Raw genomic sequence first — 230,686 nt, 5'->3', positions numbered from 1 at the left:
ATCCAATCAGGGCTTGGATGAGGTGGTGGTGGTTGGATTTGGTACTACCCGGAAAATTACCAATACGGGAGCGGTCAGTACGGTTTCGGGGGCCGAAATCCGTAATGTGCCCACCGCCAATGTGCAAAATACCCTCATGGGACGGATTCCCGGATTTGTAGCCCAACAGCGATCGGGCCAGCCGGGGCGCGACGCGTCCGACTTTTTTATCCGTGGTGTAAGCTCCCTGAACAACGAAGGGAATCGTCCGCTGATCATTGTAGATGATATCGAATATTCGTACGATCAATTGCAACAGATCAATGTCAATGAAATCGAAAGCATTTCCATTTTAAAAGATGCGTCCACAACAGCGATCTATGGTATTAAGGGCGCGAACGGTGTATTGGTCGTGACCACACGAAGGGGAAGCTCGGGCAGGCCGCAGGTTAATCTCCGATTGGAAACAGGTATTCAAAATCCGGTACGGACGCCAAAATTCCTGAATTCCTACGATGCGGCGACACTCATTAATGAGGCTTATACAAACGATGGTTTACCAGCCAAGTTCAGTGAGGCCGATTTGGAACTCTACAAAAACGGGAAAGATGCCTATGGCCATCCCGATGTGAATTGGTACGATGCTATTTTTAAGTCGGTAGCCAGTCAGACCAATGCCAATATCGACCTGTCGGGCGGATCGGATGCCTTGCGTTATTTCGTGTCCGGAGGAGCCTTGACACAAGGCGGTTTGGTTCGGACATTCGATGATCCTTTCAATGAGGTGAATACCAATTACTTCTTTAGGAGATACAATTTCCGTTCGAACCTAGATCTCAAGGCAACTAAAACCTTACAATTGCGCTTTGATTTGAGTACACGCTTTGCCGATATCAATCAGCCCCAATCGTTGAATGCCGTGGGGGAAATTTATGATTTCAGCAAAATCACTCCTTTTTCTGCTCCTTTTATGAATCCGAACGGAAGCTATGCCTATGCTTATTCGGATTTTAATCCGGAGGCCTTGCCTACCTTGAATGCCCGCTTGGCGAACGGAGGATACCACCGTACCAAACGCACGGATTATAATGCCTTGTTGCAAGCAAAACAGGAGCTGGATGTTATCACGAAAGGGCTGGCACTCACAGCACGGGTGGCTTATGGTGGCGTGGAGGAATATGCCCGTAATATTTTTCGGGGTGCGCTGCCACCATCGTATCATTACGACAGCTTAACCGGTAGCTATTTACTGGACCCTCGGGGTAAATATGTGTTGGAACCCTATGCCGTAACCGGAAGTACCGACCAATATTACCGCAACCTCAATATACAGGGCTTCCTGAACTACGATCGTACCTTTGGCGACCATCAGATCAGCTCTTTATTGTTATTTAACCAGCAAAGTGTATCGGCTCGGGCCGACGTGCCTTCCAATTTTAGAGGAACTTCACTTAAACTAGGTTATTATTTTAAGGAGCGGTATCTGCTCGACTTCAATGCCGCCTATAATGGTACCGACCGCTTTGATAAAAACCATCGCTATGGTTGGTTTCCGGCGGTAGGCTTAGGTTGGGTAGCCTCAAAAGAATCGTTTATTAAGGATAGGATCCCGGCCATTGATCTACTGAAGATACGCGGGTCGTACGGATTGGTTGGGTCGGATATTACCAGTGGCAACCATTATCTCTACAACCAAACCTATTACGATTCGGGCGGTTATGTCTTTGGGACAGGAGGTACCGTGGTAGGCACCGTGGCGGAGGGAGATCTCGGGAATGCCAATGTGACGTGGGAGAAAGAATGGAAACGCAATATCGGACTGGAACTCAATTTATTCCATCAGAAATTGAATTTAACGATCGACTATTTTTACAATACCCGGTTTGACCAGTTGACGCAAAGGGGTTCTATCCCTGCGATATTAGGTGTAGGATTTGCCCCTACCAATGTGGCCAAAACCGTGAACAGGGGCTTTGATGGGGTATTAGGTTATCGGGGGAAAATCGGTGGGGTAGCGGTGAGCAGCGACCTGGTGTTCCAGGTCTTTCAGAATAAAGTGCTCTTTCAAGACGAAGCCTTGCCTGCATTCCCTTGGTTAGCCCGTACAGGCAGGCCCATTGGTCAGTCTTTTGGTTACGCATTTGACGGTTTTTATACCGAAGCTGATGTGGCTCGTATTTATACTGCCGATGGCGTTGCACCTGCATCGGAGCGTCCTCCGATTCCGCTTTACGGCTTAGTACCTTCGGGAGAAGGTGGTATCCAAGCGGGTGATCTGAAATATAAGGATTTAAATGGCGATGGTTATATTGACGATCGCGATATGGGGCCCATTGGTAAGCCCAACCTGCCCAGTACGGTATTAGGGTTAACGCTCGGGGCCAATTACAAAGGGTTTAGCGTGAATGTGTTGTTCCAAGGGTCGTTTAATTACAGCTTTAGCGTCATTGGTACCGGTATTGAAGCCTTTCAGAGCCAATTCCAACCTGTACATCAACAGCGCTGGACACCGGAAAATGCCGATCATGCCGAGTTTCCACGCTTAACGCAGAATCCGACCACGGTAAACAGCGCACGCGCCTATATGTCTGATTTCTGGTTGATTGATGCACAGTACATCCGGCTCAAAACGGTTGATTTAGGGTATCAATTTTCGGGGGATAAACTGCCATTGGGATTGAATAATTTGCGTTTATACCTCAGCGCTTACAACTTACTGACCTGGACCAACTACAATAAATACCAACAAGATCCGGAAATTTCCAGTAATTCGACCGGCGATGCTTATTTCAATCAGCGTGCCGTAAACTTGGGTATCCAGATTGGGTTTTAATATGAAGTTGCGAGTTGTGAGTTGTCCGTTGCGCGTGCCTGTATGGTTTACTATATTGATATATAAAACGATGTATGATAAGTTAAGTGTTGTGAATTGCCGGATTGTTGGCTGATGCTACGTATAGCTTATAGCTTATAGCTTATAGCCTACAGCTTATAGTTTTTACTTTTTACTTATGTTAAGATATGAGAACGACGATTATTATAGTATTAAATTGCTGCTTCCTTTTCGTGCAAGCGCGTCAACCCGATTTGCTTCGTTATGTCAATACATTGCAAGGAACAGATTCGGATCCAAAGTTATCTTACGGCAACACCTATCCGACGATAGGTTTACCTTTTGGCCAACATTTCTTTTCTCCCCAAACGGGGAAAAACGGCGATGGTTGGAAATACCAGTACCGTGCTCAACGTATCCGTGGCTTTCAGCAAGTACATCAATGCAGCCCATGGATGAACGATTACGCGGTGTTTTCGCTTATGCCGGTTAGTGGTAAGCTGCACGTACAGGAAGATGAACGTGCTAGTACGTTTCATCATCAAAATGAATTGTGCAAACCGAATTATTATCGCGTCAAATTTGACAATGGCATTCAGACGGAGATTTCGCCAACGGAACGGGGGGCACATATGCGTTTTTCTTTCCCTAAAGGAGAGGCCTCTTATGTCGTGTTGGATGGTTTTCTGAAAAATGCATCCATCACCATATTACCCAAAGAACGTAAAATTGTTGGCTATGTTCGTAACGGCTTGTTTATTCCGGAAAATTTTAAGAATTATTTTGTTATTCAATTTGATCGTGATTTTAAAGGTTATGGAACTTGGACCGAAGGTGGTAAACAGATACAGCATGATAAACTCGAGATCACGGGTGAACAAGTTGGTGCGTACCTTGATTTCGGTAAAGGGACACAGGTACAGGCCAAAATAGCCTCATCCTACATTAGTCCGGAACAAGCACAATGGACATTAGATAGGGAGTTGGGGGCACATAAAAAGCTGGAAGACACCAAAACTGCCGCTGCGGCTGTATGGAATAACTTATTGGGCCGCGTATTGGTTGAAGGGGGAACGGAGGAAGAGCGGGCAACATTCTATTCCTGCTTGTTCCGGGCCAATCTTTTCTCCCGTAAATTTTATGAGATCGATCAGCAAGGCAAACCGTATTATTTTAGTCCATATGACGGTAAAATCTATTCCGGTTATATGTATACCGACAATGGATTTTGGGATACGTTCAGGGCGCAATTTCCCTTGAGTAATATTTTACATCCTACCATGCAGGGCCGTTATATGCAATCGTTGTTGGATGCACAGGAACAGGCAGGATGGTTTCCTACCTGGTCTAATCCCGGAATGTCCGGCGTGATGCTGGGCAACCATGCCATTTCCATATTAGCTGATGCGTGGATGAAAGGGATACGGACATTCGATCCGGAAAAGGCATTGGCTGCCTACCTACATGAAGTGACAGGTCGCGGTTTTTGGGGTGGTTCTAATGGTCGAGAAGGTTGGGAAAGTTACTTTATCAAAGGCTTTATTCCTTATGGGAAAATACATGAAACAACGGCGAAGACCTTGGAATATGCCTACGACGATTTTTGTGCTTACCAGCTCGCGAAATCCGTCGGGAACGAATATTATGCCCAGATTTTTGAGCGCCAAATGTTCAACTATAAAAACGTTTGGGATCCGAAAGCAGGCTTTATGCGTGGGCGACTGGAAGATGGTTCGTGGGTCCCTGATTTTGACCCCATTGAGTGGGGAGGTGCATTTACCGAAGGAAATGCTTGGCAATACACCTGGTCTGTTTTTCATGACCTGGGCGGCTTGGCCAATCTGATGGGCGGACAGCAGGCTTTTGTAAGTAAGTTAGATTCCCTCTTTACGATACATTCGAAATTTAAGGTGGGTACTTACGGACACGAAATCCATGAAATGACAGAGATGGTATTAGCCAATATGGGGCAGTATGCCCATGGCAATCAACCCGTTCAACATGTGGCCTATGCCTACAATTATGCCGGAGAGCCCTGGAAAACACAAGCACAGGTGCGAAAAATCATGGGGAAGCTATATAACGCTACAGAAAAAGGCTTCCCCGGAGACGAGGATCAGGGGCAGATGTCATCCTGGTATGTGATCAGTGCGTTGGGCTTATACAGTGTTTGTCCGGGAACTACCCAATATAATATTGGAAGTCCGATATTCCGCAAAGCAACGATCACCCTGGAAAATGGGAAAAAATTTGTTATTGATGCACAGGGGAACAATACCGAGCATGTATATATTCAATCTGCTACCTTAAATGGGAAGCCCTTCGATCGTAATTGGATAGATTATCAGGAGATTGCGGCAGGAGGTGTCTTAACGTTGAAGATGAGCGATAGACCAAATAAAAATCGGGGTCGGTTGGAAGTAGACCGTCCCTTTTCACTAACGAAGATGAAACCTTAATCTATCCGATCATGTTCAGAAAAATAGTCATCTTTTGCGTACTCTTTTACGGTATAAATTTAAGCTTGCAAGCGCATCGACAGGATACGCATCTCCGTTTATCCTCTGTATTGCAGTCGCGAATGGTTATCCAACAAAATAAAGCCTTCCGTGTATGGGGGTATGCGGATCCGGGTACGGCGGTGCGTGTCACCGCAGATTGGTTTGCAGGTGAAGTAGTTGTTCGTGCCAATGATACCCGGGAATTCCTTGCCTTAATTGACGTACCGGCTATTCAAGCAGGCGATTTTAAGCAGCACTGGTTAACAGTAAGGTCTGAGAGGGATGAAATTATCTTGGATTCTTTGCTCATCGGCGATGTGTGGCTCTGTTCAGGGCAATCGAATATGCAGTTTTCATTGAAAGAAGATCAACATGCTGCTGCGGATTTACCACAGGCCAATCAGGAATATTTACGTTTATTCAGTGCAGGCTTAAATTTCAGCAATGAGCCAATCGATTCGGTAAGCGGTGAATGGAAGGTGTGTGATTCAACAACGGCTAAAGATTTCAGTGCAGTAGCGTATTATATGGGCAAGAAATTGCTGGACTCTCTTCACTATCCCATCGGACTTATATTTACCGGAATTGGAGCTTCTGCTGGGCAGGCTTATGTACCCCGATCGGTACTGGCGTCCGACTCGCTCTTGCGTGTGACTTATCTCCAACCGTATTTAGATAGTCCGAAATCGAAGGAAAAGATTGATGGCGGCTTCTCTTTTGAGAAAGTTACTCGGCCTTATCTGTTATACAATGCACTGATCCATCCTTTTGTCAACTTGTCTATTACTGGATTTACGTGGTATCAGGGTGAATCCAATCATTTAGAACGGATGCCTTATACCCGTTTGACACAGGCAATGATCAAGGCTTGGCGCGCAGCATTTAGCCAAGGGCAATTGCCTTTCTACTATGTATTGATAGCCCCTTATGATCATGAAAAACGCGATTCGACATTAACGGAAGATGCCTTCTTTAGGGAAGCACAAGAGCGGATAGCGACATTGAACAATACGGCTATGGTGGTTAGCGTAGATATTGGCGGGTCTGATAATTTACATCCCACGAATAAGAAGCCATTGGGTGAACGGTTGGCATTGACAGCCTTGAACCGTACTTATGGGCGTTTACACGTTGCCTATGAAGGGCCGCGATTGCAATGCGTAACCTACCAGGGCAATAGAGCCAGCGTACACTATATGCCCATGAGCCTTGCAGGTGGTTTGCGTACCGCGGACAATCGTTCACCCGCATTTTTTTATGTGGCAGGAAAAGATCGTGTTTTTCATCCGGCAGTGTCAGTTATTCGAGGTAATACGATTGAATTAAGCAGCAAACAGGTAAAACACCCTGTTGCGGTACGTTATGCTTTCTTTAATTATCCCGAAACCAATCTGCAGAACGGAGCGGGCTTACCTGCACTGCCCTTTCGTACGGACTCTTGGCCAGAATAAATGTTTATGTTTTACCCATTATTCAACACCCTTATGAACCGTATATTTTTATTGGTAGTAGCTCTTTTAGTGCTAGCATCTTGTTCAAAAGAATATAAAATGCCTCCAAGTCCAGAGCGACTTATTAAATCGTTTACCTTAGCCAATGGGCAATACGGAAATGCCCAAATGATCATACAGGAAAATGAAAGTATACTAAAAATTCAGGTTTTTGAAGGACTGGATTTGAAAGCTGTTGTGCCGCACATTGTGATTTCCGATGGTGCGGTTATTTCACCCGCTTCTGATCAGCCAATTGATGTATCCCAAAACCATCAATATACCTACACCGTTACATCTGCTTCGGGTTTAGTGATGGAATGGAAGGTGGAATTTGAGGTGCTATCTATTGGTGAGTATGGAACTTACCTGATTACGGATGAACAGCAGACGCATTATTTAAGTGTATTGGGCGATACCCTTTACAATAAAAAATACGACGATGGCGCCTTGGTTAGCGCATTGCCCAGAGGCACGGGTACACCGGTTCCGCGGTATCAGAAATGGCATTTGATTAAACAGCGCGCGGTAGGTGGCGTTTCCTATTTCCATATTCGGAATTTGCATAGCGGCAAACTGCTTACCGCAATGGGGGATAAACCAGAAGGGGATAATGCATTGGTGCAATGGTCGGCGATGGATGACGAAGCCGACCGACAGTTATGGAAATTGGAAGAAGCTTCCGAACTGGGGCATTATACCTTGGTGAACAAATATTTTTCGGCAGCAGTAGGAAATACAGCTTCTCAACGTTGGGTCATTGCGCCAACTAGTTCCGATACCTATCGGGATGATGCGGTAGTGCAGTTTTTTAACCGAAACGGCTCAGAACAGGGATCGGTGGCCTTTGATCAGGGAAATAGTATCCCGCTAAGCTGGGGCCCGAATAATGGAAAGGTGTTATGGGTGACGCAGGATGCTTGGGATGGCACATCTTTACGAGAGAACAATAAATTTCCATGCGGTTATTTTTTCAGTTATGGAAACTCAATGTTGCTGCAACCGGCGTTGAATGATTGGAATAATGTACACACACCTAATGTAACGATTCCCAATGGAGCTAATGACCGTCCACGGCAGGTATGTACCATACAGGCCAACAATACCTTTGCCTGGCCCGGAGTGGGCGTGGAGATTGGAAATAAAGTCTACGTTCATTGCGGAGAAGGATCAGGTCTGAGTGCCACCGATCAGTCGCTCTATGTCTTTACCCAAAATGCGGGAACGGTTTGGGAAACCGAGCGAACCACACCTGCTGGTTTAAGTGGACAGACCGACATTGTTTATGCTTCGGGCATGGTGAAAGCAGCCGATGGTTATGTATACGCCTTTGGGAGTGAAGCCGTAGGTTTTGGTTATGAAACGTATTTACATGTGGCCCGTTTCCGGCAGGAGGATCCACAACAATGGAGCTTCTTTGATGGGACTTCGTGGACAAGCAATCCAGTAAAAGGAGCGGCCTCAAAAATAGCCGATGGCTTGGGTACCTTGTCTATATCTTACTTGAATGGGAAATATATCTTGTTAACTATGGATCAAGGCTTTAACTGCGATGCCAAGCGAAATATTTATATGGCAACGGCCGATAGCCCAACCGGCCCGTTTACCGAGCGGAAATTGGTCTATACTATCAATGAGTATTTTTACGGACAATATGCCCGCTATTACACCCCAGCTATCCATCCACAGTTTGATAATGGGCGGAACGAATTATTGGTCACCTATTGTTTGAATTATTCCGCTTGCGGACTGAGTGAATGCCAAGGGGGGGGGATCGATCCCTATTATTATCGAATAAAAGGAATACGGGTGCCGTATGAGCTGATCGGATTATAGGGGATTAAAAAGTACAACATAAAAATTCAAAAGCCGAAATGCTTGGCAACTCATGGTAGTGTCCGGTTTTTTTGAATACGGTATTTAGGTTAGTGAATGATTTTTGCTTTTAGGTTGTTACTATTATAATTCGTATTTTGCTGCCTTTATCAAATTTGCTCACAATGCGATGGACTTATTTTATTCGCCAAAAGTTCAAGGTTGCTTTTTTGCTTTTTTGTATCATGGCCTGCTCTATTACGATCAGGATCTTAGAAGATAAAAATGTAAAGCAGATGAATAAAGCGTTGCTTTCGATGTACGCGGATCGCTTGGTGCCGGCTTCGGATATTTTTACGATGGCTGAACATTTATATGCCAAAATGTTTTTGTTGCTTGCTGTTGAAAGGGAAGTGGAGTGGCATCAAGATACGATGCTGGCTTTGAAAAAACGTTTGATCACGCATACCCATGCGATAGACACCTTGCTCGAAAAATACGAACAGACATATTTAGTGGATCGGGAAAAGGCTTTCTTGAAAGGGTTTAAGCATGAATTGACAAATTATAAGGAAAGAGAAAGCGAATTGTTGGCGGCGGATATAAACCAGCTCTTGAAGGTGGTGGCTCATGTTCAGAAAGCGAAGGCAGCCCTAAAGGCGGCCATCAATGCCTTATCGGAAGTAGAGAAAATACAGACCACTGTTGGAAAGGAACTGATGGCGGATGTTCAATTTGTAGTGAAGGGAACACGCTTCTTTTCTGCTTTGCAGTTGATTTTGTCTATTATCATCGGCATTATGGTTGTAGCTTTGGTACTCGAATCAAAGAGTATGATCAAAAGCAATATACCCTTTAATCTGAATTGATTAAGCGATGTGCTATATGCTTTAAGCCTTATACTTATTGCTTACAGCCTATTCTTGTTGCTTACAGCCTATTAATCGATGTATTGCCGATCATCATCTGAGAGATTGGAACGGTAAGGATTCGTATATTCTTCTGTATTTCCATTGGTGGTCTGAAAATCTTGCGGAGAGGTCGTTTCCTGGATTGCCTTTTTCCTTGGTCTGCCTAACAAAAAACCGACAATTAATCCAAGACCAAACATGGTACCGAGGATAGCCAGTTTGGGGATATAGCGATCGCCAAAAATCCAGAAAATCACTTCATCGGTATTTTTCATTAATATAATGGTTACCAAAACGGTTAAGACGATGATAAAAATAGTTTTTGTGCTCATGGGGGTCAAATTTATGCTAATTTAACGCTTTTATTGAAACATTGGAACCCGCTGTTTTGTTTTTGTCTGCTCCCACTTGGGCGTATAGCGTTCGTAATACGCCAGCCAAAAAAGCAAGTCTCGAATAACGATTGGAAAAACGATATTTGTATCTAAAACAGCTTTGAACCGAACACTATGAATCATATAAACCTGTTTCTTCGTCGGCGTTCATGATATCAATGATATGCTTCTTTTGCTCTTCTTTCCTATTTTGTTTGTACTTTACTACATCTTCAAAACGAATACGGCGATGCTTCCCAATCTTGGTATATTCAATTGCGCCTTCTTCTCTTCTAATAATTTGACCAAATGTGGTTTTGAACAGCCCAAAATCTCTGCTGCTTTTTGCGTTGTCACTTCTGTAGCCACTGGTACAATAGAAATCGGCTTCCCTTCGCCCATTGCTTTTAGGATATCTCCTAAAAATCTCAAAGCCTTATAAGGGACCTTGATTCGATCATTCGTTTCTTCAATTTCTGTTTCGGTGTTATCAGATTGGATTTGCGACAGTGCAGTAGCTAAAGTTGCATAAGAAGTGTTCGCTACCTGCTACTCCGATTTTGTAGGTCTTTGTATGTCTTCCAGTGTGTTCATATTTTTTGTTTTGCTACAAAAATAAACGGAATAAACGAAAAAGAGTTGAGCTTTATTGATAGGTAATATCTTTTATTTTTTGGTGGAGGCAGGGATGCTAGATGGTTAATACGTATAGGTTACGCCGTACGTAAAAACAACTTTCTTTGAATTCGGTTCGTTTACATAAATTGTTCGAACACCTGCATCGAAATTGGGCAGGTAGAAGCGGAGTAAATTCATGTCGGCACGAAGTTCTAGTCCAAAGGTCCGTGGAGCGGTGTTGTTATGCTGTGCAAAATTTTCGAAGTCAGCAAAGAAACCACCTTTCAGTCGCTTGATAAAAGCCAAAGGACCAATGGCAAGGTCCGGATAAATAATGGGAAATTTATAATCAACAAATAAGGTATTATTCACACGGGTGGGGCGCAGTTGGTCATAACCGCTTACCATCGGAATATCGTTGGTTAACCGGTAATCTCCGGAACGCTGTTGCGCGTTAAAACGCAGCTGTAAAGAATGATTATTGCGTAAGCCAGGAAAATAGAAGGTGGATTTTACAGAAAATAAATCACCCGATAAACGTTTATCGAACGTTAAGCTTCGATAGATAAGGTTAATGTTCTGTCCCCATTTGGGTGCTAAATCCAGTAAGCTCTTTCGACTATTCCGATTAAAATAATATTGGGCCAGTAAAGGAAACCGAAGCGTTGAAAAATTTGGCAGTGAAAGGTTCTTCAGGCTGAGTTGATACCGTGTGGTATAACTGGTGCCCAGAGCAAAGCCGGTATTGTACACGGTGTTTAGGCGGTTGAAAGTTAAAGGAATTGTTGTTTTGATTTCGGTATAATGTTCCCTCCATCGAAAGGGAACGCGCTCATTCGGTTTGTTTTGGTAGGTGATGCTGCTTAACTGGGCTTGGTTTCGGTATTGCAGTGTAATCTTTGGAAACCAGCGTTTCCAGGAAGCTGCGACAAAATAGTCGGCACGACTAATATTCTGATTATAATTAAAACCAATTTGGGTAGAAAAAGTATTCAGTAGGTTGTCAGACATGAGCTGAAGTCCGAGATCAAAATTGTCTATACTGGATAAATCATCGCCAACCGGAGAAATACTATGAAAATTAAATAAATGAGCGACGTCTTTATAAGCCCTGGAGGCGAATGTTTTTTCCGGTTGAGGGGAAAGGGTGTCTAAAGGGGTTTCCTGCGCTAGAAGAGGCTTAAAATAGCCTATAAAATGATCGGAGCTATCTGATAGCTGTCGCATATGTATCGTGTCTGTGGTTAAGCTACTGATGAGGTATCCATTTGCCTGGTAATTATTGAAATATAAACGATGGGTATGTTCATCCCAGGAGGGATTATTTGCACCATAAGGGACATTGGTTAATTGTTGGATATGCTGATCATGCAATAAAAATAAATTATCTATACCGTTGTAATGTGCTTTAAAAACAATTCCTATTGGTGTATAGATAGGGCGTTCCACCTGCTGTGCTTGCCAGGATAACAACAATTGATGCTGTTGCTGTTGAAGATCAATTTCCATGAGGTTGGTTCCTCGCTGGCTAAGTGCCGTTGCAATAACTTTCGTTCCATCCGGATTAAAAGCCGGTGTTTGTAACAGCACATGGGGAGGGATAATAACGCGTTGTTTTTCCTGTCCACTTTCGCTATCCAAAATAAGTAAGAAACATTGGTTACTCAGGTCAACTTCAACCGCTGCAATTTTTGTTCCGTCGGCACTTAGGGTAGGGGAGAAGAGCCGCGTTTTGGAAGTGAGCTGCTGATATTTTTTTTGCTTCAGATCATAGACATTGATTACCTGATAGGTCTCTTTGAGAAAGCGTTTGTTATAGCGTAACTCGTCCCATGTTAGCTTACCTCCACCATAGGAGAAATGAGGTTCGGTTTGGATGCCTGTTTTGATGACTTCTTTGGGTTGCTTTCCATCGGTTAACAAAACCAACTTAGGTACACTAAGGTTGCTTCTTTGAAGGGCAAGGATCTCCCCATTAGGTAGCGGAGTTGGAAGTAAAAAATCAACGATCTCGCTAGGCCCAGTTGATGGAAATAATGGGTAATCAATCGGTGCTGTTTTCGTTGCTTGTTCTCTCCATAAACTGTCCAGTTCATCCACTGTTCGCCGATGCCAGTCTCGGGTGTTGTATCCCGTTAGCTGTTTAAGGCTACTGCTAAAATTATAAGGGCGGAAAGGCTTCTTGGCCATCCGGTTCATGAGTTGTTCGAGCGCTTGTTGCCCGTAGTCTCTCCGGATCTTAGTGGTCATAAAATAGCCTAAGGGATAATATCCCGGAGTAACACTTTTTAAGGACCCTAAATAGTCTTTCTGGTAGCTGTATTTTTTTCCACTTAGTGTATTTGTTCTAAAAGGTCGTTCGAATGATGGGAGCCTTCCCCGACCGGCCGGACTGAGTGCTGTTTCGATACCTACAGCATCGCCTTCATAAAACCAAGGGGGGAGTGTGATCCCAAAAATTGCTAAGGCCAATTGTTCAAAAAGTGGCGGGCCGAGATAGCCGGTTAACTTGTCGAATTGTACGACATGACGGAGCTCATGAACCGCCAAACTGTTCAACCAATCTTGGTAGTCTGTCTGCTGCGGAGGGGTGGTGGAGAACTCTGATCGACGAGGGGCTAATTGTACAAATCCGTTAGAAACGACGTCTCGATTTTGCAAGATGATTGAAATTTTTCTTGGTTTTTTACCAAGTGTTTTACTGATTCGTGGTATTGCTTCTGATAAGATATTAGCTAAGCGCTGTGCTTCGGATTCGAATTCTGATGGAAAAATTAACTGAAAAGAAGTTGTCTGAATTTGCCTCCATTTTACACGAGGAGGATTTTGTTCATGATCGAATACTTGCGTTTTTCCTATTAGTGGAGTTAAAAATAATATAAATAAATATAATATACTGATTGATAGTTCTTTATTTGTTTTTTTTGGCTTCATTTATAGGGTGTGCTAAATAATTTAGTTTTTTGTAGGTGGAGTGTCTATTTCAAATCTGTTGTTTTTGTTTATGTTTTTATATTTAAATTACTGATTTTTAGTAACTAAAAATTTATATATAGTTGTATATTTTCCAGAATAAATAGTTGTATGAAACAATTTATCCGGTTTGCATATCGTTTTTTTTTAACCAGTTAAATGTAGGTAATAATTTTTGAATATGCTACACTATCTGTCGGGTGTAATGCATCAATTTTTTCGCAATTGGTGTTTGCTTGGTAGGCGGGAGTCGGATATGCCGAATAGAATCCGCTCCCCTATTCCATAAAGGTATTCAAAATATTTCCTTGATAAGTGCTATTTTTTATGAGCTGTTGATTTACGTTTAGTGTCGTCATTTAGATCTTGTTTTTGATTTGTTTAGCGAAGCGTTATGCGGATGGAATAGGGGCGATTTCTAAATCATTATTTGCAAGCAGGCTTTACGAATGATTAGCCAAGTTGTGCCGTGACTTATGGTATGAATACGTTAGAAAAATAAAAAGTGGATGGAGAAAATGATTGTTGCTTTTACTTTTTATGGATTGGCTATATTGCTGACATGAATATGCTGAATGGGTATTGGTATAAGTATACTTCGTGTACTTTACTTTGCCAGTACCTCATGAAAAAAAGGGGATAAAAAAAACTCGCCTTTTCAAGATTTAGAGGAACGCTTATGCTTCCCGCTACATCATGTGAATTTTGGATGCAGCATTTCGAAGACCAAATTAAGTACTGTTAACCAGAGGTGGTTTTTCGGTTGATTGTTTGCACAACCTCTCCATTCCACTTAAGTAAAATATCGCTTGGTAAATTTGCGGTTACAGGTGGCTGCACTAGTGGTCTGATAAAGTTTCAAGCCATAAGGTTTTACCTATTTTTTGTCAACCGCGAAGCAGCATGAATGCCAATACAAGCAAACGATAAATGAGTAAAAATTAGTATAGCATTTTTAAAGAAACGTGCTGAAAAAGTTAAATGCGGTTACCTTGAAAAAGGGTGTAGTTTTGCTTTAATAAAATACACGAAGTCCGGTCTTTTAAACAACTAAAAGCTACAATTTTTCATCGCTTTTGCGTTTGTTTTATTCGCTTTTTTAGGACTTTTTAGACGGCTTTTTGTTGGCTGGTCAATAAAACGACGCATTTTAAGGCGTTTTATTGCGTTCTTTTTAAGCCGGATGTAGTTTTATAGGGTAATAAAAAAAGCTTTTGTAAAAGCCTTAATTTGGTGTTTTGAGCAAAGGCGCTTGTTTAGCAGGGTAGTTTTTTCGCTTATCTTATGGATTAAAGGAGAGAAAGCCTTACTTTTGTGCACCAAAAAGTGACTAAAATTTATGCAAAAGCTTTTCCGTATTTCCTGTGTTTTTACCCTGTTTTTCTTGGTTGACCATCTTAAATTAACGGCTCAATTTCATCCTCGGATTATAGTGGTAGATAGCTCGGCTAAAGCAGAGAAAAGAAAACATTTGGTTATACAATTGGAGCATGAAAACGGGGGGATATTGACGGGTAATGAGCGTGCAAAAGAATCATTGGAAGAGGCTTATTACAATGCGTTAAATGTCAAAGTTGGTTGGCAAACCAAAAGGGGAGGCGATATGTATAACCAGTTATTCAATTATCCGATATATGGTGTAGGCTTATATAGTAGTACTTTTGGTTTATCCCATGTCGGGAATCCTTATGCCGTCTATGGCTTCGTTTCGGTTCCAATTCGGCCTAGGGTCGGTCATCGGTTTAACTTTAGTTATCGGATCGCTTTAGGCTTATCAGGTAGATTCAATCCTTACAATGAGGATGAAAACCCCTTTAATTTAATTATAGGAACAAAAAACAACGTGTTTATTGATTTTGGTGGTCAAGTAAACTACAGTTTATCGAAGCATTTTCAAGTAGGTGTTGGCTTGGCATTTCATCATTTTTCCAATGGGGCATTAAAATTACCCAATACCGGGATTAATTTATTACCCTTTACGGCGGCGATATCTTATATTCCCAATGGACAACCCTTTGATTTTTCGAAGGATGATCTGGGCCCCAATCCTAAAGACCACGAATTACAATTCAGTTATGCCTTTGGTTTAAAGCAGTTAGACATGGACAATCCGAAGAAATATTTTAAATCTACACTGGGGCTTTTTTGGAGTAGATTTGCAGGCTATAAATGGCGATTGGGATTGGGTGCCAATGTGTTTTATTCGGCATCGGGTAACGACAGGGCCGTTGCTGGTGACGATGCGGGTTCTTTTGGTGCATTATTTTCAGGGGGACCTGCTTTTTATGTGGATCATTTATTGACTTCACGTTTGTACCTTAATGGTAATATTGGCTACTACCTGCATCGGAATACGTTCAATAAGGAATCAAGTGCTGTATTTTTACGTATCGGTGCCCGCTACGATGTTTGGAGAAATCTTTTTGCTGGAGTGTCTATCAAGGCTCACGGAGGTAAGGCAGATTTTATTGAGTGGACTACTGGTTATACCTTGGATTTAAGGAAGAAGAAGTAAACCGATACTATCTAAGAGACAAGATACGACCTATTACCTAATAAAAACAGGCCTTTTAGAGCCTATAAATATTTTTTACAATATGAATTAAACATGATTTTAAACCGTTGGTAATTGTTTCTTTAGTTTTTGATGTTCTATTTTGGTTTTCAAAATAGGGTAAAGAAACACGGCTCCGAGGACTAAACACGCACCACCATAGAAGCCGGCACTCATTTTTTCATCTTGTTTAAAAATCAGAAGGGCTAGCAAAATACCGTATATGGGCTCCAAATTGGTGATCAAGGCTACTCGGAAAGCACTTAATTCTTTCATGACAGCTACCCCGGCAACATAAGCGGCAGAAGTACACACCGTACCCAACAGCAACAGGTAAATCAGATCATGGGGCTTTAAAATCATTTCTGTATTGAAATTGCCACTCATGAACATAAAAAGGGAAAGCCATAGCCAGGCACCAAACATTTCATAAAAGCTAATGATTGTTGCTTTACTATGTTGGATAAATTTGCCGTTGATAATGGTAAACAGACTTCCGCAGAATGCACATACCAGGCCTAAGATAATTCCATTGATGTATTGCGCTTCAAATTTGAAAATGAGGTAAATGCCACAAATAATAAGTAAACCAATCAATAGTTCGAGGTAAGCAATCCGTTGTTTGTTAACTAATGGTTCAAGCAGTGCGGTGAACAGCGTAAGTGAAGACATACAGACTAATGTAACCGATACATTAGCTATTTTAATTGATTGGAAGAACAAGAACCAATGTAAACCTACTAGACCCCCTGTAAGGATAAATTTTACGAAGAGTCCAGAAGAAACCCGAATGGATTTTTTGGTGCATTTAAAGTAGATAAATAAGGATGCAGAGGCAATCAATACCCTGTACCATACTAAATGAACGGCTGTTACGGAAATTAGCGCGCCTAAAATTCCGGTAAAGCCCCATACCAAGACCGTTAAATGCAGCAAAAGCAGGTTACGGTTAATTTTTGCAGGAAACATCTGATCGTTAAACTAATTTATTTTGGTGCTTTATATAGCAGGTACAAACCTACGCATAAAAAGATGACACTCGGGATGAATGAAGCAATAAGTGGGGGTAAACCACCTTTTAAGGAAAACATTGTTGCAAACTGTATAAAAAGAATATACGTAAAGCTGAGCGCTATTCCCACACCTAGGCTTAGTCCAATACCTCCTCGTACTTTTTTTGACGATAGGGAGACTCCCATTAAGGTTAAAATATAGGCGGAAAAAGGATAGATAAAGCGTTTATATTTCTCCAATTTTAAATCAGTCATCCTTCCGGTACCACGGATTTCTTCTTTCTTGATATTTTCGTTGAGTTCTTTAGTGGTCATCGCCATATAGACATTGTCCCGAATCTCAAAATCTTGAGGAGCCATGTCCAGCGTCGTATCTTTAGCTGTCCCCTTGATCATTTTTTCTGTTAAACCATTAACTTCACGAATGGTGTAATTTTCTATTTTCCAGTTATTCTTGATAGAATCCCAGGTAATACGGTCGGCAATCAATTTCTCTTTTAATTCTTGTCCATTAAAGGTTTCGAGAATAAAATTGTACCCCACTTTTCGGTCATTATCGAAGTTATCGATATAGACAAAAGAATTCTTATCGATCTGCATGTGGGTAGAAGACTTATTATTATTGTCGATTGGCTTTACATAGATATTTTCAAAACCTATTTTGAGCTTATTAGTACGCGGTATAATATAAATATTAAAAACTAAGGTTACGGCACAGATGATCGATGCTGCGATAAAATAAGGTCGTAAAAAACGTTTGAAGCTCATGCCGCCACTAAGGATGGGAACGATCTCCGTTTGATCGGCCATTTTTGCGGTGAAGAAAATCACCGCTATAAAATTAATAAGTGGACTTAGGAAATTGAGATAAAAAGGAACAAATCCAGCATAATATTCAAAGACAATTTTAGAGAGCGGAGCGTGGTATTTTAAGAAGTCGTCCAAACGCTCGGAGATATCGAAAATCACCGCTACTACCGTAAAAATAGCCATGGTAAACACAAAAGTGCCTAGGTATTTTCGGATAATATATTTATCGATGATGTTCACTGGAGATTAAAAATTAAAAAATCAAAATTAAAAAGCTTAAAACGAAAAGCATAAACCCTGCATACCGTTTTAACTATTATTACCTACTATTTACTACTTTAACCACTCAACAACGATCACCACCTTATTTCGTATTAAGGCATTAATTAAGTAGCAATAGCACGGGCATTTAGCGTTCATTAGCTAATTGCCATATTGGCTAATTCTCTACTCAACAATTACCCTACAATCGTTCTCCCAGTTGTTTTACCATTTTATTCTTCCACTCGTAAAACGTTCCTTCCCTAATTTTAGTACGAGCTTCTCCCACTAACCAAAGATAGAAATGTAGATTATGTAAGGTGGCAATTTGAGCGCCTAATAATTCCTTGGAATGAATGAGGTGCCGTAAATAGGCCTTTGTATACTGTTGATCGGTTGCTAAGTTACTATCAGGATCTATGGGTGAAAAATCAGCTGCCCATTTTTTATTTTTAATATTGATAATTCCTTTTCTAGTAAATAACATGCCATTCCTTGCATTCCGGGTAGGCATCACGCAATCGAACATATCGATACCCAATGCAATATTCTCTAGAATATTGATCGGAGTGCCCACTCCCATGAGGTAACGTGGTTTATCTGCTGGCAAGATATTGGTGACGATTTCAGTCATGGCATACATTTCTTCTGCCGGTTCGCCAACAGACAGTCCGCCAATAGCATTCCCTTCCCGTTCAAAAGAAGCTATGATTTCAGCAGATTTTTCGCGAAGGTCTTTATAAACAGAGCCCTGGACAATAGGGAAGAGGCTTTGGTGGTAGCCATATAAAGGATCGGTCGTATCGAAGCGATCGCAACAGCGTTTAAGCCATCGGTGGGTCATATCTAACGATCGGCTGGCGTAGCGATAGTCGCATGGATAAGGTGTGCATTCATCAAAGGCCATAATAATATCAGCGCCAATAACACGTTGAGTATCCATGACATTTTCTGGTGTAAAAAGGTGTTTAGAGCCATCGATGTGCGAACGAAAGGTAACCCCCTCTTCTTTAATCTTACGCACTTCCGTTAGTGAATACACTTGATAGCCACCACTATCGGTCAAAATAGGCTTATCCCATCCATTAAATTGATGCAATCCACCAGCTGCGCGAATAATATCAAGTCCGGGACGCAAATAGAGGTGATAGGTATTGCCCAAAATAATCTGAGCCTTAATGTCATTTTTTAATTCGTATTGATGGACACCTTTTACCGATCCGGCGGTACCCACTGGCATAAATATCGGCGTCTGTATGGTGCCATGTGCAGTGGTAAGTTCACCCGCTCGGGCTTTTGAATAGGGATCTGTTGCGTGTAAGGTAAATGCCATGTAAGGTATTGCCAATAAGGCAGGATAAATTTTTAGATTGCAAATCTAGTTAAATTTCATTTATTAATAAATAGTTGTGATATTACCTAGTTGTGATATGCCGACAAGATGATCTGCTTTGCATATCAAAAGCATTTTGTCTAAGTTTGCAGCATAATCGTTTAACTTCGAGTATACGTTGGAACATCCTCTTAATTATATCTTGCCGGGATTATTTGGCCTATTTTTATGCATACAGCTCTATTATATCCTGTTTGTTTATGGTCGTTTAAATCGGTATAGTCCACCGGACTTGATTCCTGACGTTGATTACCCACCACTTTCGGTTATCATCTGCGCCCGAAATGAGGAAGCCAACCTGCGTTTATATCTTACGGAAATTTTAGAGCAGGATTATCCCCTTTATGAAGTTGTTGTGGTTAATGATTGTTCGAGTGATGATACGAAATGGGTGCTTAAAGAGTTTCAAGAACGATATAAGCATCTTCGCACGGTTGCTATTGCTGAGCATGAACGATTTAACCATGGTAAAAAATTTGCGGTTACTTTGGGCGTGAAGGGCGCTCAGTATGAACATTTAGTGTTTACGGATGCGGATTGTTTTCCGCAATCTAACCTATGGTTAAGGTATATGGCCCAGCAATTTACCCCAGGAAAATCCATTGTATTAGGATATTCACCTTATGTGGAAACCAAAGGATTTTTAAATACCTATATTCGCTACGAAACCTATCAAACGGCGCTTAATTATTTGTCGTTTGCCTTAAAACGAAACGCGTACATGGGGGTGGGCAGGAACTTAGCCTATACCAAAAGTTTATTCTTTAAAGGGAAAGGTTTTGCCGCACACATGCATATCCCCTCAGGGGATGATGACCTCTTTGTAAACCAGAACGCTACTCGAGACAATGTAGCCATTTGTATTCATCCTGATGCGATGGTATGGAGTGAACCTAAGCGGACTTATAAAGCATATAAACAGCAAAAAAAACGTCATTTTGGGGCAGCAAAAGCTTACCGTACCAAGCATAAATTTGCTTTAGGCTTTCAAGCGGCTAGTACACTGTTGTTTTATTTATTAGCCTTGACACTATTGATTGTTCAGCCCCAATATTGGTATATTGCCCTAAGTGGATACCTATTACGGCTTTTATTGTTAGCAATCGTCTGTATACCGATTATGAAAAAATTACAGGTTGGCAAGTTGGCGACAGGATTGCCTTTCTTGGATATCTATCATGTTGTCTATATCACCATAAAAGGGCTTGGTGCCTCTTTTGGAAAGCATGTGTCGTGGAAATAAATCAACTATACAATGAACAAACCTATGGATGCACGCCTGATTGATACATATTTTCCTGGTCTTAGCGAACAGCAGCAGCAGCAGTTCGAGCGCTTGGGTGAACTTTATGCTTATTGGAATGCCCAAATTAATGTAATTTCCCGAAAAGATATTGAAAGCTTATATGAGCGGCATGTATTGCATGCATTGGGTATTGCCAAATTCATTACATTTAAGTCGGGTGCCCATGTGCTGGATGTCGGTACAGGAGGGGGCTTTCCGGGAATTCCGCTGGCGATATTATTTCCAGAAACCCATTTCCATTTAGTCGATTCGATTGGGAAAAAGATTAAAGTGGTGAAAGAAGTGGCTCAAGCCTTAGCGTTAACGAATGTGCGGGCAAGTCATATTCGGGCGGAACAAGTTAGCGATCAATATGATTTTGTGGTATCTCGTGCAGTTACACAATTAAAAGAATTTTATCCATGGGTGAGACAGAAGTTTAAGAAGAAGTCTGTCCATGCGGTACCCAATGGTATACTATACTTAAAGGGAGGCGACTTAGCAGCGGAAATTCGAGAATCTAAGCTCCCGGCGGAACTTTACCCGCTATCGGATTATTTCCATGAAGACTTTTTTGCCACCAAATATATTGTTTATATTCCGGTGTGATGGCATATAGCAACCAAAAGCGATAGCCATCCCCCTACTAGTAATAGTCCACCTAAAGGTGTGATTGGCCCGAGAAACCGCCATTTATTTCCGAAAGCACCAGAAAGACATAAGCCATAAATACTAAAGGAGAATAAGATCGTACCGATGATGAACAACCAAACGTAAGCTCCTGTTTCAATTATTCCGGCCGCTTGCGCAAATCCTACCATGACCAATATCAAAGCGTGGTAAAACTGATAGCGGACACCTGTTTCGAAGCTGTCCTGTTGTTCGGGTGTAAATTTTTTCTTGAGTGCGTGGGCACCAAAAGCACCTAAAATTACTGCGGTAAGACCAAAAAAAGTTCCAAATAATTGTGCCAGCATGGTATGTTACGTCTATTGTCTACGTACAAAGATAGGGTTTGTTGCTAGTTGTTCCAAGGTATGGTTATAGACGTATTCAACCATAGGCATGAGTTGCTTTTTATCAAATAGTCCAAATTGCAACATGTTTGGCGGTTCGATGAAGAGATCGCATTTTTGAGCGTTTCGGACAACAGCTTGTCCGATAGCTAAATGGATAACACGGTCGAGCATTTTCAGGGAAGATAGCTGTTCGGATGCTGGATGATCGAGTGCATTAACATGTATGCCGATGAGGTAATGGCATTGTCCCAGCAAAGGAGTAACCGGGAGATTATCCAGCAAGCCGCCATCGTAGTAGGTTGATCCATTTTGCGTTACAGCAGGAAATATAAACGGAATGCTTGATGAGGCTAGTAATGCCTGATCCAGAGGGCCACTGTGAATATAAACTGTTTTTGCTAACCATATGTCGGTTGTCGAGACATGCAAGGGAATTTTTAACGATTCGAATGTGTTTTCCGGAATATATTTTTGAATGAGCGACGAAAGATAACCTGTATCCAGGAATCCTGTTTTACGGAAACGCAAACTTCTTGTTGGAAATAGGTCGTTGTTTTGAACAATCTGCAGCATTTCTTCTACCGAAAGACCAGCAGCATAACATGCGCCAATAATGGCTCCGGCACTACAGCCCGAGATGATGGATGGCTTGATACCATATTCTTCTAAGGCTCTAATGGCGCCCAAATGACCAATTCCACGTAGTCCACCACCGGAGAGCACTAATCCGATTTTTGGAGGTTTTTTCTCCCATGGTTTTTTCCAATGAAAAGCCATCTATTAACGTTTAGGTTTCCACACATTATTGGTACGATCCACATCCGGCACCCGATGTTGTGGATCTATGGTTACAGCGGTAACTTCACTTGTTGTTGGCACGTGAAAGGTTGTTGTAGCTCCTTGTTGCCATACTTCCACAGGAACGGTAAATTGGTGAATCTTACCATTTGTTTCGTTGACTTCTACCAAAATGGGCATGACCATCTGCTGTTGGTTAGCTACGGTAATATCAATTCCCTTGGTCGATTCATTATCCGTATAATTGACGCTACTTATGGCTTGGTCAAGTTGCCAATTGTGGTAATACCAGCCGCACCAAAACCAGGACAGATCTTCGCCGGCGCCATTTTCCATAGATCGGAAGAAGTCCTCTGGACGCGGGTGCTTAAATGCCCAATGGTGGATATACTGGCGAAACGCATAGTCAAATTTATCCGGCCCGAGAATAACGTCACGAAGAAGCGTTAGTCCAAATGCAGACTTGAAATAGGCCAATGGGTGGACATATTTTCGATCCATGGCATCTGGGCGGGTCATAAGGGTATTTGCCTCGCCGCTTGTTGCAATAACCTGAATGATCTCATCCGCTGGATTGCCTCCTCCCGGGGCATATTCGCCATCTCGTTTAGGTGCAAATTCACCATCATTAAATTCTTCTTGGGCAAGTACGTTTAAAAAGGTGTTGAAACCTTCATCCATAAAGGGATAGCGACGTTCATCAGAACCGACAATCATGGGAAACCACGTGTGGCCGATTTCATGGGAAGCGAGCAAATACATAATATAAGGTTTTGCTTGCCAATGGTTAAATGCTAATCCGGGAAACTCCATGCCCCCAACTGGACCAGCTACACTGGTTGCTGTTGTATAAGGGAAAGGAAACCACTTTTTCGAATAATGCTCAATAGACGCTTTGATCATTTCGGTAGAACGACCCCATGCGAGGGAATCTTGAGTGGATTCTAGTGGGTACACTGATTGAGCCAATGCTGTTTTTCCTTCGGGCAAATTAATTTTCGCTGCATCCCATAGGAAGGCAGTCGACATGGCCCAAGCCACGTCGCGCGTGTTCTGCATCTGAAAATGCCAGGTTACTTCCCCTTTTGTTGCTTGTGTAACTCCTCGGGTCAGATCAGCGGCAGATCGAATTGGAACCGTTTTATCCGATTGTCGCGCCTGCGTGAGGCGATTCCGTACGGGTTGGCTCAAAATGTCCTGACCATTAATTAATTCACCTGCCCCAACTACAACGAGATTAGCCGGAACCGTTACGCTATAGTCAACATGACTATAATCTAAATACATTTCACCGCTGCCGATGAAAGGAAGGGTGTTCCATCCATAGTAATCATCGTATACACACATACGGGGATACCAATAGGAAAATTCAAAAATACGCCCATTTTTAGTTGCTAAATATCCGGAACGGCCACCACCTCCACTTGCTTGCAAAACGTAGGTATATTGAATATCCAACTCAATCTTGTCTCCAGCCTTTACCGGTCTATTTGCTAGGCGGATCTGCATTCGGGTATCATCAACAAGATAGGGAATCGTTTCCCAATCTGAACCCTGTTTGAGTCGTACTTGGGTAATTTGGTATCCTGTAGTGGGATCTGCTGGCACATTGGGATCATGCATGCGGTTGGCGCGGCTATTTGTTAAGGTATTGTTCTGATCTAACTGCAGCCAAAGCTCATCTAAAGGATCTGGACTGTTATTGCTGTAGTGAATATGTACGTCGCCTTTTAACTGAAGTGTTGTGGTATCGAAGGAGGCCTTAACCTGATAATCGGCTTGATTTTGCCAATAATGTGGTCCGGGTTTTCCGCTTGCACTGCGGTAAGGGTCTCCTTTAAATTTATAGAAATCTTGCTGGAAAATTTTGCTAGGATCGAACTGTGCGCGAATAGGGGTATATAAAAAGAAAGAAGAGATGACGAGCGCAATAGGGAATTGTTTCATATTGTTGTTTTTGTACTTGTTTTGCATCCAAAGCCGGAATTAATGCTAAGTTAATGTTTGTTCGTGAAAAAGGAACTTTTTCTTTATACGCTCTTCTTTTCCGAAGCCATCAAACGGTCATTAAGCAATAGCTTCATCGTCTAAATAGACGGTCAAATGTCCAGTTGATGGCTTGTTTGATGGCCGCATGAGTGCTGGCTACGCAAAGCAGGTACGAAGCAGGTAGGTACGACTCCTGATAAGGTATCTTACGTTTGCTTATCGATTGGTAGAAATCAATCCGAAGGACGCACTGCCTTCAGTATCTTCCGCTCACGTTTTTAAAATGCGGTTACGCTAAGCAGTACGATAATAGACGCTACGTATGAAAAATTAGCATATTTCATTAAAAATTAGATAATTTTTGGTTATTGGGATGATTTTAGCTATTTTACGGTCTAGAATAAACCTATTCAAATGACACTTATTTACCAATTGGCACTTACGCGCGTAAAAGGTATTGGTCAGGCCTTGGCCAAGCAACTATTAATCACCTTCGGAAGCGCGGAAGAAGTTTTCCGTGCACCGAAAAAGCAATTATTGAAAATTCCAGGCATTGGAGCAACGCTTGCTGCTAATTTAATGGATCGTAACGTATTGGCAGAAGCTGAGCGGGAGCTGGTCTTTTTAGAGAAACACCATATCCAACCCTTATTTTGGGAAAGTGAACATTATCCAGCGAAGCTTAAGGAATGTATAGATGCACCCGTGTTACTGTACTATAAAGGTAATGCCGATTTGCAGTGTAAGCGAATCATCAGTGTGGTAGGCACCCGGAATGCAACGGCCTATGGGAAAAGGATTTGCGATGAATTTATTGCCTCGCTAAAGCATAGCGGTGCACTCATTGTCAGTGGTTTAGCTTATGGTATTGATAGTTATGTGCATCAAGCTTGTGTAGAACAGGGGATAGATACCGTTGGGGTATTAGGGCATGGACTGGATCGGATTTACCCCGCGGCTAATCGGGGGCTTGCTCGAGAGATGTTACACCATGGTGGACTATTAACAGAATATCCATCGGGAACTAATCCCGATCGGCAAAACTTCCCTTCGCGCAATCGGATTATTGCTGGTTTGGCCGATGTTACCGTTGTGGTAGAAGCGGCCATGAAAGGAGGTGCGTTAATTACGGCCGAATTGGCAAACACGTATAATCGAGACGTTTGCGCATTCCCTGGAGACATTTATAAAAACTTCTCAGGAGGTTGCAATTACTTAATAAAGACCCATCGTGCACACTTGATCCAATCGGCGAAAGACCTAGCCTATCTCATGGATTGGGATTTTAATATTCCAAAAGAGCAAGAACAACCTTCAGCGGGAAATGTACCCGAAAATCCAGTAGAAAAGATGGTCTATGAAGCTATAAAGCAGAAGGGATCAATAGGGGTAGACGAACTCGCAAATGGTACCCAGCTTTTGCCTAGTAAATTAGCGATGATCCTTTTAGCATTGGAAATGAGTGGATTGTTAGTAGCCTTACCCGGAAAAATATACCAAATTGCTTAATAGCGGCTCTCTTACTTCGCATTGATGAGTGTCCAATAGCGCCAAGCCAATATGGCTTTTTGTTTTTTGGTAAGTCTACTGGGATCTTGATGGATGAGGCTAGGCAGCAACCATTTATTCAGTTTGACTAGTGCTTTGAAAAATGTCTTTTTCATTCGCATCGTGTTTAAAGCAAAAACAGTTGACTGGCCGATTTGGTTTGTATTCTTTTAAGATTTGTGATCATGGGAGCGTTGGAAAAAGAAAGGGAATCCGTCAAAATAAAAGCCTTCGTTATTTATTTTGGTGTAAGGCATTGGGGTTTTCATGTAAAAACAAATCTTTCTGTGTAAATAGTTGTTTTGGTTTTGATATATGTTTAAACTTGTTGTAAAAAAAACAGTTATTTACCATTTAGCTAGATCTGTTAACCGAAATTTTTAGAAATGATGATGAAGTCACATATAATGGGCTATTTAATTACTGCTAGACGTCATTTCCAACTTGTTTTGTTGTTTTTATTGTTTACCAAGGTAGTCAGGGCCCAATCCGAGAAAGACTTCAAAGCGCTATCGTAACCCCCTTCTCAGGAATTTCCACAGTATATCCGTTATTGCTTAAATCAGCTTGGAGGGCTTGCATGCTGCTTAGATCGCCATGCACTAGAAATACCTTTTTTAAGGTTTCTTGGGATTGCTGGCGGATAGTGGCTACTAAATCGCGATGGTCTGCATGGCCACTCAGGCAGTCGGTTTGTTTAATCGTGGCAAACACAGACAATTCACGATGCCTCAGCTTAACTACAGGATCTCCCCTTAATAGACGATGCCCTAATGTACCTTTAGCGCAATAGCCAATAAAAAGGATGGTACAATAATAGTTCTGTAAGTTTTCATAGAGATGGTCCTGGATGCGCCCACCTTCTAACATACCTGCTGAAGATACAATAATACACGGGTCGTAGTAGTTGGAAATGGCTTTACTTTCGTCTAAATTTTCGACGTATTTCAGGTTTTCAAATTCGAATTGATCACCTTCACGGGCATAAAAGGCTGTCGCCTCTTCATTCAGCAAATGATGGAATTTACGATAGACATCGGTAGCATAATTCGCAAGCGGACTGTCGACAAAGATTTGCACGGGCGGGAGTAGGCCTTTGCTAAAAATACGGTTTAGGCTATAAACCAAGGCTTGTGTACGGCCAACACTAAAAGCCGGAATGATGAGCTTGCCCGGTGTGTTGATACAGGTCTCTTTGATGGTATTGACGAGGACTTCATCAAAATTGGCATCCGCATGAAACCGCCCTCCATAGGTGGATTCACATACCAAATAATCAACAGCTGGAATAGGCTGTGGATCTTGCAAAATGGGATAGCTCTTTCTCCCTAAATCACCTGAAAAAGCGATGCGTTTTTTTATTCCATGCTCTTCCACTTCCAATACAATGGCCGCTGCACCTAATAAGTGGCCCACCGGAATAAAGGTTACAGCGATGTGACCGGTGACTTGGAAATGGTGGTTAAAAGGTATGGTTACCAAACGATCGACCACTTCCATAACATGCTTTTGCAAGTAAAGAGGTTTATTATAATGCGTAATGGTTTTACGGCCACGCTTGATCTTTCGTTTTTCTTTTCGTAAAAAAATATTGACGGCATCGAGCATCAACAATTCGCTTAATGCGGCAGTAGGAGAGGTGCAAAGGATTTGTCCATTGAAGCCGTGTTTAACGAGTGTGGGTAAATTACCTGAATGGTCGATATGGGCATGTGTTAGGAGTACTACATCAATGCTAGCGGGGTCAAAAGGAAACGAGTCGTTATGTTCCAGTTGTATCGAAGGTTCGTAATCCAGTCCACAATCAATGAGCAAGCGGTAGTCGCCAACTTCTACTAAATGCATGCTCCCTGTAACCTGTTGCGCGGCTCCCCAAATGGTTAAATTCATAAATCTATTCTACTAATCAGCTTTTTAATTTCCAACATGCTCTTGTTGAAGTTGGCTAAGATAGCGATATAATCCTGTTTCGTGTTGTATGAGTTCGTTATGGGTACCGCATTCAACTACCTTGCCTTTTTCGATGACCACGATGCGGTGCGCTTCCCGTATGGTAGAAAGACGATGCGCAATGATAATCGATGTCCTATTTTTCATTAACTCTTCCAGCGCATTTTGTACCAAGCGTTCGGATTCGGAGTCCAGTGAAGAAGTTGCTTCATCTAAGATTAAGATGGCTGGATCTTTTAATAAAGCGCGTGCAATCGCAATCCGCTGGCGTTGGCCGCCCGATAATTTAACACCTCTTTCTCCCACAAGGGTATCATAACCTTCAGGAAATCCCATAATAAAGTGGTGTGCATTAGCGCGCTTCGCTGCCTCTATAACTTCTTCTGGACTAGCTTCTAGTTTTCCATAAGCTATATTTTCGCGAATAGATCCGCCAAATAATAAAACATCTTGCGGTACAATGGCCACTTGATTTCGGATATCCGTTAATTTATATTGATCGGCATTTTTACCATCGAACAGAATCGCTCCTTCTTGAGGGTGATAAAAACCTAAGATCAGGGAGGCGAGCGTTGATTTTCCAGTACCACTTGGACCAACAATAGCCACCTTTTCTCCCGCATTTGCATGAAAGGAAATATCCTTTAACACGGTAATTTCTTTTCGGGAAGGATAAGCAAATTTTACATGCTCAAAAGCAAGATCGCCGTAGATCTTCTGTTTAATTTCGTTTTCTTCCTGATGGATGGAAACGGCTTCACGATGCTCTTCTAACAGCTCGATGACACGCTCGGTAGCTCCAACAGACTTTTGAACATTGGCATACAATTCCGGAAAGCTTCCCATAGATCCCGCCACAAATAAGGAAGATATAATATACGTAGTTAAGTTTCCTACGGAGAGATCACCGTGGGCAATAAGAGACGAACCATACCAAATGACACTTACTACCGCTCCAAAAATGCAAAATAAAATGAATGATGCGAACAAGCCGCGATAGCTGGCACCTTTTAGCGCTAACTGCACGACAGACTTGAGCGAATTTTGGTAACGATTTGCTTCATATGCTTCGTTAACGAAGGCTTTAACATTGCTAATACCTTGAAGAGTTTCTTGAACAATGGTGTTAGATTCGGCTAATTTATCCTGTGCTTTTCGGGATAAATTACGGATGAATTTGCCAAAGAATACGGCGGTAACGACAATAAGCGGTAGAATAGAAAGGTTGAGTAAGGTTAATTTGATGGATACCAGAAACAAAAAACAGACACCACCTACTAATAGGATGGCCTGTCGGATCATTTCGGCAAAGGTAGTGGTCATGGTATCCTGAATTTGCGAAAGATCTGCTGATAGTCGGCTATTTAACTCGCCTACCCGTCTATTCGCGAAGAAATCCATCGGGAGCGTAATGAGATTGAAATAGGTATCGCGACGGATATCTGCCAGTGTTTTCTCGGCTACTTCTACAAAGAGCCTGATCCGGAAAAAAGAGACAAAGGATTGAAATGCCAAAATAATAAAAGCAATAGTGCCTATCGCTTTTATGTTAGCAGGGATAAACGTTAAACTTTGTTTGCCTTGTGCGGCATCTACCATACCACCTAACAAAGCCGGAAAGGCTAACAAAGCAACACTAGATAGGCATAGAAAAAATAGGCCTAAAGCAAATTTGAAACGATAGGGTTTCAGGTATTGAAGCAGTTTACCTACATTAGTTAAAGAAGCTTTGTTGATTTTGGTTTTAGGTAGTTCATCTGTTACATCATTTCCACTATTTAATCGAGCACGTGCCATTAATCAAGTTTGTCAGTGTTTTCTTTTACAAAATTAATAGGCAAAGGTAAAGACAATAGCGAGTTAGCCTATCACGTTAACGTCAATTTTTTAAGCGTTTAACCAGTATAAAGGTCAATATTACAATTCCTAGAAAAGCAAATAATAAAAGGTTGAGATAAACAATGTTACGTTTCTGTAAAACACTTATTTCCTGTTCCATTTTATCTTGGTTCCTTTGTAGCTTGCTGATGGTATTAATATAGCCGGTAATGCGTTCTCCAGATTCGGAGGCTTGACCGGCTATCGCTTGCTTTTCCAGATCTTTAAAGTCTAATAGCGCTTTGGTTTCCTTAAATATATTATTGTCGGTTAAGACAATTTCCTTTAAGATATCGATAGAGGCTTGCATGTCCTTTTTTCTTTTTAATCCAAAGATACCTGTCCGAGCCTTAAGGCTCGCATCAAACTCGCCAAAACGCTGGTGGCGTTGATCTAAGAGCTGGTTAACCCGTTCGCGTTGCTTCTCATAAGCTGTACTATCTGCCTTTGTCGCCGCTAGGCAATAATTGGAAATCAAGAAAGTTATGCAGATAAAGGATATGGTTTTCATGTAAAGGAATTAAAAAGTTCTAAGTTTTAAGTAATAAGTTCTAATAAGTTTTAAAGCATATAACCTAATGCATAAAGCTTAATTACTGCTACTGTTGCTGCTCGTGCAAATCTGTTTCATGTTTAATCGTCAGCGTTCAGACGCCTTCTCCCTTTTATCTTCTACCTCTTAAAACGTATAAATAATACTTACGACTTAAACTCAATTCGGATAATATCACCTACCTGTAAGCCTAAGAGCCCGCTGGCGTTTCCTTTATTGATTGCAATTTCGAGGTAGTTACTAATGCCAAAAAGGCATAATTTTTCACCTTCTGGAACTTCATTATAGTGCCAGCTCAATTGTTTAATGGATTCATTACGCCTAAAAAACAACTCAAAATCCCTATTTTTTTGAATGCTATTAAAGAGCTCTTTATTGATATTCGTGACGACATTTTGGAAGGAATCGATATAAATGACACTTCCTCGCAGGGTATCGCCATCAATAATAGGCTGAATTACCATTCGTTTAACCAAGGACTCTATAGGATCTCCAATATCCCCCATGGTTCCTCCTTTTGCTAAGTGGGTAGCCGCTTTTGCAAAAATATCCGTTAGTGGGAAATGCAGAAACCGAAGATCTTGCATAATATTAAGCTCAACGGCTTTCTCGGGTTCATCATCATCGAATAAAAGGGAAAAGATGCCATTATCCGCACCTACAAAATAATGTCCTTTATATTTAACTGCAAGGTACCGTGTGTCTTTGTTAAAAACAGAATCGATACCAATAAGGTGAACCGTATCCTTTGGAAAATAGCGATAAGCATTCTTTAGAACAAACGCAGCTTGCTGTATATTGAAAGGGGCGATATCGTGCGAAATATCTACTAAACGTACCGTAGGGTAAAGGCTAATAATGCTTCCTTTTAGCGCCGCTTGATAAAAGTCTTTATGTCCTAAATCTGTGGTTAACGTTATAATGCCCATATCGATATCTCAGTCCGCTTGTTTTTTATCCCATCGTTTTGCCTAAGCACAAATACTTTTTTTTATCCACGATAATTAGTAATCTTGCGTAGGGATTTAAAGGTGCAAACCTAATAGGAATTTTTCATATTTAGTTGTGAATATTTTCAAAAATATAAAAAATCCATGAAGCCGTTATCGCTAGGCGAGAAAGAAATTATCCATTCGTAAAGATTAACGAAATAGATAAATAAATTTGAAAACAGGTTGGTAGATGAAAATTTAACGAGCATAAAATTTGAACGAATTACGAATTACATTAGATCAGGTGGATCCTGCGATATTGTGGGGCGCGCAGAATGAACATTTTGAGTTGATCAGAAAATATTTTCCCAAACTTAAACTAGTGGCACGAGGTACTGAACTGAAAGTTTTAGGGGATCGAGAAGAGGCGGGTATATTTAAAAGTAAATTTGACGCTATTGTTAGCCATTTAGAAAAATATAATCACGTTAGTTACAATGATATTGAAACGATATTAGGTGCTACACCGGCAGTAGTAACGGGAGAAAGTGTGGTGGAAAAAGCAGCGGCCCCATTTGGTGGAGAACCCATTGTATTTGGGCCAAATGGTATTGTTGTTAAAGCCCGTACGGCCAACCAACGCAAAATGGTGGAAAGCATTCTGAAGAACGATATCCTCTTTGCGATTGGGCCTGCTGGAACAGGAAAAACGTATACGGCAGTTGCGTTAGCTGTCAGAGCTTTACGGAATAAAGAAATCAAACGGATTATTTTAACTCGTCCCGCGGTGGAGGCGGGAGAGAATTTAGGGTTCCTTCCGGGCGATCTGAAAGAAAAAGTAGATCCTTACCTACGGCCTTTATATGACGCGCTCGACGATATGATTCCGCCTGAGAAGTTAAAGATTTATTTGGAAAATCGGACAATAGAAGTGGCTCCACTGGCTTTTATGCGTGGTCGTACCTTAGATAATTGTTTTGTTATTCTAGATGAAGCACAAAATGCAACGGATATGCAGTTAAAAATGTTTTTAACACGTATGGGACCCACCGCAAAATTTATTGTTACCGGTGATGTGACGCAAATAGATTTGCCCAAAAAGCAACAGTCTGGTCTAAATAGTGCGTTAAAACTTTTAGATAATATCGAAGGAATAGACATTATTTATTTAAGCGGAGGCGATGTTGTCCGGCATAAACTCGTGAAGCGAATTTTAGAGGCTTACGGAGATATCTAGATGTTTGATGTTAGATTTGAGACATGAGTTGTGAGAAGTTATTAAAGTAGCAGTTGCAGGAGCAGCAATTAAGCTTTAAGTACTTAAAACGTATGACGTAAAACTTATAACTTAAGAATGTCTTGATGCTTATGGCTTACTGCCTATAGCCTACAGTCTATAGCTTTTTACTTTTGAATTTTTACTTTTTAATTGAACACAGTGAACGCAATAAAAGAAACGCATTTTCATTTTCCAAATCAAACCGGCTTTTACAAAGGTAAAGTTCGTGACGTCTATACGATTGCCGATAGGTATTTGGCCATGGTTGTATCCGATCGGATTTCTGCGTTTGATGTTGTTTTGCCGGAGGCAATACCTTATAAAGGACAGGTATTGAATCAGATCGCAGCTAAATTTTTAAAGGCAACAGAAGATATCGTGCCAAATTGGGTAATTAATGTACCTGATCCCTGTGTAACGATAGGTAAAATTGCTGAGCCATTTAAAGTAGAAATGGTCATTCGTGGCTATCTTTCTGGACATGCGTGGCGAGAATATGCTTCAGGAAAACGGTCGGTATGTGGTGAGCCATTACCCGAGGGACTTCAGGAGAATGATAAACTTCCAACACCTATTATAACCCCCACAACCAAAGCTGCTTTCGGACATGACGAGGATATTTCGCGGGAAGAGATTCTGAAAAAGGGTATTGTTAATGAAGAAGATTATGAAAAGTTAGCACAATATACCCAAGCACTTTTTAAACGGGGCACAGAAATTGCTGCTGCTCAAGGACTGATCTTGGTAGATACTAAATATGAATTTGGAAAAGTAGGCGACCAGATTATCCTAATTGATGAAATCCATACACCAGACTCGTCGAGGTATTTTTATCTAGATGGATACGAAGAACGACAAAAAGCAGGAAAGCCACAACGCCAATTATCTAAAGAGTTTGTTCGTAAATGGCTTATAGAAAATGGTTTTCAGGGAAAAGAAGGGCAAACAGTACCTGAAATGGATGATGAACTTTTAGCTTCTATTTCAGATCGATATATTGAACTATACGAACACATTACAGGAGAAAAATTTGTCCACCATCCGATAGATCACTTGGTGGAACGGATCGAAAATAATATAAGCAAAGCTCTTCAAGAGCTAGTGTGATAACCAAACCAAAAGATATGAAGTTTACAATTGATAGGCATGAGCGTTACGTAGCAATTACCCCTCATGAAGAAGTGTTGGATGGTGTTACTGCACCGAAAATTAAGTCTGAATTTGTTTTATTAAATACAGACGGTCAACGCAATATTGTGTTGGATTTAAGCCACGTAAAAAGTGCAGATACATCTGGCTTAAGATGTGCGCTGACAGCACATCGATTATGTCATGCGGCAGGTGGTATTTTTGTCATTTGTTGTGCAAACGAAGAAATTGTGCGGCTAATTGAATTATCTAACTTAAAGGAGGTATTGCATCTTGTGCCAACAAACAATGAGGCAGAAGATCTTATTTTTATGGAAGAATTGGAGAAGGAATTTAGAGGACAAGTGGCAACCGACGAGGAATGAGGTTTGAGGTAACCATATTGGGCAGTAACTCGGCAACACCTTTGTACGGACGAAACCATACTGCTCAAATCCTTAATTGTAATGAAACCATCAGCTTAATAGATTGTGGTGAAGGAACCCAGTTGCAGATGCAACGCTATGGACTTAAGGTTAACCGAATAAAGTATATTTTTATATCTCATTTACATGGAGATCATTATTTAGGACTGGTAGGGTTAATTTCTTCTATGCACTTGAATGGACGAAAGGAGGATCTGTACCTATTCGGACCTGCAGGTCTGCAAGAAATTATCGATTTGCAGTTACATTATGCCGAGACGACACTGCGTTATAACCTCATCTTTAAAGCAACTAACCCTAATCACGCAGCATATATTTTAGCAGACACCAATTTTGATGTGCAAAGCTTTCCATTAAGTCATCGCATCAATTGCACGGGTTTTGTTTTTAAACAAAAACAGCGACTTCCTAAAATTAATAGAGCACTCGTCGAATCCTTAGACATCCCCACGACCTATTATCCCCTACTGAAACAGGGAATAGACTATACGGATAATAAGGGTAAACTGCATCGGGCGATAGATCTGACAACACCTGCGCCACCTCCTAAAAGTTATGCTTTTTGCTCGGATACTGTCAATACTCCTAGTTATTGGCCCTATATTACGTCGGTTGATTTACTCTATCATGAAGCAACATTTTTACATGAGATGATCGATAGGGCTATAGAAACCTTTCATACAACAGCATTGCAGGCAGGGGAAATCGCGAAAAAGGTAGGGGCTAAGCAATTGCTGATTGGTCATTTTTCAGCAAGATATAAAGACCTACAACCCCTATTGTTAGAAAGCAAGACGGTATTTGAAAATACGTTGCTTGCCATAGAAGGGCAGACCTTTGAAATTTAGTAATTAGCCAATTAGCTAATTATAATTATCACATTAACTAATCCCTTTTCCTTCCAAAAATCGAGAAGTGTACATATCGATGTGGATTTTGCTTAAGATCAATCATCAGGTTGTCCAAGTTCTTCGAAGCATTATTTAAATTGTCATACAGTTTATCATCGTTTAATAACAGACCAACGGATCCTTTTCCGTTATTAATATTGTCGATGATATTTTGGAAATCGGCAACAGCCGCATTCGCATTGGAAATGGTTTGTTGGAAGTTCGCTTTGGCTACCTGATCCGTTACCGTATTTAGATTACCCAGAATATTATTGATCTTTTCGTTGTTGTTCTTGAAATTAGCAGAGATGGATTCTACATTACTCAAGATGTTGGCTAATTTGGTGCGTTGTGTACCTACAATGGCATCCACTTGCGCAGAAGTATGTTCCAAGGTGTTCAGCGTATTCGCAATACTAGCAATGCTACGATTAAAATTGCGCTGAAAATCAGCATTTACGGTATTATTTATGGAAGATAAGACGGAATCCAGTACGGCAACAACAGCTTCTGCCTTTTTTTGCACCGGTTCTACCTGTTCTAAAATATTCCGTTGAATATTTGCTTGTAGCGTATCGCCATCATTGGCATACAATTGACTATCTCCTAATTCAAATACAATAGCTTTTCCTCCCAAGAGATCGGTACTTGCTATTCTGGCAACGGTATTCGCAGGGATAGCATAGTCGTGCTTAATTTTAAATTCCGTCAGAATGTTGCCGTCCGGCAGTAATTGCATTTTTGAAACGCGTCCAATTTGATAACCGTTAACCATTACAGGTTTGGAGACGCTCAATCCATCTACCCGATCATAAGTAGCATAATACGTATTTTCACTACTGAAAACGTCATTACCCTTTAAAAAGCTATAACCAATAATGAGCACGGCAATGGCTACGGTAGCTAAGATGCCGACTTTGGTTTCGTTAGAAATCTTCATCCGTTTCGTTTAAGTTCTAAAAAATAACGTTGTCACCGAGTATTTCTGTACTAGGAACAAGTTGTCCATTAATTTGTTTAGTGCTTGTCTAAATTTGCAGCTTATATTTTTTAACAGGGTCTTAATTCTCCACCTGCCTTTTATAGTTTTTAATTGCATTTAATAGATTGGTTACGATGGTCGACTGCCCTTCAGCCGAATTCATATAACGTTCTTCTGTCGGGTTACTGATGAAGCCAATCTCCGTTAATATAGCAGGCATACCTGCGCGGGCTAATACGGCCAAACTCTGTTCTTTTACTCCTCTGCTTTCTCTACCAGACTTGATGTATTGTTCCTGTACCAAAGATGCCAGTTTAATGCTTTGATCACGGTAGGCGTTTTTCATCAATGAAAAAATGATATAACTTTCCGGATCTTTGGGGTCAAAACCTTCATAATTCTCCTTGTAATTGTCTTCCAATAACATAGACGCATTTTCTCGTACCGCGGCGTCCTGCTCGGAGAGCCTGCCGTATCCGGAAACGAAGGTTTCCGTACCACGTGTGGTGGTATTCTGCGTATACGTTGTTCGGTAAATAGGTATTCGTTTACCTTTTCTTCGTCTGTAGCCCGTTACAATCCTTTTTTTGGTATTCGGCATGGAATTGCAATGGATAGAAATAAATAAGTCGGCTTTTTTCTTATTTGCTAAACCAATGCGTTCATATAGCGGTATAAATACATCCGTTGTACGGGTATAAATCACGTTAACATCTTTCAGCTCTTGCTGAATGGCCCTGCCTAATTTCAAGGCAACTTGTAAGGCGACATTTTTTTCCACAGAAATCCGACCTTTAGTGCCCGGGTCGTGGGCACCATGACCAGCGTCAATAACAATGGTTCGAATACGATAACTTTGCTGGTTAACTAATATCGGATGGGTAGGAGGTTCCGCTGCAAATAATAGCTGTAAGGATAAGGTGCTAATGAGTAGCGCAATGACTAACTTTATCTTATACATCAGTTTTCTAGCTGTTTTTTGTAATTTTTGATGGCGTTTACGATACTATTTACAATTTCTGCCTGCCCTTCTGCCGAATTCATGTAACGTTCTTCTTCCGGATTGCTAATAAAGCCCATTTCGGTAAGTACTGCAGGCATTCCTGCCCGGGCGAGCACGGCTAAGCTTTGTTCTTTAACACCACGATCAACGCGATTAGATTTAATATATTCCGCTTGAATATAAGAAGCAAATTTAATACTCAGATCGCGGTATTGATTTTTCATAAGCGAAAAAATAATATAACTCTCAGGGTCATTTGGATCAAAACCGTCATAGTTCTCTTTGTAGTTCTCTTCCAAGAGCATGGACGCATTTTCTCGTACAGCAACATCCTGTTCATCCAAACGACCGTAACCGGAAACAAATGTTTCCACTCCATTTACAGACGTGTTCTGTGCATACACTGTTTTGTAAACGGGGTATCGTCTTCCTTTGCTGTTTCGCGCATAATGGGAAACGACACGTCTTCTGATATTGGGCATAGAATTGCAATGTAAGGATATAAACAAATCCGCCTTGTTTTTGTTGGCAATGTTGATCCGCTCATATAATTCAACGAAGCTATCATCTGTTCGGGTGTAAATGACTTTAACACCCTCAATTTCCTGTTCTATCGCCTTACCCAACTTTAATGCGACAGCTAAGGTAATGTCTTTTTCTTTGGAAAAAGAACCATGCGTGTTCCCATCTTTACCTCCGTGACCTGGGTCGATAACAATTGTTCGTATTTTATATGGGTTATCATACTTATTTGCCGAACTTTGCGTTGGTATGTGTAATAAACAAAGAAAACAAATGGCCATTGCAAGCCTAGATATATCTATAATCATCCAAATTTGTTCTTTTAATATATAATGCTATAAAGTTAATCTTATTGTATGATATTACTAATAAATCCCACACGTGAGCAATATTTTGTAGCAATTGCCGATAAAAATCTGTTATAGGAAAACAGTTTAGCTATTGCAAGCTGATAATGCTTTCACTAATTTTGGGCGCCTTTAATTTACTGTACTGCAAAAATAATATTCGTTGTCAAATTTGAAGTCTGTTCGCATTTTTTTTGAATATATTTTATTCGTTTTCGTAATGATGCCTCTTATGGCTTCAGGGCAGCAGTTTATTGAAAATGATGGACTCAGGAAGCGATTGGTCGATGGACCTCAGGATTCTACGCTACAAGATACTTCTTATAAGATTCGGGATACCCTATCCAGAAAACCTTTAATTATACGGCAGGACTCTACTTTGGGAGATTCGACACGTGTAGATTCAGTAAAGCGGGATAGTACAAAAAAGAGTGACGGACTTCAATCGGTTGTACTCAGCAATGCCGAAGATTCAACACGGACAGATCGGAAAAACAATCAACTCCATCTCTATGGTAAAGCCAAAATTAAGTATGAGGATATGGAGCTTACAGCAGACTATATTCGCATCGATAATAATACCCATATTATGTTTGCCAGTGGACTGGTAGACCATAATGGGAAGTATCGTGGGCGACCAATATTCAAAAGTGGTAATGAACCACCGGTAACCGTCGATTCGCTGCGTTATAATTTTGATACCGGGAAAGGTTTTACCTATGGCGTTTTTACGGAGATGGATGGCGCGTCTATTCAAGCCGAGAAAATAAAGAAAAACCAATATAATGAGCAGTTTATCCGCCATGGTTTTTATAGTACTTGTAACCTACCTCAACCACATACCCATTTTGGAATTCAGATGAGTCGAGTAATCCTTACGGAGAATCAGGTGGTTTCTCGGAGCGCCTACTTAGTGATTGAAGATGTACCGCTGCGTTTTATTATGATACCTTTTGGCTTTTTTCCGAAAACGAACAAAAGGCAATCGGGGATTTTATTTCCAGCTTTTGGTGAGGATTATAGCCGTGGTTTTTTTCTGCGCGATGGTGGTTACTATATTGGCCTAAATGACTATTGGGATGCAGAAATACGGGCTAATCTTTATACGAAAGGGTCGTGGGAAACGAATATCCGTACACGCTACAAAAAGAATTATAAGTACGATGGTGGGTTTTCAATACGTTATGCCTATACCAAAAATGGAGAGGAGAATACACCGGGTTTTTCGCGTGCTAAAGATTTCAATATTACCTGGAATCACTCGCAACGACAGGAAGCTAATCCGGGAACTACGTTTAGTGCGAGTGTAAACGCGGGTACCGGTAGTTATTTTTCCAATACCGCCGCTGGGGGTTCTTACGATTATAATCAGACAACAAGAAACGAAATGTCTTCGAGTATCGCTTATGGAAAGACCTTTGCCGATGGAAAAGTGAATTTTACTTCAAGCTTTAGTCACCGGCAAAGTATTGCTACAGGCGATCTAAATTTAGAGCTACCAACGGTAAACCTAACCGTAGCATCGTTCAATCCTTTTGATTCGAAAGATAGGGTAGGTGAGCAAAAATGGTATCAGCGCATTACCATGGGCTACAGCATGCAAGGAAAGAACTCGTTAAATACAAAAGACAGCCTATTGTTTAAAAAAGAGACTTTGGGAAAAATGCAGAACGGTATTCAGCATAATATTCCCGTGAGTTTATCTTTAAATGTGGCCAAGTATTTTCAATTCAATACGAGCGTTAACTATACAGAAAGATGGTATTTCCAATCGATTCGCAAATATTTTGATAATAGTCCGTCTGGTTATAAAGAAATAACGGATACCGTTCAGGGTTTTAACCGGGCATATGATTATAGCCTTTCCAGTGGTTTTTCTACCAAAATTTATGGGCAGAAAAACTTCAAAGGTAAACTGGCGGCTATTCGACATGTAATGACGCCTTCTATTAATTTTAATTACCGACCGGATTTTTCAGACAATAAATATGGGTTTTACCGAACGGAGAAGTATGCCGATGGTAGTGACGGAATAACTCCTCAGAAGTATTCTATTTTTCAGAATGCTGTTTATGGAACTCCGGGCGCTGGTAGGTCGATGGGGATTGGTTTTTCATTGGATAATACGATTGAAGCAAAGGTAAAAAGTGAGGACGATACGACTGGAACGGGATATAAAAAGGTGCCTATTTTACAAGGATTGACCTTTAGTGGGAATTACAATATGGCAGCGGATTCATTCAAACTTTCAACAATTAGTTTTTCGGGACGTACCTCTTTATTTGATCAAAAACTAGGCATTAATTTTAATGGAACATTCGATCCATATCAGTATGAGACATATACAACGCCCGGTAGTAATGTAGAGAGTTACCGAAGGGTAAATCGTTATGCGATTAAAGGCGGACAGCTTGCTCGTCTAACCCAAATTGGTTTGTCTACCGATTTTAGCTTTAATCCTGCTGCGGCTAAAAGTCGAGGTAATAAGCTCGATGAACTGGATAAAGGGAAAGAGAATATGACTCCCGAACAGCAACAGGAGCTAGCCCGGATCAGCAGTGATCCGAATGCATTTGTTGATTTTAATATTCCTTGGAATATTGCTGCATCGTTTACATTTCAATATAGTAAGCCTTTTGCGAAATCAACGATCACCAGTACCATTAACCTTCACGGTGATTTTTCGATCACGCCCAAATGGAAAATACAGTACAATAGTGGCTATGATTTTCAAGCAAAGAAAATCAGTATGACCCAGTTTAATATCTACCGTGATTTGCACTGTTGGGATATGTCCTTTGGGTGGGTCCCCTTTGGTACCTATCGAAGTTATACATTCACATTGCGGGTGAAAGCATCTATTTTGCAGGATTTGAAGTTAACCAAACGGAACGATTATTATAATAGTTTTTAGTCAAAAGCTTTTGAGTTGTACGTGATACGTTTAAGAGGTATGAGGTGTAAAGTATAAGGGTGGAAAGTTGATGATTAAACAAACACAACTAGATATGGCTTTTTTACTTTTGAATTCTTACTTTTCATTAGCACATGAAAGCAGCGATCATAACCATAGGGGATGAAATTTTAATTGGGCAAATTGTCGATACCAATTCGGCATGGATGGCTCAGCAGCTCAATGCCTTAGGGATTGATGTCATACAGATTAGCTCAATTGCGGATAAACCAGAGGCTATTCAGGAAGCGCTAACATTAGCCGGTACACGCGCGGATCTTATCCTGTCTACGGGCGGTTTAGGTCCTACTCAAGATGATGTGACCAAACAAACGTTGGCATCCTTTTTTAATACGTCGCTGTACCGCGATGAACGCGTACTTCAGCATGTCGAACAGCTATTTAAACGATTGGATCGGCCGATGCTGGAGACCAATAGGCAACAAGCGGATGTATTGGCTAATGCAGAAGTCTTACACAACGAAACAGGCACTGCACCTGGAATGTGGATTGCTAGACAAGGAAAAATATATGTCATTATGCCCGGCGTTCCTACCGAAATGAAGTATCTCATGGAGGCGGAGGTATTACCGCGGCTACGGAAATTGCCAACAAAACAGACGATCGTACACCGCTCTATACGTACCGCTGGGATTGGTGAATCCTTTTTGGCAGAGCAACTGGCTTCATTTGAAGCACAATTGCCTCCTAATATTCATTTGGCTTACTTGCCTAAATATGCACAAGTGAAACTTCGGTTAACCGCAATAGGCTCGGACAAGGACCGGCTATTAACAGCTATAGATGCCGAAGAGCAGAAGTTGATTTCACTTACCGAATCTTATCGGGTGGGATTTGGTGATGTATTACTGGAGCAGCAGATTTTAGACGTGATGCAGGAAGCGGGATTGCAATTAACAGTGGCGGAAAGTTGTACAGGCGGATATTTGGGGCATCTACTGACGAGTCTACCAGGTAGTAGTGCTGTTTTTAAAGGGGGCGGCATCGTTTATAGTAACGAACTGAAGATGCAGCTACTCGGTGTACAAGAGCAAACGCTACGTATGTTTGGTGCCGTAAGTGAACAAGTAGCATTAGAGATGGCTATAGGTGCGCAACAGCGTTTTGGCGCAGATTACAGTATTGCAATTACCGGTATAGCCGGCCCGGATGGCGGTTCTGTGGAAAAGCCTGTAGGAACCGTCTGGATAGCCCTGGCGGGAAAACATGGGGCGAAAGCAAAATTATTTCATTTTGGTAATGTCCGCTTAGCCAATATTGAACGATCAGCCGCCAATGCTTTGGTACTACTATTTTACTTATTGAAGGATGAAGTAGGATGGCGGAGTTAATAACGCTTTTGTTTAATAATGGCAAATATTATTCTGTATTACATGTTTTTTTAAGTATAATTGTAAAAACTTGCTGCTGTAGACAATTTAATTGAAATAAATTATGGCTAAGTATCATTTACTTCTTCCCGCAATGGGTGAAAGCGTATTGGAAGCTACGATTGTAAACTGGATAAAACAACCTGGAGACGATGTAGCGGTTGATGAAACTGTTGTGGAAGTTGCAACGGATAAAGTGGATACTGAAGTTCCTTCGCCTGTAAAAGGCAAGTTGCTGGAACTTCGTTTTAATAAAGATGAGGTTGCCCAAGTAGGTGATGTCTTGGCTGTATTAGAAGTGGAAGGTGATGATGCAGATCTGCAGGACAATGGTAGCGAGCAACAAGATGAAACAGAAGAGACCTTAAGTACTACTTCAACAGCGAAAGAAACCATCGCTAGCCCTAGCGAAGGAGACGCAATCTCCGGTCGTTTTTATTCTCCCTTGGTGCGGAATATAGCACAGGAGGAAGGTATTCCTTTGGAAGAATTAGAGCGTTTACAGGGCTCTGGATTGGAAGGACGACTGACTAAGCAAGATCTGTTGGATTATTTGGCAAAGCGCAATGAAAGGCCAATAGAAAGTACAATCAAGGATCAGACAGTAATTACACCATCAGTTAAATCGACTGAATCTCCGGCAATACCTATTTCCGGAAAAGACGAAATTATCGAAATGGACCGGATGCGGCGTTTAATAGCCGAACACATGGTACACAGTGTACAAACTGCACCCCATGTATGTTCCTTTGTTGAAGCAGACGTAACGAACATAGTGAATTGGCGCAATCGGGTAAAGGATGATTTCCAAAAGCGGGAAAACGAAAAGTTAACGTTTACTCCTCTTTTTATTGAAGCAGTAGTCAAGGCGTTAAAAGACTTTCCGATGGTTAATATTTCGGTAAAAGGAACGCAGATTATCATGAAACATGATATCAATATCGGGATGGCCACCGCTTTGCCGAATGGTAATTTGATTGTTCCGGTAATAAAAAACGCCAGGCATTTAAGCTTGACTGGTATTACCAAAGCCGTGAATGATCTTTCTAACCGTGCAAGAAATAACCAGCTTAAACCAGACGATACACAAAACGGCACATTTACGTTAACCAATATTGGTTCTTTTGGTAATATGATGGGCACACCGATCATTAACCAACCGCAGGTAGCCATTTTAGCTGTAGGTACCATTACCAAGAAACCTGCGGTATTGGAGACCGAATATGGTGATGTTATTGCTATTCGACATATGCTCTATTTATCGCTATCATACGATCATCGTGTCGTTGATGGGGCACTGGGAGGAATGTTTGTACGTAGGGTAGCGGATTATTTGGAACAGTGGGACGTGAATAGGACTGTCTGATTCGTTGTTCGTCAATAATTGTTGCTTGTTCGGGCCTTACCCCATATTGTTTGTAGATAGGTCTGTTTTTGCACGTATTGATCTTTTGAAAGAACATCAGAAGAAAACGGATAAATTAATTCAAATGCATGAGCTATTCAAAAAAGGCGAGGAGCGAAAAACGAGTAACCAATAACCAGATAGGGATTAGATTTTTCTAATCATTCGTTTGCTATGTAAAATTTTAATAGCTTTGACTATTCATTTGCGGGGATAAGTAGTTTTTTACTAAGTTTGTCTCTTGCTTAAACAAGTAATATGATGTTAAGTTCGGTACTGTTATTTTTGAATATAGGCGGGTCGGAAATGATGCTTATCCTCTTGGTGGCGTTATTTTTATTTGGAGGTAAAAAACTTCCAGAATTAGCTCGTGGTTTAGGAAGAGGCATTCGGGAATTCAAAGATGCGTCAGAATCCATCAAGCGGGATATCAATGATCAGATCAATAATTTCGGTAAAGATTTAGATGTATCAGAATCGAATAGCGGTTCTTATGCAGCAAACAATTCCAGCTCAGCTCCTACTGACCAGCATGACTATAGCGATGGTGGAAATCGGCAACCCGATTATTATGGAGGCCACAAGGAAGAACAACCTAATGCAGGTGCAGATGTGGGGGCACCTGAAGAAGATGGGAGTGAAGTAGCTTCGACCATCGATTTAAGCAAGAAACCCGAAGAGAACAGCCATTAATTCATTTCGCTAAAAAGACTAACCCTCACGAAGAGGGTTTTTTTACGATTTTTTGTTGACGTTGTTTATCAAGAAACAACCTTCCCTAGCTTGTGCCGCTCTAATACTGGCTATTGGTGTCCAATAAAGGAATCATTCCTGCTGTTGAAAATTATTACTTGGTTCTTACACGGAAATGCCCCAAATTCGCGGCAGCGACTGATTGTTGTATCAGCCATGGAAATCAGTTGCAGCTAAATTTTATTTTATGTCAGTAACACACGAACAACGTATTGCTCAAGAGCTGTCTATACATGAACGGCAGGTGCGCACAACGATTCAATTATTGGAAGAAGGAGCTACTGTTCCTTTTATTTCACGCTACCGTAAAGAACTGACGGGTAGTTTAGATGAAGTACAAGTAGCAGCAATACGAGACAGCATTGCAAAGTTACGCGATGTAGACAAACGCCGAGAAGCGATTATAAAATCACTTACCGAGTTGGGAAAACTTAGTCCGGAGTTAGAGGAGAAATTAGCTGCGGCGGAAAGTATGGCCATACTGGAAGATATTTACCTGCCGTATAAACCTAAACGTAAAACCAGGGCTTCCGTGGCACGCGAAAAAGGTTTAGAACCGTTAGCAGAAGCCTTACTGCAGCAGAACCTAAGCGATGTAGCTGGTTTGGCAGCGAGCTACGTAATGGCAGATAAAGGGGTAAACACCGTAGAGGAAGCTTTGTCTGGTGCGCGGGATATTTTGGCCGAGTTTTTTGCTGAACATGCGGAAACACGTACGCAAATGCGTAACTTCTTTATGGAAAAAGGTTCCTTTGTGGCGAAGGTCGTTCCTGGAAAAGAAACGGAAGCAGGAAAATATAAAGATTATTTCGATTGGAGAGAACCCTTAAAAACAGCTCCCTCTCATCGTATTTTAGCCATGCGTAGGGGAGAGAAAGAGCAATTGTTGTTTTTGGATGTTGAGGTGCCCGAAGAAGAAGCCATAACCTACATGCATGATCGTTTTGTTAAGGCAGCAAATGAGGCATCTAAACAGGTGGCCTTAGCCATTCAAGATAGTTTTAAACGCTTGTTAAAACCGTCCATGGAAACCGAAGTGCGGTTAATTACGCGTAAGCGTGCAGATGAGGAGGCTATACGTGTATTTGCAGAAAACGCCCGTCAACTATTATTGGCAGCCCCCTTGGGGAGCAAGCGCATTTTAGCGATAGACCCAGGTTTTCGTACCGGGTGTAAAGTGGTCTGTTTAGATGAACAAGGTAAACTGTTAGTCAATACAACCGTATATCCGCATAACGGTGCTTATAAAGCTGAAGAAGCGGCACATGAGCTTAAAACACTGGTCACCCAATATCGAATAGAGGCCATTGCTATTGGTAATGGCACGGCAGGTCGCGAAACAGAAGATTTTGTACGGAAACTTGACCTTGCCAATGTCGTATTGGTGATGGTTAATGAAAGTGGTGCTTCCATATACTCCGCCTCTGAAGTAGCACGGGAAGAATTTCCAGATTATGACATTACGGTAAGAGGAGCGGTATCCATTGGCAGACGTTTAATGGATCCCTTGGCTGAATTGGTGAAGATTGACCCGAAATCTATCGGTGTAGGTCAATACCAACATGATGTTGATCAGCATCAGTTGCAGGAATCATTAGCCGATACGGTCATCAGCTGCGTCAATGCGGTAGGAGTGGAGCTTAATACCGCATCAAAGCAATTGTTGTCTTATGTTTCGGGCTTAGGCCCCGCTTTGGCACAAAGTATTGTTGCTTATCGTGATCAGCATGGTGCATTTAAACGGAGGTCTGACCTGAAAAAAGTACCTCGTTTAGGTGAAAAAGCGTTTGAACAAGCTGCCGGCTTTTTGCGCATCAGAGGGGCTGAGAATCCTTTGGATGCCAGTGCAGTCCATCCAGAACGGTATCCATTGGTAGAAACCATGGCCAAGGATATGGGCTGTCAGGTAACGCATTTGCTGACGGATGAGCAGTTACGTAAAAACATTCCCTTAACGCAATACATTACAGACGAAGTAGGCTTACCTACATTAAATGACATCTTATCTGAATTATCCAAACCGGGATTAGACCCACGGGAGAAATTCGAAACCTTTTCTTTTACAGATGGCGTACATACGGTAAACGATTTAAAAGTAGGCATGAAATTACCGGGTATTGTTACTAATATTACCAATTTCGGTGCTTTTGTAGATATCGGTGTTCATCAAGACGGACTAGTGCATCTTAGTCAGTTAGCCAATCGGTTCATAAAGGATCCGAACGAAGTTGTAAAAGTACATCAGCAAGTAGAAGTTACCGTATTGGAAGTAGATGCCCAGCGAAATCGGATTTCATTAAGTATGAGGACCGAAAAACCAGCTGTCTCTACAAAGACCCAGGATAAAAAGGTAAGGAATAAACAAGATCGGAAGATGCCGGAAACCGATATGGCAACTAAATTAGCTGCTTTAAGGAGCAAATTCTCTTAAAGCAGAAAAGACGTTTAAAAATGCCCTAATTTTTATTTCAGCTATTTTTATCTTCTACTTAAGCACACATAGTAATTAAATTTAAAAAAACCATTACTTTAGTTTGTATGAACAGCAAGCTTAATGGTTTTTTTAAAAACTATAGCAATATTCTTTTATTGCTTTTGGGGATTTTTATCGGTAGTCTTGTCGGTTTGTTTTTCCCACAGATTGTTGAGCAGCTAAAGCCAGTTGGTGATATTTTCCTGAATTTACTCTTTACAGCCGTTATCCCGTTAATATTTTTTGCTATTGCTTCGGCCGTAGCGGGAATCGATCAAAAACAACGGCTTGGCCACCTATTGAGTACCATGATGCTGGTCTTTTTAATGACGATTATTGCAGCAGCTGTTTTTACGATCTTTTGCGTATGGTTGTTCCCGATAGGAAACCCAACGGTTGACGTGACAAAGGCAGGTCCCTTATTAGATCAGGCAAAGCAGGAAAGTTGGGGAGAACAGGTTGTTTCTTTTGTAACTGTCAGCGAATTCAATCAATTGCTCTCGCGAGAGCATATGTTGGCATTTATCATCTTTTCTTTTTTAGTCGGTATATCGGCCTTACGATCGGGGGAAGCGGGAGAACCATTCCGCCAATTTTTGTATGCGGGTAATGAAGTGATGAAGCATTTATTGATCTATGTCATGAAAGTGGCGCCTATAGGTTTAGGAGCTTATTTTGCCTATCAAGTAGGCACCGTTGGTCCGCAATTATTTGGTATTTATGCGAAACCTATGGCCATTTATTATGGGGGAGGGTTGGTATATTTCTTCAGTTTCTTCAGTATTTATGCCTTTATGGGTGGCGGTAGGAAAGGTGTAATGCGCTTTTGGCGTAATAATATTTTGCCTTCTCTTACCGCTATTAGTACCTGTAGTAGTATCGCCGTTATACCTTCTAATCTCGAAGCCGCGAAAAAAATAAGTATTCCGGAATCCGTGGCGAATGTAGTTATTCCTTTAGGCGCGTCTTTACATAAGGACGGATCGGCTATGTCTTCTATTATAAAAATTGCCGTAGCGTTTGCATTAATTGGAAGGCCGTTTATGGAATTAGATACCTTGTTGTTGGCCTTAGGTTTAACTATTTTGGTGAGCATTGTAGCAGGCGGTATTCCTAATGGTGGATATGTTGGCGAATTGTTGATGATTTCTGCTTATCATTTGCCTGTAGAAGCTATCCCTGCAGTGATGATTATTGGAACATTAGTGGATCCTATGGCGACTCTCTTAAACGCTACAGGCGATACTGTAGCCGCACTGTTGGTTAGCAAATGGGTGAAGAAATAATCAACCAACTGCAGACAGCAGTTGTTCATTTTGTTCACTTTTCTTTCATCCGGTAAAAGCATATTGGTATTGCTTATTTTTGTTTTAAGCTATAAGCGATAAGCTTTAGGCTTTAAGTATATGGTCTATAGCTTATTGCCTATAGCCTATAGCCTATAACAGAATAACATGAGGCCAATGGAACCATCAGAAAAAGTACTTTATTATATTTGGCAATACCGACTGTTTAATCAACTAAATTTACTAACGAGACAAGGCAATTCCCTTCGTATTAAATCTCCCGGACAACTCAATAAGCACGCTGGTCCGGATTTTGAACACTGCCGTTTATGGATAAATGGTACCGAGTGGGCGGGAAATGTAGAGATTCATTTAAAGGCATCGGATTGGGATATGCATCTCCATCAACAAGATCCTGCTTATAATAATGTCATATTGCATGTCGTTTACGAAGATGATAAGATCGTCACCTTGGCCGATGGGACGATACCTGAAACACTGGTTCTGCGCCCGCTTATTAGTCAGGCATTACTGCGCAATTACCAGGAACTCATGAATAATAAAGCATGGATACCTTGTGCCGCTCAATTGCCACGTATAGATTCGTTTAACGTAACGGTGTGGTTAGAACGGATGGTAATAGAACGCTTGGGCGAAAAGCAAGAACTGGTTTACAAGTTACTAAAGGCGAAAGCGCATGATTGGGAAGAGGTGACTTATATCCTGTTAGCGAGGTATTTTGGTTTTAAAGTAAACGCCTTACCTTTCGAAAATTTAGCAAATAGTCTGCCGTATAAATTGCTGTTAAAGAATAGGTTTCGTCCATTGGCAATAGAGGCACTTGTTTTTGGACAGGCAGGTTTATTAGTAGGTGATTTTACCGATACCTACCCCAAAGAACTCCAGCGGGTTTATCAGGAACTACGTCAGCAATACCAGTTGAAACCCATTGTTGCTAGCCAATGGCGATTCTTACGCATGCGACCACGTAATTTCCCACCCCTTCGTTTGGCTCAATTCGCTGCTTGGTTGTTAACCGTAGATCATTTTTTTGCCAAGATCTTAGCGATAGATCATATTCAGGCACTGCGGGACTTGTTTTGCTGTCTTCCTGTTCATGTGTATTGGGCAGATCATTATACCTTTGATAAACGAGCTCCTATACATCATTTTCAATTGGGAAAAATCGCTATTGATGGTCTTATACTAAATACGGTGGTAACAATTTTATTTAGCTATGGTAAATATATTGGAAAAGAGGCGTATATTTACCGCGCAATTCGTTTGTTAGAACAGTTAGCACCTGAAAAAAATAGTGTTGTTTCCCAATATAAGGCTTTGGGCGTACAGGTGAAAACAGCATCGGATTCGCAAGCACTCTTACAATTGAAACAGCGCTACTGTGATGAAATAAGGTGTTTAGATTGTGGTATTGGTTTGCAACTATTTAAACTAAACGAAACGTTATGATACAACGTATACTGGTTTTTTTTGAACAGCGCTCCTTTGGTGTATGCGCTTATATCGGAGAAAAGTTCGGTATTTCTATTTCAAAAATACGGTTGTTTTTTATTTATTCGTCTTTTTTAGCCGTTGGTTTTCCTATTATTTTTTACTTATTGGCAGGTGTTGTTTTAGACGTGCGCGCTTTTGTGAAGCGTATGCGACATCGCCTTTGGGATTTTTAACAGGAGTGCTGCCAGGTCAAATTGACATAAAGATTCATTAGCTGAGTATTTTCGCTATTTCTAAGTACCCTTTTTCTGCTGCTAAATCTGCTGCGGTTTTTCCGAAATCATTTTTTATATCTACTAATGCTCCGTTCTCCAATAGCAAAATGAGCATTTCAATGTTTCCGTTTTGTGCGGCTGCATGTAGAGGTGTGGTCCTGGACGATTGTAAAACGTTGACTTCAGCACCTGCTTCTACGAGCATTTTGGCGATTTCGTCATATCCAGCACTTATGGCGGCGTGCAATGGATAAACGTGGTATCCATTTTGGGAGGACAAATTGACATCGGCGCCTTTGATTAACAAGTAACGTACAATTTCCGTGTTGCCAAAGTGAGTGGCCATCCCAAGTGGTGTAAAACCGTGTTCAGAAAACGTATTAAGCAATTCAGGCGACTCTTCTAAAAGATCACTTACCACATCTAATAAACCAGCCGCTGCCGCTTCCCATATGGTAATCTCTTGGATATGTTGAAGGATGATTTTTACAATTTGATGTTTATTATAATAACAGGCCAGCAATAAGGGAGAAATTTCGTGGCTTGTTTTCTGCTGACATAGGGCGGGATTTGTATGCAGTAAGTTGTCAATGGCAGCTGCATTTCCTGACTCTATATATTCTTCTAATTGTGTTAAACTCATTTTTAACCTTAATTAAATCTATTCTGCAAACCTACTACAAAAATCATTATTACAAAACTTCAACAGGTTAAAATTATTTTCGTTTTAATGTAAGTTTTTGTTTGGGATGTAAATATAATGCGTTATTTTTGTATTGCCTTCCCCCTAAGGAAGGCTGTTTTTCATAGGTAGATGTAGGATCAGGTACAAGTACCTGATCCTTTTTTATTTTAACGATAAATACTGTAACATTATTACCAGTTATTTCTATAAGGTTGCATTTGATGACAACTTTACCTAAGTTTGCTGTCCAGTATATGATGCGTAGGAAAGGAATCTTAGTGGCCATTGTTACAAGATTAATGCTTTTGTATTTTACATTAGCAGTCATTCCCATTGATTTTTTTCATACCCATCATATTGCATCAAGCCTATCTTCGGTTAATAAGAATTTTACCCATCATCGGGAAGATAGAAGTGCCAGTCTTTCCTCTTATTGTTTAATCTGTAACGCACATTTTGACCGGACGTATGCGTATAGTTTTATCAGTTTTGGACAGGTTTATTTACCTATAAAGCCCATTCGGTTTGCTGAGAAAATAATTTTCGCGGCGCAAAAAACGATTGGCGCAATTTCCCTCCGAGGCCCCCCTTTAATGGCTTAATTTACGCTTTTTCTTTATTTTTTTTACACCCATTTTATTGATTTATTCTAAAGGGTTTTGTCCCTATTTTACGATTAAAATTATGTATAAATACCTATATATATATGTATTGACGGCTGTTTTTACGGTTGTCGGTAATCAAACATTTGCCGTTGCCTTAGCCCAATTATCTGGAAAGGTTGTGGACAGCGAAACTGGAAATGTTCTTCAGGGGGCTACGATCAGTATTCCTGATTTACGTATTACGGTTACTTCCAATCAAAGCGGTACGTTTACCTTTCGTAATGTACCTTCGAAAGGTCGGTTTTTAGTTGAAGTTAGCTATATCGGTTATGAAAATCATACTCAGGTATTGGATTTGGGAAGCAATGAACCGGTTACTTTTCAGTTGAAGCCAACGGCTATTGAAACCCAAGAAGTGGTCGTGACGGGTACGGTATCTTCAGGTAGCAATAAAAGAAACAGTACGTCGGTTAGTATTGTCGGCAAGGATGAATTGCTTGCTCCTTCTACCAATTTGATTGATGCGTTGGCCAAGGTGCCGGGAGTTTCGCAAGTTACTACTGGTCCGTCGATTTCTAAACCAGTTATTAGAGGCTTAAGCTACAATCGAGTAGTCACAATAGACAATGGTATTAAGCAAGAAGGACAGCAATGGGGAGATGAGCATGGCATTGAAATCGATCAATTTAAGGCCAATAGAGTGGAAATATTGAAAGGAGCCGCCTCCTTGATGTATGGATCAGATGCCCTAGGTGGCGTGATTAACTTATTGGAACCATTACCTGTTCCTGAAGGGGAAATCAGTGGTGAGTTTTCCAGTAACTATGCAACCAATAACGGACTTACGGCAAGTTCGGTGATGTTAGCTGGCAACGAAAATGGTTTTGTTTGGCGTGGTCGTGGAACCTATAAAAATGCGTATTCCTTCAAAACGCCTACGGGTTATTTTCCGAATTCCGGATTTAATGAGACAGATTTTAGCGGCCTATTGGGGCTAAATAAATCGTGGGGTTATACCCATCTCAATTTTTCTACTTTCCGAAACAATATAGGCTTTTATGAACCCGAATTTGATGGTGATGGAAATTATGTGGATGAAGATGGGGAATTGTTTTCACACGATGAGTTTAAAAGCCATAGCCTTGCTTACCCCAAGCAGGATATTCGGCATTATAAGGTATCCTTAAACAATAACCTAATCCTAGGAAATGGAAATCTGAAACTTGACCTTGCTTATCAGAAAAATCAACGTCGGGAGTTGGAAGATGGGCCGGATCCTTCGTTGTTTTTCAACTTAGATACGTATACAGGCGATGCGCGCTATTATCTAGGACAGTATAATAATTGGGAGCCTGTTATTGGTGTCAGCACCGAAATTGGTCATAGCGACAACCGAGGTGAAGAATATTTGATTCCAGCTTATGATACCTATGGTATTGGCGGTTTTGTCTACCTCAAGAAGAATTGGGAACAAAGTACGTTTAATGTGGGGCTTCGGTACGATTTCCGTAAAAACGTAGGGAAGGCTTTGGAAGACGAAGGAGAGCAAATATTTGAAGCTTTTCATAACCAATTCTCCAATGTAAGTGGTGCTTTGGGATTTACACATCAGTTTAGTGAAACCCTAAATTTTAAAGCTAATGTAGGTTCTGCTTTTAGAGCACCGAATCCAGCAGAATTGGGTTCGAATGGCATACATGAGGGTACGTTCCGGTATGAAATCGGTAATGCGGATTTAAAACCGGAAAGGAGTTATCAGATAGATGCCGAGTTAGCCTATAGCGGAAAAATAGTGAATGCAAGTATTAACCTCTATAATAATTATATTCACGACTATATATACGCTTCTTTTAATGGCGAATATAAGCCGGACGAAGATGGGAAGGATACCCCTGTATATCATTACGGACAGGTAAATGCCAATCTATATGGCGCAGAAGCTAGCTTAATTATCCATCCGGTTTCATTTATCCATTTTGAGAATACATTTGGTTATACCCACGCGGAGAATACAACCCTAGATAGACCGCTATCGTTTATTCCGGCGGCAACGTTGCGTAACGAATTGCGTTATGAGCCGAAAATACCGCATTTGCAAGAACCTTTTGTTTCGGTTGGTATAGCCAATTATTTTAAGCAAAATCGAGTTGATGAAGAATTTGAAACGCCAACAGATGGTTATACCTTGTTGAATGCCAGTATCGGTACCACCATTTTTGCCGGAAAACAACCCTTGAAAATTTATGTTTCCGGTAACAATCTATTAAATAAAAAGTACTACGATGCTTTAAGCCGGTTTAAGCCTGGAAGATTGGATCAAACCGATCCTACATTGGGTATTTATAATCCAGGTAGGAATATTACATTTGGTGTATACGTTCCTTTTGTGATCAAACATGGGTAGCTAAGGGTTTAAAAGAAGGTCTACGCGTTTTTAGCTGCAGACCTTCTTTTTCCATTATCCCGACCAGTCAAAACCGTCATCTCGATTATTCACCTTCTTCATGATCATGATCTCCTTCAACTGGATGCAATTCAAAACTTTTATTAAAGTCGTCGGACCCACCAGCTTCTTGATAGTTCGTGCTATTCCAGCTTAGCGATGCTGCTTTTGCTTTATCTAAACCATGTCTTAAGATCAATTGTAGATCAAAACCTTCTGAAGTGGCTTTGTTAACGGTGAATACACCCTTGAAACCAACCCGATTATCCGAATAGGTATAATCCAAAACACCATCAGGAGCTCCTAAGAAGAACCATTGATGTTCATTTTCCTCAAATTCGGCGGAGGTGTCCTCTCCATTTTTTAACATGGCAATATCCAATTGGTACTGTTCACCGGCATGAAGATGCAGGTGAGAGGGGTAAGGTTTGTCACTGCCTTTAATAAAACGAACCTGTACAGTATCTCCAGAGGCATGAAATTCCTCGCCGTGATAATGTCCTTCGGTAAACGTTAAGATGGTTCCATCATATTCTTCCTGGTCAATTTCGGGAACCGGATCGTCTTTCGAGCAGGAAGTAAATGAAACAGCTGCTAAGCCTATAGCAGCAAGAATGAAATAGTTACGTAAATTGTTCATGTTAATAAGAATTAAAAATTAAAAACTAAAAATTAAAAAGACCTTATTGGCGTACATCACTAAAAACTAAAAGGTATAATTCAGTTTGACGGTAATATTCCGGCCCATATCGTGTGCGTAGTATCGAAACCTATTCATATATTCTTTATATGCAGTATTCAGTAAATTATTTACGCCTGCCTGTAAACGCAAATCTTGTTGATGTAGGTGAAACCGCATGCCTCCTAAAACATTCACTAAGCCATAGGCAGGTGGTGGTGGGGCAAAGTCGGTATCCGGGTTATACCTGGTTTGCCGAGCTACCCATTGGTGTTGAAGCTGTAGAAAAATTTGGTCAAGCCACTTAGCGGTATAAGTTGCTGTCCAACGTAGCGAATTTTCAATGCGGTCTGCCGGTATCCAAGGTAAATAACTTCCGTGTTTCGTGTCTTTTGCCCTCACTAGTGAGCCTTTCATGCTATAGTGTAGGTTCTTTGCCAACTGGTAGCGGCCTGTTAAATCAAGTCCCCAGAAAAAGGCATTGGTTTGATCGTAATGGAAAATAGGGAAGGCTCCTCTTAAGCTTTCCCAGAACTCGCCGGTAGACTGCAGGTAAATGTAATGCTTGAGATAATGGGCATAAGCATCCAGTTCAAGGTCAAATTTCGGGAGTTGAATCTTCGCGGCATTCATCCATTTAACTCCTTGCTCGCTCTTAAATTGATCATTCCCAATTTCGACAGCGGCAGTACCATGATGTAAGCCATAGCTGAACAATTCACTAACGGAAGGAGGACGCCAAGCTAAGCCAAGATTAGATTGAAGATCTAATAGGCTGTTCACATGCCATGTAGCTCCTACAGAACCGGAAAAATTATGAAAGGTTCGGGTTCCTGCATAATAAACAGAGTCTAATCGATAGCCCGCGGCATCAAAATATTTATAATCGTACCTAAGGCCTACCTCTACTTCATAAACCGACTTTACCCATCTTTCTATGAGGAAAACTCCGGCATTATAGCTGTCGTAATTTGGAATCAGTGGTGTGGTAAAGGTGCCCGGAATATTGTTGTTGACTTGTATGGCCAAATTCATACCGACAATACTACGGAGACCATTATTTTGCAGGTGATCGTAAACGATATCGAGGTTTTGCGTAGTAAGCGCTAAATCGAGCGAAGGGATACTTGTTCGTCCACCTCTACGAATATCATACTCTTTTCGGAGATTACGTTGTAGTCCATATTGAAGGTCTAGCTGTGCGCCATTTCGAAGATCTTTATGTGCTTTTAATTTTAAAAGATCGTGTTTGATCTCTTGTCGCGGAGCTTCTATTGTATAAGAAAATGGATAAGTGACGAATGGTCTGCCATTTTTAATACGAGCCCGTAAATCATCGACGCTTCCAATATGTGATCCGTTGAAGATACCGAGTTCGGTCTCAAAATGACTGTAATAACCTTCAAATTGAGCCGTGCTGGTTTTATAGCCTAGGGATGCTGAAAAGTTGATCTCCTTCACCCCTGAATTGTTAAGATAATAGTCGGCTGATTTGATATCTCCTAGTCGTTTCCAGGTACCTTGTGCACGCCAACTAAACCCTGGTAAGTTAGTGAGCCCGCCGTTCAGCATGGCGGAAGTTGTGCCCCCACGGCCATTGCTTTGTCCGACAAGGTCAACCTCACCATGGATTTCTGGGCTTATGGGTAAGACTGGTGGATCTATAATCACCACACCTCCAATAGCTTCTGCACCATAACGTACCGCTTCGGCGCCTTTAATGACCCGGATATGTTTTGCAATAAAAGGGTCGATTTCAGGTGCATGTTCATTTCCCCATTGTTGCCCTTCTTGCCTGATTCCGTTATTCAGCATAAGCACTCGGTTACTGTGCATGCCATGTATAACAGGCTTCGCTATAGAGGTGCCTGTCTGTAGCATGGTGACTCCCGGTATTTCTTTAAGCACTTCGGCTAATACACCACCTTTTGTTTCATTCAGTTGCTCTGGTGTAAGCGTATGCACAATGGCTGTTGTTTTGAGGCTGTTTTGATGCCCTACAACTTCAACATCGTGCAAGGTAATATCACCATGTTCCAGAGCAATGTTAATAAGTTCATTTTTTGTCAGACGGATGGTCCTCTTCGTTTCTTCAAAACCCAAACTTTTAACGTGAAGGGTATACGTACCCTCACAAAGAGAAGAAAACCGATAAAAGCCATGCTCATCACTTTTGACCGTTTTTTTAAGCGGCATAAGGGAGATGGTTGCTCCGGTTAAGGGTAATTGTGTGTCCGAATCAATGAGTTGTCCGTTAATCATAAATTTACATCCATTGTTCTGGGCATAACTTATAGGTAATATGCCTAGGAACAAGAATAACAGCATGAACTGCTTCTTAATAAACATAATATGTATGGGGCTTTAGCTTGTTTGTGCGTTTCAAAGCTGTGGAGAGGAATGTCTGAAAATCGGCGTTTTCCTGCGCTATCTCGACTGTAGTGGAGCGATTATCCATCAACAGATCCCTCGGTGACGTTCGGGAAGTCGATTCGATTCCGTTACGCTCCGCTCGATAGGACACCTATTTAATTTCAGACAGGCCTACCATGATTAGATCAATGGGGGACCCTTATTAAAACAGCTTGATAAAGGGATTTCAAAAGGTTTCGCCAAATCAAGGCGCTGAATTAAGATTGGTTTTTTTCGATAAACCTCACTTAGCGTAAATATTTTGCCAGGTAACTGCTGAATTTGGTTACTATGGAGATGATGGCAAATCTTACAATGGATTTCTTTTTTGAATTGAAAAGAAGTAAGCTCGGTTTGTTGAATGCTGTCGTTATGCTGGTAAGCATGTACGACCTGCACCACTTGCAGGTAAGTTAAGATTACCAGTAGGTAAAGGGCTACTATTTTATATACCTGTTTAAACCACATTCTTTTAGCGTATCATGACAATACCAGCACAAAGGTAGATTAAATGCATCTATATTGCAAATAAAAAATAGATCATGCTCTAGGGTGGAAATCAATCATTACGCTGCGTAAGTAATCCCGATCCAGATGGGTATAGATTTCTGTTGTACTAATGCTTTCGTGTCCGAGCATATCTTGCACCGCCCTTAGATCCGCCCCGCCCTCAATAAGATGGGTGGCAAAAGAATGCCTAAAGGTGTGCGGACTGATGGTTTTTTGGAGGTTTATTTTTGCAGCAAGGTCTTTGATGATCAGAAACACCATGACACGAGATAGTGGGGCACCTCTTCTATTAAGAAATACATAATCCTCATTGCCTGGTTTTTGGACGATAGCTGGTCGGGTGTGTTCTAAATAAAGTTGAAGGTGTTTAATGGCCGATTGTCCGATAGGTATCAAACGTTCTTTACTTCCTTTGCCCATTACTTTAATGAACTCTACATTCAAGAATAGGTTCGAGATTTTAAGGTTAACCAATTCACTTACGCGCAAACCACAACCATAGAGCACTTCTAATAAGACTTTGTTCCGCTGGCCCTCAATGGTCGAAAGGTCTATGGCGCCAATTAATTGATCGATCTCTTGAATGCTTAAGGTATCGGGTAGTTTTCTGCCCAGTCGGGGTGCTTCGATGAGTTGGGCTGGATTGTTCTTGATCACGCCTTCTAGTAGCAGGTATTGATAAAAAGCCTTGATGCCGGAAAGTACTCTAGCTTGGGAGTGTGGGGCCATACCGAGCGTATAAATCCATGCTAAAAAATCGCGGATATCCTGTGTTTGCAATGCGTCCGGATCTTTAAGATGACTGCATAAAGCGTGTTGTTTCAACATTTCAACATCGTGTGCGTAAGCTTCTATTGAATTTTTGGCAAGGGATCGTTCTAATCGTAAGTATTGTGAAAAATCCTTAAGTGCTGAATCCCAGTTCATTTTTTTTCTTAATTATCGATTTACTTTTCGTAAAATAGTCATGCTAAGTTAACAAAAACAAAAGCATAAAAATTGATAAAAAATATTTGCGCGATGTTGGTTAATTGTCTATCTTTGCCACACTAAAAACACGGTGGTCTTAGCTCAGTTGGTTAGAGCGCCTGATTGTGGTTCAGGAGGTCGTGGGTTCGAGCCCCATATTCCACCCAAAAAAATAAAAGGGGGTTTAGAGCAATTCTAAAGCCCCTTTTTCTTGAAATGAAAGCAATACTTTTTCAAGGCAAGGCCGGGTATAGTAACGTCGCTCAATGTTGAATGACTTGTCTGTCAATAAAGCGGATGGGTTTACCTACATTACCGTTTGGTTCTTGAATGTGTAATAAAGCGGCTAATGTTGGTGCAATATCGCACATGCTTACCACGTCATTGCTGCTGCCATGTGGAATACCCCAACCCATCCACAATAATGGAATATGGGCGTCGTAAGGATTCCATGCGCTGTGACCGGTTCCGGTTTGATGGCTAGATCCTGTTTTCCATTGTGGATCAAAAATAAGTTGGATAACGCCACTACATTTATAATTATAGCTGTTGATTATTCGTTCACGAATAGGCAGTGGCACGGAACTGCTTCCTACCTTATCCATATCAACAGCAAAGGCGATACCTGGTGTTTTCCTGAGGTATTGTACAATGAAATCACGTATTGCGGGTTCATTTAATTGTCTCTGTGTAAGTAAACGATGATTAAGGTGCACTTGATCATTTTCAAAGCTGATGATTAATTGATCAACGTTAAACGTTGCCTTCAACTGCTGGTTCAACTCTTTTAATAAATTGGCATCTAAATATCCACCGCTTCCTTTATGATCGATATAGAACGGATTATTATGGGAAGCACCATGATCGGCTGTTAAAAATAGGGTATATTTTCCAGCACCTATTTCTTGATCTAAAAATTGGAAAAAGGACGATAAATCTTGATCAAGACGTAAATACATATCTTCTACTTCTAACGCATTAACACCATATTGGTGACCAATGGCATCGGTAGAGGATAAGCTAATAGCCAAAAAGTCGGTCGCCCTAGCTGGATTATTGCCCAGCTTTTCGCGCTTAATAGCTTCTTTAGCAAAATCCAGCGTAAACGTATTTCCGAAGGGTGTGCTATAGATGATATGTGGGCCATTCTTTTCGAGAATTTCTGCGGTTATAGGTAAGATTGGGTGCTTGGTACCAGACATGGGGCCTTCATAAGGATTATCGTCAGGGCTACTTTGTGTATAAGTATTTGCTGGATACAAGGTATTCCATCCGTCTTTTAGGTAAGCATTTATTCTTTTTTCTTGATTAAACTGCTTTACCCAGCTAGGTAAATCTTGTTGATAATAGCTGCTCGTTATCCAGTTGCCGGCATCGTTAAACCAGTAAGCCGCATCAGCAAAGTGTCCAGCAGGTAAGATACTGGAACGGTCTTTAAAAGCGATACCCATGACCTTACTACGGAAATTTGTTGCTAATTTTAATTCATCGGTTATGGTAGAGGCCAACAGATTACGTGGTGACATTTGTCCTTCCTTGCCCAAGGTTCCGATTCCGTTTACAGTTGTATCTTCTGTGCAATACGTTTTCCGACCTTCTTGTTCTTTTATGAAGTCATTACCGGTAATACCGGTGATGGAGGGTACGCTACCGGTATATACACAGCTATGGCCAATGGCCGTAACCGTGGGTAAGTGATTGATGTAGGTGTTTTCATTACTAAAACCTTCGTTTAACAAACGTTTAAATCCATTTTCCTTATATCGATCGTAAAAACGGTAGAGGTAATCCCAACGCATTTGGTCAACCATTAATCCGATAACGAGCTTAGGGCGCTCAAGATGCTGATGTTGTTGGACATTCTGGGCAAAACTCGAGCTCGCAGTAAATAATAAAAGTAATAATAGAAGGTTTGGAAGATGTTTCATAGAAGAATTTGCGCTCATGTTATGAATAAATACGCAAAAATACCATTCTAGGAATACCTTAAAATAGGCCTTCTATTATCTTTTTGTTAAGTTTTACTTCGTTATATAGCTGTGGCGAATCTACTCAAACGAACTGCTAATGATGACCTCTTCCCCGATAACGGTTTTGGTGTGAATGGCCCTTATTCGCAAAAAAGCTCCTTTTCGGATGATGTTGTGATTTTCTGAAACGATGGTCTGATCGGTCCATAACCCGATAGTTGGGTCTCGCATACGACCTTCCATGGTAACTTGTCGGACGACTACGGTGTCCGATATAACGTTGTACACGATAGCCTCTATAGTCCCGGTAATGGTAACGATGTTGTTTAAAATGGTAATAAGGATGAGGTGAATTCATGACTACCTTGTAGCCTCGATAGAGATCATAATGTCGATACCGAGGAGGAAGATTCAGACTGAAAATCCAAGAACCATTGCTTAAATAGACAAATTGTCGCGTGGGCACATAGTAATAGCTTTCTATTTCAGGTAGGTAATAATAATCAACATGGTCATATCCTGTGGGGCCCCAGTCTGGTTGCAGTCCGATATTAATACTGAATTGTACTTGCGCTGATGAGCGAGTGGGTAATAAGCCGGCTAGGCTAATTACCGATAAAAAAAGTATCTTCTTCATATTCTAATCAATTTATCTTTCGTTGTCTTACTCAAAATTGAAGGGCAAAAATGAAATGAACATGAAATTTTGAATTTTTTTCACTTTTGTATTTTATTAAATTTTAGCCACCGTTTCATAATAATTTCATGTTTATAGACGATATTTGTGAGCGCGAATACAGGTATTACGGTTGAGAAGCTGCTTCCGCCAGCTGGTGGAGGTCAAGTCGGAAGTTTATGAATAAAATGTTTGATTAACCATTCGTGACGATTATTCTTTTTATATAAGATTGAAATTTAAGAAATGAAGCATGTTTTGATCTCAATTTTGCTTGTTAGTTTTACCGTTATAGGGCAACCTGTAAGAAGTTTCGCCAATACGCGTATAGTATCGTTATTACCTGTATGGAATACTACATTGCACCTAACTAAACAAGATCGATCAAAGCAGAAACCCCGCCAAAAAGAGGATGGAAAACAAAAAGTAAAGCAGGTTCCAAAAGCCAAAAGACAATCGAAACCCGCACCGGTTAAGCAAGATAGTAAAGGAAAAGGGCAATCTTCCGGCCGCAGACGTTAAGAAAGAATATGAATGTATTAATTGTCGAAGACGAAAAGACGCTAGCTTATGAAATGGCCGATTTTTTGAAAAAGGCATTTTACATATGTGATTTGACGCATACACTTGAAAAGGGAGTAGAGTCGGTGCGTCTCAATCGGTACGATTTCGTCTTGATTGATCTTGGGCTTCCTGATGGCGACGGTTTGGATATGTTGCAACAGGTAAAAACACACAATGCTGAAGCGGCCATTATTATCTTAACAGCCCGAGGTAATTTGGAAGATCGGGTAAAAGGGCTCGATCTCGGTGCGGATGATTATTTGGCGAAACCATTCTATTTGTTGGAATTGCAATCGCGGATGCAAGCCATTGCCCGCCGAAAATTCAATATCAAAGAAGAACTGATTCCATTAGGCGATTTTCAGGTCGATTTACAGAAACGCTTGATGTTATATGGTCCTGACACCATCGAGCTATCCCGTAGAGAATTCGATCTGCTAAGTTACCTGCTCTTGCATAAAAATCGGGTGCTTACCCGCATGCAGTTAAGTGAACATATTTGGGGCACGGTTGCGGTAGATGATTTCGATTCTAATTATATTGATGCCCATATCAAGAATATACGAAAAAAACTACACGCATGGGCTCATACCGATTGGTTGGAAACTGTACGTGGCGTAGGATATAGAATTAAAATACATTGAAATTAGCGACCAAACTTATTCTTTTTATTAGTGGGTCTAAGTTGATTATCGTAGGCCTGTTTATTTTAGTGCTACCGTTCTTGGTTAGGGAAATCGCATCTGAATATACCAATTACATGCTGCAGATGCAGCGCACCGAAGTGATGCGGACCATCCAAAAAAACGGACTGGATTATTATCTACAGGGCGAAACCGACTATGGCAGCTATACCATGTTGAAAGAAGAATATATCGCACTTGAACAGACGGATCATTCGTCCATTCAAGATACCATTCGCGAAGCCAAACGGGTCATCGAAGGCGATACCTTAAATTACCGTATTTTAAGCTATGTGTTCACCAATCAAGGAAAGCACTATTTATTGGAAATTGGAAAAACCACCGCCAGTATTGATCACTATAATAAACCATTGCAACGCGTTACATTGTATGCGCTGATCTTTTTAATAGCATTAACAGTGCTTGTAGATATTCTTTTTACGCGCATACTGGTAAAACCCCTTGCATTGATCATTAGCACTAAATTACAGAACCGCAAATTTCCGTTCAGGCAGAAGCCGGAAATGATTAAAACCAGCACCACCGATTTTAAGTATTTGGATGAATCGCTGGTGTTGCTCATGCAGCAGATTAATGAAGCCTTTGAAAAAGAACGGGAATTCACAGCGAATGCCTCCCACGAATTTATGACACCCATCAGCATCTTGCAGAGCAAAATGGAAAATCTATTACGAGAGGAAACGCTAGACGAAAAAGGTACCGTTCGGGTGGTGGAAATGATGCGAACACTTGATCGACTGAAACGTATTTCAAGCTCCTTGCTATTGATATCACGGATCGATAATGAACAATATACCAAGAAAGATACGGTTCCAGTATTACCATTCATCACTGATCTTGTACAGGAGATGGCCGTTAAATTGGAGGAAAAAGAAATAAAAACGACCATAACATTGGATAGCAATATACAATTCGTACAGGTTAATGCGGATTTGCTTTTTCAGCTTTTCTATAATATGCTCCATAATGCACTAAAATTCACCGTAGATCACGGCGAAATCCGTATTGAAGATACATATTTAACGGACGGCAACTATGAAATCCGTATTAGCGATACGGGTAAGGGTATTGAGGTAGACCAGCTGCCTTTTATTTTTGATCGCTTCAAAAAAAGTAATCGTACTGGGCAATCGGGTTTCGGACTTGGACTGGCTATCGTGAAAAGTATCGCTACCTATCATGACATGCAAATCCATGTTTATAGCAAAATAAATGCGGGAACGACTTTCGTTTTGACATGGGCAGCTGCAAACGTAAAGAAAAACAGTTAGTAACCCATTGATTATTTGGCATTCTGAAAATAAAAGACTAACTTTAACTAACCAGATTATAAAACGCTGCACGTTGCCGTTCTTTTTTATTTTGCCAATGCGTATTGAAGCTAGCGTTATTAACCATAAATCGAAATGATGATGAAAACTGTTAATCGCATTCTCCAAAACAAACCGGCCTTCGTTTTTTCTGTATCTCCACATGACTCTGTCTTGGAAGCCTTACGGCTGATGATGGAAAAAAATATTAGTGCTTTACTTGTTGTGGAACAAGGAAAGCTATTGGGAATCTTTACGGAAAGAGATTATGCACGTAAAATTATTTTGCAAGGAAAGTCTTCAAAAGATACTCCTATCTACGAAGTCATGACCCCTGATCCTTGTACGATCACTGCTCTCGAAAGTATCGATTATTGCATGGAACTTATGACGGAAAAACACTTCAGACATTTACCGGTTGTTGAAAATGGACTTATTATCGGCATGTTATCTATTGGCGATTTGGTTAAGCATATTATCGAAGACCAAAAGCAAACTATTAATCAATTAGAAACCTATATTAATAGCTAATCGCGGCAATAATGCCTTGGTTAATAGGATAAATCATCTTCTGTTGTATTTTTTTGTAAAAATGTAGACTCCTATTGACATTTTTCAAAAAATGACTACCTTTACGCCATTATGAGACTAATCAGTGTCAAACGGCTTACCATAGTGATAGCATAAAGCCCTATTGAGGGGATCATTAACGGTGCCGCATATTCATGCGGCAACTTTTCATATTTACAATTTTAATTTTCATACGCAACAGTTTTAGTCTTTTTGATTAAACTATTTTATCGATTCCATACACTATCGATTCCATGATCGATGTAGGATGGATGTCATTTGAAGCAAAAAATGGAACAGGAATTAACACAGGTTATTATTGAATTTTTCAAGAATAATGAACGGCAAGGGCCTGGGAACGAATGGGCGACAACCCATGCCCTGAATTTAGTAGAAGGATTGGACAAGGTTGAACAAATCCTGGATATTGGATGTGGTACCGGCGCACAAACCATTACCTTGGCTCAAAAAACCAATGCGACAATTATTGCCGTTGATCTGCTCAGCAGCTTTTTAAAAGTAGTGGAGCAACGCGCTGCTTGGTGGAACTTTCAAGACAGAATTCAGGTACAAGAAGCCAGTATGCAAGCACTACCATTTGAAGAAGATACCTTTGATCTGATTTGGAGCGAAGGTGCAATTTACCATATGGGCTTTGAAAATGGCTTAAAACAATGGTATAAATTGTTAAAAACGGACGGATATCTCGTGGTTTCGGAAATTTCGTGGATAACACAAGAAAGACCACATGAGCTTGTTAATTATTGGGTAAACAATTATCCTGAAATTGACCTAATTTCGAACAAAATGAAAATGGTTGAGCAATGCGGATACTTACCGGTTGGCTGTTTTACGTTACCTCGTGAGGCTTGGGATAATTATTACCATCCGATAATCAAACAAATAGCTGCTTATTTTGGCAAGCCTACGACAGATACGCCTACACAATCCTTTTTAGATCAGCTTATTGAAGAGTTAATCATGTATCAGCGCTATAGCCAATTTTATAATTATGTATTTTATGTGATGAAAAAGTAGGTATCTCCTATGCCTGCTTTTTCAATGATGTTAACAGATGCTTAATACCGTGCTAGTTGAATTTCTATTTCTCTAGAAAAACAACTAATTTTATATAACTGTAATGCTGATCTTAGGGATATTGGTGTATATAAACCTTTTATGATGAACGAAAGCCCTACTTTAACCCTGTATAAACGATGCTGTTTTCTATTTTATGGATTAATGGTGTTTCCCATATTTCTTTGGGGCCAGAAGGCAGAAGAACTAGAATTAGGGCAACGGTTAACCGATTGGATTGCGCGTGAACCTATCGAAAAGGTATATGTGCATTTGGATAAACCATATTATGCCGTTGGCGATACCATTTGGTTTAAAGTGTATGTAACCGATGGAAATCAGCGGCCATCCCTACAAAGCGGTGCTGTATATGTGGATGTTGTCGATCAAGCTGATTCCTTGGTCCATGCGCTCAAACTTCCCTTAATGAATGGACTGGGTAAAGGAAGTGTGGTATTGTCTGATGAGCTAAATGCCGGTAATTATCGTATACAAGCTTATACCCAATGGATGCGCAATGCGGGGACTGAATTTTTTTATCGACGGGTTTTTCCGGTAGGTAACGTTAAAGAAAAAGCCGTTATAGGAACCGCTTCATTGGTATCTTATCCACAAAAAAATGGCATAAAAAAATTGATCAGACTACATTTTACAGAAACAGAAAAGACAGAACCTGTAAAAAATGCACCGGTAAACTATACGTTAAAGACCAGTAAACACAATTATACCGGTCGTGGTATCACGACAGAAGAGGGTGATTTGCTTGTTGATGTTGATCAGAAAATAATGGAAGACAGTGTTTACCGAATTCAAAGCACCATAGCCCTCGATCAAGTAAAATTGCAGCGAAACTTTACAATACATCAGCAGAACGATAGTATAGAAGTAGCCTTTTTCCCCGAAGGAGGTACATTAATAGCGAATTTACAACAACGGGTGGCCGTTAAAGTTACTGGGGCAGATGGTTTTGGTTTAGCGGTACATGGTGAAGTTAAAAATCACAAAGGCGAAATGATAACTACTTGGGATACCCAACACGCAGGAATGGGATTGTTTAGTTTCCTTCCTTTATTAGGTGAATCCTACAAGGCCTATATTCGTTTTCCAGATGGAACAGCTGCTGTTTACCCTTTACCTCAGGCAACTACTACGGGGCATGCCCTTTCGGTGTATAGTAATACGGGTACCGACAGTGTATTGATACGTTTACAGGCAACGCCCGACGTTTATGGTGTGGTACATTTGCTCGGTCAGCAAAACGGGAAAGTCGTATTTTCAGAAACCTTAAATCAACAACGGTCTTTGGTACAGTTATATCTATCAAAAACATTATTTCCTTCTGGGATCAACCAATTTACGCTATTTGATGGTATGAGCCAACCAGTGGCGGAGCGCATCGCTTTTCTGGAACAACCAGATAGCTTGCTTATCGAAATTCCAGCGATAAATTCGCGGATACGCGATTCAGTGGCTATTCCCTTACAGGTTAAAGGTGATACTTCGGCGGTTTTTACTAGTCTTTCGGTATCTGTAACGGATGAGGAAGCAGTGCCGATCGCCAATGAGCAAGAAAATACGATATTTACACAATTGTTACTTCAATCGGATATAAGAGGGTATATTGAGGCGCCAAACTATTATTTCTATGCCGTAGATAACAAAAAACGGGATCATTTAGACTTATTGCTCATGACACAGGGCTATCGGCACTTTGCTTGGAAGGAGATTGCAGAAGGAATTCATTCCCAACCACAATTCGCTGCTGAACATTTACTACAGCACATTAGTGGCACGTTACTTACGCTTCGTGGTAGGCCGGTTGAAGATGGTAAAATTACACTGTTTTCCAATCGATTGGGTGTCGTTATGAATACGGAAACCGATGCTCAAGGCCATTTCCGTTTCGATAATCTTTTGATTCAAGATAGTCTTGCATTTACAATTCAAGGGCGTAAACCAAAAGGCAGTAATAAAGTGGAAATTAAGTTAGATGAAATTTCACGTGCGCCATTAACCTTCTGGAAGATACCTGATCCAATGAGTGCCTACGGGAGCAAGTTGAAAACTTACCTGGGCTATAAACAACAGGTTGCCGATAGTGATGCATTGTTGACGGATACCCATCAATTAGAAGAAGTCGAGGTCACGGCCAAAAAAGATCAATATTTGAATATTCGCGGATTGAGTATTCCGATGAAGCAATTGGATTATGTGATTCACCCTAAGGCAAGTGATTCATGCAAAAACTTGCTCGAGTGTATCCGCCGTTGGGTACCTGGCATTACCTTTGGCTTTGTTAATCGAGGTCGCGATGCAGGGCAAACCAATATCCGACCCATTGTGGGGGTCGGAGCCAATGCGAGTAGTATGCAGCCTATCAATGTGGGAGGCGGCCCTGGCTCGAGTGGTGCTGGAATTCTAACAGGCTCACAATATCACCAGCAGCATTTGCAAATGCAAGGTGGAGGATTACAAATACCTGTGCTTATCTCTGGAGGCCGTGAAATGCAATTGCTTTATAACGGCTTTCCTGTCCGTGCTTACGATATGGACGATCCTGCTAGTGCAGATTTAAATTATGAGTACTTACTAAAAGATCGTAAAGCCTTTAACCCCGATAATATTAAAGCCATTTACATTAAAGAGTTTAGTGGCACTGGCGCTTTCATTACGGGGCTTACGAACATCGACACGCGATGTTTTCTATACGTGGAGACCTATGATGGCCTAATTTATCCCCCTAATCCCGATTGGGATTATACCTTATTGAAACCGCAGGGCTTTAGTATGGTACGAGAATTTTATTCACCACGCTATGATCGTGGCCCTGAAGAAGCGAAACAAGCCGATCGGCGGAGTACGATTTATTGGAATCCTGATCTACGTACAGATAAGACTGGTCGCACCAGCTTTGGCTATTTTAACGCTGGCCGGCCGGGTACCTATCGTGTGGTGATTGAAGGACTTAACAGTAAAGGTCAACTCGGGCGGAAGGTACTGCGGTATACAGTAGAAGAGTAAATTCGATTTCCCTGCTTTTCCCAACTCCTTTGTCATTTAACACTTGCAAGAACATAGCAAATGCGGATATTTACTATATTAGCACAATAACAGACAACTTAACACGTACAACATATAACATACACATCGAGTATATGAATCATCTACTGCCCAAACAACCAAACACGTTTGTTTCTTATTGGAACGTAGGATTGCTATTACATTGCTCTTTGGTACTATTTTTACTCGAAACGGTTTTTTATTGGAATCGACTCAAAGACGCATATTACCACGAATCACTCTACATTACCCTATGGTGGTTATCGTGCGTGCTGTTTGCTTTCAGCCATATCTTTCTGGTGATCATGGATGCGTGGTCGCGTTTCCAGAATTATAAACGTGTGAAAGATCATCTTTTTGCACATGGCTTTACCCCGCAAATCGCTAAACATTACCGTGGATCCAAATGCCAGCGCAATGCCGTGATTGTGGCGGCAAGGGAATTGGGACTTGAAAAAGAAGTACTGCAATATTATCGGCGCCATGGCATCAAATGGTTCCATTTCATTCCACAATTTATGGTAAAAGATCCGTTCTTTTTGTTCAAACGTTACTTTTGGTCGCGTACCTTTATGGAGAAATATTACGAGCCGAAATTCAATTATCAACAACTTTACCAAGAAATATCGCTTTAATGCTGCTAGGAGAGAAACTAAGCAAAACCTATCCCTCAGGAAAGGTATTAGATAACGTAACTATTCAGATTGCTCCCGGCCAGATTTATGGATTGTTAGGACGCAATGGGGCAGGGAAGAGTACTTTATTTAAAATCTTGTGTGGACTGATCAAACCCGATACAGGTAAAGTGTCTATGCACGTTGCGCGAGCTAAACCGATAGGGGCCATTATCGAAAAACCGGGTTTATATCCTTATTTGAGCGCTGCCGATAACCTCCGGATCTTTGCCGGTATACAAGGCTTGCCTAAAGATAAAGCCAATATTGTGCAGCATTTGATAAAAGTAGGTTTACCTGTCGACCGCAACGATCCGGTACGTAATTTTTCTATGGGCATGAAACAGCGATTGGGCATTGCCATTGCACTGTTAAACAACCCTGAGTACTTGGTGCTCGATGAACCGTTTAATGGACTTGATCCCATCGGCGTGGCATCCCTCATTCAGCTCATTCAACAATTGGCTTTTACCGATCATATCGGTATTTTGTTGTCTTCGCACCTTATGGTCGAACTTACGAAATGTTGTCATTTTTTATATGTAATTGATGAAGGGAAAATGGTGAATGCAGGGTTTACTAATCAGCTCATTCAGGATCATATCCAGCGCTTTAGCATAGCAGCTGATAATATTACCACTGCCCGAGCTATCCGAAATTATCAACCAGTGATGGGTATGAATGATGTAAAAATTACTTGTCCGGCGAGCCAGATTGCTAATGTTTTACAAGCATTAATAACCGAAGGAATACGCGTAACAGCTTGTACACCCGAACTGACCTTAGAACAGTTAATCAAACAGCCTACCATATGAAGACGTTAGTTTGGGCAGAGGTAGTTAAATTGGCGAAGCAAAGTAAAACGTATTATGCCTTGGGTGCGGTTTTTCTTATCGAATGCTTGATTTTTATAACAGCCTATTATCAAGGTAGTACCATCCTCGATGTACTGCTCGATAGCCTGAAACAATCGTTTTACTTCGAGGGTACCTTGCTGAATGGCAACTTGATTTTATATATCGTGCTCAACGGCCTTTGGTTTAATGTGCCGCTTATTATTATGATCATCACTTCGGGTATATTGACTGATGAATATAAGGATGGTACTATACAAACAACCTTGTTGCAGGCAGTTAATAAGGGTTCATTCATTGGAGCGAAATACATTGTTGCTGTTGGTTTTACCCTGTTTATCATTACTTTTATGCTATTAAGTAGTAGTGCATTGGCTTATAGTATCTTCGGGAAGGGTGATCTGGTTGTTTATCTACAGACCCTAAATTTTTTCCCTGCTGCCGATGCTTTCCGTCGTATTTGCTGGGCTTTTGCTTCAGGAGCGGTGGCAATGCTCTTTTATAGTGTGGTAAGTGTCACCCTCGCCGTTTGGATCAAAGAAGCCGCGAAAACATGGATTGCTGCTGCCTTGTTTCTGATCATCACCAACCTGTTGCTGAAATTGGATTTGGGCATTACGATAGCTAATCATTTTTTCTTTCCGAAGTTGATGGATACGTGGCAAGCTTTTTTCTATAATGAAATTGACTGGAGCTCGGTTTGGATCAATAATGCGGTACTATTGGGATACGGCGTGTTGTTAACAAGCATAGGTGTTTGGGCATTTCGTAAACAAGATATTGGATGAAGAAACTACTGGTAATGGGTTTGCTACTGCTCTCTTATGCAGGAAGGGCACAAGAAGTGGATGCCGACTTGATGAAGGTCAAAAAGCGTTTGGATACGGTGCAGCAATTTACGGCTACCGTCGTGCTGGATCTGGATGTTCCCTTTATTCGCATGCCTACCAAAACCGCTCAAATGCATTATGAAAAAGGAAAACAGACGCGCTTTTCTTCTGAGGATTTTGTTATGTTGCCCAAACGCGGACTGGATTTTTCGTTTGATGAACTTTTTAAATATCCATTCATTACCGTCGATCGTGGAACGGAAATGCGTAACGGACAATCGTTAAAAATAGTCAATGTCATCCCTACCGATAAACGTGCGGAATTGGCTCTAGCTACTTTGTATCTGGATGTAAAAAATAGACGCATCATGCAATCGGAAATCAATACCCGTAAAGAGGGCTCGTATACATTGAGCATGCACTATACTAAGCCTAACGATATCCTCCCTGATTATGTAGAGGCAACATTCGCTGTCGAACGCTTAAAGATCCCTTTTAATTTTATGGGAAAAGATACAAAGATTGATCGACAGCAAATGAAAGCGCAGGATAAGAAAACGGGAGTCATCAAAATAAGGATAAAAGAGTATCGCATCTATGAATAGATGGGGCTCACAACGCGCAACTGATCACGCTTAAAATAGCGGGATCAAGGAGGCATCCCTTTATCAGAACGAAAAAGTAGTTCCTTTTAATGTATCGCTGTTTATTTGTACGGTTATAGCAGCATTTTTAGCTAACTTTTCTATATAGATCACCGTTTTACCTCCATATAACTGATTCGTTTTGGAAAGATAGGGGGTGGTATTTTGATGATTACCGTTTTCCATGCCCCTAAACTGCACTTGACCGTCGATGTGTACGGTTATGCTGTTGTGTGCATCTAGTACAGGGTTGCCAGCAGCATCGACTGCCTGCACCCAAATCGCTCTTACCTGATTTTCGCGGGCAGGAACAAGCTCTTTGGCGACCAATCGCTCGGCTGGGCCGACGGTTTGTAAGGTGTCTTGAGCAACGGCCTTGCCCGAGCGATAGGCCTTGGCTAGGACGGTGCCATCTTGGTAAGGAATATCCCACCAAAGAAATCCTTGCTTATTTGATTTGCGGACTTTACGTCCGTAAGATTTTCCGTTAAGCCATAGCTCAACCTCGTCGGCATTGGTGAAGGCGGTGACACGTTGCTGATCACCATACTGTTTACTCCAAATGGGTTCGGCACGTTTGTGACTCCAGATACCGTTATCCTCACGATCGGGTATGGTTGAGCTACCGATATACACCATGGGTTGCTCTGCCCATAAACTCTGTCTGAAGTAATATTCTGATTTTGGAAAACCAGCTAGGTCTATCAGACCTGCGCCGTTGCTTCTACTGGGAAATTTGCCGGCTTCACCAAGATAATCGATGCCCGTCCATAAAAATTGTCCCGAAATATACGCATTGGTATCGACCGCCAACCAGGCTTGGTATTGCATGCCGTTTTCACTGCCATAGATAATGCGATTGGGATAACGCTGGTGGTCTTCGGGATAACGGTATTCTTGATAGTTGTAGCCTACTACGTCTATATTGCTGGGGTAATCGGTGGTGTTGGACATGACAACACCAGCCAATGCAGCAGTGATGGGGCGGGTCGTATCGATGGCTTTTGCTGCGCTTACCAATTTAGCCGAAAGTTCGCTCAGCCGACTGGCAGCCGGATGGTCGGGTAAATAACCTTTTCCGTAGATCTGCGGATTGCGCCCTTCGCTCAATACTTCGTGGCTATAGGGGTCATTGGGATAATCCACTTCATTACCTATGCTCCAAAGGATGATGGATGGACGGTTGCGATTGCGCAAGATCATGTCTTGCACGTCTCTTTCTGCCCATTCTTTAAAATATTCATGATACCCATCTTTACCCGGTTTACCTACATTCCAACCGGCCATCCATTTGTTTTTTCCAAATTCCCATTCGTCAAACGCTTCATCCATTACAAGTAATCCAAGTTCATCACAAAGCGTGTAAAAGAAGTCTGCATGTGGGTTATGGCTCATCCGGATGGCATTGACACCAGCTGCTTTCAAGGTCTGCAAACGATGGCGCCATAGCTGTTCGTTTGTAGCAACACCTAACGCTCCGGCATCGTCATGGATACATACGCCTTTTAGTTTCATGTTCCGCTCATTCAGAAAAAAGCCATCCCGTGCGTCAAAACGAATGCTTCGGAAACCTACTTTTTCTTCGTAGCTATCGCTTAATTGTCCGTTTATCGAAACGCTCACGGATAACGTATACAAATAGGGCTGATCAACCGACCATTGTTGAGGTTGATGAACGACAAGCTTCGTGCTTATCTGTTTAGCATCGTTGGCTAAGAGTTGTTCTTGTACCTGTTGTTGGGCAACTAGGTTACCGGTAGCATCTTGCAAGGCTACGGTCACCGCAATAGGTGTGTTATGAGCCGATTGATTCATCACCTTAACGTCTACAGCGCTTTCAGCGTGCTGTTTATTGATGTTAGGAGTAGCAAATGCTACTCCCCAAGTTGCAATATGTACAGGTTTATAATGGATCAAATATACGTTGCGGTAAATACCTGAACCGGTATACCAACGCGAATCGGCAAATTGGCTATGATCTACTTTTACGGCCAGCACATTTTTACCGTTTGCCAAAAGATAGGGACTTAAATCATAGTAAAAAGAAACAAAGCCATTAGGCCTTTTACCTAAATAATGTCCATTGATCCATACTTCAGCATTTTTATAAACGCCATCAAAATAGATAGTCCAATGATCGTTCGTTGATCCCTTTGGAAGCTCAAAGGTTTTTCTATACCAGCCAATGCCGCCGGGTAAATATCCGGTAGCGCTAGCCCATTGTGCCGAAAATGGTCCAGCTACACTCCAATCGTGTGGTAACCGAACGGACTGCCAGTCTTGGTCATCAAATGTAGGATTTGAGGCATGGGCCAGATCACCTAAATGGAACAACCACTGATCGTTAAATAATATTTTATCTGGTTGTGCACTAACGGATATGGAAAGTAATAATCCTAGTAGTATGCCGATAAGTTGTTTCATCATTTCAACGTTAGCGAGTTGTTTTAGTAACCTGGATTTTGTTCTAATTGATTATTGGATGCTTGAATTTCTGTTCGGGGAATGGGCAGCCAATAATGCTTGGTTTGGAATAAGCGACCGGATAAGGCTTCCTTCCGTGTATATGTCAACGTACTGCCATTCTTGGTAATTTCGATACCATAGGCAGGTATATTTTCTGTCGTTTCAGCGATTTTCCAGCGTCTTACATCGTAAAAACGGTGTTCTTCGAAAGCGAGTTCCACACGCCGTTCATAGCGAACATCATCGCGAAACTGCGTTTGTGAACGTCCTGCGGCTATAGCTGGCATATCGACTCCCGGTCTGCTCCGAACGAGATTAAGTGCTTGTCGGGCACTCATCGAAGCACCAGCGGGAACAACATCAGGGCCATATGCTTCATTTGCTGCTTCGGCAAAGTTAAGTAGGATTTCTGCATATCGGAAATAGTTCCATGGCTGGAAGCCCGCGTTGCCCCAAGGATTGACGATGGGATAATCGTCGTTTATGAATTTACGTAAATAGTAGCCTGTTTTACTCGTATTCCAATTATCGGTTCCGTCTTTGCTGTCTTTCCCACCGGGTGTGAATGTTTCTATTGTTCGATCCCGGTAAGTTGTTCCATTGTAAAGAATACTGGCTGTAAAACGCGGATCCCGATTTTTATACGGATTTGCAGGATCATAGCCAGAAGCCGTGTTTACGGTTCCATCTTCATTGAAAGGAGCTAAACCATTGGTCATCTGGTAGGCATCAACAAGGTTTTGAAGGGGGGTATTGCCTCCCCAACCCCCATATCCATTAGGGCCATTAGCAATCTCTAAGTGCACATGATTCGCATTTTTGGTATAGTAACGGGCAAAAATCGTTTCCGAATTGTCATTGGTGATAAATAGCTTGGCATACCCACCGGTATATAGGCTGTACTTATTCAATGCAATTACCTCTAGTGCTGCCTGTGCAGCTGCGTCCCATGTTCCGGCGTTGTATAATGGGCTGGCGGCATAAAGCAATATTCTAGATTTGAGCGCAAGAGCAGCACCTTTAGTGGCACGACCTTGGAGCCAACCGGCTCCATTGTCTAATGGTAACTTTTCGGCAGCCTCGGTCAATTGATCTGCCACATATTGGACACCTTCGGCGATACTCTTCCGATCAAATAAAGCTGGATCTTGCAGATTGTCGCTTAAGTTGTATACGGTATCGCTCAATAAGACTACCCGACCGTAATTACGAATGAGATCGTGGTAGCGGAAAGCTCGAATAAATTGCAGTTCACCTTGTAAACGAGTCTTATGTGCTTCACTCATTTCGATTGCTGATAAGGTTTTAAGTGCATAGTTGCATTCGCGAATACTACGGTAGCTCCTCGCCCAAAATGTGCCGGCGATGCCCGTGTTCTCGGGGGATAACTGTCCGCGTTGGATCAACCACGTATTGTCATCGTTAGTGTACATCGATTCGTCGGTTAGCGACGACCATAATCCGTATTCAAAACCCCTTCCAAAACCTGGATCCGTACCTTCACCTTCTTTGTCTTGTAGTCGGGCTCCTAGGTAGCGGTTGGTGATGTAAGCCTCTAATAAAACGGTATCCGATTCGATAGATGAAGTGGATATGCGGTCCGTAGGCGTAACCGTTAAGTCATTTTTACATGCTGCAAAAAAAGCAATTGCTGAAGCAGCGTATAGCATATAGTGTTTAAAAGATAGCATCTTGTTTCCCTCCATTAAAATTTAAGATTTGCACCTATGTTGATGATTCGTTGTTGCGGATAAAACTGTCCGCTTCCGCTATTGCCTTCGGGGTCGTAACCTTTTACTTTAGTTAGGGTAAAGAGGTTAAAGCCGTTGGCATAAACACGTAGTGCACCTAGTTTAAGACGATTTAAAAAGCTTTGTGGCAGACTGTAGCCTATCTCTACATTTTTTAATCGCAGAAAAGAAGCATCATCCAGCCAAAAGGTATTGTTGTACAATCCACCGCTAATGGCACTTGATGCCCGTTCTGATACCCTGGGATAAGAGCCATTGGGGTTGTTGACCGCGTTGAAGCGGTTATCCGCCCAGCTGCTGTAAAAGTTTCCAACGGTTCCAGATTCAGGTAACACATATTGGCTTACCTGAGCCTGACCGGCGAAAAGTAAGGAAAAGTCAAATTGCTTATAGGCAGCGTTGAAACTGAAACCATAGGTAATTTGTGGAATATTACCATAGGGTGTACGTACTTGATCGTCTGCTGTAATTTGTCCGTCTTTATTGTAGTCTTCATAGATTAAATCGCCTATCTGGGTGCCTGTTACGTGAGGGAATTGCTCCAAATCGGCATCCGAACGGTAAATGCCGATCGCGTTGTACAGTAGATAGGTGTTTAAAGGCCTTCCTGTTTGTCGTTGGTAGTCTATTGCACCTTCAGCCTCGTCAATAAAGATAATTTTGCTTTTGGCATAGGTGAAATTACCGGATAAACCCCAACTGAAATCACCTGTTTTTTGATATCCTAAGGTGGCCTCGAAACCGCTGTTATTCACTTTACCGATATTTTCGGAGGGAACAAGAGGAATATTACTATCGGTTGGATAAGGATTAACAATACCCGAAGTTCCGGGTAAAGAAGCATTGCGCGTGGCTAAGATATCGGAGCGTTTTTGTTGGAAATAAATGGCTTCTACCGTAAAATGATTGAGGAATGCAGCGTTAATACCGACATCCAATTTTTTAGAGACTTCCCAGGTAATGTTGGGATTGGCCAGTTTAACCAAGTTAATATTGGGTTGAATAACAGGTCCATCACCTAATAAGGCTACAAAACCATTTCCTACTAACACGTAATTATCAAAATACTGGAATCCATTAACGTTATCATTTCCTAAAGTACCATAAGAAGCACGTAATTTCAGATCATCAAAAAAGGTAACCTTGTCTGCAAACCATTTTTCCTTGCTAATGCGCCAACCGGCAGATACCGATGGGAAATAACCGAAACGTTTACCTTCTGGAAAGATAGACGATCCGTCTACGCGTAATTGCCCTTCAAATAGATACCGTTCGTCATAATTATAAGCGATGCGGCTGATCACACTTTTGCGGGTATAATTGGTGCTATAACCGGAGTTCAGGTAATCGGTAGCAGCCGATCCACCTTGAGACAGCTCGGGAAGAAGTGTTGATAGGTAATTAAAGCGTTGGGCATCAAAATATTCTAAATGGCTCTTACTTTGCTCATAACCAACAAATGCGTTGATATTGTGCAGACCAAAGCTACGTTCAAAATTCAATTTGATATTACCCGTAATGAGGGATTCATTTTGGTGGGATTCGGTAAGTGTGGCGGCATTGTTATTACCACCAACGATGGTACTATTATACGTGTCGTTAGCGGCATCATAGCTGTACAGTAGATAGGGTACACTAAAGTTCTTGTTAAACGTGTTCGATTTATCTACCGATAAAAATCCATCTACCGATAAACCATCTACACCCGGGATTTGGTAACTGCCTCGCAAAATTCCATTAAAGACCTGCTTAGGATTATCTACTGTACCGGGGATATCGGTTACCATCACAGCTGGATTGGCATTTTCAATTCCTATTGTAGGAAGTCCGTTGGGATAGTAAGCACCTACAATGGGTTTTGCCCGATAAATGGAACGGAAAATGTCGCCTGCTCCGGCTATTGGAAATGTACGGTTCTCCTGCCTGCCCGATAAGGAAAGTCCGACGGTTAAACGTGAATTGATATGGGCATCAATATTGGAACGAAAATTATATTGCTTGTATTTGGTAGCTCCATTTTTATAGATACCATCTTGATAGATACTGCCTAAAGACATAAAGTAGGTGAGGTCATCGGTTCCGCCGCTTACGGCAAGGTTATGTTGATTTTGTAAGGCAACACCTTTTAATGTCGTTGCTTCCCAATCGGTGTTGGGATAAAGCAACGGATCAGAGCCATCCCTAAATTTTTGTATTTGTTCTTCGCTATACGTTTGGTTTAGGCCACCGTTCGGATTGGCATCGTAGGCAATCTCATTCATTAAGGTTGCATAGGTCGCTGCATCAGCCATTTTGGGCAACCTTGTTGGAGAGCTGAAACCTTGGTTACCACTGTAGTTGATGGTGGGCTTACCGCTTTTCCCGCGCTTGGTCGTTACCAGGATAACCCCATTAGCCGCGCGGTTTCCATATACTGCTGCCGAAGCATCTTTAAGTACGGAGATGCTCTCAATATCTGCCGGATCTAAGCGTTCCAATCCGCCGATCTGTCCAGGTACTCCATCTACAACCACCAAAACGTCATTGCTTCCGGTAGTGGCTTGGCCACGTACTGTAATGGAAGAGCCGTCATACCCCGGTTCACCACTACGATTATTGATAATGACACCCGAAAAACGGCCAGCTAACGAGTTGGAAACATTGGGTTGCGGACTTTTAACGAGATCAGCTCCTTTTACTTCTGATACTGATCCGGTTAACGTTGCCTTTTTCTGTGTGCCATAGCCTACAACGACCACTTCGTTCAGTGCTTGTGCATCAGCAGCTAGCGTAATATTCACAGCCGCCTGGGTACTTACTTCTACCTCCTGTGTCAGATAGCCAATATAGCTAAATACAAGGGTAACTTTTGTACTGGGTACTTGTAATTTAAATTGACCTTGATTATCGGTGCTTGTACCTATTTGGCTGTTTTTTACCTTTACACTAACACCCGGCAAGGCCTGTCCTTGGTTATCAACAACTTTACCATGGGCGGTATACTGTTGTTGCTTAACAGTAACGGTGGATAGTTTGTCCCTTTCATAGGCATGCACTGGGCCTAAATAAAAGAATGGAGCGGCTGCTAAGGTAGCTAAGGTTAGATAGCGCTGAACGCTTCGTTTGGTGTGATTTAGCATTGCATTCATCATATAGTATGGTTATGGTTAGTATAAACGTGTCATGTTGACAATAAAAATAGGTTGGCAAAAAATAACCTCTATTGGTTACAAGACCGTGTTTATAGAAAGCAAATCTCGTTCATCTGCTGCGGAAACGGTGAGGGGTAAATTGAAAAAAAGAAGGGGGTAAATATCAAGAGCGATAAGTTTTAAGTAACACGTAATACGTGTGATAACCTTGAGATGGGTATTGGTGTGAATGCCTGTTATGGATGACGAGCCACAAATTACGGACTGGTACCGGTTGTACCGTACGTACTAAACGGATAATGTACGAGGTAAAACTTATTTCGCATGGTAGATATCATGAAACGGTTTCCGGTATTGTTTGATATATTCTGAAGGGTTCATACCGTATTGTTTAGCAAATTGTTCCCGGAAATATTTAAGGTCGCGTATCCCAACTTGATATGCTACTTCATACACTGTAGCATCGGTACTAAGTAATCGCTTCGCAGCCATGTGTAACCTAACGGTACGAATGTATTGATTGAGTGATAGATCATGGATTTCTTTAATCCGATTACTTAGGGTAGCATAACTCATGGCGCAATCAGCAGCTAATGTATTTACACTAAACTGCGGGTCACTCAAGTTTTGTTCAATGATTTGGATGCATCGTTCATGCAGCGCCCTATCTTCGGCAGAAATCTTTTGTAGTCTTGCGTCAGCGGTCACCTGATTAAAAAAATAATCTTTGAGGTTCTCACGGCTTTTTAATAAGGTTGTTATTTTGGCTTGCAATACTTCTACCTCGAAGGGTTTGGTGATATAATCGTCCGCACCGCTTTGTAAGCCAGCCAATTTTGTTTCAATATTGTGCGCAGCGGTTAATAAAATGATAGGAATATGCTTGCGTTGTAAATCTTGTTTCAATTGTTTACACAGGTCAATGCCATTGCTATCCTCCATCATGACATCGCATAGCATGACATCGGGCATGACGGTATCGAATACGTGCAGCGCTTCGGTTGTTTCATGAGCCACGTATACTTGATAGTCGTTCTGAAAGATCGTTTTCAGGTAAATACAAAGCTCTACATCATCGTCTACAATCAGTATTTTCTGTTTATCGGCTACGGTAACACCGTCGTGTAAGGGGATGGATGAGGCTACCGTTGCGGTAACCGGCATAGGTGCCTGTATCGGTTCCGCCAGTGCGTTATGTTCGATAATAGGGCTGGATGTCGTTTCGCTAAATCCGGTAGGAAGTATGATGAAAAAAGTGGTGCCTTTGTCGATTTCACTTTCATAACGAATACTGCCTCCATGGAGCTCAATGAGTGATTTAGCCATCCACAAGCCAATACCAAAGCCTGTTGGTCGTTTCTTGTCGGCATCTATACGATGATGTACAAAGGGTTCAAATAGCTTATCACCGATTTGTTTATCAATACCGCAACCACTATCGGCAATATCCACTTGGATATGCTGCTTATCCACGAAGCGAAGGTGAATATCCAGACGACCTTTAGTGGTAAACTTTACGGCATTAAAAACAAGATTGAAGATAGCCATTTCTATTTTTTCACGATCAGCTTTAATGAGTACCTGCTCGGCTTCCGTCTGAAAAGTAATGGAAATGTGTTTGTGCTGGGCCTGATGATAAAAGCAACTGATGATTTCATGGATTAAGGAAACGAACTCTATTTCTTCCAGATTAAGCGACTCTTGAGATAAATTGTCTTTCCGAAAAGTTAATGCCTGGTTGGCTAAACGCAATAGTCGGTTGGTGTTGACATACAAGACATTGACTGATGGATCATGTTGGACTTCTTGGTTCTTATTTTTTAATAATTCTTTTACGGGCTGTAGAATTAAGGTGAGCGTTGAACGGAACTCATGAGATAAGCGGGTATAATAATTTAATTTGATGCTATGGATCTCGCTTTCTTTCGCTCGTTCCAATTGGGCTACTTTCAGCTGGTAATTGAGCTCTATTTTTTGTTGTCGATGTCGCCGATAATAAATGATGATTGTCCCCGCTACTATAAGGTATAGGAGGTAGGCCCACCAAGTTCGGTACCACGGGGGGAGCACTTCAATAGCTATGCTTTTCAAGCTACCTTGCATGACATTTCCGCCTTCTTCCACTGCTACCTGAAAGGTGTAATGACCAGGAGGGAGGTAACGGTAGGTGGCTGATTGTTCGTTGCCTACATAATTCCAATGTTGATCAAGCCCAAGTAAGCGATAGGCAAATTGTTGTTCATTCGCCGATCCGTAAATCAGGGAAGCATAATGAATAGTAATGGTAGATCGGTTATAAGGTAAAGAGAAGTGCCGCGTTTCATTGAGCGATTGAGCCAAGACTGAATCGGTCGTGGGGTTCATTAGTGAAAGCTCTTTCCCTTCAATAGCTAAACCGGTAAGGGTAATTTCCCGTTGAGGCTGTTGTCGATTCAGCTGTGCTGGATTGAAATAGCTGAGACCACCGGTTCCTGCAAAGAATACTTGCTTTCGGAAGGGGCTGTACCATGCCGCCTGCGGGTTGAAAATGCCGGATTGTAAGCCAGCAGTTACACTATAATTCTTAAGGCGGTTGGATCGCAGATCGATACACGATAAACCTTTTGTGGTGCTTACCCAGCAATGGTTATGTTCATCGGGCTGAATGGCCAAAACGGTGTTGCTGGCCAGTCCGTTTTTCTCGTTGAAAAGCTTGATCAGCTTCCGGCTTCGGATATTGTAGATTAATAAGCCGCTGTTTTCGGTAGCAATCCATAAGTTGCTGTCGGGTAGTATGGCCAAATCATAGATAACCTCTGCTTTGAGTTGATCAAAGGGTTTACCAGTGGGTAAATAGGGGATGAAATGCTCTTTATGCTGCTCGAAATAGGTAATTCCTGCTCCATATGTTCCGATGATCAGATTGCCTCGCTGATCGGTAACCATCGAACGGATATCGTTAGATGGAAGGGAGCTGTTTTGCTGGTTATAAATCGTGAACTTACCGGTATTGGGATTGAGTTTGTTCAATCCGCCACCATTGGTCCCTACCCAAAGTTGTCGGAGATGATCTTCGCAAATGGCGCGTACATCGTTTGCACCGAGCGTATTGTTTTTTGTTGGATCGCTCTGAAAACGTGTAAAACTGTCTGAATCGTGATTGTAGCGTAATAATCCACCACTGTAGGTACCAAACCACAATTGATTTTCACGATCTCTGTAAGCCGCCAATATAGCGTCATCAGAAAGACTATGAGTACCTTGTTGCTGCGTATAATGGCGTACAAGGGTATTGTTTCTATCTAATTTAAAAAGGCCATCTCCATCCGTACCGATAAACAAATTGCCGTCAACGTCTTCGATGAGCGCGTAGAAACGAAGGTCTTGTGATGCTCTTCCGGTAATGAGCTTCGTTTTGTTCCAGTTGAAAAAATTGTAAGTGGGTTTGGCCAGCAGGAAAAGGCCATCACCGTAAGACCCCGCCCAAAGGTTCTGATCCCGGTCGAAAAATAAACGGGTAACCGAACGTTTGGTAAAGCCCGCGGGATGCTGGCTCGTTTTACCTAGTGGGTTGACATCACTTATTCGAATGGGGAATGTATCATCATGGTAGGTCAAACGATAACCACCACCATCTTGTACACCAATACATATCATGCCCTGCTGATTGGATGTGACGGATAAGATACGGTTATTGGTAGTATGTAGATCCTGCTGGGTAAACCACTGTCCGCGTTTCCACCGACTGCTGTAGATAAACAATCCTTCTTCTGTGGCAACCCAAACATTACCTTGTGCGTCTTCGTAGAAATCATGGATCCGCACATATGGTTTTTTTATGCAGATATCCTGTAGCCTTGGGTTCGGTTCCAATGTTTCCCCTTGGATGCGATAAACCGTCAACCCCATATTTTGAGTGCCAACCCATAACCATCCCTGATGATCTTCATATAATGCTGTAATCATGTTGGAACGCAGTCCGCTTAGGTTGTGTGTGGTGAATCGTTTAGATGTTCCTGTTTTTTTATGAAAACGATAAATACCCAACCCATTAGCCGATATCCATAAAATATCAGGTTGTTTGGAAGCAGCAATGCAACCTACATCCATTTTATATTGGCCACCACTACTTGCCAAGATGGGATAGTGTGTGAATGATTCGAGCGAACTATTATACTTGCTAATACCTTGACGAGAGGATACCCACAGCGTACCTTCCTGATCAACTAATAGCGCTTGAATATAGTTACCCAATAGGCCATGGGGTACTTCGGCATCGTATTTAAAATTCTTGAACGATTTACCATCAAAACGACTAAGGCCATTTTCCGTAGCAATCCAGATAAAGCCAATGCGGTCTTGTACAATATCTTGGATGTTATTGAACGCTAATCCCTGCTGCCATTGGTAATTATACTGCTGGTAAACAGCACTATCAATCGAACAAAGAGCTGAAAGAGGCAATATGAGCCATTGAAGTACTATATAGATTCGTTTTACCATATGTCAATGCAGGGCATTAAACATACAGCTTTTTTACCTTATCTGAAAACAAGATGATTGGCTTTTTGGGTATTTATCTGGTGAAAATACGCTTATCTTCCAACAATGATCCGGTATCAATAAGCTGTTACTACTTACACTCCATTTTAGCCGTAATAGCATTAAAAGAATCATTCGTTTGTATATCCTTTCAAACAAAAGGATTAAAAAACGTTTTAGCAGGTACTGGGAAATTAAAAAATTAACCATAACTTGCGCTACTAACTAAAACAAACAATCCATAATGAGAACAATTGAAATACAGGAACAACAAGAGGTCTATGATGCCATCGTTGTGGGATCTGGTGCGGGAGGTGGAATGGCAGGCTACGTTTTGGCTAAAGCAGGTTTAAAAGTGCTGATGTTAGAGGCCGGACCTTTTTTCGATCCAGCAAAAGATGCGCTTCAATTACGTTGGCCTTGGGAATCTCCCCGCCGAGGAGCCTCCACCATTCGTCCTTTTGGTGATTTTGATGCTGCTTATGGCGGTTGGCAATTGGATGGAGAACCCTACTCTACGGTAGAGGGAACTGATTTTCAGTGGTTTCGTGCGCGTATGTTAGGCGGACGTACCAACCATTGGGGGCGTATCTCGCTCCGTATGGGGCCAGACGATTTTAAGCCTAAAGATGGGGTAACCGATGCGTGGCCGATAACATATGATGAAGTGAAACCCTTTTATGATAAGGTAGACCGGATGATCGGTATTTACGGAACCGTTGAAGGACTTCCAAATGAGCCAGATGGAATTTTTTTAAAACCACCTAAACCACGCTTGAATGAACTGTTTATTAAGCAGGGAGCGAAGAAAGCTGGAGTAACGGTTATTCCGGGGCGGGGTTCTGTCTTAACAGAAGCTTTACCGGGGGTAGAAGGTAGAGGGACCTGTTTTTTCTGCGGTCAGTGTGGTAGAAGTTGTAAAGTGTATGGTGATTTTTCTTCCTCTTCCTGCTTGGTTATACCGGCTATAAAAACGAATAATTTAAAAGTCATTGACAACGCTATGGTGCGTGAAGTGCTGACAAACGATGAAGGGATCGCTACCGGTGTTTCTTATGTAAGCACTAAAGATATGCAGGAATACAGTGTGCGTGGAAAAATGGTGATCTTAGGTGCTAGTGCTTGTGAATCGGCTCGTTTGATGCTTAATTCAAAATCCAAAGCGCACCCGGGTGGATTGGGTAATAGTAGTGGATTGGTAGGGCGGTACTTACACGATTCTACCGGTTCCAGTATGTCTGGTTTTCTTCCCCAATTGTTGGAACGAAAACGGTATAATGAGGATGGAACAGGTAGTGTACATATTTATTCACCTTGGTGGCTGGATAATAAAAAGCTGGATTTTCCACGCGGTTACCATATTGAATATGGTGGTGGCCTGCACATGCCGTCTTATGGCTTTTTGGATTGGGTGCCAGCAGTGAATGGTATGGTCGCCGGAAAGGATGGCAAGAAAAAAGAACAAGGGGGATATGGTGTCTCGCTAAAAAATGACTATCGCCGTTTTTACGGTGCAAATGTAGGGATGGCTGGAAGAGGTACCGCTTTGGCACGTAAGGATAATTATTGTGAAATAGATCCGAAGAAAGTGGATAAATTTGGTATTCCTACCTTACGTTTTCACTATAAATGGGGAAGTGAAGAGGTCGCTCAGGCCAAACATATGCAGGAAACGTTCAAAGAAATCATGCATCAAATGGGCGCTATCGTAACTTCTCCCAGCTATGGACCAGACACATCGTATGGTCTAGATGCTCCAGGATATATTATTCATGAAGGCGGTACCACCCGTATGGGTGACGACCCTAAAACATCCGTATTGAATAAATGGAATCAATCGCATGATTGTAAAAATTTATTTGTTGTTGATGCAGGCCCATTTGTACAACAGGGAGACAAAAATCTCACATGGAGTATTTTAGCTTTATCCATGCGGGCAGCAGAGCATATATTGGAAGAAAGAAGTAAACTAAACGTTTAACAAGCGATGGACAGAAGAAAATCTATAAAAGTTTTAGGACTTACCGCTGTTGGTACGGGGCTTTTAGTGGAATCCTGTCAACAGGGTAAGCCTGAAAAGGAAGCCGCTCATGCGGATGAGCTTAAAAAGTTGCCCGGTGTACAGGATTTTGAGCACGAACGTAACAACACCTTAAATAACGAGCGCTATTTTGACGAGCATGAAATGGCAACCATTACTGTTTTAGCTGATATCATCATCCCTAAAGACGAGTATTCGGAGAGTGCCTCAAAGGCTGGCGTTCCGGGATTTATCGAGTTTATGGTGAAAGATATTCCCGACTATAAATTACCTATGCGAGGAGGTTTGAAATGGCTGGACATACAATGTCTAAAGCGTCATCGTAAGGTATTTGTCGAATGTGATGAAAAACAGCAGCTTGCGATAGTAGATGAAATCGCCTATCCGCAGCAGGCTAAGCCCGAAATGCAACAAGGGGTTGCTTTTTTCGGTTTAATGCGGAACTTGACGGCATCCGGTTTTTTTACCAGCGAGATCGGAGTGAAAGACATCGGATACCAGGGTAACCGACCAGGACCTTGGGATGGGGTGCCTGCCGATGTATTGAAGCAGTATGGTTTTACCGAAGATACTTAAAGGAAGATTATCTGCTCAATTGTAATATTTTTATTAACATTTTGGTGATTTATAAGATACGACATATCTTTGTGTCATCATAATTTAGGTTTATAATTGGTTAATAAGGCTTCCAATCTCCCCGGTTGGAAGCCTTTGTTTTTTTAATTGTCTTTATTCATTTAGTACTACCGAAAATGAGATAATTTGAAGAACAACTGAACGAAACGACCTTTTTTTCCAAAAGCATATTCGTTATCTTCGCCAAGAAAGTGGTTTGCACAAAAGAAAGCGCACCAGTTACCCTAATCAAACAAAAAAATGAACTTAAAAAACGTGATTACCTGTACCATTGGCTATATATGTGTATGGATGTCTGTATCAGCGCAAGACTTTCCTGCTAATATTCCAGGCGATTTTGCCGACCCTTCTATTATCCGCAGTGACGATACGTACTATGCCGTTGGCACGTCTAGCGAATGGGCTCCACATTTCCCTATTTTTAAGTCGACTAACTTACGGGATTGGAAACAAACCGGTTTTGTGTTTGACCAGGCACCATCATGGACACAAGCTTCTTTTTGGGCACCTGAATATTATTTTCACAAGGGAATATATTACCTTTACTATACAGCAAGAAGAAAAAGCGATGGCGTTTCGTGTATCGGTGTGGCGACTTCTAAATTTCCTGATCGCGGTTTTACTGATCATGGGATATTGATTGCCTACGGCAAGGAAGCTATCGATGCGTTTGTATATAACGATAATGGTCAGCTCTATATTAGCTGGAAAGCTTATGGCTTGGATAAAAGACCTATTGAAATACTGGGGAGTAAGTTATCCGCTGACGGTCTTTCTTTGGTGGGCGAACCATTTTCTATGCTGAAAGATACCAAAGGGCAAGGGATGGAAGGACAAAGCATGTTAAAACAAGGCGACTATTATTACCTGTTTTATTCTGCGGGTGCTTGTTGTGGTGTCGAATGTTCTTATCATGTTAATGTGGCGCGTGCAAAAGCGATTACCGGGCCTTATGAAGAGTATGACCAAAATCCAATTTTGACCAATCGCGATGGCTGGAAGTGCCCAGGCCATGGCACTTTTATCAATAACCAAAAAGGAGAAACGTACTATATTTACCATGCATATCGTACAACCAGTAACGTATTTACTGGTAGGGAAGGCCTGATATCCCAATTACGTTGGACCGATAGTGGTTGGCCTATGTTCGACAAGCAATTAACGGCTCATGCCAATCCTGTTGGTATGCGCTACGATTTTGCCCAGAAACATACTCCGGTTTATTGGCAATGGGATTTTCGGCATATGCAACCGCGTATCGATGAAAATCAAGGAAAGTTGGATTTATCGGGACGTTACGACGCAGAGAACCCCGTTGGTGTAGCGGTCACCATACGACCATATAGTAGCGCGTATGAACTCGAAACATCGGTATTGAATACCAATGAGGCTAGTAAAGGATTGATCGTGTATGGAGATGTTTCTGCTGCGGTAGGCATTGCTGTACATGGAGATAAGGTCGGCTTTTGGGCAATAAAAGACGGTAAAAAGGAAATACTTCAGGAAACGAAGTTGCCATCAACGTCATTACCGGTCTATTTAAAATTGAACGTTTATCCAGATTTCACGTGCAGGGTCTATTGGAAACAACAGACCGACTGGCAGGAACTTACAACCAATAAGGCACCGTATTCGATTCAGTTTCTTCCACCCTGGGATCGTAGCCCAAGGCCTGGTTTATACATTTCGGGTAAACCGGAAGAAAAGGCAAGTTTTGGCTTTTTTGAAGTTTCGTATTAATAAGTGACTATGGAAAGTACGGGAAGCCGACTTTCCATTACGTTATATCCATGGCTGTTCACGCGATATCCGTTAAAAGTACATGCGAAAGGACAAGAAGGAAACATGAAGAGTGCGTAAAGGATAGGAAAAGGAAAGGTGGAGTTAACGTGGATAAAAGGTGGACTTGAAGTGGGGGTCATGTGGACTTGAACAACTTATAGTAAAGAAAATTCTCGGAAAAAGACGGGAGACTAACGTCGAAAAAAGGATATCAGGTAAATCTGAATAAAGATACAAAAAAAAGGCGTAAAACACATCATGTTTACGCCTTTTTATTATTGAAATTTATTTCCTAAAAGGGCAGGAAGATTCACTTTTTACGTTGGTCGATATAGTTTTTTAACAGATCAATTTCCTTCTGATCATAAGATGTAGCGTCCAGGGATGGTTTCTTGTGCAAATGCCGTACCCCATAATGTCTGTATGATTAAAAAACAGGAGCTTAGGAGAATCTTCATAGAAAATAGGTATAATACTTAGTAAACAATTGGATTTAAATGTGAATTGGCTAAGGCACCTACTGGTAAACCGGCTAACCAGGTCTTTCGATCGTTTTCCTGATGCGGGTTAATCGGCTCCGTTACTTGGGCACCGTCTGCAAAATAGATAACGGTCATCACCTCGCGGGTAGTGGTAGTTGATTGATTGCCTGGTGCGTGATGCAAGGTAGAACCATAATGCCATGTCGCATCACCTGCTTGCATGGTAATAGCACGATGAATGGGATAGCCTTGCTTTTGGATATATTGATGTAACAGTTGCTCCGATTGATCTGAGATAGCAATGTTCTCTATAACCCCTTCTTTGTGCGATCCGGAAGCGAAGGTCAGCATACCCATTTCTTCGCTGATATCAACCAAAGGCATCCAAAGGGTAACGGTATTCAAGGTGTCTAATGGCCAATAATATTGATCTTGATGCCAAGGGGTATGCCCACCCTGAGGTTCTTTATATAAGGCCTGATCGTGATAGATGCGTACATGATCTACACCTAATAGGTTGGCAGCTATTTTAGCAAAACGTCGTGCCAAGATGAACTGGCGTACATTGGCATCCACTTGCCAGAGGTTCATAATCTGTAAAAAAGCCTTGCCATAGGTATCTCGCTCGGCTAACGATCGTTTCTCCGTGTTATGGGCGTAGGTAGCCGCATTGACGGCGGCTCGGTAGGCAGCTACTTCTGTTTTGTTTAGAAGTCGAGGAGTTAACACATGCCCTTTTTCCTTGAAATCGTTAATCTCCGCTGGAGATAAATCGATTGTTTCTTGTAATGTAGGTAAATTGGTGGTATTCATTTAGATATGAGATATTAGATTTGAGACATTTTCATCAGAAGGACGACTTTCTAGACAGTTTCATGTATAGCATGTTTTTATCAGATAAAAGAGTATCGCTTAAGACAAAGTAAGGAGATTAGGTAGATGCAAAAAAGGCATATCTAGGCTATTTAGTGGATAATATTGTCCTATATGAGTGTAATATTAATTAAATGGTGTAATATTGTCTAGTTAGTTGATGGTTGTTTGTTGTTATCAAGAACGTAAAAATGAAAGCGACGTACGAATCTGTCTATAATTTACCGGCGACATCATTTACAGTTAGGCGTTTTGAAGAAAAGTATTTTTCTGCTCCTTACCATTTTCATCCAGAATTGGAACTGACCTTCATTATAAAAGGCGCAGGTAAACGATATGTGGGCGGTCGGATAGACGATTATGATGCAGGTGATTTGGTATTGTTGGGTGAAAATTTGCCCCATTGCTGGAAAACGGAGCTGGTTGACGACACCGAAGTAAATTCGATTTCTATGGTAGTCCACTTCAATCGTGATTTTTTAGGGACCAATTTTTTTACTATTCCAGAGATGAAACGCATTTCGAAATTGTTGCATTTAAGTAAAAATGGCTTGTATTTTACACCGGAAACAGCTTGTGAGATAGGTAAATCGATGGAAGCTTTAGTACAAGAGCAAAATACCGTAGCTAGAATAGGTTTATTCTTAAATATATTGGACCGCTTATCGTTTTCTACTGATTTTAAAGTATTGGAACAACAGAACTTATATGAACACATTTCAGTAGTCGAACGGGAGAAAATCAATAAAGTAAGCGCTTTTATTGTCGATCATTTTCAAAAGCCTATTACTATTGAAGAGGCGGCGTCTTTGGTGCATCTATCCCCCCACGCTTTTTGCAAATACTTTAAAAAGGTAACCCGGAAAACATTTATGGAAACGGTCATTGACTATCGGATTGATTTTGCTACGCAGCGATTATGTGATACCGATTTGCCCGTTACCCAGATTGCATTTGAAAGCGGCTTTGCTGATCTATCCAACTTTTATCGGACATTTAAAAAGAGAAAGCAATTGAGCCCATTAGCGTATCGCAAGGTTTTCCTAAACGCAGATGCTGCCTTAGGAATTTAACAAAATAGCCTCATCCATAATCGCTAGGAAAGACGGACACAGTCATATAGGGTATAGCAGCGATAGGAGTGTAGAAATGGATATTGAGAAGAATAAAGTTAGAACAGAGGGCTTATGTAAATTCCGGATTAGCATAAATGAGACGATATAGAAAAAGAATGACACAATTGTGCCCAGCAGATACGGGGGATAATCATTTTTTTTGTCGTTGTATGATGAACTGACAAATCAAGCTTTACGGAGACGGCATCAATCAGTTTACGAATCAGTTTATTAAACCATCTTATATGAATAAACCATTAAACAAAAACGGACGCATACAAATCATGCTCTTCTCGATGTGCTTATTTTTTTCGGGCATTTGTGTACAGGCCCAAGAAAATGAATCGCATAACGCTCCAGCACCTTTATTCCGGGATCCCATTACCGATGGGGCTGCCGATCCGGTGCTATTTTATAATCCCATTGAAAAAGCATGGTGGATGCTGTATACGCAGCGTAGGGCTAATCTAGAGCTTCCCGACGTGGCCTTTTGTTACGGTAATAGCATCGCTATTGCGTCTTCAGATGACCATGGGCAAACATGGGTTTACCGTGGGACTTTAGATTTGGAATTTGAGCATGGACAAAATACTTTTTGGGCACCTGATATCGTGTTTGATAAGGGTGAGTTTCATCTTTTCGTAGCTTATATAAAAGGGGTTAGAAGCCATTGGGGTGGAGAAGCGAAATTAGCCCACTATACCAGCAAAGATTTATGGAACTGGAAATTCCATGATTTTTCGGATGTAGGTGTAAAGAATGTAATTGACGGCTCGCTCATCAAAATGCCCAATAGTACCTGGCGGATGTTCTTTAAAGGGCCACAAAGTTTAACCATGATGGCTGATAGCAAAGATTTAGTGCACTGGGAACCTCATCATGATCCGGTAATTAAAGGGAAACCGCATGAAGGCGCCAACGTTTTTGAGTTCGAAGGTTTTTATTGGATGTTAACCGATGAATGGAGTGGCATGCGTGTTTATAAATCAACCGATTTAACGCATTGGGAAAGACAGGGAATGATTTTGAACGATATTGGTACAAGACCAGACGATACACCTACTGGCGCTCATGGCGATGCTGTTGTGGCCGGTGATAAAGCCTATGTCTTTTATTTTACCCATCCCGGCAGAAAAACGCATTCCGCGGCTACCCTCGATGCTAGTGGTGTATACCCCTATCAGGAGAGAAGATCGTCTATTCAAGTGGCCCAACTGGTTTACGAAGATGGAACGCTAAAATGTAAGCGCAACGAGGATTTCGATTTTTATATGGCTGATGAAGACCAAGGAAAAGACTTCATTGCACAAGAAAAACCGCTCATGTATTTTACCGACACCTCGTCTGGTAAATCCATAGCCAAAGATCCAAAAGTTATCCATTTTAAAGATAAGTACTGGCTATATTATTCTATTCCGGGAAAAGAAAATTCGGGTTGGCATATTGGTATTGCACAGAGTGATAACCTAAACGATTGGCATAAAGTAGGGGAGTTGTTTGGGGCTGCGTCATACGAAAAGAATGGCTTATGTGCCCCAGGCGCACTGGTGAGAGGAGATACGGTGCACCTCTTTTACCAAACCTATGGCAATGGACCTAAAGATGCTATTTGCCATGCTTATTCTACTGATGGTATTCATTTTATCCGGAATACGAGTAACCCGATTTTTAGACCTACGGGTAATTGGAATAATGGTAGAGCCATTGATGCAGAAGTGCATGCGTATAAACAGCAGTATTTTCTCTATTTCGCTACCCGTGATCCAGCGGGAGAAATTCAAATGCAAGGGGTCGCTACAGCGCCGTTGGGTACCGATTTTAGTCGGAATGATTGGAAGCAGGCTACTGATGAGCCAATTTTAAAGCCTACTCTACCATGGGAGGGAAAATGCATAGAGGCAGCTTCTGTAACCGAACGGAATGGTATGCTGTATATGTTTTATGCGGGTAGTTATAACAACGTTCCCCAACAAATCGGATTAGCAAAAAGCCGGGATGGCATTCATTGGGAGCGCGTGCAGCAAACGCCTTTTCTGGCTAATGGAAAGGCGGGTGAGTGGAATTCTAGTGAATCGGGTCATCCGGATATTTTTAAGGCAGCGAATGGTCAGTATTACCTCTTCTTTCAGGGGAATGATACCGGCGATGGGCAATCCTGGTATTTATCTAACCACTTATTACAGTGGAAGGGTGAGCTACCAAAACTTATTTCGGAAATAAAGCATGAATAGCTATTTTTTGTTGTTTACCGCGCAGCTGGATGCTACCCAGTACGCGGTTTCCATAATTGCGGGCAATATTAAGCATGGCAAGAAGATCAGCACTGATAATAATTTCTTCATGAAATTCGTTGCATTTACCTAAAATGCGCGATGTGGTATTCAAGACATCACCGGAGTAGGTGATGTCTCTTTTTACAATGCCCACCTCACCCGCAATGACATCGCCCGAATGGATGCCCGCCTTAAAGGACGGAACTAGTCCGTAACGCTTCTCATATTTCGTTTGTAGGGCATTAATCGTCTGTTTGATATCAAAGAAACATTTGAGGCATTGTGCCTCCATTAAACCATCTTTATAATTCCAAGCGATGACCACTTCATCGCCTACATACTGATAAATATGTCCGCGATTCTCTAAAATGGGGGTCGTAATGTCAGCAAAAAAATCTTTAAGCAAAGCGTGATAGTTTTCATTGCCCAATTGTTCGGCTATGGTGGTAGAGGCATTCAGATCAAGGAACATAAAAATGCGTTTTTCTGCCTTGGGTATATGGTATTTCCCACTGATGATATGCCAAAAGGTTTGGTGGCCAAATTTACTGCTTATCTGTAAAAGCAATTGGGTGAGCGCAACGAGAAAAGCCCATACCAAGGCATTTTTGATGGGATAGCTATCGGTAATAAAGGCGATATATGCTTTTTGCGTAATCGGTGTAGATAGCGGAGCGCCTGTTTGTAGTGGTGTTAAGATGGCCCCCATCACCAGGGTAATGATACCGATAATGCAGATAAAGGAGATATATACCACTGCGATGGTATAGCCATATGGTTTGTCCCGGTATTTTTCATTGATATAAAACACCAATAAGCTTCCGCCAAGCAAGGCACCGATTAATCCAGCGCCCATGTTCCGCAATAGGGAAAGGCCAAAAGCATATTGTTCAGAAGGTCCCAGTGAAATGCGGGTATGGATCACCAAATGATCATACACTGCAACGATAAAGCCCAGTATGATCCAAGCTACTAGGATGACACCTAATTGCTTTAATTTTAATTGTGTTCCTCTTTTCATCTTAGTACAATTTGGTAAATATTACCGTTATACAACTAAATTATAAAAAAATAGCCGACTTGATTTGCCTAGGCAACGTGGGATACCCTCTGTTTTCTCAGTGAGTAGGAAACCACTTAACGGTAAGCTTGAACCTCAACTAGCTTTTCGGTCTTTAAAGAGAAAAAGAAAAATGACCAAGACTATTGCCGAGATATAAGCAGGCGCAAGCCACATGTTTTTCCAATAAGATGCGGTGTCTACTGTTTGGTAGTGCTCGGCAATGTAGCCTGCCACCCAGAAACCGATGAGCATCCCAACGCCATACATGGCTACCGTAACCAGACCCTGTGCGGATGCTTTATAACGATCGCCGGCAATGACATCCGTATACATTTGTCCGGCAACGAAGAGAAAATCATAGCAAACGCCATGAAGAGTAATTCCGATGATAAGCATAAAAGCTAAGTCACCTGCATTGCCGTAAGCAAATAGGAGATACCGGATTACCCATGCACTGATACCTAATATGACGGTTTTCTTAAAGCCTAAACGTAAAAGAAAAAAGGGAATAAGCAATAGGCACAAGCCTTCTGACAATTGGCCGAGAGCCATTTTTGCAGTAGGATTTGGTAATCCTATAGCCGTGAGATAGGGATTAGCCTGTTGATAGTAAAAGGCTAATGGAATACAGATTAAAATTGCGGATATAAAGAACACCAGAAAATCTTTTTGTTTTAGTAATAAAAGGGCATCCAAACCTAACATTTCTGCTATACCTTTCTGATGTGTAGTTTTAATCGGTGGACTTTTAGGCAACGTAAAGCTCAATATGGCTAAAATCAATGAAGAACCACATGCTAAAAGAAAAGTATATTTCAGAAAACCCTTTACAACGGCGTTGCTTTTGTCCCAACCAAAGAGATAGCTGATCATCAGACCCGAAACAATCCAGCCTATGGTGCCCCAGACGCGTATAGAAGGAAATTGCCTTTTAGCGTCGGGGAGATGTCGGAAAGCAATGGCATTGCTAATCGCTAACGACGACATGTATAAAATGAAGTATACCAGCACAAAAGGATAGAGATCGGAAGCATTCGCAGAACGATACATCATCAATAGTAAAAGGGCACCTACAAAATGAAGTATAGCCAATAATCGTTCAGCATTGAAAAATTTATCTGCTAGTAAACCCATAATTAAGGGCGCAATTACTGCTCCTAAAGAATGGGTAGAAAAAATATTAGCCATTTCAAAACCAGTTGCCTTTAAATTGGTGGTTAAATACGTCCCTAGCGTAACAAACCATGCGCCTTTAATGAAATATTCTAAAAACATCATCAGGGATAATTGTGCACGTAACTTAAGCGTCATAAAGGGCTGTAATTGTTTGTTTTTTGATAAAAATAGCCAAAGTTCTGTGATAGGCAAGAAAATTAGTATAAAATATAATCCTTTGTTTCTTTTATGTAAAAAAATCCTGTAACTGACTTTTTGACTCTTTTAATAAAAATTAAAATTTGCTTAAATGTCGATTTAATCAGTAATTTGTCCCGTTAATTTATTGTTAAGTATATCAAGCTCAACAACAGGTTGTAAAACAAATTTCAATCTTTTACGCGATATTTAAATTCTTATACAAAAGCAATGGGATATTCTATTCAACCAGCAGATGGTAAATTGGGAATCTTGATTCCCGGATTAGGCGCTGTAGCCACCACTTTTATTGCAGGAGTAGCTGCCATTAATAAAGGCATCTCCAAGCCAGTCGGATCACTCACTCAAATGGGAAATATTCGTTTAGGTAAACGTACCGAGAACCGGTACCCACTCATTAAAGATTTTGTACCATTAACCAATTTAAAAGATATTGTTTTCGGTGGATGGGATGTGTATGAAGACAATGTTTTCGAAGCCGCTAGCAATGCCAAAGTGTTGGAACCGATGCTTTTACACGCAGTGAAAGAGGAACTGGAAACAATAAAACCTATGAAAGCGGTTTTTGATAAAAACTTTATCAAAAACTTAGATGGTACACATATTAAAGAACAAACCCATCGCCGCGAATTGGCAAATGCCGTTTTAGAGGATATTGCACAGTTTAAAGAAACCAATAATTGTGATCGTTTAGTGATGGTATGGTGCGGTTCGACCGAAAAATACATCGAGCATTGCGAAATATTCGAGTCGATCGATGCCTTTGAAAATGCATTGGATGCAGACGATCGCCGGATATCACCCAGTATGATTTATGCCTATGCTGCTATTAAATCACGCGTACCTTTTGCTAATGGCGCCCCTAACTTAACGGTGGATATACCGGCCTTAGTGGAGCTGGCACAACAACTAGAGGTGCCTATTGCTGGAAAAGATTTTAAAACCGGACAAACGCTTATGAAAACGATCGTTGCTCCTGGATTAGCAGCACGTGCCTTAGGTGTTAAAGGTTGGTTCTCTTCAAATATTTTAGGTAACCGTGATGGATTGGTATTAGATGATCCAGAAAATTTCAAAACAAAAGAGGTTTCTAAATTAAGTGTTCTAGAGGAAATTTTGAATGCAGATATCAATCCAGAGCTTTATCAAGAACTGTATCATAAAGTAAGGATCAACTATTATCCGCCACATGGCGATAATAAGGAAAGCTGGGACAACATCGATATTTTTGGTTGGTTAGGTTACCCCATGCAAATCAAAATCAATTTCTTGTGTCGCGACTCTATATTAGCTGCACCTATTGTACTTGACTTAGCTTTATTTTTAGACTTAGCCCACCGTGCTGGTATGTCAGGCATCCAAGAGTGGTTATCCTTCTATTTAAAATCACCACAAACGGCTCCCGGACTTAAACCAGAGCATGACATATTCAAGCAACTGATTAAATTGCAAAATACCTTACGCCATATCATGGGTGAAGACTTAATCACACACCTGGGCTTAGACTACTATCAAGAATTGGTAGACAACTTATAATACAAAACGAAGGTAAGGGTTAAGGTAAAAGCTTTCTTTTTATCTTCATCCTTACCTTCGTTTTTTTTAAATAACTTTGGCAGACTTGTTGAGTGTTACGTATATAAAATAGAAAAATGGATTTTGCTATCATTGCTGCAGGGGAGGGGTCACGTTTAGCTAAAAGTGGGTATCCATATCCAAAACCATTGGCCCAACTTCAAGGTACACCATTAATTGAACGATTGATTACCATTTTTAATACCTGCGGAGCAGACAAGATCCATATCATTATCAATGAAGCATCAGAAACTTTGTCCGAATATCTCGCGATACATTTCCCTGATTACCCTATCCGTTTGGTAAAGCAAACGACACCAAGCTCCTTACATAGTTTTTACGAACTGATTAAAGATGCTGGGCCATTGGAAGCATTGTGCGTCACAACCGTCGATACCATTTTTAAGGAAGATGAATTTGTGAGGTATTTAGAAGCGTTTCGGACGAACAGCACTTTGGACGCTTTAATGGCTGTCACACCTTATGTAGAAGACGAAAGTCCGTTGTACATAGAAACAGATCCAGAAGATTTTATTACCGCATTTGCTGACCAACGTACCAACACGCAACAAGTGTTGGTTTCCGGAGGTATCTACGCGTTACGCAAAAAAGCTTTACGATGTGTAGAAAAGGCCATTGGTCTTCGTATCGAGCGAATGCGTAACTATCAGCGTATGCTGTTAGAAGAACATTTAGCCGTGAAGGCCTTTATATTTGACAAAATCATGGATATCGATCATTTAACCGACCTTCAATCAGCAGAAGACTGGTTGAATGAAATGAAGGTATCTTAATCATTATACAGTGAAGCATATTAATATCATAGGTATTCGACGTGGAACTACCTTCTCTCCAAACCATATTGGTAACGATGAAGCTATATTTTTATTAACCATGGAAGCCCTGAAAAAAGAAGGGTATTCGGTTCATATATATAGCGAAGAAGCGTTCATGCAAATAGAGTCGTTTCCTGCAGAACTTTATATTGTTTCGATGGCACGAGAGAAACAAGTAGTGAAAAAATTGCAACTTTTGGAAAAGAAGGGTGCGCTAGTGGTCAATTCCGGTTTTGGTGTGGAGAATTGTTTTCGTACCAATATGACCAAATTGCTTATAGCGAATCAGATACCTTACCCTAAAAGCATCATCGTGTCTACCGAATGCAAGGACGAACGTTTATTTAATGAATTTCCTCAACCAGGTGTTTGGATTAAAAGAGGAGATTTTCATGCCATTCATAAAGAAGATGTGACGTTTGTTTCCTCTAGGGAAGAAGGGTTGGATATTTTGCGGGAATATGCGTTAAGAGGTATTCCTGATGCTGTTATTTCCAAACACCTCGTGGGGGATCTAGTTAAATTTTATGGCGTTCGGGGAACAGACTTTTTCTTTTGGTTTTACCCCTATGAGCATAACCATCATAAATATGCACATTATGAAAATATTAATGGCAAATTAGTTTATAATACTTTTGATGAGCAGCAACTAAAGGCTTTCGCCGTTGCCGCCGCGGAAGTGTTAAATGTATGTATTTTTGGAGGCGATGCGATTATCGATCCGCAGGGTAATATCCATATCATTGATTTAAACGATTGGCCTAGTTTTGCGCCTTGTAGAGAGGTTGCTGCCACTGCCATCGCTCGATTATTAACCCATACTTTTCAGAAAACTTTAGATGGAATCATTGCAAGTGAAAAATAAAAAGCAAGAGAGTAAGGAAATTTTTGAAAATTCATTAAAATCAAACGATACTGAAGAAAAGATAGATATTTATTTTTACCGTCCTATCGGTTTGCGTATTGCTATTTTTTGTCAAAAAGTAGGGCTAACACCTAATGCCGTCACAATCATTAGTATTTTCTTCGGTGTGGCTGCTGGTATACTTTTTTATTATCCCTCGCTTTCCATTAACGTGGTAGGTATGTTATTGCTCATGTTTGCCAACTCATTGGATAGTGCCGACGGGCAACTGGCTCGCCTAACGAATAACAAAAGTAGGTTTGGACGTATCTTAGATGGTTTTGCTGGCGATTTTTGGTTTGCATCAATTCATATTGCCATCTGCCTGCGCGCAATGAATGAAGGTTGGTCTCCTATTATCTGGGTTTTAGGTGTTTTGGCCGGTGTATCGCATACTTTTCAATCGGCAATGGCCGATTATTATCGAAATGTCCATCTTTTTTTTATTAAGGGTACTAACGGTAGTGAATTGGACAACAGCAAAGATTTACAGGAAGAATACGATAAATTAACTTGGAGAGAACATGCGTGGACTAAATTTGTATCTAAAGGTTATTTAGGTTATACCAAGATGCAGGAAAGGTTTTCCCCTAAGCTGCAAAAATTGCTGGCGGTAATCCGAAGTGACTTTAAGGGAGGTTTACCACCAAAACTGATACATGACTTCCGGAAGATGAATAAACCTTTGATGAAGTATACCAATATTGTTCAGTTCAATACACGTGTTATTTTCTTATTTCTATGGTTAATTATCGATTATGCCTGGATTTATTTCTTCTTTGACCTGTTTATTCTTAATCCTATTTTGATTTATATGTGTAATCGCCAGGAAAAAGTAAGCGCATATTTTTATACACATATCAACGATTATAAAAATCCAGATGGCCAGTAAGGTATATAAGGTTTTATTTTTTATTATCGGAGTAGCTACCTTATGCTACATGGTATATGCCTTGGGCTTAGATGTAATATGGGAGAATATTAAGAAAACAGGATGGTGGTTTTTGCCGGTGATTGGAAGTTGGTTAGTGATTTACATTTTTAATGCGGTCGCTTTTAAAGCCATTATTCAAGAGCCTGATATTCCTTCAAGTAATCTGCACTTCCTGACCGTTTTAAAGCTCACGATCAGTGGGTATGCCATCAATTATATTACACCATTCGTGGCCTTAGGTGGAGAACCCTACCGGATTATGGAATTGAAGCCCCGTTTAGGCATACAGAAGGCGAGCTCATCTGTACTGTTGTACAGTTTGATGCATATGTTTTCTCACGTCCTCTTTTGGTTGGCTTCCATTATTTTGATCCTCTTATATGTGCCGGCAAATACGATTATGATTACGGGGTGCCTGGTGATGTTCGTTACGGGAGTCGTCTTGGTTTATTGGTTTAGCAGGGTTTATCAAAAAGGGTTTACTTTAAGTACGTTTAGGTTGTTGGCCAAAATTCCTGGGTTGAAAAAGAAGGTGGGTGCCTTTGTCGCGGAGAAGCAAGAAAGTTTAAAGGAGATCGATAGCCAGATCACGGAGCTTTATGCACAACGTAGGGATCGGTTTTGGAAATCACTAGGTTTTGAATTTATAGCTAGGGTAGTGGGCTGTTTGGAAATTTACTGTACTGCTCGCGCTATTGGATTACAAATGTCGATTATTCAATCGTTAATTATCAGTTCAGGATCTTCGTTATTTGCCAATTTGATTTTCTTTTTTCCCATGCAGTTGGGTACAAGAGAGGGAGGTTTAGCCTTGGCCTTGAAAAGTGTCGGTATGCCTGCCTCGTCAGGAATTTTTATCGGAATCATTATGCGAATTAGGGAACTGGTTTGGATTATTATCGGTTTAGCCTTAATGAAGGTAAATAAATCTAGTACGGAAGAGTATATTGAAGATTTGCAGAAAAACAATTCGGATGTAAGTGTCAAAACATGAGTATCAAGATGTTACATATCTAAAACGTATGACTCAGAAGCTTTTTATTTTTTAATTATGGATATATTGTTTATTTTAAAGGCATCAATGAACCCGCTAGCTAGTGGGGTTTTTACTTCATAATATGATTAAGGGCGTTTTAATAGATTACGGTGGAACGATCGATACCAATGGAAAACATTGGGCAAATGTTATTTGGAATGCATACATGGAAGTTGGGATGAATGTTCGTAAAGAGCAGTTTATGCAGGCTTATGCTTTTGGCGAAAAAGCGCTGGCCATCCATCCGTTAATTAAACCTCATTACACCTTTGATGAAGTCCTGCGTATTAAATTACAGCAACAGTTTGATTTTTTAACGATTGTAGCAGCGGATAAGCTCGAAAAAATAGTCACCCATTGTATGACACTGGTAGCAGCAAGCATCGGCGAAGCAAGAAAAACGCTGGCTGCGCTAGCGACACAATACCCGCTGGTGTTAGTTTCTAATTTCTATGGTAATATTGCAGCGGTATTAACTGATTTTCAGATTAATTCGTATTTTAATGCAATTGTAGAATCTGCTGTCGTTGGTGTGCGTAAACCGAATCCCGAAATTTATAAACTAGGCGTAAAGGCAATTGGTCTTCAGGCGGAAGAATGTGTCGTAGTAGGCGATTCTTTTAAAAAAGATATCTTACCGGGAAAAGAAGCCGGTTGTCAAACCATTTGGCTAAACGTGGATGGCTTTGCCGAAGATTTGGAAAACGTAAATAACGCTATTGCGGATAGGCAAATTACTGATTTTGCCCAAGTACCATCGTGCATTATCGAATGGAATGAACGTTATGGCATTTCTACATAAATTCGTGTAGCGAAGCTAGATAAGATCAAGTTGTTCTAGATCAAGAATTCGTTTCCACTCAGGATGCCGTCTAATAAATGCGACTACTGCTGGACAAAGCGCAACCAATTTATAGTCGTTTTCTTCCATATATTGTAGTATTTTTTCAATGAGCGCGGAGGCCACACCCTGACCTTCCAATGCCGTTGGTACCTGCGTATGTACAAGAAAAATCTTTTGGTTACGTTCTTTATAATTAACAAAAGCAGTTTGATTTTCTACGATCATTTCAAAACGGCCCTCTACCTCATTTTTGATCAGCTCCAGTGCGCTAAATTCTTCTTTCATGTGTCTAAATATTAATCTTTTGATGCTTTTTAAGATGTCAATATGCTTTCTGCCGTTTGCCGATATTTACTTAATCATAAAGCTTATGCCCTTACTTCGCAATTTACTAACAAAAATTAGCTATTTTCTGTTTGCAGAGATTAATTGATTGTCTGATGACAGACCTCTTAAATTTTCCTACCTTTGACCCCGTATTCAGGCTAGCGTTGAAAAAGGAGATTGCTTATGGAACAAAAGCTTCAGTTGAGAACGGTTAACGTAACCCGTTATGTTAACCCTTTGCGGGAAGGCGGCTCCATGCCGGCCATCGTAGAGGCAGATGATGATTTTTTATACGTGCTCAAGTTTCGGGGGGCAGGGCAGGGAACTCGTGCCCTCATTGCTGAACTATTGGGTGGAGAATTGGCTAGGATTTTAGGATTAAAAATGCCAGAACTTGTTTTTGCTCATTTAGTCGCAGATTTTGGCCGCCTCGAGCCTGATGAAGAAATCCAAGACTTGTTAAAATTTAGTGTTGGACTTAATTTAGGCGTGCATTACCTTTCCGGAGCAATTACCTATGATCCTGTTGTAAATTCGTTAGACGAGCGATTAGCTTCTCAGATTGTTTGGTTGGATGCTTTGCTTATGAATGTCGACCGCACAGCGAAAAATACGAATATGTTGATGTGGCATAATGAGTTGTGGCTTATTGACCAAGGTGCATCCCTCTATTTTCATCATTCTTGGCATAATTGGCAAGAACAGGCATTAAGACCCTTTGTGCAGATTAAAGATCACGTGTTGTTGCCCCAAGCTACTGAATTAGCGGAAGTAGACCGTCAATTTAGCGCTATCCTTACGGAGGAAGTGATTCGGCAAATCGTTTCCTTGATACCTGATGATTGGTTGACGGGCGAAACAACCTTCAGTACAGCAAGTGCATATCGGGAAGCGTATGCTTATTTCTTGAATACCCGTATTAAACATTCAGCCATTTTTCTTAAAGGGATTGAGGATGCAAGAGCTACACGTATATGAATATGCCGTAATCCGTCTCGTCCCTCAGGTTGAGCGAGAGGAATTTCTCAATATAGGCGTTATCTTATATTGTGCCAAAGCACGTTTTTTAGATCTTCGGTTTTATGTGGATAAGCAACGATGGTTAGCCTTTAGCAATGTCTTGGATGTGGGGGAAGTGCAAGATTATTTGGCTGCATTTGACCTTATTTGTAGTGGCGGAAAGGCAGGGGGAACAATTGCTGCCTTACCAATGCCAGATCGGTTTAGGTGGTTGACGGCTACACGAAGCACGATATTGCAGACGTCTAAAGTGCATGTTGGCTTATGCCAGGATCCGGCTGTTACCTTAAACATTTTATTGAATCAATTGGTATTGCTTAAATAGAGACGCGTCGTATGAATGTTACATAGAAGTTAGCTAAGATTCAGTATATTTGGATACTTGGGATTCTCCAATTCCAGAACAAAATCTGATGACAAGTAATTTATGTTAAAGAAACTGGTTTTTAATCTACTATTGGTGGTTACAGCAACGATTTTGCTTGTTAAACCATTAATTGGATTTAACCTCTATCATCGCGCCAAACAATTGGCTGTTGATGAATTTATTACTGTTATCAAAGCTTTTAGTAAACGTAAACAGGATTATATTTATGGAATGGATGCGGATTGCCATTTTATCAGTCCGCAGAACAACCCAACAGTCCTACAACCGATATGCTATTTAGCTTCATTTCTTTACGAAGGTTACGCCGTCATGTGCACATTCAGTGCCGTATTGTTGCGGAAAATCTTGCACAAAAGTAGTTTATACCCGAGACTGTATCTCCTTCACGGTCGCCTTTCTTTATGATGTACCACGCTTTTCTTTTTTGTTTTTAACTTATTACAAATGTGGCTCCGTCAGGCCATAGGTTTGCGATCCGTTTTTTACTAAGACACAACGTACATTATGCTAAAGCAATTTTTATGGCTTGGCTATGGGCTATTGGGAAATATTTTCCTCTGCCTTGGCCAAGCACATCAACAACCCATTACCCTAAACGAACTACTAACGTTAGTGCGCCAGAATGCGCCTTCTTTGGTTACTGATTCTACCAATCTATTAATTAAGGAGGCTCAGGCGCGGGAAATTTACAATAGTCGGTTGCCAGATTTGAATTTATCGTATCAGGCGAATGTCGGCTCGAATAATAATGTTCCAGGACCCTATTTCGGTTTTGGTTTGGTTCCTACGAACAATGGCGGCATTCGCTCGTCGGCTAACTACGAAGCGGTATCCAGCAATTTAGGTATTGCCGCTTTCCAATGGGAATTCTATAACTTTGGTCAGTATAAAGCACAGGATGAGCTGGCAAAAGCCGAATTAAAGGCCGCGCAAAGTCGTTTTGAAGAAGCGAGATACGACCTTCAATCCTTTACCATTTACAGCTATCTTCAATTGCTAAAATATAATGACCTAATCGCTATACAGGCAAGAAGCATCAATCGAAATAAAGAAATTCATCGATCCATCATGGCGCTGGCGAGGAGCGGTATCCGCCCGGGTGTTGATACCAGTATGGCAGAAGCCGAGTTGTCACGGGCGCGATTGAGTCAAATCGATCTCACTAATCAACAGAATCAATTAAAAATACGGCTAGCGGCTATTAGTGGTTTATCCGCCGAAAAGATTGTACCTGATACGGTATCGGAAAAGATTCTATTCGAACAGATTAAGAATTCTCCAGTTGAAGTCCATGGTATTATGCAACATCCGCTGATTAATTATTACCATGCGTTGTTGGCTAGCCAGCAAGCGAAAGAAACCTTGCTCACCAAAAGTTATCGACCGAAGCTGTTTTTATCTGGTGCCGTTTGGGGTCGTGCAGCTAGCATTACCAGCGATAGCCGGTTTCTTTCACTCGATCAGGGACTAGGTTTTCAACGAGGCAATTACCTAGCCGGCTTAGGCATAAGCTATAATTTATTTGATCGAAAACGGAAACAGCTAGCGTTAAATACACAACGATTATTGGTAGAGCAGTCGTCGCGCAAATTGCACGAAGAACAAGTCAATATAGAAACCAATATCTTGCAGGCATCTGCAGAGGTAGATGCTTCGCAACAGCGATTGAATGAAATACCTAATCAGATCAAAGCAGCTAACGCAGCTTATAGACAAAAGTTCTCGCTTTACAAAAACGGACTGACCGATATTGTCGAGTTGAATGTTGCACAAAATATATTAGATCGTGCTGAACGCGATTATATTACCGCTAAATACAATTATTATCTAGCTCTTTTCCATCAAGTGATCGCGCAGAATAATATTGCTCCTTTTCTTAAACTTTTTAATTGATTTGCTATGTCTTTAGTTTCATCAGCACTAAAAAGACCGATCACCACGATTATTTTTACGGTTAGTCTTTTAATCTTTGCTGTTCTTGCTGCACTTAAAATACCCATTGATATTTTTCCAAAACTCAATTCGCCGACAATTTATGTGATCGAGTCGTATGGTGGGATGTCTCCTCAACAAATGGAAGGGTTCTTTTCTTCACGTATGCAAGATCAGTTCCTGTATGTTAGCGGTATAAAAAATATTTCGGCAAAAAATATTCAGGGGCTCACCTTGCTGAAGCTGAGTTTTTATGAAAATACCGATATGGCGGAGGCCTCTGCCCAGGTAGCGTTGCAGGTTAACCGAGCCATGAAGTTTTTTCCTCCAGGTGCTTTACCTCCTCAGGTTGTGCGATTTGATGCTTCTTCGCTTCCTGTTGGTCAGCTAGTGCTTTCATCCGAAAGTAGAAGCCTGAAAGAGATTTATGACATGGCCAGTACGCTGGTTCGACCCATGTTTTCTTCTGTTGCCGGATTATCTGCACCACCTCCCTTTGGTGCTAACTCTAGAACCATTACCATTAACGTCGATCCAAACAAACTACGCAGTTATAATTTAACACCAGATGAGGTTGTCGCCGCTTTGGCGAAATTTAATGTGATGTCGCCGTCGGGAAATTTACGTTTGGATAATACGATGTTCGTAACCACCATTAATTCGCTTATAAAAAATGTAGATGATTTTGGCAATATACCGGTGGTGACTAAAAATGGTATCCCGATCTATGTGAAAGATGTTGCCCGTATTGCGGATGGTTCTGACGTTACGGTAAGCTATGCGTTGATTAATGGGCGGAGATCTGTTTATATACCAGCAGTTAAAACAGCCGATGCCTCTACTTGGGATGTGGTCAAAAATCTTAAAAAGAAGCTGCCCGAGATCCAAAGCTTATTGCCCGAAGATGTACACGTTTCATATGCGTTTGACCAATCGGTAGCGGTAATGAATGCCGTAGAAAGTTTAATGCATGAAGGGGGCCTTGGGGCCTTGCTTACTGGCTTAATGGTGCTGCTATTCTTGCGTGATTGGCGAAGCAGCCTCATTGTTATGGTAACTATTCCTGTTTCTGTGTTAATTGGTGTTCTATTGCTGACACTTTTTGGTCAGACGATTAATATCATGACCCTAAGCGGTCTAGCGCTGGCTATTGGGATTTTGGTGGATCAAGCCACCGTCACCATCGAAAGTATCCACCAACACCAAGAGAAGGGTAAGTCGAAACGACAGGCGGTATTTGATGCCTGCCAGGAAATTGCTATTCCTTTATTGCTTATTTTATTTTGTATCCTTGCTGTATTTGCCCCTTCGTTTCTTATGGAAGGTATTCCTAGGGCAATGTTCCTACCCCTCTCATTGGCTATCGGACTGACCATGATTGCCTCTTATTTTATGGCGCAGACCGTGGTACCGATACTCGCTAATTGGCTGTTAAACGATCATCTTCAACCAGATCACGGAAAACCTTCTTTCTTTGATCGGGTGAAAACACAGTATATACATCAATTGCATCGACTCATGCGATTTAAGAAAACGGTTATTGGCGTTTATCTGGTTGTTACAATTGCCTTGGTAGCGGGAGCCTTTATGCTGATCGGTAAAGATATGATGCCGAAGGTAAATAATGGTCAGTTCCAGTTGCGTATTAAAGAACCCGATGGAACGCGTTTGGAACGTACGGAGGAAAAGGTAAAACAGGTGCTTCAGGTTATTGACAGCACAGTAAATCATCAAGTGGCTATTTCTTCTACTTTTGTAGGGATGGTACCTAGTAGCTATGGTGTGAGCAATTTATATGTGTTTAATACTGGAACCCATGAAGCGGTTATTCAAGTAAACCTTCAGCATGGATATAAAATGAATACCGATGAACTGAAAGATGCCTTGCGGAAAAACATTAACTATAAGCTGCCCGGTTTACGTTTGAATTTTGAGCCCATTGATATGACCGAGAAAATTATGAGTCAGGGAGCTGCTACTCCTATCGAGGTACGTATAGCAGGTAAAGACATGGATGAAATGAAGGAATATGCGGATAAAGTTGTCGACAGATTGCAATCAATTCCCTACCTACGGGATGTACAAATTGCACAACCCTTAAAATTACCGACCATTGCGATTTCAGTAGATCGTTTGAAGGCTTCCCAGCTAGGATTGGAAATGAATGACATTGCCCGATCAGTGACCGCTAGTACTTCTTCAAGCCGCTTTACACAAAAAATCCAATGGTTGGATGAACACAATACCTATACGTATCAGGTACAGGTGCAAGTGCCGGAATACGTGATGAATACGATGGACGAACTGAGGGAAATCCCATTAGTAGCAGGACAACGTACACCGACCTTAGGCGACATCGCAACGTTTAGTACAGCATATGTCCCTGGTGAATATGATAGACAAGGTCCACGGCGATATCTAACCGTAATGGCCAACATTCATCAGAAGGATTTAGGAAGCGCCACGGATGCGGTGCAGCAGGCGTTGAGTAAATTAGAAAAGCCCCCACGCGGAGTGCTTGTTGAATTAAAAGGGATGTCGTCTTTGCTGGTAGAAACTCTGAATAGTTTGCAGACAGGCTTGCTATTTGCGGTGTTAGTCATCTTTTTATTACTAGCAGCTAATTACCAATCGCTTAAACTATCACTCACTGCGCTGATTACCATTCCGTCGGTCATTCTTGGCTCCTTGGTACTCTTGTTACTCACCGGCTCAACACTTAACCTGCAGTCTTATATGGGGATGATCATGTCTACCGGTGTATCAGTAGCCAATGCTATTTTGATTGTATCCAATGCCGAAAATTTACGCTTAGTCGTGCGCGATGCCGAGTCGGCTGTCTTACAAAGCGCCGGAACACGGCTTCGGCCTATATTGATGACCAGCTTGGCGATGATCGCTGGAATGATACCGATGGCCTTAGGAACAGGAGACGCTGGTGAGCAAGCGGCACCTTTAGGACGAGCCGTAATTGGCGGTTTATTCGCTTCTACGTTTGCTGCGCTGTTTATCTTGCCGTTGGTTTTTACCTGGTTAAAAGAACGTGCTGGATTTTCTTCGCCTTCATTACTGCCACAGACGCGGGTAAAAGAATCACCAGAACTTCAACAAGAAACCCTATAACAACGCATCAGTATGAAATCTTATGCTTAACGTGTAGACTTCACGGATAAACCGTAAAAATAAATCATGAACAGACTAATTATTTAGAGATGAAAAGCTTTTTGTATTATCTACTAATTATCGGCCTGCTTGCTGCGTGCGGTGGCACAGAAAAGCCGAAAGATTTAACACATAAAAATGAACGTAAAGTATCTCGTTACGAAACCGGACAAATCCAGGAAAAAGTTTTGGCCAGTTCCGTGCGTTTACCGGGACAGCTAAAACCTTTCAATGAAGTGAATATCTTTGCCAAGATCAATAGTTTTGTGAAGCAGATATACGTAGACCGGGGAACTGTTGTCAAGAAGGGACAATTACTGGTAGAATTAGAGGCGCCAGAAATGCTTTCACAGTTGCAATCGGCCAATTCACGCTATATTCAGGCGCAGGAAACGGCTACGGCCAGTAAAGAAAAATATAGACGTTTAAAGGATGCTGCCCAAGAGGAAGGCGCCGTATCACCTTTAGATTTGGATAATGCCTTGTCGAAAATGAAAGCCGATGAGGCAGTAGCCATGTCTGAAAAATCCAATGTTGAAGCGATGAAAACCGTTCAATCGTATTTGAATATTCGAGCGCCTTTTGATGGAATGATTGTGCAACGGAATGTTTCTGCCGGTGCACTTGTTGGCCCTGGTAAAAGCAATGAGCAACCTATGCTGGTGCTACAGGATATCGCTAAACTTCGATTGGAAGTACATATTCCAGAAAGTTACGTCGATAAAGTTGACTTGTCCAAACCGGTGAAATATATTTTCAATAACCGCCCCGGAGAGGAATACCGTGGAAATATTAGTCGATCGGCTAATATGCTGGGCGCCATGCAGTCAGAAGCCATAGAGATTGATGTACAGAATAAGGATCAGCGCCTAAAACCGGGGATGTATTGTGAGGTACGGATTCCGTTACAATCTGGAGCAAAATCGTTATTAGTACCCAATCATAGTATAGTACGGTCTACAGAGCGTCAATATGTCATTAAAGTGATCGATGGCCATGCTACCTTCGTTGATATAAAAGAAGGTATCGCGGCGAATGATTCTACAGAGGTATTTGGTAATTTAAAAGCGCAAGACAGTATTCTCTTACATGCCAATGATGAAATCAAGGAAGGTACGACAATTAAATAAGCGATTGTTTAAAATTTAATTAGGTAAATTTTAAACGGTGTCTAAAGGACTTTAAAAAAAATAAGCTTTTTTGTATTTTCGTTAGGTCTTTAGCTCGATTATATAAACCGAAGAAAATGAAACAGGCTTTTTTTACATGGTGTTTAGTTGGCTGTTGCCTTGTGCTGGCTACTGCTCAAACACAGCACACCAATAATTGGCAATTGCAATGGAGTGATGAATTTAATAGCGATGGATTACCCGATAGTAACTATTGGAGTTACGCTATCGGAGGCGATGGTTGGGGAAACAATGAAAGGCAATATTATACAGCAGCAGACCCGCAGAATGTACAGGTTAAGGACGGCTATTTACATATCATCGCTCGTAAACAAGAGAAAGAGGGCAAACAATATACATCAGCACGTTTAGTCACCAAAAACAAAGTCGACTTTCGCTACGGCCGAATAGCGGTAAGGGCAATGCTGCCTAAGGGTTTGGGTTTATGGCCGGCCATTTGGATGCTTCCTAGTGATTGGACTTATGGTGAATGGCCCCAAAGTGGCGAAATTGATATTATGGAACATGTGGGTTTTATGCCCGATTCCGTCTTTGGTAGTGTACATACCGAACGGTTTAACCATACCATTGGCACACAAAAAACAAAAGGTATAGGGATTAAAAATCCCTATACCGATTTTCATGTATTTGCTATTGAATGGAATGAACAGTATATCGACTTTTATGTAGACGATCAACAGTATTATCGTTTTTCAAATACAGTCAAAGGAAAGGAAGAGTGGCCGTTTGATCAACGTTTCCATTTGTTACTCAATATTGCCGTTGGCGGCAATTGGGGTGGACAAAAAGGAGTAGACGACCACGTGTTTCCGGCTACCATGAAAATCGACTACGTGCGCTATTATCTTCCAAAATGAAGAAACTAAAAAATGAAAAGGGTTGTTTCCTATAAAGGAATAGATAAAAGTGGAACATCTAAACCAGCAGCCATCATGCGCGTTTTACTACGGTGTACCACTGATGCCCAGAAACCATAGCGGTTAGGTACCATAATCACAAGATCCGGTTTATACGCTAAGACTTCTTTTCTGATTTCTTTGATAATGGCATTGGATTCTACGTTTTTATAAAAGTACTGGATGCCTTCCATATCTTCTTTTAATTGGTTTACCGGATGTAGCGGCTCTTCCAATAATTTTGCTAATTCTTGTTGTACACTGAAAACTTCCACTTCGGCGTTCCAGTTTTTAGCGATCTCTTTAATCTGATCTAGAATGGTTTTATGAATGCCGCGAACAACATCACAGGCATATAAAATTTTCTTTACCCCTTTAAAAGTTACGCCTTCAGGTATGGCTAAAACGGGAAATTTAAGTTTTTGGATGATATTGGTTGTTGTATTCCCGAGCAAGTCTTGTTCGATAGAACGCTTAGCCATGCCCATGATGACCATTTCGGCTTGGTATTGCGTCATTAACCGCTCAATTTCTTCTTCGGTGTTTAACAAAGTAGATTCAACCATTACCTCGATGTTGTATGCTTTTCGAAGTTCTTCCGCTCGTTGTTCCAACGCTTGTTTGTTTTTATTCACCATGTGTTGTACGTTTTCTACCGATAAGATGGTATTGGAAGCGTGAAGGGGTAATTTGAAAGCATTGAAAAGAATGAGTTTACCTTGTACAATACTGGTACCTGCAGCGGCATATGCTACCGCATTTTCTGCAATTTGGGAAAAATCGGTAGCGACGATAAATGTTCTCATATAAGGGTGTGTTTAGAATGCTAAATTTACATGTTAAAACAGGGATTTGTGGAATCTGCACTGAAAATTACATGCTTTTAACATTTCTATGCCCTAACGTGAAATTTGACTCATCTAGCTAAGTCTACCTAAAGCCATGATGCCTGGAAAGGCGTTCTAATTATTGGTAATATTATTTGGAGTTATTCTAAATAAGATTAATTTTGCAGCTATTCATGTCTAAGTCTGACGACATATCGCTTATTGATGAAACGGACACTTTGGGAACGGCGGATTTTGAACGATTATACCGCTCGACGTGGAAATCTGTCTTTGGCATTTGCTATCATTATGTGCGAGATCAGGAATTAGCTGCAGATTTAAGTCAAAACGTTTTTGAAATGGCTTGGAAAAAAAGAGCTATCCTTCAAAAGGGAACTGCCATCGAAAAATACCTCTATCGAGCGGCAAAATTGGAGGCACAATCTTTTTCTCGTAGCACAAGACTTCACCGTGAACATGAAGAACGTATGGGCGGGGAACTAGTGCAAAGTGATGTCGCGACAGAAACATGGCTTCATTTCCGTGAACTTCAACAACAAATTAATCTACTTTTAGATGAACTGCCTAGCCAAAGCCAACAAGTGTACCGATTAAGTCGCGAGCAGGGCCTGGATAATAAATCGATTGCGTATATGCTTGCTGTTTCGGAAAAAACAGTAGAATATCACCTCTATAAGGTATTGGCATTTTTACGTCAGAAAATAGCTCACTAATACGCGCTCCGGCTCATGCTCGTTTAAAAAAAATCATTAATCTTTTAGGAAAATCTTCGGCTTATACCGTATTAAATAAATGGTTATCAAAAAAGTGGTAAAGGCTAGAAGTAATGGAAATAAACCAAGAGCTATTAGATAAATATTATTTAAACCAATGTATAGCAGAAGAGCAGGCCGCAGTGGAAAAATGGTTGGAGGAAGAGCCTATTGGGTATTCCTTACCTAAAGACGTCGATATACAATCACTGGAAAATCGACAATGGGAGCGTTTTCAACAAAAAATGCAGGACAAAGAAATGCCGCGTAGGCAAGCGGTTGTCTACCTCAAACGTTATGTATGGCCCATTGCCGCAAGTTTTTTATTGTTAACATCTATCTTGTTATTTTTTAGGATCAATCATAGCCAGCAGCGGGGAGCTATAGTTTATCGTACATACACAACAAAAGCGGGTCAGCGGGCACAGATCACGCTTCAAGATGGAACAAAGGTCTTGTTAAACGCTTCAAGCCATCTAAGATATCCAGAGAATTTTGGTAACCGTTCGCGGGAAGTCTTTCTTTCGGGAGAAGCTTTTTTTGAGATAGCCTCAGATGCGAAGCGGCCGTTTTCTGTCCGCACATTGCGTACCATCACTCATGTTTTAGGCACCACGTTTAACTTAAAGGCTTACCCGGATGAAAACCAAACGTCTATTGTGGTAGCTACCGGATTAGTTCGTTTCTCCGCTAGTGAAGGGAAATCTTCTCTTTTACTGGGAGCCGGTAAGCGCGGTATCCTAACGAATGGAAAAGTATTTCAACAAGCATCGGTGGCACTTGCAAATTATATGGGATGGAAAGACGATAAATTAATTATCGATGATCAACCCTTAGCCGAAGTTTTTCCACTATTGGAGCGGTGGTATAATGTGCGCATAGAGGTCACGGATACACAACTCTTAAAAGAACGGTATAAAGGCCAATTTGATCACCCACGCTTAGCGCATGTGCTCAAAAGTATCGGATTCGCAACTCATTTTCATTATCGCATAGAAAAGAATCAGCTTATCATTTATAGAAAACCATGAACACCTCTTAATCAACAACAATAATTTAATGCTTAAAAAAGCCCGATACCCCATCGCCAAACGTTGTACCGGGCATGTCAATCAATAAAATTATCAATTTAACAATGTACAAAAATATGCAAAGGGCATTTAGTTCCCCTAAAAATATTGCTAAATATTTCAGCAATCGTTTCGTTTTACACGTTATTTGTCCAAACTATGTCGTATTACTGCTCTTCTTTACGTGTTTATTGATGACGTTAAATTTAGCTGTTTATGGGCAGCAGCATTTACTGGATAAACCCATTACATTGCAACTCCATCATGTTACGTTGGCAGAAGCGCTTACAGCCATTGAAAACCAAGCTGAGGTTGATTTTTCGTATAGCAGCACACAACTCAATGTTTCTAAACGGGTAGACGTACAGGCTAATGGTCAACCGTTGCGCCACGTGCTCCAACAATTGTTGGGAGAGCAGCTTAAGCGTTTGTTGGTAGAAGGAACGCAGATTACGATCCAGTCTACTACCGCATTTGGTACGGTAAAAGGTGTGGTGAAAACCAGCGACGGACAGTCGGCAGGCTACGTAACGGTGAGTATTAAAGGACAACGCAGCACCCAGGCAAATGCAGATGGAACGTTTACATTAAAAAATATAGCCGTAGGTACCTATACCGCTACAGCAAGCTATGTAGGCTTACAGACCCAACAACAATCCCTGACCGTGAATGCTGATCAGGTAACAAATCTGGCGTTTGTACTTAAGGAGGACGCGGAAACCTTACAAGAAGTAGTGGTCAATGGAGAAAAGGCAAACCGGTATACAGCAAAAGAATCAAACAATGTGGCTAAGATGCCTTTAGGAGACTTGGAAAACCCTCAGGTATACGTTGCTATTCCTAAAGAAGTTATACAAGATCAGGTTATCGTGACGTACGCTGATGTGTTAAAAAATATGCCCGGTGTTATTTTGCAATTGGAAAATAATTCTGCTGGTGGTACCGTAACAACTAGAGGATTTTCGGCTGAATCGTATTTACGAAATGGTATTCCGGGTACAGGAGGAAGTGTCTCTATTGATCCGATCAATATCGAAAGTGTAGAGACCATAAAAGGGCCCTCAGGCACTTTATATGGAGCAAGTTTGATTTCTTATGGCGGACTTTTTAACCGGGTAACCAAAAAACCATTTGAAACTTTCCGCGGCGAAATGGCTTACACTGTCGGTGGTTACGGACTAAATCGGTTAACTGCCGATATCAACACACCGCTAAATCAAGAAAAAACATTACTTTTCCGTTTTAATGGAGCGCTGCATCACGCCAACACCTTTCAGGACGCTGGTTTTCAAACCTACGCTTTTTTTGCACCGTCGTTAACCTATAAGATCGATGAAAAGACTTCCTTAAACCTTGAGTTGGAATATACTAAAGAAAAAGCAAACGACTTTTATCGTTTGTTCACGGATGGCTCTATCGCGACAGGTGTACACAGTCCTAAAGAACTGAATATAGACTTCAATCGGCGTTTCATTGGCGATGACCTTGCCACTAACCTCACACAAGTTAATTTTTACGCTGATTTAAACCACCAATTTTCTGATCAATGGCAGTCAATAACAACCATCAGTACCCTAGTAGGAGCCAGCAGCGGAGCAAGTGGTTACTTTAATTTAACGCAAGGAAATGACTCTCTATCGCGTAGTATGACCTACTCTAATTATTATAAAAGCCGTGACATTGATGTGCAAGAAAATATTATGGGCGATTTTCTCTTGGGAACCATGCGTAATCGCCTATTGATTGGTGCAGAGTTATATAGCACCAATTATCGCTCTAATTCGGCCTTTACGGTATTTGATACCATTAATGTTGCAGATCCAGGGAAAGCGTATAGTGCCTTAACCATGCCTGCATTGATCGATAGGGTGAAAAACTTGCCATTCTCCATTGGTAGTAGTACACAGAATACCTATAGCGCTTATGTACAAGATGCCCTCAATATCACCGATAAGCTGATCGCTTTGGCTAGTATACGTTGGGATTATTTTGATAATAAAGGAACGACGAACAATACCACTGGTATAACCGAAGGGAAATACCATCAAGGTGCTTTTTCACCGAAATTTGGCCTCGTGTATCAAATTGTTAAAGACCAGTTATCTCTTTTTGGAAATTACATGAATGGCTTCCAGAATAATTCCCCTCGATCACAGCCAGACGGAAAAATCTATAGTTATAAACCGTCTCAAGCGAACCAATGGGAGGGAGGATTGAAAGTTGACCTATTACAGCATAAAATAAAAGGCACTGTCAGCTATTATGCAATCAAGGTGTCTGATATTCTCCGCAGTGATTATCCAGATCGACCAGCGTTTACTGTTCAGGATGGTGAACAATACAGTAAGGGGATAGAGGCACAGTTTACAGCCAACCCTTTTATTGGGTTTAACATCATTGTAGGCTATGCATATAACGACAGTAAATACCAAAAGGTATCTCAAACACTGGATGGTTATCGACCAACAAGTGCTGGGCCTGCTCATATGGCTAACTGGTGGATGAATTATCGTATTCCTAGCGGAACCTTAAAAAATATCGGCTTTGGTTTTGGAGGAAATTATGCGGGCGAAAATGAAATCGGGGTATACCAAGAGCATGACTATCGTTTACCAAGTTTCACTGTCTTAAACGCTTCTCTATCTTACGATAAGAGACGCTACAGCATCACATGTAAACTGGATAATTTGACGGACAAAAGGTACTGGATTGGTTGGGGAACGACTAATCCCGGAATGCCAAGAAGAGCAAGCCTTAACCTTGCAGTTAAATTCTAATAACAGGATAACGAGGGAGTCTCCTATGTTTGTTCCAAGCAAACATAGGAGACACTCTTTATGGTCAGACTTACCTAGAATAATTTGACCTATTAGTATTCGTTAAAATTTATAAGAAATATTAGCGACAACACTGCGTAATGGTTGAGGCACCGCGCCCGACCAGTATTTTTGATTGGTCAGGTTATTCAGCTTTATCCCCAATCGCCATTTCGGTTCTTCATAAAATACGGTTGTATTCAGTAGAAAATAGGATGGAATAATGATGGTATTATTGGAATCATAAAACGATTTATCAACATAGTTACCACCTGCCCCTAAGCCAAAATGTTGTAATATGGCATTTGACTGAAATTTATAACTTACCCAAAAATTAACAAGGTTAGGTGGATTTCCTGTAATTTGTAAACCTTCATCCTCGGCATCTTCCTGGATATATTTATTATTGTTATAGGTATAACCAGCCATTAGTTTAAGTCCCGGCAAAGGACTGCTGATTAATTCGGCATCGAAGCCTTTGCTTTTCTGCTTGCCATCTTGGTGTGCAAAATTATTTTCATCATAACGAATGGCATCATCAATGTTGATGTTATAATAACTTAACGTGGCATTTAGATTCCCTTGGAACACATTTATCTTTACGCCACCTTCCCATTGTTTGGCATGTTCCGGATCAAAGACAATCTGTGTGCCATAGGGTTGTGCACCAGGCCCATTATTAGTAAAACTGCTCATATAATTTCCGAAAAGCGATACCTGATCGCCAATTACCTGGTATACAAGACCTAATTTGGGTGCCAAAGCTGTTTGTCCATATCCACCTTTTTGCTGATAACGGTCTACACGAAGGCTCAACATCGCTAGGAAATTCTTGGTGAAGTTCACCACATCCGAAGCATAGACACTATAGGTATCACTTCCACTGGTCCAACCCATAGCGTTATTGCTTAAGCCCAGGGCGTAATTTGCCTGCTGTTTACCCAAGGTAGGGTATCCCTTACGGATATCAATCGTATCCACATCGGCTCCGGCATAGGTAAAGTCCTCTTCCCAATGTAAATAATCCAAACCTAGTACTATCCGGTTTCCAATGCTGCCGAGATTAAATTGTCCGTTAAAATTTTGTTGGAAATTGATATACGTGTCCGAAATGGGCCCAAAAAGACTCATCCCCCGAATGATGCTATCCTGATTGATCCAATTGGGATAAGCTTGGTAACTGGCCTCCGCTTTAGTATTACTCACCGATAGATTTGTAGTGGATACCCACTTATCCGATAACTGATATTTCGCAGAAATAAATGACCGATAGGTACTTGCTACGCCACTAAAGTCATCTCCGTATAGATTGGTCTTGTAATCGAGTGGAATATCCTTTACATTATGTAAACCCAATGCTGAAATATTGGGATAAGGAGTGCGTGTCCGATCTTCACGGTAAAACTCAAAATCCACCAAAAATGAAAGGCGGTCGTTAATCTGATAGGAGAAGCTTGGTGCCAGCGCAAAAGTATTGCTATGACCTGTAGACATAAAACTATTCTCACGGTTGAAAGAAGTATTTACCCGAAATAGAGCTGTTTTGTCCTTATTAACCGGTGTATTGACGTCGGCTGTTATTCGGTTCAGTCCCCAACTACCCATCGAATAACTTAACGAACCGCCTACGCTGTCGTAAGGTTTCTTGGTCACCAAATTCACAACGCCCCCATAGGAAGAAATCGTATTTCCAAATAAGGTGGCAGAAGGCCCCTTCAGCACTTCAATGCGCTCTACATTGACTGGGTCAATGGTAGAGCGCCCAACAGGCGAAGCTAGGCCGTTCCGGGCATTCACTCCAACACCGAAACCTCTGGCACTAATTCCAACTCCACCCGCGGGATCATTGGAAGCCACTGCTCCCGGTATATTGTTCAGCGCTTGATTGATGTTGGTAACCAGTTGTTCGGTCATCAATTCTTGTCCGACAACACTGTAAACTTGTGGATTCTCCAGGTTCTTCAAGGGCATACGCGCTACGTAATCACTCTCTTTTTTTGCAAAAATGTTATTCCGCTTTCCCTCCACAACTACTTCCTGTAGTGTTTGTGCATCCTCAGCAAGGGTAAAAGAGAGGGAGACGTCCTGACTAGCTTTTACCTGCACAAGCTGTTGTTGCGTTTGTAAACCGATGTAACTGGCACTTATTTCGTATACGCCAACGGGAATCTTATCGAAGCTGAATTCGCCTGCATCATCTGTTCTAACACTTTTTAATCCCTTAATGGCAATCGTTACAAAAGCAGCGGCCTGACCATCACTCGTCCGAACTACTCCTTTTATTCCTCCCTTACCTTTCGCTGGCTGGATGGCAATCTGGTTGTTAGAAACTTCGAAACTCATGGCTTTGTCGCCAAAAAGCGCCGTTAGCACTTGGCGTAGTTCGACATCGTCATACTGGAGATTGACTTGGTGTTCCATATCCATACGTGAACCGCTGAATATAAAGGTACAACCTGCCTGTTCTCCAATGGCCGATAAGGCTTCACTCAACCGAATAGCATTGCGGTGCAGGGTGATTTTTTTCTCTAACAGATGCTGTTGTGCTGAAACGGGTTTGGATAACCATAAAAATGGAAATAACAATAGACAATGAATATAGCGGAACTTTAAACTGCTAAATAGCAAAGTTTTCATATTTTTGATGACAGTTAATTGATTAAACCCATATGTTGGGTTAAAATAGTGGATCAGTTAATTCCCCGGTGCTGCGTCGCCAAACTAAGCGCCGGGATTCTTTTATAAATTATAAATTGCTGATGTCATTCCCTCATGGGGGATTCTTACGTAAGCGTTTCATTCTTCAAATAAAGTCAATGTATGATCATGTAATGTATAAGAGATATTCATGGTAAGATGCAACCAATGCAAGAGCTTTGGTAAAGAAGGGTTTGGAAAGGTACCGCTCCAGCGTTGCTTTCCCAAATCTTCATCTTTCAAGTTAATTTTAATATTATACCAACGTTCCAAAACAGGAATGACCTCTGTTAATGGTGTATTATCAAAGTGAAGAACATGGTCTTTCCAAGCAAGCATAGCTTTGGATAAAGGATACTTTTGTAACTGATGTTGCTGCAATATGGCTTGTTGATTAGCTGTCAGCACTAGATTATCTTTAGCTCCTATTGCTGAAAACTGAATTTTTCCTTGTTCCACAGCTACTGATACGGCTTCTTCTTCTGGATAGGCCTTAATAGTAAAGCGGGTGCCTAGTACTTTTATCTGGGCCTTTTCTGTTTCTACATAGAAGGGATTTTGTGCATCTTCACTTACATCGAAATAGGCTTCTCCTTCTATGATCACTTTTCTTTTGCTTCCTTCGAAATATTTAGGATAATGTAAAGTCGATCCGGAATTGAGATACACCCTGGTCCCGTCAGAAAGTTGAATTTGTGCCTTTTTTCCGTAGGCGATCGATAAGGTTTGTAAACGGATTGTTTGTGGCTTATATAAGCGCAGGCCTATTCCACAAATTAATAGCAGTAAAGCCGCTATACCTATAAAGACCCATAGGTTCGACTTCCAGATGTTTGGGGAAACCGATTTGCTAGGAGGTATCTCCGGCATGATCTTTTCCCAGATTTGCCCTTCCAGTTGCGCTAAGCGCTCAGGACTGGGTAGGTAAACGTTCGTTTCGGGTTCATCTAACCAAGCTTCTACGGCCAGTCGTTCCTCTTGGGTACACTGGTTTTGGTGATATCGCACTAATAGCTCTTGGGTAATTTCTATCATCATTCCATTTAGCCAAGGAAGCTTATGGCTCCTTAGCAATCCATTCTGATAACATATAGCTACCAATGATACCTAACCCTAGTCTGTTTCAAAAAAAATTATTCCATGATCAATGCGTTTCGCTGAAATTCACTTGGATTATAGCCGGAAAAATGCTTGAAAAAGCGACTGAAATGAGCACTAGTATCAAACTTGAGTTTCTCGGCGATTTCTTTGATGCTTAGATTGGTATGTAATAGCCAATGCTGAGCTTCCTGAAAAATACGGGCATGGATAATGTGTAGGGCTGTAAGGCCGGTACATTCCTTGACTACCTCTCCCAAATATTTGGCTGTCACAAACAAGTTGTCTGCATATTGCTTAACGGTTCTTTTTACTAAAAAGAACTCATTTACCAATAGTTTAAATTTATTGACCAGTTGTTGTTGGCGAGTTGGAAAAATAGGGGTATTGGCCGATAATGGTTCGTTGATCCTAGCTATTTCGAAGAGAAGTTCTACAAATTGCAAGGTCAGCATTTTTTCATGGAAAAGTTTATGGTTATGGTATTCCCGGTATAAACGGTCGAATAATTGATAAATTTCCATATAATTACCCTTGTTCAACTCAAATATTTCTGGTTTTCCAAAATCATAATGAATCAGGTTTTCTACGAGGGGTTCATTGATAAAGGTATTGGTCAGAAACGTTTTCCTAAACAGAATGACATACGACTGAAAATCTTCTGAAAAACCGAAAAGCCGTTGTATCGGATCGGTTGCTACGATGTATAAGTGATCGGGGAGTAGCTTGATTACTGATTCATCAGTGCCAAATTGACCTGTACCTTTTATGACAAGAAAAAAAGCAAAGCAGTCGTCTGGGAGCAGCATCTCACTCATGCTTTGCTTATTACAAAACAACATCCTAAATTGAATATCCATAAATTTATGGGCGGTGAGCAATGAATTTTGCATTAGCATAGATGGATAAGGGTAATATTTTTTAAACAATTATATACGTTTACAACATTTACCATGCAAAAGAAGAGATATCTACCCGAAAAAAAGTTAGATGAATCTCATATTATACCTACTGTTCTTAAAAATACAAAGGACGCCTGGTGTTACCAGCGTCCTTTGTATTACAAAAAAGAAATTGTTGGGAAGGATATTTTGGATTATAAACCAAAGCTATAGGCGATGCGCAATCCGAAAAAGTTATTGCTGCTTCCGCCGTCAACAAACTTAGAATTTCCTTCAAATCGCACACCTGCATCAAGGTAATTTTTACCTCCCAAAGGAAATAAATAACCTATTTGAGGGGCGTATATAAAAGCTGCTGACTTCGTTGCGCCTACATCGTCTTTATTGGTAACAAAAGAAGCTCCAGCTTCACCTTGTACATAAAAGTTATTTACAACGAAATATTTTAATCCGGCTTTAACAGGTATCAATTGCAAATCTTCACCAGAAACTCCTTTAATATCTTTTGCAAAGAAATTATTAAAACCAGCATTCAACGTTACATAGAGGTCATTGTTTAGAATCGGCAGCTCTCCTTGGATAGATCCACCTAAATTCCAATCGTAAAAATCACCAAAATTTCCTATTGGTAGTCCAACTTCGGGACCAACACTTAAACGGAAACCGCCACGGTCTTCTTGGGCATTGGCTGTGTAAGTAAAAATGGCTAAAATAGTGACGATAATAGAAGTTATTTTGCTTATTGTTTTCATGATATTTAAAAGATTTAAGGGGTAAAAATTGTTCATTTGTTCTTGTGCTTTCATTTCTTCTCTGTATAATTTCTGCGACAAAGGTATAAGCCCGAAAAAGAGGCATCAATTCCAAAAATTCGGATTGTACCACCAATTTTCCTGTTGACTGCGAAATAGTGTCATGCTAAATTCAAGAAAGAGAGAAGGGGGATTGATTGTGTGGCGTTTTGGCTTAAAGACTATATTCACGGGTAAGGTGTTCCCGCAAAAAATGAAGGGCTTTGCTGATGTGGTATTCAACGGTTTTTACCGATATCTGGAGTTTCTCGGCGATTTCTTTATTGCTTAATCCCTGTTCGCGACTATAATAATAAATGGTTCTGCACTGTGGGGATAATTGTCCGATTAGTAGTTGTACCTGTTGGTTTAACTCACGGCTCTCGATATAACGATCTGTGGTGGAAGCCTTCTGCTCTTGCGTAATAGAAAAATGATTAAGATGACTTGTCCTTCTCGTTTCTGTACGGAGGTATTCCAGCACTTTTAGCTTAGCCGAACGGACAAGATAATGCTCCATCGGCCCATTTATTTGGAAATTTGCCCGCCTTTCCCATAAGGACTTGAAGATCTCTTGAACGAGTTCAGCAGCTACTTCTTCATCCCGGATAAAATATAGACACGTTCCAAATACTTTTTGCCAATAGTTACGGTACAGCTGCTCAAACACCTGTTCATTGATGATATTGCCTTCAGACGTACTGGACATTGTTGATTATTCATCGCAAATATAAGTCTATTTAGATTAATTCAAAATAATATACTTTGCTTTTTGTTTATAGTTTTTGGGCAAGATGAAAAGATCGGCCAGCATATTACTGCACCGATCTGATTGATAGCATTGCTGTTGATAAGTATTATTTATAGGTGACTATGCGTCCCCATATATCATTAGTCCCCCAGATGCCCTGCCGGTAGCATTCCAGCTGGACAAGTTGACTATGGTCGGCAAACACATTCACTTCTGGACCGTAATTTTTAATTTACCATTTATACACTGCCGGATCTGCCGCTTCAAACATCACATGCTCAAGTCCCAATTCATTAATAAACTTGACGGGAAGGGAAGTGTTTTTAATTTTGACATAACATTTACAGTTTTCATTGAATATACATGGCTGATTCGCGTAGTTATTGTGAATAATTTGGAATAATTCTAATTAAGCATATATTTGCAAAGTTCTTTTTTACAAAAGGGGATATCGTGTATTGTGGAAAATCAGGTTCATATCAACAGAAAGACGTTTGAAGGACTTTATGCGAGTTATGCTGGCAAACTTTACCGTATTGCCTTCTATGAATTAAAAAATGAGGATGACGCGGCCAATATGGTTCACGACGTTTTTATTTCCTTATGGGAAAAACGAGGACAACTTATATTGGATAAACCCGAATTTTATTTAACGAGAGCCATTAAATTAAAAATTATCAATTATTATCGGGATAAACAAAGACGCCAATCCATCATGCACGATATGCTAAACTATGACGACTCTGATCATAGTACTGAAGAAATTCTAGTGTTCCGCTCTCTAAAGCAAGAAGTCAACGAGCTTCTTGAGAAATTACCAGAGCGATGCCGAAAAATTTACCACTTGCACCACGACAATGGCTTGGAAAACCAAGAAATTGCCAGCAGTCTTCAAATATCTGAAAGCGCCGTTAGGCAACACTTGGCTAAAGCCAAAAATTTCCTCCGTAAACATCTTCAATATTGATCCAGAGAAGATAACGGCGCCATTAACCGAAAATTAAAAAAGGTAATTATAGACCATTATGACCAATACAAAAAATGATGCCGTCATTGCGAACCCGAGGAACGAAGGTGAAGCAATCTGTTTTTCTTACTAGGATTTTAAGATTGCTTCGTTGTAGCTTCTCACGATGACGTCAAGGTTATAGCACTACCTTAAAAAAAATTAAAGACTGTCTGTCAAAACACTCGTCTTAGGTGACTATTATAGCGTGAATATAACAGAAGAAGAATTTGCGCGATATGCCAATGGAGAAGCTTCTCCTGAAGAGGAAGAGAAAATAGAACGTTGGTTAGCATCGTCAGTAGGAGATATGCTCAAAGCTCCTGGAGAAGATCAAAAACTTGCTGCGGTGTGGAATGAACTGTCCTTGCTAACGAAACCAAGTAAAAAACGGACCACATTCCGACTTGCTTATCTTTCAACAGCAGCGGCCTGCTTTTTACTTATAGGCCTGACGTGGTGGTATGTGCTATCCGACCGAACAAATATTAAAACGGTTAAAGCAGAAAATGGTCAACAAGTCCATATAACCTTACCCGACGGTTCTTCCGTACACCTTAAAGGAGGAAGCATACTTTCTTATCCGGAGCGTTTTGCTAGAACCGAACGGAGGGTCATTTTAAGTGGCGAAGGTTATTTCGACATTGTGGAAGACAAGAAGAAAGGCTTTATCGTGCAAACCGATTCCAGTTTCACAGAGGTACTTGGCACCCGCTTTGACCTAAGGGCGTATAAAAATGAAGAGCAAGTGATCTTGACCGTAGAACAAGGAAGAGTACGTTTTGGGAGAACAAATCGAAAGCAAATGGTAGTGTTAACAGCGGGCAGACAAGCAAGTTTAAAGTATCTAGGAGTACTTTCTGAAAAGAACGTCCCGGTTGATGAAGTCATTGCTTGGAAAGATAATGGCGTGGTATTTAATGAAACTCCTTTGGTTGAAGTCGCTCAGGAGCTGGAACGCCATTTTGGTATCCAAGTGGAGTTCAGTAAAAAAGAGTTACAGTCGCTTACAGTGACTGGTCGATATAAGGAAGCAAAACTGGACCATATTATGCGAAGCTTATCGTTCAGTGCAGGTATCCATTACCGATATAAAGATCATACACTGACTATTTTTTAGAAGAAAACAAACAATGCCGAAGTATATTTTTAAGCTCTGCCTACTGGCAGGGATGCTATGTTCTATGTCTGGGCTCAAGGCCCAAAATCAGAAAATATTAACTCAGAAGATTACTATAAAACTGGAGCAGGTTCGGTTATCAGAAGCCTTGAAATTGCTTGAAATTCAGGCTAATTGTAGTTTTGTTTATAGCAATCAGCTATTGAAAACGGATAGAAAGGTAAGTAAAAGTTATCAAAATAAAGACCTTTCATTTGTGCTTCGAGACCTGTTTAACGGTTATACGTTAAATTTTAGGGAAGAGAATGATCAGCTTTATATCCATGGAATTAAACAAGGGAACCAATCAGGGTAGTTTTTTAAACGATAAACTGGTGGCAACGTTGATGGCAAAATATTACGGTTTACATATTGCCCAAGTTCAAGATTCGCTGTCACCTGCCATCAACGATCAGGGAGAAACGATTTATCGGAATATTCCCGGCAAACGTTCGGCAGACTTCCATGGTTACAAAAGCTACGCAGCTAATGCGCGTTATCTTTTTGCGAAAAATTCGGGTATAAAGGTTTCTTATGAGAGGGGATTCCGCTTACCTATGCTGGACGAACTTTTTGGGGATGGAGTATCTGTTGCGGCTAATGCAAAGTTATCGCCAGAAAACAGTGATAACTATAATGCGGGTTTTTTTGGGGAATGGACGACAGGAAAACATCGTGTAAATCTGGAAAGCAATTTTTACTTGCGCAATGCGAAAGATTTTATTTACAGTACGCCAGTTAGCGCCAGGTTTGTACAGTATAAAAATATAGGTAAAGTCCAGATCAAAGGATTTGATGCGGAAGCCAGTTATACATATGGCCAGTTATTTCACCTAACAGCCAACTTCAGCTATCAGAATGCAGTGGATAATAACCAATATGCAGACGAGGCTTTAGGACTGGTAAGCATTACCTACAAGGCACGCATACCCAATATGCCTTGGATGTATGGTAACCTGGATTTCGGCATCGGTAAGGATAATTTGCTGGGTGAGAAATCAAGAATTGAATTTAACTGGCATACGCAATATACCCATTGGTTTTATTTGAGTTGGTCGTCACTCGGAGCGAAGGATACCAAAAATATTATTCCAACCCAATGGGTACACAGCCCAGCTGTTACATACAGTTGGGAGAACGGAAAGTATAACGTCTCTTTCGAATCATTCAACCTGACCAACGCGCTCGCTTACGACAATTTCCGCTTGCAAAAACCAGGCAGATCGTTTCAGGTCAAGTTACGCTATTTCATTATGCAATGATCTAACAATAGAAATTCAAAACAAATACGAAATCATCACTTTTAAATAAAACCATAACAAATGAAAACAAACAAAATAGCAACATGCGTATTGCTTTTATTAAGCATCTCCGCTGTATTATCTTTTTCATCCTGCAGTAAGGATCACGATTCGGATGTCGAAGAAACATCCCCAAATTTAGGGTATAGAATAATAGCTTATGCTAACAGCACGAATGTGGCGCAAGGGAGGTATCTATTGCCGTTTGATACCCTGACAAGCGGATCTATTAGTCCCGTCAATTATGGCTGGGAGCTCACAGGTACTATACCCTATGCTGCTACTTACTATCATAAAGGATATTATTATTTTTATCAAGACAATCAGTTAAACAAGTATAAAATAGATAAAACAACCAATCAGTTTACCAAAGTATCAGGTATGGTATTTACCTATTTTTCGCCAGATAAGCCATATTGGGTAGATGATCATACGATGGTTTTTGTAGGTGCTAAAGACAAGGCTGCTTCTTATGTAATTGTTGATGCAGATAATATGATAGCAACTGCCAGTGGCAAATTGGATATTCCTTACTATTCCGGGCCTACGCCTCGTGATCCTTCTACAAATGCGGCATTAACACCCGAATTCAATATTTTCTTTTTTAACGTGACCGGAAATAAAGCCGTTGTCGGATACTCCTATAGCACTAGTGCCTACCCAGATATACATGGTGTCGCAGATGTAAATTATTATGCGGAAATGGACTATCCATCTATGAAAAATGTAACTATAAAACAAGATGCTGGAAATGAGTATATGTCGAATGTGAATTTTGAAGACGAAAATGGGAATATTTATTTAGTTACTGCTAATTATATCAATGACTCTTCAAAAAATGGTGTAATACGCATCAATAAAGGAGAATACCTACCGGATCCTTCCTATTTCCTTGAGGCAATACAATCGGATCAGTATAAAAGTTTTTCTTTTGCCATATATACAGCTGTTTATTTAGGAAATGGTAAAGCTTTCATAGCAGGACATGGAGAATACAACACGTATTTATTATTGGATCTTAATGCAAAAACAGTTAAAGATCTTGGTGATAAACTTCCTCAAAACGATTGGGAGTTTGCAAGTTATGACAATGCATTAGTTGAGAACAATAAATTGTATTTTTTTGCCAGCGGTTCTACGAGCGCCATATACGAGTACGACCCTGCAACGGATCGATTGACAAAAGGTCTTGAGTTAAATGGTGGCGTATATGCAGGAGCATTATTTCACAAAGTAGAAGGAGAATAATTCGTAACCAACAAGCTTGGAGTTGGCTTGGGTGCTGGATGCTAGCTTGAATGGGACTTGTATTGGTCTTCAATGGGACTCAAATGGGAAAATGCGATCGATATAGGCTTTTAAGTATAGCGTAAGGTAAGTAAAGCACCCGAGCCGTTCCGGTTAACGTTTCGGCAAAATAAGAATCGTGAATAAGCACGGGTTATTATTTGCCTTAATAAACGTAGTATTTTCTAGGCTGAATTAATGATCCCATTTCAAGGCGTTCTGAGCAGAAGATAATAACCGAATTCAGGTCTATAACACTCCAAATTTCGTATCCATGCCAAAGTCAATAATGTTTTTAATAAACGCTATTATGTTATTAACAATTATGTGCTGTAACCATTGCGTCAATTTATCTTCAGTACGACGTACCGATTCTAAAAATCGCACTGAAAAAAGAAATTGACTTAATCTGATATCATCGTAAATGAGGAAACAATAAATATACGTTCTTTGAAATAAATACAGCGAATTTAAGGAGTGTATTATTTGGATTTGTTCTAAATAGTGATACCTTTGCAAGGTCATGCCAGCCATAAAAGCACGGGAAAAACAGCTAAAAAGTCGATTGATAAGCGGCGATGAGAAAGCTTTTCAGCAACTTTTTGAATGGTATTGGGAACCGCTTTATTCCTTTTGTTTCTATTATACAAGAGATGAAGAGGGCGCAAGAGACCTCACCCAAACGGTTTTTGCCAGTTTGTGGGAAAAAAGAACTACACTTGGACCAGTCAACAACCTTCAACATTACTTGGCAGGAATGGCTCGCTTCCAGTGCTTCCATTATGTTCGTCAACAAGTGAACAGAAAGCAAAAGACAGTGGTAATCCAGTCGCGACAACTACTATCTATTGGTCCAAATTACAATCCAGAGGAATTAATGGAATATAAACAATTCTCGGATGATGCAGAAAGATACATTGAAAGCTTGCCGGAACCGGGCAAAACCATCTTTATAATGAGTCGCGATTTAGAGCTTTCTTATCAAGAAATTGCGCTACAACGGGGAATATCTGTTAAAACAGTTCAATATCACATTTCGGCAATGCTGCGCATGCTTCGTGAAAAATTAAGAAAAAGTTAAAGTTTTTCATTTTTCTACTAGCATTGCGCTAACGTTAGGGTACTATAGTATAATATGCAACACATAGATCCCGATCTGCTGGAACGTTATTTTAAGGGGAAGTGTTCCAGAATTCAAGAGCAGCAAGTATCTGCATGGCTAAAGCAAGAGGCGGGTTTTTCTCCCATGGATACCTCTTGCACCACTCAGGAACGGGAACGAATCAAACAGCTAATATGGGAGCGAGTTAAACCACAGGCACAACATGCTCAGAAATTTAGCAGTAAGGGGAGAGCAATCCGTATCTTAACATGGCCCTTGGCGGCTTGCTTAATCCTTACCCTTCTATTTGTGTTCAGGCATCTTTCCACTACACTACAAGATTTTTCAAACGTCAAACAAATTACTTTCCATGCTCCCTATGGCAAAAAATCGGTTATTCATTTATCCGATGGTAGTATAGCAGAACTGAATGCTGGAACCATTCTGATCTACCCGGAAAAGTTTGGAAAGAAGATCCGACGTATTCGATGGAGCATGGAGAAGCTTTTTTTGATATCGCTCGTGATCCGACGCGCCCCTTTATGCTGGATCTACAGCATACACAGGTGCACGTGTTAGGCACCCGTTTTAACGTTCGGCAGCAACGCAATCAAAACACAATGACACTCACCTTGGAAAGTGGGAAAATTGTCTTAGAGGCCAACGGACAGCAAGAGGTTTTGCACCGAGGAGAACAACTTATTTATAACATTAAGGAAGAAAAAGTGCTTTCCATAATGCAGGTAGATTTACAAAGGACAACTGCTTGGAGAAACGGTATATTACGATTTGAAGAAACACCGATGAAGGAGGTCCTTCATACATTGAGTAATTATTACGGGGTGCAATTTGTCGGGCAAAAGAAGTTTCATGATGACATGCTCTTCACCGCGCAGTTTAAAGCAGAACCCTTAAAACGTGTTTTGGAATTGATTGAACTGAGTACAGACTTGCATTTTCGTCAGGAACAACATCAAATTATTATCTATTAACAGTACAAACATGATGCATATTCGAGGAAAACCCAAATAATATGATGGTAAAAAGCCGGACATGCTACCAACATGTCCAGCAAACGATTTAACATCATCATTGCGCGAACAATTCATTTAGCTAAATCAATTCAAAAGTATGAAAATTAATCGTCAGGGCGGTTATTTAAATCTCCCTGCCCTAACCTTACGGCCTTTAGTACTTTTTTTGCTGTTTGCTCCCTTCCTATACATTAAGAGAATCACGAATAATGAATAACACGCTATTTTTATATAAACGGTATTTCCTTTTTTTATGCAGCCTGCTAATGGTAAATTTATCATGGGCGCAAGAAGGTGTGATACGCTACAACATACAGGGTCAGGTAACCGATTCACTCAGCAATGAACCCCTAGGTTATGTTTCGATCAACGTGAATACCATGGATAAACCAAATCAACCAGTAGTGGCCTCTGTTTATACCGATGAACAGGGCTATTATCATATTCCAAACCTACTTCCGGGAAAGTATCAGTTGGAAAGCTCCTTTGTGGGATATCGCTCCAAGGCAGTCCCTTTTGTGATTTCAAAAAATGGACCTACAGCAGTGCTTCCGATAATTGCAATGTCTCCTGATGTAAACTTATTGGGAGAAGTAACGGTCACTGCCCGCAAAAAATTGGTGGAACAACAACCGGGTATGCTGATCTACCACGCAGAAAATGATCCTTCCAATACGGGCGGATCGGCTGCAGATGTATTGCGCAAAGCCCCTGCGCTAAATGTCGATGCCGATGGAAACTTGACTATGCGTGGCAATGGTAACATCCGCATTCTGATCAACGGCAAATATAATGGGCAGGTTGCTCGTAGCCCGGCCGATGCTCTGAACATGATTCCGTCAGATATCATCCAGTCTGTGGAGATTGTTACCAGTCCGAATGCCAAATACGACGCCGAAGGCGCTGCCGGTGTCATCAATATTATCACCAAAAAGAACAGCCAATCCTTTGGCGGTGCCTTGGCTCTCACCGGTGGAAACTGGGAACAGGTATTGAATCCAAGGGCGGACTTCTCTTCGGGAAAATGGAATATAAATACCTATGCTCACTTGCATCGGTTGCAGATCAAAGAAGAGCGTCAGCTAGACCGGCTTCCTGATGCTGCCGGTGAAACGGGAAGCAGCTTGAGCCAGTTCAATACCGGGAATAATGTTAAACCACATGGTGCGCTCGACCTGAGTGTCGACTATCAGGCCGATACCAGTACGCTGATCAATTTCTCCGCCGCGGGATGGTTGGGCAACTGGCCGGTTAACACGCTGCAGGACAACACCAATATGCTAAACGGTACTAGTTCCTATTATCAGCAGGAAGTCCATACCCGTAGGGCACCCAATGCAGGATTTGAACTCAACTCGAGTTACACCAAACGGTTCCGTAGGCCTCGTCAGGAGTTTTTCGCTATTGTTCAATATGTCAATAACCTAAAAGACGATTATGATTACGATACGTGGCACCGCAATAAAGAAGGCAATATCATATACCAAGAGCAGAATCTGAATCATATGCAGACCGTGGAGTGGACCCTACAATCCGACTACAGCCATCCGTTGAGCAGCACCAACAAAAGTGAATTGGAACTGGGTATAAAATCAATCTTTAGAGATGTTGTTAGTGGCTACAGTACTTTGGCTAGTGAGGATGATCCCAATCAGCTACTTCCCCAGCCTTCGCGCACCGACCAATTTGACTATAGCCAGAATGTCTTAGCTGCTTATCTGCAAGCAAAACTCGATTTACGTGCGGGATGGTTTGCCATCGGCGGTATGCGACTGGAAAAAACGTTCATTGAAGGCCGATTTCGTTCGGTAGCCGCACCATTTAAAAACGACTATACCAACTGGGTACCCAGCGCGACATTTGAAAAAAAATGGAACAATAATGGTACCCTGGCTGCAAGCTACACACAGCGGATCTCCCGGCCTTCCATCATCGATCTCAATCCGAATATTGACGCACGGGATGCCAATAACCTCGTAGTAGGAAATCCGGATCTCCGTCCGCAGGCCAGCCACCAAACCGAGCTTTCTTATAGTGCCAATACTCCTTCGGGCGTTTTCCTGTTTGGTTCGCTTTTTTGGAGCCAAATGGATAACTCCATAGAAGATGTCGTACACATCGATCCTGTATCCGGCGTTTCAACGACAACTAAGCAGAACTTAGGTGCCAGCAAACAATATGGAATGAACTTCTCCACTACTTGGCCGGTTTCCGAAAAATGGAGCCTCAGCGCTAATGCCAACACCGGTTACCGACGCTTCCGCAGTGGAGCGCTGGATATTGCCAGTCAGGGGTGGGCATGGGGTCTTAACATGAACCTCAACTATTCCGCTGGAAACCACTATAGCTTCCAGGCATTTGGCGATTATGATTCCCGGGCAATAACCTTGCAAGGGCATGAAAGCCATTGGTTCTATTATAGTTTTTCGGCGAAGAAAGAACTACCCAAACAAAATCTAACGCTGACGTTCATCACCTCGAATCCTTTTTCATCCTATACCTCCCGTATCGATGTATTTCGGGCTTCCGGTTATGCCTCCACGTTTAATACCCATTATTACAACCAAAGCTTTAAGCTTACGCTGGGATGGAAATTCGGGCAGAACGGAAGACAGCTGCAACATAAAACTGTAGAGAATGACGATGTAAACTCAAGTAGGGAAAAATAAACATGAAGTGGAAAAAACTAAACGGACAAATTCATCTATGGCTCGGCCTATTGTCAGGCATCGTAGTCTTTATCGTGGGCATTACCGGATGCTTTTATGTGTTTCGGGATGAGCTCATCAAGTTAACTACGGAACGGGATTTAGTGCTAAAACAACAGTCGGAGAAACCTTATTTAGCTCCTTCCATCTTAATAAACGAAGCCAAAAAATATAATAAAGGTCAACAACCCAATACCATTCGTTATGAAACGGGAAAAGCCTGCTGGATTCCATTTTTTGGAGAAAATGAGCGTTTTGAAGTTTTTCTTAATCCTTATGACGGTCACCTCGTGAAAACCAAGCACTGGAAAAAAGGAGACCCGGATAAGTTTGATTTCTTTGGATGGGCACTGGATGGGCACCTGAACTTATGGCTTCCCTTTAAAATCGGCAGACCAATAGTCAGTTACGGCATCCTTATTTTTGCCATCGAACTACTAACTGGCTTAATATTATGGTGGCCGAAGAATCTGAAAAAGCAGAACGTGGAGAAAAGCTTCACGGTAAAATGGAAAGCCAAATTTAAGCGACTCAATTATGACCTGCACAACGTGCTGAGTTTTTATACCTTAACCATTGCACTCATGATTGCTATTACCGGTTTGGTTTATAGCTTCCAGTGGGTCTCTGCTTCGCTGTACTGGGTCGCTTCCGCCGGGGGCAAACCCATGAAATTTGACCCGGTTTTCTCAGACACGACCTATACAGAAACAGCTCAGCATAACATAGAAGATCAGCTTTGGAAGCGATTTTGGATCGATTCCCTTAGCGGAAAAGGGTCGCTCTATATCGGCATTCCGAAGACGGCTAAAGACACATGGTTTGTCAACATGAACCGTTCTCCCGGAACGCTTTACCGTCAGGAGATTTACTATTTTGATAAAAACACAGGCAAGGAACTGCAAGGAGGCGGTGTTTACAGCAAGAGTAGGTATTCCACGGCCAATTTTGCTCAAAAAGGCGACCGGATGAATTATGATCTCCACGTCGGTTCATTTTGGGGGCTTCCCACAAAAATATTGTGGTTCTTTATTTCATTTATAACAGCGAGCCTTCCCATTACCGGCTTTCTGATCTGGTATAATCGAAAATGGGGTAAGAAGAAAAAAAGAGCAAAATATAAGCGCCATCTGCCTGAGACGAATGCACAAATGAATGATGTAGCACGAGAATCTAGTCCATTCAAAAGGTATTCAGTTATGACTACCATAAAAAGTACAGATGAAGACAGAAACAGCAAACATGCTTGAAGAGGCAGCCAAGATCAAGGGGCGGAAGTTGACAAAAACCGAAACAATTGTACTTGTTTTCTTTACCCAAACACAAGAGCTTCTTACAGGAGAAGATCTTTTCATGGGATTGTACAATGAAGGTCAACCAGTAGGCTATCCTACTATTTACGTCACCTTAAGGAGGTTAACAGCGTTGGGTTTATTAAAAAAGCAACAGCTACCGAACTCCAATAAGGTGGGTTATGTTTTGGAACAAACATAGAAACTGCATGAGCATATCCTAGTATAAACAAATTTATTTACACCTTAAATCATCAAAAAAATGAAAACACTAAAAGCGTTATTATTGCTAGCCCTCATTACCTTAAACATCTATCAGTTATCTGCCCATGCATTGTGGATTGAAACGGCACAGACAGGAAAAACCGGACAACTACAAACGGTCAAGCTTTTCTTTGGCGAATATGCAGAAGGGGAGCGGGATGAAATCGCTAAATGGAATTCTGACCTGGCCTCGCTGGAACTTTGGTTAATCAAGCCGGATGGACAAAAAGAAAAACTATCCACCGAAGCCCGAACCAGTTTTCTGCAGGCTTCCTTCACCCCCGGAGAAAGATGGTGTTTATGCGTTATCCGTTGCCCACAAAACTAAAGACTTGAACGGCACCACGCAATTTGAATTTTTAGCAAGTGCCACTGTTTCGGTAGGCAAACCAGAAAAAACATTGGAACAAGCGCTAGAGCAAGTGGAGCTCAAGGTGTTTCCGATTAATGCGACGAAATGGAAGGTAAATCAACCGGTAAGCTTAAAAGTAATTCAAAAGGGTGCTTCAAAAGCGGATGCTTATGTATCAATCCTTTCACCCAAAGGCTGGTCGCAAGGGTTGAATACCGCCGCCGATGGTACCGTTAGCTTTGTACCGGCCTGGCCTGGCCTTTATGTGATTGAAGTAACGAATTATGAAAAAACACCTGGGGAATATAAAGGCAATAAATATGAGGCTTTCTGGCAAGGTTCTACCTATAGTTTTGAGGTGGGTAAATAATCCAGCTTGAATTTTAATGGCCAATTTCACCCTAAAATTTTAGGTTAACAAGTAAAAGAACTTCACTTACCGGCTGGAATTCCTTTCCGGGCCGGTGAGTAAATAAAAAAACAAACAGTTTGTTGGTTACTCGTAATGTCCTTTAAGTGAATAAACGTAAAGTTTCTCGTCTTTTATAAGATAAATATTTGATAACGAAGATAATAATTTATTGTTGAATGACGTGAAAGCATAACTTAAGGCTCTGGTAGAGCTTTCTTTCCTAGCTTCCAACCACCAGCTTGTTGTTGGATATCATAAAGACGCCGGTATAAGCCACCTAGTGCCATTAATTCACCATGTGAGCCTCGTTCTACTATCTGTCCTTCTTGTAAGACTAGTAATTGATCGGCTTTGCGTACGGTGGCTAGCTTATGGGCAATCACGATGACGGTCTTATCTTTTACTAACTCCTGTATAGCTTGTTGAATATAGATTTCGTTTTCTGGATCGAGCGATGCCGTTGCTTCATCCAATAGCACAATTGGCGCATCTTTAAGTAATGCGCGTGCAATACTAATTCGTTGCTTTTGCCCACCAGAAAGCTTGTTGCCATTTTCGCCAACAGCGCTATGTAGACCGCCGGGCATTTCCCAAGCGAAATCAAGTACACAGGCGCGCTCAGCCGCTGCAATGATTTCCGCTTCTGTCGCCTCTGGTTTACCGTATTTAATATTGTTGTAAATGGTATCGTCAAAGAGGTATACCTCCTGAAACACCTCACTGATTAAGCTATAAACGGTGGTAGGTTTCATATCCTGAATAGCTATTCCTCCAATTTCAATCCTCCCTTCATCAACATCCCAAAAGCGAGCAATTAAAGAAGTAATTGTTGTTTTGCCGGATCCGGACGGACCTACTAACGCGGTCATGCGATGTTCGGGAATTTGAAAAGATACTTTATCCAAGACCTTTCTTTCCGGGTGGTAACCAAAGCTGACGTCATGAAAACAAATGTCATAATGAGAAGGTTGTAGGTTTTTGCCTGCTCCTTGCCTGGGTGTTTGTAGCAATTCCAACACGCGTCCTAAACTGATATTCATGTACCGCAATAAAGCAAAATCGACTAACATGATTTTAATAGGGTCATATAGCCGGTATCCCATAAGTAGAAAAGCAATCAATACAGGAATAGCTAGGGTACCCTGGGCAAAGAAATGGATCCCCAACCACAACATCAGTAAAAAACATACTTCGAGTACCACTGTAGCCAATAATACAAAAGGACCAGGAATAGCTTCTGTACGGATGCTGGCTCGACGAAAGTCGTTCAAAGCTTTTTCTAAACTGGAAAAGCGTTTGCCGGTCATGCCAAAAGATTTGATCGTTCGGATGCCAGAAACATATTCCAGAAAGCGGGCGCTGGTAGCATTACGGGCAGCTACATGCTTTTTACCTTGTTTGGTTAACAAATGCGCGGCCAGGCGTACCATGAGCCAAACAAGGGGAAGCGCAGCTAGTAAAACGATAGCCAAACGCCAGTCGGTTATAAATAAGAAACCGGAAAGCACCAACATGCTAAACAATGCTGCCGTTATATTGCCAACTGTATGTCCGAAAATGAGCTCAAAATTTGCAACATCTTGTAACAGAACAGCAGCAAGATCGCCGGGATCACGTTGTTTAAAGGTGCCCATAGACAAGCGCTGTAGCTGGTTGCCTAAACGGATGCGAAGATCAGTGGATACGGCATAGGTCATGCCATTACTGGCGATAACGCTGCGTACAGCAACAAATAGTTGCAGTACAAGCAAGCCAATCATGAGGCCTACATACGTCCATAGTTTAGCCGGATGTGGCGCTGGCAAAAACAGATCTTGAAGAATAAGCAATAGGAAACCAATAGGTGCCGCTAGGAAGATAGCATGGACCAACTCCCATAAAATGGCTTTATACGTTTCTTTACGCTTTAAATTCAGTACATATAACAAATTTTTAATCATTATTATTTTATTGAAATTGTTTGAAAAATAGTCTGTTTAATCCAAATTCCTAAGGTGAGATGCTGGGTTTAAGTAAGGGCAAAAGTCTTCGCCTGCATATGGGCATCCCACATAGTCTGGTATAAGGGGCAGCTTTTCAGCAATTCCTGATGTTGGCCATGGCCTACCACGCTTCCTTTATCCAAGACAACGATTTGATCACTGTCTGTAATGGTACTCAGCCGATGCGCAATAACCAGCACGGTTTTTCGCTGAATTAATTGGCTAAATGCCTGTTGAATGAGTTGCTCATTTTCCGGATCGCTGAAAGCGGTTGCTTCATCCAGAATGAGAATCGGCGCGTCCTTTAAAATTGCCCTCGCCAATTGGATACGCTGTTGTTCACCTCCGCTTAAATGTATGCCATCCGCTCCCCAGCGGGTTTGGTAACCTTGTGGTAAACGCATAATGAAGTCATGGCATTGGGCCGCTTTAGCCGCTGCAATAAGCTCCATCTCTGTTTTATCCATGCCCATACGAATGTTTTCATAGATACTTTGCTGAAAGAGAAAACTGTCTTGAAAGACAAAAGAAATCTGATGCATGAGTGCTTCGGGTTTGATGCTTTGAATGGGCTGACCACCTATTCGGATCTCACCTTGTGTTACATCCCAAAAGCGCGCAACCAATTGAGCTAAAGTAGATTTTCCCGATCCGGAAGGACCAACTAAAGCGGTGATACTTCCTTGAGGCACATCAAAACTAACCTGGCGTAAAACTAGGTGCTGCTGGTCATAGCTAAAAGCAACATGATCAAACGCAATGCTGAAATCAGTCGTTAATTCCGCTTCACCAAACGTCTCTTGTTCCTTGCTAAATAAAACTTCATCCAATCGCTTAACGCCATGATCAATGACCGATAGTTGAGAACCCAGGCTGGACAAGGAAAATAAAGGCCGAATATACCCGACACCCAAAATCAGAAAGAGGATAAATACAGATAGGCTGATACCAGTAGAAAAGTATAAATACAGGCCTAAAGCTAATACAGGAAGTGTAGCATTACTGATGAAACTGATAAATACGGCATAGGGCGCAGATGAGGTTTTAATCCATCGATTGACCATTTCGTGAAAGCCTTCTACCTTGGATGTATACCGATCAAAGCTTTGGGCGGTATGCCCAAAGATCTTAATCACAGGCATTGCCCGAACAAATTCGATAATACCCGCATTCATCTCTTCAATCGACTGATGATATTGTGTCAGCAATTCCCGACGATCCTTATTGAACATGCGGGGTATAACCAAAGCTAGAAAAACCATGGGTAAGCAGCTGGCCAGTGCCAATCGCCAATCAATGGTAAATAGATAAATTAACGAACAAAAGGGGAGGGCAATGCCTTTTACGATATCGGGAATGCTATGGGCAATGAAGTTCTCCAGCCGTTCGATGTCATCAGCCATAATTTTTTTCAGCGTACCTGAATTGGTGTTGTTAATAAAACCAAGGGGCAATTTGGCGAGCTTTTCGGCCATCTGTACACGCAGTTCATATAAAATCGTAAAGGCGGCAATATGGGAAGACATGCCAGAGGCATATAATAAGCCATTGGCCAAAAGCATAGCCAAGGCAGCCTGAATAAGATAACTGGTGATTTGGGAAACATGAACGATATTGCCTGTCATCTCCTGTATAATGTGGTAGACAAGGATGTAGGGAATTAGTGAAAGTAAGGAATAAATGATAGCCAGTAGAGCGGAAAGCGTTAGTAGGTGTTTCTTTCTTCCAGCAATTTCCAGTAAACGGGTTATGCCATTTTTAGGTTGTGTTGTTTTCATGCTAGCTTGACTCATTTTTATGTTTTTTTTGATAATTTATAATCTGTATACCATTTTTTACGGGCAATATGATCGCATCGCCTATTCTCCATAGCATACAAAAGTCCTGTTTATCCTATAAAATGATTTACGCCATCAGGAGCAATTTTTACGTTAACGGGATTTTTAAATCTTCGCAAAGGCACCTTGCCTAGGTTTGCTATTGAATTTCTGAGTGCATAAAGAATAACCGAATTCAGGTTAATTTATAATATGTTACTTTTGTTGATATCATAATCGTTTTATTTATGGGAATGTGCATCAGTAATCATATTGGAGAATCGATTGAGATGGGAAACGGACTGGATATGCCTACACTGCCATTGGTTGTTGAGCGTAGGGAAAAATACAGTTTCCCTTTTGGGGATGCAGAAGTGGTACAACTCGCATTGCCCGAAACGTTTATTGTTTACGGAGACCTATTGTTTAAAGAACGACAACTCAACTTTAGATCTAGCGACCGATCAGATATGGTCGAGCTTAATTTTTGTTTATTAGGAAGAGGCCAAGTATATAATCAGCTGACGCAGCAGACCCATATCGTTCGTCCTATGGTCCACAATATCCTGTACACTTCAGCGCTAGATGGCGGTGGTAAATTCGATACAGAAAGCCCTTATCGGTTCATTGAAATCCATTTTACAAGGAAATACTTTTTGCACTTAGTGCAAGATTGTGGAGGTTTACTGGCTAAATTTGCCGATAAAATTGCACAGAATAAGTATACTGAACTTTTTGAACAGAACATGCCCATTGATTTGGAAATGGAACAATGTTTACATGATATCATGTACTGCCCCTATAGTGGTAGTTTAAAATTATTATTCTTACAATCTAAATGTGTAGAGTTATTGGTTAGGCAGGCTGAATCTATCAAAAAATATGTGCAAAAAAGCAGTTTGAAATCCGCTTATGACCGGGAATGCATTTGCCAAGCGAGAGATTATTTAGTCGAGCATACTGCCAAACCACCAACAATCCCTGAACTCGCAAAAATTGCTGGTATTAATGAATTTAAGTTAAAGAAGGGTTTTAAAGAGCTATTCAATAATTCCATCCATGGTTTTTTAAGGGATTATCGACTAAATCGGGCAAAGGAGAAATTGCTGCAATCCGATTTACCCATAAAGACAATTGTTGAGGAAAGCGGCTATGCAACGGTGCAACATTTCAGTACAGCGTTCAAGAAAAAGTTTGGAATGTCACCTGGAAAACTAAAAAACTAAAACTCTGCCCCGCAGTCCTTGCATTTATATACATTTTTGTAATAGATTGGAAAGACGGCCATAAAGAAGGATATGATTGCCGAAAGTATACCCTTGGCACCTTTCATGGATTTAAAATTGGTATATAAATGGGTTGAACCGCATTGAGGACACGCTATAATTGCTTCTTTTTCATCTAAATTGGGATGATCATCGATTTCCCTTAAAATTTGTTGTGCTAATGCTACATCTGCGCGTGGGATATTAAGCTTGATGCCGCCTACGGCATAATTGTATAATGGATTTAAGGCTACAATGTTTTCATCCTGAAGGAAGCACGGTATACCCTCACTTTCCAGTTTAGACTTGAGTAAATGTGCCTCTATCGGGTTGTCAAATACTTTAAGGGTTATGAAATCCATGCTTGTTGAAGGTTATTACTGGAATAAAGATAAGAAAAAATGAGGAACTAGCTTATTACCTGGTAGAATCCTGCTTATCCCTTTCTTCTTACCAAACTCCTCACTAAGTCTAATAAAAATCTTCTTTTCTTTTGCTATTGATTGTCTTTTTGCCGTCTTTCCATAGTCTTTTACACTAACAAATGACGACCAAAAGACGATTATATTACTTCTAAAAGTAAAATCAATATAAATGGTGTATGGAATTAGTAAAATCTTTGGTAATACGTTCGTAATAAACAAGGACTAGGAGGGGGTAAAGATAGGAATAATACAAGGAAATATGGCTATGGTTCTTTGGTATAGGTAGTAATCGCGATAAATTGTTTTGGTGTTTTCTCAGTTAGCCCTGTTATGGTTTTAGTGGTTAAGATTAACTGATCGTTATTTTTAAAGGTGATGGTTAAGGTGGCCTCTTTGTCCATATTTTCCAAGCTTGTGATTAGCTGATCTGCAGTAAGACGATAGCTTCCTCTTTGGGGGCTTAAGGTTACGATAACGAGCGAATCGCCTACTGTTGTCGCATATTGTCCTGACGATTTAAAATGGCCAAGACTATCAAAGGTTAATTTGCTGAAATTTCTTTGATCGGATGGCAGCAGGTATGTTCCGCTTAGCTGACCATCTTCATACACCTCGGTTATGGTTTGGGTGCTTTTCCATGTTCCAATAATAGTTTGGTTATTGGAAATATTCTTCTTTTTGCATGCGAAAGCAAGCAGGATTAAAAGTAATTCGAAGCAAATCGTTTTAAAGAATCGTACTGATTGCATAAACCAGAAAAATTAACGTAATAGGTCTCGTTGAAATAAAAGAAAAGAGATAGCTAACAGTGATTTTATAGCCTATAATCTTCTAGGATATGCGGTGTGTTTAGTAGTATTCATGACGGTGTTAAAAACAGTGCTAAGTTCTATAAAAATTATATGGAAAGCAAGTTAACATCTATATAAATTCAGTTGAATGTATCTGTTTGGATCGATACCAGCATATAGGAAAATAATAACATTTAAATATAAAAACCTTTTTAGCCTTTCTATTGTTAAGCCAGCAATCATATCATTAGTCTATGTCCGAATTTGACCTAAGAGATCTTGAAAAAATCAGCAAAAGCGGGGAGCTGCTCGATTTGTTGGTTGAAAAAAATATTATAAAAGAGGGAAAGTTTAAGAAACAGCTGGCTTATGAACGGGAGCTGAACACCCTGCAGTTTGAATTATTGCGATTACAACAGTATGTAGCGACCAATAAACAACGACTGCTACTGATTTTTGAAGGAAGGGATGCTGCAGGCAAAGGCGGTACGATCAGTAGGCTGATCGCTAAGCTTAACCCCAAAAAGTACCGTGTAGTAGCCTTGCCCAAACCCAATGCAGAAGAACAAGCGCAATGGTATTTTCAGCGGTATATTAAAGAATTGCCAAGAGAAGGTGAAATGGTATTGTTTGATCGCAGCTGGTATAACCGTGCCTTGGTAGAACCGGTTTTTGATTTCTGTACAAAAGAACAATACCGACAATTTATACGGGAAGTTACCCGTTTCGAGAAGCTGTTGGTAGATGATGGTATCTTATTGATTAAATTCTTTTTGACGATCTCGAAGCAGGAACAACAAGAACGTTTAGAAGAGCGAAAAGCTGATCCAATGAAACAATGGAAAATAGGTGATTTGGATATGCATGCACAAGAGAAATGGGATGATTACGCATACTATATTGATCAATTATTCGAGGAGACAGCTACCAAAAAATCACCTTGGATAGAAATTGTGACGGATGATAAAAAGGTAGCACGTTTGGAGGTCATGAAATATGTGTTATTGCATAGCGGGAATTATCAATGTCAGCATCCGCTGCAAAATGATAAAGCCGTTGTGAAAAAAAGAACGTGATTTTTTTAACTGTGATCATCTATCAACGATCGAAACTATTCCAAAGTTGTGCATTGGGCTTAGGTATAGATAAATCGATTTTTTCATGGCTAATGGGGTGTTCAAATACCAATCGTTTGGCATGAAGTGCAATGGCTTTTCTGGGGGTCTCCCGTGGATAACCGTATTTATAATCCCCTACAATTGGGCAACCTATTGCTGCTAATTGCGCCCTAATTTGATGGGTACGCCCCGTACGCGGATTGACTTCTATTAAATAATAATCATTTGCTTGGGCGATAATACGATAAGATAATTCCGCTTTTTTGCTGTTTTCAACTACCTCTTGGTGCGTAAAGGTGATGTTGTTTACTTTATCACGTGTTAACCAATGTATCAATACAGCCTCTGATGGCTCCGGTTTTTCGTGTACAATAGCCCAATATGTTTTTTGTACTTTCCTTTGTTTAAAAAGCGCAATCATGCCATCCAATGCTTCCTGCGTTTTAGAAAATAATAATATTCCGCTGACGCGTCGATCAAGCCGATGTACGGCATGCCCATTTACTGGTTTACCCGTCTGTACACTTAAATAATTGCTAATGAGGTCTACTAAAGTCTTTTCACCTTTCTTCTTGGTTGTTTCTGCTAAGTATCCAGCCGGTTTATTAATGGCAATTAAATGGTCATCTTCATAAATAATAGTATCGCTTATCGCTATGGGCATAATCGAATATATCGCTTTGGGGTACAAACTTAGCCAAATTGCTTGGTATTTTTAAGAATAGTTGATCGGATTTTGTTATTTTCCAAAAGTGTATTAACTTTGTAACTCAAAGTACTTTTATATGAAAGAACATGAAGCATTAGCCGAGTTAAGTTCTATCCGTAGCTTAATGGAGCGTTCTGCCAAATTTATCTCTCTCCATGGTTTGTCTGGTGTGCTGGCTGGAATATATGCCTTGATTGGTGCATATTGCGGTTATCGAATGGTTTATCAAGCGGGTACACACCTGATGTATCGCCAATATTATGTCAATGATCAGACGGTTATTGTTAAACTGAGTCTAATCGCTTTAGTGGTGCTTTTCTGTTCTATAGGCACGGCAATTATCCTGAGTACCAAAAAAGCCAAGCAAAAAAAGCAGCCCATTTGGAATGCCGCCAGTAAAGGTTTGTTGATTTATGCAGGAATACCGCTATTAACCGGCGGATTGCTTATCCTAATATTCTTGTATCGCGGGTATTTTGGAATTATCGCACCTGCATGTTTGATTTTCTATGGTTTAGCACTGGTTTCGGGCAGTCATTATACCTTTAAAGATATCCGGTGGCTAGGTCTTTCAGAAATAGCTTTAGGCCTTTTAGCTGCCTGGATGCCTGGTTATGGACTCTTGTTTTGGTCGGCCGGATTTGGTGTGCTCCATATTGTGTATGGATTAATCATGTATTATAAATAGGATAACTCAAAATAGTGTTAGAGCAATTTAATAAAGCGTTTGAAAGTCGAATTCGTTTACAGATCATGAGCATATTGGTCGCGAATGAAAGCTATGATTTCACATCGCTCAAGGAGTTACTGGAGGTAACAGATGGTAACCTCGCTTCTCACCTTAAGGCATTAGAAAAGGAGGGATATATTGCCGTAAATAAAAGTTTTGTTGGTCGCAAACCCAATACCCGTTATGAAGCAACAAAACAAGGAATAAGGGCCTTTAAAGGGCATCTGGAAGCATTGGAAAAGTTAATTAAACAACAAAAATAATTTTTTTTACCCTTTAACTTTGTAACACAAAGTACTTTTAAAAATAGAAAAATGGAAAATCAACAAGAAAAAAATGGATTATTCAATTGGTTTAGACAGTCGATTGTGGCTAAATTGGGTATGGTTGCCCTGCTTAGTTTATTATTGCTCATCCCTTCTTCATGGGTAAATGATCTCATTTACGAACGTCAGGGAAGGCAAGAGGAGGTGATGAAAGAAATTGCACAAAGCTGGGCAGGAATACAATATGTCGCTGGGCCGGTTTTGGTTATTCCTTACAAAACGGTGAGACGGGAACGAGATGCACAAGGACTTACTGCCTTGTGGCCTCAGCGATATAGGCTGCACCATCACCAAATTCGCTTTCTGTAAGCTTGTTAATGCCTGAATTATATAAGGAACGCGCTAAATTTTTCAAAGCGAAATTTTTCTGTTGCACGGCAAATATTCCTGTAATGATAGCAATGACAGCTAATATGGTAATGGCAATAGCAATACGCTTGGTCTGGCGGTGTTTACGCTTTATTTTTTCCAATTGATAGGCTTTATCCCGTTTGGTAAACTCGCCTAGTGGTACATGCAAAATGCCGGATACGATCTTCAATACGGCTAGATCTAATCGGTTTTTATAGTCTTCTATGCTGTTTTTTAGCTGCTTTCGGGATACCCCCTTTGTTTCCAGCGAATGGCGATAGGCTTCAATGGATGTAAAGCCTTCATCTTGGGTATGTGGTATCCGTACATCTGCAGCTAGCACTTCTTCTGGCTTATCTTTTATCACCTGACCGTCAGCATCTACGGCGTACCGAAGTTCTTCTGGAAAACATTGCTGTTCTGAAAAGTTATCATCGTATATGGGCTCACCCTTTATGATGAGCGCGATAATCTTTTTAGATTTTCCAATTTGCTTAAAATAACGTAGTTCTTCCCTGACATAGGGTGATCGGGCGGATTGTGGAGAACTTAAATAGACTAAGAATTCTGCGTGGTTAAGGGCTTCCTTTAAGGAGCTATTCAGATCTGAGCTCGCCGCCAATTCTTTTTCATCTTGGAAAACAGGGAAAATTTGGGCTGGAATGGGTTCGCCTAATTGATTTTTTTGGCCTACTAGCTCTTCTGGAACCTCGTAGGTTTCTAATTGGTGATGAAGCCAATCAGCCCATTTCCTACCGTCTTCTCGATTATCGCTGTGACTATAACTGATAAAAGCTTTATATCGTTTTTCAAAGCTAGCAGACTGATCGTTCATAATAGTATAGATAGGCTTTTTGCCTTGCCTGTTTTGGTTTATATACGGATAAACGTTATGGTTAATAAATGATTATGGTGATCGGATATCGTTAATAAAAGGGTAGAAACTATACCACCTCGACCGTAGTAGAGAGATTTATTAAACTTTCCGATAGTCATTTAAACTATTTTATTAAACATAAACGTATTTTAGGGATAGTTATTTTACACCCAAAAAACAATACACGGTAATTGCTGTTTTATCCAAAAACTTTTCCTTAAGTCATAAAAACGCCTTGCATGTTAGAAAACTTCCCATTCTATTTGAGTTTGGTCATCGTTATCATACTGTTGATCATGCTCGCCAATAAGCTCAAAATTGCCTATCCAGTATTGCTTGTTATCGCCGGTTTGCTAATCAGTTTTGTGCAAGGGGTTCCCGTGATACATATTAACCCGGAATTGATATTTATTATCTTCTTACCACCACTTTTATATGAAGCTGCCTGGACTATTTCGTGGAAAGAATTATGGCGTTGGCGTCGAATTATCGGTAGCTTCGCTTTTGTACTTGTTTTTCTTACCGCAACTTCTGTTGCTGTGGTTGCACATGCTTATATTCCTGGCTTCACCTTAGCGTTAGGTTTTCTTCTTGGAGGCATTGTATCGCCCCCAGATGCGGTAAGCGCCAATGCTATTTTAAAGTTTGTGAAAGTTCCTCGACGAATGTCTTCCATTCTGGAGGGTGAAAGTTTGCTGAACGATGCCTCTTCGCTTATTATTTTTCAATTTGCTGTCATAGCCGTCAGTACAGGTGAATTTGTTTGGTATAATGCTGCCCTAAATTTCGTATGGATGGTTATTGGAGGGATAGGAGTTGGTTTATTAATTGGCTGGATATTTATGAAAGCACATCGGTATTTACCGACTGATGTAAACATGGATATTATATTGACGATAGTAGCTCCTTATGTAATGTATATGGTTGCGGAAGAGGTACATAGCTCGGGTGTTTTGGCTGTAGTAAGCGGTGGACTGTTCTTATCGAGGAAAAGACATTATTTTTTGAACAGTAGCTCACGTTTACGGGGTGTGAATTTTTGGGAAAGCTTTGTGTTTCTGCTCAATGGCTGGGTATTTTTGCTTATCGGTTTGGATTTACGGGAAATTGTTACTGGATTGGGTGGAGTGAGTCTTTCTTCCGCTATAGGTTATGGATTATTGGTTACCTTAGTATTAATTGTGGGACGAGTTTTAGCAGCTTATGGAGCCGTATTGGTTACCTTAATTGCCCGTAATGTCATTGCAGTAGCCGATAGGAATCCAGGATATCGAACACCTTTGGTTATGGGGTGGACGGGGATGCGAGGTGTGGTTTCATTGGCTGCTGCCTTGTCTATCCCCATATACCTGGAAGGAGGGGAATCTTTTCCGAGGCGTAATCTGATTTTATTTATCACTTTTGTTGTTATTCTGGTCACCTTACTTTTGCAAGGTTTGACACTACCTTATGTGATTAGAAAAGTTCAAGTGCCTCAATACGATGACTATCTGCCGGAGGATGAAGCAGACCATGCACTAGTCGCTGGACTAAGTGAACATGCCTTAAAACATCTTAAATCTAATTATGGCGATGCATTGAATAGGCATGAGATATTACAGGAGATGGCTCGTAAGTGGGAAGATAAAAGTCAATTTTCCGATCGATTACTCATGGTTGAAGAGACCAAACTTATTTATTTGGATATTTTGGATCAACAGCGGCGATGGCTTTTGAATAAAAATAACGATAGCAATTTTGATGAAGAAATCATCCGGAAACACCTGAGAAGAATAGATATTGAAGAAGAGAAAATCCGTTTATTATAAACCAGCACAAAAGTGCTCTGCCTGGGATCGCTATTAGATTTTCGAGCCGATAAAGAATAATCGAATCAGGTTATAAACACGTTAAAAAGGTCTGAAATATGGCCTACGGGTAAAAGGTGAAAACTGCCATGGAATGGATAAAAAGATGATCAATAAAGCAACGCTGAACCAAATCGCCATAAGCTTAAATTTTTTGCTGTCTTCTTTTGCCCGTTTAGCTTTCATAGAACCGATAGTAACCAAGGTTACCGCAATGAACATCATGAGACTGTGTTCCATACCGAAAAAGCGAACTTCCCGGAGATGGACAGCTTCTGGAAAATGGTGGATAAAGTAATCGACAAACGGACTAATCGTGTACAAAGTGAGTCCGAGTACAAGTTGAATATGAGTGAAGGTTGCTGTCCAGTGCCGAAGAATATGATCCACGTGCGAAAAACGTTTTTTATGTAGCCAGCCGGCATAAGCGCGAATGAGCGATAGCAATAAGCTAGTCAGTACGAGCCAACGGACCAGTGAATGCATGGCAAGTAAAGCCGGATACATATGAGGAAAAGATATGCCTAGATTTTTTGCTACAGTATCTAACATGGCCACATGCTGCGTTAGCTTATTTAATTTTTTCCATCGACTGCATACGCATCAAAAGCATCGAAGATCGCTTTGAGCTCTTTAGTCTTTTCTGGGTATTCTTGAAGTACATTCGTTCGTTCACTCGGATCATATGCTACATTAAACAACTCTTTAGCCGCTTCATAAGGCTTACCTGAATTATTATTAATACCGGCTTCCACCTCACGGTATTTCCAGTTCCCCACTTTTACTGCTTCCAGTTTTCCATGATTAACCAGGTAAATCGGTCGGTGAGGATAATTGGTGTCAGCTACCTCACCGGTAAGTAAAGGAGCGATAGATTGGCCATCGAGCTCCCGGTCTTGAGGTAAGGTCGCTTGTGCCCAAACAGCCAAGGTGGGTAAGAGGTCTACATTGCTGATAGCACTACGAATTGTTTTTCCTGCAGGTATGTGCCCTTTCCAGTAAACGATAAAAGGCTCGCGTACACCACCTTCATAGGTCTGTGCTTTAGAGCCCCTAAACATACCTGCCGTACCAGCATGCCAATGTTTGGTTGCACCGTCACCACCCATGCGTACCGGATATTCTATCCATGGACCATTGTCGCTCGAAAAAATAAACAAGGTATTATCGGCAAGTCCTTGCGTTTCCAGGGCCTTCCAAAGCGCAGCTAAATGGGCATCGAGATCTTCTACAACGGCGCCTAATGGACCTGCATTTTGCATGTCTTTCATCCGCTTAGCTTCGGCAGCGAAGGCTACAGGAAGGTGTGGCATATTATGCGCATAGTAAAGAAAGAATGGTTGCTTACCGTTTTGTGAATGAATAAATTTAATGGCTTCATCATTATAAATCCGGCTCAAAGCAGAATCAGCTGGACGTTGGATTTCAGGTGTCCGGTTGCGGTATATTTTGATGGTGGTATCGGTCTTGACATAAGGATCCCGATAATCGTGACTATAAAGCATGCCATAAAAAGAGTCGAATCCTTGAGCCGTAGGGTAATGATAATCTTGTTTATCACCCAGATGCCATTTACCGATCATAGCAGTACGATATCCTGCGTTATGCAAAACTTCGGCAAGCGTTACCTCTTCATCCGGAAGTCCTAATGGTGATCCGGGTCCTATTGGGTCGGGTAAGTTATAACGGGAAGCATATCTTCCCGTAAGTAAGGAGGCTCGAGAAGGAGTGCATGACGGACTGGTAACGACATAATGAGTGGCACGAAGGCCGGCGCTTGCCATAGCATCTAAAAAAGGTGTGGCAATAGCGGGATTTCCGTAGCAGCCTAAGTCGGAATAACCCATATCGTCCGCTAGTACCAAGATAATGTTTGGCTGTTTTTGTTGCGCAAGGATATGTTGTACTGGTATCAGTAAAAAGAAACAGACAAAAAGTGTAATAAACAGGTGTGATCTATTCATAAGCTATCTATTAGGTTGGATTGTTTACTGCTAATGAAAGAATAAAATCATCTAACTTAGCTTCTTTATCAAGCTTTAATTTTTGTTTAATGCGATAACGGGCCATTCGTATACTTTTGGGTTCAATGCCTAATCTGGTGGATATTTCTTTATTTGGTAGGCCCATTAGGATATACGAGCAATATTTTAAGTCTAAGCGTGTCAACGTATCACCTGCTCGCTGTTGTAAGCGTTCAAAAAAGATAGGATTTACTTCCAGAAAATCATTTTTATAACCATCGTAATCCCGATCTAATTTTTGTTGCTGCTTAACCATACGTTTCAATTGCTGGTTATTGAGGAGAGCATCACCTTTGGGATCTTTTTGGGTGAGCAATTCCAGTAATTGATTTTTTTCTTCTTTCCGCAATTGTTCAGCGAGTAGTTCTTTTTCCAGCCGTTCCTGCCTTTCACGTAATAGCGCCTGTTCGGCAAGTAAACGATTGGCTTCGGTTTCTTGTAGTTTTACCTGCAATTCTGCCTCTTGTTTAGCTTTATCGATCAATTCCTGTTTCCGTAAAGAGGCCTTTAGCTTATAGTTATAAGAAACCAACATGAAGGCGAGTGATAACAATCCCGTTAATCCGAGCACAACATACCATGTTTGTCTTTTTTTACGAAAGTTTGCCTCTTGGGCTAATAATGCAATTTGCTGCTTTTGTTCCACACTACGGTAGCGCGCTTCCAAGCGTTGTGCATTAGTTATCCGCTCTTGGTTAAAAGCTTCCTGATTATTACTGACATAGTTCTTTAAATATTGGAGGGCTGTTGCAGGATCACGACGAACTTCAGCAATACGCGCTAGGTTCTGATAAATACGTGCTTTAGCTAAAGGAAGATTAACGACGGCATGATTAACGCGGTCTAAAGCGGTTAATAGCAATTGTTCGGCGCCCTTGGTATCACCTTGCTGTAAAGCATATTCACTACGCATGCCATAGCAGTTTACCAGAATTTCCGTAAGGCCTGTTGTGGAAGCCATCTGCTCTGCGATTTCAAGGTAGTGGTAAACGCTATCGCGATAATGAGCCGGGTAATGCTGGAAATAGATGTTCGCAGTATTTAGTGCTACGGCGGCGGTATTGCTGCGTACTAATAACCATTCACTGGCCCTTTGGCTTAATCTGATGGATTGGCGATAATAATACAAAGCCGAGTCTAGGAGTTCCCGAGGATTTTTGGAAATTTTATACTGATCGTAAAAATATTGTCCAACAGTGTAATAGGCTGTATTCAACGCATCCACGTTTTTACTTGATCGAGCATAGTTTAAGCTGTACAGTGCATAGTCTTTTTGACGTTGTACATCTGCTCCATAGCTATAAATACTCGCTAAGTAGTGATAAGCGAGCGTCATATATTCATGGTTATGGCCTTTCTTAAAAAAATCAGCAGCCTTCAGTAATTTAGCCACAGACAGATCGTTTTCGTTGGCTACCAGATCAAGCCAACCGTTTCTGAGCCATACCATACCTTTGGCCACAGGGTCTGTTACACGAGGTTCATAGCGCAAAGCACTGTCTAGCGCGGCATATGCACCAGGTATATCTTTTTTTTGTACCAATAAATGTACTTGTGTTGCGTAAATTAGCGCTTTAGCATTGGCATCTTTTTGCTTATTGGCCAAATTCAGCGCAGTATCCATCTGTTGAAATGCTTGATCTAGGTGTTGCTCAAAAAGGGCTCGTGCCAGTTGACAGCGAACAACTACTTGCGTATAGTCTCCGATGTCTTTTTGCTCTAGATGTTGCTGCAAGGAATCCATATAATGTTGCTGCGCACACAATTTACCTGTCAGGTGGCACAGAAATATTCCGAAGATTAGGAGTAGTGTAATCTTTTTTTGCATTGTTCAAACTTAGCTAAAATGTGTGATTTCCGCTATATCCGTATAAACAAATTAGCGTCTGTTTACTAAATTATTGGATGGACATAAAGTGATGTAATTTACTTTTGGTGAATAAACTCACCAAAAAGCCTTACTTTTGGTGAGCACTAGAAATATTATGATTAAACGAATTATTGAACCTTTAATAAAGGAAAGATTGTTTAAGGGTAGAACGATTATTGTTGTTGGTCCGCGCCAAGTAGGGAAAACAACATTGATCAGGGAGGTGTTGAGTAGTAAAGAATACCTTTTTTTAGATGGGGACGATCCACTGGTGAGAACCCAATTGACTAATCCAAACGTAAAGGAAATAGCAACCATTATTGGTAATTCAAAAATAGTGTTTATTGATGAGGCCCAACGCATAGAAAATATCTGGATAACATCTAAGATGATCCATGATCAGTTTAAACATGTCCAACTAATCATGAGTGGATCATCAGCTTTTGAATTACGAAATCATACTAATGAATCATTGACTGGGCGGAAATGGGAATATCATCTGTATCCCATTTCTTATGAAGAATATGAAAATTCAACTCATTTTATCAATGCCCGTAGCGATTTAGAGAATCGTCTGGTTTATGGACTTTATCCGGATGTACTTAATAATCCGGGCGAAGAACGTGAAATACTGAACGAAATTACCCAGAGTTATTTGTTTAAGGATATTTTGGCTTATAGAAATATCAAAAAACCTGAGGCCTTAGAAAAAATACTTCGCGCACTCGCATTTCAGGTGGGTAGCGAAGTCAGTTATAACGAAGTAGCTCAATTAACCGGTGTAGACAAGAATACGGTTGCCAATTATATTCATCTTTTGGAATTATCTTATATTGTTTATCCGCTAACATCCTTTAGCCGAAATCTCCGTAATGAAATCAAAACGAATCAAAAGATTTATTTTTACGACAACGGGATACGTAATGCGCTCATCCAAAATTTCAACCCGCTTCAATTGCGGAATGATATAGGTGCTCTGTGGGAAAATTTCCTAATGACAGAGCGTTTAAAGCGTAATCAATACCATCGGATTTTTACTAATCGATATTTTTGGCGAACAAAACAACAACAGGAGATTGATTATGTTGAGGAAAAAGATGGGACGATTAGTGGTTTCGAATTCAAATGGAATCCTAAAACCAAGGTATATATTCCTTCTAATTTTGTCGATGCTTATCAAGCTAACATATCCACGGTAACTAGCGATAATTTTAGGGAATTCATTGGAAATAACAATTAAAATAGAAATTTTTTGTGGATATTTAGAAGTGTTTTCATCCTTTAGCAAAATAGCATAAAAAACACCTAAAACATCCTGTATATGAATGTCCCTTACAACGTCTGGTGGTTAAACAACAAATTTTTGTTGCTGCCTATTTTGCTCTTCACCTATCAATTAAGCAGTGCACAACTTTATCCTTATCAGGAAAAATGGAAAACAATAGAAAAGAAAGAAATAGATGGTTTACTCAAAAGTGTACAACCGCTAGTGGATGAAATCTACAGCCAAGCTAAAAAAGATCACCTTCCTCAACAACGCATACGCGCACTACTTTATCAAGCTAAAATACAGATCACTACTGAAGATCATCCACAGCAGGTAGCTGCTTTATTATCACGCTTTAAGCAAGAAATAGCGTCAGCAGAACCAATCGAAAAATCAATCTTGCAATCGTTAACAGCAGAACTGTTACTGGAGTATCAACAAAGCAACCGTTATCAGATTGATCGTCGAACGGACATCGATAGTATACCTAAAACAGATGATTTTCTGACTTGGAGTAGCGCTACTTTTAAAAAGGAAATCGCGAATTTATACCAAGCTTCACTTGACCCCCGTAAAATTTTGCAGCAAACACCCACTGCCGATTGGTCATTTTTGTTGGACACGGTGAGCCAATACCGCGAACTACGACCTTCCTTATTTGACGTGCTGGCTCATAGAGCCATCGCTTATTTTACCGCAAATGAAAATCAAGATAAAGTGCGGCAGCTCTTAGGGGAATTGATCCGTATACATGCCGCGGAAACGAATAAAAATGCTTACCTCTATAACCGTTTGCAAGAGTTGTCGTTAAGTACAGTCCCCTTAGATAGCATTCCTGATCAGATTGCCCAATTAAAAGCGTTAGCTGCTTTACATCCCGAGGCTTGGTATACTGCCGAAATACTGTTACAATTGGTTAATAATTACCAGCAATTGCTGTCAGCGGCGACGAAAGATGAGCCAGAAAAACGAAAGGTTTATGCTGAGGCTATTTTAGCCTTATGCGAAGAGGCGCAACAATATCCGAAAACAAATGCGGCAGCACAGCTCCGACGAACGAAGTACACTATCCTACAACCAACACTCGATATACAAGCCGAACAAGTGAACGTACCGGAACAGGACATACCGATCTATATCGCGCATAAAAATATCGATCGTGTATATGTCAACGTTATGGCTTACCCGCATACGGTAACAGATTATTTAAAAAAAGAAACATTTGCTTGGAATAAGGAAAATAAACAGGAGGTAATAGATCAATTTTTGAGTCAACATCAACGCGTGCAAACCTACACTATTGATTTGAAACATTTTGATGACTACCAGTCGCATAGCACTTTGGCAAAGTTAAATGCACTGCCTAAGGGTTCTTATATGCTGGTATTGGGGAACAATGAGAATTTTCGGATAGATAGCACCCATACCGTTACTTTTTTGGAGCTTGATGTAAGTCCACATGCCTTGGTCATTCGCGACGATGAATTGCTGCTAACCGATCGGGAAACCGGTAAACCCATAGCCAAGAAGGATGTCGCCATTTATGAACCCAATGAAGATAACGATAGCCTTCGCTTGCTAGCCAGCGTCACCACTGGGCCAGATGGTAGGGCAACTTCGGAGATGTCCAAGGGAATAAAAAGGAACAGTTACCGTACCCGGATTTATCAGGTCAAAGATGATCAGGTGCTCTTTGATATCAATGGTTACTTTAGGTTTGTAGCGGATGAAGACACCGCCGAAGAAGATGATGAACCGGAAACAAAGATCCAGTTCTTGACCGATAGGGCAATTTATCGGCCAGGACAAACCGTTTATTTTAAAGGGATTATATATCAGGAGATCAAGGGAAAACGTAAGGTATTAAAGGATTATCGTGCCACGGTTAACCTAGTTGATCCAAATGACGCCGAGGTGGCTAAGGTAGCACTCACCAGCAACACCTACGGCTCTATCTTTGGTAGTTTTATGCTACCGGTTGGGAAAGCAACGGGCGAGTATTACCTGGAAGAGGAAGACTGCGATGAAGAGCAAAGATTTAGGGTAGAAGAGTATAAACGGCCGAGCTTTGAAGTGGCCATGGATACCGTAAAAGAAACGGTTAGGATTGGTGATTCCGTTATAGCGAAAGGACATGCGCAAGCTTTTTCCGGCGCGGCGATCGGCGAAGGGAAGGTAACTTACCGTGTGGTACGTAATGCTGTTTTCCCTTATCGCCTGTGGTCGGCTACTGGCCGTTATAACCGATATCCACAAGAGGAGCTTGTCGTGGGCGATACTTACACCGACGCCAACGGCCAATTTAAAATTCCTTTTCTAGCGAAGGCGGCAGAAGAAAAAATAAAAGGGCAATTTAGGTTTTATAACTATACCGTGCATGTGGCGGTTACAGACGTCAACGGCGAAACCCACGAGGGACAGCAGACTATTGCCGTGGGCGATAAGTCGGTATTGTTGCAAATCCCCTTACCGGCGACCCTTCATGCTGATGAGCTGGATTCCATTGCTTTCCGGACTACGAACCTGAATAACCAAGCCATCGCGGCAAAGGGTAATATGCGCTTAACCAAACTGAATGCTCCGGCTAGGGTGCTGCGCGATTTTCCCTTTGCCCAGACAGAGTATCAGCTATTGGACAGCCTAAGCTTTATCAAGGCTTTTCCTCATCTGCCTTATGGGGACGAGCAGAACACCGCTAATTGGGCAAAAGGAGAGGTGGTTATGGATAAGGACTTTGATTCGGCACATGAAAAAGCTGTACGCATGGACCGCAAAAATAAGTTAAAGGAAGGAACTTATTTGTTGGAAAGTTACGTGTTGGACGGTACGGATACCTTGCGGACTTCCCAACTGGTACAGCTTGACCGACCGGACAGTAAAAAACCGGTAGACCATGCATTTTTAAGTGTATCTACGAGCAAAGAGGTTTATGCGCCAGGAGAACAAGCCGAGATTATATGCTCATCGGCTATCCCACAGGCTACCGTATTGGTCATGGTAGAGCAAGATGGTAAAATCATTAAGCGCGAGCAGTTGACCCTAACCAATAACACTAGAAAGCTACTCGTCACGATTGATAAAAACATAAATGTAAGCAGCCTATATGTACATTATTATTTAGGACATTATAATGCCGCAAAAACTGGAACCTTACCGATAAACATACTGCAAAGCTTGAAAAATCTAAACATCAATGTTGGGACTTTTAGGGATAAATTGCAGCCCGGAGAGGAAGAAAGTTGGGAATTAAATATAAAAGGACCGGATAAAGACCAAGTAGCAGCAGAGCTGGTAGCAGGCATGTACGACGCGTCGCTTGATCAATTTGCGCCGCATAGTTTTCGTTTTCCGGAGTCTATCCAGTATAGCTATGCTAAGCTAAGTAATTGGAACATAAGTGATGCCTTCAAGTCTAGCTATGGAAAGGTAGTCCCTTACGAACGTTTGTATACCTATGTGCCGGGTATAAGGTACGAAGATTTGCAAGATTTCGGTTTTAGTTTCATGAATGCCACATGGAAGCAGCAGCGTTACGTCGAAAAATTGAAGGACGAAAAGGATACGCATCATGCAGTATCATACGCTGCCGATGAAATGCTTTACGATAAAATGGGAGATGCCAATCTAAATAAAGTAGTCGTAATGGGTTATACAACACAAGTTAAACGGACATTGACGGGTGCTGCAGCCGGAATTCAGATTAGGGGCGCAGCAGCTCCTCTGCCAGCTAATCAGTCTTTATATGTTGTTGATGGCGAGATTAAGTCGGATATCAGCTCCTTAATCCCAGACGATATTGCTACAATACAGGTCTTAAAAGATACGGAAGCAACGGCACTTTATGGTGCGCAAGCGGCTAATGGCGTTATTGTCGTTACCACAAAGGCAGCTAATGAAGCCGCTTTACAGCAAGTGAAGGCACGTGCCAACTTAAAAGAAACGGCTTTCTTTTATCCGGATTTGCATACAGATGCAGCAGGGAATATAAAAATCCGATTTACGGCACCCGAAAGCCTGACCCAATGGAAATTCATGGCTTTTGCCCATACGCCAAACTTGCAAACAGGCTATTTGGAAAAAATCGTTAGAACGAGTAAAGATTTAATGGTCGTGCCGAATGCGCCACGCTTTTTACGGGAAGGCGATGAACTGGTGTTGAGTGCAAAAATCGTCAACCTGTCTGATCACGTGTTGAATGGCTCGGCCAAGTTGATGCTCATGGATGCCTATACCATGCAGCCACTCGATACGTTATTTGGCCTTACAGGCAATATACAAGCTTTTGAGGCAAAAAAGGGCGATGATAGACAGCTTACGTGGCATCTAAAGATTCCGGCTTCGCAACAGGCGGTAGTATACCGTATTGTTGCCGCTGCGGGTAGCTTTAGTGATGGTGAAGAAGCAGTATTACCTATTTTACCCAACCGGCTGTTGGTGACGGAAACCTTGCCGCTCTACGCCAAGGAAGGGCAAACGAAACAGTTTATCATGCCGGCTTTAGCCGAGGCGACTTCGACGGCACAGCATCAGGGACTGACGCTGGAGCTCACGACGAACCCGATGTGGTATGCAATTCAGGCCTTACCCTATATGCAGGAATATCCTTACGAATGCTCAGAACAACTATTTGCCAAACTTTATGCTACGCTAATAGCGAAGAAACTGTTGGATACCGCGCCGAAGCTTAAATCTCTTTTTGATGAATGGAATAAAAAAGGGATGCTGCAATCGAAATTGGAAAGCAATACCGAGTTAAAATCTATTCTATTGGAAGAAACACCGTGGGTACGTGAAGCAGAAAATGAGGAAACCCGGATGAAACGTTTAGCGGTATTATTTGATCTGAATAGTCTACGAAACCAATGGCAAACGGTTTATCAAAAGTTCGCCGCTAGACAATTACCATCGGGTGCTTTTCCCTGGTTTGAAGGGGGAGATGCCAGCTTATCCATTACTACCCATATTGTTGCCGGTTTTGGTCAACTCCGTAAGCTACAGGTGGATGTTAAAGGTATAAGCGACAGTACATATCAGAAAGTGCTGAAGCAGGCCATTGCCTATTTAGATACGGCAGCAGAAAAGGAGCTGAATAAAAAGGATAGGCTCGTTCCGCTATCGTATTATACCTTTAGCCATTATTTATATGCGCGTAGCTTTTTCTTAGCTATCTATCCCCTAAAAGACGATATCCGGAGAAAAATAGGAACACTTTTAGACAAAGCCGACGGCAAACTGGTGGTGGATCATTTACAGCAGCAAGCGATGCTGGCGACCGTATATAATCGTTTTGGCGAACAAGAAAAAGCAAGGAAAATCTTGGTATCCTTAAAAGAGTATGCCGTAAATGATGAGGAGAAAGGCATGTACTGGAAAGCTAACAAAAGTGGGTGGGACTGGTGGCAAAGTCCGATTGAAACCCAAGCGATGTTGATAGAAGCTTTTGACGAGATGAAAGATATATCCAGTGTAGAACAGTTAAAACTTTGGCTAATCAAAAATAAGCAAAGTAATCATTGGGGCAGTACGAAAGCGACCACGGAGGCCATTTATGCGTTATTGTTTGCGGGAAAGGATTGGCTTAATACCGAAGGAAGCCTAACTGTAGAAGTAGGCCGGGAGCCGGTTAGCCTCCAAGATGCTACAGCGGCTACCGGTTATGTAAAAACTTCCTGGCAGGCATCAACCATTAAACCCAACATGGCGCAGGTAACGATTAGCAAAACAAGCGCTGGCCCAGTTTGGGGTGCTTTATATTGGCAGCATTTTGAAAAATTGGCAGACATAAAAGCTGCAGCTACAGGTGTGCAACTGGAAAAGACGCTCTATCGGAAACAGCAGACAGCCAAAGGGCCCTTGTTAAAGGCGATTGATGCACAAACGCCTATTCGGGTAGGCGATTTAGTAACCATTCGCTTAATATTGCGTGCTGATCGGGATTTATCTTTCATCCACCTGAAAGATATGCGGGCCAGTGGTTTTGAACCAGTCAATGTGTTATCGAGCTATAAATGGCAGGATGGTTTAGGCTATTATGAAAGTACCCGCGATGCAGCGACCAACTTCTTTATCGATAAGCTGGCTAAGGGCACCTATGTGTTTGAGTATGACGTTAGAGCCAATAATGCGGGTGTATTTGCCAACGGTATCAGTACCATTCAAAGTATGTATGCACCAGAGATGAGTGCCCATAGCGAGGGAATTACCGTTCATATCGCTGGACAAAAAGATTGAATAGGATAGATACCCATTTGTGAAATACAGTAGATATTACCAAATTAGCGGTAAAAAAACGAGCGATCTTCATGAAGAAAATTGTTTTAGCCAGTACATCAACGTTATACGGTGAAAGTTATCTGGCGTATTTAAGAGAAACGATTGTAGACTTGTTTCAACATAGCAAGGAAATTATTTTTATTCCTTACGCCAGGCCGGGTGGGATTAGCCATGAAGCATATACCCAAAATGTAGCAAGCTTTTTTAAGGAATTGAATATCGGAGTGAAAGGCTTGCATGAGTTTGCTGCTCCGACACATGCCTTACAACAGGCGAAAGGAATTTTTACAGGTGGTGGCAATACCTTTTTGTTGGTGAAAGCTTTACACGAATTGGGTTTAATGGCCGGTCTTAAATCGATCGTTGAACAAGGTACACCTTATTTAGGTACCAGTGCGGGCAGCAATATTGGAGGTGTTAACATGCAGACCACCAACGATATGCCGATTGTTTATCCGCCAAGCTTTGAAACGATGGGACTTGTGCCTTTTAACATCAATGCGCACTACCTGGACCCAGATCCTACCTTGAAGCACAACGGTGAAACTCGGGAAACCCGTATTCGCGAATTCCATGTATTCAATACTATTCCGGTGGTTGGTTTGCGGGAGGGGAGTTGGATTGCCGTTCATGACGAGGTGGTGACGACTGAAGGAAGCAGGTCGTCTAGAATATTTAAACCCAATCAAGAACCAATAGAAATCGCTCCAGGTACCCAAATACAATTTTAACGGCCATTTTTAGTCGCACTTAAAAAATAGAATAAGATCTGTAATACCATGTCAGCGATAACGATAAGAACGAAACTGCAACCAGGCGATTTAAGCTATATTGCCTATATACACAGCACCTTATATGCTGATGAATGCCATTATGGTTTAGGCTTCGAAGCTTATGTATTGCGTGGCTTAAGCACCTTTGCAGAAGATTACGACGCCGATAAAGATTGTGTTTGGATGGTAGAACAAGAAGGTAAGATGGTCGGTTGTTTAATAGCCGTTATGCAGCGTGATGCCTTACAATTACGTTATTATTTATTGCTGCCAGATTATAGGGGGCAAGGAATTGGGAAATTGCTGATGGAACATTTTATTGCGCATATGCGTGATAAGGGATTCGGGAAAGCATTTTTGTGGACAACCAATGAACAACAAGGCGCAATTTCCTTGTATACTAAATTTGGTTTTCTTTTAACAGAAAAAAAGCCATCGACTGCTTTTGGCAAACCGCTAATGGAGCTCCGTTATGATTTGGTATTAGCGCAGCAAGGAAAGGTAATGCAAATTTAGGTGATGAGCCGGTTAATATCTTTTAATTCGCCGAATAAAACTAAGATGTCGTCTTTTTGAAGTAGCGTGGAGGATTGTGCTAGTTCAGCCGACGTGTTCTCGGCAGAAATTTCGCTACTGTCTTTAGGTCTCAACGTAGTTAATACAAGTACTCGGTATTCGTTGGTAATGTTAGCTTCGCCAAGTGTTTGGCCGACATAACGTTCGGGTACTAAGGCTTCTACAATACTGTGCTTATCGGAGATTTTAAAAAATTCAATAATTTCACTATTGTTGAGACGCATGGCCAATCGTTCAGCCGAATCAACCTCAGGCATAATATATTCATCGATGTCCATCGCTTCCAGTACGGTTTGTTGGAGATCGGACATAATTCGGCCAATAATACGTTTTACTTTTAATTGTTTAAGGAGTGCCGTAGATAATAGGGATGATGCCTCATCTTCGCCTATGGCTACAATGACGGCGTCGCTGTCTTTTAAAGGTAAGGCACTTACAGCATCGCGGTCCGTACAATCCATGCACACCGTATGGGTGATTTTGTCACGCAGCCGTTCTACTTTAGCCATGTTTTTATCCACGCCAATGACTTCATGGCCAAGTGTGGTGAGTTGCGTAGCTAGGGAATTACCAAAGTTGCCTAATCCAAAAACGATATACTTCATACGTCAAGATTTGTTTAAAATAAAATGTTTTCTTCAGGGTAGCGATAGTTCTGAAGAGGACGTTTTTTTATAAATGCCAATAAGAGGGTAAGCGCCCCGACCCGGCCAATAAACATCGCCAAGATCAAAATAATCCTTCCACCTCGCGTTAGTGTGCTGGTGATCCCCATGCTTAAACCAACGGTATTGTAAGCCGAGAAACTTTCAAACACGAGGGCTATCGGATTTTTATCGCCATCGGTAAGCGTTAATCCGAAAATACATAAACCAATACCAATAATCGATAAGGCGATAACGGCAAATGCTCTCCGGACAGAATCACGTGAAATGCCTCTTCGAAAAATTTCTATATGATCTTTACCCTTGGCTAAGCTAAATAAATTTAATGTTGCTACAGCAAATGTGGTGGTTTTTATACCCCCTCCTGTAGAGCCGGGTGAAGCACCTATCCACATTAGCCACAGTAAAATAAAGATACTGGAAAGGCGCAAGGTATTGGGGTCAATCGGGCTAAGTCCTGCAGAACGTGGTGTGGCACCGATAAAAAAAGCGTCTATCAATTTTGCCCAAGTGGTGTCATAATGGCTTAAACTGTGGCCTGACTCCAGAATAAAGATAGCCAAGGTGCCTAATACCAGTAAGAAAAGGCTAGTGTATCCAATAAGGCGAGCGTTAAAATTAATGACCCATGGTCGGTATTTAAAGGGTCTATGATGAACTAATTTAAAGTAAAAATTTTTTATCCAACGTTTAATAAACGTAAAGGTGTTAAATACAATGGTAAAACCGAGTCCGCCCAATATAAACAATAAAGCAAGTACCATATGCAAGCTACTATTGAAACGTAGGCTTGGATGGTACAATCCATCCCGCACAGTGGAGAAACCGGCATTGCAAAAAGCAGATATGGCATGGAAGACGGCAAAGAAAAAATGGTCGTGTACGCTGGGAAAAAGCTTGTCGCTCGTACTTTGGAAAATCAATATGGCACCAATGGCTTCGAACAGTAAGGTGACAAAAATAATTTTTAATAAAGTACCGATAACGGAGTTTAGTTTTTTTTCACCTAGGAGCTCCGTGTACATCAACTGATTTTTATAAGAGAAACCACCCGAAAAAAAATAACCAAAAAAGCCGGTAAAAGTCATGATACCTAAACCACCGAGTTGGACGAGTACAATCAATATCGTTTGCCCGAAAGAAGTAAAGTCGGCAGATACATCAACTACCGTTAAACCTGTAATGCAAACTGCACTGGTAGCCATGAAGAGGGCGTCAACAAAATTGAGTGGCGGTCCGACCATCACATTCGGTAGCAGCAATAATACGGTACCAATAAAGATCATGAAAAGAAAACTGATGATAAATAGTAAGGTTGGACTGAAATAAAAGCGATCGAAGAAAAGGACATTTTTGGATAGTTCTACAATAAATACAGCGAAGAATCCTAAATATACCCATGCCGGATCATTGTAAGGGAAAAGGAGGTGAAACTGACGATCAAGAATAATGAGGATAAAATATAAAGCCAGTGCCAGTTCGGGATAACGAGACTTTAATAGTGATTTTCTGACCAGAAAATTACTCACCGCCCGTATACATAGAACGCAGGTAATACAATAGAATAAAACAATAATTCCCTGATTGAACCAGTTGTCTAAATAAAAATGTTCTTGATAACCGGTATGCGCTAATATCGCAATTGCGCAACCTAAGCTGAGGTATAATAAGAGCCAATCAATGCGTTTTCGTAAGCGGGTAATTTTAGTATCGTTGGTATCCTGCCTCATGATATGCAATAATACGGTGTTAAATGGTTATTGTTTGCTTAATATCGGAAAAACTTTGTTAATTTCAATAGCTAGTGTTATGGAATATTGTTGTCTCCATCTATCTTTTTTATAATGACGATCGGGTATTTACCTAAAGCCAAGACATTTCAGGATGATAGGCGTATGTGCCTTTTAGTTATTTTTCCGATGGTCATTTTTTTATATATTAGAATTCTTTTAAATAGAAATTAAATCGCGGTACTTAGACGATTACGACCAACGCAAAAAACGATACCGTCATGGTATATAACTGCTTAAATTACCGGAACAGCAACCGCATGTACAATATAAGCTGTGAAAAAATGCTGCTATTATAAATGAACAGGAACAGCTTGTCGTTAAACAATATAAAATGAACAAAGTAGAAATATTTGAAAATGAAAGAGCCTCAGGCTATAATACCTTTGTAGAAACGTGGATACCGAACTATTCCGTTTTCTTAAACGACCTTCCTAAGCTGTTCAGTAAAATGAATCCCAAAGAACTGTTAGTGGTAGGTTGTGGAACAGGAAACGAAATTGAGCAGTTTGTACATCGTTCCGAACGATGGCTGATAACTGGTATTGATCCTTCACCCGAAATGGTTAAGCAGGCGATAGATCGCTTTCAAGGCTATGAGCATGTAACACTGATGGAAGGTTTGGTCACGGCTATTGACGCAGAGAAAAAATACAGTGCAGCAACGCTTTTGTTAGTCTTGCATTTTCTTGAAGATGATGGCAATAAGTTAAACTTATTGAGCAATATAGCAGAGAGATTAGTTTCGGGAGCAACGTTTGTGATGCTCGACATAACAGGTGATAAGCAGCAGATCAAACAGAACCTAAAAATCCTGAGGCTTCTCTTGCCAGACGGTTTAGATGAACAACAAATTAATCATCGCCTTAACAGAATAGAAAATGAACTCTTCCCCATTTCAGAAGAACGACTGGCAGCATTATGCGTAACAGCAGGATTTGAAAAGCCTATTCGCTTTTTTCAATCGTCCATCTATATGGGATGGCTAATGACCAAGAAATGAATGAGCGGTATATTGATGAGGCACGTTTAAAAACTTATTTCTAACTTTGAGGCTGCTGAAGTGATTTAGCTATGAATTTGTTTAAACATTGTTCGCAATGGACACCTTATTTTCCATCGAGAACAACGTTTAAGCAGGTGTTATATTAACTCCTAGATTGATCATGATGATAAAAAACTGCTGGCTGCTGGGCTTCTTGTACCTATTTCTTAGTGGAACAGGTGCCCAAGCGCAATCTATCCAATTAAAATCGCCAAATGGAGCGATAACGGTTTCGTTGAAATTGACGGATAAAATCTATTACACCTTGTCTTATGGTAACGAGGTGTTGTTAAAGGACAATTTTTTGCAGCTGAACCTTCGTACAGGGGCACTTGGAGAAAAACCTAAACTTAAAAATAAGAAATTGAAAACGGTATCAAATACCATTAATCCCCTGGTACCTTTGAAATACGCTACGGTTAACAATCGCTATAACCAACTGGAATTGAATTTTAAAGGAGATTATTCGGTAGAGTTTAGGGCTTTTGATGATGGAATAGCTTATCGGTTTATCACGCATAAAAAAGGAGAGGTGGAAGTGTTGTCCGAAGATTTTGGCATTCATTTTCCATCCGCATATCAAGCCCATGTGCAGCAGCCTAATGGTTTTAAAACGTCCTATGAAGAACCTTACTCAGCGATAGTCACTCAAGATTGGAAGTCTACCGATAAAATGGCAACCTTACCCGTGTTGATTGATACCAAGAAGCAGTATAAATTGCTCATCAGCGAAGCTGATCTACGCGATTATCCTTGCATGTTTTTAAAGGGAACAGGAAATAATGGGATGCAAGCCACCTTCCCCAAAGTTCCCTTAACGTTTGGTCCTGATGGTGATCGCAGTTTGAAGATTGAAAAAGAGGCTGATTATATAGCAAAAACAGCGGGTGAACGGACATATCCATGGCGTTATTTTGTGCTTACCAAAGACGATAAGCAACTGGTTGAAAATACCATGACCCTAAAACTGTCCGCACCGAATGAATTGGCAGATCCCTCGTGGATTAAGCCAGGGCAAGTAAGCTGGGAATGGTGGAATGACGCGTCGCCCTACGGGCCAGATGTAAACTTTGTGTCGGGTTATAACCTGGAAACATATAAATATTACATTGATTTTGCGGCTAAATTTGGAATTTCGTATATATTAATGGATGAGGGTTGGGCGAAGAGCACTCTTGACCCATTTACACCCAATCCAAAAGTTGATTTGCATGAATTGATCCGCTACGGTAAAGAGAAAAACGTAGGTGTTGTGCTATGGTTAACTTGGCTCACGGTGGAGAACCATTTTGACTTATTCAAAACGTTCCATGAATGGGGCATAAAAGGGGTGAAGATCGACTTCATGGATCGGAGCGATCAGTGGATGGTGAATTATTATGAGCGGGTTGCCAAAGAAGCGGCTAAGCATCACCTTTTCGTTGATTTTCACGGTGCATTCAAGCCTGCGGGTTTGGAATATCGTTATCCCAATGTACTTTCGTACGAAGGGGTGAGAGGAATGGAGCAAATGGGCGGCTGTTATCCGGATAATAGTATTTACTTCCCTTTTATACGTAATGCGGTAGGACCTATGGATTATACACCCGGTGCTATGATTAATATGCAACCCGATGTGTATCAAGCTGCCCGGCCTAATGCGGCAAGCATCGGTACCAGAGCTTACCAATTGGCATTATATGTGGTTTTTGAAAGCGGCATCCAGATGTTGGCTGATAATCCAACCCTTTATTATCGAAATGAAGACTGCACCCGATTTATCACTCAAGTGCCGACGACTTGGGATGAAACCAAAGCATTAGTCGCCAAGGCTGGTGAAGTGTTGGTCGTTGCCAAACGTAAAGGCAATAAGTGGTTTATTGGAGGAATGACTAATAATAAGGAAGAAGTCCGACAATTGACCATTAACCTGGATTTCCTTCAGGAAGGAACAACCTATCACCTGACTTCCTTTGAAGATGGTATCAATGCCGGGAGGCAGGCCATGGATTATCGTAGAAAAGAATTGACTGTACGAAAAGGAGATCAATTGTCGTTAAAAATGGTTAGAAATGGTGGTTGGGCTGCGGTGTTGGAATAGTGGAGACCGTCATTGCATCAATCATCTGTTGGTTAAACCAATGAGGGTATAGCCATCTCGGTTTGGTTAAATTGTCTAGTAATGCAATTTCGCTCGCACTTAAGGTGATATGAATTGCCTGTAAATTATTTTCCAACTGACTGATTTTACTCGCTCCGATAATAATACTTGATATTACAGGTTTGGTAAGTAACCACGCTAGAGCAATTTGTGAAACGGATGCCTGATGCTGCTGCGCGAGCTTTTCTAGCGTGTCAATCACTTGGAAACCAAATTCCTTATCAAAAGGTAGTAAATCAAAAGCCGATAGGCGATTTTCCGTATCTTTTAAATTTTCGCGCGTATATTTGCCGCTTAAAAAACCGCCGGCTAAAGGGCTCCATACACTCATGCCGATTCCGGCATATTGCATAAAGGGGATAATATCCTGTTCCACATCTCGGCCTACTAATGAATAATTCATCTGCCCATTGCAAAAGGTAGCCCAGCCATTGCTTTTTTGTATTTGATAAGCGGTGGCCGCTTTCCATGCCGACCAATTAGAAAAACCAATATACCTAACTTTGCCTGAAACAATGAGATAATTAAGTGCTTCGAGTGTTTCCTCAAGTGGCGTAAAGGGATCTTCTTTATGCAAAATATAAAGATCGATGTAGTCTGTCTTCAGTCGTTTTAAACTTTGTTCACAAGCATACAAAATGTGTTGTTTAGAAAGCCCGGCTTGAATGATCGCATCTCCTGTTCGGAATCCTACTTTTGTAGCGATGATGACCTCTTTACGTTTTATTTTAAGTATATCTCCCAACATTTCTTCTGATTGTCCGTCAGCATAACCATCAGCTGTATCAAAAAAATTAATTCCCGCTTCCAACGATTGATCTATCATACGTAAGGCGTTTTCTTTGTCAACCTTATAAACCGACGGAGCGGAAGGATGGGCTCCAAATGTCATGGCTCCAAAGGAAAGTTTGGAGACTATCAAACCACTATTTCCAAGTTTAGCATATTTCATTTTCAATAATTTTCGTTTAATCTATCTGTTTTATTTATTGCAAACTTAACTAGCCATCTATACCTTTACAATACCTGTCAATTTTGATAGGTGAAAAAAATAACGTGCATGATTATAAATGGTGAAAATTTGGCTTTTAAATTAAATGATAAAATGTATCATTGTGCTTTAGATATCACGATGGATTTTATCGGAGGTAAGTGGAAATGTGTAGTGCTTTGGTATTTGAAATCGGGTAAACTGCGCTTTACTGAAATCAGGCATTATATGCCAGAAATTACAGAGAAAATGTTAAGTATACAGTTAAAAGCTTTAGAAAAAGACGGCTTAATAGAGCGGAAGGTATATGGCAATAAACCTCCCATACGAGTGGAATATATGTTGTCTGCTTTTGGCAGAACGATTATTCCTGTAATTGATGCGATAGCCAAATGGGGTAGAGAACTTGGTGAGCGTAATGGCGTATTAGTCAACATTGATCAATCAAAAATAGCAGATTATAGGTTATAATAAGATAAATGAAACACTATAAAGTTGTTGCCGCTGTTATTGTGCATAACGATGAAATTTTGTGTGTACAAAAAGGAGAAAATCCATATACCTATCTTCGCTACAAGTTTGAATTCCCTGGAGGTAAAGTGGAATGGAATGAACGAGAAGAAGATGCACTGCGTCGGGAAATAGCAGAAGAGCTGTTGCTACCTATTGTTGTTGACCATAAAATAGCAGTGGTGCATCATCAATATCCCGATTTCAGCATTACCTTAACCGCTTACCATTGTTATACCTCTACACGTGCGCTTACCTTAACGGAACATATCAATGCATTTTGGTTACCCAAGGATAAGCTTGAAACACTGGATTGGGCAGGGGCAGATCAACCTATCGTGAAATGTTTGTTGACAACATAAGAATGGATTTTAACACTTTTTAAGGTGTTTTAAGACAAGTTTACGATAAAAATCATAACAATTTTGTTGTATTTTATGAAAGATTATTCTTTTTAATAAATTAGCTCCCGCTTTCCAAACAGATAAGCTTTAGCCTACCTGCAAGTGATTTGGAAAGCCTAACCTCTGTACTGTTAGTATCTGAAATTTAATTTAATTTTTATGTTAACGCGTGCAAAACGACTCGGTAAGTCTTTATTTGTTCTATTAGTTGTATCGGGCCTATTCTCCCTCGGTTTTTATGAAACCTGCCAAGCTCAATCCATTTCCTTGTATACGCCGTATACGAAAATTTCGGTTCCACCGGGCGAATCCATCGATTACGCCATAGATGCCATCAATAATGGTGGAAGAATAGCCACCAGTGATATTGTAGTCACCGGTTTACCAAAGGAATGGACCTATGAAATGAAATCGGGTAATTGGACCGTGGAACAGCTTTCCGTATTACCTAAAGAAAGGAAAAACTTTACATTGAAGGTAAATGTGCCTTTAAAAGTGAATAAAGGGGCCTATCGCTTTCAAGTCTCCGCACGAGGCTATAGCACTTTGCCCTTAACCATTGTCGTTTCTGAACAGGGGACGTATACCACGGCTTTATCTTCTACACAAGCTAATATGGAGGGGGCAGCTACTTCCACTTTCACATACAATGCTACCCTACGAAATGGTACAGCTGATCATCAGGTATATGCCTTGCGTGCTCAGACACCTCCAGGATGGAATATTACCTTTCGTGCTAATGGTAAGCAGGTTTCTTCAGTTGACATAGAAGCGAATCGTACGCAGGATATTACAGTAGAGCTTGATCCGCCAGATGAATTGGGCGCCGGCTCTTATAAAATACCTATAGAAGCAAGCACAAGCAATACATCGGCCTCTTTAACCCTTGAAGCCGTTATAACCGGATCTTATAAGATTGAGTTAACTACACCAACCGGGTTATTGAGTACAAGCGTTACGGCTGGTGATAGCAAGCGAATACAGTTAGCGGTGAAAAATACCGGTTCTGGCGACCTGAAGAATATTGAAATGAAGTTCACTGCTCCAACAAACTGGGATGTTGTTTTTGAGCCAACTAAGATTCCACTTTTGAGGCCTGGGGCTACCGCTGATGTCTTTGCGACGGTAAAAGCGGATAATAAGGCTATTGCAGGAGATTATGTCGCTAACTTGGAAGCAAAGACACCAGAGGTTTCTTCCAAAGCTTCGTTTAGAATATCGGTAGAAACTTCTTTATTGCGGGGCTGGTTAGGTATCTTGATTATTTTAGCCGCATTGGGAGGAGTATACTACTTAATCCGTAAATACGGAAGGAGGTAATCGTGAGCCAACATATTATAGTATTGGAAGGCTTAACGAAAAAATATGGTGCTTTAATAGCCGTCAATGATCTCCACTTAACCATTAATAAAGGGGAGATTTACGGCCTACTAGGACCAAACGGAGCTGGAAAATCAACCACCATCCGGATGATGCTGGGTTTAACGGAACCAACGGCCGGTATAGTACGTGTTTGTGGGATCGATTCTACCGTGAACCCGATAGACGTTAAGCGAAGGGTAGGTTATCTCCCTGATAATGTGGGTTTTTATGATAATCGTACCGGATTGGAAAATCTATTGTTCATTGCCCGTCTAAACCGTACAACAGATGCCGAAGCGCACGCGCGGGCCAAAGAATTGTTGGATCGTGTGGGTTTAGCGGATGCGATGCACAAGAAGGCTGGCGCCTATTCTCGCGGGATGAGGCAACGCTTGGGCTTAGCAGATGTACTCATCAAAAAGCCTGAGGTGATTATTTTAGATGAGCCAACACTTGGAATAGATCCAAGTGGGGTGAGGGAGTTTCTACAGTTAATTGTTCAGCTTAGTCGAGAGGAAGGACTGACGGTATTACTTTCCTCCCATCATTTATACCAAGTCCAACAAGTGTGCGATCGGGTGGGGATTTTTGTTGGTGGAAAGTTATTGGCTAACGGGGACATTCCTACCTTATCCAAGCAGTTGTTCACAGGAGATTCATTTGTTATCGAAGCTGGTGTTCGCTATCCGAACCCTGCTCATGCAGAAACACAGCGAATGCAATTGGAGCAAACGTTAAGGGATACTTCTGGTGTCTCTTCGGTACAGGTAGTTGGTGAGCGGTTTCGTATCGGGTGTTCGGAAGACATGACGGCGCTTATCGCGCGCATCATTGTTCAGGCAAAAATTGATTTAACGTATCTATCCAAAAAGGAGTACGGACTAGACGATATTTATCAACGTTATTTTGAAGGAGGTCAAACACATGAGCAGGTGGCTTAATTTGACGCAGACAACAACCAAAGAAGAACGATCCGTTCATCCCTTTTGGGTATTAGTGGCTAAGGAAGTAGCAGACCACATCCGAAGCTGGCGGTTTATCATTTTGCTTTTATTGATTTTGCTGACGTGCGTAGGTTCATTGTATACCTCAATCAGCAATATTAGCAAAGCGGTGGCTAAACCGGATGATCCGGAAGGAGGATTTTTATTTTTGAAATTATTTACGCTTTCTGATGGTACCTTGCCTCCCTTTCATGTCTTTATCGGATTTTTGGGGCCGCTGTTGGGTATTAGCCTTGGCTTTGATGCCATCAATTCGGAACAGAACGCGGGGACGTTAAGTCGCGTAATGGCGCAGCCCATTCATCGGGACTACCTGATCAATGCTAAATTTGTCGGTGCACTATTGGTCATCAGTACTTTGTTTTTTGCTTTAGGTTTTCTGGTGATGGGCCTGGGTTTGATCATCATCGGTATCCCACCTTCAGCACAGGAGTTTTTGCGAATCATCTTTTTCTTGTTACTCAGTGTGTTATATGTGGCTTTTTGGCTGAATTTATCCATCTTGTTTTCTGTCAAATTTCAGCAAGCAGCAACCTCTGCCTTAACGGCTATTGCCGTGTGGTTATTCTTTACCGTGTTTTACCAAATCATCGTCAGTGTGGTAGCAAAAGCCATTATGCCTGCTGATACTGAAAATCCTTATGCCATGATGGGCTATCAAAAGTTTATTATGGGATTGCTGAGTATTGTGCCTAGCCAGCTATATAGCGATGCAACTACTACGCTGTTGATGCCCTCTGTACGGAGTTTGGGGCCTTTAACGATGGAACAGGTCTATGGCGCTATACCTAGTCCATTACCCTTGAGAGAAAGTCTGATCCTAGTTTGGCCACAGCTAACCGGACTGATTGCTGCTACTGTTGTGTGTTTTGCCTTATCATATTATACCTTTATGCGGAAGGAAATCAAGTCGCGCTAATCAAGCCTAAGTAGTTAACGGCTAGCGGATTAGCACTTTCCTTAGCTTCTAAGTAAGCGTGGAATAATACCATACCGATGTTTGTACGCGGCAGAAAAATGATTGGCATTTTTGTATCCTATTTTTCTGGCAATCTCCGAAATTTTCATGTGCTGTTCGGTCTTCAATAAATATTGCGCTTTCTCCATCCGTAAATCAGCTAGATGGCCAAATATGGTTTTATCATAGACAGTTTTAAAATCCTTTTGCAGTTTCGTACGATTAATGCCAACCAACTTGGATAACTCCTCAATGGAGTAAGGATTTTCTATGTGGTTTTCGATAATTTTTTTAGCTTCTTCGATGCGGTCTATATCTTCAGGCCGAAGTTCTTCTTTCCTGGGAAAATCATCCGCTTGCATCAATTGGTTAACTTGTAAGCTTAATAGCTCCAGTAGTTTTCCTTCGATGAATATTTTCTTTAATTGATCGGTAAAAGGGCAGTGGAACATGTCGATTAAAACCTCCTTCATCCTCGGCGTTATCGGAAAACATTTGCCGCCCAGCATGGTTGGGCGTTCGTGACGAATATCTTTTGCAAAACTGCCTAATAGTTCTAAATCATCGTTAAATACCCGTCTGAGGTAATTTAAGGTAATCTCTATCTCGATACCAAACCCTTTTTTTACTGTTGGGTAAACCAAATATCCATAAAGTGCCGGAAAATAAAATAAGGTATGAAATCCAGAAGGTATGGAACAATCCATGCCGCCATAATCCTTGGCGTTGTAGATAACTTCTCCTTCCAATTCGAAGTGCATCTGTAGATAAGGACCATCAGTTCTGATATAGCAACCAAAATCTTCACGGCGCGACTTTTGGATAAAAGCGATATGCACTCCCTCCAGAAATAATCGCGTAATATAGTCTTCTGAAAAATCGGATATATAAGTGCTTTTCTTTTCGATGAATAAAGAATGATCGGTACCAACGTATTCGTCTTCATATTCTACGACGGAAAATACATGATCAAAGTCATCAATACTGCGAATAATTTTCATGAGCCTTCATTATTATGGATCAAGGTACTACTTCCTTAATTGCTTTTGAATAAAAATGCAGCTAACGTAGTTGATAGTGCAGCTATCGTAGTTCCTGACTTTTATTTTTGCGTTTTATTTGTAATAAGTCTTAATAATGACATAAAGGTATATATTTTTAGCGAATGTTTAATCAACGACGGGCATATCTACTTAGTTTTTTATTTTGTTTTATCCGCGTTTTTGCCGTTTGGAGCCAATCGATGCCAAAGAATACCGAAACTCAGGCTGTCGGATACCGTTGTTCGGGTATCATTAAGGATGCCGATGGTGCTGCAATTGCCGGAACAACCATCACCTTAGTAGGAACAACTAAAAAGACAATGAGTGATGAAAAAGGCTTTTTCCTTTTAACGGATATTCCAGCTAAAACCTATCAGTTGCAGGTACGGCATTTAGGACATGAGCCACAGTTGATTACATTGGATTTTGGAAAGCACAAGGATATTGAGCTTAGCATTACTTTAGCGAGTGAAAGCGGACAATTAGAGACTGTTTATATTACCAGTAAGTCGGTTAACCGCGAAATTGCCGAGCGTCCCGTGTTAACACAGGTTGTCAATACTAAAATTGTGCAAGACCAACCCACAACCTTGGTTGAATTGCTGAATAGGACGGCAGGGATCCGTGTAAGGCAAACGGGTGGCTTAGGTTCATCGAGTAACGTGATGATTAATGGCTTTCAAAATAGATCTATCCGTTATTTTAAAGATGGTATACCGATGGATTATTTGGGTAGTGGATTTGATATATCCCTAGTTCCGGTTAATATGTTGGAACGGGTAGAAGTTTACAAAGGAGTACTTCCGCCCCTATTGGGTTCTGATGCTTTGGGTGGGGCTTTGAACTTGGTAACCAGGCAAACTACGAATCAGGTGCTGAGTGCATCTTATGAAGTTGGCTCTTTTAATACCCACCGGGCATCATTAAACCTTTTTCACAAGTCTAAAACACAACATCACTTTATAGGAACGGACGCTTTTTATAATTATTCGGATAATGATTACCAAGCGAATGTAAACGTAATTGAACCCAATACCGGAACAACATACGCTACTCGCGCCCCATTGTTTCATAATGGATTTAAAAATTATTATGCGGAAATCTTCGGTGGGGTCAGTGATACGCGATGGGCCGATGAATTGCGGATTGGGCTTACTGCCTTTGGCATTGATAAGCAGATTAATTACGGGGCTTCCATGAACCAAGCCATTGGGGCTGCAACTAACCATCAAGACGCGTTAGTACCCACCGTAAGGTATCAAAAGTCGCTTTTTGATAAACGTTTGTCTATTGATCAATTTGCTACCGTTAATACCCTACATAGTAATAGGGTAGATACGGCGAAAGGTCAATATAATTGGTTGGGCGAATTTACTCCGTCGGATTCCCGATTGGGCGAATTGGTTACCCGAGGTACGCTGGCAAAGCTCCATTTTAATTATTATACTTCGCGCACCCATCTGCATTATAAATTGAACGGTCGGCATGATGTAGATTTTAATGCAGTTTTGACGGGTTTTTCCCGTAAAGGCGCAGATCCTCTAGGGCAACGCTTCGCATCAGGAGAAGATGTACTTTCAGCAAGAGCCCATTATGATAAGCAGATTTTGGGCCTTGGTTTGACATCAACTTTGCTACAACAAAAATTAACCAATCAGTTAGTGCTGCGGTATTATCGTTATAGTACGCAGGCAACGGATGCAGACTATCAGGGTAATGCCCTTACGCATGAAAATAATAATAACCGTTGGGGGGTGGCAGAAGCATTAAAATATACCTTAACCGAGCAAAGTTTCTTACGACTATCCATGGAAACAGCGTTACGCTTACCAGAACAAGATGAGTTATTTGGTGATGGCGACCGTAAATTAACCAATTTCGATTTAAAGCCGGAGCGGAGCCTGAACGCCAATTTAGGTTTTAGAACAACTTTTCACCAAAAACATAGTCTAGAAATCAATACGTTTTACCGCATTACACATGATATGATTTTGCAGTTGCCCTATAATTTTCTGTTTAGTCAAAGTCAGAATATAGATAATGTACGCGGTATCGGATTCGAGGCAGATGGAGAGGTAAGTCTATTGCCATGGCTAAAGGCAACGGGCAATTTTACTTATCAGGATCAACGCGTATTTGATACGGGTAACCCGAGTATGGAGCATTCAAGACTTCGGAATACACCTTATTTCTTTTCTAACTTTTCATTGAACGGTTCATTTCATAAAATATTCAGTCAACAAGATAGATTACAGGTATACTGGTTTTATTTATTCGTACGCCAATACTATCTGGATGCCCTACCCAAAGACAAAGAACCAGATGGTTTTCTGGGATTATGGGGTAGCGCCAAAATTGACGCCCAGAATATCATTCCGGATCAACAGCTACATACCATAGGGTTTACCTATACGCCTGCATTCCACGCATTAACCATTGGTTTACAAGTGAAAAATGTATGGAATAAAGCGGTGTACGATAATTTTCGTATCCAAAATCCAGGAAGAAGCATTTTCCTGAAACTCAGCTATAGCTTTAACGAACAATAACAGATAAAAATTAAATCATATGAAAACAATCCTTACTTCATGCAAATACCTGATCATTGCCGGCTTACTGGCATTTACTGCATGTAAAAAAGATAGTAAATCAACACCCGATTTTCATGCACAATATGTGCTAATGACTACTACGGGGCCATGGGCAGGCAGTTTTCAAGGTGGATATTTTGGGGCTTTCGAGGAAATGCCTAGTGGAAATATTAGCAATATTAGTGAACATTCGTTGCAGCTAGCAAATGCATTTGGTTTTCGCAGTTACGGAAAATGGATATTTAATCAAAACAATACGCAAGGAGACGTAGGTTTACAAAAGTATACGGTAGATCAAACCGGTAAATTTGTGGAAGAGGGATTTTTGTCCAATGCACAACCCTCTTATCTTATTGTGAATGAACAATTGGGCTATTACCTCGATCCCGAAAGAGGCTTGTTGAAAATACAAATCTTTAATCCATCAACCATGCAACGGACGGGCGAAATTGACTTGAGCTCGCTTAAAAAGGAGGGTGTTGAATATCAAGTAATAGGCAAACACACTTTGGCTACCAAAGAGGGGAAATTATATGCGGGGATTACCTATAGCACGAATGCCCTTCAGGGTTATGGTGGCGATGTGGTCGATTATGTAGAATTTGCAGTGATTGATATCGCAACAAACAAGCTGGAGAAAACCATTAAATATGATGGTCTCAAAAGTATTGGCTGGGGTTCTAGTGGGAATAAGATGTGGACCTTAGGCGATGATGGTGCACTTTATTTTTACGCAACCGATTTAGGGAACGCTTTTCAGCATTCTGCTATCATTCGCATTAAACAAGGAGAAACCGATTTTGATCATGAATGGATGTTAAAAGCCAATGATTATGGTGTAAAGAGCACCTTTGCTACGGCATTGATAAAAGATGGGAAACTATACACAGAGTTTGCTTCAGAGCCATTAAAGGCTGATTTTTCTAATTTATCCAGCTTGATTTGGGATTATTACGTCATTGATATGGCTACAGGTGAGCGGACGAAGATTAATGGCATGCCCCACGTGTTTTATGCCTGGGGGTCTAATGATGCTATTAAGGAAATCGATGGAAAAGTTTACTTTTGGGCAAGCAATTCAGATGAGAAGATTGAAGGTTATTATGAGCTTGGCGATAATAATACCGCGCATCAGGTATTTAATGTTACCGATGGCGGTATGATCTGGGGCTTTGTAAAATTACAATAAGATAACGGATGTCTGAAAGGTCCATACCAACGTCATCTCGAGCGTAGCCGAGGGATCTCTCCGTGAACAGATCTCTCCGTGAACAGATCTCTCCGTGAACAGATCTCTCCACTACGGTCGAGATGACATGGGTCGGCCAGTCGATGACGACTTTCAGATGTCCTCATTATTCAAAGAAAACAATTATGGCAACATTAAAAAGTGCAAAACGTTGGTTTGGTGGCATAAATGGACCAGCTTAATCTGTACGCTATTTTTATTGCTTTTATGCGTAACGGGTTTACCATTGGTATTCCACGAAGAGATTGATGATCTGTCTAAAACCAAAAAGGAAGAAATGAATCCCAATGGCCAGACAGAGCAAGCATCCCTTGACGTGGTATTGGCCAACGGCAAAAAGGCACAACCTAACAAGGTAACACGTTTCGTATTTTGGGATGATGAGGACCCTTCGGTCGTTTACTTGAGTTTGTCGGATTCGCTGACAGCCCCTCCAGAAAATTATAAAATCTTGCAGATGAATGCGTATACGGGAGAGCTTGAAGAGCAACTGAAAGTAGATGAAGGCTTTATGCATATCATGTTGCAATTGCACACAGATCTCTTTTTAGGTATTGGTGGAAAGTTATTTCTTGGTTTAATGGGCATACTGTTTATCATTGCTATTATTTCCGGGGTAGTGCTCTATGGGCCAATCATGAAGAAGTACGATTTCGGAATGATCAGAAATGAAAAATCACGCCGCTTAAAATGGCTTGATATGCATAATTTATTGGGAATTGTAGCATTGTTTTGGACCTTCGTAGTCGGCTTTACAGGGGTTATTAATACGCTGTCGGACGTGGTGTTAGGCTTATGGCAGCAAGGGCAGCTGGCGGAAATGACAGCACCCTACAGTGATGCAAAGCCCCTTCATCCCGATTCGTTGTATTCGTTGGAGCTAGCTACAAAGACTGCGGTAAAAGCCGCACCGCATATGGGCTTACGGATTATCGCCATGCCGGGTACCATGTTTACGAGTAAACACCATTATGCTGTTTTTATGAAGGGCAACACGCCATTAACATCCCGATTATTAATGCCTGCTTTGGTTGATGCTAAAACCGGAAAATTGACGGATATGCGCAAAATGCCTTGGTATGTAAATGCCTTGTTTTTATCCGAACCTTTACATTTTGGCGATTATGGTGGTTTACCTTTAAAGATGGTTTGGGCTTTACTGGATATTATTACCATAGCCATCTTAATTACTGGTTTATACCTTTGGGTATCGCGTTTAAAGGCAAGTAAGGCACAACTGGCTCGATTGGATAATAAGTCGCCTGTTTTAGTACAAGAAGAATTGAACCATGAATTTTAAAACACCGTTTTTACGACTTTGGGGAATACCCATTTTATTGGCACTCGCTACCTTAGTAGGATTGCTGGCCGCACTCATTGGCGACGGTCTCTGGGATGCTTTATCCTGGTTGTTACTAAGTAGCTTAGTGCTGGTGCTTGTTTATTACATCGCTAAAGCAAATAGAAAGGCCTAATGGAAGGTACCTTATGAACGGAAAGATAGGGTTTCGCCGTTTATTCTAATGTTCCAACGAGATCAACAATATTATCGATAAAATCAATATACACACCTTCGTCATAGTAATAATAGGTTATAACGAAAAGATCTCCATCATAATAGGAATCGCGATCATCAGGTGCACCCCAGAAGCTTTCTACACGGTCTAAGCGGTCTCCCGGTTTGGGCCAATAGTTTTCGGGTGTTATATCACTAATCTCGCAGGAAAGGAAGGAGAGAAGGGTAAAAATATAGATTAGGAAATGTCTTTTCAGAACCATCATGAACTTGCTCTTTACCTGAATGTTTTATTATTTTTCATTTGTCTGTAACGCCAATAGGAAGCCAAAGCTACGATTAAAATAATAGATACCGTGAGGTATACCCAGCCTGGTACCGGAACGGGATCACCTTTAGCATAGGAATGCAGACCAGATAAATAATAGTTTACGCCGAAGTAGGTCATGATAACGCTCGAAAAACTGAGTAAAGACAATAGATTGAATAAGAATTTTCCATTTAATTTAGGTATGAGCCTAACGTGAAGTACAAAGGCGTATATGATAACGGATATAAACGCCCATGTTTCTTTGGGATCCCAGCTCCAGTATCTTCCCCAGCTTTCATTAGCCCATATCCCGCCTAAAAAGGTACCTACGGTGAGTAAGAATAGTCCTACGGTTAAAGACATTTCATTCACGATGGTTAATTCGTTTAATGAAGCAGCCACTTTTTTCGCTATTTTCTGATGGTTAATGATGTGTAAAAGGAGCGCCACCATACCAATTAATGCACTTAAACCAAAGAAACCGTAACTGGACGTGATAATGGCTACATGAATCATTAACCAATATGATTTCAGTACAGGCACTAAAGGTGTGATCTGAGGATTCATCTGCGATCCTCCATGGGCAAAGCCCATTAAAATAACCGCAATTAAGCAACCTGCGGCAGGAATAAAAGCATTGCTGTTGCGGTATAACAACAAGCCTGAAATTAAGCCAATCCAACTAATGAACATAACGGCCTCGTAACCATTACTCCAAGGTTCATGTCCGGAAATGTACCAGCGTACGCCTAAGCCGACAGCTTGAAGTAGCGCCGCAAGTGCAACAAAACCTAATAAAACGAATATAACGCGATTGAGTAGTTTGCTTTCTTGGAATAGCTTTACAAAAGCGAGTATCAGAATGAGGGTACCTACTAAAGCATAGCATATCATCAATTTAAAGAAAATGTTCCATGAATTGTACCGTATTTCCCAATTAATTTTTGCCTCAGAAGGAATAATAGACTTCGCTTCTTTGACTTGTACATCTTTAACTTGTTGCAAACGCTGATCGGCTTCCTTCCAATTACCAGATGATTCGGCATACACGGCGGCTTTTAGATAATTGGCAAAAGGATTATTGTTGTCAGCCGCATGTTGAGCATGGGCATTGCTCCAAGCTTCCCATGTATGGTTAGGATCACCGGGAATAGGGATTACGCGTAAATATTGACCGCTAATCAGGTATTGCATGACCTGCAGTTTATCGTTCAATTCAATGAGCTCCTTATCGTAGTTATTTTGTTCGGCTGGTTTCTTGGCAAAGGCTTGCTGATACTCAGCATCCAATATAAAGTGTGCTTGTTCATCTGTACCAAACTGTATTAAGTTTAGTAAGGTTGTATAGCCATCGGCATCAGCTTTAGTTCGTTTTAACAATTCTGGTCCGCCTTTAGCGCCTACTTTGATTAACGGTACCTGTGCCCAAGCAAAAGGTTGCGTAGAGACGGAAAGCAAAAATTGGTTGGCATCCAATTGAAAGAAATGATCTTTGTGGTATAACTTTCGTAAAATCTCCAAGGCCAAGGTGTTAACTGGTTCAATACGTCCATCAAAGTTTTGTACTAGTAGCGACCCAAAACGTGCTGCATGCTCTTTGTCGATGGTAACCGATTGGGCAAAAGATGCACCGTCTTTTGCAGCTAGTGTATTGGGCATTTGTATTTCGCCCGAATCGTGTGCATGGCCGTGACTGGTGTCTGGAATAGCCTGTTCTTTGAGCAATTGATTTCCTTCTGAAGGCCCATGGGTATCGATCTGTTGCGCAAAGCTTGTATTAAATGGTAAGCACAAGAGCGCCAATAGCCATGCTTTTTGTTTAGCAAGTTGTTTCAATTGTTGGTTTAATTTAGAAAAGCGGGTTCCTTTCCAGAATAAGGTGAGGAACATCCCTAAAAAGAGTAACGTATAGCCTATGTAGGTAATGGTGGTGCCCCAGTAGTCGTGGTTTACCGAAAGGACAGTGCCCTTTTCATCAGGGTCAAAACTCGATTGAAAAAAACGATAACCTTTATGATCGAGAACATGATTCATGTAAATGGTGTAGGGTTGTTCTGAAGGGCCATCAAGGATGCCAATATCGGAAGAATACGCAGCAGGACTATCACTTCCTGGATATTTCTCCAATTTAAATTTGTTTAATTTTAATTCAAAAGGTGTATTATATATTTTTGAACCATAGCCAATTGATACCAAGAGTCCGTCAATTTGCGATTGATGTTGAAAGCTGGTGATTCCTTTGCCTCCATAGAATGAAACCGTGTCACGAGCATTGTCGGTCATTAATTCGAGTGTCAATCGATCAGCATCATGTTCATGTGTGCGTTTATCTCCTTCATAATAAATGATTTTTCCAGGCTGCGGTGCCTGAGGAACCACAAAGGCTAGGTTTCCAATGGTATATAAACTTCTGAGATGGAACGGCTGTTTTTCGCTTGAACCCGTTAAAGCTTCCCGCGTTTGAGTGGCCATAATCATATAATTACCATCAAAAGGGGAAGATATAGTCAATGCCCCCGTTTGATCGGAAAAGTTTAGTGCACCTTCTGTCTCTTTATTAAAGCTCACCAGCATATTTTGCACCAATTGCACTGTACCAGAAGTGATATATTTGTTGGTACGGCTACCGTTTTCTAAGGTTACCAGATGTAATACAGGGCTTCCCCCGCTTGTCGTTACCAAAGAGTCTTGCGCTCTTGCCATAAAATTTAATATCCGCAGGTTTAGATGCTTTCCCATGAAATTATAAGTAGCAGCATAGCTTTTCTTAAACGGTTTAAGATAAAAAGGAACTTGATCAGACGTTAACATGGCGGGTACATCATCGTAAGCTAATGCTTCTTCACCATTGGAGATTTGTACCTTAAAAAAGGAAGCGTCAGACACAATTTCATTGCTTGTTTCGCCCTCTCGAATGTGCATAGACCCTTCAAAACTGATATAGCGTGTTATAGCACCTCCCAGAAATAATAATACGAAAGAAAGATGAAAAATCAGTAATGGCCATTTTGGGCGTCTATACAGTTGATATCGTTTAATATTGCCTATGAAATTTAATATGAGGAGCAGCATAATACCTTCAAACCACCAACTATTGTAGATTAAGGCCTTTGCCACAGGAGTACCATAGTCATTTTCTACAAAAGTGGCGACAGCCATAGCCAAAGCATATAGTAATAATAGGAAACCCATTGTTCGGGTAGAAAAAAGAATTTTTTTTAGGGTATTCATGCTGTGCTTGTCTACAGGAGAGCCGTTCATGCTAAAATCTCTTTCAGCAAACAGCGTGGAGAAACATCCTTCGTTTTAACCGCTGCAAATATCCCCATTTCAAGATTAGGGGAGCGCTTAGATTTATAATATTAGTGTCAAAAAAGGGGTTTATGCAAGATGTTTTTGACGTACCTTATCAAAAAATGGGGTATGTTTTTGCTGTACACAATAAGCGGCATATAGATACATGGAAGCCGACCAAGTTTGCCAATTTTGGCCCATTGGTTTTCCCGTTTGCGCTTTATTCCATTCGTTGAATCCATAAGCTAAGGCTTGATTGTTAGCCTGCTTAATGAGTTTCGTGAGAAGCATCAGTTTATGTTCGGCGAGCTTGAATTTTTCAGCCGCCACCAAGGCAGCTATATAAAAACTACAAATAAAAGGCCAGATGCCACCGTTATGGTAATCCCCAGGATTATTATAAATAGCTTCTCTAGCCTGCCAATCGGGGTCAGTAGATTGGGTAAAAGGAAAGAAGTTAGGCGGTAAGTCGACGGCTAATGATCCTTTCGCTTGCATCGCTTGGCATTCTTGCTCTACCCATTCAATAATTTTTTTTGCTCTGGCTTTGGAAGCGATGCCACTGAGAATGGCGAGGCTATTGCCTAAAAGATCAAAACGCTCATTGCTTAAAACCTTATATGACCATAACGCGTAATAAGGTTTGTCTTTTAATTGAAATCCTTCGTGTACATGCTGATGCTGCACATGGCCAGTAATGGTGAAATGTCTCATTTCCTTACATAACTGGGTGGCTTTTTCTATCTGGCCAAAATGTCGGAGATAGGTATACACCAAGGTATTGACAAAAAGTCCGTAACCTAAAACCCATTGTTCATCACGCCAGTCGCTGGTCGGTTGTTGCGCTACAATGACATCATCTGATGGACTTTGGTAATCCATCCAAGTCATGGCTTTTTTTGCGGCAGTTGCCAGGAAATCCTTTTTTCCCGTAAGATCGCGCATTAAACCTATACCGATTAAGAAAAGAGGGGTAGAATCGCTTGACCCTCTGTCTTCCCGGTCGTGTACCAGCGAAGGAATATGGCCGTGTTGAGATTGGTTTTTTGCCAGTGTTTTCAACACCGTTTCCATGCTTTTGATAAGTACCTTGTTGCCTGTGACACTAATTCCAAAAAGGGATAATAGTAGATCACGAGTGTACGGTTCTGGATATCCCCATCCGGCAGTTCTTGGCAGGCTGTGGAATGGTCCTTTTCTATTATGTAGCAACACATTCAAAGCAGCCTCTTTAGCCTGTTCGATGCTTTGTATTGTCTTCATCTTTAGTTAATTTCAAATTTATTTTGGATGATTTGAACAAATTGCCGTGCTACCTGCCGATAATCGAACCTTGCTACGACATGTTGTCGGGCGGCTTGCCCCAAACGCCTTCGTTGCTCAGCATTGGTCATCAAGTCCAATAAAAAATGGGCAATATCGTTTACGCTAGCTCCATAGTCGACGGTACGTGGCGGATCAAAAACTATTTTTTTCTTCTTTTTAAAACCCGATTCGGTACCTAAAGTTAGTTCTGTTTTTACTATTTTTTGATCTACACGAGCCAAAAGTCCTGTTTTTCCATGGATAATCGTGTCTAATAAGCCCATGGCATTAATGCCAATAACCGGTTTTTCACAGGCTCCTGCTTCTATTTGTGGCATACCAAAGCCTTCTAATCTGGAAGGGGCGGCATAAATATCACAGGCGTTAATTAAGTGAGCCGTAAATTCCCTAGATGTTATGGCAGTAGTATAGCCTATTTTATGATCTATCCCCAGTGTTTTAGCCAGTTGAAGGTCGGCAGCATTTTGTATCGTCGTTCTGGGCTGAGGCCACACTTTACAAATGTATTTCCAGCTAGGTACTTGATGATCAATTTGTGCAAGGGCACGCATCACTTCTTGTGCTCCTTTTGAAGCAGCATCACCACCAATGGTAAGTAACAAAAGGTCTGTAGGCAAGACGTTAAATGCTTCACGGATAGTGTTTACCTTATTGTCTGTTTGGGCACGAGGCGAAAAAAGTTCGGTATCGCATCCAACAGGGAGCACTTCAATGATGTCTTCGCTAATGCCATCGCGTATATACATTTCTTTTACCCAATGGGAAGTGACCAATAATAAAGGTAGCTTATTGAGCACCTTTTGGTAGTTGGCAATAAAACCATCGGCTACTAACCAGGGAACGGCTCTAATACCATATTGTTGTGGATGAAGTATTACATCGGGCGTATGCCCCCAATAACCTACACCGACCACAATGTCAGGCTTAAACCAACGGTAATACCATTCTTTTTCTATAGCAGATGCTACATGGACGGGAAAGACGTCAATGCCAATTTCCAGAAGCCCTCTATAAAGTAGATCCCCTTGTGTTGCCAAACCTCCAGGGGCTGGCGGATAATCATAGAGGACTAACACTTTCATTTTTCTCTACCTCCTTGAATTAGCCAATCTTTTGCACGTTCTGGGCGGTTGAATTTCCAAAAAGCTTCCGCTTTAGGGGTAGTTTGGGCCTCCCAGCTGTCAGTACTAAACCCGTAGATCGTATTGATGATCCAATTTTTGCTTTCCCATGTTTTTCTGGGAAGTTTAAAATAGGCGGTTGCATTTAATCGGGGCTGCGGAAGGTATTTTTTCCCGCCATCTTCATAGGCGAAAGTCCAAAGTTCCTTCGTTTTTATTTTCCCTACGTACCATAGATTAATGACCGCTTGGCTAACTTCTTCATGACGTAAATGTCGTGTATATTCGCCATTGGGATTATGGGTAATGATAAGATCATAAGCTTTGGCTGGTAATAGCGTAAGGATGGTATCTTCCACTTCTCCTTCGGTTAATGCTTGCTGTGCGGTTGCATCGTCCAAATCGCCCATAGCACCATCGGCATTAAAGTGAGCTAAGGCCCTAAGAAACTTGGGAGCTCGATCTGGATCACTTCCTCTGCAAAGGGAAAGAATAAAAACGTCCCATGACGTGTAGCTTAAGAGCATTCCCCCAGCCCATAAGGTTTCATCATCTGGATGAGCTACAATCACGGCAACAGTTTTGATGTGTTCTGCCTCGTTTATTATGCCAATGTTCATTGGCATATAAACCTTTACCGAATTGCATTTGTTTTTATCAAAACTGTTACGCAAACAGTACAACATGTAATCAGCCCACAAGGGGTACGTATACTTAAGGACTTTGGGAATTAAACCACCAAAGTTTTAGGAAAGATAAGAAAACGTCATTTGTTATCGGTTAATTGTTGGAGTTGTTGCTCTAACAATTCTTTGACATGTACTTTGAGCTGTGGTGGTTCTAAAATTTCGGCCTTGTCGCCAAACATGATATACCATCGTGCAAAGCCGTGTTGTAAATCCTGGACCTCAAAAGTTAACTCTACTTGATCTTGTATACGCTCTTCCTTTACAAAACCGTGATAATGGCGCTCCCACTTTAAATATTTTGCAATTATAGCATTGACTCTTATTCTAACCCTTGTTGTAGGTTTCTGTTCCTTGTTTTGCAAATAAAAATCCAGCGGTTGATGCTTAAGCGAAAACGGTGTTTCGGTCTGCCTGATTTGCTTGATCCGATCGATCCGAAATTGGCGATAGTCATTTCTCAGATGACAATAAGCAATAACGTACCAAAAATTTTCTTGATGAAATACACCTACGGGTTCTATGGTTCGAGCAGTAGGTTGGTTCGCTTCCAATGCTTCATACAGCAAGTCTACCTGTGTTCTGCGGGCGATGCTTTCGAATAAGGTGCTTAATGCATGTGGCACATCGTCATTAAATTTTTTCTGTGTTGGTTTTACAATGACCTTTGATTCAATATCCGCCACCCAATCCTTATCGTGGTTACGTAATACGGCGCGAACCTTGTACATGGCAGAAGCAAAATGTTCACGAATGGTTTTATCGGTGAATTTTTGCATCAATTTCTCAGCAGCTACAAAACTAGTTGCTTCCTCTTGGGTAAACATAACCGGTGGCAGACGGTAACCATCTATCAAGGAGTAGCCTATACCAGCTTCGCTATAAATGGGTACGCCAGAAGCTTCCAATGTTTTAATGTCGCGGTAAATGGTGCGTAAGCTAACGCCAAAGCGCTCAGCCAATTCCTGAGCTTTAATCACGCGTTTGGATTGTAGTTGAATGAAAATGGCAACAATCCGATCAAACCGTTTGGGACTATCGTGAGCGATCATAAGGTGCGGTGCTTTAATTACAGGTACAAGTATAAATAATTTAGGTTAGCTTGAATGGTGATGCTCCTTTCTTTTTTAAAACTAATTGATGAAAAAATTGTACTTTTAGTAGGTTGTTTTATTCACCTAATTAATTCGTCTAATATGATTCGTACCCATCAAAAAGTATTTTTGCTCAGTGTTTTGTTATTGTACGCATTAACTGCCTGTAATAACAGTGCTGGAAATTCATCCAATAACAACGCTCAACCGGATAGCAACGCACTTCCACCAGTAGAAACCCAGAAACCCAATACAAACTACAAACCTGCTTTTCCGGGACAAACACGTGCACCAGGCGCAAAAACGGAAACGCCGTTAGCGATTACCGTAATTGACAGTACTTTGGAAAATCCATGGGCAATTTGTCCGCTACCGGATGGCCGTTTTTTGTTAACGCAAAATAAAGGCACTATGTGCATTGTTTCGGCAGATGGTCGATCAAAAAAGCAGATCACAGGCTTACCGGCGGTAGTCTCGGACGGTCAGGGTGGTCTATTAGATGTTAATATTGATCCGGATTTTAGTAATAATCGTGTATTATATTGGACATTTTCTGAGAAACGAGCCGAAGGAACATTGTTATCGGTGGCTAAAGGGAAATTGTCGACAGATGAAAGTAAAGTTGAAGATGCTTTAGTGATATACCGGGCTACACCAGCTTTCAGCGGAAATCTTCAATATGGATCACGGATTTTATTTGATAAAGCAGGAAATTTATTGGTTAGTACAGGAGAGCGTTCAGCTAAAGAGATTCGAGACCAAGCACAGGATTTGAACTCTTCTCTAGGAAAAATTATACATATCACACCCGACGGAGATGCGGTTCCCGGTGGCCCGTTTGCAAATAAATCTAAAGCACGCCCCGAAGTTTATGCTTATGGCCTTCGGAATCCAGATGGCTTAGCTTGGAATCCGGAAACAGGCGAATTATGGGAAGCAGAATTTGGACCTCGGGGAGGGGATGAGATCAATATTATTCATGCTGGCAGAAATTATGGCTGGCCGGTAATTACGTATGGTATCGAATATAGTGGCGAGAAAGTTGGTCATGGTACACAAACTTTGGTTGGTATGGAGCAGCCAGTCTATTATTGGGATCCGGTAATCTCTCCCGGCGATATCACGTTTTACGATGGTGATATGATTCCGGAATGGAAAAACAATCTTTTTGTAGCAGGCTTAAGCAGTATGCATATCGCTCGTTTAATTATTAAAGATGGTAAAGTAATCGGCGAAGAGCGTCTATTGCAGGATAAGGGAGAGCGCTTCCGTGCACTTGCCATGGGGAAGGATGGAGCACTTTATGCCGCTACTGATGGTGGAAAAATGTATCGGATTGCTAAAAAATAAGGAAAGAAAATAGCGTAGGAATTGGTATAATGAACAGTAGAACAATTGCCATTATTGCTTATGTTACTATTATTGGATGGATAGTAGCCTATATTTTATATCGAGATAATCGATCGGCATTGGCCAAATATCATTTGGAGCAGGCCCTTGGTGTATTTATATTTTCTTTTTTATGGTCGGCAGCCTTACAAATCGTATTTACGGTCATTCCTTTTTTAAGTTTATTAAGCTTTTTATTTATGGTGCCGTTGGTGTTGGCCATTTTCGGAATTATTTATGCTGCTCAGGAAGTGTTAAAGCCGATTCCTTTTATTGGGAAATTCATAGAGGGAAAATTTGGAAATTTATAGTGTAAACCGTTCCACAGTTCGGTGCATCGTTTTATACAATTAAAAAGCATTAGGCGCCAGGACAACCTTTATGGTTACCAGCAATTGTCCCACATGCCGCTGGCTATGTTCAGCGGCATGGAACAACAGGCCTATATAAGTGGTTGGAATGCGTTTTCTACCTAAATATCGTATTTCCGTTAATTGGCTTTCATTAATGGTACGGAGTTGGTTTACTGCCCATGCCGTTTTTTGCGCTACCGCTTTTATCAATTCGCGTAAGGTAAGGGAAGCATGAGGTTTCCCTTCATTAGCAAGGTAAGCGAATTGCTCTTCTGAAAGCAATTGATTGGCTGCATAGGCGAACATTCGGTCAATAACGCCAACAATATGTTGGAGATGAAAACCCACGGATGCCATTCCAAGAGGTTTCACCCATAAGAGCTGCTCCTGTAAACCAACAGTATAATGGGAAAGGTCTTCCGATACTTGCATTAAGGCATGTGCCACGGGCTGTAGTAAAGGGGGCACGTCTTCAACGGGCCCACGCATCCACACTTCTAATGTTTGGTTTTTATCCATCAGTATGCTTTTTAACGATTTAGCATTAGGGTATAAAGTTATTGTTTTTTTCGCATCGGTTATTCTCCCCTCCCTTTTAATCTTTTTCTAATCTGCCTTAAATGAACCTCTAATCTTACCTCGGTAGTTTTGCACGGATTACAGATGTACTATGGAGAGTTTAGTTAACGTAAACAATATATGTTTTGCTCGCTATATTGGGATTATGGGATTGCTGCTAACAAGCCATTTTAATGCCTTGGCACAAGATAGCCTACGCTTATCCCTAGCTCAGGCAGAACAACTTTTTATTGCGCAGAATTTGTCTCTGTTAGCGCAGCAATACCATATTGATCTGGCAAAGGCATCCGTTATTCAGGCAAAATTATTTAATAATCCGACGCTTCAATTTACGTTAAACGCTTACAATCCAGAGAATAGACGCTTCTTTGATACCGGAAAAGGTACTGGTCAATATGTAGTCGATATTCAGCAATTGATCCGTTTAGCCGGAAAACGGAATAAAGAAGTGGCATTGGCCGAAACCGATGTGATGATGGAGGAAAGCCGATTTTTCGACTTGTTAAGGAGCCTGCGTTTTTCGCTTAGAAGCGACTTTTACCAATCTTACTTTTTGCAGCATACCCTTGCAGGATATGTACGGCAAATCAATAACCTGGAACGGCTTCATAGTACTTACCAACAGCTATTGGCAAAAGGAGTGGTTACGCTTAAAGATGCCGCGCGGATCAAAACGATGCTATATGCGCGGAAAGCCGAATATACTAGTTTGCAGGGGCAATTACTTGACGTTAATGCAGAATTGCAGCTGCTGATCCATAATAATAAGGCATGGATCATTCCCATAATAGATACAACAAGAGATTCCCACCTGGGGCAGTACGCTTTGGCAGACTTGTTGGATTCGGCCATGGCTAATCGGCAGGATCTTCGATTGGCCCAGCAAAGCAAGCACTATAGTGATCAGAATTATGCTTTGCAAAAAGCCATGGCCATTCCTGACCTGACCATAGGCGCGGAATTTGACAAACGTGGAAGTTCTTTCGATAATGCTACGTTACTTTCTGTAGCCATTGACCTTCCGTTTTTTAATCGAAATCAAGGTAATATTAAAGCAGCGAAATTAACTATTGCCCAAGCGAAAACCGAACTGGAGCAACAGCAAGAGAAGGTAGAGAACGAAGTACAAAACGCCTATGCTAAGGCAATACAAGCGGATAAGCTGGTGCAAGCTATTGAACCACATTTCATGGAGCAATTGGAGCACCTATTGCAATCCGTTACCGACAATTTCCAAAATAAAAATATTAGCCTATTGGAGTTTGTCGATTTCTATGATAGTTACAAAGATAATATGGTGCAACTTAATCAACTGCAAAACGAAAAAATGCAAGCATTGGAAGCCCTACAGTTTGCTGTTGGAACGACTATCTTTTACTGATAAAATAATATGAAGAATTGGTATTTATATTCATGGATAGGATTGCTATGGGTTATGGTCTCTTGTACTTCTTCGCAACCCATGCAACAGCAAGACGTATCGGCGGTTTCTGATAGTATCATCCGCCATCTACAAACGGCAAAAGTGTCGCTGGATAAGGAAGATGGCTATGTCAAGTTGAATGGAAAAATCGTGCCTGACGAAAGTAAAGAAGCGAAAATTTTTGCATTGGCTAGTGGTAAAATCTCCTCATTAAACGTAGCTCTCGGTGACTATGTGCAAAAAGGTCAAGTTTTAGCGGTACTGCAAAGTTCGGAAGTAGCCAATACATCCAATGAGCTTGCCATAGCTAAAGCAGATTTAGCAGTAAAAGAAAAATCGGTAAAGGCACAAAAAGAACTTTTCGATGGAGGTTTAGCTACCGAACGGGAATATGTCGAAGCGGAAATGGAGTACAAAAAAGCGCTTGCAGCAGTAAGCCGTACAGAGCAAGTAGCTGCTATAACAGGTGGAGATAAGGCGACATATTGGCTAAAAGCACCTATTAGTGGATTCCTCCTGGAAAAAAATGTAACCAATAACTCAGAGATTAGACAGGATAACGCTATTAATCTCTTTACCATTGCGGATTTGACTGAGGTTTGGGTGATCGCTAACGTTTATGAGGCTGACATTAATCATATTCAGTTAGGCGATTCTGTCGTTATGAATACCCTGGCTAATCCAAAGAAGAATTATGTTGGAAAGATTGACCGAATTTATCATGTACTTGATCCGGCAACACGCACGATGCAGGTAAGGGTAAGCTTGGGAAATCCTAATAATGAGCTAAAACCGGAAATGTTTGTTACTATGAAGGTGGCACAAGCACCAATGGGCAAAGCGTTGACTATCCCTAGTCGAGCGCTTATTATGGAAAATAGTCGCTATTATGTCATTGTACGCCAACAAAACCAATTAAAAATACAAGCTATTGAGCTTCTCAACCGATCGGCGGATAAAGCCTATGTTCAAGGCCTGTCTTTACATGATGAGGTGGTCGTTAACGAACAAGTGTTTCTTTACGAGGCTTTAAGTTCAAAATAAGTTCAAAACATGTCTAAAGTCATTAAACACCTTATCGCTTTTTCGTTAAAAAATAAACTGTTTGTTTTTTTTGCAACACTCTTACTCTTGATCTGGGGTGTTTTAGCCTTTAAGCATATTCCCATAGAAGCATTTCCAGACGTCACGAATACCCAAATTACCATCATTACCCAATGGCCTGGACGCAGCGCGGAGGAAGTAGAGAAGTTTGTCTCTATCCCGATTGAAGTAGCCATGAACCCGGTACAAAAGAAAACTTCCGTGCGTTCGACAACCGTTTTTGGACTTTCCGTGGTAAAAATAATATTTGATGATGATGTGGATGACGCTTTTGCACGTCAGCAGGTTAATAATATGCTACATAACGTCGAATTGCCTGAAAATGCCGACCCTGATATCCAACCACCTACTGGTCCAACGGGCGAAATCTTTCGGTATACGTTGAGCAGTAAAACGAAAACGGTTGAGGAACTAAAAACCGTGCAAGATTGGGTAATCGAACGGCAGCTTTTGGGCGTACCGGGTGTAGGAGATATCGTAAGTTTTGGCGGTGAGGTGAAAACCTTTGAAATAAAAGTAAACCCACAAAAATTAGCTTCCTATGATATTAGTCCACTGGATATTTACGAAGCTGCATCAAAGAGTAACATCAATGTTGGTGGAGACGTCATTGTCGACAATGCGCAGGCATATGTGGTGCGTGGAATCGGTTTATTGAATGATGAAGAAGAAATTGGGAATATTATTGTGACCAATATTAATGGAACACCCATTTTAGTGAAAGATGTGGCCAATGTTAGCGTCTCCAGTTTGCCCCGCTTAGGACAAGTAGGAAGAGATCGTCAACACGATGCGGTGGAAGGTATTGTTGTCATGCGTAAAGGAGAAAATCCCAGTGAGGTGATCCAAAAGGTGCAAGAAAAAATTGATTACCTTAACGATAAAGTATTACCTTCTGATGTGAAGATTAATACCTTTTACAATCGGAACGATTTAATTGGGTTTGCTACCCATACCGTATTGCACAACATGGTAGAAGGTATTGTATTGGTAACGGTGATTGTTTTACTGTTCATGGCCGATTGGCGTACGACCTTAATTGTTGCCTTAATTATACCCTTAGCCCTCTTGTTTGCCTTTATCTGTTTAACGTTAAGAGGTATGAGTGCTAATTTACTTTCCATGGGTGCGATAGATTTCGGAATCATCATTGACGGAGCGGTAGTCATGGTAGAAGGTATTTTTGTTGTTCTCGATCACCGTGCGCAACAGTTAGGTACAGATTGTTTTAATAAGCTCTCAAAATTGGGCCTGATTAAACAGACGGGCGGTGAGTTAGGAAAAGCGATCTTCTTTTCCAAATTAATTATCATCGCCGCCTTATTACCCATCTTTGCTTTTCAAAAAGTTGAAGGTAAAATGTTTTCCCCTTTGGCTTGGACATTGGGTTTCGCACTTTTGGGTGCACTCATTTTAACCCTTACTCTTGTTCCGGTGCTGGCCAGTTTATTATTAAGGAAAAATGTACAAGAAAAGCGGAACCGTTTTGTTGAAGCACTTACCAATGGCGTTATGAAGCTATTTGCCCGAATATATCGCTTTAAGCGGTTGGCTTTACTAGCTACGGGAATCGTGGTAGCGATCGGCCTGTTTTCCTTTAGATTTCTTGGTACAGAATTTTTGCCCGAACTGGACGAGGGTGCAATTTATATTCGAGCCACTTGTCCACTCAGTATTTCCTTAAATGAATCTATGCATGTGGCCAATAAAATGAGGCGTATCATTAGTGAATTCCCAGAAGTCAGGCAGGTACTGTCACAAACGGGAAGACCTAATGATGGAACTGATGCTACTGGATTTTATAACATTGAATTTCATGTTGATATTTATCCACGATCAATGTGGAAAAGCAGACTGACCAAGGAAGAACTTATTGCACAAATGCAACAAAAACTTGGTATGTTTCCCGGCATTGACCTTAATTTTTCTCAACCAATAATGGATAATGTAGAAGAGGCTGTCTCTGGCGTTAAGGGATCTTTGGTGGTGAAAATCTATGGGGATAGTTTGGCTGTTACAGAACAAAAAGCGAATGAAGTTTATGCAGTTATGAAGCCTATTCACGGTATCGAAGATCTTGGCGTCATTCGAAATATTGGACAACCGGAACTTCGTATCGATCTAGACGCGTCAAAGATGGCTTTATATGGTGTAACAACTGCAGACGCTAATGCAATTATCGAAATGGCAATAGGCGGAAAAGCGATTTCATGGATATATGAGGGCGAACGTAAGTTTCAATTACGTTTACGTTATGAGGAAGGTTATCGGGATAACGCTGAAGCGATTAGCAATTTAATGGTGCCTACCTTAAGGGGAGCAAAAGTACCCATAAAAAATATAGCAACCATTCGACGGCTTACAGGAGCTAGCTTAATTTTTCGAGACGATAACCGAAAGTACAGCGCCGTTAAATTCTCCGTAAGGGGACGAGACATGGGGAGCGCCGTAAAAGAGGCACAGCAAAAGGTTCGTGAGATGGTGAAACTTGATAAAGGGTATGACATGCAGTGGGCTGGCGACTTCGAAAACCAGCAAAGGGCTACACGACGCCTACAAGAAGTAATTCCGCTTAGTTTGTTGATTATTTTTGTCATTTTGTTTGCACTATTTGGTAATATAAAAGATGCCGGTATCGTGTTACTGAATGTACCCTTTGCCATTATTGGAGGAATTGCCGCACTATTAGTTACGAATACTAATTTTAGTATTGCTGCCGGTATTGGCTTTATTGCCCTTTTTGGTATTTGCATACAAAATGGAGTTATTCTCATATCGATCTTTAAGCAGAATCTGCGTCGAGTAAAACGTCATGAGTGGACAGGTGATAACCTTAAACAAGCGATTATGGGCGGTGTAAGAAGTAGGGTAAGACCGGTGATCATGACGGCGTTGATGGCTGCAATTGGTCTAACACCCGCTGCACTTTCTACCGGAATAGGTTCGGAAACTTCCAAACCGTTGGCTATTGTCGTCATTGGCGGACTCATCACGGGAACCCTATTGACTTTATTGATTTTCCCGTTGTTTTTTTACCAATCCTATAAAAAAGGTGCTGCTGTTCAATCATAGCCAAACTAAATGCCACCCGAGCTGTTAACAAGCAACAGGGAAAATATGGCTGGATCTAAGACACCTATCTATACGGCTTTTGCTGCTAACATGGCTATTGCCATCGTTAAATTCATTGCGGCTTTTAGTACGGGAAGCTCAGCTATGGCTTCTGAAGGCATCCATTCGTTGGTGGATACCAGCAATGAGATTCTACTACTGGTTGGATTACGCAATAGTCGGAAAAAGCCCGATGCAGCAAGGCCATTCGGCTACGGTAAAGAACTTTACTTCTGGGCATTTGTCGTTTCTTTATTGTTCTTTGCGCTGGGTGGAGGTTTATCAATCTACGAAGGATACCATCACCTTCAACATCCAGAAGCAATCAAAAACCCAGTTTGGAACTATGTCGTATTGGGGCTGGCGTTATTGTTTGATGGTTATTCCTTGTTAACTGCTGTTCGGGAATTTAATAGGCAACGCGGTGAAACACCTTTCTGGAAAGCGGTAAGAAAGAGTAAAGACCCATCTACGTTTGTTGTCTTATTTGAAGATGCAGCAGACGTGATTGGTATTTTACTGGCTACCGTTGGCATCACCTTAAGTCTGTTATGGAAAAATCCTTATATGGATGGTATTGCTTCTATTATGATTGGTTTGCTGCTAACGGCGGTAGCCGTGTTTTTAGTTAGGGAAAGTCGTAGCCTACTGATGGGTGAGGCGCTTGAGCCCGTAGAATTGCAACAAGTGGTTGATTTGGTGATGCAGAATGAAGGCGTTTGCTACGTAGATAAACCGTTGTCTATGTATCAGGGGCCCGATGAGGTGATTTTATTCATTAAAATAAAATTTAAAGAACGTTTGGAAAGCCAAGCAGTAGTTGACACCATTCAGCATCTTCGACGGGATTTACAAGACAAGTATCCCCAGTATAAGCATATTTTCTTTGAACCGATATAAACCATCTGAAAAATCTGCAAACATTTAAGTTTTTGAGTTGTTTGAGAAAAAAATACATACAACATGGGATTGTTTAAAACAGCGTTATTAGGAGCTGCCGTATACGGAGCGTATAAATTGGCTACAAAAAAAGATGAAAATGGCAAATCTATGGTAGATAATGTCAAAGCAAAAGCTCCTGAATGGAAGGGAAAGATTACGCGGATTAAAGAAAGTATAGCGCGTGAATTTCAAACAAACGAATTGTAATCTTTTTGAAAACTTGCGCAAGCTAAAGAATCGCCCTTCTATTATTTTATGTATATCACGTAGATAATGTATTAACATTGTTTACTAATTTTACTTGGCCTGAGGATTCTCTTTACTCCATTTATTGGGCTAGTTGGCTAGTTATGCACACCTCTAATTATGCGCACGTATTTATTCTCAAAGGTGTTCATGAACGCATTTCATTCGGTTGTTTAATTGGCTAATTCGCTTCTTCCTTATTCATCAAAATCTGCCCATTTCCGTATTCACTACTATTTTTTATATCTTTGAATTAATTAATTTTAAGATGAATGGATAAAGCGGAAACGTTACAAGAATATTATCGTAGAACCTGCCGAGCGTTACCGGATGATTTGAAGGATTCTGATGGAATGAGGGCGCACTTTAATGTGTTAAAGCGTAATAATTGTTATGCTAGCTTACATTTCACGCGCAGAGATTATTATAAAATTTGTTTGACTCAAGGGCAAGCCCTATTGCGAACCGATAAGGGTACCATTAAGATTGAACGTCCTGCTATATTCTTTTCCAATACCAATATCCGTTTTGGTTGGGAAAATTTATCGCCAGAACAAAAAGGATACGTTTGCTTGTTTAACGAACAGTTTATGGGTAATGAATTGAGAAAGGCGTTAGACAATTTATTTAAGCTGTTTCGAAACGATACCTATTCCTTTCTGTTTTTACAAGCAGAGCAATATGAGCAATTTACACAATATTTTGAGTGGATGTTAAGCGAATATCATAGCGATTTCGTTTACAAAAAGCAGGTTATAGAGGATTTTTTAAGATTGATCGCCTATCATGCTATCAAATTGCGTATGGCCGATGGAAAGATCCTGGAAAAACCAGATGGCGATTTGGTGAACCGATTCTATGCGCTTTTAGAACGGCAATTTCCCATCGAATCTCCGGATAATCCGCTTAAGCTGAAAACGCCTGCGGATTATGCCCATCAGCTGCAGGTACATGTTAATCATTTAAACTATAGTTTACGGAGTTACTTCGGAAAAACCACCAGTACGCTTATCCAAGATCGAACACTACAAGAAGCGCTTGATTTGCTGCAATACAGTCAATGGCGCATTGCTGAGATCGCTTATGGATTGGGCTTCGAATATCCCCAGCATTTTAACAATTTCTTTAAAAAGAAGACAGGTAAAAGTCCTAGAGACTATCGCGACTTATTAACAATCAATATTTGATTTATTTAATAAATATTTGATTTACTTATTTTTCACTTCCTGCCAGTCTGCTAGTTTTGTAGCTCCTATTTAACGAGTGATACTATGAAGTTATATCAACGTAAATTTGAAAAAATAAGTACATTTTCTACATTCACGTTAATTCCTTTATCGGGCCTAATTACGGATATTTATATTCCATCTTTCCCTGAAATGCAGACCGTATTTCATACAAGTGCCTCTGGGATACAGTTAACGCTTTCTTATTTTTTGATTAGTTATGGTATTACCATGTTTGTGGCCGGAAGTATCGTAGATAGCTATGGGCGTTATAAGATTGTTTTGAGTGCCTTATTGTTATTTGCACTTAGTAATTTCCTAATCGCTTTACTACCTAACCTCTTATTGATCTATGCCATGCGTATATTGCAGGGCATCTTAACAGCGTTTATTGTGGTGGCAAAACGTGCCTTTTTAGTAGACATTTATACCGGTGACAAGCTGAATAGCTACATGGGATTATTATCGGTTGTCTGGTCTTTAGGGCCAATTACTGCACCTTTTCTGGGCGGATACTTGCAATCATTTTGGGGGTGGACATCCAATTTTTATTTCTTAGGCATTTATGCGTTGGTTTCGTTGACCATGGAATGGTTTTTTTGTGGTGAAGCGATGCATGGCGGTCGGTCATTTAGTCTATCAGCTATCGTACAAAGCTATCGTCAAGTTCTAGGAACTGGCAGTTTTTCAATAGGACTTTTGGTTTTAGGAGCGAGTTATGGCATGGTGTTGATGTTCGGTATGACAGCACCGTTTATCATTGAAGAACATTTTCATTTTTCGTCTATTGTAACGGGTTATTGTGCACTTGTTTCTGGCCTGGGGATTTTTACGGGTGGACTATTAGCAAAGAGCTTGATAAAAAAGTCTTTTTTAATAAAATTACAGGTTGGAAACATGGCCTCGGGAGCAATCGCCTTGCTTATGTTTATCGTCGGTTTCTTCTTTTCGAATATCTACCTGCTCATGTCCTTTGTGTTTATCATGCACCTTTGCTCCGGTTTTATTTATAATATCTATTTTACATATTGCTTAACCCGCTTTCCGGAAAATGCAGGTATTTCCAGTGGGATAACCAGTGGTGGTTCCTATTTGATTACATCAATATTAAGTTATGGAATGGTAAATTTAGTACAGGTGCATGACCAACGTACGCTGGCTATTTGCTATTTTAGCATGGCCGCTCTAACTTGTTCGTTATTGCTTATATTGCGGAAAGCCCGCATATAGCGATGGATGTTTCATATTTCTGCGATAAGAGCGCATGTTTCGGATTTTATAAGGACAAAATCCTTACGAATTTTGTTGTGTTATAAGAATCAAAAAGATGGAAACACAAGACAGTTTAAATTATAGACGTATTGCCGCGGCAATTGACTATATTAAAAAGAACTTTAAAGAACAACCAAGTTTGGATGAAATAGCATCACGTGTACACGTAAGTCCGGCACACTTCCAACGTCTTTTTACAGCATGGGCAGGAACTAGTCCGAAGAAATTTCTACAATATATTAGCGTCGAATATGCAAAGAATATGCTTCGGGGAAATCATCAGGTAACTTTATTTGACGCAGCTTATGAAACAGGCTTGTCCAGTACCAGTCGTTTGCACGATCTATTTGTAACAATTGAAGGGATGACCCCAGCAGAATATAAAAATGGAGGAGAAAATCTATCCATCAATTACAGTTTTGCTGAAAGCCCCTTTGGAAGTTTATTGGTGGGCTCCACAACTAAGGGTGTTTGCTATATGGCCTTTGTGGAAGATGAAGTACAGGCTTTGACGAATTTAAAAGAAAAATTTCCCAATGCTACCTTCCAATGTAAATTGGATTTGTTGCAACAACACGCTTTATTCATTTTTCAACACGATTGGAGTAAATTACCCGAGATTAAGTTGCATTTAAAAGGAACTAATTTTCAATTAAAAGTTTGGGAAAGTTTATTAAAGATACCTATGGGCGGGCTTTCCACTTATGGTGCCGTAGCGCAGCAAATAGGTAATCCTAGCGCTTCACGGGCAGTAGGCACAGCTATTGGAAGTAATCCGGTTGCATTTTTAATTCCCTGCCATCGCGTTATCCAAACGTCAGGAAATGTGGGTGGTTATATGTGGGGATCTACGAGAAAAACAGCGATGATTGGTTGGGAGGGAGTAAAAACACATGCAGAAAACTAAATGGACAACTATGCATACGAATCGTTCGAAAATTATAGCATTGGATTGGCCAAACATCAGCAATTCCTTACACCAAAATGGATTTGTACTAATTCCCCGATTATTAGTAAAGGAACAGTGTGAACAGCTTAAGCGCAGCTATCATCAAGAAGGGCAATATCGAAAAACGGTGATTATGGAACGTCATCGGTTTGGCTTAGGTGAGTATAAGTACTTCAATTATCCCTTACCCAGTCTAATTGAGGAAATACGAACAACGATCTACCCGTATTTGGCGCCCATTGCTAATACTTGGTTTAAGGCTTTACATCTAGATCAGCAGTTCCCACTTTCACATGCTGAACTATTGGCTCAATGCCATGACCATAACCAGAAGCAGGCTACTGCTCTGTTGTTGAAATACGGTGAAGGCGGGTACAATACCCTACATCAGGATTTATATGGGACGGTTTATTTTCCTCTTCAGCTCGTATTATTCCTTACTGAACCGGAAGAAGATTTCTCTGGTGGTGAATTTGTACTGATGGAGCAGATTCCTCGTGCGCAATCCAAGGCTATAGTACTGACACCAAGGAAAGGTGATGCACTAATTTTTACCACCAATTTCAGGCCTATTAAAGGTGCAAAAGGTTACTATCGAGCAAATATGAAACATGGCGTTAGTGAAGTACACCAAGGGGAACGTTACACCTTGGGTATCATTTTTCATGATGCGATAAGTTGATTCATCTATGTTAAGCCACATGTTTGTTGAAGCGACAGACTTAAGAAGAAAGATTAGGTGTCAAGAGATACGCTATGCGGGAAACCGTAAGCTGGGAATTTATGGAAAACTGTCTTGTTTTTCAGGTAAACGAATGAAACGCGAAAATCGGGTTTTCTTTTCGTCTGAAGAAGAAGCAATAACGAATGGTTATCGCCCCTGTGGACACTGTATGAAAAAACAATATAAAGCATGGTATGATCGATTTATTCAATAGTATAGAAGATGAGCAACAGAATCTATTGCCGAAGGATGGCGTAGTATGGTACTATGGAAAACTATGGAATCAACCAGTTGCCGATCATTATTTGGATAGGCTATTATACACTGTTGAGTGGCGGAACGATGAAGCAGTTATTTATGGTAAAAAAATAATCACTAAACGAAAAGTGGCTTGGTATGGAGAAAAGCCTTTCGAATATACCTACTCCGGAACAACTAAACGAGCACAATATTGGACAAAAGAATTGATCGAATTGAAAAAAATAGTAGAACAGCGCACGGGAGAGACCTATAATTCTTGCCTGTTAAATTTATACCACGATGGGGAAGAAGGGATGGCGTGGCATAGTGATGCCGAAACTGATTTAAAGAAAGATGGAGCAATAGGATCATTAAGCTTTGGTGCAGAACGTAAATTTGCCTTTAAACATAAACAAACCAAAGAGAAGGTTGACCTGATCTTAGAACACGGCAGCCTTTTGGTCATGAAAGGTATGACACAAACGTTTTGGTTACATCGGCTTCCACCTACCAAACGGGTAAAAAGACCACGGGTGAATCTGACTTTTCGTACGATTATGGAAAAATAAAATGGGCCACATCGAATGTGGCCCTTAGTGTTTATTTACGATAAAATCACTTCTTATTCATAATGATAAGTACTCACCACATTACTTACTTTCCATTCATTGCCTTCCCGTCCTAAGCTTACGTAATCTACCTTAGTAAAATTTTCGTATTTCATTTCTACTTTAGCCAGAGCATAGTTGGTATTTTCTTCTATAACCGTGTAAGCTGTTTTACAATTTTGCTCAATATTTTTTCCGTTTTTTAGGAAGTCGACCAATTCTTTTTTATTATGCGTAGTCAATTTACGATTACTATTGATTTTATGCGTAAAAGATTCGCTGAATAACTGATCAATGTCGTTCGTGTTACCTTTGGTGATCGTTGCTACGTATTGATCAAGTGTAGTGTTGGCTGCACGCCTATTGAGTTCTCGTTCAGGATGAGCAGCTAGGGAAACATGGATGCTTGCTATAATTGCTATGGTGGTTAGGATGGTATTTACGGTGGTTTTCATAACGTTGTATTTTAATGGTTAATAAATCTTGTTTGTTGATTCAAAAGTAGATTAAAATACAGCGTATGCCCATGCTTATTAGGCGAACCACTGTAAGAACTCGGTAAATAGGGGGAATTATTCGGTGACTGCCAATCCCACTGCCCGCACACTTGCCTCACCTACTTTCCGACCATTTTCAAAACCAACGGCCTTCACATTGCTGGGAATCTTTACTGAAAACGGGCCTTGATAAATAGCCGAATTGCTATTGGGTGTAGTGCCATCTGTTGTATACCTGATTTCGGGATGATAATTCTCTGCTGATAAGGTAACTTCTGCTTGTTTACCATCGATTTTCTTTTCTTGTATCGTTACCTGAAAAGCACTCTTAGAATAGTTGATATCCAGCTGATCATAGCGTTTATACTGCGCCACCATACGGCGTTGAAAATCTGGCCAGTTCTTATTTTCAGGGCTAGACCAGGCTATTTCAGCGAGGGCGGCAGCACGTGGGAAGGCCATATATTCTACTCTTTCGGGCGAATGGATAAACTCTGACCAGACATTACCCTGGACCCCCTTGATGTATTGAGCCTCATCTTTCGTCAGCTGTTCAGGCACCGGTTCATAGTTGTATACTTTGCTCAAGGGTACAAATCCGCCAATGGCTAAGGGTTCTAAGTAAGGTTCTCCCTGATAATAGTCAAAGTATAGATAATCGGTAGGGGTCATCACGACATCGTGGTGCTGCTTAGCCGCTGCAATACCACCATCAATGCCACGCCAGGACATAACAGTTGCATTTGGAGCCAAGCCACCTTCTAATATTTCATCCCAACCGATGATGCGCTTGTTTTTTGTCAACAGAAAATCTTCTATGCGCTTGATAAAATAACTCTGTAACTCGTGTTCATCTTTTAAATGTTCACTGCGTATTTTGGCTTGGCATTTCGGACATGCCTTCCACCGATCCTTAGGGCATTCGTCTCCGCCAATATGAATAATAGGGCTGGGGAAAAGATCAGCTACCTCGCTCAATACATCTTCTAGAAATTGATAGGTTTTTTCATTACCCGCACAGTAAACATCTTTCTGTATACCCCAAGCAACAGGCATCTGAAAAGGTCCGCCAGTACAGGATAGCTCAGGGTACGTGGCAAGTGCCGACAAGGAATGTCCGGGCATTTCAATTTCCGGAACGATGGTGATATAACGTGCTTGCGCATAGGCTACCAGTTCTTTAACCTGCTCTTGGGTATAGAATCCACCATGGGGATTGTGGTCGATCTCATTGGCATTCTTACCATATTGAGTGCCTGCACGCCAAGCACCGACCTGTGTTAATTCAGGATGTTTTTTGATTTCTATGCGCCAACCATGATCTTCAGTCAAATGCCAATGAAAGGTGTTGAACTTGTGCATGGCCATATAGTCGATGTATTTTTTTAGAAAATCCATACCGTAAAAGTATCTACCTACATCGAGCATCATACCCCGCCATTCAAAACGGGGTTTATCGGTAATCGTGGCAGCCTGAAGGGCTTTGGCATCAGATGTTAACAATTGCGTCAATGTCTGCATCGCATAGAACATACCATTGGGCTGATAGGCTTCTAAAGTAACCTCACTTGGTGTCACTTGTAACCGATAACCTTCTTTTCCCAAGGATTCCGATTGATCGCTTAACTTCAATTGAATAGATGATACACTGTTAGGTGTTTTGTTGTCGCTAATGGTTAGGTTTTGTTTACTAATAGCTTGAATATAGGTTTGTAGCATTTCTGCAATTTTCAAGAGCTCCGGCTGTTTTTTATCAACGACTATAGATACGGATTTGGTTAATTTAAAGGTGCCCGACTGTACGGTGGACTCCAATGGTTTGGGAATAATCGTTAATTCGGGTAGCTGACCTTGAACCGCTAGTGTACCAAAAATAAGTAGGTTAAAAAGCAGTGCGATTTTTTTGAGTATCATAATATTTAAGCGTATTAATTCTTGATTTGTAGTCTAATATTACTATTTTTCTGCCCACGAACGGCAATTTGTTTGTTTTTTTCTTCTACCTGGTGTTTAATGGTTTTATATTATTGGTTACTATCGGTAAAGGTAACAATTTTCCTTGATGGGGGCGTTATACTTCCTTATTATCCCGACTTCAGGTATAATCTCGAAACAGTGCTAGTTACATTTTGATCAATTACAGCAATGGCTTACATGGTTCTAAGTCAAAAGAGAGCAATGGGTCTTGATTTTTTAGTAAAAGGATACTTTCATCTACTATATCTTGGTCAGGACCTATTGCGTATGACAGTTACGGCTTTTTGCAGGTATTTTAAAAAGCATACAAATAAAACCGTTTTTAGCTTTCTTAATGAGCTAATAGTGGGTTATGCCAATAATTTGCTAATGCCACCAACCTTTTAACTTTCGTATCAAGACAATTTGACCAACGTGATAGGCATTGTGATCGATGATCAATAACGCTTCATTGAAAAAGCTTTGTCCGGCTCCATGATCAAAACGTTTGAGTATGTCTAGATCTTCTTGCTTTAATAACTCGGCAAAAGCTCGGTGATCTGCCCGAATGGAGTCTATGGTTTTCTTCCATTCTTGACTGTCTTTAGGACTGGCTTGTTTGGGCCAATATCCCGATGGCCAGTGGGGTGATGTGTATGTCGTATTGTTACAAAACTCCAATATATCGTATTGTGCAATCCGAATATGTTCCGCTAATTGCCAGATATTGTACGGGAAGTGCTCATCTATTTCTCCCGCTTGCTCCCAAGAAATTCCATGTAAGGCGTCGAATAAATCTGCATGGGCACCACTTTTAGTAAAGCGATCCAACAGTTGCGTCTTTAATTGTTTAATGATTGGTGCTGTTGTATCCATGTTTATAAAAGAAATAAAAAACTTTTTTGTTTGCAGGGATGTAAAATCGGGATTCAACAAAAGAAAGTCGAGTTTTAACTCCTGTTGGTGTTAACTGCTGTGTAAAGTAGTGTTAATAGAAGTTAAAAATGTTAAAGTAACAAGTAATATGTGCGTTATCATCTATTTTTATACAGTGTAATGAATAATTTTTATCAACCTTTCATGATTTCAATATGGATCGATATTTCTTCAAATTTGGCCAGCCCATTTTAACTGCACTATTGATAGGATTAATAACGTTTGGATGTACGAAAAATGATCCTGATGAAACCATTAATGATAACTCGGCTGCACCAAGTGGGGGTACGGTAGCTGTCGACGAAACCGCTTATACATCGGGTACACCTGAGGGATCTACCGAGACAGGGGCGGATGACGAGGATTTAGTGGAGAACGCGACATTTGATAAGATGGTGAGCATCAATTTCGGCACCGAGATAACGGTATCTAATCCTTACGCGAATCAGGGAGTAACAGTTACATTAACAGACGAAAATGTGGTGATCAATTCTTCCCTTTCCGAAGTAGACTATGTTCTTAGCGGAACGACCACTAAGGGTTCGGTTAAAATATATAGTGATAAAAAATTTAAACTAACCTTAAACGCTGTGTCCATTAGTAGTACAAACGGACCGGCACTCAATATTCAGTCGAAAAAGCGGGCATTTGTGGTGTTAGCCGACGGTACCGATAATCATTTAACGGATGCTGCAACGTATACTTCGGTGGCCAATGAAGATATGAAAGGGACATTGTTCAGTGAAGGGCAATTGATTTTTAGCGGTAATGGAGCGCTAACTATTGTTGGGAATTATAGCCACGGTATCTGTAGCGATGACTATATTCGCATCAGAAGCGGGAATATCACGGTTGGTAGCGCTATCAAAGATGGAATCCATGCGAATGATGCCTTTATTGGAGACGGGGGTACCGTCACAATTAAGGCTGATAGTGATGGTATTGAAGCGGAAGAAGGTTTTATCATTATTAATAAAGGAGATTTTACATTAAATGTAGGTGATGATGGCATAGTCGCGTCTTACGAAGAAGACGATACGTCCATTGATCCTTTTGTGGTGATTAATGGTGGTGATATAACCGTTAATACAACAGAAGGAGAGGGAATAGAAAGTAAAAGCCATCTGACAATTAATGACGGAAATATTGTCACAAATACGGCAGATGACGGGCTAAATGCTAAAACTGCTATATATATCAATGGTGGTCAGGTTTATTCTATCAGTACAGGCAATGATGCCATGGATTCAAATGGAACCTTTACGGTAACCGGTGGAATCGTAATTGCTGTTGGTTCCAAACAACCGGAGGCGGGTTTTGATTGTGATGCTCGAACATTCAAAATTACAGGAGGTCTTGTGCTCGGAACGGGTGGCGCAACCAGTAGCCCTACCGCTAATGTATGTACCGTATATTCGGTGGTAACCGGTGGTATCGCTACTGCCGATTTCGTCCATATCGAAGACGAAGCGGGTAATGAAGTACTGACGTTCAAAAGTCCGACAAGCTTTAATACCATGCTTTTTGCCAGTACCAAATTGAAAGTAGATACCAAATATTATGTCTACACAGGTGGAAGCATAGCTGACGGCACGGCGATACATGGTGTGTATACCACAGGGAACTATACTCGAGGTACAGCACAAGCCAATTTTACTACTTCCAATAGGGTGACGCAGATCGGAGGATCTATTAGTAGGAATTAGCCACAAGCTTATTTATGGTTACGGTAAGCGATCTAGAAGCTGATTTCTACGCTGTAAAATTTTGCACGAAGTAAGTCGTAAACGACTGCCCATTAAGAGATATTTTTTATTTTTACGCATTACCGTATTTTATGACAAAATATCTCATTGGGCTTTTTTTGCTCTTAACCTTTACATCAGGCTTTGCTCAATATACTACAGCCGACTCGCTCTACATTCAGCAGCACTACAAAAAAATGGAAGTGCGTATTCCAATGAGGGATGGTAAAAGACTTTTTACCAGTATTTATCTACCGCTTGATTCGAGTAAAACTTATCCCATTATGTTCATGCGCACCCCCTATAGTGTCGCACCCTATGGCCGTGGGCTGAAAGTACCTTTAGGCCCCAGTATGCAGTTTGCACAGGAAGGTTTTATTTTTGTTTATCAAGATATTAGAGGAAAGTATCTCTCCGAAGGAACGTTTATGGCTGTCCGCCCGTATATTCCACATAAACGAAAGTCAGATGAAGTTGATGAGAGTTCAGATGCATACGATACTATTGATTGGTTGATTAAAAACCTTAACAATAATGGGAAAGTAGGTGTGTGGGGTATTTCTGCGCCAGGTGGCTATGCAACAGCAACCTTAATAGACAGTCATCCAGCAGTTGTAGCCGTCTCTCCTCAGGCACCTGTTACCGATTGGTTTATGGGTGATGACCGACATCATAATGGCGCATTCATGCTCATGGGATCCTTTGCTTTTGTATCCTCTTATGGAAAATACCGTAATGAACCGAGCGTCGTCGGACCGCTTGGTTTTAATAACTATGGAACTCCTGATGCCTACCAATTTTATTTAAAGGCTGGAGGTCTGAAAGAAATCGATGGAAAATTGACTGCCGACAACAATCCCCTTTGGCAAGATTTGATGACCCATGGTACGTATGACACTTTTTGGAAGGCCCGTACACCATTACCTCATTTACGCAAGGTAAAGCCTGCGGTATTAACCGTCGGAGGATGGTTTGATCAGGAAGATCTTTACGGCCCATTGAAAACCTATACCGCTATTGCCAAGCAAAGTAGAAAAACACAAAATATGTTGGTGATGGGCCCTTGGTATCATGGCAGTTGGACACGTGGAAAGGGAGATTGGTTAGATAGTTTGTCCTTCGCTTTACCGACTTCCAAATTTTATAGGGAGCAAATCGAATTTCCTTTTTTTATGCATTATTTAAAAGGAAAACCTGATCCGCAATTACCTAAAGCGTTTATCTTTGATACTGGGGAAAAACAATGGCATCGTTATTCCTCTTGGCCTCCTCCGGAAGCAAAATCGATGAACTTGTATTTGCAACCACAAGAGGGCTTGTCTTTTCTGCCGCCACCGGCATCAGATCAGGGTTTTGTCAGCTACATCAGTGATCCAGCAAAGCCGGTACCCTATTCGAATAAAATTACGCTTTTTCGCGGACGGGAATACATGATCGAAGATCAACGCTTTGCAGCACGTCGTCCCGATGTACTCGTATTTGCAACCGATATCTTAAAAGAAGATGTGCAAGTTATGGGAAATCTGAAAGCAAATTTATTTATTAGTTCTACAGGTACTGATGCTGATTTTATTGTTAAATTGATTGACGTTTTTCCGGATACGATGTCAAATGCCAAAGAGAAACCAGGTACCCTGTTGGGTGGTTATCAGCTCATGGTTCGTGGCGAGGTTATGCGTGCAAAGTTTAGGCATAGTTTTGAAAATCCCAAGCCGCTGGTACCGGGCAAGGTTGAAAAAGTGACTTTTGATATGCAAGATGCTGCGCATACCTTTAAAAAGGGACATCGCATGATGGTGCAAATACAAAGCTCATGGTTCCCTTTGGTTGACCGGAACCCACAGCAATTTATGGATATTTACCAAGCCGATGCATCGGCATTTAAATCTGCAGTACAGCGGGTTTATTTTTCACGTGAATACCCTTCACATATTGTATTACCTATTTTAACAACCTCCAATGAAAAAGATGAACCTTAAATTAAATCGTTTATGGACGCTAATCCTGCCTATTCTATGGCTTTTTGACGTCCAATCTGTATTTGCCCAAAGTCAAAATGAAGATCAGCAATACGGAACTTATGTTATCAAACATTTAGCTTCTAAAGCTTTTAAGGGGAGGGGATACGGCTTGGGTGGTGATAAAAAAGCGGCTGATTTTATAGCAGCTGAGTTTCAAAAAGCTGGTGTGAAGCCACTTACAGCAGAAGGGTATTTTCAGAAATTTACCTTGGGAGCCAATATTTTTCCCGAAAAAGTTGATGTGAAACTAAACGGAAAGGCACTTCGCCCAGGTAAGGATTATTTGATTTGGGCAGGTAGTCCTTCACTCAAAGGGGATTTTGAAGTAGTACATGTTAACCGTATTGACTTATATGAAAGCAAACATGTTGACTCGATAGGAGCGTTAGCGGCGCATAAGTTTTTACTGATCGATAACCAAAAACCAGCGACTGAAACCGCCGAGCAAACGGCAATAGTGAAAGAGAGCTTACTTCGATTGCGGAATGATGAAACGTTCAACATGAGCGGCGTATTAGTAGCGAGTAATGAAAAGTTGACGCATACAGCACAAACCAAACAAACAGCACGCGTAGTATTATTGGTTAATAAAGACGATTTGGTGCTAAGCGATATCTATAAGGTATCGGTAAACATTGAAAGTAAATGGATTCCCAACTACGAAACACAAAATGTAGTAGCCAAGATACCAGGTACACAAATGCCCGATTCAATGATCTTTATTACCGCGCATTATGATCACCTAGGGACAATGGGAAAGAAAGCTATCTTTTATGGGGCGAATGATAATGCTAGCGGAACGGCTTTTATGCTAGATGTAGCGAAATACTATGCCCAGCATCCACCAAAATATACCTTAGTTTTTGTTGGTTTCGCGGGCGAAGAATCAGGTTTATTAGGTTCGATCGCCTTTGTGCAACATCCTCCAGTAACCCTATCAAAAATTAAGTTTTTGTTGAATTTTGATATGGTCGGAACAGGAGAAGAGGGAATTACTGCGGTTAATGCCACTGTTTTTCCCAAAGCTTTTGCCAAATTACAAGCATTAAATCAAGAACATCACTATTTACCACAGGTTAAAAGTAGAGGCGAATCTTGTAACAGCGATCATTGTCCTTTTTATCAACAAGGAGTGCCTAGTTTTTTTATCTATACCATGGGGGGTATTGCAGCTTACCACGATATTCTTGATCGGCCAGAGACGCTACCACTTACTAAATTTGCGCAGTTAAAGCAATTGATCTGTGCATTCGTAGATAGTTTATAAGCGAATAGACCGCATATGACTTAGCTAAACTTTTGCATCTTAAAGCTGCGATAAGTATTTTTGTTCGCGCAAAATACCCGCAATGAATGAAAACATTAAAGCCATTTTTTTTGATATTGATGGCACTTTATTAGGCTTAAAAAGTAAAGAAATTCCAGAGTCAACTATTGAAGCCATCCAACAGTTAAAGAGAAAAAATATTCAAGTGATCGTCTCGACAGGGCGTTCTTATGCGCACGCGAAATTTCTCAAATCATATGGTTTTGAGTGTTTTATTACTTTTAATGGTAGTTACTGTGTGGCAGAAGATGATGAAGTTATTTTTAAGCATGTTATTGATCCGGAAGACATACAAGCGCTATACCAACACCTGCTTTACACGGAGCATTTTCCTGTAGGCGTGATGACAACAGATAATTCCTATATCAGCCATGTAACCGATGACGTAACGACCATCTTTAATTTACTCAAACTACAGGTACCGGAAACGCTGCCTTTGATGGAGATATTAAATAAGGAGGTTTTACAACTCAATCTTTTTGTGGATGAGGTAAAAGAACAACGAATCATTAACGAGGTTCTAAAACAGTGCGAATCAAGCCGTTGGTGTTCTACGTTCATTGATGTTAATGCAAAAGGCATCACCAAGCGTATAGGAATGGAACATTTTTTAGCGCGGCATGGTATAGACTTACGTAATACCATGGCTTTCGGTGACGGCGGAAATGATATACAGATGTTACATGCTGCAGGGATAGGAATAGCCATGGCGAATGCCAGCGATAGGGTGAAACAGGTGGCCAACTATGTAACAACTACTACCGAAGAAGATGGTATTTGGCGGGCACTAAAACGATATGAAATTATTTAAACAATATCAATAGCAACGATTTCAGATCCGTTAGGATACATATCTTTTTTAAATAAACAAATCAACCTGTTGAAAATGATTTTTTTTGTTATACTTGCATTATTTTTAATTGTTCTAAATAAATAGCTACAGCTTTTTATGACCTGTAGTGAATAGTCATTAAAGGTTATGTACAGTACCGCTTTTCTGTTATTATTAGTTGCTTTCTATGTGTTATACAACCTCTCCTCGCGTATAAAAACAAACGCGAACCATCCATCGCTTTTGGTCTATTTACGAGAGCAACAGAGGCTAAGCCGCTGTATTAGTCTTGGATTGGCTATAATTGCTTTAACAATATTAACACTGCACTTGGGGATTGGTGCGGGAATTTTCAGCTGGATCGTGGCACTTATGGGAGTAGGAGGCTTTATAGTGGTCTTGACTCCCTTTTCTTTTATGCGTATAACCCAATTACTGTTGATGTATTTATTTTTCGTGGTCGTTGAAATTTTTATCTTTTAAATATGCCTGCCAATAAAAAATATCTTACTCATTCCATTTTACAGCGATGGCTTAAAATAACTGCCGGTTTTTTCGGGGGATATGGTGTTGTCATTACTTTTTTTTTGATGCTGTCTTTCGTTTTTGAACGAAAAAATGTACTTATTACCGGAATTGTTATTGGATATATCTTATGGGCGGTGCTCTTATTATTCGCCTTTCTCGCGAAGTCTGGCTGGAAAATCTGGGCGATTTATCTACTATTGATCGTTCTTTTTTCTTTACCTTATTTGTTGTGTTCGTTTAAACTTTATCCTTCGATCTGTAATTGCGCCTCTGTACTCTTACTCTTCAGCTATTCTCGGCCAAGTAGTAACCCCCTTCACAAAAATAGCTTTGATTGGAAAAAAGATGCGTCAATTTCGATTTCAAAAACAAAATTTAAACGAATACTTTTTGCTGAATATTGATGAACAATAGAAACTATAATATCTATTTCCATACCCATACCATTAGTGGGATTATAACGGCTGCTGTGCTGTATGTGATTTTCTTTGCCGGTTCATTTTCTTTTTTTAAAGATGAAATCAGCGCCTGGCAAAGTAATACATCGCAGATGCAGCATAAAGGTCACCACTTCGATTATCAATTGTTGTTAGATTCACTGGATCAAAAATATGATCTTCAAGGGCGTAGTCTACTATTTTATTTATATCCCAATTCTTCTAATAGCTATGTAAATATGACGGTTTCTCAGGATACTGTCCATAATGCGAAAGCCAAAGAAACTGCCTATTTTAGCTACGATTTCCTTCAGAAAAAGGAGAGCAGTTATGACCAGAACTATGACCTTGGCGAATTTCTCTATCGGCTTCATTTTTTAGCACAGCTCAATCAAGCTATTCCGCTTCGTACGGGTTATCCCATTGGCTATTTAATTGCAGGCCTTGTTGCATTTCTTTTTTTATTTGCGTTAATAACCGGACTTCTGTTGCATTGGGATAAATTGGTCGCTAATTTTTATCAATTCCGTCCGTGGGCTAAATGGAAAACCATATGGACCGATCTGCATACAGTTTTAGGGGTTATTGGTTTTCCTTTCCAATTTGTGTTTGCTTTTACGGGAGTAATTCTAATCGTTAATGTTGTCTTTTTGGCTCCTTTTAGTAAGTTGCTGTATCAAGGTAATATGGAGAAAATATACCAAGAATTGGAATATACAAATGATCTGGATGTTCCTTTTCTATATAAACCGCTTGATAAGAAAATTGATATTCAACAATACATAGATCGTACACAAAAATTATGGCCTGATGCATTTTTAAATCGCATAACCATTAAAAATTATGGTGATGAAAGTATGGTATTGGCTATTGAATCAGAAGCGGATCGTACGCGTAGTTTTGCGGGCACCGGAACGATAGCATATCAAATAAAAACGGATAAAGTTATTCATCAGCGATCTCCTTACGATCAGCCTACATATATTGCCATCATGAAAAGCATCGTCTATCGTTTGCATTTTGGAGATTATGGTGGATATTTCGCAAAGATTGTAAACTTTATTTTGGGTATCATGGGCTGTGTAGTCATTGTGTCTGGAATTCTAATTTGGTTAGTAGCACGCGATAAGCCGAATGTTCCTGCACACAAACGGAAATTTAATTTTTGGTTAGCCAATATTTTCTTGGCGGCCTGTTTGACTATGTTTCCCGTGACGGCATTTACCTTTGTTGTGGTTAAAATTTTAGGAAATGCCGACCGTTCCGTGATTTATCACGTTTATTTTTATAGTTGGCTATTATTGTCGCTTTATTATATTATTAGAAAGAACCTAAATCGCACTAATCGGGAAACGCTTTTACTTGGGACATTGCTTGCGTTTGCGGTGCCTGTAGTCAATGGTTTCTTTGCTAATAACTGGTTTTGGAACGCTTGGAGGTTAGGGGCAACAGATATCTTTTTTATTGACTTATTCTGGTTAATTTTGGGTGTTTTAGGTGTAATCAGTTATCAAAAGGTACGGAAGCGAAATCTGGAAAAACAAACAAAATAAGGCTTATCCATTTTATTGCCGAAAGGTTAGAGACGGTTTAAAATTCATCTTCTAATTTTTTATGTTTTTTTGACTGTACTTTCGATAAATTTTTGGGGATAGATTTCCGACTATCCCTGCAAAAGCAACCTATAAAAATTTAAGCAGTAATCTCTATAGTATAAATTTTCTGATCAGATGTTACGGCATGCAGGACAAAAAAGAAGTTTTAAACAGAACCTGCGATTAGCAATTATGCTTTGCATAAATGCAGGATTTATTAATGCAGCAGGTTTTCTGGCTTTTAATGTTTTAACAACCAATGTAACCGGACATGCTGCTTTGTTGGCCGTGGATATTGCATCTATGAATTTGCGATCCGCGAGAATGGTGGTATTATGGCTAATATTATTTCTGTTAGGAGCATTTACGTCTAGTTTTATTATCTCCAGGGTTGGACGAAATCGCTTCTATGGTTATGCTACACCAATGATTGTTATTATTCTTATTGTACTGATGGTGGCTTTATTCGGGAAAAATTATCAGTATACACTTTCCGAAACGGAGGTTTTTGCTGGTAGTTTATTATTTGGTATGGGCATGCAAAATGCCATGGTCTCTATGATTTCTGGAGCAGTTGTTCGCACAACGCACTTGACCGGAATGTTTACTGATCTCGGGATCGATCTAGCTACCCTATTTCGGCAGCATCAAGAACAGTCAAGTGCACTTAAAAGAAGAATTGTACTTAAATTAGCTATTATCATTTCGTTTTTGCTCGGCGGCATTTTAGGTGCTTTGCTTTTTAATAGCGTATCTTTTACGGCCTTTTTCATACCAGCATTAATACTAGTGCTAGCGATGTGTTATGATTTTTTTCGTATTAAGATTTCTCGATGGGCTAATCGGTACTGGCGAAAACGATCGATAAAACACTAAAAACTTGTTAACCATTGCTGTAATTCCAACAAAAATGCTTGATGATATTTAAAATCTTTTTTTATGCCCCAACCATGTCCGCCTGTTGGGTAAATATGCAGGGAGGCAGAAACATGTTGTCGGTTTAAGGCTAAATAATAGTTAACACCATTGGCAGGAGGGACAATGGTGTCGTCATTGGAAAGTGCAATAAATGCGCGAGGAGTAACATCCGTTACCTGTTTTTCATTGGAATAGCGTATAATAGTGTCTAGCGAAGGGTTTGTTCCCAATAGATTATGGAGCGAGCCTTTATGTGCATAAGTACTATCCATAGTAATTACCGGATAAAGTAAGATTTGAAAGGCCGGACGTAATGCTTCAGTCGTATGTGTCGCGATGGTAGAAGCTAAATGCCCACCTGCTGAAGAGCCCATAATACCAATGTCTTTGGGGTTAATGTTCCATTCCGCCGCATGTTCCTGAACAAGGCGAATCGATTCTTCGGCATCCGAAAAGGGAACTTCCTTGTGCCCGAAAGGCATGCGATATAGCAAAACAATTAGTGCGATACCCTGCTGGTTAAAATAGGGGGCAAAATCAAAGCCTTCACGGTCAGATGCAAGTCCATGATATCCTCCTCCAGGAAAAGCAATAACCGCTCGTCCGGTAGCCTGCTCTTTGGCCGGTAAATAGATGCGTATAGTTGGTTGATAAATTCCCTTTTGTTCATTCGGAGCTTCCTCGGTGCCATTGGTATTTGGTAAACCCTTTTGCCATAAGGTAATTTCTCTATAATCCTTTTGCTGTTGAGCAAATGTAAATAGAGAACTAAAAAATAAACTGAAGGTGAAACAGAAAAATAAAAGACGCTTTTCAACGAAGCGACAATTGTTGTTAAGATATATCATCTTTTTATAGATTGGCTGGGTGCTAAGATAGGTATTTAATCAGGAAATTGAAATATAGGAAGATCGTTTATGAACGATTTGTTGGTCACAAAATGCTGCATGTAACCCTAAAAAGCAGTAGAGAAAAAATCATGGAAAATTGCTATAGGAATCACTGAGGTGGAGATTTAATTTTGAATTATCTTTTTATACTTAAAATAAACATTATGAAGAAAATAATACCATTTGCTATCTGTGCGCAACAAATAATTTTTATTTTATGCTTGTTACTCCCTTTTGGCTGTAAAAAAGATCATGATGAACCACCTATCGTAACACCAATCGATGATCATTCTTTGCCTTCGGCTGCCATATTACGTGTTAACGTAATAGAGAAAACGGCCGATCACCTCAAGTTTAGGATGGATATAGCCGTGTTCAGAGATTCTAAAAATGTAGAAGATCAGTTGAAGGCGGATAACTTTGTGATTGACTCGGTTGATTTTTATGGATATACAGCCAATTTTAAAAACAACCTAACAAAGTTGGTTAATGGAGGTAACCCAGTGGATTACAGCGCGCTAATGCTGATGGATCAAAGCGGAAGTATTTATGATTCAGATCCTAATGATTATCGTTTGGAAGCGGCAAATATTTTTTGCTCCAATTTAGGTATGAATAACAACGTAGCGCTATGGTCTTTTTCTGGTTATAATTACCAACAATTAGTAGGTTTTACTACCGATACCGCAAAGGTTATGGAAAAAATTGAACAATTACGCAATCAGGAGGGTGGTAGTACACCCTTGTATAGCACGCAATTTGATGGTGTTGATTTTGTAAAAACAAACGGAGCAAAAACAAATAAAGCTGTATTAACATTTACTGATGGGGAGAATACCGAATGGGGAAAAACAAACGAAGAGGTTGTAGAACAGGCGAAAGTTAAAGGCGTATTGCTCTATAATATTGGTTTAGGCGAAGTGAGCTCTACCTTATTACTGGATCAAGCAGTAGCAACTGGAGGTGCTTTTATGTATGCTAAGGATGCTCGGCAGTTAATCAGTATTTTTGGAAATTTAGGCAAACTTTTGACCAACACAGCGATATACTACCAAACCGAGTGGACGATCAGCGGGAAAGATAACGGCACCTTATTTCAGGGTAATGGAGAAGTGAAGCATGAGCTAAAGATTACCTTCCCATTTGGTGGCGAGATTACGGTACCCTTTAACTTTAAATACCAGTGATGGAGCGATAGTGGTAATTTTTTCTACTGATTACGTTCGTTCTATGCGGTCTTCTTTGTACGTAGCAAGTAGAACTCAATAACGGCAATCAATATGATTAAATAGCCATATAGTTCTAAGCATTCTTCTGCGGCATTTTTAACGCCTCGGACATAATGGTCTTCCATGACGGCATACCAAAATACTTTCCGACCAAACAAACGGGAAAATATGTAGGTTGTAATAAAGCCGAATGTGAATAAACCTGCTGAAAAGCTTTGCCTGTACTGATTTAATTGTCTGAGGAAAGTGGCCCCATTTTTTATTACGCCATATAGTGAAAAAGCTAAGACAACTAATACCGGGTAAAACCAGGTGGTTTTTCCAATATAGGTTTCAAAATAAATATCCTGCTCCCGGATAAAGGAAGCCACGGTTAACCCAAATAGCAATAAGGCAACATAGTTTTTTGTTGGTGATTTTCGATAGGTGATAAAAAGTAAAATACTGGACGTAAATAGGAAAAGGCTCTGTAAATATTCGGTATAGGAGCTTTCGGAGAATTTGGATTCTACCGAACCGAAACGCGCATCAAATCGAATAAACTCAGCTAAAAGGACTGCAGCGATGGCGTATACCAAAAAGCGGATGGTTTGGTGGATTAAGGGTTTATGTGTTGTAGGGCTTGTCATGATTATGATCTTAAGTTTAACGCCTTGTTTATGGAAATCACAAATATACGTACTGACCAATAAAGTAAATGAGTCAGTTTTGTTTTCTGACAATTCTGTGTTTATATACTTAAATGACTATCGGGAAGTTTACTTAAAAACGATAACACTTCTCCGTCATATGGAGTGAAGCGTAGCCGAAGGACCTGTTATAAAGATGAGATTCCTCTACTACGGTCGAGTGACCTTTCCTATCTCCCTTCAAGTTTTATTCCCTCCGGATCTCTAAAAAAAGGATTGACCCATCATTGACTTAGAAGAAACGAAGGGTTAATAGAGATATTAGCTAAGTAAATACTCTGTTATACCTCTGTTAACCCTTTTAATTAGAAGATACCATAAGGATCACATCCAGAGGAAGGTTAAAGGCAAGCGGATAGGATAGCAGAATAGAATAAAGATATAATTTCTATACGAATACTAAAATCTGTAAAGAACCATATAAGGAAATAGCTGCCTTTTATGGCGGCATTGTTTTTTGTATTAGTCGTGATGGGATATAAATGACCCTCTTTATTATTTTTTCCAGAACAGCTGGGCGGCATGATTGATTGCTGAAGCAGTTAAATGGTTGCCAGAATGAATAAGGACTTCATAGCGAAAAGTAATCGATTTTCCTGGAAGTAGTGAAAAATTTAGGCTTTCTTTTCCATTACTCATCGCCTGCTGGCCTAGGTTGTTGACCGCGAATAGCCCATAACCACGCGCATGCCAATAGGCAGGGTATCCTATATTATAAGGATGGTCAAGGATAACTAAGGAGATGGCCTCTTGATTGATAGTCCCCGTCAAATTAACCCATTGGGCACGTGTACCCCAAACATGATCTCCTGTTAAGCCTTCACTGCTGTAATAGTTGCCGGTTACAAAAGTGTTATCCTGTTTAGGTACTTCCGTTATATTACCATTGGCATCGGTAAATTTTACCGATTCATCGGATGGATGTTCGAGTTCTCTAGCAACCCGGATACCTAATAGACCTTCTTTATTGTCAGTGAATGTTACCTTCTCGTGTAATGCCGTTAACGTAATGGTCAGTTCTATAACACGGGTGTCGGTGGTCTCGCGAAAGATATAGCGTGTATCTTCCTTTAACAATCGAGCCGCATCGGGTTTTTCCCAATATTTGGTAACCGCTAATAAAGCATATTCGTTAGTAGCTTTTAGTTGATCGACCGATGCATGCATAATCGTGCCGTATTCGTTTTTCTTTTCCGATGGGATGGCCGTAGAGTTGTTCCAGAAATCTAAACCATTTACATTCCCATAGTTAAACCATAGCCCCACATGATGCGGGTGGTCTATCCGCTCTCCTGATCTAGGCTCAATTGGCCATCCACGGGTAATTAAGGTTCCTTTAGTGGTGCGTAGCGGATATAAAATAGGTTTCATTAAACTGTCAGCATAGCAATAGGAAGTAAATGGTTGTCCATCAACGTTTATGTTAATTCTTTTGGCTGCCTTATCTTCAGTAATAGAGAAACGGTATTTATCTACACGGAAGCTGCTTATGACGCATAAAAGGATGCCAATTCCTAATGGTATTGCGGTAAGGTTCATGGTATTGATGTTTAACTAATGACCACTTCTTGCTTGATATCATCAAAAGAAACCCTTTTGCCAGTTTCGAGTGCTGTTCTCGCCATAATATTGGTGATGGAATGGTTATAGCCAGCTTTAACAGATGCATTCGGCGTTTCCCTGCTGCGTACACATTCCATCCAGTTAAGCATATGTAAAGATGTCATAGGGTCGCTGCCAGCATTTGCTGCCGTTTCTGCCTTTGCCGCATGCGCTAAGGTGAACGGTTCTAGTAAGTTGGCTTTCATATTCATTTCAGCAGCCATTTTAGCAGTCAATCCCCCTTCTGCTGTAACTTGATTGGTGTCTAAGTTTAGCATTCCGGCATTGGAATAATAAAGTTCTTTAATGCTTCCGGCTGAATTGGTGAAGCGTGAAGAATAAAGTACCTGAAAACCTTGGTTTTTATCGTTAGCTGGGCCGTAATCCATTACCGCGGTTACTGTATCTGCATTGGTTCGGCCATCGTTCCATAAGTAAATCCCCCCATTGGCAGCAACACTGCGTGGATGTTGTAAGTCAGTAAACCAATGTACGGTATCAATCTGATGAGACATCCATTGGCCAAATATACCGGATGAATAGGGCCAAAATAGACGAAATTCCAAATATTTGCGTGGATCCCACGCCACCTTGGGTCGATTCATTAGAAAGCGGTTCCAATCGGTATCATGTTCCCTGATTTCCTTGATGAGTTGTGGAAGCCTCCATCGCCCGGGTTGATTAACATTCCAAGTCATTTCCACCATTTTAATATCGCCAAACTTACCTGATCGAATGTATTCATTGGCTGCAATATAATTCGGTGCACTACGGCGTTGTGAGCCCACCTGTAAAATTTTACCTGTTTCAGTAACTGCTTGAAGTAGTACTTTTGCATCTGCTAGTGTCTCAGCCATCGGTTTCTCTACATATACATCTTTCCCGTTTCGTACAGCTTCGGCGGCCATTAACGCATGTTGAAAATCAGCAGTACTAATGATAACGGCGTCAATATTCTTTTTTTGGTATAATTCATCATTGTTGCGGCATTTAGCAATCGAAATGCCTGCTTTTGTTTTGATAAATGCTTCGGCTTCATCACGACGACGGTTCCAAATATCCGATACAGCAATCAGCTCGAAATTTAGTTTTTTAGCGTGATCCATGAAACTGGGAAAAAGGGTGCTCATAAAACGATTGGAAAAACCAATTACTCCGACGCTTACCCGGTCATTGGCCCCTAATATTCGAGCATAACTTTTAGCACTAAAACCCATGGCAGATAGGCCAACTAAGCTTGCGCCAAGGGATGCTTGTTTAATAAATGTACGCCGTGGAAATTCTTTTTTTGGTACCATATTTTAGGAATTTAAAAATAAAAGGTTATTATTATTTATCATGGGTTTACCATGATGATGGTATATGCTATACAAGTATAATAAAGCTCATTTACTTTAAGTAAGCAATACCTAAAAAATCTACGCAAACGATATCGCATAATAGTTGTCGCATAAAAAATTAATGATGCTGCTGATAATAACTGGCTAATTCTTCCGGATGATCGGTATTGATCCAATCAACCCCCAATCGCTCCAAAGTCATCCAGGTTTCCATACGATCAGTTGTTGCCCAGAAACGAACAGGTTTGCCTTGCTGATGCGCAGCTTGTATGACGTGTATCAGCTTGCCCTGGTCTTCTACAGAGAGGTTTTCCTTTCCATTCCATTGGGTATAATGTTTAATATCTTGACTGATCATGGCAATTCGTTGAAGTTGCTGTGCGGTATACGTCTGTTCCGGTCTACCATCAAAGCTGATGTAAGATGGATACTGACTAAAGGAATCAGGTGTCGGTAAATCCCCGCTCAACACTATTCGGACTGCGTGCAGATTGATAGCAGGTTTGAATACGTCTTCGTAAGTATCCAGAATTTTCAGCAAGGCAGAAATAACTTGTTGGTAGTTTTCTTTAATATCAATCACCAATTGAAGTGTCTTATTCGTATCAGGAAAAGGATGTTGTTGATGTTGTCGAAAAGCGGCGACTAATGGATGAAGATATAAGGTTTCTAATGTACGACCGGGTCTTATCTCTTGTTTTTCATGCGCAACAAATAGCGTATCTCCTCGTAAAAAGACATCCGCTTCTATCGATTGCATGCCTGCTTGATAGGCTTTTATAAAAGGTAAATCTTGTTTATAATCGTTATGACTGTGGCCTTGGGTTTTATGGGAGTATAGCAATTGTGCTCCTAAGTGGAAAAAAGAAAATGACAAAAGAAATATAAAAATTAGGCCCGTTTTTTGGATTGGATTGCACATAATTGAAGAACTTTGGTCTAAAGTATAAAAGAACTGGGAAAGTAAAAAGTTTTATTTGGATGCTTATTGCTCTGGAAAGGCCGAGCAAAAACGATGTTATCCCTATAAAGCTACAAATATAAATAAAAACAGGTCTATTTATGGCAGCAATAAACAATACCACTCGATTCAGTGACCGTGTAGAAGATTATGTAAAATATCGTCCACATTATCCAAAAGCGATTATACCTTTATTACAAGAAAAATATGGTCTAACATCTGATAAGCACATAGCAGACGTCGGTGCTGGTACGGGCATTTCGTCTAGCTTGTTCCTAGACGCTGGATATCGGGTAACAGCTATCGAACCCAATAAAGAGATGCGTGAAAAAGCGCTTGCCTTGTTGGGAAAAAATCAAAAATTAGACATGATAGATGGCGCTGCCGAGCATACGACCATTGTTGCACATACGATTGATGTTATTGTTGCGGGTCAGGCTTTTCATTGGTTTGATCGAGAAAAAGCGAAAATAGAATTTAAACGGATTTTAAGGAAAGGGGGGAAGGTCGTGCTATTGTGGAATGAACGGCTAACAGCTTCGCCATTTGAGGAAGCCTATGATAGACTTATCATAAAACATGGAGTGGATTATGTGCAGGTAGATCATCGTAATATTGACGAGAACAAAATCCGGAATTTTTTTGAACCCGGAGAGGTTTTATTGGAAATTTTACCTAACTGGCAAATCTTTGATTTTGACGGACTCAAAGGGCGCTTGCTCTCATCATCTTATATACCTACCTATGGATCGGCAGGATATCCTGCCATGATAGCTGATTTAAAGCGATTATTTGACCAATATCAGCAAGAAGGTAAAATCCGTATTAATTACGAAACAAAACTTTTTATAGGCGCATTTCAGCATTAAAATTCATTATAATATATAACACGTTATGGCAAATTTAATTATAGTAAGGCACGGGCAATCGCAGTGGAATCTTGAAAACAGGTTTACCGGATGGAAAGATGTAGATATCACCGCGAAAGGTGAAGAAGAAGCACGCTTAGCAGGACAATTATTAAGAGGAGAAACGTTTGATCGGGCATTCACTTCTACATTGAAGAGGGCCCAACATACGCTTTCTATTATTCTACAGGAAAGTGGCATGGAAAATTTGCCTGTTCTGATTAGCGATGCGCTTAATGAACGGAGCTATGGTGAATTGGAAGGGCTAAATAAGGCCGAAACCGCTGTAAAATATGGAGAAGAGCAGGTTCATCAATGGAGACGGTCTTATGACACTGCGCCACCGGGAGGAGAAAGCTTAAAGGATACTGCTGAAAGAGTCATTGCTTATTTTACAGGACAGGTTGCTCCATTATTAACCGACGGAAAAAATATACTGATTGTAGCACACGGAAATAGCTTGCGAGCTTTAGTCATGTACCTGGAAAAACTCAGTCCCCAAGAAATTGCAGCCTTGGAGATTCCAACCGGAATACCACTTAAGTATGAACTGGAAAAGGATCTAAGTGTTCACGCAAAGCACTATTTAACTGGTTCAATCCATTAATTGTTTGGTTCTGTTTTATGTTACTGAAAATGAGCTTATTCGTAGAATAACATAACTTTAAAATAGGCTTGTTACAAATTGACGAGAAAATGAGAAAATTTTACGAAAACAATTGTTAACAATTCATTAACAATTTTATTTGTCTGTAATACAGTTTATTATGTTTTATTGTTGGCGTTGATGGAATTCTTGTCTTGTAAATGACAAAATTATTACTGTTGTTTGTATTGTGAATGTTACATGAAGGAGTATAAGAGCAGTCACACAATAAAAGAACAATACCTAACAGCTAACATTTAAACTTGATATAATATTTATGGATAAAAATTTACATTATTGCAAATAAGCTAAATCGTTTTATTGTAAAATTAATAAGAACCAATTTTTAACCTGTTGCCTGAAATTTTGTGTCGTTTACTCGGTAATTATTAATTAATCCATTGATGAGTTAATAAAACTCAATGATTCGTTAAGAAAAAACGGAGAGGTTTGCTGTTGTTTTATTTCAGCAAAAACAGCCTAACTATGGTCAAACTTTTTTAGTGATGTAACCTAAATAAATAATTATGCCAAAAAACTTACATGTGAAATGGCTTTATCAAACGATGGCCGTTTTTTATTGTAGCTTTCTTCTAACCTGGAGTGATGGGTATGCCCAAACGGCTCAGGATAGTATTCCTGCGGATAGTACAGAAACAATTACAGATTCTTTACAAGAGAAGCAACCCAAGATTGATTTTACCGATCTTCCGAAGAAAACAGTCGGGGCATCGGTGAAAGAATTGAGTGTGTTTCCAGCTGTTTCCTTACAACAATCATTAAAAGGGCAAGTACCCGGTCTGTACATTCAGGAGTCTTCTGGAGAACCGGGCACCATACAGCAGATGTATATTCGTGGCGTGCCTATGCCCTTGTTTTCTGCCAAAGAAGTATACCAATCACAACCGCTTGTAGTGCTCGATGGGATTCCGCTTATTGGTGAACACCCTTTTGCCTATGATATTCAGCAATATGATTTCAATCGTATTGGTCCGGCCACCAATCTACTGACAAATATCGATATGAATAATATCGCGACCGTAGAAGTGTTAAAAGATATGGCAGGTATGGCATTATACGGGCCTTTGGCCGCTAATGGGGTTATTTTGTTGACAAGCAAACAAGTTTCAAGTAAGCTAGCCATTGATGCACATGCCTACTTTGGTGTGGCACAACGGCCTACAGTAACCACCATTAACGGTGAATATGAAAATAATTTTCGTCGCCAATTTTACGATTTGTATACGGCAACAGGAAAGTACTCCGAAGATGATGTATATCCGCTATATTTAAGTGATTCGCTTAATTTTGATTATTATGGCCCGTCTAACTGGACAGATACCTATTATAAGAATGGTCTTCAGCATGGTGTCACGGCTGATATTTCGGGTGGTGGTGACCGTGCCAATTTCCGCTTTTCGCTAGGTAATTTAAGGCAAGAGGGGATCGCTGATGGTACGGGATTAAACCGGTATAGTGCCATGTTTCATGTCAATATGAAACCCCTTAAATGGTTACTGTTTTCGGCCATGATTAATGGCAACCGACTAGACCGCCAACGTAATCACAATATGCGTGACCGTTTTGCAGAGGTTGGATATTTGCCGGATCTACAAGCACCATTGGCTCCAAATAATGACATATATAGTCGGTATATGCTTCAGTATGATAATGGTTTTGATAACAACTATACCAACATTATAGAAGGGCACGCCAAGTTAGTGGCCGATTTCGATAAGTTTAAATACACGACACAGCTAGTGGTGGATTATAATGAAGGCTATCGGGATATTTTTTATCCTCGTCCGCTATTGGACGGGAATAGCTATGCTTCCAATTATTACGGCTTTAGCCAGCGAATGATTTATGAGAATTTTGGTAGCTACGACTGGAATATCAACGATCATCATCACCTTTACCTGCAAGCAGGGAACATTTTACAATGGGATAGTTATAAGTACAATTATGCTTATGCCTATAAAGGAGTAAATGATTTCATAAAACTCAACTTATTAGAGTCCGATCCAAATAATGATAATTATCTGAATCCTACTGCTTTTCCTAAACAATTGGTTTATAAATTCTTGGATCGTACGAAACAGAATTTAGTTTCTTTTTATGGAAAAGCTTCCTATAAATATGACGCCTATACGGTTTCTTTGCTTTTGCGCACTGACGGATCATCCAATGCACAACCTACCGAGCGGTGGTTATTTACTCCAGCACTTTCCCTAGGTTGGGATATCAAGGAGGCTTCCCTTCAGGAAAACAAAGTCTGGTCTACGCTGAACTTGCGTTTAAACGCAGGCCGACTGGGGCGATTAAATGCCTATGATAACTTTTCCCAAGGACCATCCTATACGGCAGATGTCACGTTTACTGGAAATGTAACCACACCCGGTTATAATGGTATCGCTACCTTAAATCGCCCGTATAACTTTGGTTGGGTGGGTTATGGTATTCCATGGGCCTATACGGATCAATTGGATCTAGGTGTTGATGTCGGACTGTTAAATGATCGAATCACGGCCAGCATAGATGGCTATATTAAGGAAGATAAAAACCAGTTATTGGGTATCCCGGCTTACGCAGAATATGGCTACAGTCGCTCATACGAGCCAGGTATGTCTGTTAGGAATACGGGCGTAGACCTTTTACTGTCAGCAGCAATTTTACCAAAAACTTCCCCAAGAAATTTGGGATGGTCTGCTTCGCTTAATTTGAATTTCAACCAAAATAAATTAACCGCCCTTCCCCGAGGCTTGGAAGAATTAGTGATTGATAATCGCCTGCTACGTGTAGGTGCTCCCATTGATCAGTATTGGTTATTGACTAATGATGGCATGTACCAAGCCGATGAAGAAGTGCCACAGGTTGATGGGGTTGCCCAAACTTATAATGGAATTACCTTGCATGGTGGCGATCCGATATGGCGTGACTTGAATGGTGATAACCGGATCAACGATGAGGATAAATCGCTTCAGGGAAATATATTTCCGAAAGTTGTTGGTGGATTTAATAACCAATTTTCCTATGGCAACTGGTCGTTAGGCCTTAATTTTTACTTTAATCTAGGTCGAAAAATCATCAACGAAGAAATGGCCAACCGCTTTGACTTTGTTAACCGGGAAGGAACGATCAATATGTCATCGGTCAAAGAAATTACCTTCTGGGAAAAACGGGGCGACTATAACAAATATCCCTTATATAATCCTTGGAGTACCGTTATACCCTACCGGAATGAACAGGACCTCTTTTTGGAGAATGGATCTTTCTTGAAATTGCGGACGATATCCTTGGGTTATGATTTGAGTGATTGGCTGAAACAAATGTCGTCCAAAGTAAAACGAATTTATGTTTATGGTACGGTGAACAATGTCTTTACGGTCTCTCCGTATAGCGGGCGTGATCCGGAATTGGTTAATTATACAGGTTATGATGCTGGCTATGGCATGGCTATCCCGCGCACCTATACCCTCGGATTTAAAATGGATTTATAAACCACAAGTTTATCGATATGATCTTTAAAAGTAATATAAGTAAAAACATACTGGTTTTGATGTTTCTTGGTGTGTGGTTGTTTACCGGCTGCAAGAAAATGCTAGACGTTGATTCAACACGCCTGGTGAATGAAGAGCATATGTGGGTCAGTATGGAGGATTCGCGAGCTGCTCTTATTGGGGTATATGGATTAACACGAGCCGCCCTGGCTGATAATAATGCGTATTGGCTTTATGGAGATGTGCGGGCCGGTGAGTTTAAAGCACCTACACGACAAGATCTTAAAGCCATTATCTTTAATGATCTTACAGCATCGTATCCGAGTATGGAGGCATTGACCGATTGGCGCAGATGGTATGCGGTCGTGAATGCCGCCAATATATTTTTGGAAAGAATCCATGAAGTAAAGGAAAATGACGATCGGTATACCGATAATAACATGACGGTAGATATTGCTCAAATACGTTTTTTAAGAGCCTTTGCTTATTTCTATATGGTGCGTATTTGGGGAGATGTACCCTTGATTACCTCTTCCTACGATGGAAATTTTGAAAATAAACCACGCGATAATCAGGATAAAATACTGACCTGGGCCGAACAGGAAATGTTAGCCGCTGCTGTTGATTTGCCCTTTCGTTATAGCTCTGGAGACGAACAGCAGATTGGAAATTATTATAACGAAGATGCGACGCGATGGATGGGCGCATTGGTCAGAAAGACAACGGCATATGCGATGTTAGCACATTTGGCAGCATGGCAAGGTAATTATCCCGAAGCGGCAACCTACAGTAAATTTGTGTTGGAAATGTATCCAGTGGGAGGGCTGGGATATACTGAAACCGATGATCTGACAAATGCCAATGGGTTCTTTTACAATAAACGGGAAAATCAACTGTTTGGTTTCAATTTTGATTGGGGGCATATCGACGCATCGTTTACTGGACACCTCGAAGAATTGACACTAGCCTCCCCGTTAGTAAATAAAAGTGTTCCAGATATTTATCTGACTAAAGATTCTATCTTGTCGGTATTTAACGAGCTCGGCGATGAGCGTTTTAGCCTGGATACATTGGGTAACCCCACAACCGAAAATTATTTCATGAATTTCAATGGTAAGTATCCTATTTTCTCTAAGATTAAATGCATCATGGGTGGTTCTACAGCCGACCCCAACTTCCGGACCTTTTCCAGTGCTATTGTATTGACCCGCCTGGAAGATATAACCTTATTACGGGCAGAAGCATTGGCGGTTTTGGGTGAACGGAGCGGAGCAATAGAAAATTTGAATGTCATACGGGAATTACGCGGACTGGAAAATTTTAATGAAGCTACTGGGGGCAATTTGATCGATGCTATTTTCAAAGAACGAAAAAGAGAACTGATGGGTGAAGGGCAGCGGTGGTATGATTTGGTACGCTATAATCGCATACGAAATAATAACCCTGCTTTCACCAAATTGATCAACGAAGGAGGCATTTACTGGCCAATTAACCGATCACTGCTCTCGCAGAACGATCAATTAGAACAAAATGCATATTGGAAGTAGTATTAAGCGCGATGTATATGAACATATTGAAAAAATCTTTGCTATTCGTTATAAGCTTTTTAAGTCTGTTAACAGCATGTAAAAATGACGATGGATATTATGATCCGGTCATTCCAGATAAAGGGTTTGATGGGGATGTTTATGAATATTTGCAGAGCAAACCGGGTGTTTACGATTCATTACTCAAGGTGGTTGATCGCCTGCAATTGGAAAGTACCTTACGGGATAGTAATATTACACTGTTTGCCTTATCCAATGCAAGCTTTCAGTTAGCGTTAACGAACCTGAATAACTTGCGGAAATTGAATGACCGCCCGAGTGAATACCTTGCCAATATCGATGGGAACCAATTAGACACCATGCTTACGCAATATATTATGCGTGGTAAATATATCTCCGATTCCTTAGCCAAACAGGATGGCTTGCCCTTATACGGGGTGAAATATGGCTACCCAATGCATGCAAGCTTAGTTAAAACGCCTGCTTCGGGATATGTAGATGGTGGGCCAACGGTCATTCAATTCAGCGATACCAAACGAAGCCAGTTTTTGCGGAATTGGGTTTCGACCACTACCGGATCTATCAACCTAGAGACTAAGAACGGAATTATTCATGTGGTGAGTCCGGATCATGTTTTTGGCTTTGGTGATTTTGTAAGCCGGCTAACCTATGTTCCACCTCCACCTAACTTATTTAAGACAATTGGCGGTATCGGTACGGTTTCGAGAGAAAATGGTGGCGGTCCGGATGCCGTGGAAGCATCGAAATATGCCTTTGACGGCAATCCCGAGACAAAATTCTTGATTGGTGGTATGGGAACTGTTTGGTTACAGTTTGAACTGAATGAGGCAGCAGCAGCAAATGCATATACCATTACGTCGGCAAATGACTTTGAAGATCGGGATCCGATAGACTGGACGTTGAGCGGCTCCAACGACGGAGAGAACTGGACATTCTTAGATTCAAAGGCGGGTGAAATTTTCGAACAACGTTTTCAAACCCGGGTATTCCGAATCTCCAATAAGGTGGCCTATAAGTATTACCGTCTGAATATTATTCGGGCAAAAAGCGGAGACGTTATGCAAATGGCCGATTGGAGTGTCAATAAAGAAGAAGCTGAAACTGTTGCAAAATAAAAGATACCATCACATATGGATAATCTAACATTAATAAAACAAAATAGATCGAAAGCCAAATATGCTATACTAGGCATAAGCCTGGCATTGTTCGGTCTGCAAAGTTGCCAAAAGGTGTATGACTTACCGGATGAGCAGGAATTTTTGAGTCCGAACATCAATTATCCTAACCAGGTTTTTGAACCCATTATTGGACGTACAACCGAACTGGGATCACCAAATACGGATAATTCGACCAAACCGTTAACTTTTGAAATTGTAAATGCCCGCTATGGAGATGGGCGGCCGGTAACCGATATTTTCCAAGTGCGTCCAACCTATGTATGGACTGGTGAATACACGGGCTTGGAAACCACCTTGGAAGAAATTGAGGCGAAACGTAAAATAGAGGAAAGACCAATGTTCGAGGTGTTGGAATCGGGCAAGTTTGTGCTCTGGGGATCTTCCAGCAACGATCTGATCGAGCCTCGACCAACTGATAGTAGTAATCTGGTACAGGATCGTCGGTATTTTGATTTAAAAATCAGTAATGTGGGGGGAGAAACCATTATTAAGGACTTTCAGCTCATTCCTTGGCGCGAATTGCCCTATGAACCTAATAATGATATTGATCCTTATACCGGAGGGGTGGCTCGAGATCCAAAAGATCCGCGCAATCCGAACAAAAGAGATTATATACTACCGTCGAATTTCGATAATATCATTGGTGCCCAGAGCAATCTTAATTTGGCAAACAATGATAAACAAAAAGACATAGTGGTGTATATACGTCCGTTTGAAGGAGGAAATGGCCATAACTTGCGCTTCGCCTTCATGGGCCCTGATTCTACCTTGATCGACCCGGCGAAGTTCAATGAAACCAGATGGGATGAACTGGTGCACGGTTTTAATCGAGTGAATACATCCGAATACGTGCAATACGATGTTGCTTATCCTATTCCTTTGACTACCGTAACAACAGACTATGCTTCTGGAGGGAGCGCGCATGTCGAATTTTCTTACTATCGGCTGGGTTTTAACAGTGTCCGTACTACAGCACATCTAGGGTTCAATTTTAAAATTTTCAGGGAAGGTGATTGGGAAGTTGTTTTTCACTTCCGGAGAGAGCTGCCAAAATTTGAGGACGAATATTAGTACAGGAATATATGAAAAATTTTACACCTTATATACGCTTGCAGATTGGTAGACAACAGAAAACGTTGTCGGCAAAAGCAGGATTGTTGTTTATTGTTTTCATCTTGTTAAGCGGAACGTTTATGAAAATATCTGCGCAACAACAGGTCTCTGGTGTTGTTTACGATGAGAAAAAAATTACCATACCGGGGGTGACGGTCATCAGTGGTAAACCACCGAGAGCCTTGGCTTCTACTAACGCTAGGGGAGAATTTCGGGTTAATGTACCGGAAGGAGCTACTTTGGTTTTCAAATTTATGGGATATATAGAGAAGCACGTCACCTTGAAAGCCGGTCAGACTACTCTATCCGTAACCATGCAAGAAGATCAGAGTGCCTTGGAAGAGGTGGTGGTGCGGGGCTACGTAACACGGTCTAAGCAACTAAGTACTGGATCATCGTATACGATAGGGGGTGATGAAGTACAAGACGTGCCCGTGGCTAACGTGGAACAATTATTACAGGGGAAAGTACCCGGGATGAATATTCAAGTCAATACTGGTGCCCCCGGTTTCCGTGGTTCGACGCAAATCAGGGGTTTGTCTACCATTACGGTAACGGGAAATGGCAGTGAATCCTTTTTACAGCCTACCTCGCCGTTGTATGTTATTGATGGGGTCCCTTTGGATGCCGATGGAGCCGCCGAATATGGCTTTCAACAACAGGGACCAGGAGTAAGTCCGCTTTCCATGATTCCGCAGGAAGATATTGCCAGTATTGAAATCCTGAAAGACGCACAGGCTACGTCTTTATATGGCTCTATGGCTGCTTATGGGGCAATCATTATTACCACCAAACGTGGAAATTCAGAAATTCCCCGCGTCAGGTATACCAATAATACCTTCGTGAAAACACCACCTGCTTTACGGCCTACCTTGGGTGGTAATTTGGAACGTCAATTGAAAATTCGCCAAATCCTCGAAAATGCGATGGGACAGGGTGATTTGGATAGATTGATCCAAACACCTTATTTAGTGGATAGCTTAAATGCTTATTATAACAATTCAACCGATTGGCAGTCTTTATATTACCGTACAACCTGGAATCAGAGTCATAATATTGCCATTGATGGTGGCAATCCTATGTTTAATTATAAGGCTAATTTGGGTTATTATACTGAGAAAGGTGTAATTGAAAATACGGGCTTTGATCGTTATACGGCGAACTTACGCATGGAATACGCTCCCAATGATAAGTTTAAATTTACCGGACAGGTTAATGCCCAATTGGGTAAGCAGAATAAGGGTGATGGGAATGGGCTGTTGCAAACCGGGATTTCAGAGGGTGGAAAGTCGTCTACTTTGCTTCCTCCTCCCTCTTTTTACCAGGCTGATGCAACGTATGTCGCTTCTTTGCGTACCAAAAATGATAATGATAAACGGACTATTCGGCCGGTAGTGGAGGTATCGTATAGCTTTTTACCCGGACTTAGAGCCACCACCTTTTTTAGTTACGAGTTCAATTCGTCTAATGAAGATACCTTTACACCAGCGGCGGCGAACAACCAATTTGCTCAAGTGTATACCTTTAACGGTCGGGAATCTAATTTATATAGCCGTACCAACTTAACCTATGCCAAGACTTTTGGCGATGATCATAGTATCTTTATCAATGCCTTTAATGAAATCCGTAAAGGTGATCGCCAAAATTCTATTACCCGACAAGAGCGTACACCAAATGACCAATTTCAAGGTCCTTTAGGCTTTGATGGATATAATTCCAGAGGGGGAGGCGTGTTGACCAATTTCTTGGATGAAAGAGCTGTTTCTTTTGCCTTGGCTACTTCCTATGATTACCAAAAGAAATATGTGGTCGATCTTTCTTATCGCATGGATGGCTCATCTGGTAATGGTTTCGATAACCTTTATTCTAAGAACCCGGCCATTGGTCTACGTTGGAATTTTAATAAAGAGGCATTTCTGGAAAATTTGAGTTGGTTAGATCAGGGAGCCTTGCGTTTGAGCTGGGGGGTCAATGTAATCCCAACCGGATCATTGGAACGTATATATGGTAAGTACGATATTACCGGTAATTATAACGGACAGCAGGGAATCGGGTTGAATTTCGATCAGATTCCTAACCCGAACCTAAAACCAACCACCACCACTCAATATAACTTAGGTTTAGATTTTACATTATTCAATAATAAGATCGATGTTATTTACGATACTTATTATAAAAAGGTAGATAACTTACTTTTTGATGAGGGGTTATCGAATACATCGGCCTTTGGCAAATTGATCAGTAACGATGCTGGTATTGTCAATTATGGACACGAATTATCCTTTACCATCCGTCCATTGAATCCGAGCAGCCGCTTTAACTTAATGTTTACGGTAAATGGTGCATATAACCGCGATATTTTGATGAAATTACCTGATCACTACGGTGGACAGTTTATTCGTTGGGAATACGATAGCGGTAATAAGAACACCTATTTACAGCACAACGTGTTCCGTGTGGGTACACCTACGCTTTCCAACTATATCTTTATTAATGAAGGGGTATATGCTACCGATAACGATGTGCCAATCAATCCGGCAACGGGCTTGCGTTACAGTGTAAACGGAATACCTTTCCGCGCGGGTGATCCAATTATTAAGGATCTGAATGGCGATTATATCTTAGACCAGAACGATTATGCACGTACTGGAAACGCCTCACCGCTTTTCACCGGAGGGCTTGCAGTAAATTTGACTTATAACCAACGTTGGGGATTGAATATCAATGCATCTTATACCGCCAAACGGACCATTTTAAATAATGCTTTGGCGGATCGCTTAAACCTAATGGCCGATCCTTTCGGTACCGCTCATAAATATGTAGTTGTTCCCTTAACCGATTTGAATATGTGGATGAAACCCGGAGATATTGCTAAATACCCTTACGCGTATGATTACAGTCGGATCGGCACCATCAATCCTTTCCGTTATGATCAAACGCTGTGGGCGGAAGATGGATCTTATTTGAAAATAAATAATGTGGTGCTTTCTTATACATTCGATAAAAAGTTGGTCCGTAGCTGGGGTTTCAATAATCTCAGGGTCTATATATCAATGGACAACCTCTACACGTTTACCGGCTATTCCGGCCCTAATCCAGAGAATGTAACCAGTATGGGACGTGATATATCGGAAGGGTATCCTGTTCCGCGTACTTATAATGTTGGATGTAATATTGAATTTTAAACCGACAGGCATGAAAACGATGAAGATCATAAAAAAGATAACGAAATCGATCGTAATCTTGATCGTGTTGACCAGTGCGTCTGCATGTAAAGATTACCTGAATATTCAGCCGGTAGATCGGCTTACAGGAAATAATTTTTATCAGAATAAAGACGATGTAGAAGCGAATATAGCGAATATGTACAGCCGCTTCTTCGAAAAAATCAATGAGAGTTGGGTGATCGGTGCCATTGGGGAAGCACGAACCGGTGAGATTTTCGTGTCACCAAATGCAAATGGTTACAACTCCAGGAAGGCTATTGAAGCTTTGGGAAGAAATGAGCTGATTACAGCGATGACCGTACAAGACTATGTGGATCGGTATCATTTTGAAAATATTACGAATTGGACCACCTATTATCAGGTTATCCAGACGGCCAATATTCTGATTGATAAATTAAATGAAGGTATTCCTGCTTTAGGTGACTCGGATACCCGTCGGTATCTGGCAGAAGCTACGTTTATTCGCTGCTTTACGTATTTCTGGATGGTACGTTTGTATGGAGATGTGGTCTATTATACAGAACCATATGAGTCAGACCCCTTGCCTCGGGAAGATATGGTGTCGGTATTGAATAAATGTATAGCTGATTTGGAAAGCCAAAAGGACAATAGCCCTTGGACATTGTCTGATGTCGCCCAGCGGGGTGCACGAGCGAGCCGCGGTAGTATCATAGCCCTGCTCATGCACATGAACATGTGGAATGCCGGCTTCGATCAAAGTCATAGTGAAGGTTATTACCGTAAGGTTGCGGCACTGGGGCAGGAGTTGGTTAATAGTGGGGCTTATCGCCTCTTGCCTATGGACGATGATAACTGGGCTTTGGTGACCAAGGGGCGCTCTGAGGAAAGTTTGTTCGAATTCTATCGTAGTATCAATTACGACGACGATGTATCTAATTTGGCGCCATTTGGTGATCATTTTCTCCGTTGGCCTTATAAATTTCCCAGGTATGACGCCCAAATAAGCATTTGCTATTATACTGCCGATTATATGGAAAAAATATTTCCTTCCAGTGAGGCGGATAAACGGAAAGACATCTGGTTTGAAGAAATGTTGGCTAACGATGGGCAGTTCGTTGCCCGAAAATTCGGTCTGAATGTCTATGCTTCTGGAAATGAAAATAAGAATCCCGACAATACTTTTCTGATTTTCCGTTATGCTGATGCTATTCTGCTATGGTCTGAAGCATTGGCAAATTTGGGAGAAGATGGCAGTGCAACTGATGCGCTCAATATCATTAGGAAAAGAGCCGGGGCTTCGG

At 40.9% G+C, this 230,686-nt stretch carries 182 protein-coding genes and 1 tRNA gene (2 of these 183 running past the window's edge); 116 read left to right on the top strand and 67 right to left on the bottom strand.

The genetic code is table 11. The features are described 5' to 3' along the window. The 5 genes from ABD930_RS21620 to ABD930_RS21600 form a co-directional block, all read left to right on the top strand. Nucleotides 1-2,812 carry the 3' portion of a SusC/RagA family TonB-linked outer membrane protein gene (locus ABD930_RS21620; RefSeq protein WP_345235349.1) on the top strand. Its footprint begins 293 nt before the window's first position, so only the last 2,812 of its 3,105 coding nucleotides appear in the window; its start codon lies beyond the left edge, outside the window; its stop codon occupies nucleotides 2,810-2,812. Between the two features lie 188 nt (nucleotides 2,813-3,000). Next, nucleotides 3,001-5,271: a GH92 family glycosyl hydrolase gene (locus ABD930_RS21615; protein ID WP_345235347.1), complete on the top strand. Its 2,271-nt coding sequence runs from the start codon at nucleotides 3,001-3,003 to the stop codon at nucleotides 5,269-5,271. 11 nt (nucleotides 5,272-5,282) lie between these two features. Continuing rightward, nucleotides 5,283-6,764 carry a sialate O-acetylesterase gene (locus ABD930_RS21610; RefSeq protein ID WP_345235345.1) on the top strand — a complete coding sequence of 494 codons (1,482 nt, stop codon included), beginning with the start codon at nucleotides 5,283-5,285 and terminating at the stop codon, nucleotides 6,762-6,764. A gap of 33 nt (nucleotides 6,765-6,797) precedes the next feature. Beyond that, nucleotides 6,798-8,639 carry a DUF4185 domain-containing protein gene (locus ABD930_RS21605; protein WP_345235343.1) on the top strand — a complete coding sequence of 614 codons (1,842 nt, stop codon included), beginning with the start codon at nucleotides 6,798-6,800 and terminating at the stop codon, nucleotides 8,637-8,639. Between the two features lie 164 nt (nucleotides 8,640-8,803). Continuing rightward, nucleotides 8,804-9,487: an MCP four helix bundle domain-containing protein gene (locus ABD930_RS21600; RefSeq protein WP_345235341.1), complete on the top strand. Its 684-nt coding sequence runs from the start codon at nucleotides 8,804-8,806 to the stop codon at nucleotides 9,485-9,487. A 71-nt stretch (nucleotides 9,488-9,558) separates the two neighbouring features. Here the strand turns inward: ABD930_RS21600 and ABD930_RS21595 are convergent, their stop codons facing one another. From ABD930_RS21595 to ABD930_RS21585, 3 genes are all read right to left on the bottom strand, one after another. Beyond that, on the bottom strand, nucleotides 9,559-9,861 hold the full coding sequence (locus tag ABD930_RS21595) for a hypothetical protein (protein WP_345235339.1): 303 nt from the start codon (nucleotides 9,859-9,861) through the stop codon (nucleotides 9,559-9,561). A gap of 267 nt (nucleotides 9,862-10,128) precedes the next feature. Then, entirely contained in the window at nucleotides 10,129-10,335 is a 207-nt protein-coding gene (locus ABD930_RS21590) for a MerR family transcriptional regulator (protein WP_345235337.1), read from the bottom strand. Nucleotides 10,336-10,602: 267 nt separating this feature from the next. Next, nucleotides 10,603-13,455 (bottom strand): TolB-like translocation protein, encoded by a 2,853-nt coding sequence (locus ABD930_RS21585; RefSeq protein WP_345235334.1) that lies wholly within the window; start codon nucleotides 13,453-13,455, stop codon nucleotides 10,603-10,605. A gap of 1,378 nt (nucleotides 13,456-14,833) precedes the next feature. On the opposite strand from ABD930_RS21585, the gene ABD930_RS21580 reads away from it, so the two are divergent. Further along, complete coding sequence (locus tag ABD930_RS21580) at nucleotides 14,834-16,009, top strand: acyloxyacyl hydrolase (RefSeq protein WP_345235332.1); 1,176 nt, start codon at nucleotides 14,834-14,836, stop codon at nucleotides 16,007-16,009. Nucleotides 16,010-16,108: 99 nt separating this feature from the next. On the opposite strand, the gene ABD930_RS21575 is transcribed toward ABD930_RS21580, so the two are convergent. The 3 genes from ABD930_RS21575 to tgt all read right to left on the bottom strand — a co-directional run bounded on the left by ABD930_RS21575 (nucleotide 16,109) and on the right by tgt (nucleotide 19,465). After that, a complete protein-coding gene (locus ABD930_RS21575; protein WP_345235330.1) occupies nucleotides 16,109-17,017 on the bottom strand; it encodes a DMT family transporter in 909 nt (302 codons plus the stop codon). A 17-nt stretch (nucleotides 17,018-17,034) separates the two neighbouring features. Next, nucleotides 17,035-18,111 carry an LptF/LptG family permease gene (locus ABD930_RS21570; RefSeq protein ID WP_345235328.1) on the bottom strand — a complete coding sequence of 359 codons (1,077 nt, stop codon included), beginning with the start codon at nucleotides 18,109-18,111 and terminating at the stop codon, nucleotides 17,035-17,037. 223 nt (nucleotides 18,112-18,334) lie between these two features. Further along, the gene (tgt, locus tag ABD930_RS21565) at nucleotides 18,335-19,465 is read right to left on the bottom strand and encodes a tRNA guanosine(34) transglycosylase Tgt (protein WP_345235326.1); all 1,131 of its coding nucleotides are present in this window, start codon (nucleotides 19,463-19,465) and stop codon (nucleotides 18,335-18,337) included. A 178-nt stretch (nucleotides 19,466-19,643) separates the two neighbouring features. Here tgt and ABD930_RS21560 point away from each other — a divergent pair, with 178 nt between their 5' ends. Beyond that, entirely contained in the window at nucleotides 19,644-20,768 is a 1,125-nt protein-coding gene (locus ABD930_RS21560; RefSeq protein ID WP_345235324.1) for a glycosyltransferase, read from the top strand. 12 nt (nucleotides 20,769-20,780) lie between these two features. Continuing rightward, a complete protein-coding gene (gene rsmG / locus ABD930_RS21555) occupies nucleotides 20,781-21,419 on the top strand; it encodes a 16S rRNA (guanine(527)-N(7))-methyltransferase RsmG (protein WP_345235322.1) in 639 nt (212 codons plus the stop codon). Here the strand turns inward: rsmG and ABD930_RS21550 are convergent. Genes ABD930_RS21550 through ABD930_RS21540 form a run of 3 tightly spaced genes read right to left on the bottom strand, consistent with a single transcriptional unit; the run spans nucleotide 21,404 to nucleotide 24,574 of the window. Continuing rightward, nucleotides 21,404-21,787, bottom strand: a complete 384-nt coding sequence (locus tag ABD930_RS21550) for a DUF423 domain-containing protein (RefSeq protein WP_345235320.1) — start codon at nucleotides 21,785-21,787, stop codon at nucleotides 21,404-21,406. The two genes, rsmG and ABD930_RS21550, sit on opposite strands and share 16 nt — an antisense overlap. Before the next feature lie 12 nt (nucleotides 21,788-21,799). Then, nucleotides 21,800-22,606 (bottom strand): patatin-like phospholipase family protein, encoded by an 807-nt coding sequence (locus tag ABD930_RS21545; RefSeq protein ID WP_345235318.1) that lies wholly within the window; start codon nucleotides 22,604-22,606, stop codon nucleotides 21,800-21,802. Between the two features lie 3 nt (nucleotides 22,607-22,609). Next, nucleotides 22,610-24,574 carry a M1 family metallopeptidase gene (locus tag ABD930_RS21540; protein ID WP_345235316.1) on the bottom strand — a complete coding sequence of 655 codons (1,965 nt, stop codon included), beginning with the start codon at nucleotides 24,572-24,574 and terminating at the stop codon, nucleotides 22,610-22,612. 456 nt (nucleotides 24,575-25,030) lie between these two features. Between ABD930_RS21540 and dprA the strand changes: the two genes are divergently transcribed. Beyond that, nucleotides 25,031-26,125 (top strand): DNA-processing protein DprA, encoded by a 1,095-nt coding sequence (gene dprA, locus ABD930_RS21535; RefSeq protein WP_345235314.1) that lies wholly within the window; start codon nucleotides 25,031-25,033, stop codon nucleotides 26,123-26,125. An 11-nt stretch (nucleotides 26,126-26,136) separates the two neighbouring features. Here the strand turns inward: dprA and ABD930_RS21530 are convergent, their stop codons facing one another. The 5 genes from ABD930_RS21530 to ABD930_RS21510 all read right to left on the bottom strand — a co-directional run bounded on the left by ABD930_RS21530 (nucleotide 26,137) and on the right by ABD930_RS21510 (nucleotide 31,474). Further along, on the bottom strand, nucleotides 26,137-26,280 hold the full coding sequence (locus ABD930_RS21530; RefSeq protein WP_345235311.1) for a hypothetical protein: 144 nt from the start codon (nucleotides 26,278-26,280) through the stop codon (nucleotides 26,137-26,139). A 385-nt stretch (nucleotides 26,281-26,665) separates the two neighbouring features. Beyond that, nucleotides 26,666-28,054 (bottom strand): MBL fold metallo-hydrolase, encoded by a 1,389-nt coding sequence (locus ABD930_RS21525; RefSeq protein ID WP_345235309.1) that lies wholly within the window; start codon nucleotides 28,052-28,054, stop codon nucleotides 26,666-26,668. Between the two features lie 24 nt (nucleotides 28,055-28,078). After that, on the bottom strand, nucleotides 28,079-29,911 hold the full coding sequence (locus tag ABD930_RS21520) for an ABC transporter ATP-binding protein (RefSeq protein ID WP_345235307.1): 1,833 nt from the start codon (nucleotides 29,909-29,911) through the stop codon (nucleotides 28,079-28,081). 82 nt (nucleotides 29,912-29,993) lie between these two features. Beyond that, nucleotides 29,994-30,503, bottom strand: coding sequence for a hypothetical protein (locus tag ABD930_RS21515; RefSeq protein ID WP_345235305.1), 510 nt, complete (start codon nucleotides 30,501-30,503; stop codon nucleotides 29,994-29,996). Between the two features lie 188 nt (nucleotides 30,504-30,691). Next, on the bottom strand, nucleotides 30,692-31,474 hold the full coding sequence (locus ABD930_RS21510; RefSeq protein WP_345235303.1) for an SAM hydrolase/SAM-dependent halogenase family protein: 783 nt from the start codon (nucleotides 31,472-31,474) through the stop codon (nucleotides 30,692-30,694). Nucleotides 31,475-31,751: 277 nt separating this feature from the next. Here ABD930_RS21510 and ABD930_RS21505 point away from each other — a divergent pair, with 277 nt between their 5' ends. The 4 genes from ABD930_RS21505 (at nucleotide 31,752) to ABD930_RS21490 (ending at nucleotide 35,178) form a co-directional block, all read left to right on the top strand. After that, nucleotides 31,752-32,714, top strand: coding sequence for a PhoH family protein (locus ABD930_RS21505; protein WP_345235301.1), 963 nt, complete (start codon nucleotides 31,752-31,754; stop codon nucleotides 32,712-32,714). A 201-nt stretch (nucleotides 32,715-32,915) separates the two neighbouring features. Continuing rightward, nucleotides 32,916-33,863, top strand: a complete 948-nt coding sequence (locus ABD930_RS21500; protein ID WP_345235300.1) for a phosphoribosylaminoimidazolesuccinocarboxamide synthase — start codon at nucleotides 32,916-32,918, stop codon at nucleotides 33,861-33,863. A gap of 17 nt (nucleotides 33,864-33,880) precedes the next feature. Further along, on the top strand, nucleotides 33,881-34,270 hold the full coding sequence (locus tag ABD930_RS21495; protein WP_345235297.1) for an STAS domain-containing protein: 390 nt from the start codon (nucleotides 33,881-33,883) through the stop codon (nucleotides 34,268-34,270). After that, nucleotides 34,267-35,178, top strand: a complete 912-nt coding sequence (locus tag ABD930_RS21490) for a ribonuclease Z (RefSeq protein WP_345235295.1) — start codon at nucleotides 34,267-34,269, stop codon at nucleotides 35,176-35,178. The genes ABD930_RS21495 and ABD930_RS21490 overlap by 4 nt, the downstream gene beginning before the upstream one ends. A gap of 37 nt (nucleotides 35,179-35,215) precedes the next feature. On the opposite strand, the gene ABD930_RS21485 is transcribed toward ABD930_RS21490, so the two are convergent. The 3 genes from ABD930_RS21485 to ABD930_RS21475 all read right to left on the bottom strand — a co-directional run bounded on the left by ABD930_RS21485 (nucleotide 35,216) and on the right by ABD930_RS21475 (nucleotide 38,035). Continuing rightward, nucleotides 35,216-36,160: an MlaD family protein gene (locus tag ABD930_RS21485; RefSeq protein ID WP_345235293.1), complete on the bottom strand. Its 945-nt coding sequence runs from the start codon at nucleotides 36,158-36,160 to the stop codon at nucleotides 35,216-35,218. 121 nt (nucleotides 36,161-36,281) lie between these two features. Beyond that, nucleotides 36,282-37,163: an N-acetylmuramoyl-L-alanine amidase family protein gene (locus tag ABD930_RS21480; protein ID WP_345235291.1), complete on the bottom strand. Its 882-nt coding sequence runs from the start codon at nucleotides 37,161-37,163 to the stop codon at nucleotides 36,282-36,284. Next, nucleotides 37,163-38,035 carry an N-acetylmuramoyl-L-alanine amidase family protein gene (locus tag ABD930_RS21475; RefSeq protein WP_345235289.1) on the bottom strand — a complete coding sequence of 291 codons (873 nt, stop codon included), beginning with the start codon at nucleotides 38,033-38,035 and terminating at the stop codon, nucleotides 37,163-37,165. Before ABD930_RS21475 ends, ABD930_RS21480 begins: the two co-directional genes overlap by 1 nt. Nucleotides 38,036-38,294: 259 nt before the next feature. Between ABD930_RS21475 and ABD930_RS21470 the strand changes: the two genes are divergently transcribed. From ABD930_RS21470 to ABD930_RS21435, 8 genes are all read left to right on the top strand, one after another. Further along, nucleotides 38,295-40,988 (top strand): putative LPS assembly protein LptD, encoded by a 2,694-nt coding sequence (locus ABD930_RS21470; RefSeq protein ID WP_345235287.1) that lies wholly within the window; start codon nucleotides 38,295-38,297, stop codon nucleotides 40,986-40,988. A 134-nt stretch (nucleotides 40,989-41,122) separates the two neighbouring features. Continuing rightward, nucleotides 41,123-42,379 carry a competence/damage-inducible protein A gene (locus ABD930_RS21465; protein ID WP_345235285.1) on the top strand — a complete coding sequence of 419 codons (1,257 nt, stop codon included), beginning with the start codon at nucleotides 41,123-41,125 and terminating at the stop codon, nucleotides 42,377-42,379. 103 nt (nucleotides 42,380-42,482) lie between these two features. Further along, nucleotides 42,483-43,784 carry a dihydrolipoamide acetyltransferase family protein gene (locus tag ABD930_RS21460; protein ID WP_345235283.1) on the top strand — a complete coding sequence of 434 codons (1,302 nt, stop codon included), beginning with the start codon at nucleotides 42,483-42,485 and terminating at the stop codon, nucleotides 43,782-43,784. A 297-nt stretch (nucleotides 43,785-44,081) separates the two neighbouring features. After that, nucleotides 44,082-44,516 carry a twin-arginine translocase TatA/TatE family subunit gene (gene tatA / locus ABD930_RS21455; RefSeq protein WP_345235281.1) on the top strand — a complete coding sequence of 145 codons (435 nt, stop codon included), beginning with the start codon at nucleotides 44,082-44,084 and terminating at the stop codon, nucleotides 44,514-44,516. Nucleotides 44,517-44,763: 247 nt separating this feature from the next. Then, nucleotides 44,764-47,007, top strand: coding sequence for a Tex family protein (locus ABD930_RS21450; protein ID WP_345235279.1), 2,244 nt, complete (start codon nucleotides 44,764-44,766; stop codon nucleotides 47,005-47,007). 107 nt (nucleotides 47,008-47,114) lie between these two features. Next, entirely contained in the window at nucleotides 47,115-48,335 is a 1,221-nt protein-coding gene (locus ABD930_RS21445) for a dicarboxylate/amino acid:cation symporter (RefSeq protein WP_345235277.1), read from the top strand. Nucleotides 48,336-48,512: 177 nt separating this feature from the next. Beyond that, nucleotides 48,513-49,805 carry a DUF2851 family protein gene (locus ABD930_RS21440; protein ID WP_345235275.1) on the top strand — a complete coding sequence of 431 codons (1,293 nt, stop codon included), beginning with the start codon at nucleotides 48,513-48,515 and terminating at the stop codon, nucleotides 49,803-49,805. Continuing rightward, a complete protein-coding gene (locus tag ABD930_RS21435) occupies nucleotides 49,802-50,023 on the top strand; it encodes a PspC domain-containing protein (RefSeq protein ID WP_345235273.1) in 222 nt (73 codons plus the stop codon). Before ABD930_RS21440 ends, ABD930_RS21435 begins: the two co-directional genes overlap by 4 nt. A 37-nt stretch (nucleotides 50,024-50,060) precedes the next feature. Here the strand turns inward: ABD930_RS21435 and ABD930_RS21430 are convergent, their stop codons facing one another. Then, entirely contained in the window at nucleotides 50,061-50,708 is a 648-nt protein-coding gene (locus ABD930_RS21430; RefSeq protein WP_345235271.1) for an ankyrin repeat domain-containing protein, read from the bottom strand. A 263-nt stretch (nucleotides 50,709-50,971) separates the two neighbouring features. Between ABD930_RS21430 and ABD930_RS21425 the strand changes: the two genes are divergently transcribed. Beyond that, on the top strand, nucleotides 50,972-51,352 hold the full coding sequence (locus ABD930_RS21425) for a hypothetical protein (RefSeq protein WP_345235269.1): 381 nt from the start codon (nucleotides 50,972-50,974) through the stop codon (nucleotides 51,350-51,352). Nucleotides 51,353-51,434: 82 nt separating this feature from the next. Then, nucleotides 51,435-53,759 (top strand): TonB-dependent receptor, encoded by a 2,325-nt coding sequence (locus ABD930_RS21420; protein WP_345235267.1) that lies wholly within the window; start codon nucleotides 51,435-51,437, stop codon nucleotides 53,757-53,759. Nucleotides 53,760-53,844: 85 nt separating this feature from the next. Here ABD930_RS21420 and ABD930_RS21415 read toward each other — a convergent pair whose 3' ends face one another. From ABD930_RS21415 to xerD, 4 genes are all read right to left on the bottom strand, one after another. Further along, the gene (locus tag ABD930_RS21415; RefSeq protein ID WP_345235265.1) at nucleotides 53,845-54,438 is read right to left on the bottom strand and encodes a hypothetical protein; all 594 of its coding nucleotides are present in this window, start codon (nucleotides 54,436-54,438) and stop codon (nucleotides 53,845-53,847) included. Between the two features lie 66 nt (nucleotides 54,439-54,504). Then, nucleotides 54,505-56,826 carry a TonB-dependent receptor gene (locus ABD930_RS21410; RefSeq protein WP_345235263.1) on the bottom strand — a complete coding sequence of 774 codons (2,322 nt, stop codon included), beginning with the start codon at nucleotides 56,824-56,826 and terminating at the stop codon, nucleotides 54,505-54,507. Between the two features lie 204 nt (nucleotides 56,827-57,030). Then, nucleotides 57,031-57,357: a hypothetical protein gene (locus tag ABD930_RS21405; protein WP_345235261.1), complete on the bottom strand. Its 327-nt coding sequence runs from the start codon at nucleotides 57,355-57,357 to the stop codon at nucleotides 57,031-57,033. 72 nt (nucleotides 57,358-57,429) lie between these two features. After that, nucleotides 57,430-58,326: a site-specific tyrosine recombinase XerD gene (gene xerD, locus ABD930_RS21400; RefSeq protein WP_345235259.1), complete on the bottom strand. Its 897-nt coding sequence runs from the start codon at nucleotides 58,324-58,326 to the stop codon at nucleotides 57,430-57,432. Nucleotides 58,327-58,458: 132 nt separating this feature from the next. On the opposite strand from xerD, the gene ABD930_RS21395 reads away from it, so the two are divergent. Then, a tRNA-His gene (locus tag ABD930_RS21395) sits at nucleotides 58,459-58,534 on the top strand. A 97-nt stretch (nucleotides 58,535-58,631) separates the two neighbouring features. Here ABD930_RS21395 and pafA read toward each other — a convergent pair. Further along, a complete protein-coding gene (pafA, locus tag ABD930_RS21390; protein ID WP_345235257.1) occupies nucleotides 58,632-60,314 on the bottom strand; it encodes an alkaline phosphatase PafA in 1,683 nt (560 codons plus the stop codon). 118 nt (nucleotides 60,315-60,432) lie between these two features. Next, nucleotides 60,433-60,975 (bottom strand): hypothetical protein, encoded by a 543-nt coding sequence (locus ABD930_RS21385; RefSeq protein ID WP_345235255.1) that lies wholly within the window; start codon nucleotides 60,973-60,975, stop codon nucleotides 60,433-60,435. A 569-nt stretch (nucleotides 60,976-61,544) separates the two neighbouring features. On the opposite strand from ABD930_RS21385, the gene ABD930_RS21380 reads away from it, so the two are divergent. The 9 genes from ABD930_RS21380 to ABD930_RS21340 all read left to right on the top strand — a co-directional run bounded on the left by ABD930_RS21380 (nucleotide 61,545) and on the right by ABD930_RS21340 (nucleotide 71,262). Further along, complete coding sequence (locus ABD930_RS21380; RefSeq protein WP_345235253.1) at nucleotides 61,545-62,222, top strand: response regulator transcription factor; 678 nt, start codon at nucleotides 61,545-61,547, stop codon at nucleotides 62,220-62,222. Beyond that, nucleotides 62,219-63,553, top strand: coding sequence for a sensor histidine kinase (locus tag ABD930_RS21375; RefSeq protein ID WP_345235251.1), 1,335 nt, complete (start codon nucleotides 62,219-62,221; stop codon nucleotides 63,551-63,553). The genes ABD930_RS21380 and ABD930_RS21375 overlap by 4 nt, the downstream gene beginning before the upstream one ends. 135 nt (nucleotides 63,554-63,688) lie before the next feature. Further along, entirely contained in the window at nucleotides 63,689-64,123 is a 435-nt protein-coding gene (locus tag ABD930_RS21370; RefSeq protein ID WP_425571152.1) for a CBS domain-containing protein, read from the top strand. Nucleotides 64,124-64,453: 330 nt separating this feature from the next. Next, entirely contained in the window at nucleotides 64,454-65,200 is a 747-nt protein-coding gene (locus tag ABD930_RS21365) for a class I SAM-dependent methyltransferase (RefSeq protein WP_345235249.1), read from the top strand. A gap of 141 nt (nucleotides 65,201-65,341) precedes the next feature. Beyond that, complete coding sequence (locus ABD930_RS21360; RefSeq protein ID WP_345235247.1) at nucleotides 65,342-68,260, top strand: carboxypeptidase-like regulatory domain-containing protein; 2,919 nt, start codon at nucleotides 65,342-65,344, stop codon at nucleotides 68,258-68,260. A 134-nt stretch (nucleotides 68,261-68,394) separates the two neighbouring features. After that, nucleotides 68,395-68,934, top strand: a complete 540-nt coding sequence (locus ABD930_RS21355; RefSeq protein WP_345235244.1) for a hypothetical protein — start codon at nucleotides 68,395-68,397, stop codon at nucleotides 68,932-68,934. Beyond that, nucleotides 68,934-69,788, top strand: a complete 855-nt coding sequence (locus tag ABD930_RS21350; protein ID WP_345235242.1) for an ABC transporter ATP-binding protein — start codon at nucleotides 68,934-68,936, stop codon at nucleotides 69,786-69,788. The genes ABD930_RS21355 and ABD930_RS21350 overlap by 1 nt, the downstream gene beginning before the upstream one ends. Continuing rightward, complete coding sequence (locus ABD930_RS21345) at nucleotides 69,785-70,615, top strand: ABC transporter permease (RefSeq protein ID WP_345235240.1); 831 nt, start codon at nucleotides 69,785-69,787, stop codon at nucleotides 70,613-70,615. The genes ABD930_RS21350 and ABD930_RS21345 overlap by 4 nt, the downstream gene beginning before the upstream one ends. Next, entirely contained in the window at nucleotides 70,612-71,262 is a 651-nt protein-coding gene (locus tag ABD930_RS21340; protein ID WP_345235238.1) for a hypothetical protein, read from the top strand. The genes ABD930_RS21345 and ABD930_RS21340 overlap by 4 nt, the downstream gene beginning before the upstream one ends. Nucleotides 71,263-71,325: 63 nt before the next feature. On the opposite strand, the gene ABD930_RS21335 is transcribed toward ABD930_RS21340, so the two are convergent. The 4 genes from ABD930_RS21335 to ABD930_RS21320 all read right to left on the bottom strand — a co-directional run bounded on the left by ABD930_RS21335 (nucleotide 71,326) and on the right by ABD930_RS21320 (nucleotide 83,131). Continuing rightward, nucleotides 71,326-73,728 (bottom strand): glycoside hydrolase family 2 TIM barrel-domain containing protein, encoded by a 2,403-nt coding sequence (locus ABD930_RS21335; RefSeq protein WP_345235236.1) that lies wholly within the window; start codon nucleotides 73,726-73,728, stop codon nucleotides 71,326-71,328. Between the two features lie 20 nt (nucleotides 73,729-73,748). Continuing rightward, entirely contained in the window at nucleotides 73,749-75,473 is a 1,725-nt protein-coding gene (locus ABD930_RS21330; protein ID WP_345235234.1) for a RagB/SusD family nutrient uptake outer membrane protein, read from the bottom strand. Then, entirely contained in the window at nucleotides 75,473-78,649 is a 3,177-nt protein-coding gene (locus ABD930_RS21325; RefSeq protein ID WP_345235232.1) for a SusC/RagA family TonB-linked outer membrane protein, read from the bottom strand. Before ABD930_RS21325 ends, ABD930_RS21330 begins: the two co-directional genes overlap by 1 nt. A 315-nt stretch (nucleotides 78,650-78,964) precedes the next feature. Next, a complete protein-coding gene (locus ABD930_RS21320) occupies nucleotides 78,965-83,131 on the bottom strand; it encodes a two-component regulator propeller domain-containing protein (RefSeq protein ID WP_345235230.1) in 4,167 nt (1,388 codons plus the stop codon). A gap of 283 nt (nucleotides 83,132-83,414) precedes the next feature. Here ABD930_RS21320 and ABD930_RS21315 point away from each other — a divergent pair, with 283 nt between their 5' ends. The 3 genes from ABD930_RS21315 (at nucleotide 83,415) to ABD930_RS21305 (ending at nucleotide 87,587) form a co-directional block, all read left to right on the top strand. Then, entirely contained in the window at nucleotides 83,415-85,151 is a 1,737-nt protein-coding gene (locus tag ABD930_RS21315; RefSeq protein WP_345235227.1) for a GMC family oxidoreductase, read from the top strand. 6 nt (nucleotides 85,152-85,157) lie between these two features. After that, nucleotides 85,158-85,787, top strand: coding sequence for a gluconate 2-dehydrogenase subunit 3 family protein (locus ABD930_RS21310; protein WP_345235225.1), 630 nt, complete (start codon nucleotides 85,158-85,160; stop codon nucleotides 85,785-85,787). Between the two features lie 300 nt (nucleotides 85,788-86,087). Next, complete coding sequence (locus ABD930_RS21305) at nucleotides 86,088-87,587, top strand: glycoside hydrolase family 43 protein (RefSeq protein WP_345235223.1); 1,500 nt, start codon at nucleotides 86,088-86,090, stop codon at nucleotides 87,585-87,587. A 518-nt stretch (nucleotides 87,588-88,105) separates the two neighbouring features. On the opposite strand, the gene ABD930_RS21300 is transcribed toward ABD930_RS21305, so the two are convergent. After that, nucleotides 88,106-88,924, bottom strand: a complete 819-nt coding sequence (locus ABD930_RS21300; protein WP_345235221.1) for a phytanoyl-CoA dioxygenase family protein — start codon at nucleotides 88,922-88,924, stop codon at nucleotides 88,106-88,108. 251 nt (nucleotides 88,925-89,175) lie between these two features. Here ABD930_RS21300 and ABD930_RS21295 point away from each other — a divergent pair, with 251 nt between their 5' ends. Continuing rightward, complete coding sequence (locus tag ABD930_RS21295) at nucleotides 89,176-90,057, top strand: AraC family transcriptional regulator (RefSeq protein ID WP_345235219.1); 882 nt, start codon at nucleotides 89,176-89,178, stop codon at nucleotides 90,055-90,057. 287 nt (nucleotides 90,058-90,344) lie between these two features. After that, the gene (locus tag ABD930_RS21290) at nucleotides 90,345-92,330 is read left to right on the top strand and encodes a family 43 glycosylhydrolase (protein WP_345235217.1); all 1,986 of its coding nucleotides are present in this window, start codon (nucleotides 90,345-90,347) and stop codon (nucleotides 92,328-92,330) included. On the opposite strand, the gene ABD930_RS21285 is transcribed toward ABD930_RS21290, so the two are convergent. Together ABD930_RS21285 and ABD930_RS21280 are read right to left on the bottom strand one after the other, a co-directional pair. After that, a complete protein-coding gene (locus tag ABD930_RS21285; RefSeq protein WP_345235214.1) occupies nucleotides 92,305-93,393 on the bottom strand; it encodes an adenylate/guanylate cyclase domain-containing protein in 1,089 nt (362 codons plus the stop codon). The two genes, ABD930_RS21290 and ABD930_RS21285, sit on opposite strands and share 26 nt — an antisense overlap. Nucleotides 93,394-93,528: 135 nt before the next feature. Then, entirely contained in the window at nucleotides 93,529-94,746 is a 1,218-nt protein-coding gene (locus tag ABD930_RS21280; RefSeq protein WP_345235212.1) for an MFS transporter, read from the bottom strand. A gap of 273 nt (nucleotides 94,747-95,019) precedes the next feature. Between ABD930_RS21280 and ABD930_RS21275 the strand changes: the two genes are divergently transcribed. The 6 genes from ABD930_RS21275 to ABD930_RS21250 all read left to right on the top strand — a co-directional run bounded on the left by ABD930_RS21275 (nucleotide 95,020) and on the right by ABD930_RS21250 (nucleotide 100,896). Continuing rightward, nucleotides 95,020-96,345 carry an inositol-3-phosphate synthase gene (locus ABD930_RS21275; RefSeq protein ID WP_345235211.1) on the top strand — a complete coding sequence of 442 codons (1,326 nt, stop codon included), beginning with the start codon at nucleotides 95,020-95,022 and terminating at the stop codon, nucleotides 96,343-96,345. A gap of 116 nt (nucleotides 96,346-96,461) precedes the next feature. Then, entirely contained in the window at nucleotides 96,462-97,178 is a 717-nt protein-coding gene (locus tag ABD930_RS21270) for a nucleotidyltransferase family protein (protein WP_345235210.1), read from the top strand. A gap of 10 nt (nucleotides 97,179-97,188) precedes the next feature. Beyond that, a complete protein-coding gene (locus ABD930_RS21265; protein WP_345235209.1) occupies nucleotides 97,189-98,085 on the top strand; it encodes an ATP-grasp domain-containing protein in 897 nt (298 codons plus the stop codon). After that, nucleotides 98,060-99,016: a CDP-alcohol phosphatidyltransferase family protein gene (locus tag ABD930_RS21260; protein WP_345235208.1), complete on the top strand. Its 957-nt coding sequence runs from the start codon at nucleotides 98,060-98,062 to the stop codon at nucleotides 99,014-99,016. Before ABD930_RS21265 ends, ABD930_RS21260 begins: the two co-directional genes overlap by 26 nt. Continuing rightward, on the top strand, nucleotides 99,006-100,052 hold the full coding sequence (locus ABD930_RS21255; RefSeq protein WP_345235207.1) for a lysylphosphatidylglycerol synthase transmembrane domain-containing protein: 1,047 nt from the start codon (nucleotides 99,006-99,008) through the stop codon (nucleotides 100,050-100,052). The genes ABD930_RS21260 and ABD930_RS21255 overlap by 11 nt, the downstream gene beginning before the upstream one ends. Nucleotides 100,053-100,176: 124 nt before the next feature. Next, nucleotides 100,177-100,896 (top strand): HAD family hydrolase, encoded by a 720-nt coding sequence (locus ABD930_RS21250; protein ID WP_345235206.1) that lies wholly within the window; start codon nucleotides 100,177-100,179, stop codon nucleotides 100,894-100,896. Between the two features lie 15 nt (nucleotides 100,897-100,911). Here ABD930_RS21250 and ABD930_RS21245 read toward each other — a convergent pair whose 3' ends face one another. Further along, entirely contained in the window at nucleotides 100,912-101,223 is a 312-nt protein-coding gene (locus tag ABD930_RS21245; RefSeq protein WP_345235205.1) for a GNAT family N-acetyltransferase, read from the bottom strand. Nucleotides 101,224-101,448: 225 nt separating this feature from the next. Between ABD930_RS21245 and ABD930_RS21240 the strand changes: the two genes are divergently transcribed. The 7 genes from ABD930_RS21240 (at nucleotide 101,449) to ABD930_RS21210 (ending at nucleotide 109,814) form a co-directional block, all read left to right on the top strand. After that, complete coding sequence (locus ABD930_RS21240) at nucleotides 101,449-102,243, top strand: HipA family kinase (RefSeq protein ID WP_345235203.1); 795 nt, start codon at nucleotides 101,449-101,451, stop codon at nucleotides 102,241-102,243. Beyond that, nucleotides 102,221-102,610 carry a DUF3037 domain-containing protein gene (locus tag ABD930_RS21235; RefSeq protein WP_345235201.1) on the top strand — a complete coding sequence of 130 codons (390 nt, stop codon included), beginning with the start codon at nucleotides 102,221-102,223 and terminating at the stop codon, nucleotides 102,608-102,610. The genes ABD930_RS21240 and ABD930_RS21235 overlap by 23 nt, the downstream gene beginning before the upstream one ends. 102 nt (nucleotides 102,611-102,712) lie before the next feature. Continuing rightward, the gene (locus ABD930_RS21230) at nucleotides 102,713-103,078 is read left to right on the top strand and encodes a hypothetical protein (RefSeq protein ID WP_345235199.1); all 366 of its coding nucleotides are present in this window, start codon (nucleotides 102,713-102,715) and stop codon (nucleotides 103,076-103,078) included. Nucleotides 103,079-103,177: 99 nt separating this feature from the next. Then, nucleotides 103,178-104,566, top strand: a complete 1,389-nt coding sequence (locus tag ABD930_RS21225; protein ID WP_345235197.1) for a TolC family protein — start codon at nucleotides 103,178-103,180, stop codon at nucleotides 104,564-104,566. Nucleotides 104,567-104,572: 6 nt separating this feature from the next. Beyond that, nucleotides 104,573-107,728, top strand: coding sequence for an efflux RND transporter permease subunit (locus ABD930_RS21220; RefSeq protein WP_345235195.1), 3,156 nt, complete (start codon nucleotides 104,573-104,575; stop codon nucleotides 107,726-107,728). Nucleotides 107,729-107,817: 89 nt separating this feature from the next. Next, nucleotides 107,818-108,897 (top strand): efflux RND transporter periplasmic adaptor subunit, encoded by a 1,080-nt coding sequence (locus tag ABD930_RS21215; RefSeq protein ID WP_345235193.1) that lies wholly within the window; start codon nucleotides 107,818-107,820, stop codon nucleotides 108,895-108,897. A gap of 116 nt (nucleotides 108,898-109,013) precedes the next feature. Beyond that, entirely contained in the window at nucleotides 109,014-109,814 is an 801-nt protein-coding gene (locus tag ABD930_RS21210; RefSeq protein ID WP_345235190.1) for a glycoside hydrolase family 16 protein, read from the top strand. A 29-nt stretch (nucleotides 109,815-109,843) separates the two neighbouring features. Here ABD930_RS21210 and ABD930_RS21205 read toward each other — a convergent pair whose 3' ends face one another. Then, nucleotides 109,844-110,659, bottom strand: coding sequence for a universal stress protein (locus tag ABD930_RS21205; RefSeq protein ID WP_345235188.1), 816 nt, complete (start codon nucleotides 110,657-110,659; stop codon nucleotides 109,844-109,846). A gap of 215 nt (nucleotides 110,660-110,874) precedes the next feature. Here ABD930_RS21205 and ABD930_RS21200 point away from each other — a divergent pair, with 215 nt between their 5' ends. The 3 genes from ABD930_RS21200 (at nucleotide 110,875) to ABD930_RS21190 (ending at nucleotide 115,300) form a co-directional block, all read left to right on the top strand. Beyond that, entirely contained in the window at nucleotides 110,875-111,414 is a 540-nt protein-coding gene (locus tag ABD930_RS21200) for a sigma-70 family RNA polymerase sigma factor (protein ID WP_345235186.1), read from the top strand. 113 nt (nucleotides 111,415-111,527) lie between these two features. Continuing rightward, nucleotides 111,528-112,484 (top strand): FecR family protein, encoded by a 957-nt coding sequence (locus tag ABD930_RS21195; protein ID WP_345235183.1) that lies wholly within the window; start codon nucleotides 111,528-111,530, stop codon nucleotides 112,482-112,484. Between the two features lie 116 nt (nucleotides 112,485-112,600). Beyond that, nucleotides 112,601-115,300 carry a TonB-dependent siderophore receptor gene (locus ABD930_RS21190; protein WP_345235181.1) on the top strand — a complete coding sequence of 900 codons (2,700 nt, stop codon included), beginning with the start codon at nucleotides 112,601-112,603 and terminating at the stop codon, nucleotides 115,298-115,300. Between the two features lie 102 nt (nucleotides 115,301-115,402). Here the strand turns inward: ABD930_RS21190 and ABD930_RS21185 are convergent, their stop codons facing one another. The 6 genes from ABD930_RS21185 to ABD930_RS21930 all read right to left on the bottom strand — a co-directional run bounded on the left by ABD930_RS21185 (nucleotide 115,403) and on the right by ABD930_RS21930 (nucleotide 121,810). Next, a complete protein-coding gene (locus ABD930_RS21185) occupies nucleotides 115,403-117,976 on the bottom strand; it encodes a TonB-dependent siderophore receptor (protein WP_345235179.1) in 2,574 nt (857 codons plus the stop codon). A 159-nt stretch (nucleotides 117,977-118,135) separates the two neighbouring features. Continuing rightward, on the bottom strand, nucleotides 118,136-119,074 hold the full coding sequence (locus tag ABD930_RS21180; RefSeq protein WP_345235177.1) for a FecR family protein: 939 nt from the start codon (nucleotides 119,072-119,074) through the stop codon (nucleotides 118,136-118,138). Between the two features lie 95 nt (nucleotides 119,075-119,169). Then, nucleotides 119,170-120,027: an AraC family transcriptional regulator gene (locus ABD930_RS21175; protein ID WP_345235175.1), complete on the bottom strand. Its 858-nt coding sequence runs from the start codon at nucleotides 120,025-120,027 to the stop codon at nucleotides 119,170-119,172. A gap of 203 nt (nucleotides 120,028-120,230) precedes the next feature. Further along, nucleotides 120,231-120,788 carry a hypothetical protein gene (locus ABD930_RS21170; RefSeq protein WP_345235173.1) on the bottom strand — a complete coding sequence of 186 codons (558 nt, stop codon included), beginning with the start codon at nucleotides 120,786-120,788 and terminating at the stop codon, nucleotides 120,231-120,233. A gap of 214 nt (nucleotides 120,789-121,002) precedes the next feature. Next, nucleotides 121,003-121,536 carry an RNA polymerase sigma-70 factor gene (locus tag ABD930_RS21165; protein ID WP_345235171.1) on the bottom strand — a complete coding sequence of 178 codons (534 nt, stop codon included), beginning with the start codon at nucleotides 121,534-121,536 and terminating at the stop codon, nucleotides 121,003-121,005. A 148-nt stretch (nucleotides 121,537-121,684) separates the two neighbouring features. Further along, nucleotides 121,685-121,810 (bottom strand): phosphosulfolactate synthase, encoded by a 126-nt coding sequence (locus ABD930_RS21930; RefSeq protein ID WP_425571153.1) that lies wholly within the window; start codon nucleotides 121,808-121,810, stop codon nucleotides 121,685-121,687. Between the two features lie 228 nt (nucleotides 121,811-122,038). On the opposite strand from ABD930_RS21930, the gene ABD930_RS21160 reads away from it, so the two are divergent. From ABD930_RS21160 to ABD930_RS21100, 13 genes are all read left to right on the top strand, one after another. After that, nucleotides 122,039-122,545 carry an RNA polymerase sigma-70 factor gene (locus tag ABD930_RS21160; RefSeq protein ID WP_345235169.1) on the top strand — a complete coding sequence of 169 codons (507 nt, stop codon included), beginning with the start codon at nucleotides 122,039-122,041 and terminating at the stop codon, nucleotides 122,543-122,545. A gap of 247 nt (nucleotides 122,546-122,792) precedes the next feature. Beyond that, a complete protein-coding gene (locus ABD930_RS21155; protein ID WP_345235167.1) occupies nucleotides 122,793-123,704 on the top strand; it encodes a FecR family protein in 912 nt (303 codons plus the stop codon). Between the two features lie 13 nt (nucleotides 123,705-123,717). Next, nucleotides 123,718-124,059: an STN domain-containing protein gene (locus ABD930_RS21150; protein ID WP_345235165.1), complete on the top strand. Its 342-nt coding sequence runs from the start codon at nucleotides 123,718-123,720 to the stop codon at nucleotides 124,057-124,059. Continuing rightward, nucleotides 124,028-125,005: a TonB-dependent receptor plug domain-containing protein gene (locus ABD930_RS21145; RefSeq protein ID WP_345235163.1), complete on the top strand. Its 978-nt coding sequence runs from the start codon at nucleotides 124,028-124,030 to the stop codon at nucleotides 125,003-125,005. The genes ABD930_RS21150 and ABD930_RS21145 overlap by 32 nt, the downstream gene beginning before the upstream one ends. Nucleotides 125,006-125,065: 60 nt before the next feature. Continuing rightward, a complete protein-coding gene (locus tag ABD930_RS21140) occupies nucleotides 125,066-126,292 on the top strand; it encodes a Kelch repeat-containing protein (RefSeq protein WP_345235161.1) in 1,227 nt (408 codons plus the stop codon). Between the two features lie 562 nt (nucleotides 126,293-126,854). Beyond that, nucleotides 126,855-127,412, top strand: coding sequence for an RNA polymerase sigma factor (locus tag ABD930_RS21135; protein ID WP_345235159.1), 558 nt, complete (start codon nucleotides 126,855-126,857; stop codon nucleotides 127,410-127,412). 54 nt (nucleotides 127,413-127,466) lie between these two features. After that, nucleotides 127,467-128,012, top strand: coding sequence for a FecR family protein (locus ABD930_RS21130; RefSeq protein ID WP_345235157.1), 546 nt, complete (start codon nucleotides 127,467-127,469; stop codon nucleotides 128,010-128,012). Next, nucleotides 127,922-128,425, top strand: coding sequence for a FecR family protein (locus ABD930_RS21125; RefSeq protein WP_345235155.1), 504 nt, complete (start codon nucleotides 127,922-127,924; stop codon nucleotides 128,423-128,425). Before ABD930_RS21130 ends, ABD930_RS21125 begins: the two co-directional genes overlap by 91 nt. A 308-nt stretch (nucleotides 128,426-128,733) precedes the next feature. Next, a complete protein-coding gene (locus tag ABD930_RS21120; RefSeq protein WP_345235152.1) occupies nucleotides 128,734-131,136 on the top strand; it encodes a TonB-dependent receptor in 2,403 nt (800 codons plus the stop codon). Between the two features lie 2 nt (nucleotides 131,137-131,138). After that, nucleotides 131,139-132,425: a PepSY-associated TM helix domain-containing protein gene (locus ABD930_RS21115; RefSeq protein WP_345235150.1), complete on the top strand. Its 1,287-nt coding sequence runs from the start codon at nucleotides 131,139-131,141 to the stop codon at nucleotides 132,423-132,425. After that, nucleotides 132,397-132,669 (top strand): transcriptional repressor, encoded by a 273-nt coding sequence (locus tag ABD930_RS21110; protein ID WP_345235148.1) that lies wholly within the window; start codon nucleotides 132,397-132,399, stop codon nucleotides 132,667-132,669. Before ABD930_RS21115 ends, ABD930_RS21110 begins: the two co-directional genes overlap by 29 nt. A 60-nt stretch (nucleotides 132,670-132,729) precedes the next feature. Further along, entirely contained in the window at nucleotides 132,730-133,059 is a 330-nt protein-coding gene (locus ABD930_RS21105; RefSeq protein WP_345235146.1) for a hypothetical protein, read from the top strand. Between the two features lie 4 nt (nucleotides 133,060-133,063). Then, complete coding sequence (locus tag ABD930_RS21100; protein ID WP_345235144.1) at nucleotides 133,064-133,453, top strand: hypothetical protein; 390 nt, start codon at nucleotides 133,064-133,066, stop codon at nucleotides 133,451-133,453. 236 nt (nucleotides 133,454-133,689) lie between these two features. Here the strand turns inward: ABD930_RS21100 and ABD930_RS21095 are convergent, their stop codons facing one another. Next, nucleotides 133,690-135,435 (bottom strand): ABC transporter ATP-binding protein, encoded by a 1,746-nt coding sequence (locus ABD930_RS21095; protein WP_345235142.1) that lies wholly within the window; start codon nucleotides 135,433-135,435, stop codon nucleotides 133,690-133,692. 68 nt (nucleotides 135,436-135,503) lie between these two features. Further along, entirely contained in the window at nucleotides 135,504-137,255 is a 1,752-nt protein-coding gene (locus tag ABD930_RS21090; RefSeq protein WP_345235140.1) for an ABC transporter ATP-binding protein, read from the bottom strand. A gap of 287 nt (nucleotides 137,256-137,542) precedes the next feature. On the opposite strand from ABD930_RS21090, the gene ABD930_RS21085 reads away from it, so the two are divergent. Beyond that, the gene (locus ABD930_RS21085; protein WP_345235138.1) at nucleotides 137,543-138,520 is read left to right on the top strand and encodes a helix-turn-helix transcriptional regulator; all 978 of its coding nucleotides are present in this window, start codon (nucleotides 137,543-137,545) and stop codon (nucleotides 138,518-138,520) included. Here the strand turns inward: ABD930_RS21085 and ABD930_RS21080 are convergent. Next, on the bottom strand, nucleotides 138,517-138,921 hold the full coding sequence (locus tag ABD930_RS21080) for a putative signal transducing protein (protein WP_345235136.1): 405 nt from the start codon (nucleotides 138,919-138,921) through the stop codon (nucleotides 138,517-138,519). The genes ABD930_RS21085 and ABD930_RS21080 overlap by 4 nt on opposite strands. A 326-nt stretch (nucleotides 138,922-139,247) precedes the next feature. After that, nucleotides 139,248-139,733 carry a hypothetical protein gene (locus ABD930_RS21075; RefSeq protein WP_345235134.1) on the bottom strand — a complete coding sequence of 162 codons (486 nt, stop codon included), beginning with the start codon at nucleotides 139,731-139,733 and terminating at the stop codon, nucleotides 139,248-139,250. A gap of 296 nt (nucleotides 139,734-140,029) precedes the next feature. Between ABD930_RS21075 and ppk2 the strand changes: the two genes are divergently transcribed. Continuing rightward, nucleotides 140,030-140,851 (top strand): polyphosphate kinase 2, encoded by an 822-nt coding sequence (gene ppk2, locus ABD930_RS21070; protein ID WP_345235132.1) that lies wholly within the window; start codon nucleotides 140,030-140,032, stop codon nucleotides 140,849-140,851. A 22-nt stretch (nucleotides 140,852-140,873) separates the two neighbouring features. Here ppk2 and ABD930_RS21065 read toward each other — a convergent pair whose 3' ends face one another. Further along, on the bottom strand, nucleotides 140,874-141,557 hold the full coding sequence (locus ABD930_RS21065; RefSeq protein ID WP_345235130.1) for an RluA family pseudouridine synthase: 684 nt from the start codon (nucleotides 141,555-141,557) through the stop codon (nucleotides 140,874-140,876). A 121-nt stretch (nucleotides 141,558-141,678) separates the two neighbouring features. Between ABD930_RS21065 and ABD930_RS21060 the strand changes: the two genes are divergently transcribed. The 3 genes from ABD930_RS21060 to ABD930_RS21050 are packed head-to-tail and all read left to right on the top strand — an operon-like array spanning nucleotide 141,679 to nucleotide 142,967. After that, a complete protein-coding gene (locus tag ABD930_RS21060) occupies nucleotides 141,679-142,290 on the top strand; it encodes a hypothetical protein (RefSeq protein ID WP_345235128.1) in 612 nt (203 codons plus the stop codon). 14 nt (nucleotides 142,291-142,304) lie between these two features. Beyond that, complete coding sequence (locus ABD930_RS21055) at nucleotides 142,305-142,595, top strand: winged helix-turn-helix domain-containing protein (RefSeq protein WP_345235126.1); 291 nt, start codon at nucleotides 142,305-142,307, stop codon at nucleotides 142,593-142,595. Nucleotides 142,596-142,646: 51 nt separating this feature from the next. Further along, entirely contained in the window at nucleotides 142,647-142,967 is a 321-nt protein-coding gene (locus ABD930_RS21050; protein ID WP_345235124.1) for an inner membrane CreD family protein, read from the top strand. Here ABD930_RS21050 and ABD930_RS21045 read toward each other — a convergent pair. Further along, the gene (locus ABD930_RS21045; protein ID WP_345235122.1) at nucleotides 142,909-143,844 is read right to left on the bottom strand and encodes a toll/interleukin-1 receptor domain-containing protein; all 936 of its coding nucleotides are present in this window, start codon (nucleotides 143,842-143,844) and stop codon (nucleotides 142,909-142,911) included. The genes ABD930_RS21050 and ABD930_RS21045 overlap by 59 nt on opposite strands. Nucleotides 143,845-144,125: 281 nt before the next feature. Between ABD930_RS21045 and ABD930_RS21040 the strand changes: the two genes are divergently transcribed. Further along, complete coding sequence (locus tag ABD930_RS21040) at nucleotides 144,126-145,694, top strand: Na+/H+ antiporter (protein WP_345235120.1); 1,569 nt, start codon at nucleotides 144,126-144,128, stop codon at nucleotides 145,692-145,694. Between the two features lie 81 nt (nucleotides 145,695-145,775). Here the strand turns inward: ABD930_RS21040 and ABD930_RS21035 are convergent, their stop codons facing one another. From ABD930_RS21035 to ABD930_RS21025, 3 genes are read right to left on the bottom strand one after another with little or no spacing between them, the layout of a single operon-like run. Continuing rightward, on the bottom strand, nucleotides 145,776-146,285 hold the full coding sequence (locus ABD930_RS21035) for a hypothetical protein (RefSeq protein ID WP_345235117.1): 510 nt from the start codon (nucleotides 146,283-146,285) through the stop codon (nucleotides 145,776-145,778). 23 nt (nucleotides 146,286-146,308) lie between these two features. Continuing rightward, complete coding sequence (locus ABD930_RS21030) at nucleotides 146,309-147,697, bottom strand: sulfatase-like hydrolase/transferase (protein ID WP_345235116.1); 1,389 nt, start codon at nucleotides 147,695-147,697, stop codon at nucleotides 146,309-146,311. Between the two features lie 10 nt (nucleotides 147,698-147,707). After that, the gene (locus ABD930_RS21025) at nucleotides 147,708-149,585 is read right to left on the bottom strand and encodes a LuxR C-terminal-related transcriptional regulator (RefSeq protein ID WP_345235114.1); all 1,878 of its coding nucleotides are present in this window, start codon (nucleotides 149,583-149,585) and stop codon (nucleotides 147,708-147,710) included. Nucleotides 149,586-149,742: 157 nt separating this feature from the next. On the opposite strand from ABD930_RS21025, the gene ABD930_RS21020 reads away from it, so the two are divergent. The 4 genes from ABD930_RS21020 to ABD930_RS21005 all read left to right on the top strand — a co-directional run bounded on the left by ABD930_RS21020 (nucleotide 149,743) and on the right by ABD930_RS21005 (nucleotide 158,456). Continuing rightward, nucleotides 149,743-150,867, top strand: coding sequence for an ATP-binding protein (locus ABD930_RS21020; protein WP_345235112.1), 1,125 nt, complete (start codon nucleotides 149,743-149,745; stop codon nucleotides 150,865-150,867). Nucleotides 150,868-150,948: 81 nt separating this feature from the next. After that, a complete protein-coding gene (locus ABD930_RS21015) occupies nucleotides 150,949-157,125 on the top strand; it encodes an alpha-2-macroglobulin family protein (protein WP_345235110.1) in 6,177 nt (2,058 codons plus the stop codon). 71 nt (nucleotides 157,126-157,196) lie between these two features. Beyond that, entirely contained in the window at nucleotides 157,197-157,898 is a 702-nt protein-coding gene (pepE, locus tag ABD930_RS21010; protein WP_345235108.1) for a dipeptidase PepE, read from the top strand. Between the two features lie 48 nt (nucleotides 157,899-157,946). Continuing rightward, nucleotides 157,947-158,456 (top strand): GNAT family N-acetyltransferase, encoded by a 510-nt coding sequence (locus ABD930_RS21005; protein ID WP_345235106.1) that lies wholly within the window; start codon nucleotides 157,947-157,949, stop codon nucleotides 158,454-158,456. Here ABD930_RS21005 and ABD930_RS21000 read toward each other — a convergent pair. Further along, on the bottom strand, nucleotides 158,453-159,121 hold the full coding sequence (locus ABD930_RS21000) for a potassium channel family protein (protein WP_345235104.1): 669 nt from the start codon (nucleotides 159,119-159,121) through the stop codon (nucleotides 158,453-158,455). The two genes, ABD930_RS21005 and ABD930_RS21000, sit on opposite strands and share 4 nt — an antisense overlap. Before the next feature lie 14 nt (nucleotides 159,122-159,135). Beyond that, entirely contained in the window at nucleotides 159,136-160,911 is a 1,776-nt protein-coding gene (locus tag ABD930_RS20995; protein ID WP_345235102.1) for a TrkH family potassium uptake protein, read from the bottom strand. Nucleotides 160,912-161,305: 394 nt separating this feature from the next. Here ABD930_RS20995 and ABD930_RS20990 point away from each other — a divergent pair, with 394 nt between their 5' ends. Further along, nucleotides 161,306-161,974 (top strand): class I SAM-dependent methyltransferase, encoded by a 669-nt coding sequence (locus ABD930_RS20990; RefSeq protein WP_345235100.1) that lies wholly within the window; start codon nucleotides 161,306-161,308, stop codon nucleotides 161,972-161,974. A gap of 163 nt (nucleotides 161,975-162,137) precedes the next feature. Beyond that, entirely contained in the window at nucleotides 162,138-164,096 is a 1,959-nt protein-coding gene (locus tag ABD930_RS20985) for a glycoside hydrolase family 97 protein (RefSeq protein WP_345235098.1), read from the top strand. Here ABD930_RS20985 and ABD930_RS20980 read toward each other — a convergent pair. After that, nucleotides 164,062-165,108: an aldo/keto reductase gene (locus ABD930_RS20980; protein ID WP_345235096.1), complete on the bottom strand. Its 1,047-nt coding sequence runs from the start codon at nucleotides 165,106-165,108 to the stop codon at nucleotides 164,062-164,064. The two genes, ABD930_RS20985 and ABD930_RS20980, sit on opposite strands and share 35 nt — an antisense overlap. Before the next feature lie 108 nt (nucleotides 165,109-165,216). Between ABD930_RS20980 and ABD930_RS20975 the strand changes: the two genes are divergently transcribed. From ABD930_RS20975 to ABD930_RS20955, 5 genes are all read left to right on the top strand, one after another. Continuing rightward, nucleotides 165,217-165,618, top strand: coding sequence for a winged helix-turn-helix transcriptional regulator (locus tag ABD930_RS20975; protein WP_345235094.1), 402 nt, complete (start codon nucleotides 165,217-165,219; stop codon nucleotides 165,616-165,618). Nucleotides 165,619-165,626: 8 nt separating this feature from the next. Next, complete coding sequence (locus tag ABD930_RS20970; protein ID WP_345235092.1) at nucleotides 165,627-166,019, top strand: (deoxy)nucleoside triphosphate pyrophosphohydrolase; 393 nt, start codon at nucleotides 165,627-165,629, stop codon at nucleotides 166,017-166,019. A 201-nt stretch (nucleotides 166,020-166,220) separates the two neighbouring features. Next, nucleotides 166,221-167,381, top strand: coding sequence for a COG1470 family protein (locus ABD930_RS20965; protein ID WP_345235090.1), 1,161 nt, complete (start codon nucleotides 166,221-166,223; stop codon nucleotides 167,379-167,381). Between the two features lie 2 nt (nucleotides 167,382-167,383). Beyond that, nucleotides 167,384-168,364: an ABC transporter ATP-binding protein gene (locus ABD930_RS20960; protein WP_345235088.1), complete on the top strand. Its 981-nt coding sequence runs from the start codon at nucleotides 167,384-167,386 to the stop codon at nucleotides 168,362-168,364. Further along, on the top strand, nucleotides 168,348-169,346 hold the full coding sequence (locus ABD930_RS20955) for an ABC transporter permease (RefSeq protein ID WP_345235086.1): 999 nt from the start codon (nucleotides 168,348-168,350) through the stop codon (nucleotides 169,344-169,346). The genes ABD930_RS20960 and ABD930_RS20955 overlap by 17 nt, the downstream gene beginning before the upstream one ends. A gap of 41 nt (nucleotides 169,347-169,387) precedes the next feature. Here the strand turns inward: ABD930_RS20955 and ABD930_RS20950 are convergent, their stop codons facing one another. Beyond that, nucleotides 169,388-170,386: a helix-turn-helix transcriptional regulator gene (locus ABD930_RS20950; protein WP_345235084.1), complete on the bottom strand. Its 999-nt coding sequence runs from the start codon at nucleotides 170,384-170,386 to the stop codon at nucleotides 169,388-169,390. Between the two features lie 164 nt (nucleotides 170,387-170,550). On the opposite strand from ABD930_RS20950, the gene ABD930_RS20945 reads away from it, so the two are divergent. The 4 genes from ABD930_RS20945 (at nucleotide 170,551) to ABD930_RS20930 (ending at nucleotide 175,743) form a co-directional block, all read left to right on the top strand. Continuing rightward, complete coding sequence (locus ABD930_RS20945) at nucleotides 170,551-172,977, top strand: TonB-dependent receptor (protein WP_345235082.1); 2,427 nt, start codon at nucleotides 170,551-170,553, stop codon at nucleotides 172,975-172,977. Nucleotides 172,978-172,996: 19 nt separating this feature from the next. Next, on the top strand, nucleotides 172,997-174,208 hold the full coding sequence (locus ABD930_RS20940) for a hypothetical protein (RefSeq protein WP_345235080.1): 1,212 nt from the start codon (nucleotides 172,997-172,999) through the stop codon (nucleotides 174,206-174,208). Nucleotides 174,209-174,302: 94 nt separating this feature from the next. Continuing rightward, nucleotides 174,303-175,568 (top strand): PepSY-associated TM helix domain-containing protein, encoded by a 1,266-nt coding sequence (locus ABD930_RS20935; protein WP_345235078.1) that lies wholly within the window; start codon nucleotides 174,303-174,305, stop codon nucleotides 175,566-175,568. Then, a complete protein-coding gene (locus ABD930_RS20930) occupies nucleotides 175,558-175,743 on the top strand; it encodes a hypothetical protein (RefSeq protein ID WP_345235076.1) in 186 nt (61 codons plus the stop codon). Before ABD930_RS20935 ends, ABD930_RS20930 begins: the two co-directional genes overlap by 11 nt. 40 nt (nucleotides 175,744-175,783) lie before the next feature. On the opposite strand, the gene ABD930_RS20925 is transcribed toward ABD930_RS20930, so the two are convergent. From ABD930_RS20925 to ABD930_RS20900, 6 genes are all read right to left on the bottom strand, one after another. Further along, on the bottom strand, nucleotides 175,784-176,050 hold the full coding sequence (locus ABD930_RS20925) for a hypothetical protein (RefSeq protein ID WP_345235074.1): 267 nt from the start codon (nucleotides 176,048-176,050) through the stop codon (nucleotides 175,784-175,786). A gap of 11 nt (nucleotides 176,051-176,061) precedes the next feature. Further along, entirely contained in the window at nucleotides 176,062-179,325 is a 3,264-nt protein-coding gene (ccsB, locus tag ABD930_RS20920) for a c-type cytochrome biogenesis protein CcsB (RefSeq protein WP_345235072.1), read from the bottom strand. A 150-nt stretch (nucleotides 179,326-179,475) separates the two neighbouring features. Further along, nucleotides 179,476-180,651 (bottom strand): glycoside hydrolase 100 family protein, encoded by a 1,176-nt coding sequence (locus tag ABD930_RS20915; protein ID WP_345235070.1) that lies wholly within the window; start codon nucleotides 180,649-180,651, stop codon nucleotides 179,476-179,478. Between the two features lie 2 nt (nucleotides 180,652-180,653). Continuing rightward, nucleotides 180,654-181,796 carry a glycosyltransferase family 4 protein gene (locus ABD930_RS20910; protein WP_345235068.1) on the bottom strand — a complete coding sequence of 381 codons (1,143 nt, stop codon included), beginning with the start codon at nucleotides 181,794-181,796 and terminating at the stop codon, nucleotides 180,654-180,656. Then, nucleotides 181,793-182,455: a PIG-L deacetylase family protein gene (locus ABD930_RS20905; protein WP_345235066.1), complete on the bottom strand. Its 663-nt coding sequence runs from the start codon at nucleotides 182,453-182,455 to the stop codon at nucleotides 181,793-181,795. The genes ABD930_RS20910 and ABD930_RS20905 overlap by 4 nt, the downstream gene beginning before the upstream one ends. A gap of 146 nt (nucleotides 182,456-182,601) precedes the next feature. Next, complete coding sequence (locus tag ABD930_RS20900) at nucleotides 182,602-183,573, bottom strand: helix-turn-helix transcriptional regulator (protein WP_345235064.1); 972 nt, start codon at nucleotides 183,571-183,573, stop codon at nucleotides 182,602-182,604. Nucleotides 183,574-183,717: 144 nt separating this feature from the next. On the opposite strand from ABD930_RS20900, the gene ABD930_RS20895 reads away from it, so the two are divergent. Next, nucleotides 183,718-184,965, top strand: coding sequence for a PQQ-dependent sugar dehydrogenase (locus tag ABD930_RS20895; protein ID WP_345235062.1), 1,248 nt, complete (start codon nucleotides 183,718-183,720; stop codon nucleotides 184,963-184,965). A gap of 29 nt (nucleotides 184,966-184,994) precedes the next feature. Next, nucleotides 184,995-185,315, top strand: coding sequence for a magnetosome magnetite crystal formation protein family (locus ABD930_RS20890; protein ID WP_345235060.1), 321 nt, complete (start codon nucleotides 184,995-184,997; stop codon nucleotides 185,313-185,315). 39 nt (nucleotides 185,316-185,354) lie between these two features. Here the strand turns inward: ABD930_RS20890 and ABD930_RS20885 are convergent, their stop codons facing one another. Next, the gene (locus tag ABD930_RS20885) at nucleotides 185,355-185,876 is read right to left on the bottom strand and encodes a DinB family protein (protein WP_345235058.1); all 522 of its coding nucleotides are present in this window, start codon (nucleotides 185,874-185,876) and stop codon (nucleotides 185,355-185,357) included. A 151-nt stretch (nucleotides 185,877-186,027) separates the two neighbouring features. On the opposite strand from ABD930_RS20885, the gene ABD930_RS20880 reads away from it, so the two are divergent. The 11 genes from ABD930_RS20880 to ABD930_RS20830 all read left to right on the top strand — a co-directional run bounded on the left by ABD930_RS20880 (nucleotide 186,028) and on the right by ABD930_RS20830 (nucleotide 197,742). Continuing rightward, nucleotides 186,028-187,317, top strand: coding sequence for a TolC family protein (locus ABD930_RS20880; RefSeq protein WP_345235056.1), 1,290 nt, complete (start codon nucleotides 186,028-186,030; stop codon nucleotides 187,315-187,317). 9 nt (nucleotides 187,318-187,326) lie between these two features. Continuing rightward, nucleotides 187,327-188,403 (top strand): efflux RND transporter periplasmic adaptor subunit, encoded by a 1,077-nt coding sequence (locus tag ABD930_RS20875; protein ID WP_345235054.1) that lies wholly within the window; start codon nucleotides 187,327-187,329, stop codon nucleotides 188,401-188,403. Nucleotides 188,404-188,412: 9 nt separating this feature from the next. Beyond that, the gene (locus tag ABD930_RS20870) at nucleotides 188,413-191,535 is read left to right on the top strand and encodes an efflux RND transporter permease subunit (RefSeq protein ID WP_345235052.1); all 3,123 of its coding nucleotides are present in this window, start codon (nucleotides 188,413-188,415) and stop codon (nucleotides 191,533-191,535) included. A gap of 45 nt (nucleotides 191,536-191,580) precedes the next feature. Continuing rightward, nucleotides 191,581-192,474, top strand: coding sequence for a cation diffusion facilitator family transporter (locus tag ABD930_RS20865; RefSeq protein WP_345235050.1), 894 nt, complete (start codon nucleotides 191,581-191,583; stop codon nucleotides 192,472-192,474). A 63-nt stretch (nucleotides 192,475-192,537) separates the two neighbouring features. Beyond that, nucleotides 192,538-192,723, top strand: a complete 186-nt coding sequence (locus tag ABD930_RS20860; protein WP_345235048.1) for a YtxH domain-containing protein — start codon at nucleotides 192,538-192,540, stop codon at nucleotides 192,721-192,723. A 311-nt stretch (nucleotides 192,724-193,034) separates the two neighbouring features. Further along, entirely contained in the window at nucleotides 193,035-193,949 is a 915-nt protein-coding gene (locus tag ABD930_RS20855; protein WP_345235046.1) for a helix-turn-helix domain-containing protein, read from the top strand. Between the two features lie 84 nt (nucleotides 193,950-194,033). Further along, nucleotides 194,034-195,218 (top strand): MFS transporter, encoded by a 1,185-nt coding sequence (locus ABD930_RS20850; RefSeq protein ID WP_345235044.1) that lies wholly within the window; start codon nucleotides 194,034-194,036, stop codon nucleotides 195,216-195,218. Nucleotides 195,219-195,315: 97 nt separating this feature from the next. Beyond that, complete coding sequence (locus tag ABD930_RS20845) at nucleotides 195,316-196,167, top strand: methylated-DNA--[protein]-cysteine S-methyltransferase (protein WP_345235042.1); 852 nt, start codon at nucleotides 195,316-195,318, stop codon at nucleotides 196,165-196,167. After that, nucleotides 196,154-196,891 carry a 2OG-Fe(II) oxygenase gene (locus ABD930_RS20840; protein WP_345235040.1) on the top strand — a complete coding sequence of 246 codons (738 nt, stop codon included), beginning with the start codon at nucleotides 196,154-196,156 and terminating at the stop codon, nucleotides 196,889-196,891. The genes ABD930_RS20845 and ABD930_RS20840 overlap by 14 nt, the downstream gene beginning before the upstream one ends. A gap of 7 nt (nucleotides 196,892-196,898) precedes the next feature. Continuing rightward, complete coding sequence (locus ABD930_RS20835; RefSeq protein ID WP_345235037.1) at nucleotides 196,899-197,147, top strand: Ada metal-binding domain-containing protein; 249 nt, start codon at nucleotides 196,899-196,901, stop codon at nucleotides 197,145-197,147. Further along, nucleotides 197,128-197,742, top strand: coding sequence for an alpha-ketoglutarate-dependent dioxygenase AlkB family protein (locus tag ABD930_RS20830; RefSeq protein ID WP_345235035.1), 615 nt, complete (start codon nucleotides 197,128-197,130; stop codon nucleotides 197,740-197,742). Before ABD930_RS20835 ends, ABD930_RS20830 begins: the two co-directional genes overlap by 20 nt. Before the next feature lie 53 nt (nucleotides 197,743-197,795). On the opposite strand, the gene ABD930_RS20825 is transcribed toward ABD930_RS20830, so the two are convergent. The 3 genes from ABD930_RS20825 to ABD930_RS20815 form a co-directional block, all read right to left on the bottom strand. Further along, nucleotides 197,796-198,236: a nuclear transport factor 2 family protein gene (locus tag ABD930_RS20825; RefSeq protein WP_345235033.1), complete on the bottom strand. Its 441-nt coding sequence runs from the start codon at nucleotides 198,234-198,236 to the stop codon at nucleotides 197,796-197,798. 117 nt (nucleotides 198,237-198,353) lie between these two features. Then, on the bottom strand, nucleotides 198,354-200,192 hold the full coding sequence (locus ABD930_RS20820) for a beta-N-acetylhexosaminidase (RefSeq protein WP_345235031.1): 1,839 nt from the start codon (nucleotides 200,190-200,192) through the stop codon (nucleotides 198,354-198,356). A gap of 429 nt (nucleotides 200,193-200,621) precedes the next feature. Next, nucleotides 200,622-201,110, bottom strand: coding sequence for a DinB family protein (locus ABD930_RS20815; protein WP_345235029.1), 489 nt, complete (start codon nucleotides 201,108-201,110; stop codon nucleotides 200,622-200,624). A gap of 215 nt (nucleotides 201,111-201,325) precedes the next feature. Here ABD930_RS20815 and ABD930_RS20810 point away from each other — a divergent pair, with 215 nt between their 5' ends. The 6 genes from ABD930_RS20810 (at nucleotide 201,326) to ABD930_RS20785 (ending at nucleotide 210,531) form a co-directional block, all read left to right on the top strand. Next, on the top strand, nucleotides 201,326-202,876 hold the full coding sequence (locus ABD930_RS20810; RefSeq protein WP_345235027.1) for a carbohydrate-binding domain-containing protein: 1,551 nt from the start codon (nucleotides 201,326-201,328) through the stop codon (nucleotides 202,874-202,876). A 131-nt stretch (nucleotides 202,877-203,007) separates the two neighbouring features. After that, entirely contained in the window at nucleotides 203,008-204,894 is a 1,887-nt protein-coding gene (locus ABD930_RS20805) for a CocE/NonD family hydrolase (RefSeq protein WP_345235025.1), read from the top strand. Beyond that, on the top strand, nucleotides 204,875-206,203 hold the full coding sequence (locus ABD930_RS20800) for a M28 family metallopeptidase (protein WP_345235023.1): 1,329 nt from the start codon (nucleotides 204,875-204,877) through the stop codon (nucleotides 206,201-206,203). The genes ABD930_RS20805 and ABD930_RS20800 overlap by 20 nt, the downstream gene beginning before the upstream one ends. 82 nt (nucleotides 206,204-206,285) lie before the next feature. Continuing rightward, nucleotides 206,286-207,074, top strand: coding sequence for an HAD family hydrolase (locus tag ABD930_RS20795; RefSeq protein ID WP_345235021.1), 789 nt, complete (start codon nucleotides 206,286-206,288; stop codon nucleotides 207,072-207,074). A 952-nt stretch (nucleotides 207,075-208,026) separates the two neighbouring features. Continuing rightward, complete coding sequence (locus tag ABD930_RS20790; RefSeq protein ID WP_345235019.1) at nucleotides 208,027-209,613, top strand: PepSY-associated TM helix domain-containing protein; 1,587 nt, start codon at nucleotides 208,027-208,029, stop codon at nucleotides 209,611-209,613. 177 nt (nucleotides 209,614-209,790) lie between these two features. Further along, nucleotides 209,791-210,531, top strand: coding sequence for a YoaK family protein (locus ABD930_RS20785; RefSeq protein ID WP_345235017.1), 741 nt, complete (start codon nucleotides 209,791-209,793; stop codon nucleotides 210,529-210,531). On the opposite strand, the gene ABD930_RS20780 is transcribed toward ABD930_RS20785, so the two are convergent. Further along, entirely contained in the window at nucleotides 210,528-211,421 is an 894-nt protein-coding gene (locus ABD930_RS20780; RefSeq protein ID WP_345235015.1) for an alpha/beta hydrolase, read from the bottom strand. The two genes, ABD930_RS20785 and ABD930_RS20780, sit on opposite strands and share 4 nt — an antisense overlap. Nucleotides 211,422-211,627: 206 nt before the next feature. Between ABD930_RS20780 and ABD930_RS20775 the strand changes: the two genes are divergently transcribed. Further along, nucleotides 211,628-212,650: a vWA domain-containing protein gene (locus tag ABD930_RS20775; protein WP_345235013.1), complete on the top strand. Its 1,023-nt coding sequence runs from the start codon at nucleotides 211,628-211,630 to the stop codon at nucleotides 212,648-212,650. Nucleotides 212,651-212,691: 41 nt separating this feature from the next. On the opposite strand, the gene ABD930_RS20770 is transcribed toward ABD930_RS20775, so the two are convergent. From ABD930_RS20770 to ABD930_RS20755, 4 genes are all read right to left on the bottom strand, one after another. Next, nucleotides 212,692-213,321 (bottom strand): hypothetical protein, encoded by a 630-nt coding sequence (locus ABD930_RS20770; protein ID WP_345235011.1) that lies wholly within the window; start codon nucleotides 213,319-213,321, stop codon nucleotides 212,692-212,694. A 555-nt stretch (nucleotides 213,322-213,876) separates the two neighbouring features. After that, complete coding sequence (locus ABD930_RS20765; RefSeq protein ID WP_345235009.1) at nucleotides 213,877-214,920, bottom strand: DUF6807 domain-containing protein; 1,044 nt, start codon at nucleotides 214,918-214,920, stop codon at nucleotides 213,877-213,879. Nucleotides 214,921-214,931: 11 nt separating this feature from the next. Further along, nucleotides 214,932-216,281: a Gfo/Idh/MocA family protein gene (locus ABD930_RS20760; protein WP_345235007.1), complete on the bottom strand. Its 1,350-nt coding sequence runs from the start codon at nucleotides 216,279-216,281 to the stop codon at nucleotides 214,932-214,934. 160 nt (nucleotides 216,282-216,441) lie between these two features. After that, nucleotides 216,442-217,083, bottom strand: coding sequence for a glycerophosphodiester phosphodiesterase family protein (locus tag ABD930_RS20755; protein ID WP_345235005.1), 642 nt, complete (start codon nucleotides 217,081-217,083; stop codon nucleotides 216,442-216,444). Between the two features lie 302 nt (nucleotides 217,084-217,385). On the opposite strand from ABD930_RS20755, the gene ABD930_RS20750 reads away from it, so the two are divergent. From ABD930_RS20750 to ABD930_RS20715, 8 genes are all read left to right on the top strand, one after another. Beyond that, nucleotides 217,386-218,153 carry a class I SAM-dependent methyltransferase gene (locus tag ABD930_RS20750; protein ID WP_345235003.1) on the top strand — a complete coding sequence of 256 codons (768 nt, stop codon included), beginning with the start codon at nucleotides 217,386-217,388 and terminating at the stop codon, nucleotides 218,151-218,153. A gap of 25 nt (nucleotides 218,154-218,178) precedes the next feature. After that, nucleotides 218,179-218,799, top strand: coding sequence for a 2,3-bisphosphoglycerate-dependent phosphoglycerate mutase (locus ABD930_RS20745; RefSeq protein WP_345235001.1), 621 nt, complete (start codon nucleotides 218,179-218,181; stop codon nucleotides 218,797-218,799). 566 nt (nucleotides 218,800-219,365) lie between these two features. Further along, complete coding sequence (locus ABD930_RS20740) at nucleotides 219,366-222,338, top strand: SusC/RagA family TonB-linked outer membrane protein (protein ID WP_345234999.1); 2,973 nt, start codon at nucleotides 219,366-219,368, stop codon at nucleotides 222,336-222,338. 98 nt (nucleotides 222,339-222,436) lie between these two features. Further along, on the top strand, nucleotides 222,437-223,885 hold the full coding sequence (locus ABD930_RS20735) for a RagB/SusD family nutrient uptake outer membrane protein (protein WP_345234996.1): 1,449 nt from the start codon (nucleotides 222,437-222,439) through the stop codon (nucleotides 223,883-223,885). A 17-nt stretch (nucleotides 223,886-223,902) separates the two neighbouring features. Beyond that, nucleotides 223,903-225,021, top strand: coding sequence for a discoidin domain-containing protein (locus ABD930_RS20730; RefSeq protein WP_345234994.1), 1,119 nt, complete (start codon nucleotides 223,903-223,905; stop codon nucleotides 225,019-225,021). Nucleotides 225,022-225,036: 15 nt separating this feature from the next. Beyond that, nucleotides 225,037-226,155, top strand: a complete 1,119-nt coding sequence (locus ABD930_RS20725; protein ID WP_345234992.1) for a DUF5007 domain-containing protein — start codon at nucleotides 225,037-225,039, stop codon at nucleotides 226,153-226,155. Nucleotides 226,156-226,166: 11 nt separating this feature from the next. After that, complete coding sequence (locus tag ABD930_RS20720; RefSeq protein WP_345234990.1) at nucleotides 226,167-229,382, top strand: SusC/RagA family TonB-linked outer membrane protein; 3,216 nt, start codon at nucleotides 226,167-226,169, stop codon at nucleotides 229,380-229,382. Nucleotides 229,383-229,392: 10 nt separating this feature from the next. Further along, nucleotides 229,393-230,686, top strand: the 5' portion of a protein-coding gene (locus ABD930_RS20715; protein ID WP_345234988.1) for a RagB/SusD family nutrient uptake outer membrane protein. It continues 260 nt past the right edge of the window; 1,294 of the gene's 1,554 nt are visible here — the first part of the coding sequence; its start codon is at nucleotides 229,393-229,395; the stop codon falls past the right edge of the window.

Source organism: Olivibacter ginsenosidimutans (genome assembly GCF_039542865.1).
In the GTDB taxonomy this organism is placed as follows: Bacteria; Bacteroidota; Bacteroidia; order Sphingobacteriales; family Sphingobacteriaceae; genus Olivibacter; species Olivibacter ginsenosidimutans.
This window is presented reverse-complemented; position numbering and strand designations above follow the sequence as displayed.

Bases quoted from the DNA above. Each gene is read 5' to 3' on its own strand.
- ABD930_RS21615 (WP_345235347.1), top strand. From the start codon at position 3,001: ATGAGAACGACGATTATTATAGTATTAAATTGCTGCTTCCTTTTCGTG.
- ABD930_RS21610 (WP_345235345.1), top strand. From the start codon at position 5,283: ATGTTCAGAAAAATAGTCATCTTTTGCGTACTCTTTTACGGTATAAAT.
- ABD930_RS21605 (WP_345235343.1), top strand. From the start codon at position 6,798: ATGAACCGTATATTTTTATTGGTAGTAGCTCTTTTAGTGCTAGCATCT.
- ABD930_RS21600 (WP_345235341.1), top strand. From the start codon at position 8,804: ATGCGATGGACTTATTTTATTCGCCAAAAGTTCAAGGTTGCTTTTTTG.
- ABD930_RS21595 (WP_345235339.1), bottom strand. From the start codon at position 9,861: ATGAGCACAAAAACTATTTTTATCATCGTCTTAACCGTTTTGGTAACC.
- ABD930_RS21585 (WP_345235334.1), bottom strand. From the start codon at position 13,455: ATGAAGCCAAAAAAAACAAATAAAGAACTATCAATCAGTATATTATAT.
- ABD930_RS21580 (WP_345235332.1), top strand. From the start codon at position 14,834: ATGCAAAAGCTTTTCCGTATTTCCTGTGTTTTTACCCTGTTTTTCTTG.
- ABD930_RS21575 (WP_345235330.1), bottom strand. From the start codon at position 17,017: ATGTTTCCTGCAAAAATTAACCGTAACCTGCTTTTGCTGCATTTAACG.
- tgt (WP_345235326.1), bottom strand. From the start codon at position 19,465: ATGGCATTTACCTTACACGCAACAGATCCCTATTCAAAAGCCCGAGCG.
- rsmG (WP_345235322.1), top strand. From the start codon at position 20,781: ATGAACAAACCTATGGATGCACGCCTGATTGATACATATTTTCCTGGT.
- ABD930_RS21550 (WP_345235320.1), bottom strand. From the start codon at position 21,787: ATGCTGGCACAATTATTTGGAACTTTTTTTGGTCTTACCGCAGTAATT.
- ABD930_RS21545 (WP_345235318.1), bottom strand. From the start codon at position 22,606: ATGGCTTTTCATTGGAAAAAACCATGGGAGAAAAAACCTCCAAAAATC.
- ABD930_RS21540 (WP_345235316.1), bottom strand. From the start codon at position 24,574: ATGAAACAATTCCCTATTGCGCTCGTCATCTCTTCTTTCTTTTTATAT.
- dprA (WP_345235314.1), top strand. From the start codon at position 25,031: ATGACACTTATTTACCAATTGGCACTTACGCGCGTAAAAGGTATTGGT.
- ABD930_RS21530 (WP_345235311.1), bottom strand. From the start codon at position 26,280: ATGAAAAAGACATTTTTCAAAGCACTAGTCAAACTGAATAAATGGTTG.
- ABD930_RS21525 (WP_345235309.1), bottom strand. From the start codon at position 28,054: ATGAATTTAACCATTTGGGGAGCCGCGCAACAGGTTACAGGGAGCATG.
- ABD930_RS21520 (WP_345235307.1), bottom strand. From the start codon at position 29,911: ATGGCACGTGCTCGATTAAATAGTGGAAATGATGTAACAGATGAACTA.
- ABD930_RS21515 (WP_345235305.1), bottom strand. From the start codon at position 30,503: ATGAAAACCATATCCTTTATCTGCATAACTTTCTTGATTTCCAATTAT.
- ABD930_RS21510 (WP_345235303.1), bottom strand. From the start codon at position 31,474: ATGGGCATTATAACGTTAACCACAGATTTAGGACATAAAGACTTTTAT.
- ABD930_RS21495 (WP_345235297.1), top strand. From the start codon at position 33,881: ATGAAGTTTACAATTGATAGGCATGAGCGTTACGTAGCAATTACCCCT.
- ABD930_RS21490 (WP_345235295.1), top strand. From the start codon at position 34,267: ATGAGGTTTGAGGTAACCATATTGGGCAGTAACTCGGCAACACCTTTG.
- ABD930_RS21485 (WP_345235293.1), bottom strand. From the start codon at position 36,160: ATGAAGATTTCTAACGAAACCAAAGTCGGCATCTTAGCTACCGTAGCC.
- ABD930_RS21480 (WP_345235291.1), bottom strand. From the start codon at position 37,163: ATGTATAAGATAAAGTTAGTCATTGCGCTACTCATTAGCACCTTATCC.
- ABD930_RS21475 (WP_345235289.1), bottom strand. From the start codon at position 38,035: ATGATTATAGATATATCTAGGCTTGCAATGGCCATTTGTTTTCTTTGT.
- ABD930_RS21470 (WP_345235287.1), top strand. From the start codon at position 38,295: ATGATGCCTCTTATGGCTTCAGGGCAGCAGTTTATTGAAAATGATGGA.
- ABD930_RS21465 (WP_345235285.1), top strand. From the start codon at position 41,123: ATGAAAGCAGCGATCATAACCATAGGGGATGAAATTTTAATTGGGCAA.
- ABD930_RS21460 (WP_345235283.1), top strand. From the start codon at position 42,483: ATGGCTAAGTATCATTTACTTCTTCCCGCAATGGGTGAAAGCGTATTG.
- tatA (WP_345235281.1), top strand. From the start codon at position 44,082: ATGATGTTAAGTTCGGTACTGTTATTTTTGAATATAGGCGGGTCGGAA.
- ABD930_RS21450 (WP_345235279.1), top strand. From the start codon at position 44,764: ATGTCAGTAACACACGAACAACGTATTGCTCAAGAGCTGTCTATACAT.
- ABD930_RS21445 (WP_345235277.1), top strand. From the start codon at position 47,115: ATGAACAGCAAGCTTAATGGTTTTTTTAAAAACTATAGCAATATTCTT.
- ABD930_RS21440 (WP_345235275.1), top strand. From the start codon at position 48,513: ATGGAACCATCAGAAAAAGTACTTTATTATATTTGGCAATACCGACTG.
- ABD930_RS21435 (WP_345235273.1), top strand. From the start codon at position 49,802: ATGATACAACGTATACTGGTTTTTTTTGAACAGCGCTCCTTTGGTGTA.
- ABD930_RS21430 (WP_345235271.1), bottom strand. From the start codon at position 50,708: ATGAGTTTAACACAATTAGAAGAATATATAGAGTCAGGAAATGCAGCT.
- ABD930_RS21425 (WP_345235269.1), top strand. From the start codon at position 50,972: ATGACAACTTTACCTAAGTTTGCTGTCCAGTATATGATGCGTAGGAAA.
- ABD930_RS21420 (WP_345235267.1), top strand. From the start codon at position 51,435: ATGTATAAATACCTATATATATATGTATTGACGGCTGTTTTTACGGTT.
- ABD930_RS21415 (WP_345235265.1), bottom strand. From the start codon at position 54,438: ATGAACAATTTACGTAACTATTTCATTCTTGCTGCTATAGGCTTAGCA.
- ABD930_RS21410 (WP_345235263.1), bottom strand. From the start codon at position 56,826: ATGTTTATTAAGAAGCAGTTCATGCTGTTATTCTTGTTCCTAGGCATA.
- ABD930_RS21405 (WP_345235261.1), bottom strand. From the start codon at position 57,357: ATGTGGTTTAAACAGGTATATAAAATAGTAGCCCTTTACCTACTGGTA.
- xerD (WP_345235259.1), bottom strand. From the start codon at position 58,326: ATGAACTGGGATTCAGCACTTAAGGATTTTTCACAATACTTACGATTA.
- pafA (WP_345235257.1), bottom strand. From the start codon at position 60,314: ATGAGCGCAAATTCTTCTATGAAACATCTTCCAAACCTTCTATTATTA.
- ABD930_RS21385 (WP_345235255.1), bottom strand. From the start codon at position 60,975: ATGAAGAAGATACTTTTTTTATCGGTAATTAGCCTAGCCGGCTTATTA.
- ABD930_RS21380 (WP_345235253.1), top strand. From the start codon at position 61,545: ATGAATGTATTAATTGTCGAAGACGAAAAGACGCTAGCTTATGAAATG.
- ABD930_RS21370 (WP_425571152.1), top strand. From the start codon at position 63,689: ATGATGATGAAAACTGTTAATCGCATTCTCCAAAACAAACCGGCCTTC.
- ABD930_RS21365 (WP_345235249.1), top strand. From the start codon at position 64,454: ATGGAACAGGAATTAACACAGGTTATTATTGAATTTTTCAAGAATAAT.
- ABD930_RS21360 (WP_345235247.1), top strand. From the start codon at position 65,342: ATGATGAACGAAAGCCCTACTTTAACCCTGTATAAACGATGCTGTTTT.
- ABD930_RS21355 (WP_345235244.1), top strand. From the start codon at position 68,395: ATGAATCATCTACTGCCCAAACAACCAAACACGTTTGTTTCTTATTGG.
- ABD930_RS21350 (WP_345235242.1), top strand. From the start codon at position 68,934: ATGCTGCTAGGAGAGAAACTAAGCAAAACCTATCCCTCAGGAAAGGTA.
- ABD930_RS21345 (WP_345235240.1), top strand. From the start codon at position 69,785: ATGAAGACGTTAGTTTGGGCAGAGGTAGTTAAATTGGCGAAGCAAAGT.
- ABD930_RS21340 (WP_345235238.1), top strand. From the start codon at position 70,612: ATGAAGAAACTACTGGTAATGGGTTTGCTACTGCTCTCTTATGCAGGA.
- ABD930_RS21335 (WP_345235236.1), bottom strand. From the start codon at position 73,728: ATGATGAAACAACTTATCGGCATACTACTAGGATTATTACTTTCCATA.
- ABD930_RS21330 (WP_345235234.1), bottom strand. From the start codon at position 75,473: ATGGAGGGAAACAAGATGCTATCTTTTAAACACTATATGCTATACGCT.
- ABD930_RS21325 (WP_345235232.1), bottom strand. From the start codon at position 78,649: ATGATGAATGCAATGCTAAATCACACCAAACGAAGCGTTCAGCGCTAT.
- ABD930_RS21320 (WP_345235230.1), bottom strand. From the start codon at position 83,131: ATGGTAAAACGAATCTATATAGTACTTCAATGGCTCATATTGCCTCTT.
- ABD930_RS21315 (WP_345235227.1), top strand. From the start codon at position 83,415: ATGAGAACAATTGAAATACAGGAACAACAAGAGGTCTATGATGCCATC.
- ABD930_RS21310 (WP_345235225.1), top strand. From the start codon at position 85,158: ATGGACAGAAGAAAATCTATAAAAGTTTTAGGACTTACCGCTGTTGGT.
- ABD930_RS21305 (WP_345235223.1), top strand. From the start codon at position 86,088: ATGAACTTAAAAAACGTGATTACCTGTACCATTGGCTATATATGTGTA.
- ABD930_RS21300 (WP_345235221.1), bottom strand. From the start codon at position 88,924: ATGAATACCACCAATTTACCTACATTACAAGAAACAATCGATTTATCT.
- ABD930_RS21295 (WP_345235219.1), top strand. From the start codon at position 89,176: ATGAAAGCGACGTACGAATCTGTCTATAATTTACCGGCGACATCATTT.
- ABD930_RS21290 (WP_345235217.1), top strand. From the start codon at position 90,345: ATGAATAAACCATTAAACAAAAACGGACGCATACAAATCATGCTCTTC.
- ABD930_RS21285 (WP_345235214.1), bottom strand. From the start codon at position 93,393: ATGAAAAGAGGAACACAATTAAAATTAAAGCAATTAGGTGTCATCCTA.
- ABD930_RS21280 (WP_345235212.1), bottom strand. From the start codon at position 94,746: ATGACGCTTAAGTTACGTGCACAATTATCCCTGATGATGTTTTTAGAA.
- ABD930_RS21275 (WP_345235211.1), top strand. From the start codon at position 95,020: ATGGGATATTCTATTCAACCAGCAGATGGTAAATTGGGAATCTTGATT.
- ABD930_RS21270 (WP_345235210.1), top strand. From the start codon at position 96,462: ATGGATTTTGCTATCATTGCTGCAGGGGAGGGGTCACGTTTAGCTAAA.
- ABD930_RS21260 (WP_345235208.1), top strand. From the start codon at position 98,060: ATGGAATCATTGCAAGTGAAAAATAAAAAGCAAGAGAGTAAGGAAATT.
- ABD930_RS21255 (WP_345235207.1), top strand. From the start codon at position 99,006: ATGGCCAGTAAGGTATATAAGGTTTTATTTTTTATTATCGGAGTAGCT.
- ABD930_RS21250 (WP_345235206.1), top strand. From the start codon at position 100,177: ATGATTAAGGGCGTTTTAATAGATTACGGTGGAACGATCGATACCAAT.
- ABD930_RS21245 (WP_345235205.1), bottom strand. From the start codon at position 101,223: ATGAAAGAAGAATTTAGCGCACTGGAGCTGATCAAAAATGAGGTAGAG.
- ABD930_RS21240 (WP_345235203.1), top strand. From the start codon at position 101,449: ATGGAACAAAAGCTTCAGTTGAGAACGGTTAACGTAACCCGTTATGTT.
- ABD930_RS21235 (WP_345235201.1), top strand. From the start codon at position 102,221: ATGCAAGAGCTACACGTATATGAATATGCCGTAATCCGTCTCGTCCCT.
- ABD930_RS21230 (WP_345235199.1), top strand. From the start codon at position 102,713: ATGTTAAAGAAACTGGTTTTTAATCTACTATTGGTGGTTACAGCAACG.
- ABD930_RS21225 (WP_345235197.1), top strand. From the start codon at position 103,178: ATGCTAAAGCAATTTTTATGGCTTGGCTATGGGCTATTGGGAAATATT.
- ABD930_RS21220 (WP_345235195.1), top strand. From the start codon at position 104,573: ATGTCTTTAGTTTCATCAGCACTAAAAAGACCGATCACCACGATTATT.
- ABD930_RS21215 (WP_345235193.1), top strand. From the start codon at position 107,818: ATGAAAAGCTTTTTGTATTATCTACTAATTATCGGCCTGCTTGCTGCG.
- ABD930_RS21210 (WP_345235190.1), top strand. From the start codon at position 109,014: ATGAAACAGGCTTTTTTTACATGGTGTTTAGTTGGCTGTTGCCTTGTG.
- ABD930_RS21205 (WP_345235188.1), bottom strand. From the start codon at position 110,659: ATGAGAACATTTATCGTCGCTACCGATTTTTCCCAAATTGCAGAAAAT.
- ABD930_RS21200 (WP_345235186.1), top strand. From the start codon at position 110,875: ATGTCTAAGTCTGACGACATATCGCTTATTGATGAAACGGACACTTTG.
- ABD930_RS21195 (WP_345235183.1), top strand. From the start codon at position 111,528: ATGGAAATAAACCAAGAGCTATTAGATAAATATTATTTAAACCAATGT.
- ABD930_RS21190 (WP_345235181.1), top strand. From the start codon at position 112,601: ATGCAAAGGGCATTTAGTTCCCCTAAAAATATTGCTAAATATTTCAGC.
- ABD930_RS21185 (WP_345235179.1), bottom strand. From the start codon at position 117,976: ATGAAAACTTTGCTATTTAGCAGTTTAAAGTTCCGCTATATTCATTGT.
- ABD930_RS21180 (WP_345235177.1), bottom strand. From the start codon at position 119,074: ATGATGATAGAAATTACCCAAGAGCTATTAGTGCGATATCACCAAAAC.
- ABD930_RS21175 (WP_345235175.1), bottom strand. From the start codon at position 120,027: ATGCAAAATTCATTGCTCACCGCCCATAAATTTATGGATATTCAATTT.
- ABD930_RS21170 (WP_345235173.1), bottom strand. From the start codon at position 120,788: ATGAAAACAATAAGCAAAATAACTTCTATTATCGTCACTATTTTAGCC.
- ABD930_RS21165 (WP_345235171.1), bottom strand. From the start codon at position 121,536: ATGTCCAGTACGTCTGAAGGCAATATCATCAATGAACAGGTGTTTGAG.
- ABD930_RS21150 (WP_345235165.1), top strand. From the start codon at position 123,718: ATGCCGAAGTATATTTTTAAGCTCTGCCTACTGGCAGGGATGCTATGT.
- ABD930_RS21145 (WP_345235163.1), top strand. From the start codon at position 124,028: ATGGAATTAAACAAGGGAACCAATCAGGGTAGTTTTTTAAACGATAAA.
- ABD930_RS21140 (WP_345235161.1), top strand. From the start codon at position 125,066: ATGAAAACAAACAAAATAGCAACATGCGTATTGCTTTTATTAAGCATC.
- ABD930_RS21135 (WP_345235159.1), top strand. From the start codon at position 126,855: ATGCCAGCCATAAAAGCACGGGAAAAACAGCTAAAAAGTCGATTGATA.
- ABD930_RS21130 (WP_345235157.1), top strand. From the start codon at position 127,467: ATGCAACACATAGATCCCGATCTGCTGGAACGTTATTTTAAGGGGAAG.
- ABD930_RS21125 (WP_345235155.1), top strand. From the start codon at position 127,922: ATGGAGCATGGAGAAGCTTTTTTTGATATCGCTCGTGATCCGACGCGC.
- ABD930_RS21120 (WP_345235152.1), top strand. From the start codon at position 128,734: ATGGTAAATTTATCATGGGCGCAAGAAGGTGTGATACGCTACAACATA.
- ABD930_RS21115 (WP_345235150.1), top strand. From the start codon at position 131,139: ATGAAGTGGAAAAAACTAAACGGACAAATTCATCTATGGCTCGGCCTA.
- ABD930_RS21110 (WP_345235148.1), top strand. From the start codon at position 132,397: ATGAAGACAGAAACAGCAAACATGCTTGAAGAGGCAGCCAAGATCAAG.
- ABD930_RS21105 (WP_345235146.1), top strand. From the start codon at position 132,730: ATGAAAACACTAAAAGCGTTATTATTGCTAGCCCTCATTACCTTAAAC.
- ABD930_RS21095 (WP_345235142.1), bottom strand. From the start codon at position 135,435: ATGATTAAAAATTTGTTATATGTACTGAATTTAAAGCGTAAAGAAACG.
- ABD930_RS21090 (WP_345235140.1), bottom strand. From the start codon at position 137,255: ATGAAAACAACACAACCTAAAAATGGCATAACCCGTTTACTGGAAATT.
- ABD930_RS21085 (WP_345235138.1), top strand. From the start codon at position 137,543: ATGGGAATGTGCATCAGTAATCATATTGGAGAATCGATTGAGATGGGA.
- ABD930_RS21080 (WP_345235136.1), bottom strand. From the start codon at position 138,921: ATGGATTTCATAACCCTTAAAGTATTTGACAACCCGATAGAGGCACAT.
- ABD930_RS21075 (WP_345235134.1), bottom strand. From the start codon at position 139,733: ATGCAATCAGTACGATTCTTTAAAACGATTTGCTTCGAATTACTTTTA.
- ppk2 (WP_345235132.1), top strand. From the start codon at position 140,030: ATGTCCGAATTTGACCTAAGAGATCTTGAAAAAATCAGCAAAAGCGGG.
- ABD930_RS21065 (WP_345235130.1), bottom strand. From the start codon at position 141,557: ATGCCCATAGCGATAAGCGATACTATTATTTATGAAGATGACCATTTA.
- ABD930_RS21060 (WP_345235128.1), top strand. From the start codon at position 141,679: ATGAAAGAACATGAAGCATTAGCCGAGTTAAGTTCTATCCGTAGCTTA.
- ABD930_RS21050 (WP_345235124.1), top strand. From the start codon at position 142,647: ATGGAAAATCAACAAGAAAAAAATGGATTATTCAATTGGTTTAGACAG.
- ABD930_RS21045 (WP_345235122.1), bottom strand. From the start codon at position 143,844: ATGAACGATCAGTCTGCTAGCTTTGAAAAACGATATAAAGCTTTTATC.
- ABD930_RS21040 (WP_345235120.1), top strand. From the start codon at position 144,126: ATGTTAGAAAACTTCCCATTCTATTTGAGTTTGGTCATCGTTATCATA.
- ABD930_RS21035 (WP_345235117.1), bottom strand. From the start codon at position 146,285: ATGTTAGATACTGTAGCAAAAAATCTAGGCATATCTTTTCCTCATATG.
- ABD930_RS21030 (WP_345235116.1), bottom strand. From the start codon at position 147,697: ATGAATAGATCACACCTGTTTATTACACTTTTTGTCTGTTTCTTTTTA.
- ABD930_RS21025 (WP_345235114.1), bottom strand. From the start codon at position 149,585: ATGCAAAAAAAGATTACACTACTCCTAATCTTCGGAATATTTCTGTGC.
- ABD930_RS21020 (WP_345235112.1), top strand. From the start codon at position 149,743: ATGATTAAACGAATTATTGAACCTTTAATAAAGGAAAGATTGTTTAAG.
- ABD930_RS21015 (WP_345235110.1), top strand. From the start codon at position 150,949: ATGAATGTCCCTTACAACGTCTGGTGGTTAAACAACAAATTTTTGTTG.
- pepE (WP_345235108.1), top strand. From the start codon at position 157,197: ATGAAGAAAATTGTTTTAGCCAGTACATCAACGTTATACGGTGAAAGT.
- ABD930_RS21005 (WP_345235106.1), top strand. From the start codon at position 157,947: ATGTCAGCGATAACGATAAGAACGAAACTGCAACCAGGCGATTTAAGC.
- ABD930_RS21000 (WP_345235104.1), bottom strand. From the start codon at position 159,121: ATGAAGTATATCGTTTTTGGATTAGGCAACTTTGGTAATTCCCTAGCT.
- ABD930_RS20995 (WP_345235102.1), bottom strand. From the start codon at position 160,911: ATGAGGCAGGATACCAACGATACTAAAATTACCCGCTTACGAAAACGC.
- ABD930_RS20990 (WP_345235100.1), top strand. From the start codon at position 161,306: ATGAACAAAGTAGAAATATTTGAAAATGAAAGAGCCTCAGGCTATAAT.
- ABD930_RS20985 (WP_345235098.1), top strand. From the start codon at position 162,138: ATGATGATAAAAAACTGCTGGCTGCTGGGCTTCTTGTACCTATTTCTT.
- ABD930_RS20980 (WP_345235096.1), bottom strand. From the start codon at position 165,108: ATGAAATATGCTAAACTTGGAAATAGTGGTTTGATAGTCTCCAAACTT.
- ABD930_RS20975 (WP_345235094.1), top strand. From the start codon at position 165,217: ATGATTATAAATGGTGAAAATTTGGCTTTTAAATTAAATGATAAAATG.
- ABD930_RS20970 (WP_345235092.1), top strand. From the start codon at position 165,627: ATGAAACACTATAAAGTTGTTGCCGCTGTTATTGTGCATAACGATGAA.
- ABD930_RS20965 (WP_345235090.1), top strand. From the start codon at position 166,221: ATGTTAACGCGTGCAAAACGACTCGGTAAGTCTTTATTTGTTCTATTA.
- ABD930_RS20955 (WP_345235086.1), top strand. From the start codon at position 168,348: ATGAGCAGGTGGCTTAATTTGACGCAGACAACAACCAAAGAAGAACGA.
- ABD930_RS20950 (WP_345235084.1), bottom strand. From the start codon at position 170,386: ATGAAAATTATTCGCAGTATTGATGACTTTGATCATGTATTTTCCGTC.
- ABD930_RS20945 (WP_345235082.1), top strand. From the start codon at position 170,551: ATGTTTAATCAACGACGGGCATATCTACTTAGTTTTTTATTTTGTTTT.
- ABD930_RS20940 (WP_345235080.1), top strand. From the start codon at position 172,997: ATGAAAACAATCCTTACTTCATGCAAATACCTGATCATTGCCGGCTTA.
- ABD930_RS20930 (WP_345235076.1), top strand. From the start codon at position 175,558: ATGAATTTTAAAACACCGTTTTTACGACTTTGGGGAATACCCATTTTA.
- ABD930_RS20925 (WP_345235074.1), bottom strand. From the start codon at position 176,050: ATGATGGTTCTGAAAAGACATTTCCTAATCTATATTTTTACCCTTCTC.
- ccsB (WP_345235072.1), bottom strand. From the start codon at position 179,325: ATGAATACCCTAAAAAAAATTCTTTTTTCTACCCGAACAATGGGTTTC.
- ABD930_RS20915 (WP_345235070.1), bottom strand. From the start codon at position 180,651: ATGAAGACAATACAAAGCATCGAACAGGCTAAAGAGGCTGCTTTGAAT.
- ABD930_RS20910 (WP_345235068.1), bottom strand. From the start codon at position 181,796: ATGAAAGTGTTAGTCCTCTATGATTATCCGCCAGCCCCTGGAGGTTTG.
- ABD930_RS20905 (WP_345235066.1), bottom strand. From the start codon at position 182,455: ATGAACATTGGCATAATAAACGAGGCAGAACACATCAAAACTGTTGCC.
- ABD930_RS20900 (WP_345235064.1), bottom strand. From the start codon at position 183,573: ATGATCGCTCACGATAGTCCCAAACGGTTTGATCGGATTGTTGCCATT.
- ABD930_RS20895 (WP_345235062.1), top strand. From the start codon at position 183,718: ATGATTCGTACCCATCAAAAAGTATTTTTGCTCAGTGTTTTGTTATTG.
- ABD930_RS20890 (WP_345235060.1), top strand. From the start codon at position 184,995: ATGAACAGTAGAACAATTGCCATTATTGCTTATGTTACTATTATTGGA.
- ABD930_RS20885 (WP_345235058.1), bottom strand. From the start codon at position 185,876: ATGGATAAAAACCAAACATTAGAAGTGTGGATGCGTGGGCCCGTTGAA.
- ABD930_RS20880 (WP_345235056.1), top strand. From the start codon at position 186,028: ATGGAGAGTTTAGTTAACGTAAACAATATATGTTTTGCTCGCTATATT.
- ABD930_RS20875 (WP_345235054.1), top strand. From the start codon at position 187,327: ATGAAGAATTGGTATTTATATTCATGGATAGGATTGCTATGGGTTATG.
- ABD930_RS20870 (WP_345235052.1), top strand. From the start codon at position 188,413: ATGTCTAAAGTCATTAAACACCTTATCGCTTTTTCGTTAAAAAATAAA.
- ABD930_RS20865 (WP_345235050.1), top strand. From the start codon at position 191,581: ATGGCTGGATCTAAGACACCTATCTATACGGCTTTTGCTGCTAACATG.
- ABD930_RS20860 (WP_345235048.1), top strand. From the start codon at position 192,538: ATGGGATTGTTTAAAACAGCGTTATTAGGAGCTGCCGTATACGGAGCG.
- ABD930_RS20855 (WP_345235046.1), top strand. From the start codon at position 193,035: ATGGATAAAGCGGAAACGTTACAAGAATATTATCGTAGAACCTGCCGA.
- ABD930_RS20850 (WP_345235044.1), top strand. From the start codon at position 194,034: ATGAAGTTATATCAACGTAAATTTGAAAAAATAAGTACATTTTCTACA.
- ABD930_RS20845 (WP_345235042.1), top strand. From the start codon at position 195,316: ATGGAAACACAAGACAGTTTAAATTATAGACGTATTGCCGCGGCAATT.
- ABD930_RS20840 (WP_345235040.1), top strand. From the start codon at position 196,154: ATGCAGAAAACTAAATGGACAACTATGCATACGAATCGTTCGAAAATT.
- ABD930_RS20835 (WP_345235037.1), top strand. From the start codon at position 196,899: ATGTTAAGCCACATGTTTGTTGAAGCGACAGACTTAAGAAGAAAGATT.
- ABD930_RS20830 (WP_345235035.1), top strand. From the start codon at position 197,128: ATGATCGATTTATTCAATAGTATAGAAGATGAGCAACAGAATCTATTG.
- ABD930_RS20825 (WP_345235033.1), bottom strand. From the start codon at position 198,236: ATGAAAACCACCGTAAATACCATCCTAACCACCATAGCAATTATAGCA.
- ABD930_RS20820 (WP_345235031.1), bottom strand. From the start codon at position 200,192: ATGATACTCAAAAAAATCGCACTGCTTTTTAACCTACTTATTTTTGGT.
- ABD930_RS20815 (WP_345235029.1), bottom strand. From the start codon at position 201,110: ATGGATACAACAGCACCAATCATTAAACAATTAAAGACGCAACTGTTG.
- ABD930_RS20810 (WP_345235027.1), top strand. From the start codon at position 201,326: ATGGATCGATATTTCTTCAAATTTGGCCAGCCCATTTTAACTGCACTA.
- ABD930_RS20805 (WP_345235025.1), top strand. From the start codon at position 203,008: ATGACAAAATATCTCATTGGGCTTTTTTTGCTCTTAACCTTTACATCA.
- ABD930_RS20800 (WP_345235023.1), top strand. From the start codon at position 204,875: ATGAAAAAGATGAACCTTAAATTAAATCGTTTATGGACGCTAATCCTG.
- ABD930_RS20795 (WP_345235021.1), top strand. From the start codon at position 206,286: ATGAATGAAAACATTAAAGCCATTTTTTTTGATATTGATGGCACTTTA.
- ABD930_RS20790 (WP_345235019.1), top strand. From the start codon at position 208,027: ATGAACAATAGAAACTATAATATCTATTTCCATACCCATACCATTAGT.
- ABD930_RS20785 (WP_345235017.1), top strand. From the start codon at position 209,791: ATGTTACGGCATGCAGGACAAAAAAGAAGTTTTAAACAGAACCTGCGA.
- ABD930_RS20780 (WP_345235015.1), bottom strand. From the start codon at position 211,421: ATGATATATCTTAACAACAATTGTCGCTTCGTTGAAAAGCGTCTTTTA.
- ABD930_RS20775 (WP_345235013.1), top strand. From the start codon at position 211,628: ATGAAGAAAATAATACCATTTGCTATCTGTGCGCAACAAATAATTTTT.
- ABD930_RS20770 (WP_345235011.1), bottom strand. From the start codon at position 213,321: ATGACAAGCCCTACAACACATAAACCCTTAATCCACCAAACCATCCGC.
- ABD930_RS20765 (WP_345235009.1), bottom strand. From the start codon at position 214,920: ATGAACCTTACCGCAATACCATTAGGAATTGGCATCCTTTTATGCGTC.
- ABD930_RS20760 (WP_345235007.1), bottom strand. From the start codon at position 216,281: ATGGTACCAAAAAAAGAATTTCCACGGCGTACATTTATTAAACAAGCA.
- ABD930_RS20755 (WP_345235005.1), bottom strand. From the start codon at position 217,083: ATGCAATCGATAGAAGCGGATGTCTTTTTACGAGGAGATACGCTATTT.
- ABD930_RS20750 (WP_345235003.1), top strand. From the start codon at position 217,386: ATGGCAGCAATAAACAATACCACTCGATTCAGTGACCGTGTAGAAGAT.
- ABD930_RS20745 (WP_345235001.1), top strand. From the start codon at position 218,179: ATGGCAAATTTAATTATAGTAAGGCACGGGCAATCGCAGTGGAATCTT.
- ABD930_RS20740 (WP_345234999.1), top strand. From the start codon at position 219,366: ATGCCAAAAAACTTACATGTGAAATGGCTTTATCAAACGATGGCCGTT.
- ABD930_RS20735 (WP_345234996.1), top strand. From the start codon at position 222,437: ATGCTAGACGTTGATTCAACACGCCTGGTGAATGAAGAGCATATGTGG.
- ABD930_RS20730 (WP_345234994.1), top strand. From the start codon at position 223,903: ATGAACATATTGAAAAAATCTTTGCTATTCGTTATAAGCTTTTTAAGT.
- ABD930_RS20725 (WP_345234992.1), top strand. From the start codon at position 225,037: ATGGATAATCTAACATTAATAAAACAAAATAGATCGAAAGCCAAATAT.
- ABD930_RS20720 (WP_345234990.1), top strand. From the start codon at position 226,167: ATGAAAAATTTTACACCTTATATACGCTTGCAGATTGGTAGACAACAG.